216 protein-coding genes, 17 tRNA genes, 3 rRNA genes, 5 pseudogenes and 2 CRISPR repeat arrays (2 of these 243 cut by a window edge) are annotated in these 230,686 nt (G+C 41.3%); of the genes and pseudogenes, 77 read left to right on the plus strand and 164 right to left on the minus strand.

The genetic code is table 11. The annotated features are described in order from the left end of the window. Positions 1–968, minus strand: partial view of a phytoene desaturase family protein gene (locus GPA07_RS14440; RefSeq protein WP_008355175.1) — the 5' portion only. 550 nt of this gene lie to the left of the window's left edge; 968 of the gene's 1,518 nt are visible here — the first part of the coding sequence; the start codon lies at positions 966–968; its stop codon lies off the left edge, out of view. A gap of 147 nt (positions 969–1,115) precedes the next feature. Further along, positions 1,116–2,957, minus strand: a complete 1,842-nt coding sequence (gene asnB / locus GPA07_RS14445) for an asparagine synthase (glutamine-hydrolyzing) (protein ID WP_157293161.1) — start codon at positions 2,955–2,957, stop codon at positions 1,116–1,118. Between the two features lie 154 nt (positions 2,958–3,111). Between asnB and GPA07_RS14450 the strand changes: the two genes are divergently transcribed. After that, positions 3,112–3,639, plus strand: a complete 528-nt coding sequence (locus GPA07_RS14450; protein WP_157292865.1) for a DUF2777 family protein — start codon at positions 3,112–3,114, stop codon at positions 3,637–3,639. A 241-nt stretch (positions 3,640–3,880) separates the two neighbouring features. Here the strand turns inward: GPA07_RS14450 and GPA07_RS14455 are convergent, their stop codons facing one another. The 3 genes from GPA07_RS14455 to cotG all read right to left on the minus strand — a co-directional run bounded on the left by GPA07_RS14455 (position 3,881) and on the right by cotG (position 5,903). After that, entirely contained in the window at positions 3,881–4,249 is a 369-nt protein-coding gene (locus tag GPA07_RS14455; protein WP_008355169.1) for a YisL family protein, read from the minus strand. Between the two features lie 92 nt (positions 4,250–4,341). Then, positions 4,342–5,247, minus strand: coding sequence for a fumarylacetoacetate hydrolase family protein (locus GPA07_RS14460; protein WP_008355167.1), 906 nt, complete (start codon positions 5,245–5,247; stop codon positions 4,342–4,344). A 125-nt stretch (positions 5,248–5,372) separates the two neighbouring features. Next, a complete protein-coding gene (cotG, locus tag GPA07_RS19170; protein ID WP_155887848.1) occupies positions 5,373–5,903 on the minus strand; it encodes a CotG/ExsB N-terminal domain-containing protein in 531 nt (176 codons plus the stop codon). Positions 5,904–6,105: 202 nt separating this feature from the next. On the opposite strand from cotG, the gene GPA07_RS14470 reads away from it, so the two are divergent. From GPA07_RS14470 to GPA07_RS14505, 8 genes are all read left to right on the plus strand, one after another. Then, positions 6,106–7,200 carry a CotH kinase family protein gene (locus GPA07_RS14470; protein ID WP_008355162.1) on the plus strand — a complete coding sequence of 365 codons (1,095 nt, stop codon included), beginning with the start codon at positions 6,106–6,108 and terminating at the stop codon, positions 7,198–7,200. Positions 7,201–7,322: 122 nt separating this feature from the next. Further along, positions 7,323–7,484 (plus strand): aspartyl-phosphate phosphatase Spo0E family protein, encoded by a 162-nt coding sequence (locus tag GPA07_RS14475; RefSeq protein ID WP_008355160.1) that lies wholly within the window; start codon positions 7,323–7,325, stop codon positions 7,482–7,484. 127 nt (positions 7,485–7,611) lie between these two features. Further along, a complete protein-coding gene (locus GPA07_RS14480) occupies positions 7,612–7,833 on the plus strand; it encodes a spore germination protein (RefSeq protein ID WP_003211745.1) in 222 nt (73 codons plus the stop codon). 14 nt (positions 7,834–7,847) lie between these two features. Then, entirely contained in the window at positions 7,848–8,081 is a 234-nt protein-coding gene (locus GPA07_RS14485) for a spore germination protein GerPB (protein ID WP_008355157.1), read from the plus strand. A gap of 31 nt (positions 8,082–8,112) precedes the next feature. Next, positions 8,113–8,727: a spore germination protein GerPC gene (locus GPA07_RS14490; RefSeq protein WP_157292866.1), complete on the plus strand. Its 615-nt coding sequence runs from the start codon at positions 8,113–8,115 to the stop codon at positions 8,725–8,727. Continuing rightward, positions 8,724–8,900, plus strand: a complete 177-nt coding sequence (locus GPA07_RS14495) for a germination protein GerPD (RefSeq protein ID WP_003210893.1) — start codon at positions 8,724–8,726, stop codon at positions 8,898–8,900. The genes GPA07_RS14490 and GPA07_RS14495 overlap by 4 nt, the downstream gene beginning before the upstream one ends. Beyond that, complete coding sequence (locus GPA07_RS14500) at positions 8,900–9,334, plus strand: spore germination protein GerPE (protein WP_157292867.1); 435 nt, start codon at positions 8,900–8,902, stop codon at positions 9,332–9,334. Before GPA07_RS14495 ends, GPA07_RS14500 begins: the two co-directional genes overlap by 1 nt. Before the next feature lie 22 nt (positions 9,335–9,356). Beyond that, a complete protein-coding gene (locus GPA07_RS14505; protein WP_003211468.1) occupies positions 9,357–9,575 on the plus strand; it encodes a spore germination protein in 219 nt (72 codons plus the stop codon). Positions 9,576–9,622: 47 nt separating this feature from the next. Here the strand turns inward: GPA07_RS14505 and GPA07_RS14510 are convergent, their stop codons facing one another. The 5 genes from GPA07_RS14510 to addB are packed head-to-tail and all read right to left on the minus strand — an operon-like array spanning position 9,623 to position 21,726. Next, the gene (locus GPA07_RS14510; protein WP_008355148.1) at positions 9,623–9,922 is read right to left on the minus strand and encodes an HNH endonuclease family protein; all 300 of its coding nucleotides are present in this window, start codon (positions 9,920–9,922) and stop codon (positions 9,623–9,625) included. 18 nt (positions 9,923–9,940) lie between these two features. Next, positions 9,941–13,336 (minus strand): exonuclease subunit SbcC, encoded by a 3,396-nt coding sequence (sbcC, locus tag GPA07_RS14515; protein ID WP_008355145.1) that lies wholly within the window; start codon positions 13,334–13,336, stop codon positions 9,941–9,943. Then, entirely contained in the window at positions 13,333–14,508 is a 1,176-nt protein-coding gene (gene sbcD, locus GPA07_RS14520; RefSeq protein WP_008355143.1) for an exonuclease subunit SbcD, read from the minus strand. Before sbcD ends, sbcC begins: the two co-directional genes overlap by 4 nt. Positions 14,509–14,534: 26 nt before the next feature. Further along, positions 14,535–18,239, minus strand: coding sequence for a helicase-exonuclease AddAB subunit AddA (gene addA / locus GPA07_RS14525; protein ID WP_157292868.1), 3,705 nt, complete (start codon positions 18,237–18,239; stop codon positions 14,535–14,537). Next, positions 18,217–21,726, minus strand: coding sequence for a helicase-exonuclease AddAB subunit AddB (gene addB / locus GPA07_RS14530; RefSeq protein ID WP_008355139.1), 3,510 nt, complete (start codon positions 21,724–21,726; stop codon positions 18,217–18,219). The genes addA and addB overlap by 23 nt, the downstream gene beginning before the upstream one ends. Before the next feature lie 167 nt (positions 21,727–21,893). On the opposite strand from addB, the gene GPA07_RS14535 reads away from it, so the two are divergent. After that, the gene (locus GPA07_RS14535) at positions 21,894–22,340 is read left to right on the plus strand and encodes a ferritin-like domain-containing protein (protein ID WP_008355136.1); all 447 of its coding nucleotides are present in this window, start codon (positions 21,894–21,896) and stop codon (positions 22,338–22,340) included. 195 nt (positions 22,341–22,535) lie between these two features. Here GPA07_RS14535 and GPA07_RS14540 read toward each other — a convergent pair whose 3' ends face one another. From GPA07_RS14540 to GPA07_RS14550, 3 genes are read right to left on the minus strand one after another with little or no spacing between them, the layout of a single operon-like run. Further along, entirely contained in the window at positions 22,536–22,946 is a 411-nt protein-coding gene (locus tag GPA07_RS14540; protein WP_008355134.1) for a DoxX family protein, read from the minus strand. A gap of 57 nt (positions 22,947–23,003) precedes the next feature. Next, positions 23,004–23,843 (minus strand): M56 family metallopeptidase, encoded by an 840-nt coding sequence (locus GPA07_RS14545; protein ID WP_157292869.1) that lies wholly within the window; start codon positions 23,841–23,843, stop codon positions 23,004–23,006. After that, complete coding sequence (locus GPA07_RS14550) at positions 23,836–24,258, minus strand: BlaI/MecI/CopY family transcriptional regulator (RefSeq protein ID WP_008355129.1); 423 nt, start codon at positions 24,256–24,258, stop codon at positions 23,836–23,838. Before GPA07_RS14550 ends, GPA07_RS14545 begins: the two co-directional genes overlap by 8 nt. Before the next feature lie 271 nt (positions 24,259–24,529). Here GPA07_RS14550 and GPA07_RS14555 point away from each other — a divergent pair, with 271 nt between their 5' ends. Continuing rightward, a complete protein-coding gene (locus GPA07_RS14555) occupies positions 24,530–25,675 on the plus strand; it encodes an AbrB family transcriptional regulator (RefSeq protein ID WP_008355127.1) in 1,146 nt (381 codons plus the stop codon). A gap of 37 nt (positions 25,676–25,712) precedes the next feature. Here GPA07_RS14555 and lepB (GPA07_RS14560) read toward each other — a convergent pair whose 3' ends face one another. Both lepB (GPA07_RS14560) and GPA07_RS14565 read right to left on the minus strand, forming a co-directional pair. Beyond that, positions 25,713–26,225 carry a signal peptidase I gene (gene lepB / locus GPA07_RS14560; RefSeq protein WP_008355125.1) on the minus strand — a complete coding sequence of 171 codons (513 nt, stop codon included), beginning with the start codon at positions 26,223–26,225 and terminating at the stop codon, positions 25,713–25,715. Then, positions 26,225–26,842 carry a TVP38/TMEM64 family protein gene (locus GPA07_RS14565; RefSeq protein ID WP_008355124.1) on the minus strand — a complete coding sequence of 206 codons (618 nt, stop codon included), beginning with the start codon at positions 26,840–26,842 and terminating at the stop codon, positions 26,225–26,227. The genes lepB (GPA07_RS14560) and GPA07_RS14565 overlap by 1 nt, the downstream gene beginning before the upstream one ends. 157 nt (positions 26,843–26,999) lie before the next feature. Here GPA07_RS14565 and GPA07_RS14570 point away from each other — a divergent pair, with 157 nt between their 5' ends. Both GPA07_RS14570 and GPA07_RS14575 read left to right on the plus strand, forming a co-directional pair. Continuing rightward, on the plus strand, positions 27,000–27,362 hold the full coding sequence (locus GPA07_RS14570; protein WP_008355122.1) for a YhjD family protein: 363 nt from the start codon (positions 27,000–27,002) through the stop codon (positions 27,360–27,362). Between the two features lie 88 nt (positions 27,363–27,450). Next, complete coding sequence (locus tag GPA07_RS14575; protein WP_232532167.1) at positions 27,451–27,882, plus strand: enoyl-CoA hydratase; 432 nt, start codon at positions 27,451–27,453, stop codon at positions 27,880–27,882. 40 nt (positions 27,883–27,922) lie between these two features. On the opposite strand, the gene GPA07_RS14580 is transcribed toward GPA07_RS14575, so the two are convergent. The 7 genes from GPA07_RS14580 to GPA07_RS14610 all read right to left on the minus strand — a co-directional run bounded on the left by GPA07_RS14580 (position 27,923) and on the right by GPA07_RS14610 (position 34,301). Further along, positions 27,923–28,882, minus strand: a complete 960-nt coding sequence (locus GPA07_RS14580; RefSeq protein ID WP_008355118.1) for an LCP family protein — start codon at positions 28,880–28,882, stop codon at positions 27,923–27,925. 139 nt (positions 28,883–29,021) lie between these two features. Further along, positions 29,022–29,966, minus strand: a complete 945-nt coding sequence (locus tag GPA07_RS14585; protein ID WP_071167811.1) for a siderophore ABC transporter substrate-binding protein — start codon at positions 29,964–29,966, stop codon at positions 29,022–29,024. 22 nt (positions 29,967–29,988) lie between these two features. Continuing rightward, entirely contained in the window at positions 29,989–30,747 is a 759-nt protein-coding gene (locus tag GPA07_RS14590; protein WP_008359073.1) for an iron ABC transporter ATP-binding protein, read from the minus strand. Beyond that, entirely contained in the window at positions 30,738–31,688 is a 951-nt protein-coding gene (locus GPA07_RS14595; RefSeq protein WP_008359071.1) for an iron chelate uptake ABC transporter family permease subunit, read from the minus strand. Before GPA07_RS14595 ends, GPA07_RS14590 begins: the two co-directional genes overlap by 10 nt. Then, a complete protein-coding gene (locus GPA07_RS14600) occupies positions 31,681–32,631 on the minus strand; it encodes an ABC transporter permease (RefSeq protein ID WP_008359069.1) in 951 nt (316 codons plus the stop codon). The genes GPA07_RS14595 and GPA07_RS14600 overlap by 8 nt, the downstream gene beginning before the upstream one ends. Before the next feature lie 158 nt (positions 32,632–32,789). Beyond that, positions 32,790–33,068 carry a barstar family protein gene (locus GPA07_RS14605; RefSeq protein WP_008359067.1) on the minus strand — a complete coding sequence of 93 codons (279 nt, stop codon included), beginning with the start codon at positions 33,066–33,068 and terminating at the stop codon, positions 32,790–32,792. A gap of 63 nt (positions 33,069–33,131) precedes the next feature. Next, complete coding sequence (locus GPA07_RS14610; protein WP_071167812.1) at positions 33,132–34,301, minus strand: MFS transporter; 1,170 nt, start codon at positions 34,299–34,301, stop codon at positions 33,132–33,134. 145 nt (positions 34,302–34,446) lie between these two features. Here GPA07_RS14610 and pdxR point away from each other — a divergent pair, with 145 nt between their 5' ends. Continuing rightward, a complete protein-coding gene (gene pdxR, locus GPA07_RS14615) occupies positions 34,447–35,886 on the plus strand; it encodes a MocR-like pyridoxine biosynthesis transcription factor PdxR (protein WP_157292870.1) in 1,440 nt (479 codons plus the stop codon). A 31-nt stretch (positions 35,887–35,917) separates the two neighbouring features. On the opposite strand, the gene GPA07_RS14620 is transcribed toward pdxR, so the two are convergent. The 6 genes and pseudogenes from GPA07_RS14620 to GPA07_RS14640 form a co-directional block, all read right to left on the minus strand. Continuing rightward, entirely contained in the window at positions 35,918–36,400 is a 483-nt protein-coding gene (locus GPA07_RS14620; protein WP_157292871.1) for a hypothetical protein, read from the minus strand. A 288-nt stretch (positions 36,401–36,688) separates the two neighbouring features. After that, positions 36,689–36,938 (minus strand): annotated as a pseudogene (locus GPA07_RS14625) (cupin domain-containing protein); the annotation flags it as partial. Between the two features lie 98 nt (positions 36,939–37,036). Further along, positions 37,037–38,146, minus strand: a complete 1,110-nt coding sequence (locus GPA07_RS14630) for a threonine synthase (protein ID WP_008359056.1) — start codon at positions 38,144–38,146, stop codon at positions 37,037–37,039. A gap of 24 nt (positions 38,147–38,170) precedes the next feature. Beyond that, a complete protein-coding gene (locus GPA07_RS14635; protein ID WP_008359054.1) occupies positions 38,171–38,842 on the minus strand; it encodes a helix-turn-helix transcriptional regulator in 672 nt (223 codons plus the stop codon). Positions 38,843–38,863: 21 nt separating this feature from the next. Next, positions 38,864–38,986, minus strand: a pseudogene (locus GPA07_RS18875) (D-TA family PLP-dependent enzyme); the annotation flags it as partial. A gap of 148 nt (positions 38,987–39,134) precedes the next feature. Continuing rightward, positions 39,135–39,713 carry a competence protein ComK gene (locus tag GPA07_RS14640; protein WP_157292872.1) on the minus strand — a complete coding sequence of 193 codons (579 nt, stop codon included), beginning with the start codon at positions 39,711–39,713 and terminating at the stop codon, positions 39,135–39,137. A gap of 289 nt (positions 39,714–40,002) precedes the next feature. Here GPA07_RS14640 and GPA07_RS14645 point away from each other — a divergent pair, with 289 nt between their 5' ends. Beyond that, on the plus strand, positions 40,003–40,239 hold the full coding sequence (locus GPA07_RS14645) for an IDEAL domain-containing protein (protein WP_008348804.1): 237 nt from the start codon (positions 40,003–40,005) through the stop codon (positions 40,237–40,239). Positions 40,240–40,295: 56 nt separating this feature from the next. Here the strand turns inward: GPA07_RS14645 and GPA07_RS14650 are convergent, their stop codons facing one another. After that, entirely contained in the window at positions 40,296–41,156 is an 861-nt protein-coding gene (locus GPA07_RS14650) for an SDR family oxidoreductase (RefSeq protein WP_008359049.1), read from the minus strand. A gap of 141 nt (positions 41,157–41,297) precedes the next feature. On the opposite strand from GPA07_RS14650, the gene GPA07_RS14655 reads away from it, so the two are divergent. The 4 genes from GPA07_RS14655 (at position 41,298) to GPA07_RS14670 (ending at position 46,397) form a co-directional block, all read left to right on the plus strand. Beyond that, complete coding sequence (locus tag GPA07_RS14655; RefSeq protein WP_157292873.1) at positions 41,298–42,830, plus strand: FAD-dependent oxidoreductase; 1,533 nt, start codon at positions 41,298–41,300, stop codon at positions 42,828–42,830. 41 nt (positions 42,831–42,871) lie between these two features. Continuing rightward, positions 42,872–44,218 carry a globin-coupled sensor protein gene (locus tag GPA07_RS14660; RefSeq protein WP_406566821.1) on the plus strand — a complete coding sequence of 449 codons (1,347 nt, stop codon included), beginning with the start codon at positions 42,872–42,874 and terminating at the stop codon, positions 44,216–44,218. Between the two features lie 62 nt (positions 44,219–44,280). Then, positions 44,281–44,865, plus strand: a complete 585-nt coding sequence (locus GPA07_RS14665; protein ID WP_157292874.1) for a histidine phosphatase family protein — start codon at positions 44,281–44,283, stop codon at positions 44,863–44,865. A 386-nt stretch (positions 44,866–45,251) separates the two neighbouring features. Next, positions 45,252–46,397 carry a serine alkaline protease SapB gene (locus tag GPA07_RS14670; RefSeq protein ID WP_008359041.1) on the plus strand — a complete coding sequence of 382 codons (1,146 nt, stop codon included), beginning with the start codon at positions 45,252–45,254 and terminating at the stop codon, positions 46,395–46,397. A gap of 47 nt (positions 46,398–46,444) precedes the next feature. On the opposite strand, the gene GPA07_RS14675 is transcribed toward GPA07_RS14670, so the two are convergent. After that, positions 46,445–47,728 (minus strand): M48 family metallopeptidase, encoded by a 1,284-nt coding sequence (locus GPA07_RS14675; protein WP_157292875.1) that lies wholly within the window; start codon positions 47,726–47,728, stop codon positions 46,445–46,447. Between the two features lie 177 nt (positions 47,729–47,905). On the opposite strand from GPA07_RS14675, the gene GPA07_RS14680 reads away from it, so the two are divergent. Continuing rightward, complete coding sequence (locus tag GPA07_RS14680; protein ID WP_071167820.1) at positions 47,906–48,322, plus strand: YhfM domain-containing protein; 417 nt, start codon at positions 47,906–47,908, stop codon at positions 48,320–48,322. Between the two features lie 14 nt (positions 48,323–48,336). Here GPA07_RS14680 and GPA07_RS14685 read toward each other — a convergent pair whose 3' ends face one another. From GPA07_RS14685 to GPA07_RS14695, 3 genes are all read right to left on the minus strand, one after another. Continuing rightward, positions 48,337–49,890, minus strand: coding sequence for a fatty acid--CoA ligase family protein (locus tag GPA07_RS14685; RefSeq protein ID WP_157292876.1), 1,554 nt, complete (start codon positions 49,888–49,890; stop codon positions 48,337–48,339). 169 nt (positions 49,891–50,059) lie between these two features. Then, positions 50,060–51,049, minus strand: a complete 990-nt coding sequence (locus GPA07_RS14690; RefSeq protein ID WP_071167821.1) for a lipoate--protein ligase — start codon at positions 51,047–51,049, stop codon at positions 50,060–50,062. 2 nt (positions 51,050–51,051) lie between these two features. Next, complete coding sequence (locus GPA07_RS14695) at positions 51,052–51,795, minus strand: MBL fold metallo-hydrolase (RefSeq protein WP_198303856.1); 744 nt, start codon at positions 51,793–51,795, stop codon at positions 51,052–51,054. A gap of 156 nt (positions 51,796–51,951) precedes the next feature. On the opposite strand from GPA07_RS14695, the gene yhfH reads away from it, so the two are divergent. Together yhfH and GPA07_RS14705 are read left to right on the plus strand one after the other, a co-directional pair. Next, positions 51,952–52,089, plus strand: coding sequence for a protein YhfH (yhfH, locus tag GPA07_RS14700; protein WP_008359029.1), 138 nt, complete (start codon positions 51,952–51,954; stop codon positions 52,087–52,089). 339 nt (positions 52,090–52,428) lie between these two features. Continuing rightward, on the plus strand, positions 52,429–53,718 hold the full coding sequence (locus GPA07_RS14705; protein WP_008359027.1) for a glutamate/proton symporter GltT: 1,290 nt from the start codon (positions 52,429–52,431) through the stop codon (positions 53,716–53,718). Between the two features lie 33 nt (positions 53,719–53,751). Here GPA07_RS14705 and GPA07_RS14710 read toward each other — a convergent pair whose 3' ends face one another. The 7 genes from GPA07_RS14710 to GPA07_RS14740 form a co-directional block, all read right to left on the minus strand. Then, positions 53,752–54,801 carry a M42 family metallopeptidase gene (locus tag GPA07_RS14710; protein ID WP_157292878.1) on the minus strand — a complete coding sequence of 350 codons (1,050 nt, stop codon included), beginning with the start codon at positions 54,799–54,801 and terminating at the stop codon, positions 53,752–53,754. A gap of 144 nt (positions 54,802–54,945) precedes the next feature. Further along, positions 54,946–57,255, minus strand: a complete 2,310-nt coding sequence (locus tag GPA07_RS14715) for a YhgE/Pip domain-containing protein (protein WP_008359021.1) — start codon at positions 57,253–57,255, stop codon at positions 54,946–54,948. Between the two features lie 65 nt (positions 57,256–57,320). Then, positions 57,321–57,899 carry a TetR/AcrR family transcriptional regulator gene (locus tag GPA07_RS14720; RefSeq protein ID WP_008359019.1) on the minus strand — a complete coding sequence of 193 codons (579 nt, stop codon included), beginning with the start codon at positions 57,897–57,899 and terminating at the stop codon, positions 57,321–57,323. A 174-nt stretch (positions 57,900–58,073) separates the two neighbouring features. Then, on the minus strand, positions 58,074–59,486 hold the full coding sequence (gene hemY, locus GPA07_RS14725) for a protoporphyrinogen oxidase (RefSeq protein WP_071167824.1): 1,413 nt from the start codon (positions 59,484–59,486) through the stop codon (positions 58,074–58,076). Positions 59,487–59,508: 22 nt separating this feature from the next. Further along, positions 59,509–60,447, minus strand: coding sequence for a ferrochelatase (gene hemH / locus GPA07_RS14730; protein ID WP_008359015.1), 939 nt, complete (start codon positions 60,445–60,447; stop codon positions 59,509–59,511). 32 nt (positions 60,448–60,479) lie between these two features. After that, positions 60,480–61,538, minus strand: coding sequence for a uroporphyrinogen decarboxylase (gene hemE, locus GPA07_RS14735; RefSeq protein WP_157292879.1), 1,059 nt, complete (start codon positions 61,536–61,538; stop codon positions 60,480–60,482). 124 nt (positions 61,539–61,662) lie between these two features. Continuing rightward, complete coding sequence (locus GPA07_RS14740; RefSeq protein ID WP_157292880.1) at positions 61,663–63,798, minus strand: transglycosylase domain-containing protein; 2,136 nt, start codon at positions 63,796–63,798, stop codon at positions 61,663–61,665. Positions 63,799–63,925: 127 nt separating this feature from the next. Here GPA07_RS14740 and GPA07_RS14745 point away from each other — a divergent pair, with 127 nt between their 5' ends. Beyond that, complete coding sequence (locus tag GPA07_RS14745; RefSeq protein ID WP_071167826.1) at positions 63,926–64,411, plus strand: antibiotic biosynthesis monooxygenase family protein; 486 nt, start codon at positions 63,926–63,928, stop codon at positions 64,409–64,411. Between the two features lie 149 nt (positions 64,412–64,560). Here GPA07_RS14745 and GPA07_RS18880 read toward each other — a convergent pair whose 3' ends face one another. Further along, positions 64,561–64,914: a hypothetical protein gene (locus GPA07_RS18880; protein ID WP_232532053.1), complete on the minus strand. Its 354-nt coding sequence runs from the start codon at positions 64,912–64,914 to the stop codon at positions 64,561–64,563. 166 nt (positions 64,915–65,080) lie between these two features. Between GPA07_RS18880 and GPA07_RS14755 the strand changes: the two genes are divergently transcribed. Then, on the plus strand, positions 65,081–66,268 hold the full coding sequence (locus tag GPA07_RS14755; protein ID WP_008361153.1) for a M20 family metallopeptidase: 1,188 nt from the start codon (positions 65,081–65,083) through the stop codon (positions 66,266–66,268). A 26-nt stretch (positions 66,269–66,294) separates the two neighbouring features. Here the strand turns inward: GPA07_RS14755 and GPA07_RS14760 are convergent, their stop codons facing one another. The 3 genes from GPA07_RS14760 to GPA07_RS14770 are packed head-to-tail and all read right to left on the minus strand — an operon-like array spanning position 66,295 to position 69,006. Continuing rightward, positions 66,295–67,002, minus strand: a complete 708-nt coding sequence (locus tag GPA07_RS14760; protein WP_071167827.1) for an EcsC family protein — start codon at positions 67,000–67,002, stop codon at positions 66,295–66,297. 50 nt (positions 67,003–67,052) lie between these two features. Next, the gene (locus GPA07_RS14765) at positions 67,053–68,273 is read right to left on the minus strand and encodes an ABC transporter permease (RefSeq protein ID WP_071167828.1); all 1,221 of its coding nucleotides are present in this window, start codon (positions 68,271–68,273) and stop codon (positions 67,053–67,055) included. Next, positions 68,266–69,006, minus strand: coding sequence for an ABC transporter ATP-binding protein (locus tag GPA07_RS14770; RefSeq protein ID WP_008361146.1), 741 nt, complete (start codon positions 69,004–69,006; stop codon positions 68,266–68,268). The genes GPA07_RS14765 and GPA07_RS14770 overlap by 8 nt, the downstream gene beginning before the upstream one ends. A gap of 488 nt (positions 69,007–69,494) precedes the next feature. Here GPA07_RS14770 and GPA07_RS14775 point away from each other — a divergent pair, with 488 nt between their 5' ends. From GPA07_RS14775 to GPA07_RS14800, 5 genes and pseudogenes are all read left to right on the plus strand, one after another. Next, the gene (locus tag GPA07_RS14775) at positions 69,495–69,923 is read left to right on the plus strand and encodes an HIT family protein (RefSeq protein ID WP_008361144.1); all 429 of its coding nucleotides are present in this window, start codon (positions 69,495–69,497) and stop codon (positions 69,921–69,923) included. Positions 69,924–70,084: 161 nt separating this feature from the next. Further along, positions 70,085–71,164 carry a 3-phosphoserine/phosphohydroxythreonine transaminase gene (gene serC, locus GPA07_RS14780; protein WP_071167829.1) on the plus strand — a complete coding sequence of 360 codons (1,080 nt, stop codon included), beginning with the start codon at positions 70,085–70,087 and terminating at the stop codon, positions 71,162–71,164. Between the two features lie 127 nt (positions 71,165–71,291). Continuing rightward, a complete protein-coding gene (locus GPA07_RS14785) occupies positions 71,292–71,810 on the plus strand; it encodes a tryptophan transporter (protein WP_157292881.1) in 519 nt (172 codons plus the stop codon). Positions 71,811–72,182: 372 nt separating this feature from the next. Further along, a pseudogene (locus GPA07_RS14795) lies at positions 72,183–72,541 on the plus strand (YtxH domain-containing protein). A 187-nt stretch (positions 72,542–72,728) separates the two neighbouring features. Continuing rightward, positions 72,729–73,343: an HTH-type transcriptional regulator Hpr gene (locus tag GPA07_RS14800; RefSeq protein WP_008361135.1), complete on the plus strand. Its 615-nt coding sequence runs from the start codon at positions 72,729–72,731 to the stop codon at positions 73,341–73,343. On the opposite strand, the gene GPA07_RS14805 is transcribed toward GPA07_RS14800, so the two are convergent. Further along, positions 73,321–73,665, minus strand: a complete 345-nt coding sequence (locus GPA07_RS14805) for a YhaI family protein (RefSeq protein ID WP_157292882.1) — start codon at positions 73,663–73,665, stop codon at positions 73,321–73,323. The two genes, GPA07_RS14800 and GPA07_RS14805, sit on opposite strands and share 23 nt — an antisense overlap. Before the next feature lie 234 nt (positions 73,666–73,899). Between GPA07_RS14805 and GPA07_RS14810 the strand changes: the two genes are divergently transcribed. Together GPA07_RS14810 and GPA07_RS18885 are read left to right on the plus strand one after the other, a co-directional pair. Continuing rightward, a complete protein-coding gene (locus tag GPA07_RS14810; RefSeq protein ID WP_157292883.1) occupies positions 73,900–74,418 on the plus strand; it encodes a DUF3267 domain-containing protein in 519 nt (172 codons plus the stop codon). 82 nt (positions 74,419–74,500) lie between these two features. Then, positions 74,501–74,686 (plus strand): hypothetical protein, encoded by a 186-nt coding sequence (locus tag GPA07_RS18885; protein ID WP_082194762.1) that lies wholly within the window; start codon positions 74,501–74,503, stop codon positions 74,684–74,686. 53 nt (positions 74,687–74,739) lie between these two features. Here GPA07_RS18885 and GPA07_RS14820 read toward each other — a convergent pair whose 3' ends face one another. Both GPA07_RS14820 and GPA07_RS14825 read right to left on the minus strand, forming a co-directional pair. Beyond that, a complete protein-coding gene (locus tag GPA07_RS14820) occupies positions 74,740–74,829 on the minus strand; it encodes a YjcZ family sporulation protein (protein WP_034647786.1) in 90 nt (29 codons plus the stop codon). A gap of 145 nt (positions 74,830–74,974) precedes the next feature. Further along, positions 74,975–75,061, minus strand: a complete 87-nt coding sequence (locus GPA07_RS14825; RefSeq protein WP_008361129.1) for a YjcZ family sporulation protein — start codon at positions 75,059–75,061, stop codon at positions 74,975–74,977. A gap of 161 nt (positions 75,062–75,222) precedes the next feature. Between GPA07_RS14825 and GPA07_RS14830 the strand changes: the two genes are divergently transcribed. Then, the gene (locus GPA07_RS14830) at positions 75,223–76,098 is read left to right on the plus strand and encodes a peptidylprolyl isomerase (protein ID WP_008361127.1); all 876 of its coding nucleotides are present in this window, start codon (positions 75,223–75,225) and stop codon (positions 76,096–76,098) included. A 61-nt stretch (positions 76,099–76,159) separates the two neighbouring features. On the opposite strand, the gene GPA07_RS14835 is transcribed toward GPA07_RS14830, so the two are convergent. From GPA07_RS14835 to GPA07_RS14850, 4 genes are all read right to left on the minus strand, one after another. Next, positions 76,160–76,390, minus strand: a complete 231-nt coding sequence (locus tag GPA07_RS14835) for a sporulation YhaL family protein (protein ID WP_157292884.1) — start codon at positions 76,388–76,390, stop codon at positions 76,160–76,162. 115 nt (positions 76,391–76,505) lie between these two features. Next, a complete protein-coding gene (gene yhaM, locus GPA07_RS14840; protein WP_008361123.1) occupies positions 76,506–77,453 on the minus strand; it encodes a 3'-5' exoribonuclease YhaM in 948 nt (315 codons plus the stop codon). 62 nt (positions 77,454–77,515) lie between these two features. Continuing rightward, positions 77,516–80,302, minus strand: coding sequence for an ATP-binding protein (locus GPA07_RS14845; protein WP_157292885.1), 2,787 nt, complete (start codon positions 80,300–80,302; stop codon positions 77,516–77,518). Positions 80,303–80,318: 16 nt separating this feature from the next. Continuing rightward, the gene (locus GPA07_RS14850; RefSeq protein ID WP_157292886.1) at positions 80,319–81,533 is read right to left on the minus strand and encodes a metallophosphoesterase family protein; all 1,215 of its coding nucleotides are present in this window, start codon (positions 81,531–81,533) and stop codon (positions 80,319–80,321) included. Positions 81,534–81,703: 170 nt separating this feature from the next. Between GPA07_RS14850 and GPA07_RS14855 the strand changes: the two genes are divergently transcribed. Beyond that, complete coding sequence (locus GPA07_RS14855; RefSeq protein ID WP_008361117.1) at positions 81,704–81,892, plus strand: YhzD family protein; 189 nt, start codon at positions 81,704–81,706, stop codon at positions 81,890–81,892. Positions 81,893–81,929: 37 nt separating this feature from the next. On the opposite strand, the gene GPA07_RS14860 is transcribed toward GPA07_RS14855, so the two are convergent. Continuing rightward, entirely contained in the window at positions 81,930–82,694 is a 765-nt protein-coding gene (locus GPA07_RS14860; RefSeq protein WP_034739834.1) for an enoyl-CoA hydratase, read from the minus strand. Positions 82,695–83,270: 576 nt separating this feature from the next. Here GPA07_RS14860 and GPA07_RS14865 point away from each other — a divergent pair. Next, positions 83,271–83,768: a cation:proton antiporter regulatory subunit gene (locus GPA07_RS14865; RefSeq protein ID WP_008361329.1), complete on the plus strand. Its 498-nt coding sequence runs from the start codon at positions 83,271–83,273 to the stop codon at positions 83,766–83,768. Positions 83,769–83,771: 3 nt separating this feature from the next. After that, positions 83,772–84,995, plus strand: coding sequence for a cation:proton antiporter (locus GPA07_RS14870; RefSeq protein ID WP_008361327.1), 1,224 nt, complete (start codon positions 83,772–83,774; stop codon positions 84,993–84,995). Between the two features lie 39 nt (positions 84,996–85,034). On the opposite strand, the gene GPA07_RS14875 is transcribed toward GPA07_RS14870, so the two are convergent. The 5 genes from GPA07_RS14875 to GPA07_RS14895 form a co-directional block, all read right to left on the minus strand. Then, positions 85,035–86,309 (minus strand): lysine N(6)-hydroxylase/L-ornithine N(5)-oxygenase family protein, encoded by a 1,275-nt coding sequence (locus GPA07_RS14875; RefSeq protein ID WP_157292887.1) that lies wholly within the window; start codon positions 86,307–86,309, stop codon positions 85,035–85,037. 75 nt (positions 86,310–86,384) lie between these two features. Beyond that, the gene (locus GPA07_RS14880) at positions 86,385–87,884 is read right to left on the minus strand and encodes a coproporphyrinogen III oxidase (protein WP_157292888.1); all 1,500 of its coding nucleotides are present in this window, start codon (positions 87,882–87,884) and stop codon (positions 86,385–86,387) included. 113 nt (positions 87,885–87,997) lie between these two features. Then, the gene (locus tag GPA07_RS14885) at positions 87,998–88,864 is read right to left on the minus strand and encodes a Cof-type HAD-IIB family hydrolase (protein ID WP_008361321.1); all 867 of its coding nucleotides are present in this window, start codon (positions 88,862–88,864) and stop codon (positions 87,998–88,000) included. 444 nt (positions 88,865–89,308) lie between these two features. Beyond that, positions 89,309–89,665: a YlbF/YmcA family competence regulator gene (locus tag GPA07_RS14890; RefSeq protein WP_008361320.1), complete on the minus strand. Its 357-nt coding sequence runs from the start codon at positions 89,663–89,665 to the stop codon at positions 89,309–89,311. 122 nt (positions 89,666–89,787) lie between these two features. Beyond that, entirely contained in the window at positions 89,788–90,921 is a 1,134-nt protein-coding gene (locus GPA07_RS14895) for a DUF445 domain-containing protein (protein ID WP_157292889.1), read from the minus strand. Positions 90,922–91,135: 214 nt separating this feature from the next. Between GPA07_RS14895 and GPA07_RS14900 the strand changes: the two genes are divergently transcribed. From GPA07_RS14900 to GPA07_RS14930, 7 genes are all read left to right on the plus strand, one after another. Next, complete coding sequence (locus GPA07_RS14900) at positions 91,136–92,242, plus strand: YheC/YheD family protein (protein ID WP_157292890.1); 1,107 nt, start codon at positions 91,136–91,138, stop codon at positions 92,240–92,242. Between the two features lie 24 nt (positions 92,243–92,266). Then, positions 92,267–93,550, plus strand: coding sequence for a YheC/YheD family endospore coat-associated protein (locus GPA07_RS14905; RefSeq protein WP_232532054.1), 1,284 nt, complete (start codon positions 92,267–92,269; stop codon positions 93,548–93,550). A 150-nt stretch (positions 93,551–93,700) separates the two neighbouring features. Next, positions 93,701–93,910: a YheE family protein gene (locus tag GPA07_RS14910; RefSeq protein WP_008361312.1), complete on the plus strand. Its 210-nt coding sequence runs from the start codon at positions 93,701–93,703 to the stop codon at positions 93,908–93,910. A gap of 20 nt (positions 93,911–93,930) precedes the next feature. After that, positions 93,931–94,806, plus strand: coding sequence for a helix-turn-helix domain-containing protein (locus GPA07_RS14915; RefSeq protein ID WP_008361309.1), 876 nt, complete (start codon positions 93,931–93,933; stop codon positions 94,804–94,806). A 141-nt stretch (positions 94,807–94,947) separates the two neighbouring features. Continuing rightward, positions 94,948–96,054 carry an ABC transporter ATP-binding protein gene (locus tag GPA07_RS14920; RefSeq protein WP_008361307.1) on the plus strand — a complete coding sequence of 369 codons (1,107 nt, stop codon included), beginning with the start codon at positions 94,948–94,950 and terminating at the stop codon, positions 96,052–96,054. Between the two features lie 227 nt (positions 96,055–96,281). Then, on the plus strand, positions 96,282–96,485 hold the full coding sequence (locus GPA07_RS14925; protein WP_008361305.1) for an alpha/beta-type small acid-soluble spore protein: 204 nt from the start codon (positions 96,282–96,284) through the stop codon (positions 96,483–96,485). A 284-nt stretch (positions 96,486–96,769) separates the two neighbouring features. Continuing rightward, positions 96,770–97,387, plus strand: coding sequence for an NAD(P)-dependent oxidoreductase (locus GPA07_RS14930; protein WP_008361302.1), 618 nt, complete (start codon positions 96,770–96,772; stop codon positions 97,385–97,387). Between the two features lie 90 nt (positions 97,388–97,477). On the opposite strand, the gene GPA07_RS14935 is transcribed toward GPA07_RS14930, so the two are convergent. The 3 genes from GPA07_RS14935 to GPA07_RS14945 form a co-directional block, all read right to left on the minus strand. Continuing rightward, positions 97,478–98,829 (minus strand): IS3 family transposase gene (locus tag GPA07_RS14935; RefSeq protein WP_157292891.1). Its coding sequence is split into 2 segments (ribosomal slippage): positions 97,478–98,385 and positions 98,385–98,829, totalling 1,353 coding nucleotides; the frame shifts between segments, so codons are not numbered across the junction. Between the two features lie 71 nt (positions 98,830–98,900). Then, positions 98,901–100,916, minus strand: a complete 2,016-nt coding sequence (locus GPA07_RS14940) for an ABC transporter ATP-binding protein (RefSeq protein ID WP_008362065.1) — start codon at positions 100,914–100,916, stop codon at positions 98,901–98,903. Continuing rightward, the gene (locus tag GPA07_RS14945; protein ID WP_071167839.1) at positions 100,913–102,670 is read right to left on the minus strand and encodes a multidrug ABC transporter ATP-binding protein BmrC; all 1,758 of its coding nucleotides are present in this window, start codon (positions 102,668–102,670) and stop codon (positions 100,913–100,915) included. Before GPA07_RS14945 ends, GPA07_RS14940 begins: the two co-directional genes overlap by 4 nt. 554 nt (positions 102,671–103,224) lie before the next feature. Between GPA07_RS14945 and GPA07_RS14950 the strand changes: the two genes are divergently transcribed. Continuing rightward, the gene (locus GPA07_RS14950; protein WP_157292892.1) at positions 103,225–103,731 is read left to right on the plus strand and encodes a universal stress protein; all 507 of its coding nucleotides are present in this window, start codon (positions 103,225–103,227) and stop codon (positions 103,729–103,731) included. A gap of 251 nt (positions 103,732–103,982) precedes the next feature. Here the strand turns inward: GPA07_RS14950 and dat are convergent, their stop codons facing one another. Next, positions 103,983–104,837 (minus strand): D-amino-acid transaminase, encoded by an 855-nt coding sequence (gene dat / locus GPA07_RS14955; RefSeq protein WP_157292893.1) that lies wholly within the window; start codon positions 104,835–104,837, stop codon positions 103,983–103,985. Between the two features lie 296 nt (positions 104,838–105,133). Here dat and GPA07_RS14960 point away from each other — a divergent pair, with 296 nt between their 5' ends. Continuing rightward, on the plus strand, positions 105,134–105,988 hold the full coding sequence (locus GPA07_RS14960; RefSeq protein ID WP_008359834.1) for a polysaccharide deacetylase family protein: 855 nt from the start codon (positions 105,134–105,136) through the stop codon (positions 105,986–105,988). Between the two features lie 40 nt (positions 105,989–106,028). On the opposite strand, the gene GPA07_RS14965 is transcribed toward GPA07_RS14960, so the two are convergent. From GPA07_RS14965 to GPA07_RS14975, 3 genes are all read right to left on the minus strand, one after another. Next, entirely contained in the window at positions 106,029–106,760 is a 732-nt protein-coding gene (locus GPA07_RS14965) for an NAD-dependent protein deacylase (protein ID WP_442859335.1), read from the minus strand. 29 nt (positions 106,761–106,789) lie between these two features. Beyond that, positions 106,790–107,878 (minus strand): mechanosensitive ion channel family protein, encoded by a 1,089-nt coding sequence (locus tag GPA07_RS14970; protein WP_008359837.1) that lies wholly within the window; start codon positions 107,876–107,878, stop codon positions 106,790–106,792. A 164-nt stretch (positions 107,879–108,042) separates the two neighbouring features. Beyond that, positions 108,043–108,144 (minus strand): YhdX family protein, encoded by a 102-nt coding sequence (locus tag GPA07_RS14975; RefSeq protein ID WP_008359843.1) that lies wholly within the window; start codon positions 108,142–108,144, stop codon positions 108,043–108,045. Between the two features lie 308 nt (positions 108,145–108,452). Here GPA07_RS14975 and GPA07_RS14980 point away from each other — a divergent pair, with 308 nt between their 5' ends. Genes GPA07_RS14980 through crcB form a run of 3 tightly spaced genes read left to right on the plus strand, consistent with a single transcriptional unit; the run spans position 108,453 to position 109,936 of the window. Beyond that, complete coding sequence (locus GPA07_RS14980) at positions 108,453–109,169, plus strand: glycerophosphodiester phosphodiesterase (protein WP_008359844.1); 717 nt, start codon at positions 108,453–108,455, stop codon at positions 109,167–109,169. Between the two features lie 5 nt (positions 109,170–109,174). Further along, positions 109,175–109,570, plus strand: coding sequence for a fluoride efflux transporter FluC (locus tag GPA07_RS14985; protein WP_008359845.1), 396 nt, complete (start codon positions 109,175–109,177; stop codon positions 109,568–109,570). Next, complete coding sequence (crcB, locus tag GPA07_RS14990) at positions 109,571–109,936, plus strand: fluoride efflux transporter CrcB (RefSeq protein WP_008359846.1); 366 nt, start codon at positions 109,571–109,573, stop codon at positions 109,934–109,936. It abuts the gene before it with no gap. Here crcB and GPA07_RS14995 read toward each other — a convergent pair. Together GPA07_RS14995 and GPA07_RS15000 are read right to left on the minus strand one after the other, a co-directional pair. Further along, positions 109,933–110,325 carry a transcriptional regulator gene (locus tag GPA07_RS14995; RefSeq protein ID WP_071167841.1) on the minus strand — a complete coding sequence of 131 codons (393 nt, stop codon included), beginning with the start codon at positions 110,323–110,325 and terminating at the stop codon, positions 109,933–109,935. The two genes, crcB and GPA07_RS14995, sit on opposite strands and share 4 nt — an antisense overlap. Before the next feature lie 87 nt (positions 110,326–110,412). Continuing rightward, positions 110,413–111,795: a hemolysin family protein gene (locus tag GPA07_RS15000; protein WP_071167842.1), complete on the minus strand. Its 1,383-nt coding sequence runs from the start codon at positions 111,793–111,795 to the stop codon at positions 110,413–110,415. 335 nt (positions 111,796–112,130) lie between these two features. On the opposite strand from GPA07_RS15000, the gene GPA07_RS15005 reads away from it, so the two are divergent. Further along, positions 112,131–112,571, plus strand: a complete 441-nt coding sequence (locus tag GPA07_RS15005; protein ID WP_008348973.1) for a MerR family transcriptional regulator — start codon at positions 112,131–112,133, stop codon at positions 112,569–112,571. Between the two features lie 58 nt (positions 112,572–112,629). Then, the gene (locus tag GPA07_RS15010; RefSeq protein ID WP_008359861.1) at positions 112,630–113,961 is read left to right on the plus strand and encodes a hemolysin family protein; all 1,332 of its coding nucleotides are present in this window, start codon (positions 112,630–112,632) and stop codon (positions 113,959–113,961) included. A gap of 39 nt (positions 113,962–114,000) precedes the next feature. Here the strand turns inward: GPA07_RS15010 and GPA07_RS15015 are convergent, their stop codons facing one another. Beyond that, complete coding sequence (locus GPA07_RS15015; protein WP_008359863.1) at positions 114,001–114,603, minus strand: lysophospholipid acyltransferase family protein; 603 nt, start codon at positions 114,601–114,603, stop codon at positions 114,001–114,003. A 386-nt stretch (positions 114,604–114,989) separates the two neighbouring features. Between GPA07_RS15015 and GPA07_RS15020 the strand changes: the two genes are divergently transcribed. The 3 genes from GPA07_RS15020 to GPA07_RS15030 are packed head-to-tail and all read left to right on the plus strand — an operon-like array spanning position 114,990 to position 116,810. Next, positions 114,990–115,481, plus strand: a complete 492-nt coding sequence (locus tag GPA07_RS15020) for a sigma-70 family RNA polymerase sigma factor (protein WP_008359865.1) — start codon at positions 114,990–114,992, stop codon at positions 115,479–115,481. After that, entirely contained in the window at positions 115,474–116,532 is a 1,059-nt protein-coding gene (locus GPA07_RS15025) for an anti-sigma factor (RefSeq protein WP_071167843.1), read from the plus strand. The genes GPA07_RS15020 and GPA07_RS15025 overlap by 8 nt, the downstream gene beginning before the upstream one ends. Then, positions 116,520–116,810 (plus strand): hypothetical protein, encoded by a 291-nt coding sequence (locus GPA07_RS15030; RefSeq protein ID WP_008359869.1) that lies wholly within the window; start codon positions 116,520–116,522, stop codon positions 116,808–116,810. Before GPA07_RS15025 ends, GPA07_RS15030 begins: the two co-directional genes overlap by 13 nt. A gap of 64 nt (positions 116,811–116,874) precedes the next feature. On the opposite strand, the gene GPA07_RS15035 is transcribed toward GPA07_RS15030, so the two are convergent. Together GPA07_RS15035 and GPA07_RS15040 are read right to left on the minus strand one after the other, a co-directional pair. Continuing rightward, the gene (locus GPA07_RS15035; protein WP_008359871.1) at positions 116,875–118,275 is read right to left on the minus strand and encodes a branched-chain amino acid transporter BcaP; all 1,401 of its coding nucleotides are present in this window, start codon (positions 118,273–118,275) and stop codon (positions 116,875–116,877) included. A gap of 453 nt (positions 118,276–118,728) precedes the next feature. Then, positions 118,729–119,550: a C40 family peptidase gene (locus tag GPA07_RS15040; RefSeq protein ID WP_157292895.1), complete on the minus strand. Its 822-nt coding sequence runs from the start codon at positions 119,548–119,550 to the stop codon at positions 118,729–118,731. Between the two features lie 355 nt (positions 119,551–119,905). Between GPA07_RS15040 and GPA07_RS15045 the strand changes: the two genes are divergently transcribed. Next, entirely contained in the window at positions 119,906–121,270 is a 1,365-nt protein-coding gene (locus GPA07_RS15045) for an alkaline phosphatase (RefSeq protein WP_157292896.1), read from the plus strand. 168 nt (positions 121,271–121,438) lie between these two features. On the opposite strand, the gene GPA07_RS15050 is transcribed toward GPA07_RS15045, so the two are convergent. Both GPA07_RS15050 and GPA07_RS15055 read right to left on the minus strand, forming a co-directional pair. Next, a complete protein-coding gene (locus GPA07_RS15050) occupies positions 121,439–122,863 on the minus strand; it encodes a SpoVR family protein (RefSeq protein ID WP_406566831.1) in 1,425 nt (474 codons plus the stop codon). A 67-nt stretch (positions 122,864–122,930) separates the two neighbouring features. After that, a complete protein-coding gene (locus GPA07_RS15055; protein WP_157292898.1) occupies positions 122,931–124,130 on the minus strand; it encodes a globin domain-containing protein in 1,200 nt (399 codons plus the stop codon). 184 nt (positions 124,131–124,314) lie between these two features. Between GPA07_RS15055 and GPA07_RS15060 the strand changes: the two genes are divergently transcribed. Then, positions 124,315–124,746: an Rrf2 family transcriptional regulator gene (locus tag GPA07_RS15060; protein ID WP_008359887.1), complete on the plus strand. Its 432-nt coding sequence runs from the start codon at positions 124,315–124,317 to the stop codon at positions 124,744–124,746. A gap of 160 nt (positions 124,747–124,906) precedes the next feature. Further along, complete coding sequence (locus tag GPA07_RS15065; protein WP_008359888.1) at positions 124,907–126,382, plus strand: catalase; 1,476 nt, start codon at positions 124,907–124,909, stop codon at positions 126,380–126,382. 45 nt (positions 126,383–126,427) lie between these two features. Here GPA07_RS15065 and GPA07_RS15070 read toward each other — a convergent pair whose 3' ends face one another. Further along, entirely contained in the window at positions 126,428–126,748 is a 321-nt protein-coding gene (locus GPA07_RS15070; RefSeq protein WP_008359890.1) for a YqzG/YhdC family protein, read from the minus strand. A 192-nt stretch (positions 126,749–126,940) separates the two neighbouring features. On the opposite strand from GPA07_RS15070, the gene GPA07_RS15075 reads away from it, so the two are divergent. After that, positions 126,941–127,189 carry a YhdB family protein gene (locus GPA07_RS15075; protein ID WP_008359893.1) on the plus strand — a complete coding sequence of 83 codons (249 nt, stop codon included), beginning with the start codon at positions 126,941–126,943 and terminating at the stop codon, positions 127,187–127,189. A gap of 69 nt (positions 127,190–127,258) precedes the next feature. Here GPA07_RS15075 and GPA07_RS15080 read toward each other — a convergent pair whose 3' ends face one another. From GPA07_RS15080 to GPA07_RS15130, 11 genes are all read right to left on the minus strand, one after another. Beyond that, positions 127,259–127,909: a response regulator gene (locus tag GPA07_RS15080; RefSeq protein ID WP_157292899.1), complete on the minus strand. Its 651-nt coding sequence runs from the start codon at positions 127,907–127,909 to the stop codon at positions 127,259–127,261. Beyond that, on the minus strand, positions 127,906–129,051 hold the full coding sequence (locus GPA07_RS15085) for a GAF domain-containing sensor histidine kinase (protein WP_157292900.1): 1,146 nt from the start codon (positions 129,049–129,051) through the stop codon (positions 127,906–127,908). Before GPA07_RS15085 ends, GPA07_RS15080 begins: the two co-directional genes overlap by 4 nt. 155 nt (positions 129,052–129,206) lie before the next feature. Then, positions 129,207–130,952 (minus strand): phospho-sugar mutase, encoded by a 1,746-nt coding sequence (locus GPA07_RS15090; protein WP_157292901.1) that lies wholly within the window; start codon positions 130,950–130,952, stop codon positions 129,207–129,209. A 358-nt stretch (positions 130,953–131,310) separates the two neighbouring features. Beyond that, positions 131,311–132,972, minus strand: coding sequence for a glycerol-3-phosphate dehydrogenase (gene glpD / locus GPA07_RS15095; protein WP_157292902.1), 1,662 nt, complete (start codon positions 132,970–132,972; stop codon positions 131,311–131,313). A 139-nt stretch (positions 132,973–133,111) separates the two neighbouring features. Then, complete coding sequence (gene glpK, locus GPA07_RS15100; protein WP_008361508.1) at positions 133,112–134,608, minus strand: glycerol kinase GlpK; 1,497 nt, start codon at positions 134,606–134,608, stop codon at positions 133,112–133,114. A gap of 15 nt (positions 134,609–134,623) precedes the next feature. Then, positions 134,624–135,439, minus strand: a complete 816-nt coding sequence (locus GPA07_RS15105) for an MIP/aquaporin family protein (RefSeq protein ID WP_008361510.1) — start codon at positions 135,437–135,439, stop codon at positions 134,624–134,626. A 216-nt stretch (positions 135,440–135,655) separates the two neighbouring features. Further along, positions 135,656–136,213 carry a glycerol-3-phosphate responsive antiterminator gene (locus GPA07_RS15110; protein WP_008361512.1) on the minus strand — a complete coding sequence of 186 codons (558 nt, stop codon included), beginning with the start codon at positions 136,211–136,213 and terminating at the stop codon, positions 135,656–135,658. A 151-nt stretch (positions 136,214–136,364) separates the two neighbouring features. Continuing rightward, positions 136,365–137,705 carry an aspartate aminotransferase family protein gene (locus GPA07_RS15115; RefSeq protein ID WP_157292903.1) on the minus strand — a complete coding sequence of 447 codons (1,341 nt, stop codon included), beginning with the start codon at positions 137,703–137,705 and terminating at the stop codon, positions 136,365–136,367. Positions 137,706–137,958: 253 nt separating this feature from the next. Further along, complete coding sequence (locus tag GPA07_RS15120; protein WP_157292904.1) at positions 137,959–139,551, minus strand: PucR family transcriptional regulator; 1,593 nt, start codon at positions 139,549–139,551, stop codon at positions 137,959–137,961. A gap of 30 nt (positions 139,552–139,581) precedes the next feature. Further along, positions 139,582–140,499: an AEC family transporter gene (locus GPA07_RS15125; RefSeq protein WP_008361518.1), complete on the minus strand. Its 918-nt coding sequence runs from the start codon at positions 140,497–140,499 to the stop codon at positions 139,582–139,584. A gap of 87 nt (positions 140,500–140,586) precedes the next feature. Beyond that, the gene (locus GPA07_RS15130; RefSeq protein ID WP_071167848.1) at positions 140,587–141,003 is read right to left on the minus strand and encodes a VOC family protein; all 417 of its coding nucleotides are present in this window, start codon (positions 141,001–141,003) and stop codon (positions 140,587–140,589) included. A 166-nt stretch (positions 141,004–141,169) separates the two neighbouring features. Between GPA07_RS15130 and GPA07_RS15135 the strand changes: the two genes are divergently transcribed. Next, positions 141,170–141,586: a hypothetical protein gene (locus GPA07_RS15135; protein WP_008361521.1), complete on the plus strand. Its 417-nt coding sequence runs from the start codon at positions 141,170–141,172 to the stop codon at positions 141,584–141,586. Positions 141,587–141,632: 46 nt separating this feature from the next. Here GPA07_RS15135 and GPA07_RS15140 read toward each other — a convergent pair whose 3' ends face one another. The 3 genes from GPA07_RS15140 to GPA07_RS15150 all read right to left on the minus strand — a co-directional run bounded on the left by GPA07_RS15140 (position 141,633) and on the right by GPA07_RS15150 (position 144,500). Beyond that, entirely contained in the window at positions 141,633–143,171 is a 1,539-nt protein-coding gene (locus tag GPA07_RS15140; RefSeq protein WP_157292905.1) for a bifunctional GNAT family N-acetyltransferase/carbon-nitrogen hydrolase family protein, read from the minus strand. A gap of 15 nt (positions 143,172–143,186) precedes the next feature. Beyond that, positions 143,187–143,852 carry an HAD family hydrolase gene (locus GPA07_RS15145; protein ID WP_157292906.1) on the minus strand — a complete coding sequence of 222 codons (666 nt, stop codon included), beginning with the start codon at positions 143,850–143,852 and terminating at the stop codon, positions 143,187–143,189. A 306-nt stretch (positions 143,853–144,158) separates the two neighbouring features. Beyond that, positions 144,159–144,500, minus strand: coding sequence for a DUF5365 family protein (locus GPA07_RS15150; protein ID WP_008361526.1), 342 nt, complete (start codon positions 144,498–144,500; stop codon positions 144,159–144,161). 109 nt (positions 144,501–144,609) lie between these two features. Between GPA07_RS15150 and GPA07_RS15155 the strand changes: the two genes are divergently transcribed. Beyond that, a complete protein-coding gene (locus tag GPA07_RS15155) occupies positions 144,610–145,512 on the plus strand; it encodes an RluA family pseudouridine synthase (protein ID WP_157292907.1) in 903 nt (300 codons plus the stop codon). Positions 145,513–145,744: 232 nt separating this feature from the next. On the opposite strand, the gene GPA07_RS15160 is transcribed toward GPA07_RS15155, so the two are convergent. From GPA07_RS15160 to GPA07_RS15170, 3 genes are all read right to left on the minus strand, one after another. Beyond that, a complete protein-coding gene (locus GPA07_RS15160; protein ID WP_157292908.1) occupies positions 145,745–146,314 on the minus strand; it encodes a class D sortase in 570 nt (189 codons plus the stop codon). Positions 146,315–146,363: 49 nt separating this feature from the next. Beyond that, complete coding sequence (locus GPA07_RS15165; RefSeq protein ID WP_157292909.1) at positions 146,364–149,270, minus strand: 5'-nucleotidase C-terminal domain-containing protein; 2,907 nt, start codon at positions 149,268–149,270, stop codon at positions 146,364–146,366. Positions 149,271–149,353: 83 nt separating this feature from the next. Further along, positions 149,354–152,728 carry a CheR family methyltransferase gene (locus GPA07_RS15170; protein WP_157292910.1) on the minus strand — a complete coding sequence of 1,125 codons (3,375 nt, stop codon included), beginning with the start codon at positions 152,726–152,728 and terminating at the stop codon, positions 149,354–149,356. A 144-nt stretch (positions 152,729–152,872) separates the two neighbouring features. Here GPA07_RS15170 and GPA07_RS15175 point away from each other — a divergent pair, with 144 nt between their 5' ends. Then, positions 152,873–153,517 carry a spore coat protein gene (locus tag GPA07_RS15175; RefSeq protein WP_157292911.1) on the plus strand — a complete coding sequence of 215 codons (645 nt, stop codon included), beginning with the start codon at positions 152,873–152,875 and terminating at the stop codon, positions 153,515–153,517. A gap of 28 nt (positions 153,518–153,545) precedes the next feature. Here the strand turns inward: GPA07_RS15175 and GPA07_RS15180 are convergent, their stop codons facing one another. Then, on the minus strand, positions 153,546–154,421 hold the full coding sequence (locus GPA07_RS15180) for a hypothetical protein (protein ID WP_008358714.1): 876 nt from the start codon (positions 154,419–154,421) through the stop codon (positions 153,546–153,548). A 156-nt stretch (positions 154,422–154,577) separates the two neighbouring features. Then, positions 154,578–155,084 carry a YhcN/YlaJ family sporulation lipoprotein gene (locus GPA07_RS15185; protein WP_008358712.1) on the minus strand — a complete coding sequence of 169 codons (507 nt, stop codon included), beginning with the start codon at positions 155,082–155,084 and terminating at the stop codon, positions 154,578–154,580. Positions 155,085–155,237: 153 nt separating this feature from the next. Here GPA07_RS15185 and GPA07_RS15190 point away from each other — a divergent pair, with 153 nt between their 5' ends. Further along, on the plus strand, positions 155,238–155,657 hold the full coding sequence (locus GPA07_RS15190) for a spore coat protein (protein WP_157292912.1): 420 nt from the start codon (positions 155,238–155,240) through the stop codon (positions 155,655–155,657). Between the two features lie 34 nt (positions 155,658–155,691). Here the strand turns inward: GPA07_RS15190 and GPA07_RS15195 are convergent, their stop codons facing one another. Beyond that, positions 155,692–156,072 carry a hypothetical protein gene (locus GPA07_RS15195; protein WP_157292913.1) on the minus strand — a complete coding sequence of 127 codons (381 nt, stop codon included), beginning with the start codon at positions 156,070–156,072 and terminating at the stop codon, positions 155,692–155,694. 96 nt (positions 156,073–156,168) lie between these two features. Between GPA07_RS15195 and GPA07_RS15200 the strand changes: the two genes are divergently transcribed. Beyond that, positions 156,169–157,260 carry a diguanylate cyclase gene (locus GPA07_RS15200; RefSeq protein ID WP_157292914.1) on the plus strand — a complete coding sequence of 364 codons (1,092 nt, stop codon included), beginning with the start codon at positions 156,169–156,171 and terminating at the stop codon, positions 157,258–157,260. A gap of 211 nt (positions 157,261–157,471) precedes the next feature. Continuing rightward, on the plus strand, positions 157,472–157,672 hold the full coding sequence (gene cspB, locus GPA07_RS15205) for a cold shock-like protein CspB (protein ID WP_003212277.1): 201 nt from the start codon (positions 157,472–157,474) through the stop codon (positions 157,670–157,672). Positions 157,673–157,782: 110 nt separating this feature from the next. On the opposite strand, the gene GPA07_RS15210 is transcribed toward cspB, so the two are convergent. The 9 genes from GPA07_RS15210 to queG all read right to left on the minus strand — a co-directional run bounded on the left by GPA07_RS15210 (position 157,783) and on the right by queG (position 167,668). Then, positions 157,783–158,142, minus strand: a complete 360-nt coding sequence (locus GPA07_RS15210; RefSeq protein WP_157292915.1) for a hypothetical protein — start codon at positions 158,140–158,142, stop codon at positions 157,783–157,785. Positions 158,143–158,155: 13 nt separating this feature from the next. Then, positions 158,156–158,680 carry an NAD(P)H-dependent oxidoreductase gene (locus GPA07_RS15215; protein WP_008358701.1) on the minus strand — a complete coding sequence of 175 codons (525 nt, stop codon included), beginning with the start codon at positions 158,678–158,680 and terminating at the stop codon, positions 158,156–158,158. A gap of 17 nt (positions 158,681–158,697) precedes the next feature. After that, positions 158,698–160,317 carry a DHA2 family efflux MFS transporter permease subunit gene (locus GPA07_RS15220; protein ID WP_157292916.1) on the minus strand — a complete coding sequence of 540 codons (1,620 nt, stop codon included), beginning with the start codon at positions 160,315–160,317 and terminating at the stop codon, positions 158,698–158,700. A gap of 39 nt (positions 160,318–160,356) precedes the next feature. Then, complete coding sequence (locus GPA07_RS15225) at positions 160,357–160,989, minus strand: biotin/lipoyl-containing protein (protein WP_008358698.1); 633 nt, start codon at positions 160,987–160,989, stop codon at positions 160,357–160,359. A 360-nt stretch (positions 160,990–161,349) separates the two neighbouring features. Further along, a complete protein-coding gene (yhbH, locus tag GPA07_RS15230) occupies positions 161,350–162,513 on the minus strand; it encodes a sporulation protein YhbH (RefSeq protein WP_008358696.1) in 1,164 nt (387 codons plus the stop codon). Positions 162,514–162,653: 140 nt separating this feature from the next. Further along, entirely contained in the window at positions 162,654–164,549 is a 1,896-nt protein-coding gene (locus tag GPA07_RS15235) for a PrkA family serine protein kinase (RefSeq protein ID WP_071167857.1), read from the minus strand. A 488-nt stretch (positions 164,550–165,037) separates the two neighbouring features. Next, positions 165,038–165,511, minus strand: coding sequence for a tRNA (uridine(34)/cytosine(34)/5-carboxymethylaminomethyluridine(34)-2'-O)-methyltransferase TrmL (trmL, locus tag GPA07_RS15240; RefSeq protein WP_003211950.1), 474 nt, complete (start codon positions 165,509–165,511; stop codon positions 165,038–165,040). Between the two features lie 43 nt (positions 165,512–165,554). Further along, the gene (locus GPA07_RS15245) at positions 165,555–166,457 is read right to left on the minus strand and encodes an amidase domain-containing protein (RefSeq protein ID WP_008358689.1); all 903 of its coding nucleotides are present in this window, start codon (positions 166,455–166,457) and stop codon (positions 165,555–165,557) included. Between the two features lie 62 nt (positions 166,458–166,519). Then, entirely contained in the window at positions 166,520–167,668 is a 1,149-nt protein-coding gene (queG, locus tag GPA07_RS15250; protein ID WP_034739126.1) for a tRNA epoxyqueuosine(34) reductase QueG, read from the minus strand. A gap of 83 nt (positions 167,669–167,751) precedes the next feature. On the opposite strand from queG, the gene GPA07_RS15255 reads away from it, so the two are divergent. Beyond that, entirely contained in the window at positions 167,752–168,348 is a 597-nt protein-coding gene (locus GPA07_RS15255; RefSeq protein ID WP_174549222.1) for a hypothetical protein, read from the plus strand. A gap of 97 nt (positions 168,349–168,445) precedes the next feature. On the opposite strand, the gene GPA07_RS15260 is transcribed toward GPA07_RS15255, so the two are convergent. The 12 genes from GPA07_RS15260 to GPA07_RS15315 all read right to left on the minus strand — a co-directional run bounded on the left by GPA07_RS15260 (position 168,446) and on the right by GPA07_RS15315 (position 177,691). Next, positions 168,446–168,519 (minus strand) — tRNA-Gly (locus GPA07_RS15260). A gap of 128 nt (positions 168,520–168,647) precedes the next feature. Beyond that, the gene (locus GPA07_RS15265; RefSeq protein ID WP_157292917.1) at positions 168,648–169,301 is read right to left on the minus strand and encodes a hypothetical protein; all 654 of its coding nucleotides are present in this window, start codon (positions 169,299–169,301) and stop codon (positions 168,648–168,650) included. Positions 169,302–169,381: 80 nt separating this feature from the next. Beyond that, positions 169,382–169,663: a hypothetical protein gene (locus tag GPA07_RS15270; protein ID WP_008358682.1), complete on the minus strand. Its 282-nt coding sequence runs from the start codon at positions 169,661–169,663 to the stop codon at positions 169,382–169,384. Beyond that, entirely contained in the window at positions 169,660–170,565 is a 906-nt protein-coding gene (locus GPA07_RS15275) for a PqqD family protein (protein WP_157292918.1), read from the minus strand. Before GPA07_RS15275 ends, GPA07_RS15270 begins: the two co-directional genes overlap by 4 nt. Beyond that, on the minus strand, positions 170,549–172,015 hold the full coding sequence (locus tag GPA07_RS15280; RefSeq protein WP_157292919.1) for a hypothetical protein: 1,467 nt from the start codon (positions 172,013–172,015) through the stop codon (positions 170,549–170,551). The genes GPA07_RS15275 and GPA07_RS15280 overlap by 17 nt, the downstream gene beginning before the upstream one ends. After that, positions 171,993–172,739, minus strand: a complete 747-nt coding sequence (locus GPA07_RS15285; protein ID WP_008358675.1) for an ABC transporter ATP-binding protein — start codon at positions 172,737–172,739, stop codon at positions 171,993–171,995. Before GPA07_RS15285 ends, GPA07_RS15280 begins: the two co-directional genes overlap by 23 nt. A gap of 115 nt (positions 172,740–172,854) precedes the next feature. Continuing rightward, positions 172,855–173,067 (minus strand): hypothetical protein, encoded by a 213-nt coding sequence (locus tag GPA07_RS15290; protein ID WP_008358673.1) that lies wholly within the window; start codon positions 173,065–173,067, stop codon positions 172,855–172,857. Positions 173,068–173,610: 543 nt separating this feature from the next. Then, positions 173,611–174,753, minus strand: coding sequence for an FMNH2-dependent alkanesulfonate monooxygenase (ssuD, locus tag GPA07_RS15295; protein ID WP_008358669.1), 1,143 nt, complete (start codon positions 174,751–174,753; stop codon positions 173,611–173,613). Between the two features lie 14 nt (positions 174,754–174,767). Continuing rightward, the gene (locus tag GPA07_RS15300; RefSeq protein ID WP_406566832.1) at positions 174,768–175,520 is read right to left on the minus strand and encodes an ABC transporter permease; all 753 of its coding nucleotides are present in this window, start codon (positions 175,518–175,520) and stop codon (positions 174,768–174,770) included. An 80-nt stretch (positions 175,521–175,600) separates the two neighbouring features. Beyond that, positions 175,601–176,590, minus strand: a complete 990-nt coding sequence (locus GPA07_RS15305; protein WP_008358665.1) for an aliphatic sulfonate ABC transporter substrate-binding protein — start codon at positions 176,588–176,590, stop codon at positions 175,601–175,603. 14 nt (positions 176,591–176,604) lie between these two features. Then, a complete protein-coding gene (locus tag GPA07_RS15310; protein WP_008358663.1) occupies positions 176,605–177,372 on the minus strand; it encodes an ABC transporter ATP-binding protein in 768 nt (255 codons plus the stop codon). Positions 177,373–177,535: 163 nt separating this feature from the next. Then, entirely contained in the window at positions 177,536–177,691 is a 156-nt protein-coding gene (locus GPA07_RS15315; RefSeq protein WP_034739115.1) for an FbpB family small basic protein, read from the minus strand. 264 nt (positions 177,692–177,955) lie between these two features. Here GPA07_RS15315 and GPA07_RS15320 point away from each other — a divergent pair, with 264 nt between their 5' ends. Next, the gene (locus GPA07_RS15320; protein WP_157292921.1) at positions 177,956–179,248 is read left to right on the plus strand and encodes a homocysteine synthase; all 1,293 of its coding nucleotides are present in this window, start codon (positions 177,956–177,958) and stop codon (positions 179,246–179,248) included. Positions 179,249–179,293: 45 nt separating this feature from the next. Here the strand turns inward: GPA07_RS15320 and lepB (GPA07_RS15325) are convergent, their stop codons facing one another. Continuing rightward, positions 179,294–179,860 carry a signal peptidase I gene (gene lepB / locus GPA07_RS15325; RefSeq protein WP_071167866.1) on the minus strand — a complete coding sequence of 189 codons (567 nt, stop codon included), beginning with the start codon at positions 179,858–179,860 and terminating at the stop codon, positions 179,294–179,296. Between the two features lie 156 nt (positions 179,861–180,016). After that, positions 180,017–181,960: a lipoteichoic acid synthase gene (locus GPA07_RS15330; protein ID WP_034739123.1), complete on the minus strand. Its 1,944-nt coding sequence runs from the start codon at positions 181,958–181,960 to the stop codon at positions 180,017–180,019. A 536-nt stretch (positions 181,961–182,496) separates the two neighbouring features. Here GPA07_RS15330 and GPA07_RS15335 point away from each other — a divergent pair. The 5 genes from GPA07_RS15335 (at position 182,497) to GPA07_RS15355 (ending at position 185,305) form a co-directional block, all read left to right on the plus strand. After that, positions 182,497–183,300 (plus strand): DUF2262 domain-containing protein, encoded by an 804-nt coding sequence (locus GPA07_RS15335; RefSeq protein ID WP_157292922.1) that lies wholly within the window; start codon positions 182,497–182,499, stop codon positions 183,298–183,300. Between the two features lie 18 nt (positions 183,301–183,318). Continuing rightward, positions 183,319–184,008: a DUF1963 domain-containing protein gene (locus GPA07_RS15340; RefSeq protein WP_157292923.1), complete on the plus strand. Its 690-nt coding sequence runs from the start codon at positions 183,319–183,321 to the stop codon at positions 184,006–184,008. A 66-nt stretch (positions 184,009–184,074) separates the two neighbouring features. Next, a complete protein-coding gene (locus GPA07_RS15345; protein ID WP_008358651.1) occupies positions 184,075–184,344 on the plus strand; it encodes a hypothetical protein in 270 nt (89 codons plus the stop codon). A 142-nt stretch (positions 184,345–184,486) separates the two neighbouring features. After that, positions 184,487–184,678: a hypothetical protein gene (locus GPA07_RS15350; protein WP_008358649.1), complete on the plus strand. Its 192-nt coding sequence runs from the start codon at positions 184,487–184,489 to the stop codon at positions 184,676–184,678. 78 nt (positions 184,679–184,756) lie between these two features. Then, complete coding sequence (locus GPA07_RS15355; protein ID WP_008358647.1) at positions 184,757–185,305, plus strand: histidine phosphatase family protein; 549 nt, start codon at positions 184,757–184,759, stop codon at positions 185,303–185,305. Positions 185,306–185,341: 36 nt separating this feature from the next. On the opposite strand, the pseudogene GPA07_RS15360 reads toward GPA07_RS15355, so the two are convergent. The 22 genes and pseudogenes from GPA07_RS15360 to GPA07_RS15465 form a co-directional block, all read right to left on the minus strand. Then, positions 185,342–186,047: pseudogene (locus tag GPA07_RS15360) on the minus strand (hypothetical protein). Positions 186,048–186,117: 70 nt separating this feature from the next. Continuing rightward, positions 186,118–186,912 carry a phosphotransferase gene (locus GPA07_RS15365; RefSeq protein WP_157292924.1) on the minus strand — a complete coding sequence of 265 codons (795 nt, stop codon included), beginning with the start codon at positions 186,910–186,912 and terminating at the stop codon, positions 186,118–186,120. A gap of 512 nt (positions 186,913–187,424) precedes the next feature. Further along, a tRNA-Leu gene (locus GPA07_RS15370) sits at positions 187,425–187,506 on the minus strand. Positions 187,507–187,543: 37 nt separating this feature from the next. Further along, positions 187,544–187,632: transfer RNA gene (locus GPA07_RS15375), tRNA-Leu, on the minus strand. Between the two features lie 14 nt (positions 187,633–187,646). Then, positions 187,647–187,717: transfer RNA gene (locus tag GPA07_RS15380), tRNA-Cys, on the minus strand. Between the two features lie 5 nt (positions 187,718–187,722). Continuing rightward, positions 187,723–187,797: transfer RNA gene (locus tag GPA07_RS15385), tRNA-Gly, on the minus strand. Between the two features lie 7 nt (positions 187,798–187,804). Further along, positions 187,805–187,876: transfer RNA gene (locus GPA07_RS15390), tRNA-Gln, on the minus strand. A 9-nt stretch (positions 187,877–187,885) separates the two neighbouring features. After that, a tRNA-His gene (locus GPA07_RS15395) sits at positions 187,886–187,961 on the minus strand. A 24-nt stretch (positions 187,962–187,985) separates the two neighbouring features. Beyond that, positions 187,986–188,059 (minus strand) — tRNA-Trp (locus GPA07_RS15400). 13 nt (positions 188,060–188,072) lie between these two features. Further along, positions 188,073–188,157 (minus strand) — tRNA-Tyr (locus tag GPA07_RS15405). Between the two features lie 15 nt (positions 188,158–188,172). Continuing rightward, positions 188,173–188,245: transfer RNA gene (locus GPA07_RS15410), tRNA-Thr, on the minus strand. A 6-nt stretch (positions 188,246–188,251) separates the two neighbouring features. Next, positions 188,252–188,327 (minus strand) — tRNA-Phe (locus GPA07_RS15415). 19 nt (positions 188,328–188,346) lie between these two features. Then, positions 188,347–188,423, minus strand: a tRNA-Asp gene (locus GPA07_RS15420). A gap of 49 nt (positions 188,424–188,472) precedes the next feature. Next, a tRNA-Met gene (locus GPA07_RS15425) sits at positions 188,473–188,549 on the minus strand. Between the two features lie 15 nt (positions 188,550–188,564). Beyond that, a tRNA-Val gene (locus GPA07_RS15430) sits at positions 188,565–188,640 on the minus strand. 31 nt (positions 188,641–188,671) lie between these two features. After that, a tRNA-Glu gene (locus GPA07_RS15435) sits at positions 188,672–188,746 on the minus strand. 19 nt (positions 188,747–188,765) lie between these two features. Next, positions 188,766–188,856, minus strand: a tRNA-Ser gene (locus GPA07_RS15440). Between the two features lie 4 nt (positions 188,857–188,860). After that, positions 188,861–188,935, minus strand: a tRNA-Asn gene (locus tag GPA07_RS15445). 9 nt (positions 188,936–188,944) lie between these two features. Then, positions 188,945–189,060: ribosomal RNA gene (gene rrf / locus GPA07_RS15450) — 5S ribosomal RNA — on the minus strand. Between the two features lie 108 nt (positions 189,061–189,168). Beyond that, positions 189,169–192,097, minus strand: a 23S ribosomal RNA gene (locus tag GPA07_RS15455). A gap of 182 nt (positions 192,098–192,279) precedes the next feature. Continuing rightward, positions 192,280–193,829, minus strand: a 16S ribosomal RNA gene (locus tag GPA07_RS15460). The 16S, 23S and 5S rRNA genes sit together here with 16 tRNA genes alongside, the layout of an rRNA operon. A gap of 316 nt (positions 193,830–194,145) precedes the next feature. Next, positions 194,146–195,024 (minus strand): nucleotidyltransferase-like protein, encoded by an 879-nt coding sequence (locus GPA07_RS15465; protein ID WP_008361039.1) that lies wholly within the window; start codon positions 195,022–195,024, stop codon positions 194,146–194,148. 189 nt (positions 195,025–195,213) lie between these two features. Here GPA07_RS15465 and GPA07_RS15470 point away from each other — a divergent pair, with 189 nt between their 5' ends. Then, positions 195,214–195,561, plus strand: a complete 348-nt coding sequence (locus GPA07_RS15470) for a YgzB family protein (RefSeq protein WP_008361040.1) — start codon at positions 195,214–195,216, stop codon at positions 195,559–195,561. Between the two features lie 35 nt (positions 195,562–195,596). Here GPA07_RS15470 and perR read toward each other — a convergent pair whose 3' ends face one another. Together perR and bcp are read right to left on the minus strand one after the other, a co-directional pair. Further along, a complete protein-coding gene (gene perR, locus GPA07_RS15475) occupies positions 195,597–196,034 on the minus strand; it encodes a peroxide-responsive transcriptional repressor PerR (RefSeq protein WP_008361043.1) in 438 nt (145 codons plus the stop codon). A gap of 157 nt (positions 196,035–196,191) precedes the next feature. Beyond that, a complete protein-coding gene (gene bcp, locus GPA07_RS15480) occupies positions 196,192–196,659 on the minus strand; it encodes a thioredoxin-dependent thiol peroxidase (protein ID WP_008361045.1) in 468 nt (155 codons plus the stop codon). A 129-nt stretch (positions 196,660–196,788) separates the two neighbouring features. Here bcp and GPA07_RS15485 point away from each other — a divergent pair, with 129 nt between their 5' ends. Both GPA07_RS15485 and GPA07_RS15490 read left to right on the plus strand, forming a co-directional pair. Continuing rightward, a complete protein-coding gene (locus GPA07_RS15485; protein ID WP_157292925.1) occupies positions 196,789–198,084 on the plus strand; it encodes a glutamate-1-semialdehyde 2,1-aminomutase in 1,296 nt (431 codons plus the stop codon). A gap of 247 nt (positions 198,085–198,331) precedes the next feature. Further along, complete coding sequence (locus GPA07_RS15490) at positions 198,332–199,405, plus strand: FUSC family protein (RefSeq protein WP_157292926.1); 1,074 nt, start codon at positions 198,332–198,334, stop codon at positions 199,403–199,405. A 227-nt stretch (positions 199,406–199,632) separates the two neighbouring features. Here the strand turns inward: GPA07_RS15490 and GPA07_RS15495 are convergent, their stop codons facing one another. The 10 genes and pseudogenes from GPA07_RS15495 to fabL form a co-directional block, all read right to left on the minus strand. Then, positions 199,633–200,529 (minus strand): ABC transporter permease, encoded by an 897-nt coding sequence (locus GPA07_RS15495; protein WP_008361049.1) that lies wholly within the window; start codon positions 200,527–200,529, stop codon positions 199,633–199,635. An 18-nt stretch (positions 200,530–200,547) separates the two neighbouring features. Continuing rightward, on the minus strand, positions 200,548–201,549 hold the full coding sequence (locus GPA07_RS15500; protein ID WP_008361050.1) for an ABC transporter permease: 1,002 nt from the start codon (positions 201,547–201,549) through the stop codon (positions 200,548–200,550). Between the two features lie 61 nt (positions 201,550–201,610). Beyond that, positions 201,611–203,197, minus strand: coding sequence for an ABC transporter substrate-binding protein (locus GPA07_RS15505; RefSeq protein ID WP_008361051.1), 1,587 nt, complete (start codon positions 203,195–203,197; stop codon positions 201,611–201,613). Then, positions 203,172–204,149, minus strand: a complete 978-nt coding sequence (locus GPA07_RS15510) for an ABC transporter ATP-binding protein (RefSeq protein ID WP_157292927.1) — start codon at positions 204,147–204,149, stop codon at positions 203,172–203,174. Before GPA07_RS15510 ends, GPA07_RS15505 begins: the two co-directional genes overlap by 26 nt. Continuing rightward, positions 204,118–205,140: an ABC transporter ATP-binding protein gene (locus GPA07_RS15515; RefSeq protein WP_157292928.1), complete on the minus strand. Its 1,023-nt coding sequence runs from the start codon at positions 205,138–205,140 to the stop codon at positions 204,118–204,120. The genes GPA07_RS15510 and GPA07_RS15515 overlap by 32 nt, the downstream gene beginning before the upstream one ends. A gap of 112 nt (positions 205,141–205,252) precedes the next feature. Further along, complete coding sequence (locus tag GPA07_RS15520) at positions 205,253–206,995, minus strand: ABC transporter ATP-binding protein (protein ID WP_008361055.1); 1,743 nt, start codon at positions 206,993–206,995, stop codon at positions 205,253–205,255. Between the two features lie 96 nt (positions 206,996–207,091). Further along, complete coding sequence (gene ntdP / locus GPA07_RS15525) at positions 207,092–207,622, minus strand: nucleoside tri-diphosphate phosphatase (RefSeq protein ID WP_008341956.1); 531 nt, start codon at positions 207,620–207,622, stop codon at positions 207,092–207,094. Positions 207,623–207,769: 147 nt separating this feature from the next. Then, positions 207,770–208,030: a YgaB family protein gene (locus tag GPA07_RS15530; protein WP_071167873.1), complete on the minus strand. Its 261-nt coding sequence runs from the start codon at positions 208,028–208,030 to the stop codon at positions 207,770–207,772. 174 nt (positions 208,031–208,204) lie between these two features. Beyond that, positions 208,205–208,354: pseudogene (locus tag GPA07_RS15535) on the minus strand (gamma-type small acid-soluble spore protein); the annotation flags it as partial. A gap of 74 nt (positions 208,355–208,428) precedes the next feature. After that, positions 208,429–209,181 carry an enoyl-[acyl-carrier-protein] reductase FabL gene (fabL, locus tag GPA07_RS15540; RefSeq protein WP_008361062.1) on the minus strand — a complete coding sequence of 251 codons (753 nt, stop codon included), beginning with the start codon at positions 209,179–209,181 and terminating at the stop codon, positions 208,429–208,431. Between the two features lie 81 nt (positions 209,182–209,262). Here fabL and GPA07_RS15545 point away from each other — a divergent pair, with 81 nt between their 5' ends. Continuing rightward, positions 209,263–209,487, plus strand: coding sequence for a hypothetical protein (locus GPA07_RS15545; RefSeq protein WP_008361064.1), 225 nt, complete (start codon positions 209,263–209,265; stop codon positions 209,485–209,487). Here the strand turns inward: GPA07_RS15545 and mutY are convergent. Next, complete coding sequence (gene mutY / locus GPA07_RS15550; RefSeq protein ID WP_157292929.1) at positions 209,474–210,574, minus strand: A/G-specific adenine glycosylase; 1,101 nt, start codon at positions 210,572–210,574, stop codon at positions 209,474–209,476. The two genes, GPA07_RS15545 and mutY, sit on opposite strands and share 14 nt — an antisense overlap. Before the next feature lie 191 nt (positions 210,575–210,765). On the opposite strand from mutY, the gene GPA07_RS15555 reads away from it, so the two are divergent. Continuing rightward, complete coding sequence (locus tag GPA07_RS15555; protein WP_008361067.1) at positions 210,766–211,746, plus strand: metal-dependent hydrolase; 981 nt, start codon at positions 210,766–210,768, stop codon at positions 211,744–211,746. 744 nt (positions 211,747–212,490) lie between these two features. After that, positions 212,491–212,985: a CRISPR direct-repeat array (repeat unit 32 nt; unit sequence ATTTCAATCCACGCACTCATGTAGAGTGCGAC). Between the two features lie 176 nt (positions 212,986–213,161). Here GPA07_RS15555 and cmr6 read toward each other — a convergent pair. The 9 genes from cmr6 to GPA07_RS15600 form a co-directional block, all read right to left on the minus strand. Next, the gene (cmr6, locus tag GPA07_RS15560) at positions 213,162–213,938 is read right to left on the minus strand and encodes a type III-B CRISPR module RAMP protein Cmr6 (protein ID WP_157292930.1); all 777 of its coding nucleotides are present in this window, start codon (positions 213,936–213,938) and stop codon (positions 213,162–213,164) included. After that, a complete protein-coding gene (gene cmr5 / locus GPA07_RS15565) occupies positions 213,935–214,303 on the minus strand; it encodes a type III-B CRISPR module-associated protein Cmr5 (protein ID WP_008360638.1) in 369 nt (122 codons plus the stop codon). The genes cmr6 and cmr5 overlap by 4 nt, the downstream gene beginning before the upstream one ends. Next, positions 214,300–215,169 (minus strand): type III-B CRISPR module RAMP protein Cmr4, encoded by an 870-nt coding sequence (cmr4, locus tag GPA07_RS15570; protein WP_008360637.1) that lies wholly within the window; start codon positions 215,167–215,169, stop codon positions 214,300–214,302. Before cmr4 ends, cmr5 begins: the two co-directional genes overlap by 4 nt. Before the next feature lie 13 nt (positions 215,170–215,182). Next, entirely contained in the window at positions 215,183–216,415 is a 1,233-nt protein-coding gene (cmr3, locus tag GPA07_RS15575) for a type III-B CRISPR module-associated protein Cmr3 (protein WP_008360635.1), read from the minus strand. Continuing rightward, a complete protein-coding gene (cas10, locus tag GPA07_RS15580; protein ID WP_157292931.1) occupies positions 216,408–218,219 on the minus strand; it encodes a type III-B CRISPR-associated protein Cas10/Cmr2 in 1,812 nt (603 codons plus the stop codon). The genes cmr3 and cas10 overlap by 8 nt, the downstream gene beginning before the upstream one ends. After that, the gene (cmr1, locus tag GPA07_RS15585; protein WP_157292932.1) at positions 218,189–219,526 is read right to left on the minus strand and encodes a type III-B CRISPR module RAMP protein Cmr1; all 1,338 of its coding nucleotides are present in this window, start codon (positions 219,524–219,526) and stop codon (positions 218,189–218,191) included. Before cmr1 ends, cas10 begins: the two co-directional genes overlap by 31 nt. Before the next feature lie 15 nt (positions 219,527–219,541). Beyond that, entirely contained in the window at positions 219,542–220,432 is an 891-nt protein-coding gene (locus tag GPA07_RS15590) for a DUF6602 domain-containing protein (protein ID WP_157292933.1), read from the minus strand. Positions 220,433–220,749: 317 nt separating this feature from the next. Then, positions 220,750–221,050: a CRISPR direct-repeat array (repeat unit 32 nt; unit sequence ATTTCAATCCACGCACTCATGTAGAGTGCGAC). A gap of 2,137 nt (positions 221,051–223,187) precedes the next feature. Further along, positions 223,188–223,409: a sigma-O factor regulator RsoA gene (gene rsoA / locus GPA07_RS15595; RefSeq protein WP_034739683.1), complete on the minus strand. Its 222-nt coding sequence runs from the start codon at positions 223,407–223,409 to the stop codon at positions 223,188–223,190. Further along, entirely contained in the window at positions 223,357–223,959 is a 603-nt protein-coding gene (locus GPA07_RS15600) for a sigma-70 family RNA polymerase sigma factor (RefSeq protein WP_008360624.1), read from the minus strand. Before GPA07_RS15600 ends, rsoA begins: the two co-directional genes overlap by 53 nt. Positions 223,960–224,125: 166 nt before the next feature. Between GPA07_RS15600 and GPA07_RS15605 the strand changes: the two genes are divergently transcribed. The 3 genes from GPA07_RS15605 (at position 224,126) to GPA07_RS15615 (ending at position 226,041) form a co-directional block, all read left to right on the plus strand. Continuing rightward, complete coding sequence (locus GPA07_RS15605) at positions 224,126–224,290, plus strand: YvrJ family protein (protein ID WP_008360622.1); 165 nt, start codon at positions 224,126–224,128, stop codon at positions 224,288–224,290. A 94-nt stretch (positions 224,291–224,384) separates the two neighbouring features. Next, positions 224,385–225,548 (plus strand): oxalate decarboxylase family bicupin, encoded by a 1,164-nt coding sequence (locus GPA07_RS15610; protein ID WP_008360620.1) that lies wholly within the window; start codon positions 224,385–224,387, stop codon positions 225,546–225,548. Positions 225,549–225,618: 70 nt separating this feature from the next. Then, positions 225,619–226,041: a regulatory YrvL family protein gene (locus tag GPA07_RS15615; RefSeq protein WP_157292934.1), complete on the plus strand. Its 423-nt coding sequence runs from the start codon at positions 225,619–225,621 to the stop codon at positions 226,039–226,041. 10 nt (positions 226,042–226,051) lie between these two features. On the opposite strand, the gene GPA07_RS18890 is transcribed toward GPA07_RS15615, so the two are convergent. The 5 genes from GPA07_RS18890 to GPA07_RS15635 all read right to left on the minus strand — a co-directional run. Next, complete coding sequence (locus GPA07_RS18890; RefSeq protein WP_232532055.1) at positions 226,052–226,201, minus strand: hypothetical protein; 150 nt, start codon at positions 226,199–226,201, stop codon at positions 226,052–226,054. 143 nt (positions 226,202–226,344) lie between these two features. Next, on the minus strand, positions 226,345–226,503 hold the full coding sequence (locus GPA07_RS18895; protein ID WP_232532056.1) for a hypothetical protein: 159 nt from the start codon (positions 226,501–226,503) through the stop codon (positions 226,345–226,347). Positions 226,504–226,572: 69 nt separating this feature from the next. Next, complete coding sequence (locus GPA07_RS15625; RefSeq protein WP_157292935.1) at positions 226,573–229,164, minus strand: YfhO family protein; 2,592 nt, start codon at positions 229,162–229,164, stop codon at positions 226,573–226,575. A gap of 87 nt (positions 229,165–229,251) precedes the next feature. After that, positions 229,252–230,235 carry a glycosyltransferase family 2 protein gene (locus GPA07_RS15630; protein ID WP_008360610.1) on the minus strand — a complete coding sequence of 328 codons (984 nt, stop codon included), beginning with the start codon at positions 230,233–230,235 and terminating at the stop codon, positions 229,252–229,254. 296 nt (positions 230,236–230,531) lie between these two features. Continuing rightward, on the minus strand, positions 230,532–230,686 hold the 3' portion of the coding sequence (locus GPA07_RS15635) for a YfhJ family protein (protein WP_008360607.1). The gene runs 118 nt beyond the window's last position; 155 of the gene's 273 nt are visible here — the last part of the coding sequence; the start codon falls outside the window, past its right edge; the stop codon is at positions 230,532–230,534.

Here is a 230,686-nt window from a genome sequence, read left to right on the forward strand (position 1 = left end):
ATGGTATGATGCGGCTCATCATATATCGTATCTAAGCCTAAATACAGCATAAAGGTCGAGCATGAGAACTTTTTCTTTTTCAGTTTCTTCTCGCTATATTTCTTCAAGAGACCCGGCTCTACAAGCTTTGTCATTACGTGTGCAAAATCACCATTTACAACCACCTCATCCGCCTCGATTTCTTCCCCTGTTTCTAAGCGAATCCCCTTCACTTTCCTGCCTTCAGTCAGCAGCTTTTCAACTCCAGATGACAGGTGAATGGTTGCGCCAGATTCAACAGCTGCCTTTGCCATCGCTTCGGACAGCTGGTTCACTCCGCCTTTCGGATGGAAAACGCCTGTGTCATGCTCCATAAACGAAAGGATTGAAAATGCGCCAGGGCATTCCCAAGGTGACATCCCTAAATATTTTGATTGGAATGTAAATGCATATTTCACTGATTCATTCGAGAAATAGTCTGACAGCACATCGTATAAGCTCTTATTTAATGAAAGCTGTGGAAGCGCTCTAATAACCTTCGGACGCAAGTAATGATGAAAACGGTCCATTTTACTTTGTAGAATTGGCGTCAGGCGGTCCATTTTTCGCTTTGTATCGTTCATAAAACGTAAATATCCCTCGCCTTCACCAGATGCAAAGGCTTCTAACCGTTTGTACATTTCGTCTCGATCTCGAATCATATCAAGCTTCTCGTCTTGAAAGATTAATCTATACATTTCTTTTAATTCAATGACATCCATATAGTCATAAAGATTTTTACCAGCAAAGGTGAACAGCTCCTCTGCAATATGAATCATACTGAGAAAGGTAGGACCTGTATCAAACGTGAAATCACCAAGTTGAAACTTAGAGTTACGTCCGCCAACAAAGGGCTGTTTTTCGTATACATGAACGTCATGTCCTTTGCTTTGCAGCATCATGGCTGCTGCAAGTCCCCCTGGTCCTGCTCCGATCACAATGATTTTCATTATCCTATTTCCTCCAAATTAATTCACTTTAAGTTAATTATACAAATTAGAAGAATTAGATCAACTTTTGATGTGCTCTAAAAGTCTCATGTTATGTAGCAAAAAAGCCGGCTTTCTTTCAACAAGTGCAAGAAAGCCGACCTTTTGTTACGCTTCTATATCAATGCGATAGGTTTCAAACCAATGATGAATCTGCGCCAGATGGGCGATGAGCTGAGGCCCTTTCATTAACTGGCCATACCAAGGAACTTGAAAGGAAGCCCCTTCCGTTTCAATCAGCTGTTTCAATTGGTGTGGATTTAAAAATTCATGAAGCACAGAATCCTTTTGCGCAAGGCAATCTGTTAACATCTCTTTTACAGCCTGAGTATACGCTGGATGATGTGTTTTCGGATAAGGGCTCTTCTTGCGATAAAGCACTTCACTCGGTAAAATTCCCTCTAATGCTTTTCTCAAAACCCCTTTTTCACGATTTCCATGCATTTTCATTTCCCAAGGAATATTCCATACATACTCAACGAGTCGATGATCTGCAAATGGCACACGCACCTCAAGGCTTGCGCCCATGCTCATGCGATCTTTTCGATCAAGCAGCGTTGTCATAAACCAAATCATATTTAAGTAAAAAAGTTCTCTCCGGGCTTTATCTACTCCTGTTTCCCCGTCTAAAAGAGGTGTTTCTGCCACGGTTTCTTCATATTTACTCTGTGCATATTCCTTCAGTGATAATTTCTTTTGCCATGAGTCTTGAAGAAGCTGAATGCGGGCTTCAGTTGATCTCATCCACGGAAATCCATTCGTTTCGCTTGCCATGTGAAACCATGGATAGCCTCCAAAAATCTCATCCGCACATTCACCTGATAAACCGACAACGAAATCCTTTTTTATTTCTCGGCAGAACCAAAGTAACGACGAATCAATATCTGCCATGCCCGGTAAATCTCGCACTTCAACCGCTTCTTTCAAATAAAAAGCCAGCTCTTTTTGACCAATGATACAGCTGTGATGATTCGTTTGAAACGCTTTGGTCATTCGATCAATCCATGGCCCGTCAGCATTCGGCTGGAATTGACTCGCCTCAAAGAATTGATCATTTCCTTCGTAGTCAATGGAATACGTATGAAGCGGTGCTTTCCCTATTTTCTCAAAGTGCTTAGCGGCAATGGCCGTAATGGCACTAGAATCGACGCCCCCAGATAAAAACGTACAAACTGGCACGTCTGAGACAAGCTGTCTTGTGACAGCATCTGTAAAGAGTTCCTTCACGTGCTGAGCAGTGTCATCAAGCGAGTCAGTATGCTGCTTGCTTTTGACATTCCAGTACCTCCACACACGCAGACCATCTTTTGAAAAGGTGAGGGCATGGGCAGGTCTCAGCTCTTTCACACCTTTAAAAACACCTTGCCCTGGTGTTCTAGACGGCCCTAAGCCAAAGATTTCCGATAACCCCTCATGATCGACTTTTGCTTTCATATCAGGGTGAGCAAGCAGTGCTTTGATCTCTGAACCAAATAAAAAGGAATGATGACGTTCTGTATAGAAAAATGGCTTGACGCCGAGCCGGTCTCTCCCTGCAAATAATAGTTCACGCTCACTATCCCAGATGACAAATGCAAAGATGCCATTAAAATGGGTCACACACTCTTCCTTCCATTCTGTATACGCGTGAAGAAGAACTTCTGTATCAGAATGTCCAAGGAAGCGATGCCCCCTTTTTAATAATTCTTTTCTTATATCCTCCGTGTTATAGAGCTCTCCATTGTATACAACCGTATAAGCATGATTTTGATGAGTATATGTCATTGGCTGCTTTCCGCCTTCTACATCGACAACGGCTAACCGTTTATGCCCAAAAAGAACATGCTCACTTTTCCACGTATTTGTATCATCTGGCCCTCTTTTAGATAATGTATCTGTCATTTGATTGATTACATGATCCTGTTGGATGAGCTGCTTTTTAAAGTCTGCCCAGCCTGTTATTCCACACATCATCATCAGCTCCCATCCGTTTTTCATCAAGTGTTCTCATTCAGCCTTTCTTAGTTTATGCATCGTCTCCTTGATAGTTGATTTGTCCTTTTTTCCGTATGTATAGGACAAGCATCATTTGGTAAGAAAAGAAAGAGGAAAGGAGCTTTTGCCATTGGAGAAACGATTGAAATATCTTCAGCATCATAGACAAAAATGGTGTAACGGGTATTTACTGATTGAAAACGGTCATTGTCTCATTGAAGATGAAGAAGGGGACATCATGCTGCCAGAAAGTCTTCAAAGCTCTATGATCTGTTTGAAAGAAAATGACCGATGGACAAAAGGAGAATGGCTCGGGTCCATGATTCTTCTTGAAAATGGACAGCTGATGGAGATAAAAGGCGGTGAAGCGATTCAATATAAAGCGTCTCTTTCCAAAGGCTGGCTTGACTTGCTTATGTTCGTACCAGAAAACGCTTTTTACCATATCATAGACGATATAGAGCAGCTTGGGTTCTCCGTCTACGATTGTGTCTTTTCATCCTTTTATCCTTTTCATGCCGTCTCTTTTTTCCAATTTTCGAGAGATACACAATCACTTGCCCTTCAATGTCACCATCATTCCGCCGCAAGCCAAATTCAGTTTGAATGGACGACTTCTGACGGACACCGGCTCATTTCTTCGTTTGATGTCACATAAAAAAGGCACTGCTTTGTATAAGCAATGCCCCAGCGTGTAGACAAACCCTCGCATTCTTTGTCAGTCCTGCGTGCCGGTGCTCACGAATGTCAAATTCGCTCCGCTCCGGTACTCGTCCTTCCTAGACTGCAAAGGTTTTCAGGTCACGCTGAAAAGAAGACAAAGGGCTAAAATAAAGTTCATTTTAGCCCTTTGTCAACAATCTGAGGCACTGCTTTGTATAAGCAATGTCCTTTTTATCTTAGAAGATATGAAAACCGATCGGTAGACGCAAGCCTAGCAGTATCGTGACAATCGCAGCCACAATAAACCCAATCAACACACCTGTCACCGATTTTCCTTTTTTCTTGCGTACAAGGACCATTTCCATTAAACCGATCACAAGGAGCCCAAATATCATTTTACCAATATACTCGCCCCCGAAACCTGGAATTTTCATTCCTGTGCGAACATATAGCTCTACGCCTGTTGCGATAATGAGCAAGTAAAAGAGTCGTACGATCATGTGGACAATTTTAGCCCCTTTGTCGTTTTTACCTGCTAATGCAAAGGCGACAAAGAATAAAATAATACCTAGCACCCATGCTGTAATATGTAAATGTGTTCCCATTTGTTGTTTCCCCCTTTATCAGAACAAGTACCTTCTCATCGTACCACGAAATAAGTCGAACACAAAATGACAATCCTATGTCAGCATGCGCTTTATTTGACGCGGTTCGATAACGTCCCAATCGGTTCAATCGTTACTTCAATATGATCTCCTGAAGCCAAAAACTTTGGCGGCTCAAATCCTTTTCCAACGCCAGAAGGTGTACCCGTTGCAATGATGTCACCTGCTTCCAGCGTCATCCCTTTTGAAAGAGTAGAGACAATGTCCTCCACCGGGAAGATCATTAATTCCGTACTGGCAGACTGACGAACCTCTCCGTTTACCTTTGTTTCCACATGAAGCGCGCCATGATCCTCGATCACTGACTTGTGGACAATGTAAGGTCCCATTGGACAAGATGTATCTAAACTTTTTCCTATGAAAAATTGTTTGTGCTTTTTCTGCAAATCTCTGGCCGTCACATCATTTAAAATGGTGTAACCGAAAATATAGTCACGGACTTCTTCAGGTGCAATATTCTTTCCTGATTTACCCATGACGATGGCAAGCTCCCCTTCGTAATCCAATTCACTAGTCACATCTTCATGAAGAAGGATGTCCGCTTCATGTCCAACAACAGAGGTAGGTGCTTTAGTAAAGATCATCACGTCTGTAGGAATATCTGCCGCACTTCCCATCTCCATAACATGATCTTGATAGTTCTTCCCGACACACATGATGTTTTTAGATGGCTTTGGAATCGGTGCATGGAGTTTCACGTCTGAAAGCGGATAGACATAAGAGCCGCGGTCTTCTTCTTTTTTCTCAGCCCAATCAAGAAGCTGGCTGACGTGATCCACAAACTTGTCCCCCATGTTGATGCATTCAGATAAAGAGTTGGGTAGTGTCTCAAGCTCAAATAACTTGACTTCAGCCTTTTTGATGTCCATTACCCATTCATCATCAATGACGATCCCAATAAACATCCTATCATGTATCTCACCTGTAAAAAACTTCATGTCTTCCCCTCACAATCTTCATTTCACTTAGTGATGATGTCTCATTTTATTTCTCTATGAAATAAAAAAACCCTTTTTTATCATACTCTCTTTTAAAAAGGGTTTCAAAAATGAAAATCTGATATTTAGCGGTAGCGTCGATATTCCCACATATTTCCTTGATCCCATTTACGATCGACATGCCCTCGACCTCGACTGCGAGAATGATGTTTTTTCTTTCCGCATCTTCGGCAAGAATGACTACGTTTGTGGTGATGAGATCGTTTTGATCGATGACTGCGATGTGACTTGCGGCAGCTTTTCTTATGATGAGATTTGTGTTTGCTGCGGCATGATTTTTTCGGTTCACTTTTTTTGCTTTTGCATGATTTTTTACTTTTATACGATTTTTTACTTTTGCATGGTTTTTCACTCTTCACGCTTTTCTTGGAACAGCGGCTTTTTTTAGAGCGATAGCTTTTGTGACTCTTTTTGCTGCGGTATGACTTACGGCAGCCGCCTCCACCAAAGAACCAGTGACGGCGTCTTGATTGACGAGAACGAGATGATTTATGCGAATGTCTCGATTCTGGTTCACGATCTAAGTGATGATCACGCCCCTCACTTCGAAGTGAATCAACTGCATGTTCAATATGAGAATGATCAAATGTACTCACGAACAATTCCCCTCCCAATCTGTGCTCTGACAAAACAAACAGACAAAGCTGTTTATCTTCTCTGCTTTATGTTACGAGAGTCGGTAGACAAGTGTTCTTGGCGAATGCCTCTTTCTTAGAAAACTCCATGAATACCTATCAGCAGGTACAGGACATTCCTTCATTTTCATATAGTGAAGCAGATATAGGAGGGTGATGACACATGGACACAGAACCTTTAAAACAACTGGATATCTGGATTCATCCAAAGGATCTCATGGAATTAAAAAAGGACGTATGGAACGATGAGCCCGTTGAGGGCATTCTCAAAACCGGTCAAACGAAGTCACATATTTATGCCTCATACCGCGGATCACACATTCGAAAGCTCAAGAAAAAGTCCTATCAAATTGAATATAGGAAACCAAAGCAAAGACAAGGCGAGTCCCTTTTTCACTTAAATGCAGAGTACAATGATCCTTCTCTTATCCGAAACAGGCTGTCTTTTTATTTCTTCGAACAATTGGGGGTGTTAAGCCCTGCCGCTTCTCATGTGTTTCTAACCATCAATGGAAGAAAAGAAGGCATTTATTTAAAAATAGAATCCGTGGATGAACGATTCCTCCAAAAAAGACAATTACATGGAGGCGGTATTTATTATGCAGTAGATGATGACGCCAATTTCTCTCTTTTGAGTTCGTTTGATAAAAAGCCAAAAAAACATCTTCTTCTCGGATACGAGAAAAAAACGGGAACACCTCAACACGACAAAGAGCTGAACGAGTTTATTTACTTTCTGAACACAGCAAAAGACGACACATTTGCAGAAAAAATTGAGCAGTACCTTGATGTGACACAATATTTCCGTTGGCTCATTGGTGTGGTGTGCACCCAGAACTTTGATGGATTTGTTCATAACTATGCTCTTTATGTGAATGACGAGGGGCGATGTCAAGTGCTCCCTTGGGATTATGATGCGACATGGGGTCGTGATATTCACGGAGAAGAAATGGCGTTTGATTATATCCCCATTAGCGGCTTTAATACATTAACCGCTAGATTGCTAGATATTCCTTCGTTTAAAAGAACCTATTATGCTCTTTTTCAGCACGTACTGGATACACACTTTTTAGAAAACCGCCTCTGTCCCGTCATTGAGAAATGGCATGCAGCTATTGAAAAGCGAATCGGGGATGATCCATATACGAAAGATCGAAAAGACATGCTGCATTCAGAGCGAGAATTAATCCGGCAGTATATCAACAAAAGACGACGTTATTTACAAGCTGAGATGAAAAAAGAGACATCTCGCATGTAAAGGTGCTTTCGAATTTTGTCACTTTACTTCTCATATTGACGAAACAGCTTTTTTTATAGAAAAATAGGGTATAATAACCATATCCTTCTATTTGATAAAAAATGTGAGAGTTGGCGTCCGTTATGATCAATTATGAAATTGAACAGAAAAGATTACATTTAATTGAGACTGCGAAAAAATTCGGTATGAATGCAGAAGAAACCATCAGGTGCAGTCAAGAACTTGACACACTATTAAATAAAGGCATCAAATACACCTCTAAAGAATGCTCGAATAAAGGCTAAACCATACACTTCATTCCTCTTATCAATAGTCTTCAAAAAGACAATCACACATTAAAAGACCCATCATAAGCTATGGTGAAACGCCCAAAAACGAAGTGCCCTATTTCTATAAAGGATGTGCACCGCTATGCCGGCTATTGTTGGAGCCTTTAAAGTAAATGCCGTCGGAACGAGCGGAGTCGTTCATGTTGGAGACTGCATCACCATTTCTCCAAATAGTCAGGTTAAAACCTTTGCTGGCGCAGGCAGTTTTAACACTGGTGATCAATTACGTATTAGCAACTATAAAAGTGTGACAAATACGTATGATAGTGATGTCATTGATCAACCGCTTGTTGGTAACTTGTAAGGAGTGAGAATCCGTTGAACTTCTATATTAATCAAGCGATACAAATTAATTACTTACGTGTGGAGTCTGTGAGTAACTCATCTGTTCTGCAAATTGGAAGTGCTGGATCAATCAAGGCACTCTCCAACCTGTATAACACCGGCAGCTACGTAGAAGCAGCACCTGCTGCAGCAGGCACACAAGGAATTGAAGAATCTCAAGGCGCAAGCACAGCACCGTTTGTACCGCTTCAGTCACCAACATCTTAAGTTCATCTGCAATCCCCGGAGGTGTATGCATATGTATGACTATCAAAATAACGCTTCACAAATGTATGGCATCATTCAAAAGCAAACACAACAAATCATGATGCTTGAAAAAAGGCTTAACGAGCTTCAGCAGGAAATGCAACTGATCAAAGATAGACCGACAACAACGATTGAACGGATTGATTATCAATTTGATCAACTGAAAATCGAGCGGCTGGAAGGCACATTAAATATCGGCCTCAATCCATCTGATCCAAACAGTGTTCAAAATTTTGAAGTGGGCCAAACAACAACCCCGGGAATTGGAATGATGCAGCAAGAAATGGCTGATCAATTTTTCAATCAAACACGCCAGCTTGTCGATGCCTTCTTAAATGAAGAAGCGCCAGAACTTCTTGAAGAACTCGAGCAGCGATATGAAGGCTCGCTTGATGAAAGCAACAAGCACCATATCATTGAAGACATTCGAAAGCAAATAGACAGCAGAATCAAATACTATGCGGGACAGCTGCCACACCGGGAAGATATGACCCCTTTGCAGCGATCAGAGCAAATTGCTGAATATGTGAAGCATGATGTAAAACGGGCGATTGAGCACTTTTTAGCCCATATTCCAAGTGAAACGAAAGGAGAGGAAAACGGATGAATTTCACAGTCGTCAACCGCAACATCGAAACCGGAAGCATTAAAGTAGTCGGGGTATCGTCCTCTTCCCTATTCATTATTGGGGATACAGACCACGTACAATTGTCATCGATTTTCGATACACCGCCAGAATCACTGATTATTGGCCCGTTTGTTCCTCTAGCACCTCGATAATGATTAAACGAACATCTCAAGTAAAGTTCACGAAGGTCAATTCTGTCGGGATTTCGAGTGTTGTTCAAATTGGTGATACACAGGAGCTATGCCCAAACGTTAAGGTATTAGCTGTTCAACGAACGATTAGTTTGTTTTATGGCAATGAAGCAGAAAACTTGGATGCAAAAGAATTTGAAGTGTATTTTGAGCCAATACCATTGATGCTACCAGAACGATCGGTTAGAACGGCCTTTTATCATGAAAAGCCTCTCATTAAAGTATCGTCAATACATGTAGAAGGGGTGTCTTCCTCCTCTATCTATCAAATTGGCTCTACGTGTAGAATGAATGGCATTGCGCGAGTGAAGCATATTCGAGAGTTATTTAGCAACGACGACGAAAATCCGCCAAACTCACAATTGGACCTCCCTGCGCATATGATGGTGATATGACTTCGAATAAAGGATGTCGATTATGCCAGCAATTGTCGGACCCATTTACATTAACTCGATTTCTGGGGGCGTCGTAAACGTCGGTGACTCATTTTATCTTTCGCCTAAAAGTTCGTCAAAATCTGCTTTAGGCTCTGGAGCGGGGAATACCGGAGATTTCTTGATTTTAAATAATGGCATTAGCGCAACCAACTATGTGGATCCTGACTTAAATGATCAGAATATGGTAGGCAATGCATAAAGCGGCTCCTCTACATCCATTTCATTTAGAGGAGTGCTTTTTTATGCTTATTTCTTTCTGCGTTGTCTCGATTTTTTTGTTTTGACCAGCTTGCTTGCCGGCTGTTTTCGAATCCATTTGATGTACGGAATGAGCTTTTCATCTTGTCTTAGTGCATCAAGCGTGTTCAAACGTGCGGCAAGCTCCTGGTTTGTATAAAGAGCATGAACTTGTTTATGGCAAGGGATGCACAGGAAGGCAGTCGGTAGAAATGCCCCACCTTCTTCTCTTGGCGTTAAGTGATGTTCCGTCAGTACGACATCTTGTCTTCCGCACAGCTCACATAATCCAATTGATTGCTTTGCCATCCTGACATCACCTCAGCTTCACATTAATTCCATTGATACCGTTGTCCCTTTCCCGCTTGGGTCTGCTGGATGGACAATCAGTTTCTTTGGCAATCTCATCTTTAATTCTTCCACATGGCTGATCACGCCAACGGCTAAATTTTGAGACTGCAGTTTCTCCAATGCCGTAATCACCGTATCTAACAAGTCTTGATCGAGTGTACCAAACCCTTCATCAAGGAAGAAGAATTGCAGCGGGAACTCACCTCTCAGCTGAATTTGCGCTGACAGAGCAAGTGCAAGCGCTAAAGAAGTCAGGAAGGTTTCTCCCCCAGACAAGCTGGATACTGGACGTCTGACGCCTCCATTGGCATCATCACGCATGACAAAACCGCCCTCTGAGTCGACTTCAATGGCATACCTTTGTCTTGTCAAAATCCCAAGACGGTGAGAAGCATCTCGGCTGACACTCTCTAGCTGTTCTTCTGCTAAGAACTCAACAAACGTATTTCCTTTAAACACGGTTTGAAGCTTATCCAGCCGGTCAATTTCTTGCTGCAGTTCTTCAAGACGTTCATGAATACTTGCAAAGCGCTGGTGGTTTGCTTCAATCACACGCAGCTGCTCCTGTGCAGAACCACTCCTTGCTGTCGCTTCTTCAAGTTCTTTTTCTGCAGCTTCTTTTCTTAATTGAACGTCTTTCCACTGGTCTTCATCTAGCGACTCACCTTTTAACAGGTCAGAAATTCGCTTTAAGTTTGCTGCACATTGCTTTCTTTTATCCTCAAATTCCTCAATTTCTCGTTTGACTGTATCACGTACAGATCGATCCATTAAAGCAGGTTCTATCTCCTGCGGCAGATCAAAAGGAGCAGGCTCTGTTTCTTTTTGCCATGCTGCCTCAGCTTCTTGTTTTCGCCGGTTAGCCTCTTGGAGTTGACGTTGACTGCTTGAGAAATGGCTTTGCGCGTCACTAAATAATTGCTGCGCATGCTTTAATTGCTCGTACGATTGCTGTTCTTTTTCATTTAGATGAGCAAGAGATTGTTGAACCTCGATCAGTTCATCAGAAATAGAAGCAGCTTTTAAAGGATATCGCTGTAAATCAGTGTCGTATTGATGGATCAGGTGCTGCTGATTTTCTATCTGATGAGATAGCTTATCCAGCTCCTTTTCTAGCTCGTATATGGCTGTATGCAGCTGCTCTTTTACTTGCTGTTTCTCTTCTAAAAATGAAATACTTTTCTCAATACGCTCCTGATAACCTTCCGCTTGCTGATCCTTTTCATCTATTTGTTTTTGCATTTCCTGCACTTGGTTGATTGTTAAGTGCGGGAAGGCTTGCTCAAATTGTGTCGTTTGCTCTGAAAGCTCAGATCGAAGCTCTTTGATCAGCATTTCTAATTCTTGAATGCGCTGCTGCTCAAATGTCAGCTGCTCTTTTACTTTGTTCATCTCTGCCGCTTGATCATGAGTGACGTCCATTAAACGAGCTCGTTTGCTTTCGATTGCTTGAATATCTTGTTTCATGCCTTTCCATTCTTGAATCAGATGATGCAAGGACTGCGGGTTTTGTACTGCTTCTACTGCTGCAGCGACTTCCGAATCAGGGGCTTTTTGAGACAAAAAGGAGAACTGTTTGACTAATTGATTGGCATGCGTTTCTAGCAGCTGCTTTGCAGCATACATGTCTCTAGCATATTCCTCTGCCAGCTTGAGCTCTTTGTCCATTTTTAGAATCACTTCATCAATTTGTGCAACAGTTTCATCATGATCATTGTCTATCACAGCCTGTGGATCATGATGAATCGATCCACAAACAGGACATGGTTCACCGTCTACTAGCTCTGCCGCTAATTCTTTTCTTAATTCTGCCGCTCTTACAGCATCACGCTGTTTTAATTTTTCTTGTTTTAGGTTCTGTTCTCTTTTACTCCACTCTGTCAGACCCCGTTCGAATTCGCATACGTAAAAATAAAATTGTTCAATGGCTTGAAACGATTGATCTATTTTTTCATAATGGTCTTTTTGCTGTTTTTGAAGCTTTTCATACGATTGTGCTGCCTGTGATGACCGCTGTTTTAGCTCCTCAACCTTTTGTTCTTCCTTTTGAATGCTCAAATTGATTCTTTGAACATTTTCACTGAAACGCAGTGCATCCTGTACATTTTTCCGCTCTTTTACAGAGACTTGTAATTGTTCCAGCTCGTGCTTCAGCTGCGTTTGTTTCGCAAGTGCCCGCTCTAACAGAGATTGTAGGTTCTCTGCTTCTGCTTTTTTTTGGGTCAATTGCTGCGCTTTTTCATTGTTTTGCTGCTCTAGTCCTGCTTTTTCCTGAAGAGCTGCTTCTTTTTTTCGTTCAATTTCCTTTAATTGAATGAGCTGCTCTTTCTTCTGGAGAAGCTCTGGCTCAGTTTCTATTTTCTTTTGCCGCGCCTGCTCATACTCCTGCGTCATTTGATCATAGATCGTTCGTTGATGAAGTAAATGCTTTTCTGCTTCCTGCTTCTCTGTCAGCGCTTGAGCAAGCTGCTTTTCAGCCTTTGTTAATGCATCCGCGTAGGGCTTTAAAGCCTCTGCCTGCTCCGCAATGCTTAGTTGATTCTTTTTCTCTTCCATCACGGGTGCCAGCTGATCGAGTTTGTTTAGTTCCGTCCCATATGCTTCTCGTTCCTGTTGATACTGCCAGATGGATTGCGCCTTTGTAAAAGCAGTGAACGCTTCGTCCCTCGTTTGTTTCTTCTCATGAAAAACGGCCTTTGCCTGCTCAGCCGCTTCTTTTGCTTTCGCTAATGCCTCTGGCCCAGCATCTCCTAGTCCAGTCAGTTCAGCCAGCAGTTCATTTTTCTGTCCATAATGATTCTGGGCCTTTGCACGTAAACGCTTGACAAGCTGATCACCATATTTTTCTAGATTAAACAGACGCTGAAGCATTTGGCGTCTGTCGGCTCCTTTCAATGAAAGGAATTCTGCAAACTTCCCTTGAGGTAAAACAACCGCTCTCGTAAAATCATCAATTGTTAATCCAAGCAATTCTTCTATTTTACGATTGACCTCACTCGCTTTATCTGCAAGAACTGTCTGGGTGTCACCAATTTCAATCAAACGGCATAATGTCGTTCTGACCTTCATTTCATCTGCCCGTTTGAAGGCACGTTCAACTTTATAAGAAATGTGATGCTCCTTTTGCAAAGCGAACGTAAAAGAAACTGACAGCTTTTCTTCAGCTTGATTCAAAATACCATGCGTATTATTTAATGCACGTTCGACCTTGCCGTAGAGTGCTAGTGTCATGGCATCTAAAATGGACGACTTTCCGCTTCCTGTTGGCCCAAAGATGCCAAACACACCTGCATCACATAAGGAGCTAAAGTCAATGGTTTGCTCTTCTCTGAAGCTATGAAGTCCTTTAATGGTTAGCGTAATCGGCTTCAATTCGCTTCCTCCTCTTGCATGTCATTGGCAAGCTCTAAAAACAGCTTGACGGTTTTTTCATCTGGCAGACCGCCGCCTGTCTGGCGTTCATAAAATTTCACGAACCGCTCTTCGATCGAGAGCTTTTCCACTTGTTTTTGTTCTTCCATTCGCTGTAGTTCTTTAAACTTCGGTCTAATGTGGACAAATCCACTATGCTGTTTTCTAAGCTGATGGATTTGTTCAATCGACAACTGGTCTGTTAAATGAATCTCTAAATCAATCCAGGCATGAAGATCCCGCTTTTCATCCAGCCAACCGTGTACTTGGCTCAATCCCTCAACTGCCTTCCACTTCACAAGTGGTTTACCGCTTGATAAAAACACTTCTTTCCAGCTTGCTGTTTCATTAGGCTTTGCATCTACAATGGTTACTGATTTGGCATAGCCTGCTTCTGAAAAGCTGTATGCAAGCGGAGATCCAGAATAGCGGGCAATCGTTTTGGCACGTTTAATGGTTTGCGGGCGATGCAAATGACCAAGTGCGACATAACAAGCCGCTTCAGGCAGACTTTCGGCGGCAACGGTATATGCTCCTCCCACTTCAATCGGCCTTTCTGAATCTGTTTGACTTCCTCCTGCCACATAAATATGGCTTGTTGCGATATTGACCGTATCAGCCTCGAATTGACGGCTTAAATGTTGAAACGCTTGTTGTATTTTTAAGTTGTAATGATCACGAAGCAGTTTCTCTTCAAATGTTTCAGCCAGCACCTCGTTTAGCCTCGCCTCGGATGGATAAGCTAGTGCTGCAATAGATAAACGTTCACTTGCAGAAGGAACATCGACACGAATGATGTCATTTACCGGATAGCCAATTAAATGAATCCCCTGTTCATTTGTTAAAGGGGATGCAGCTGATAAACGATCTGGATTATCATGATTGCCTGAGATTACCACAACCTGACGCTTTCCTTTATCAGATAATGCAGACAGACTTTCATAAAAAAGCTGTTCTGCTCGAGCAGGCGGATTCACTGTATCAAAGGCATCACCAGCCATCACAATGACATCAATTTGTTCATCCTTAACGATTTGATACAATTCATCTAAAAACTCAGCCTGCTCTTCAAGCCGGCTTCGGCCTTCAAGGGTTTTCCCTAGATGCCAATCCGCTGTATGCAGAATCCTCATGTGATTCACCTCTCATTCCAGTACATTTATAAAGAAATTTCTAAATTCCCATCAAAGAAATAGAGGATTTTCTCCTCTAATGTTCTGCTTGTTAAACGTTCTACCGCTCTTGCATACAACGCTATTTGTGTTTCATAGCGTTTTTTCAACATCGCTTCCGTTTCCTCTAGTCCGCCTGAGAATCTGCCACTCACTCTATCCGTTTTATAATCAAGTAAATAGAGCTTACCATCTGCTTCAAATAAACAATCAATCATTCCTTGAATCAGCACAGGTTCACCCTCTACCTCAATGTGGCTGTATACCTCTTTAACAGGTAAAACCATACTAAACGACACTTCTCGTTTCACCCAGTCCGCTTTCCGCAGTTTTTGACCAATAGAAGTAGAAAAGAAGGCAGCAATTCCTTCTCGATTGATGGAATCGATTTGCTCATCTGTTAGTAAGTCTCGCTCTTTTAAGGAATCGAGCAGTTCTTGTATACGAGATTCATCATAGGCCTCAGCTGAAGGAAGCGGAATATGCTGCATCACCGTATGCATCGCTGTACCTTGCTCTGCGGCAGTGAGTGTTTTTTTCTTCATAAAAGCCGGCCTGTCATACAATGTCGCACGCGGTTTTCGAATAGAAGAAGGCACACTGTATTCATCCTGGATTTCTTTCATCCTTTTTATCTCTGAAACCGACTGCTTTGTACCGACTTGAGAGGCCGCTAAATATGGATATCGCCATGAAAGTCTTTCTTTTACTTCCTCTTCATAATCGCCATACCCTTCAACAGGCACACCTTCCATTAATGCTTGCATCACTTCGTCTTGCTTCTTCTTTTCAAGTGACACATCCTCTTTTAGAAGATCGGAGGCTTGATGAAATGTGATGGTAAATGATGATGGATGCGAAAGAACGACATCTCTTGATTCCTCTAAAATAGGCTTCATTGCTTGGTGACGAATGAGGGCAGGTCCAATAAAATCTAAGTATGTTTTGGCTTGATAACGTTCAAAATCAGGGAGGAGCCACTCTTCTCCGTTTGCGGCATTTTGCCATTTGCTTAAAGCTTTCACCTGATTTTTGACAGAACCGACCAAAAATAATTTTTCCTTAGCCCTTGTAAGCGCCACATATAGAACCCTCAGCTCTTCAGATAATAACTCTTTTCTCATCTTTTTTTTCATCGCTACAAGCGGTAATGTCGTATAACTAATTCTCAGCTCAGGGTGAATATATTTGCTGCCAAAGCCTAGTTCTTTATCAAGCAAGTAGGACTGATTTAGGTCCATCATATTAAAATTCCTGCCAAGCCCTGCGGTAAACACAACTGGGAATTCGAGTCCTTTACTGCTATGAATCGTCATCATACGGACAACGTCCTCTGTTTCACTGAACGTTTTCGCCGCCCCAAGATCATCTCCACGCTCCTGCATTCGTTCGATAAACCGAAGAAATCGAAACAGCCCTCTAAATGCAGCCTTCTCATACTGTTTGGCTCGATCATAAAGAGCACGGAGATTCGCCTGTCTCTGCTTCCCCCCTGGCATCCCGCCAACATAATCCAGATAATGTGTATCACGGTACACTTCCCAAATTAATTCTGCTACCGAATGAGTCATGGAGAAATCACGCCATTTACGCAACAGGAAGAAGAATTGCTCCAGTTTTTTGCATGTCGGATGATCAGAATGCGTCACACTCATAAATGCCTTTACAGCATCATAATAAGTGCCTTTTTTATCACTCGTTCTAATGAGTGCCAGCTCATTTTCGTCTAAATGAACAATAGGTGACCTTAAGACAGCTGCAAGCGGGATATCTTGATATGGATTATCGATTACTTTTAACAAAGAAAGAACGACAGATACCTCTGTAGCTTCAAAATAGCCGGAGGAAAGATTCGCATAAACAGGGATTCCCTGCTTCTTCAACTCCTCCATCATTTGCGGTGCCCACGGCATAGACCTTAGCAAAATCACGATATCTCGATACTGCAAGTTGCGGGTTATTTTTTGTTTTGCATCATACACTTGAAAAGGCTGTTCCACCAATTCTTTTATTTTCCTTGCAATCACCCTCGCCTCAAATTGTACGGTCTCCAGTTCTTCTCGTTCTTCATCACTTTCTGCTTCGTGTTGATCTAGGTGTACAAGGAGCATTTCTGTCGTTGTGTCTTCGCTTTGCGGATAACTCGCTCCAAGCTTTAATTCAGCTTGTTCATCATATTCAATTTCTCCAACAGTTTCTCCCATCAGCTGTTTGAACAGAAAGTTTGTACTGTCTAAAACATCAGACCGGCTGCGGAAGTTTTTGCTTAAATCAATTCTTTTCCCTGTATCTTTGCTGTCCCTTTTAAAGTGTTTATATTTATTTAAAAAGAGCATCGGCTCAGCAAGTCTAAAGCGATAAATAGACTGCTTCACATCACCAACCATAAAGAGATTCCCTTCTGCAGGACGTTCCCCTTTAGATACAAGCTTTAAAATCGTTTCTTGGACAAGGTTTGTATCTTGGTATTCATCAACGAGCACTTCTTCAAATTGCTGTTGATAGTATTTGGCTGCTTCTGTTTCAATTAGATGTCCTTCCGCATCCTGCTTTGCTAAGATGCGTAAACAATAATGCTCTAAATCCGAAAAGTCTACGATTGATTTCTCTTGTTTTGCTCTTTCGAAACGCTCTCCAAATTGGATGACAAGTTCCACAAGTGTTTCTACAACTGGCTTCATTTCAGCCAAGCTTTTTAGATGCTGCTGAGGACTGCGCATAAAGTATTCATCTTTTAGCTTTTCTAATTGTTTTTTGGCTTGATTGCGTGCATCTGTAGCTTTTTCTACGAGAACAGGGTCATAGTCGTCCCCTTTACACGTCTTTAGCCTTTTAAAATTGATGTTCGGTACGAGCTCATAAAGTTTCTCAAAATCATCTTGATTTGTGATTAATTCATTCACTTGCTCTAAATCATCTATAAAATTCTCTGTTCTCGGTGCTGGGCCGCCCGGCTCTTTTGATAGGGTCAGAGCTTGTTCAAGCAGTTCCTGACAGCTTCTTAAAACGAGAGAAAGATCCTCTTTTATATAAGGGTAAAATGGTAATTCTTCTACTTTTGTTTGTGCATCCACATCATAGAGAGATAGGAATGCCCGCATCCATTGTTCAGGCGATGGATGCGATCTAGAAAACTCATATATTCTTTTTACAAGCCATTGAAGATCTAAATCATGACGATCTGATGTGTAACGGTCAACCAGTTCAAAGAATGCTGGCTTTCCAGCCTTATACTCATCCTCAAACAGCTCATCTAACACTTCGTCTCCTAATAATTCTCCTTCTGTTTGATCGGCTAAACGAAAGCCTGGATCAAGGTCAATCTCATAATAAAAGGTACGGAGAACTTGTAAACAAAAGGAGTGCAAGGTAGAAATATTGGCACGATTCATGAGGGACAGCTGTCTTCTTATATGAAGTGACCCAGGATTTTTGGATAATTCCTTTTCAAGGGCTTCAGTGATCCGGTGCTTCATTTCTGCCGCAGATGCATTCGTAAAAGTCACAACGAGCAGGCGATCCACATCAATTGGCTGCTCTGGCCGGGTCATTTTTCGAATCAGCCGTTCAACCAAGACAGCCGTTTTTCCTGACCCTGCCGCCGCAGCAACAAGAATATCTTGTCCTTCTGAAACGATGGCTTCCCATTGATCATCCGTCCAAGTACTGTTATTCGGTTTTGGTATTTGCATACTGATCCCCTTCTTTTTTGATCCGGTCTATCATGACATCATCCTTTTCAGATGTAAGCACCCTAAATTCATTATCCTCTATTGATTCATCAAACTGACAAATAGACTTAAAGGAGCAAAAGCGGCAAGGTGTTTGATCCTTCAATTTATATGGATTGATCTCTACCTCACCATTTGTAATTTTCTCCCCTGCCTCTTCAAAAGTACGCCGAACGTGTTTTGTGAGAATGTGAAAATGCTCTTCACTTAATACCGCAGAGTCAGACCGGAAAGACCCATCCTTTTTCAAACCGGCTTGGATGACTTGCGACCTTCCTGATTCAAGCGTTTGATCCATCAGCTTCACAGCTTCTACGTCTTCGAGCAATAGACCTTTCATTTTAAATTTCTTGAAGATTTCCTGTTCAATTTCATCCTCTGCCAGCGGAATAGGCGCTTGAATGAGAGGATCATGAATATGGAAGTATAAAATTCCTGCCGGTGTCGCCTCCATGCCTAGCCACTCTTTAGAATACGTAATGGTCAGGTCTAAGTAAGTGAGCATCTGCAGCGCCAAACCATAGTATACTTCTGCTAGATCCAGCCCCTTTTCGCTAGACTTATAGTCGACAATTCTTAAAAGCAGTCCTTTTGAACCTTCTGCTTTATCCACTCGGTCAATCCTTCCGACCAGCTCCATCGTGCAGCCATTTTTTAATTGAAAAGTAAATGGCGGCAGAGGGCCTTGACCTCCAAATCCTAATTCAAGTCCAACCGGAGAGAATCCGCTCACTTTGGCATGTTCGCTTAATATAGAAGAAACTCTTATGAGGATTTTTTGAAGTTTTTCTTTCATATAAGCATGCCGGTTCGAGCTTAATAGAATTTCCTTTTGCAAACGCGGAGCCAGCTGTTCAATTGCATGTCTTGAGTAGGACACACAATCTTCCTTCGTTAAGTTTTTCCATTCCTTTTTTTGTTCAACAAGTGTATCTGAAATATGCTTTAACGCCGAGTGAAACAGCTGACCGATATCGGGTGCTTCCAATTTGTAAAATTGGCGATCTTTTAGTTTTAACCCGTGTGAAGCAAAATGGGAAAATGCACACGCATTGAATTTCTCCATTCTCGAAACACTGCCTTGAATATGATCACCATAAAGCTCTTTTGTGACGTTTGGTTTTAATCGCTTCGCTCTATTTGTGAAAAACAAACTTGACATGATCTTTTTTGATACATCACGATTAGGCGACGTCATTAAATCATTATATACACTCCACCATACACCGCTGATGGGATATTGATTAAGCCATTGCTGCAGCTGTGAGACGGTATAGGATAACGAGACATGCTCGTTTGCTACAAATTTTAATTGTTCCTGATCATCCAGTTGCTCTGGATCTAACACATAAAGCGCATGCTGGTGATGTGGCATCAGTTCTTGGCAATACTTGATGAGCGTCGAAGGCAAAAGAGATCGCCCTTCCGTATCTGAAGCTGAATAGGATAAATAGAGATGGCGGGATGGGCTGGATAACGCCTGGTAAATTAAAAACTGCTCATCCAGCAGCCGTTCCTTTCCTGTCTCTGCCAGCTCTGCTCCTGCACGCTTTAACCATTCCCGGTCATCCTCAGACAATACACTTTCATCAGAAGGCCGCGCAGGGATTACGCCATCATTTACGCCAATGATAAATGTGCACTTCACTTGATACATTCTGGATAAATCCATACTTCCTACAAATACTTGATCAAGTGAAGGTGGAATCAAAGCGAACTTTAGAGATGCCAATCCTGTATCCATCATCTGTTGGAATAATGGAAAGGAAAGCTCCTCCTCGCCGAGCATTTCAACAAATTCATCCATTAATTGAATCACAGCATCCCATACTTGCCCGTGCTGCATCGCTTCAGCCTGCCTGCCTGCTTCTTCAGCCTCAAGTCTTGCCTTTTCAAGCTTATCCGGTACTTGTATTTCTTCTAAAAAGACATAGAGAGCCTCCACCATGTCTCTCACCTTTTGCGCTTTTGTCAATCTTTTTTGCAACTGAAAAAGAGGAGGAACAATCCAGTCTTTTACGTCATTTAGCATTTGTTCCATTTCAATTTCTTGATCTGTTTGTCCAAAATCTTCATCTAATGATTGAAATCGCCTGTAATGAAAACGAGAGCCGTTTGTCCAGCGTTCTCCCTTTACACCATAAGCAATACAATAGTTTTCTAGCTGATCTGCCTGTTCTCTTGCTTTGTTTTTGGCGAGTTCGAGCGGAAATAGGAACTCTGTTTTCACACAGCGAAACACCGCTTCATACCGCCAGTTCCCTTTTATGACATCGAGGCTTGAACGAATCAATTCAATGAGCGGATGATACTGCATTGATTCATTTCCATCAATAAAAAAAGGAATATCGTAATCTCGAAACACCTCTTTTAACGTATCTTTATAGTCGTCAACATGCCTTGCCACAATTGAGATGTCACGCAGCCTAAGCCCTTCCTCTCTCACTAAATCAAGAATATCTCTCGCTACTCCCTCAATTTCAGCTCGTTTGTTTGCGCTTTTTGACACGGTGAGATGAGGCGTTTCTTCTTGATAAGGCTGAAGCGGTCTTTGTTCATACTGGTTTTCTAAATAAGCAAGATCTGGTGCATGAAGATGCCGCTTATTTCTCTCCAACATGTGTTCAGAAATGGACGCTCCACACTCTTTGGCAAGCTGATAAAGCTGAAAATATGTTTTACCGGTCATCCGAAATAAATCAAGTTCATTTGGCTGTGTCTCATGATATGGACGATCCACTGTGAAAGCAGCCGTTATTTTTGCTGCATGGAGCAGAAGCTGTTCAATGACTAGGAGCTGCTGCGGGGTAAACTGGTAAAAACCATCTATATAAATGTGTGCTCCTTTTAATTCCTCAGATAATGGAATTTGCTGTGCCAGAAGTGTCAAGTAGTCCTCTGAATGCACATATTCATCTTGTAAATACTGCTCCATCTGCTGATAAAGAACATGCAGATCATGCAGCTTTTCGGCAGCCCGTCTTTCTTCTGTATACTCTGAATGCAAGCTGGATACTGATATTTTTTCAATATCCTCCGGCATCATGCAGTACCTTTTAAATTCAGCCATCGTCTTTTCTATTTGCTCAACAAATCCCGGCTTATCACTCGCTTTTTTGAATACTTTAAACTTGTCTTTCTGCTCTTCAATCACCTTTCTTAAGAGCATCTGAATTCCCGTGCTAGTGACAAATTGCCGGTTCGCTCCGCCAGTCTGCTGTAAAACAGACCAAGCAAGACGAGTAAAACTAAAGACTTTGGCTCTGATCATACCGCCAGCGTCAGACGTTTTTGCAAGCTCATATTCCATTAAAAATGTCATTTGATCCGGGACTAAAAAAATGATGGGCGGACCCAGCGGATCAAGCCTAAGTTGTTCTTTGATCTCTTCTAAGATTGCAGTCGTTTTTCCACTCCCCGATCTGCCTGCTAAAAACTGAATCTCCACGTTCCACAACACCTTTCTTATGTACTCATATTCTAGCGAAAATAAAAGTAAATAGCTATTTTCCTCTCACCTTCCCTTTCTCCTTCCTCATTGAAAAGAAATAGGCACCTTTCCCAACTCCTTTCATATCATAAACCATCATGATCTAAAAGGAGGCTGGCAATATCATGTATTACGGTTATTATGACTACTCACCATATGACATGCGCCAAAACACAAGGATCATTTCAGACCTTGAGAAGGCCATCAATGGCGAATATTCTGCGATCCAATGCTACGAAAAACTTGCCCAAAAAGCCAAAAACCCTGAGGCGAAAAAAATCATTCAAGAAATACGTCAGGATGAAGTCAGACACTATCAGCTATTTTCAAAGCTATACTATTCTTTAACTGGTAAAAACCACAAACCAAGCGTAACAGAACCTTGTCCAGATCAATTTAGAGAAGGTCTCGTTTTTGCCTTTAAAGACGAACAGAAAACAGTCGATTTTTACTTAACGGTATCAGACTATGTCCGCGATCAAGGAACAAAAGAATTGATGAAACGTATCGCTCAAGATGAACAGCAGCATGCTGTGTGGTTTCTCTATCTTTTAACGCACCATGTTTCTTAGTTAGTCTTATTTTAATAGGAGATCGTATGTTCCGTCAAAAATTGAAAATGTCTTTTTGCTCATTCAATATGTGAAATAGAGTGCTGTCATCTACGAAATGTCTCTCCTTTTTCACTTTTTCCAACAAGAAAAAGTGCATTTGACCAATAAAAAAACTCCTCTGCCACAAATAGCAGAAGGAGTTTTTTAGATCTTTTAATGAAAATTTGCTTCTTTGCTTTGCTGCTGATGCTTTAGCAATCCATCAATTGACAGCATCTTACTGCCGCTAAGTGTCAAGTAAAGCGCCATAACCAATAACGCAAGTTCAAATTCATAACCGCCCACAAATCCTTTTGGAAAACCAACTGTGATAATCGCCACAGCCATAATCGGTACAAATAAAGCGGCGAAAATACGTGTCCCTAAACCTAAAATCAGGGCGATTCCACCGACAAGCTCAATTGTCTTTACAACATAGGCCATAAATTCCGGTACACCGATTTGACCAAAAAATGCAGCTGTGCCTCCTAGACCTCCTTGATATGCCTGAAGCCCGTGTATAAAGAAAATAATACCTAAGATCACGCGTACGAAAAGTGTTCCTATTTCTTGATTTGATTTCATATAGTGATTTCCTCCTGTTTTTACACTACATAATGTAATGTTAATTAGTAAAAAAAATTAGTAATTTAGGTTAAGCATAATCATTAAGACCAACATGAGGATGGCTGATGTCACGATTGGAATGAGTGGTACATTGAATGGGATATTGTATTTTGGGTTTAAGATCTTTTGTATTCTTAAATTCAACGCTCGATCTCCAAAGGACACCGCAAACTTCGTTTGTTTTTGAAACTTTGTTCTATTTTTAATGAGTTTCAAAAGGGCTTGTCCTACTCCAAGCTCAGTGCCTGTCTGCTGAATGGCATAATCATCTGCAATCACTTCACGAAAAACGGAGTAGCTTTGTCTCATATGCTTCAATACTGGAATATACCAAATCACTTTTGTGAGCATTGAAAAAGCGAAAGCCTTTAAAGGGTCATAGCTGTATTTATGGTGCAATTCATGATGAACAACCGCATCAATTTCCTCTTCATCAAGCATGCTCATAAGACCTGTTGATACGTAAACCTTTGGGTGAAGCATTCCCATTGCGAAAGCAAGCGGTTCTCGGCAATGAAATACAATGATGTCATTTTCATACTTCTCTGATAGACATTTCGTCGATGGTTGATCGACTGCCATCATCATATTGCTTTTGAAATGCATATACTTTCTGATCTGCTTCGTCATATAGAAAACGGCAAAACCTAATGTATATAGAACCAAAGCATCCAGAAAATATTTTAAAGGAGTGAATCCATAGAATTCGAGAACAGACTGGCATACATGGATCAGATTATATGCTTGATTCCAGCCAAAAAAGCCTGAGAGCAAGTAATAACCCATCTGATAAAAAATCGCTAAACCAATCAATATACCACCCAAAAACAGCAGTCTCGATTTCATTTTAATCATGCCGCTTCTCCTCTTTTTTTGATGCAAGCCTTGCTTCAAGCACTTTAAGTAATTCAGGATCAGCACTTTCAATCGCGTCCACCATATGATTCACTGCCAAAGGACCGAAATCATCCATCAGACCTTGTGTAATCCATTTCGTTTGCTCATTTAAAAATTCTTCTTTTGTTAAAATAGGATTATAGATAGAAGAACGTCCTTTTGTTTTCTTTTCCACGATTCCTTTTTCGGTTAAGCGATTCAGTACAGTCATGACCGTGTTGAAATTAATCGGCTTCTCATCTGACAGCTTCTGCTGGACTTCTTTAATCGGCATATCCTCACCTTGATAAAGGATCTCCATAATCCTTCCTTCTAAAGGACCGAAAAAACGGTTCAATCCCTTTTCGTTATATTTAAAAGAAGGAATTTTCATGTCATCACCTCACACTAAGTAGTGTAGTGTAATTGAAAATGATAGTCAACTGATAACAAAAATAGGGGAAAATCGTTGTGTATTGCCTCTGCTTTTGGTAAAAATTATATACTTATTTATACAAAAACAATCATTTTGTATTTAAACTATAAGGTAATCTTATGAAAATGCTAAAAAAATTCGTATTTTATTTATAAAGATGTTTGTATTATAGTGAACTTATCAACATTTCACTTACTGAACAAAGATATAGGAAGAAGGTTTACATTTGATGAAACAAGGAAACAGCCTTCGAACCGATCTCATTCTGATTGCGATAAGCGGTTTAGGAGGATTTCTTTTGTCTTTAACAGGGATGTCTATTGGCTGGATGGTTGGTACTTTAATCACAGCTTCGTTTATGGCAATGCGCCGCCCCACCCTGTTTCAGCGCAAAGGATACAACACCTTACGTATTCACAGCAGATGGCTACTCCTTGGTCAATTCATTCTTGGAATCGAACTAGGGCAGAAAATGAACATGAAAGTCCTTCACATTTTCGCTGAAAATTGGCTTCCAGTGAGTTTCATGCTTGTCTTTTCTATTTTATTAGCCATGCTCTCCGGGTTTGTCTTATGGAAGCTGAGCAAAACAGATATGCTGACCAGCTTTGTTGGTACTGCCCCCGGCGGTTTATCCGCTATGCCGGGAATTGCCCAAGAGGTTGGAGCAAATACAGCTGTAGTGAGTCTTGTCCAAACGATACGTGTATTAATGGTTGTACTCACCATTCCATTTACAGTGTTTTATTTAAATACAAAAAGCCAATCAGATGCGGCCGCAGCAGTACAAGGCAGCGCCTTTTCATCAGGCGTGTTCACACTGTCAAACATCTCGTGGACAGCTGCTCTCATTTTAGGTGCTTGGCTTATGTCACGTCTAGCCGTTCGTCTTCATTTTCCTGCCCCTTGGCTCATTGGCAGTATGCTAAGTGTCGCAGCACTTCAAGTAGGTGCAGGTGCCTTGATTGGTCATGATTTGATTCCTTACTGGCCAGCCCAAGCGAACATTGCGTCACAGGTATTTCTAGGGGCAACCATCGGTTCAAAAATGAATAAACAAATGTTTGTCGGACTAAAAAACACCTTGATTGTGGCCATCGTCAGCTCAGCCGGACTGATTGCTGCAACTGTTCTTAGTTCAATTGCGATTGCAGAGATCACAGGGATTTCTGTCATTACGGCCATTCTTGCTTTTTCGCCTGGCGGTATTGCAGAAATGGCGACAACAGCAGTCACACTCCATGAGGATTCCACCTTTGTTGTTGCTGTACAAGTCGTTAGAATTATTTTGGTGATCGCCATGTTGCCACCATTTTTTCGTTTCTTACATCATTTTTGGGCAAAAAGACAGACTGATTATAAAGCCGCCAAATAAAAAAGAGACGCTCTGCTTATGCAAAGCGCCTCTTTTTTTATTCATGTTGATGCCTTTTTACACCGACTACTTGATCCTTTGAGATGGTTCCAAAATGCCGGCTGTCAAAGCTATGTATTCGGTTATCTCCGATCACGAAGTAATGATTATCTTGTATCCTATGATGGCCTGTAATGGCTTTTAGCTGAAAATCACCTGTCAGGACGTTGCCCATTTTATGATTTTTCTGCTCTTTTAAATATGGCTCTTTCCATTTCGCACCATCAACAAATAGCTGATCGTCTTCATACTTGAGCGTTTCCCCTGGCAGTCCAATGACCCGTTTGATCAAAATTTGATTTTTAGGCCCATGAAAGAGAACGTAATCAAACCGGTTAATTTTCGTGAGTTTTGGTGAGAACTTGTTGATTAATAATTCTGTCCCATCTGTAAATGTCGGGTCCATACTAACCCCTTCTACTTTGTACGTGACAAACATGAAATTCTTTACTTGGAACAATAAGACGATGCATGTAATAATCATCAACCACAGAAATGGCTTCTTTTTCATTAAGAGCCTCCTTTGTCCTCACGCTGACTCATCCGAATGTTCAACCTATTTTCTACTCTCTTTCCAACATACCATAATAAAGCGATGACTAGAACTGCAAAAACACTTCTTAACGGATTCTTTACCAAAGACGAAAGATCATAGCCAATAAAACTAATCATTAAGAGCATGACACACTTACCTGATAAAGCGGCTAATGAAAATTGCCAGATGCTAATTCTTGATAGTCCTGCTACTACATTGACGGCAGCAGAAGGGGTGAAAGGAAAGCAAAGTAAAATAAAAAGCGGGCCAAACCCCCGTTTTTCCACCCAAAGCATCAGCTTTTTAATGGAAGGGTGTCTGCTGATAAAGTTCAGCATTCTCATCTGTCCAAATTTTCTGATCAGTAAAAAGACAAGAATAGATCCTGCACTTGCACCAATCCAGGTCAATAAAAAGCCTTCCCATAGCCCGAAGGCATTTGCATTTGCCACAGCAAACGCAACGAGGGGTAAAAATGGCAGAAATGCTTCTATTAAAGGAAGCAATATGGCCACAATTGGGCCAAAGGCCTTGTAGCTCTCAAAAAATGATGTGATATGTTCATGAGTAAATATGGAAAGAAATGATGGCAACTTGTTTGACTCCTTCAAGGTTTGTCTATCTTTCATTTTACATGGAAAGCATAAAAATATACAAATGAATCCCTCTCCTTCCCCTTGAGATTTTTAGACTCATCCGATATAATAAATAAGAACAAATGTTCTATTCATAAAGAAAGCAGGCATGGACATGACAAGACTATCAAGTGTACAGCTTCAGATGATGGAACAGGCCATCTTTCTTCCAATGGTCATCTCCATCCTCAACCGTGACTTGACGCACCTCAAAAAACATCAAACATTTAAACTAAATGAACCATATATTCAGCTTGTCACATCTTCATTAAAAGAAGCACAAACAGCTCTTTATCAATTGAAACAGCATTTACGTCAAGAAAAAATGAAAGTACAGCAAATTGAACACGATGAAGGTTTTACGACATATTTATTTATGATGAATGGTTATGAAGAAAAGCATAAATATTTTAATCCACGTATACGTCATCGTGTAGAGGAAATGCTCACCCAATATTTTCTCCATCAAGAAAAATAAATGTGGTTATATTTTACATTCGAAAAGGAACTCTCCAATTTTTGGCGAATTGATAAACATACCAAAAATTAGGAGGAATTGCATAGTGATGAAAAAAATAGCAGCACTCACTTTAGCAGCAGGGTTACTTGTGCCAAGCACAGTTTCTGCATTAGAACCAGTGCAAACAGGAAAACAAGAAGCAGCAGCATCTACACAATTTACAAGTGTGGCCTATACAACGGTTTCTATCGTTGGAAAACGAGTGAAGTTTGAAGTGAAGGCACTCGAGAATCCTTTTAACACAACTTACTATAATCGAATTGCTTGGACGAGTAATGACGAGGAGCCGAGTGTATTCAATGACAATATTCTATCGGTCATTGTCGCTAAAAAAACCGGACAGTCTTATCAAGTCTTTTCATACGAAACACTCACTGCGGTGAAGGACAAGATTGAATCCGGCGAAAAAGTATATGGCTGGGCGCTTGCTTTAAATGGCGTGTGGTACCCAACGATGCCTGCAACCCTCTACTATTAAAAGACAAAAAGCCTGCCACTGCGGCAGGCTTCTTCATGATTTATGATAATTCAAGCTGCTTTCTCAGCTCTTGTCTGACTTCTTCTAACCCAGCTCCATCTAACTCAAAGTAGTACACATTCCCAGGCTGATAATCATGCCCCTTTAACTGAAGAGTATCCACTGATTTCAATGAACTTAGTAAAGGGTAAAGACCGATAAACTGCTTCATGGATAAATTAGTGGAGACGTTATCACCAAGTGTATCAATGATGTTGTCATATGACGGTATGGAAGAAATGGATTTTGATTTTTCAAAGATGGCTTGAAGTGCCTCCATTTGGCGCTTTCCGCGCATGAGATCACTATCTGCCTTTCTCGTTCTCACAAACGCTAATGCTTCTTCACCGCTGAGTGTTTGTGTGCCTGTTTCCACATGAACTTTTCCTTTTGAATCCTTTTCCATTTGTTTTGCAATGCCCTCATCTTCAATCGTCACATCAATTCCATTTAGCTCATCGACAATGTCTTGAAACGCCTTAAAGTTCCCTGAAATCACATAGTCTACGGGAATGTTCAACAGATTCTCTACCGTTTTGACTGATAAATCTGCACTGCCAAACGCATGAGCATGAGCAATTTTATCATAGCCTCTTCCCGGTATATCTACATAAGAATCACGAGGAATACTAAGAAGCTTGATCGTTTTCTCTGTTCGATTCACCGCCGCAAGTAAGACCGCATCACTTCTTGCTTCGTCTACCGTTTCACCTGGACGGCTGTCAATCCCTAAGAGGAGCACCGAAAAGCTATCTTTTCCTGGATCAAAAGCTTTCACACGCTTTTGCGAGGTCTCTCCTCTTTCTAATGATACTTGCGCTTTATTCGACGCTTTTGAAATTTTATAGTATGCGTATCCTGTCACAGATACCGCCATTACCATGACAAATGCCATGATAAACAGCACGACTTTCACCCAAGGTCTTAGCCTTCTTCTTTTTGCTCTTGTTTTTTCCTTCATCCTTTCCGAACCCTCACTCTATCTTAGTCTAGCAATGTAGGTTCCACTATAACATATTTTAATGAAAGTTTCCTGCACGCAACATATTTTTATGAATCCACAATAAAAAAGCCGCTCGATATGAGCAGCTTTTCATCCATTACTTTTGTTCAATTCCTTTTTTCACTTCATCTATCATGGCATTCAATGATTCAAGGCCGCCGCCTGCTAAATACCACATGTCAGAGTTCAAATACACCACATGATTGTTTTTGATCGCTTTGACTGATTTCACATAATCATTTTCAACAAGCTGTTTCGCAGACGTTTCTTCTCCAATCGCTTCACCGCGATCAACAACAAATAAGTAATCTGGGTTCGTTTTGACCATATACTCATATGAAATGCTTTGTCCGTGTTTGTCAGATGGCTCAAGCTTTGAATCAGCCGGTGTAATGCCAAATACATCATGGATCAGACCATATCTTGACTTAGGACCAAATGCCGTCATTTTGCTGTCGTTCGCCATGATCACAAGACCATTTTTCTTTAACTCTTTTGCTTGTTTCTTTAATGCATCCACTTTTTGATCAATCGCTGAAAGTTCTTTTTTGACTTTGTCTTCCTTATCAAAAATCTTTCCTAACGTTTCGGCATTCTTTTTAAATGATTTCATATAGTTTGCATTATCTACATCCATGTAAATCGTAGGGGCAATTTCAGAAAATTCGTCGAATGCATCTGCTTGACGGTGCTGAATAATAATCAAGTCCGGTTTGAGCTCTGCAATTTTTTCAAAGTTCGGCTCTTTTAAACCGCCGACATTCACATATTTGTCACTTTCATATTTAGATAAATATTTAGGGATCACTTGTTTTGGTAAAGCTGTCACATTCACACCTAGTTTGTCTAGCGTATCAAGACTTCCCATATCAAACACAACAACCTTTTTCGGGTTTTTCTTGATTTTCACGCCATCTTTATTCAGCATGTCTTTAACCGTCACGGTTTCCTCACTTGTTCCTTCTGTTTTCCCTTGGTTACCACAGGCAGCGAGTACAACCATCGCTGTTAATACAGTCATCAACCATATCCATTTTTTCATACTTCTTCACCTCTTCGTTTTTTTAAGAAAAATATAAACAAATGCGCTCACCGCGAATGATTTCAATCGGTATACGCATGTCATAAATTTGTTCAAGTGCATCGGTTTGAATCACTTCGTCTGCTCCGCCTTCTTTGATGATCTGTCCATCTTTTAAGGCGACGATATGATCGGAATATACAGATGCAAAGTTAATATCATGGAGAACCACAACAATCGTTTTCCCCAGATCATTCACGAGCTGCTGAAACAGCTTCATCATCTCCACAGAATGATTCATATCCAAATTGTTTAAAGGCTCATCTAAAAAGATATAATCCGTATCCTGAGCCAGCACCATCGCAATAAAAGCTCTTTGTCTTTGTCCGCCGCTCAGTTCATCTAAATATTGATGCTGGATATCGACAAGCTTCATGTATTGAAGGGACACATCGATCATCTTCTCATCCTCTTTTGTCAGATGGCCTTGTGAGTACGGAAAACGGCCAAAGCTGACAAGCTCCCGAACGGTCAGACGTACACTCATGTGATTGGACTGCTTTAAAATGCTCATCTTTTTCGCCAGCTCCTGCGGAGGATACTGACTATATGGTTTGTCTTCTAGATAAGCTGCACCTGTGTCTGGCTGAATCAGACGGCTCATGATGGACAAAAGTGTGCTCTTGCCCGCACCATTTGGACCAATGAGAGAGGTCAGTTGTCCTTTTTTCACACTGACAGTTGTTTCGTAAAGCACTGTTTTTCCATTATATGTCTTACTGACTCCCTTCATCACGACCATGAACGACTCTCCTTTAAAAGTAAGTAAATAAAATACAAGCCACCGACTAAATCAATCAGCACACTAAGCGGCGTTTGAAAGCTAAATATCTTTTCCACAAGAAATTCCCCGCCGACAAGGGCAATGACACTAATGAAAAAAGAGCCTAACAGCAAGTACGTATGACGGTATGTACGAAAGAGCTCTCTTGCCACGTTCACGACGAGTAAGCCAAGAAATGTAATAGGGCCGACAAGGGCCGTCGCAATGGACACAAGAACGGCAATGACAATCATCATCTTTTTGGTGATACCGTCATAGTCAATCCCGAGATTCACAGCATGTTCCTTTCCTAACGACATCACATCTAATTTAGCGCGGAATGTCCAAATATAAAGACACAGCGCCGCAAATAAAACAGAAGCGATGAGGAGGATATCTGTGTTCATATGATTAAAGCTTGCAAAGGATTTATCCTGTACAACCTGATATTCATTCGGATCAATGAGCATTTCCATAAAGGAAGAAAGACTTTTGAACAATGTACCAAATACAATCCCAACAAGCAGGAGTAAGAAAATGTGCTTGTTTTTGCGTTTAAACATCACCGTATATAGAAGTACGGAAAAAAGAATCATCAATCCAACGCAAAGGAAAAAATTCAGGTTCTTATTAGTGATCATCCAATTGGTCGATCCAAAAAGATAGATAATCGCCGTTTGCAAAAACAAATACAGCGCATCTAGTCCCAAAATGCTTGGTGTTAGAATTCGGTTGTTGGTCAAGGTTTGGAACACCACAGAGGAAAAGGCAATAGCGCCCCCTGTCAATGTCATCGCAAGTACCTTCTTTAAACGGCTCGGCACTGTGTACTCCCAGTACCCCATTTGAAAGGTGATAAAAATGACAACAAATACGGCTGCAATGGCTGCAATGAGAAATAGCATTCGTTTCTTATGCATAGCGCTTCCTCCTTAATAACATGTACAGGAAGATCGCACTTCCAATGATGCCGACCATGAGCCCGACAGAAATTTCATATGGATAAATGATCACCCGTCCGAGTACGTCACAGATGAGCACAAAAATGGCACCTAGTAAAGCCGTATGCGGCAGACTCTTTTTCAGATGATCCCCTCGGTAGATCGATACAATATTAGGAATGATTAAGCCGAGGAATGGCAGCATACCCACAGTTAAAATCGTGACAGAGGTAATCATCGAAACGATCACCAAACCAACTGCCATCACACGTTTATACGTTAAACCTAAATTGACGGCAAAGCTCTCGCCCATACCAGCCACTGTAAAACGGTCCGCATATACATACGCAATGATCAATAGCGGAACACTCACATAGAGCAGCTCATAACGCCCCTGAACAATAAGAGAAAAATCCCCTTGCAGCCATGCTGATACGTTTTGAATCAGATCATATTTATAGGCGATAAACGTGGAGATGGAACTAATAATCCCGCCAAACATTAAGCCGACTAACGGTACATAGATCGTATCGTTCACCTTAATATGGCGCAAAATTTTTAAGAATAATAGATTACCGGCTAAAGTAAATAGAAAAGCGATAGCCATTTTCATTAGCGGGCTTGCCTGTGTAAAAACAAGCATGGCGACCAAGATCCCAAGCTTGGCCCAATCCATTGTTCCTGCAGTGGTTGGAGATACAAATTTATTTCTCGTCATGCTTTGCATAATAAAGCCGCATATGCTCAGACTCATGCCAGCAAGCACAATACTCATCAACCGCGGGATGCGGCTTGATAATAAGGTTTGCACTTGTTCATCTGTTAGATGAAACAACTGTAAAATAGACAGATCCTGTACACCGACAAACAGTGACGCACATGCCAAACACACAAACAACAAACTTAATTGGTACAACTTCATACAGGTTTCTCACTTTCTATCAAGCGCTCCGTCACAAATGATTATCATTATCAATTAAGCGACAGTTCATATATTATCATATTTAGTGAAATATTCAATAGTAGAATGAGAAACGATTTCATTTACACAAAAAAACAGCCTTCAGAATCAGCTGTTTTTTATGATTGAATGTTCAATTGGAATTGCCCCTTTAGTTCCTCTTCTGCTTCTTGAAATAACTGCCTCATGCTCTCTGCATAATCGCCAAGCTCGTCTTTGCTTGCCTGATAATTGATCCATGTAAGCTCTACAGGAAGACTCACTTCTCCTGTTAAACAGTCCCAAAGCGCATCAAGATTTTTCCCGTAATGGTCAGGTAGCTGCAAGACTGTTTTTAATTGATCATGAAGCGCCTCCTGCGATCTGCACATCGCACCATCCAGCTGTACTTTTTTCATATCATCTCCCCCTCTCCTGCCTTTATTTTAAACGAAAGGGATGGGAAAGAGAAAGAAGACCTCTCACGTTTGATTCTGCCTGAACCCTAAGGTCGACAGGATGAGGCAAGCTGCAAAAACGATCAAGAAAAAGAGGGTTAATACCGTCTGAGTACCGTAGATATCAGCAAAGAGACCAACAAACACACTCGGTATGCCAAGACCTAGATACGCAAACAAGTAATACCCTGCAACGGCTCTAGCCGCTTCCTTCTTCCCTTGTTCGACAATGAGCTGCAAGCCCCCTAAGTAAGTAAATCCATAGCAAGCAGTGCCCGCCAAAAGAGTTCCAGCAAGCACAAGGAGGATGGATCCGCCATTTGCACCGAATAACAACAGACCATATCCACATGGAAGACAAATAAACCCTATCCTGAGCGCTGCGCTGCTATTCATCTTGCGAACAAATGGCTGCATCAGGACACCTGCTATATTAATAAAAAACAGCGCCGGTCCTACCCACAATTCATAGCCATTTAGTTTAAGCTGTGCTGGCAAAATAGAAATGATGAGACCGCACACAGACCATGCAATGGCAATGGCTAAGTTCGCCAGCATTGTCCCTTTTGGAAACCTTGGCATGTTCATTAACGGTTTGCCCGCATCTCCTTGGACAGGCGGCACAAAAAAGAATACACCAACAATCGTCAGGATGAAAAAGACCAACACAACCCAATAACTAAGCGGCGTCAGCGACACATGTTGAAAGGAAAGTATCGCTGTAAAAAGAGCACCTCCCCCAAACCCAACAGAACTACATAGTGCGATAAAAGTTGGAATCCAGCTTGATTTCTCTGGGTATAAAGCAATCAAGTAGGCCGTGCATGTTCCAACACTTAAGCCAAGCCCCACTCCTTGGAGCAGCCGGGCTGCAAAAAGCATTTGAATGGTCGGCTCCACGATCATCAAAAGAGTGGCACATAACGAGAAGCAGAGTGCGACCAATAAAATCGGCTTCCGTCCAGCCCGGTCTGATATGCCGCCAAGTAACAGCAATACCGGTATAAGTCCGAATACATATGCGGCAAATACAAGGGCAGTAGCCGCCTTTCCGTATCCTGCTTGGTCTGCATACGCCGTATAAAGAGGCACTTGCAGGTTCACAGCAGCCGTAATCATGAAAAGGCCAAATAAAACAATCATAAACGGCACCATGGATAGATGGGCTGTTTCTTCTTTTGATGCAGGAATCATTGGACTCTCTCCTCTTTGTAAATGATATGAACCAGTGTACACACCATTTGGATTTCTTCCTACATCCAAAAATCACTCTATTGACCAGTCCAAAATCTCATGTCATCATGATAGGATGACCTAAAAGTAAGGGAGAAGGTGCACCGTGTATATTCATTTAGACCGCTCAAGCTCTACCCCGCTCTGGCAGCAAATCGTCACTGGTATCATTCAAAAAATTCATACAAAAACACTGAATCCTGATGATCAGTTAACGCCATCGCGAGTGTTGGCACAGGAGCTCAACGTATCAAGATCAACCGTACAGCTCGCCTATGATGAACTGCTGGCAAGAGGCTATGTGAGCACCTCTAGAAGAGGCGGGACAAAGGTCATTTCAAGTGATCAATACGCAGCTTCTCCTCCCCGTCAAAGCGAGCCGCCTTTTGCGCTTCCAGTTAGACCTCACTTTGACGTGGCTGAAAAACAAATGGATCACTGGCTATCGGCCAATCAATTTCATGAGAAGCTTGAGATTGACTTTCGCCATCAAGAACCAGCCATCGACGAACATTTTCAAAACATTTGGAAACGCTCGCTTCTAAAAGCATTACAGCGCTTAGATATGAAAGATTGGGGCTATTCCTCTCCGCATGGATTATGGGAAGTGCGCTCAGAAATTCGCCAATACTTATCTGTTGAACGAGGCATCGAGATAGAAGAAGATCAAATGGTGTTAACAGGGGGCACGCAGCAAGCCATTGACTTAATCTCACAAGTACTGCTCAAAAAAGGGGATATGGTGGCTGTTGAAGATCCTGGTTTTCCCGGAGCAAGACTTTCTTTTTTACATCGTGAAATGAACATTCATCCTGCTGCTGTAGATGAAGAAGGAATGATCGTGGATACATTGCCAGAACGTACAAAGCTAATCGCTGTGACGCCCTCACATCAGCGTCCAACCGGCGTCTGTATGAGCGTCAATAGAAGACAGCAACTGCTGCAGTTTGCTGTCAAACATCAATCTTATATATTAGAGGATGATTTTGATGGGGATTATCGTTATCATGGCGGACCGCTTCCTTCCTTATTTTCAGAAGCACCAGACCATGTGATCTATATATTAAGTTTTTCAAAGGTGCTCGCACCAGGCATCCGTCTTGCTGCAATTATCGGCTCTCAAGCTGTCGTCAAAGAAATCGCTGCACTGCAATCGCTTATTCAAAGACAGCTGCCGATCATGGAGCAAATCACACTTGCATCTTTTTTCCGAGAAGGAGAATTCAACCGATATGTCAGGCGAATGAGACAGGTGTATAAAAAGCGGCAGGCCGCCATGATGCATGCCCTTTTGACACATCACTTTGACAAACACTTCCATTTATATGGAACCGATACAGGTCTTCATGTATTTTTAGAAGGAACACCAGACTTTGATGAAAAAGGCAGTATTGAGGCAGCAAAAGCAGCGGGCGTCGGCATTTATCCATTAAGCCCCTATTGCTATGAAAGCGAAAGAAAAGGATTGCTGCTTGGTTTTGCCTGTACGGATGAAGACATGATCCAAGAAGGCGTGCGCCGGTTAAAGCAAACATTTCGCATCTAAAAAGACCTGGAAGATTGACTTCCGGGTCTTTTTAACGTGATTGCTGAATGTTCCCCACTTCTTCAATATATGAGGCTGTCTCTTGCAATCCATCTTGAAAATGCTGGGTTGCTGACATAAACAACTTTTCTTGATCGGGGTGCTTCAACAACTGCTCCACCTTGTCAATTCCTTTTTCAAATGAAGCAAGGCCTGTCTTTAATTGTTTGTCAGCCTTTTTATACGCAGCTGGAACTTCTTGATGAGCAAGTCCTTTTTGAATCACACGATCAAATGCTTTCGTCGCTTTTCTCAATTTTTCATTTGCTTGGATTTTCCCATGTCCGTCTGAAATAAATTGATCGGTCATGTTTTCATAGGCTTCATTTAACTCATCCATATAACGCTGAACCCATTGTTCATACGTGTCTTCTGTTGTGTTTTGTTTTGAAGGCGGCTGACCTGCTTGATTACAGGCTGTGAGTAGTGTCACTGTCACGGTAAATAGCAGCATCAAATGCCATCGTTTTTTCATACAGAGCCTCCATTTCTATTCCCATTCGTTCATATCGGTCAAAAATGATCATCTTTTACCTCATACGAACACATTACAAGAAATGACTTCTTTTTATTGTAACAGACCGCCTGTATCACTTCTGCGATTTGTGAGGAAATGAATGAAAATCCTTCTAATGGTTCACATTTCCCTGCCATTTCATGTTGATACAGTCAATAGACGACGAGAGACGCACGTATGGTTTCAATCTCGTCCTTTTTTCTGAAATAAAAAAGACCCCTTTCGGCGCCTTTTCCTTTTGCATGATATCCACACATCGTTTTCTGCTGTCAGTTCAGATGAAGTATCTCCCGTATTGACAACTCCCCGCGGTCCAACCAGCATGACATGACATTTTTCCTGTGCGAACGGTTTGTGCTCTTTTCCTTTTAAGCATCACATACAAGTCTCCTGCATTCAGTTCAACCTTGCCATCTCTAAACTCAATTTCCATCTCACCTTCAATGACGAGAAATACTTCGTCCGTGTGATCATGCTGATGCCAAACGAATTCCCCTTATATTTTCATTTCACATCATTCATTTCAGCGATGACCAGTGCTATGTAAATGTCCTTTAGATGAATGGATTTCAATTAGTGATTCCCCTTTTGAATTTAAATGGCTTTTAATCCCGCTCCGCATAGCGGCAGCACAATCCGTTCATGTGCCATTCTTCGGTGCTTCAAAAAGCCAGCATAATTGGCTGCTGTGGTTGGTTCAACGTAGAACCCTTTCGCTGCTAGTGCTGTGTGTGCGCCCTTAATCTCTTGCTCATTCACGGTCAAAATATACCCATTTGTCTGCTTCGTGGCGTGAAGGATTTGTGCTGCACGTTCAGGTGCTGCAATGGCAATGCCTTCAGCTATCGTTCCTTTATTTTGAACCGACACTTTCTCAAGACGCTGCTCATAAAAAGCTTCGGCAAGCGGGGCACAGTTTTCTGCTTGCACCGCGACGATTTTCGGCAATGTCTCAATGAGACCTTCCGCTAATAGTTCACAGAAACCTTGGTAAACGCCTAATAGAAGTGTGCCGTTGCCTGCAGGAATGATTAACGTATCCGGCACGCGGCTAAGCTGTTCCCACATTTCGTAAGCGTATGTTTTCGTTCCTTCATAAAAGTAAGGATTAAACACATGACTGGCATAAAACGTTCCCTCTTGCTGAACTGCCAACTGCGCTGCCTTTGCCACATCCTCCCTCGTTCCATCAACCATACGAATATTCGCTCCATGTGCGCTTATTTGAGCGACTTTTTTCGGTGAAGTGGATGTCCCTAAAAAGATATCACATTCAATTTGAGCACGCTTCGCATAGGCGGCAATAGAAGTACCGGCGTTTCCACTGCTGTCAGCGATTACCTTTTTGACGCCCCATTCTTTTGCTTTTGCGATCAGGACAGCTGCTCCTCGGTCTTTAAAAGAAAGCGTAGGCATCATGTAATCTACTTTCACAAATGTGTGAGGATCATCTTGTGATAACGGCACAAGCGGCGTATATCCTTCACCCATAGTGACCTCTTCCCACACACTACATCGCGAATGAAAAGGCAGTGCCCTTTCATATCTCCACATTCCAGGTAACTCACTTTGAATCTCTTTTTTTGAAAACGCTGGTTTCTCCCACTCTATTTTCAAAAGACCGCCGCACGGACATTTCCAAATATCAGGTGTACTTGGATAGGCTGTCTCACATGAGGTGCAAACATAGGTTTCTTTTAGCATAGCCATCCCCCTATTCGATTTGATTTACGATGTTTCCTCTGATTCTTTCATTTTCTTCAATTCGTCTAAGTAGCTATAAACCGTGACCTTCGATATACCTAACCGCTCCGCTACTTTATCCACTGATCCTTTCATGAGAAAGATGCCTTTCTCATCCATAAAACGAATCAGTTCAATTTTTTCTTGCCGCTTTTTTAATGAGCCTTTTTGATGAGAAATGATCTGCTCAATAAGACGATCTGCAATTTCATCTACACTTTGCAGCGTATCTTTGCTTTTCTTTGGCGATGCGGCAGGCACCTCTTTTGCTAATCCAGGGACAAGCTTGTCGATTAATTCTTTTACATGACTTACTGTACTCATATCGTAGTTGATGCAAAGCGCCCCGATCACCTGGTCTTTGTCATCACGAAGCAGTGTTGTAGATGCTTTAATGGTTCTTGCATCTTCTGTTTTTATTTCATAGCCTGCCAAGTAATCTTCATCAAATTCGTCCGATAAGAGCACCTCTTTTACTAGATGGTCAAACGATTGTCCGACCGCTCTCCCTGTGACATGATGATTGATCGTAAAGATGACGGACGATTGCGGCTGGGTCAAATCATGAATGACCACTTCACAAGAAGAGCCAAACATATGCGCAATCGTTTTTGCAATCGGAATGTAATGGTTTAATTGATGTTTCACTTCTGACATTTCTTTCACTCCATTGTTGCTCTATTGTAGTTTCCCTTTACTGGCAATCGCAAACTCTTCTACTACTTCACCATCTTGAATGAGGTATGCTTTTTCATGAAGATTGACCACAGGACATATGTGATTCAGAATGATTCGTACCTTCATCAAAATATATAATTTTTTATATAAAATGATTAAATTATATAATTTTTTATATGATAATCAATTGTTTTTTCGATGAAAAAGAAATGACGATGTGCGAAGTATGGCAGGTGAAGAAGTCCAGCGGCTTGCTGCCGCTGGTGTTGAACTAATATCGATTACGAAGTTCTCTTAAAATAAAGTCATACACAAGGTTGAGCTGCTGTTCCTTTGGATACAGCATAAATTCTTGTTTCTTAGGAAGACCTCCATCAAGACGGTCTTGAAATTTCGTTCGAAGATATGCTGTGCGGTGCACCTGACTTTCAAATGATTTATATGAGACGTCCAGTTTGACCGATTGCTCATTGGTAAAAGTGACAACCGTGTCTCCGAGGGACGATTCTTGAAAGGTATGAATGTATTTGTGGGAAATCCATCCGCACTGGGGGCGGTTGGATGAATAGGTTGGGAAGAAATACAAATGATTGGATGAGTCAATCACGATGGGAGGCTTATGGGAAATTCCTGTTACTTCATATGTTCCCGCTTTTCTGCCTGCATAGCTTGAGCCAAAGAACCTACAGCTGCGTTCTATAATGTTCAGAGGCTTTAATTCAACATAAAAGCTTGTCTCTCTTTCAATAACTTTTGAATATACTCGTTTTCCTTCTTCAACCGGAAGGACCGCCATTGTTGTTTGATTAATGACGTATGAATCTAAAGGTGTTTCGCTAATTCCTGACACTTCATTTCCTCCTGTGTTAATTTTTGGTTATTTTAGATACTATTAATCTATCACCAACGTATAAGAAACGACAGGATTTTTTCAAAATTTATTTAAAATCATCTTTTTATCGTGTTTTTTAGTACCTTCGATCTATCTAAAAGCCATTTTTAAAGATATATCGCATCCTGTCGACTGGACAAGGGGTGTCGATATGGCTCAAAAATAAATTGTCTAAAAATTATAAATTCTTATTGATTTTTTCTCCGCCAATCCATATACTATAAAAAAGGCATCGGGGGGATTCTTTATGAAAGAGAAAAAAACGTATGCTGAGCTCATGAAGTCCCGCAACACCCAAAAAACCGAAGAGAATGGCGTCACCATTTTAGACATCTATATTCAAATGGTTTTAGATGAGGCGCTTTATAAACAGCGCTTAACCTTCCTTAGAGAAGAGATTGATAAGGCTTTAGATCAGCGTGATGAAAAGCGTTTTAATGACCTGTCAGCTCAATATGCAGAACACTGCTTACATCAATCTTGATGATGTTACTTGCGGCAGAGAGACAGCACCTTGTCTCTTTACCGCAAGTTTTTTGTTTACCCATTTAATATCGTTCCGCCATTGACATGTATCATTTGTCCATTCATATAAGATGAGTCTTCGCTCGCTAAAAATAAATAACTCGGCGCTAGCTCTACTGGCTCACCAGGGCGTTCCATGGGGACATTTCCGCCAAATTCAGAAACTTCCTTTTCCGTAAATGTGGATGGAATCAGCGGTGTCCAAATTGGCCCAGGCGCTACCCCATTCACTCGAATCCCTTGTTTGATCAGCGATAGGGATAAAGATCTTGTAAACGTCACGACTGCCCCTTTTGTCGATGAATAATCAATCAAGGTTTCATGACCTTTATAGGCAGTGACCGATGCTGTATTAATGATACTGCTTCCTTTCTTTAAATGAGGGAGCGTCGCTTTTGTTAAATAGAACATCGCAAAAATATTCGTTTGAAATGTCCGAAGAAGCTGGTGAGAGGTAATCTGTTCAATACTTTTTTGCGGATGCTGTTCACCTGCATTGTTGACCAAAATATCAATCGAACCGAAAGCATCTTTTGTTTTTTTGACCACCTCATTTGAAAAGGCTTCATCTCCTAAATCCCCAGGAATTAAGATGACACGCCCTCCCGCCTTTTCAATATAGTCCTTCGTCTCCTCTGCATCGTGATGTTCATTCAAGTAAACAATCGCTACATTGGCTCCTTCTTTTGCAAACAAGACAGATACTGCTCTGCCGATTCCACTATCTCCGCCTGTCACAATGGCCGTTTTCCCAGCTAGCTTTTTGCCCTGCACGTCTCGATCAAAAATAGGTCTAGGGTTCATTTTATATTCAAGACCGGGACGTTCATTCTGGTGCTGAGGCGGTAAGGTTTTCTTCGGCTGCTTTGTTGACACATCAGTCCACTCCTTCCTTCTATCTCGCTTATTTTTATGTGTTGGCCATTTTTTTATGTATTTCGCTCTTGTTTCCATTCAAATGTATGATTTTCAGTATTGTGTAAAAATTATACATAACAAGTCACTGGAGGCGACAACATGGAACAAGAACATAAAGAATTAGAACAGACAACATCGTTATGGTTAGTCGAAGGTCAGAAGGATTCTTTTCCTTCTGTTAGCGAAGATCTCACAGCAGATGTGATCATTGTCGGCGCTGGTATTACCGGTATTGCTGCTGCATTTGAAATGACAGAACGAGGGCTGGATGTGATCATCATAGATGCTGATCAAGTGCTGCAAGGGACGACCGGACATACAACAGCGAAAATTACCTCCCAGCACGATGTATACTATCATGAGCTGATTCAGCATATTGGCATGCCAAAGGCCCGTTTATATGTAGAGGCAAATGAGAAAGCAAAAGAGCTGATTCAAGCACGCGTGAAAAAGTATGACATTGATTGTCAGCTTGAGGTGAAGGATGCTTACCTTTATACAACGGAAGAAGGCGGTGTCAAAAAGTTAAAGAAGGAATTAGATGCCTATAAACAGCTCGGTATTGACCGCGAATGGAAAACAGAGCTCCCTTTTGATGCTGACATAAAAGCTGCCCTTGCCATGACGCAGCAGGCACAATTTCATCCACTTCATTATCTTCATGCACTCATCGATCAGCTCGTCAGCCGAGGTGTACGCATTTTTGAACAGACAACTGCAGTCGATGTAAAAGAAGGAAAACGACCAGCTGTCATCACAAAAAGTGGCCATCATCTGACGGGCCGATTTATCATTTCATGCTCACATTTTCCTTTTTATGATGGCAAAGGACTTTATTTCACCCGAATCCATCCCGAGCAATCTTATGTCGTCGCAGCCAAAACAACCAAACCGCTTCCAGACGGCATGTACTTAGGAATTGACCAGCCTGTCCATTCATTAAGAACGGCAAAATTCCACGGAGAAGACGTCGTGCTCATCGGAGGAGAAGGGCATAAAACCGGGCAAGGCGGAGATGAATCCGCTCACTATGAAGCACTAGAAAACTTCGGAGACGCCACCCTTGGTATAGAAAAAGTTCTTTATCGCTGGTCAACACACGATATGGTCACGATGGATCACATGCCTTATATTGGCCACTTGACGAAACACCATAGCAATATTTTTGTTGCGACAGGCTTTAGAAAATGGGGCATGACGACCAGCCATGTCGCAGCAACACTTATTGGAGATTTGATTGAGGGAAAATCAAATCCTTACGAATCCATCTTTACACCATCAAGACTTGTTTCTGACCCATTCTTCAAAGACTTTATCAAAGAAAACACCAATGTTGCGGCGAAGCTGATCAGCGGTAAATTCAAGCGACCGGATCAAACCATTGATGATTTAAAACCAGGCGAAGGCGGGATTGTGTTTGATCAACATAAAAAATGCGGCGCCTTTAAGTCAGAGGATGGCAATGTCTTTCTTGTCGATACAACATGTACTCATCTAGGCTGTGAAGTCGCTTGGAATAATAGTGACCGGACATGGGACTGCCCTTGTCACGGGTCCCGTTTCTCCATTACTGGAGAAGTAGTAGAAGGTCCAGCGAAGAAACCACTAAAAAGGTCATATAAAGAACAGTAAAATTTCACTGGTTTCCCCTTTAAAAAAGCCAATATTATCCGATAAAAAACATAAAGTCTGATATTTGTGATCATTATGGGGGGACTAACACATTGTTATTTAAAAAAGAGAGTAAAACGAAAAAGACTGCTTTTTTCACACAACAGGATGATGGGATAAAACGAATCGATTTTTCGGAGAATACGGACATTGCCAAACAGATTAAAATGATTGATTTGACGCAGCAAGACCTTTTTATTCTGAAACAGCTAAATCCGATTGTTCAAGATGATATTGAACATATCGTCGATAAATTTTATAAAAACTTAGAGGTTGAGTCTTCCTTGATGCACATCATTCAAGATAACAGCTCAGTCGAACGTCTGAAAAAAACACTCCGCATTCATATCAGTGAAATGTTTGCCGGTGTGATTGACGAATCCTATGTAGCCAAAAGAATTAAAATCGCACAAGTTCATTTGCGAATTGGGCTTCAGCCTAAATGGTATATGGCAGCATTCCAAGACCTCTTGCTCTCGATTATGGATTTATTCGCTCAGCATATCCAAGATTTCAAAGAATATCAGACGGCAGTCAAAGCGACGACGAAAATTTTAAATTTAGAGCAGCAGCTTGTCCTAGATACGTTCCAAAATGAGTATTCTAAAATTCGTGATGAAGCAGAAAAACAGCAAAAAGAGCTTCATACAAAAATTACAGAAACCTCTAATTCGCTTGCTTCCCTCTTCTCAAACACAACAAATGCTGTGGACAAACTTGTATCAAAATCTGATGAGATGGCGGATATGTCACAGGCTGGAACGAAAATTTCAGCACAGGTCGAAGAAAAATCAATTGGCGGTAAAAAAGAGTTAGAAATTCAGCAAACCCAAATGAATCAAATTGATGGCAGCATGACAAAGATTGAAACAGAGATTAAACGCTTAGAAGAAATTGCGAAACAAATCGAACAAATTTTTGGGATTGTCACAGGCATTGCAGAGCAAACGAATTTACTATCTTTAAATGCCTCAATTGAATCTGCACGTGCAGGTGAGCATGGCAAAGGCTTTGCTGTCGTTGCAAACGAAGTTCGAAAATTATCAGAAGACACTAAGAAAACGGTTTCTACTGTATCAGAGCTCGTCAACAACACAAATTCACAAATCGCTATTGTGTCCCAGCATATCGCTGACGTGAATTTACTTGTAACAGACAGTAAAGAAAAAATGACCCAAATCAACTCTCTCTTCGATGATATCGTGAGCAGCATGAACCTAAGCAAAAACCAAAACGGAAAAATCGAAATAGATCTGCAAACGTTCCTGAACGAATTAAAAGAAGTGAAACAAACAGTGTCCCAAGTGGCAAGTTCCGTCGAATCTTTAACAAGCCTGACAAATCGCTGATCCAGTCATTTTTCTTCTTGTTTTAGTATAATAGAAGAAAAGATAGAAAAGGCGGGATTTGATTGACAGCAATTTGCCTAGTCAGACACGGTGAAACCGATTGGAATGCAGCGAAACGTATTCAAGGACGAACAGATATCCCTTTAAATGATACTGGTAAATGGCAGGCGGAACAAACCGGCCTTTACTTAAAAGATGTTCACTGGGATGTTGTCATTTCCAGTCCCTTATCAAGGGCAAAAGAAACAGCGCAGTTGATTTTACAGCATGTACATGCACCGCTCGTTATCATGGACGATTTTATTGAACGTGATTACGGTGACGCTGAAGGCATGTCGTTTGAGGAACGTCAGAAACTGTTTCCCGATAAAAAGTATCCAAATATGGAATCGTTAGAAGCGATGCAAGATCGAATGGTAGAAGGGATTGAAAAGGTCAGAGCAGCCTATCCAGATCAACATGTGCTGATCGTGGCTCACGGTGCTGCCATTCATGCCCTACTCTCCACTCTTGCTGATGAACATATGGGTCTACAAGATACACGACTTGAGAATGCCTGCTTAAATTATGTGGAATGGAAAGATGGAAAATGGAAGGTGCGCGATTACAACGTGGTCAGCCATTTAACACAATCTGCTCCTTCTTAAGAAACCTGCTCTCCAAGCAGGTTTTTTTGTTGTCAGAAACAATGATCAAATAATATTTTTTTATATCGAAATTCGAAATAGATGCTAGCCTTTTCTACCTATTTTATGGCATTTCGGGTATCGAATGTTTATCCACAAATCGATCATAAGCAAAAAAGCACGATTCCTTTTTAATAGAAAATCGCCGAAAATATAGAATAAACATAATTTACCATAATTTCCAAGCGACTTAATTCCCTATTTTTCGCTAGGACTTTCACAAAAATTCAGGCCTACTCTTATTTGCCTATCTCCCTTAAACTGAAAATACAGAATAATCAAACGGGTCATTCTTATAGACTATAGATGATTATTCTGAAATAAGAAAAAAGGGATGTGGAATGTGCGTGAAAAAGAAAAATGTGATGACAAGTGTTTTATTGGCTGTCCCTCTTCTGTTTTCAGCAGGGTTTGGAGGCTCTATGGCAAATGCCGAAACGGCCTCAAAGTCAGAAAGTGAAAAAAGCTATATTGTTGGCTTCAAAGCTTCTGCCACCACAAACAGCTCTAAAAAACAAGCGGTCACTCAAAATGGTGGGACATTAGAAAAGCAATATCGCCTCATTAATGCTGCACAAGTAAAAATGTCCGAACAAGCCGCAAAAAAACTTGAACATGACCCTAGCATTGATTATGTAGAAGAAGACTACAAAGCAGAAGCATATGCACAAACCGTCCCTTATGGTATCCCTCAAATCAAAGCTCCAGCAGTACACGCTCAAGGTTATAAAGGTGCTAATGTGAAAGTAGCTGTCCTTGATACTGGTATCCACGCTGCACACCCTGACTTAAATGTTGCAGGCGGTGCAAGCTTCGTCCCTTCAGAGCCAAATGCCACCCAAGATTTTCAATCACACGGAACTCACGTAGCAGGAACCATTGCTGCCCTTGATAACACAATTGGTGTTCTTGGTGTCGCACCAAGTGCCTCCTTGTATGCCGTTAAAGTGTTAGACCGTAACGGCGATGGACAATACAGCTGGATTATTAGCGGTATTGAATGGGCTGTTGCCAATAATATGGATGTGATCAATATGAGTTTAGGCGGACCAAGTGGTTCCACAGCGCTTAAAAATGCTGTAGATACAGCAAATAATCGCGGAGTGGTGGTTGTTGCCGCAGCAGGAAATTCAGGTTCCAGTGGCTCTACAAGCACCGTTGGCTATCCAGCAAAATATGATTCTACGATTGCCGTTGCTAATGTGAACAGCAACAATGTAAGAAACTCATCTTCTAGTGCAGGTCCTGAATTAGATGTTTCTGCACCTGGTACGTCCATTTTAAGTACAGTACCAAGCAGTGGATATGCATCTTATACCGGGACATCTATGGCTTCTCCTCATGTAGCAGGAGCAGCAGCGCTTATTCTGTCTAAGCACCCGAACCTAACAAATACGCAGGTGCGCCAGCGTTTAGAAAATACAGCCACTCCGCTTGGTAGCTCGTTCTATTACGGAAAGGGATTAATTAACGTTCAAGCGGCTGCTAACTAAAAAAGTATGATCAAAACATCCGGCTGGATCAGCCGGATGTTATTTGTTTATTGCTTTTTTGACGTTTCCTCTTTTTTTGCTGCCTTTTCCATATCGATGATTCTCTCCATCATCGTTGGATGTCCATAGCGAAATATTTTCACTAAAAGCGGCGGATTGACTTGGGACAGCCCTGATTTTGCAAGCTTTTGAAACGACGTCACCCCCGCCTCCCCATCCTTTGTCAGGTTCACGGCATATTCATCAGCAGCCCGTTCTTGATGCCTCGACACAGCATTTGTAAACGGAGAAGCTGCAAATGACAGCATGGAGACAATGACCAAAAGAAGCGGAAGAGCAGCGACGTCATAGGGCCCCTTCAGACGAAATAGAGCAGCTCCCCTTTGATAAAGGTAAAAATAAAGACGGTCAATGGCAAATAATCCGGCCAGTGACAGCACCAAATATCCTGCTAGGCCGATATAAACATGCTTCATGACGTAATGTCCCATTTCATGTGCCATAATAAATAAAATTTCACGGTCTTTTAGCTTTTGAAGTGTCGTATCCCATAAGACAATCCGCTTATTTTCACCAATTCCTGTTACATAAGCGTTCATCGTGTTTGTTTTCTCCGACATATTGACTTCATATACATGATCTGCGGGGATATGCGCTTTTTCTGCAAGGGTTAAGATCTTTTTCTCAAGCGCTTGATCCTTTAATGGATAAAAATCGTTATATAGGGGGTCAATGACGACCGGCTGTATAAAAAAAAGAAAAAGTGTGACTGGTACTGTCAAACACCAGGCATACAGCCACCATAACTTCCTTCTCTTTTGAATGAGCCAAAAGAACACGACCGTACATAGAACAAGAAGCGGATATTGAATCCAGAAATCCAGTGTTTGGTCTTTTAACCAGCTTGCTGTGCTTTGAGCAGATACACCGTAGTGCAAGGAAAGCTGATAGCTAATCCACTTGAAAGGCAGTGTAACCAGCATCGTCAAAAGCGACAGTATAAAAACATAAACAAGTTGGCTTAAAAATTGAAAACGAGCTGCTGCCAAGCTCCAATCTGCTAATTTCCGTGAAAACCCAGAAATAAGCAAAAGGAAAAAGACATACCAATCCAATGGGATGGTCATAAAGTATAGCAGATGACGGATGTTCGAGTAACTCTCACTGATCACAAGCTCATGACTTGTCATAAATGTATGCGGGTCTGCACTTGTCCCTTTCACACTGTCAGGAACAGATGAATCCCCCATTAGAAACAAATAAGAATAAATAAAAAGACCGTACACTATGTATGCTACCGTTGCAAGAGCTATCCATTTACGTACTCGCACTGGTCAGCCTCCTTTCCATTTCTCTACTTATTCTAATCATGTACATTTTTGTTTAGAACCTGTCTCATGTGGCTCCATCATAGCATGCCCCATCTGAAAAAGCTCGAGCGAAAAAAATGATTATGCTTCTCAAAAATCGGAGAAACTAACGGTAAAACAGTGAGTTGGAGGTTCATCATGAAGAAAATCCTTGCAGGAATTGTGATCTTTGGACTTTTACTGATCACCTTCTTTTATGTGTTCAGCCGGACAAGTGAAATCTTCGATGAGAATCGAGCAGAGAAATTATTGCTTTCACCGACGAACCAGTCTATTTCTTATGAAATTGATGATAAAGATACAGCTGAAGATGTCATCGAACAATTAAACAAAGGTAAACAAACGAGCAATCATCTTAAGAAGAATTTAAAAAAGCCAGATTATATCGCCAAGGTGATGTTCGGACGAACAAATGGCACTACTTTTCAGCTATGGACCAATCGATCTCAAGTCGTGTTTTTAGTGGATGGCACATATTATGAATTAAATCCAAAACAGTCAAATTCCTTTCGGAAACAAATACACGAAGCGATTCAAAAAGGAGCCTCTTCATAAGAGACTCCCTTTTTTTACTTACTTGCTTCTGCTTGGTACTTGTCCTTTAGGGCTCTTCTTAAAATTTTGCCAGTCGTGTTTTTAGGAATATCATCTATGAAATGGATCGTTTGGGGCTGCTTATACTTCGCCAAATAGCGTGAACAATGAGTGATGATGTCATCATGATTGATGTGAGCATGTTTCTTAGGGGAAATGTAACAGACGACAGCCTCTCCTGTGTTTGGATCTGGCACACCGATGACAACGGCTTCTGCTACAGCTTCATGTTGATAAAGCACTTCTTCTACTTCTCTTGGGTAAACATTATACCCGCCAACAAGAATCATATCCTTTTTTCGATCAACAATATAAATATATCCGTCTTCATCTCTTCTCGCCAAATCTCCTGTATACAGCCAGCCGTCCCTCAGTACTGCCTCTGTATCTTCTGGCATTTGATAATAGCCTTTCATAATGTTTGGCCCTTTTGCAATGAGTTCTCCGACTTCATTCGGACCGACTTCCTCTCCAAGTTCATTCACGATCTTATTCTTCACATTCATAATATCTGTCCCGACCGATCCTGGTTTTCTTTTTCCGTCAAGGGGATTGAATGCAGTCACTGGGGAGGCCTCTGATAATCCATAGCCCTCCAGCACCGTGACACCGAATTTTTTCTCAAAACCGTGAAGTAAAGCAACAGGCATCGAGGCACCGCCTGATATACAAATTCTCACTGATTTCATCGCTTCATCGTGGCCGTCTTGGTGATATAAATAGTTATACATGGTTGGGACACCAACAAATAGTGTTGGTTTTTCTTTCTCCATCATGCGTAAAAGCTCTGATGGGCTGAAATGCGGCAGAACATAAATGGCCGCACCATGAATCAACGGTGCATTCATACAGACTGTTAAACAAAATACATGGAACATCGGCAGAGCAGCAATGACCTTGTCCTTTTCATCAATCGATAGGTACTCAGCAATATCCCTTGCATTTGAATACAGGTTCAAATGCGTGAGCATCGCACCCTTTGGTTTTCCTGTAGTGCCAGATGTAAATAAAATAACCGCCGTATCGTCAGATTGTCTGGTAGGATGTTCAGCTTCTGGCGCATCTCCAGACACAAGCTTTCCAAAGAAGACAAGGCGATCAGATACTTCTTTTAAACTTGATCTGCACACAAATTCATTTTCTGCACAAATAATCACTCGTTCAATGGACGGAAGCTGTTCATACACCTGCTCGTACACCGGCAGAAGCTGATCCGGTGCGACAATGCCTTTTACATCACCTGTGATCAGCATATATCCGATTTCACTTGGCGTATATGTTGGATTGACGGGTACAACAACAAGCCCTGCCTTTAATGCTCCAAAAAATGAAATAACAAAATGTGGTGAATTTCCTAAAATCAGCGCAATATGATCTCCAGCTTGAAACCCTTCGTTAACTAAACCATCTGCAAAACGCTCGATACTTGTCATGAGTTCTCGATAGGTCCACTTGTTTCCTTCAAAAATCAGTGCCACATTTTCGCCCTTGGTCATCGCAGTCTGCTCAAGATTTTTGATCAAATCCATTCTCCCACCCCTTATGCATCGTCAATGAATGAATAGCCATTCATTTTGAGGCCAAACATTCCTCCTTTCTATTATAATAGACAATCGAAAACATTCACAAGATCAAATGTAAAACGCTCTCATTTCTTTTCGTTAAAAAAGCACAGCTATCTCAAGCCGTGCTTTCCGCTTAGTAAATCAAATCAAGAAAGTCTTCCTTCGATACGTTGCCGAAATAATGGCGCATATCCATATCTTCTAATACATCACTAATTGTTTTCCGATCATATTGTTTTCCGATCAGTCTTTGTTCTATATCGGCTATATCGCCCACACCAAAGAAGTCACCAAAGATTTTGCAGTCCTGAATGATGCCTTTTTTCACCTCTAATCGAAGATCAATAGAGCCAGCTGGGAAACGTTTTGAGTGCTGCAAATTAAACTTCGGAGAACGGCCATAGTTCCATTCCCATTTTTGATATCGATCCCGAGAAATCTCATGAATCTTTTCCCAATCCTTTTCTGTCAACTTATATTGAGGCACGTCCCCATTCGTATCAAAAATGTAGCTTAAAAGAATGTTTCTAAATTCTTCTGTCGTCATCTTTTGATCCATCAAATCACTAATATTGGCGACTCTGCTTCTAATGGACTTAATCCCTTTAGATTCAATCTTTTCTTTTTTCACATTTAATGCAGAAACGACATGCTCAATTTCCGAATCAAATAGCAGGGTGCCATGACTGAAAATACGGCCCCGCGTTGCGAATTGAGCATTTCCAGAAATTTTACGTCCTTCTGCCATGATGTCATTTCTGCCGCTTAATTCAGCTTTGACTCCTAGCTTTTCAAGCGCTTTGATGACTGGCTCCGTGAATTTCTTAAAGTTATGAAAGCTGTCCCCATCGTCTTTTGTGATAAAGCTGAAGTTTAAGTTTCCTTTGTCATGGTAAACTGCACCACCGCCAGATAGACGGCGAACAACTTTGATTCCATTCTCTTCTACATATTTTGTATTAATTTCTTCTATTGTATTTTGGTTCTTGCCAATAATAATGGACGGCTGGTTGATGTAAAACAGCAAATACGTTTCTTCTGGATCTAAATATTTTAAGCAATACTCTTCAATTGCTAAATTAATCATTGGATCATAATGTTGTTCGTTATCGATAAACAGCATCTCTATCTTCCTTCCTTGTTCCATATAAGCCCTGAATAGGCAAGCTGTATACTGCCAGTATATAACGCCTGTGCTTCATTGACTAGGTCTTTATGCCGCCCGAAATGAGGCAGGTGAGTGATGATGAGTTCCCCCACATTTGCTTCACTGGCCACCTTCCCTACTTCAGTGCTGTTCATATGACCTGCACCTGATCCGTCTTGTCCTGCATAAAAGTTGCTTTCGGCAATGAGTAGATCGGCATCCTGACTAAAAGGGATAAATGCATCTTGATAGCTTGAGTCCGCTGTATACACCACCACAGCACCATCTGCTTGAATTCTCATCGCATAGCATTCTGCCGGATGAACCGTTCTCAAAAAATCAATGTGAAATGGGCCAATTTGAATCCCCTTTTCCGGATGATAAGGTTTTGCCTTTGTATGTACATCATCCGAGAGCCGCTGAAATGCTTCTTGGTCACCAGTATGTCCATAGATCGGAAGCAGGCCGCTGCTTTTTCCTAAATGATCCCCCACTAATTTCGCATATTGGAGAGGTCCGATATCTGCAATATGATCGTGATGATAATGAGAAAGGAGAACAGCATCAAGTTCTTCTATATCAATGTATTGCTGAAGCTTTGACAGAACACCGCTCCCGCAGTCGACAAGCAGCCGAAAACCATCTGATTCCAACAGATAACCTGATGTTGCTTCACCAGCTGCCGGAAACCCTCCATAGCAACCAATCACCGTTAATTTCATCGTCATTTTTCCCTCCTTTTCTAAAAATCCCTTTCTTACAATATACCCATTTTTCATGGAAAAAGCATTCTTCTTGCCTATTGTTACAAAACAGATTGACAATTATAAATCTGTTATAATACAATGATAGCAACAAAATGTATTGGAGGATGACAAATGCTAGGGAAAATCACTGAGTTTTTTAGAAATTTGCCTTCAAAAAAATGCACAAAATGTGGAAATGATTTAATGGAACAGCACGAGTGTTACGGTAATGAATGTGAGGAATGCTCACAAGTAAGTTATCTTAAATAAGGAAATAAATTCAATAAAAAAGCACTTTTTGCCTCCGTCGTCAGTTGGAGGCAAAAGTGCTTTTTATTTTTTCTGAAAAATAGGTAAAAAGGTAAAACCCCTGATATACAAGGGGTTTTTAGTATTTTTATATGATGACTTTTAGTTCGTAAGTCACTTTTTATTGACTGAAAACAACGAAGGAGGTTCGAAGTGTCCATTTTTTCAAATAATTTTGTATTTTCCAAATATAATTTAATCGTGGACGAACCTCTTTAATTTTAGTTATACTTTAATTCGTATATTAAAACTTAATATAATGGGAATATTCCTTTAATGAATATGTTAGGGAGGAAATCTATGAAAAAATTAAAATTTGGATTAGCTACTCAAATCCTAATCGGTCTGATTCTCGGTGTCGTGGTTGGTGCGATCTTTTTCGGTAACCCTGGTGTTGAGACGTATTTAAAACCAATTGGAGACTTCTTCTTACGACTCATTAAGATGATTGTCATTCCGATTGTCGTATCTAGCTTGATTTTAGGTGTTGCAGGTGCCGGTGATGGTAAAAAAGTAGGGAAGCTTGGTTTTAGAACCATTCTTTATTTTGAAATTATCACAACATTTGCGATCATCCTTGGTCTTGTGCTTGCTAACTTCGTTCAACCGGGTGCAGGCGTTGACTTTGGACATACGGAAAAACAAGATATTAGCCAGTATGTTGAAACGGAAAAAGAACAAAGCAGTAAATCAGTTGCTGATACGTTCCTTCATATCGTTCCGACGAACTTCTTCCAATCCTTAGGGGAAGGTGATTTGCTTGCGATTATTTTCTTCACTGTGTTATTTGCACTAGGCGTTTCAGCTATTGGTGAACGCGGCAAACCAGTGCTCGCCTTCTTTGAAGGTGTATCACATGCGATGTTCCATGTCGTCAATGTTGTGATGAAAGCTGCACCATTTGGTGTATTTGCGCTCATTGGTGTGACAGTATCAAAATTTGGTCTTGAATCGCTTATTTCATTAGGTAAGCTCGTAGGTCTTGTTTATTTTGCGCTCGCACTCTTCCTTATTGTTGTATTCGGAATTATTGGAAAGATGATTGGCGTCAATATTTTCAGATTTCTTGCTTACATGAAAGACGAAGTCCTTCTCGCCTTTAGTACATCCAGCTCTGAAACAGTTTTACCGAGAGTGATGGATAAAATGGAGCGCATCGGGTGTCCAAAAGGAATTGTCTCTTTCGTCATTCCAATTGGTTATACGTTTAACCTGGACGGTTCCGTCTTGTATCAAGCCATCGCTGCGCTTTTCCTTGCACAGGTATATGGCATTGATCTCACCATCGTCCAGCAGCTCACTCTTGTTCTTGTGCTGATGGTCACATCTAAAGGAATGGCTGCCGTTCCTGGTACTTCATTTGTTGTATTACTTGCAACACTGGGAACGATCGGTGTACCTGCTGAAGGCTTAGCATTTATTGCAGGTGTTGACCGTATCATGGATATGGCCAGAACTGTTGTTAACTTAACAGGTAATGCACTTGCAGCTGTCGTGATGTCTAAGTGGGAAGGGCAATATGACCCTGAAAAAGGACATCGTGTGATGACTGGACAAGATGTTCCTCAGCCAACACAACTATCAAGCTAATGAAAAAGAACCCCTGCTATCGGGGTTCTTTTTTTATGCTGTGATTAATTTCGATCGAACATAGTGGTACAGGAGATTGGCTGTATGAATCAGTGAATCTTCATGTGTTCTTTCAAACGCATGTGAAGCGTCAATGCCAGGTCCAATCAGTCCATGAATGATATCATGCCCTGCTCTAATCGCCGCTGACGCATCAGAGCCATAATAAGGGTAAATATCAAGTCGGTAATCAATTTCATTGGCTTCAGCTAATGCTGCTAAATGCTTGCGCAAACCATAATGATAGGGGCCGCTTGAATCTTTCACACAAATTGATACACTGTATTCATCGGTTGATTGACCATCACCGATGGCTCCCATATCAACAGCCATATATTCTACCGTTTCTTCAGGAATATTCGAATTTCCACCGTAGCCGATTTCTTCATTATTTGAAATTAAGAAGTGCGTCGTATGCGGCAGTGTGATGTTTTCTGTTTGAATGCGGTGAATTAATCGCAGCAATAACGCCACACTTGCCTTATCATCCAGATGTCTTGATTTAATAAAGCCTGAAGGTGTCACTTCCACTCTAGGATCAAACGAGATAAAGTCTCCTACTTGAATGCCAAGTGCTTTGACTTCGTCTGCATTTTTCACCTTTTCATCTAGGCGAATCTCCATATTTTCTTGATTTCGTTTCGCTTTTCCAGCATCTTCGTATACGTGAACTGACGTTTGATGCATGAGAATGGTTCCTGTGTATGTACGGCCTGATGCTGTTTCAATTTCACAATACTCGCCTTCTATCGAGTTATATTGAAAGCCTCCAATGAGTGCAAGACGCAGCCGGCCATTTGATTTAATTTCCTTTACCATCGCACCAAGCGTATCGACATGTGCTGTCAGCATGCGATGCTCCTGGTCATCCGTCCCTTTAATTGTGGCAATTAATCCACCTTTTCGATTTCGCTTTGTTTCGATCTTTAAATCTTGTAAAAAACGTTCAACAAAGCCGATCACCTTTTCTGTATTTCCTGATGGACTTGGGATCGATACGAGCTTTTGAATGAGTTGAATCGTTTCATTTACTTCAGTTGTCATTCGGCATTTCCTCCTTTGTCTGCAAGTCATTCCTTCCAAGCATGCCTTTTTCAGCATCTCTACTTAAAATATATCGTTTCGGGTTCCTGATGTCTAATTTCTCATAGAAAAATCCTTTCTCGATGAAGAGAAAGGATTCCTTGATTAAGCTTCTTCTTGTTTCATTTTTCTGATGTTCCAAGCAAAGTATGCTGTTGTTGCGGCCATCATGACGATGGCAACTGTTCCAAGGATCGCTGCTTGGTGCCATAAATAGCTGTCATTACCGCTTGCAATGATCGTTCTAAATCCATTGATTGTATATGTCATTGGAAGCAGACTATGAATGACTTGGAAGAATTTTGGTACAAGCTCAAGCGGGAATGTACCCGCACTTGCTGCAAGCTGAAGAACCAAGATAATAACAGCGATGAAGCGACCTGGGTTCCCCATTGTTGTCGCCAGAAGCTGAATGATCGCTAGGAACGTCAGACTCACAATAATGGCAAAGAGATAGAAGCGCCAGAGGCTTTCCACCTCAAGTCCAAGTCCAAAGATGAGCATGGAGCTTGCAATCACTGCCTGTAAGATACCAACGAGCAGGAGCACACTATATTTGCTGACAAACCATTCAAACGCATTTCTAGGGCGTCCAGCAGGGTCTTTCATTGGGAATACAACGGTCAGCATGAGAGCCCCTACAAAGAGTCCCATAGATAAAATATAAGGCGTGAGCCCTGTTCCATAATTATCAATCTTTTTCGCTGTATCATTCTCTGTTTTAACGGGGCTGGCAATCATATTGTAATTGTCCTGACCCGCATCAATTTCTCCTGTTTCATCTGCTGCACTTTTTAATTTATCGGACAGCTTCCCTGTCCCGCTCTTTAAGTCACCCAATCCTTTATCAAGGGATTTTGAGCCCTCAGCAAGCTTAGATGAGTTGCTTTGGATACTCTCCGATCCACTTTCCAGCTTATTTAAGGCTGCGCTAAGCTGGCTTGATCCATTTGCAAGCTTATCTGCACCGCTTTTCGCTGTATCAAGCTTGCCATTTGCAGTTTGCAGACCTTCTTGTAATTGCCCTTGACCGGTTTGAAGCTTCAGTGCCCCTTGATACAATTGATTCGTACCAGACGTCATTTGATCAATGGCGTTTTGTATCGCAACTGTCGATGTGTACAGCTGTTCTGTTTTGTTTGGTAGCTGCTTGACTTGCTGCAGCTGTGCTTTTGCCGAAGCAACCGCAGATTGAATTTCGCTTGCGTCAGGCAGTTCCTGCAAGGCCGCTAAGCTTTGTTCAAGTCCAGACAGGTCAGGTAGTTCGATCTTAGGAAGGCTTTCGAGCTGATCCATTGCTGCCTTTTTCTCTTCATCTGTCATCGAGCTGTTTTGAATAATGCTTTTTACTTTTGCATCTCGATTTGATAACGCTTCGTTTAAAGAAGCAAGTTTGGTATTCAATGTTTTTGCGTCTTTTTTCACCTGGTCTATCTTAGGCGCCATCTTTTCAAGATTCGCTAATTCTGGTGAAGATAATACTTTTTCGACGGCTGCAATTTTTTCTGAAAATGACTGTGCTTTATGATTGAGCTGTTCAATGCCTGCTGTGAATTGCGGCATTTTAGAAGCAAGCTGCTGATGTCCTTTAAGGCTTGTGTTTAACCCTTCGGTCAATGTATCAATTCCTGTACCAAGTTCTCCAAATTTCTGATCGATCGTTTGATAGCCTGTTAAGAGCTGACCAAGACCGCTGTCAAGAGATTGAATTCCAGTGTTCAGCTCACCCATTTTTCCTGCGAACTGATGAACACCTTCACTATAGGTTAACGTTCCTTCTGCCAATTTCGCCAAATTGTCTTTTAACTTTTTACTGCCATCTTTTGCACTTTTTGTTCCGTCATCAATTTTCTTCGCCCCATCGCTTGCTTGATCTAACCCTTTTGCAATCGTTTTGAAGTTATCAAAGATGACCTCTGCATAATTTTCTGTGACTTCCTTTGAAACCGAATCTTTTAATTTGATAATGGCATTATTCGCAATTTGTGACGCAGCATAGTTTGCACCTGGATTCGTATAATATTTCAGATTCGATTTTTTTGGATGTTTGTCTAGCACTGTACTCGCGTTTTTCGAGAAATCTTTCGGAATTTCAACGACGAGGTAATAGTCCTCGTTATTTAAGCCCTTGATGGCCTTTTCTTCACTATCGACAAAGTGCCATTTAAAACTATTGTTCTTCTTCAATTCCTTCACTAAATCATCGCCCACTTGAAGGGTTTTGCCGTCATAATGACTGCCTTCATCCAAGTTGACAACCGCTACAGGTAATTGATCAACTGTACCATATGGATCCCAGTAAGCTTTTAAAAATACACCACTATAAATCAGTGGAATAAATAAGACAGCTAAAATCGGGATCAGTAGTTTTTTGCTCGTCACAATGTCTTTCCATTGATTCCGAATTAAATTCATTGCTGTTTTCCTCCCATTGATGAATGACTAAATTGGCAATTTGGTCATTTGAACTCAAAAAAAAATTACGTTGTTGCAGACAGTCCTTTGAGTACATAAAGCTCGAGCGATTCGGCTACCTCTTCTTTTGTTAAAGGCTCGTATCGCTTTTCCCAATCAAAAATAAGTGCAATATATAGTTTCACCATCACAAATGCCGTCAATTCAGGATCACAGGGCTTAATGTCGCCTTTTTCAATCGCTTCTTTTACTTTTGTTTTAATATAGCGAATAATCATCTGCTCCATTTTTTCTATCATTTCTTTGACCGCTGACGTGCCAAGCTCCGCATTTTCCTGAAAGATTTTAATGGTGAGCTGGTGGTTTTTTCTAAATTCTAATATTGCAAAGAGTGCTAAGTGAAGGTTTTCAGAGAACGTATTCTTCTCATCTATCGCTTCGTCCGCAATTTTCCTCATCTCCATCAACAGTGATGTGAAAATTTCATCAAACAGCTCTTCTTTGTTTTTGAAAAAGGTATAAATCGTTCCTTTTCCGACGTTGGCAAGCTTTGCTACAAGGTCCATTGTCGTGGCTTTATACCCGAATTGAGTAAACGCCTTTGTGGCTCCATCTAAAATCATTTGTCTCCTATCAACACTCATGATCTCACTCCCAAAATGACTATTTGAACGTTTTGGTCATTAAGTACAGAAAGTAATATACCACATCCCTTTCCTCAGATGCAACAACTTTGTTACATTTTATTATTCACCACTCTTTTCGAAACATACGAACATGAAAAACTCCCTTTCCATGACAGAAAAGGGAGTTCATTTTTATGAAAATAGATAAGATACAGCTTCTGAGATGGCCGCTTTTCCTTGATCAATACAATCAGGGATTCCAACACCTTCGAAAGCAGCACCTGTGATATAAATACCAGGATATGATTGCTTAAACGTTTCTCGCATTTGAGAAATCTTTTTTTGATGCCCCACATGATATTGCGGCATGCTCGTCTTCCAGCGAGTCACTGTCGTCAGCTCTGGATCTGCTTTAATATCCATGATTTTCTTCAAATCTTCCAGCACGATGCTGACAATTTGATGATCTGACTGCTCGACAATTGATTCATCGCCCGCTTTCCCAACATATGCACGCAGCAATGTTTTTCCTTTAGGTGCTGTGTGTGGCCATTTCTTATTTGTCCACGTACAGGCTGTAATGGAGAAATCACTATTTCTTGAGATGACAAAACCGGTACCATCATATTCATTGTGGACATCCTCTTCTTTAAAACCGAGAGCCACTGTTGCAACAGAGGTAGATGTCATCTCATGCAGGTACTCAAGTCCTGCTTCTTTTGGAAACATTGAATAGATTGATTGATGAGGGGTTGTGACAATGGCTGAATCTGCATAAAGCGTTTGGCCGCTGTCTAATTGAACGCCATAGCCTCCATCTGTTTTTTCAATCTTGGTCACTTTTGTCCCTTTGTAAATCGTCGTCAGCTTGAGTTTACTTTCTACCGCTTCAACAAGTGCTTGCAGCCCTTGATTGATGGTCTGGAACTGCCCTTGCTTTTTCGCTGTCACTTGCTGCGCTTTCGCGTGCTGCTGTGATTTTTTCATGCCAAGAATCAAACTGCGATGCTTTTGTTCTGTTTGATAGAACTGCGGGAAGGTGGACATTAGGCTCAGACGGTCAATATCACCTGCGTAAATGCCTGATAAAAGCGGCTCAATTAGATTCTCCACCACTTCATCACCCACGCGTCTTCTAAAAAATTCTCCCAGTGACTGATCCTCTGTTTGTTTGCTTTTTGGCAAAATGAAATCCATCGCTGCTCTTGCTTTTCCTGCAACTGAAAAAAGCCCAGTTGTAATGAAAGGGCTGATTTGAGTTGGAATCCCCATAACAGCTCCCTTTGGCATTGGATGAAGGGTTTCATTGACTAATACATACGCTTGCCCCGTTTCATTATTGACGAGCTGATCGGCTAGACCGACATCCTTTGCCAGCTGCGGTCCACTGACCTTTCTTTCTAAAAATGAATCAGGTCCACGTTCAATGATATAGCCATCTTTATATAAGGTTTGTATTTTTCCACCTAGCCTAGGACTCGCTTCGATAAGTGATATTTGGATAGGAAGACCTTTTTCTTCGACTTCCTTTTCCAAATAGAAGGCGGCAGCCAAACCAGTGATGCCGCCGCCAATGATGACAAGGTGTTTTTGATTGTCATGCATAGGATCGCCTTCTTTTATATGATTACTTGCTTTCGTTAAGCTTCTTTAATACGACTGCTGCTAGTGCATCAATAAATGCCGGTTTCGCATTTGGCATTTCGGGACGATAGTAGGCTGCGCCAATTTCATCTGTTACAACTTTACATTCATAATCGTTGTCGTATAACACTTCAAGATGATCAGCGACAAATCCAACAGGCACGTATACGAACGTTTTATAGCCTTTTTGTTCAAACAGGTCACGCGTTAAATCTTGCACATCTGGTCCAAGCCATGGATCAGGCGTATTGCCTTCACTTTGCCAGCCAATTTCATAATGCTCAATCCCTGCACCTTCAGCAATCATTTTGGCAGATTGCGCGAGCTGATCAGGGTATGGGTCTCCTGCTGCAATGATTTTTTCAGGAAGGCTGTGTGCAGACACAATCAGCACGGCTGATTCTCGTTCTTCTTGACTCATGGATGCATACGTATCTTTCACTTGTTTGACCCAATAATCTACAAACTTCGGCTCATCATACCAGCTTTCAACAGAAGTGATTTTCAGATTACCCAGCTTATCTGCCTCATCTTGGGCACGTTTGTTATACGATTTCACACTAAATGTGGAAAAGTGCGGCGCGAGGACAATACTTACAGCTTCTGTGATGCCATCCTTGTGCATGTCAGCAACCGCATCCTCAATGAAAGGCTCGATATGTTTTAAACCAATGTACACATGAAATTCAATCTCGTCCTGGATATGATTCAAATGTTCACACAAACCGTTTGCTTGCTGCTCTGTAATTTTTGATAAAGGAGAAATACCACCGATGGCCTTATAACGATCCTTTAAATCTTGCAGCATCTCTGGCTCCGGCTTTCTGCCTCTGCGAATATGTGTATAGTAACGTTCAATGTCTTCTTCTTTATATGGGGTGCCATATGCCATAACAAGAAGCCCCATTTTCTTTTTCTCCACAACCAACACTCCTTCTGATCATTTGAAATAGTTTAAATGGATGTTTTTTTATGTTTAGCTGAGTAGTCGTGAATAAAATCTGTCAGCTTCTTTAACGTTTCTGGTGAAACATCAGGAAATACCCCATGACCTAGGTTAAAGATGAAGTGATCTGATTTCATCCCTTGATCTAAAATGTCTTTTGCTCTTTCTTCAATTACTTCCCAAGGAGAAAGTAAAATCGTTGGATCAAGGTTTCCTTGTAATGTTTTGGTTAACCCTTCTTTACGCGCTTCGTCTACACTCATACGCCAATCAAGTCCAACGACATCAAGCGGCAGGTCATGCCAATCTTTCGCTAGATGACTTGCACCAACTCCGTACATAATCATTGGTACATTTTCAGACTTCAGCTCTGTGAAAATACGCTGCATGACCGGCTTTATAAATGTCCGGTAATCCGCTGCATTTAAAGCGCCAACCCAAGAGTCGAAGATTTGAAATGCACGAACTCCCGCTTTCACCTGTGCCCGTATGTACGTGATCGTCATATCAGCTAATTTGTTCATTAGCAGCATCCATGTCTCTGGCTCACTGTACATGAGCGCCTTCGTTTTATGATAATTTTTAGATGGACCGCCTTCTATCATGTAGCTTGCCATCGTAAAAGGGGCGCCTGCAAAACCAATAAGCGGCACATTCAGCTGCTCCTTCGTTAACAGCTTGATCGTATCAAGCACATATGGCAGGTCTTCTTCAGGATGAAGCTCGCCAAGACGGTCAATATCCGCCTTTGTCCGAATAGGTGAATCAATCACAGGTCCAATCCCATTTTTAATTTCAACGTCCACTCCAATCGCTGGAAGCGGGGTCATAATATCTTTATATAAAATAGCGGCATCTACACCATATTGTTCTACAGGAAGTCTTGTTACATAAGCACATAGCTCTGGCTGATGCGTAATTTCAAATAGCCCGTATTTTTCTTTGAGGGCACGATATTCAGGCTGTGAGCGTCCTGCCTGTCTCATATACCAAACAGGTACATGGTCTGTTTGTTCCCCTTTGCACGCCTTTAAGAACGTGTCGTTAAAACCCTTCGTTTTTCCCATTACCTTTCATTCCACCTTTCGCCTCACACTCTCTTTGTATAAGGCTCAAACACTGCTTTTACTATACCGCTTTTTCAAGGCACGGTATACTAAAGCGGCTCAATGTTCAAAAAATCGCCGAATATTAACGACCAAAAGTCTCTGGCTTGACGTAAGAACTGCCTTCGCCTTCTTCTTTTGTTTGAGTATTGTATGGAACAACCTTATACTCTGCATCTGAAAACACATTCGCAAACGGCATTGTATAGCTATTTGTTCCTGTTACTGAGTCGATCAGTGTCTCGCTTCCATTTCTCTTTTCATAAATGCGATACTCGACGCGTTTGTCCTCCTGTTCATCCCATGACAGCTCCAATGTAAACAGCCCTTTGATTTTAAACACATAACGTGCTTCAAAGCCTGACAATCCTTCTAAATGGATCGGCGATTGAAGTTCTTTAATCCCCTCTGGTTTCTCGAAGGTTTCATTGGTGATTTGGGCTGTCGTCAAGATATCTTTAAATAACTGCACTGGATACTGACTGCCGCCGGTTAAATAATGGCTGTTATCGGTTTTGTCATACCCCATCCAGATCGCACCCGTTGTACTAGGTGTATAGCCAGCAAACCAAGCATCTTTTGTTGCACCTTTCACACCCGAATAAGTGGTTGTACCTGTTTTACCTGCTAAATCCCCGGCATATGAACCGCTCTGAGCTGTACCGCCTTTGACGACCTGCTGCAGCATTCTTGTCATATTCCAAGCGTTTTGCACACTAAACACTCGTTCTTGCTTGTTTCGATTTTTTTCAACGGTTTCTCCTTCATCATTGCTAATTTTCTGAATGAAGAAAGGCTTTTTATAGACGCCTTCATTTGCGAATGTATGAAAGGCTCCAGCAATCTGCAATGGAGAAACCCCTTTTTCTAAACCGCCAAGTGCTATGGCAAGTCCTTTATCCGAAATATCAATCCCCATCTTTTCAAGATAAGATTTAGAGGTGTCAATGCCAAGCTGACTTAACGTCCATACAGCAGCTGTATTTTTACTTTTCATGAGGGCATCTACCATCGTAACTTGTCCTTCATACTGTCCATCGTAATTCTTTGGTGAATAGCCGTCATAGCTTTTTTCTTTGTCTTCAAGGAGTGAATAAGGTCTGAATTTTTTCTCCTGCAACGCTGGGCCATACACTGCTATCGGCTTAAAAACAGATCCAGGCTGTCTCAGAGCCGTTACCCTGTTGTATCCTCTTGCCTGATATTCCCGTCCGCCAACGGCTGCTTTTACTCCCCCAGACACATTATCAATAAACACTGCACTGCTTTCTGGCGAGCCGCTTTTTCCCGGGAAATAACGGTTGTTTTTCATTGCTTCATAGGCGACTTTTTGCAAATTCATATCGATGGGTACCGTAATGGTATAGCCGCCTTGAAGCAATTGCTCATGTGAAATCGAATACTGTGATTCTGCTTCTTTTATGATGAGATCGACATAGCTGTCCACCCAAGGTGTTTCTGATTTCTTTTTCAAGTGGATGCCCAATGTTCTTCCTTTTGCTTCTACTGTCTCTGTAGATGACAAATATCCTTGTTCATTCATTAAATTCAGGATGGTATCTCGTCTTTGTTTATTTTTATCTGGGTGTAAAACAGGCGAATACGTTGACGGTGCCTTTGGCATTGCGGCAAGCGTAGCCCCCTCACTGACAGTTAAATCTTTTACATCTTTACTGAAATAGTAATTGGCGGCTGCTTGAATGCCATAGACGCCGTGGCCGAAGTAAAGCTGATTCAAATACATCTCAAGCAGCTTATCCTTTGAGTAATCTCTTTCTAAATTAATAGCAATAATGACTTCTTTTGTTTTTCGAAGAAACGTTTTATCGTTTGTGAGAAAAATATTTTTGGCAAGCTGCTGGGTGATCGTACTGCCGCCCTCTACCTTTCCACCTGCTAATATATCTCGATAAATCGCCCTTGAAATAGATTGTGCATCAATTCCATGATGCTCATAAAAGCGCTTGTCCTCTACAGCAACAAAAGCCTTCGCCACTTTATCAGGGACCTCCTTTAATGACACAGGGTCCCGATTTTCCGAATACATGCTTGTGAGTTCTTTTCCATTCTGATCAATGATTTTTGAGGAAGCGTGAAAAACGAGCTTCTTCTCATCTATAACATAATGTCCTAAAAACAAAATGGTCAGATAGCCAATAAATGAAAGCACGAGCGTACTTCCTGCTATGACTAATGGAATGATTATCTTCTTTTTCTTCAAATTAGGTCACCTCATTCCTTTATACGGATAGTATGGGATGTATTGCTTCATAATATGTTTTATGGATTGACTACCAAAGAATTATATATCATTCTTTTGTTATACTATCAAGCAGGAGGCGGTTTAGATGAATTTCTATATTACATATGGAACAGCAGACTTTTTGCAAAAAATCGCAAAAAAGCACCATCTGGAAAATCTGCTTTATATGGTCGGGAAAGAACAAGCGGCTCTTTTTCATGAAACGGAGGGTGAGACGGTCTTTAAAGCGCCCCATGCCTATGATGTGATTTATTCGAAAGGCGAGCTTGTCCAATCTGGTTTCGTCACTTTAAATCATATCCCTGTAAAGCTCGAGAGCAGGGCACTTTTTGAATCCACCTTTCAGAAAAAAACTAACATTTCAGAACATCAGCGCGGCTTTCAGGCACTTCGTGTGTTAAGACCAAAAAAGGATGAAGAGGTTTACTTGATTTTGACCCTTTGGGAATCAGAAGACTTATTTCAAGACTTTCAAGAGTCAGAAGCCTTTTTTCAGCCACACGAGGATACAGGTTCCATCTTCTCCCGCCCTGCCTATCTCACATCCTATCATGCCGTCACAGACCATTAAGGAAGTGCTTTTCGCACTTCTTTTCATGAAAAAACTCGGATTGTTGACAAAGGGCTAAAATGAACTTGATTTTAGCCCTTTGTCTTCTTTTCAGCGTGACATGAAAACCTTTGCAGTCTAGGAAGGACGAGTACCGGCGCGGAGCGAATTTAACATTCGTGAGCACCGGCACGCAGGACTGACAAAGAATGCGAGGGCTTGTCTACACGCTGAAAGCCCTTCTGCTGGGCTTTCAATGCCTTTCCTTTAGCTCGTACCGATGAATGATCGGCTGAAGCACATAAAAATTCAGCAAAATCCATCCTAATAAGATCGGCCACTTCAGCATAGGTGAAGCACCTTTCATCTGAATAAGCAGCACCAACAGTGGAATCAAGCAGATCATGAAAAAACTCATCTTCGAAACGAACGTTTCTTTGATTTGGTGCCGGCAGCTTGGACAGAGCATGATTCTCGCAAGTGATAATTGAAATTTTTCGACGAAAGAAAATGCTTTTGAACAATTTGGACAGCTTCCCAATCCCTCTCCCCCTTTTTTCCAGCTTCATATCACTCTTCGACTTTTATGTAAAATGACCTTGTCAGTCGTTCACGAAATCCTCTTTTGTTGAAAGATTCTAACAATTGCCATACAATCAGTAAAAGAGCATAAGGGAGGTTTTCGGATCAATGACAGTATCCACTTTACACAAAAAGATCAATGAGCGTCTTGATGAACATTATGAGGAAATGGTTGAAATTAGACGCCATCTCCATATGAATCCAGAACTTTCTTTTCAGGAAGAAGAAACTGCCGCTTTCATCGCAAACTACTATGACACATTACATATACCGACACGTACTCAGGTAGGCGGTCATGGCGTTTTGGCCTTTATTGATGGAGCTTTACCAGGGCCGACCATTGCCCTTAGAGCTGATTTTGATGCACTTCCTATTCACGATGAAAAGGATGTGCCTTACCGGTCGACAAAGCCTGGGGTCATGCACGCATGCGGTCACGATGGGCATACTGCGACGCTTCTTGTATTAGCGAAAATTTTGCATGAGCACCGGGATCAGTTAAAAGGAAAAATCGTTCTCATCCATCAGCACGCTGAAGAATATGCCCCCGGCGGTGCTAAGCCGATGATTGAGGACGGCTGTTTAGACGGAGTTGATGTCATTTTCGGCACACACCTTTGGTCTTCAGAGCCTTGTGGCACTGTTCTTTATAAAAGCGGGAACTTTATGGCTGCCGCCGACCGTTTCTCTATTCAAGTCCAAGGGAAAGGCGGACACGGCGCACAGCCTCACCTCACAAAAGATGCCGTCCTCATCGGTTCACAAATTGTCGCTAATCTTCAGCAAGTCGTTGCCCGTAAAGTTAATCCGATTGATTCCGCAGTGGTATCTGTTGGGGGATTTGTCGCTGAGAATGCCTTTAACGTGATTGCAGACTCAGCTGTCTTAACCGGTACTGCACGGTCTTTTGAAGAAAGTGCACGCCACATCATTGAACGTGAAATTGAACAGGTGGTGAAAGGGGTTTGCCACATGCACGATGCATCTTACACATATGAATATGTGAGAGGCTATCCTGCTGTCAAAAATCACCCTGCGCCAACTGAATATATTGCTGAAATAGCCAAACAGACAGAAGGAGTCACAGAAGTAAAAGAAGCAGAGACCCAAATGGGCGGAGAAGATTTTGCTTACTACCTTCAACATGTCCCTGGCACCTTCTTCTTCACAGGGGCCATGCCAGAAAACAGCCAGGATGTGTATCCACATCATCATCCGAAATTTGATGTCAACGAAAAAGCCATGCCTGTCGCAGCAAAGGTACTTGCTCATGCCGTCCTTTCCTACGACGAATAAAAAAAAGCCGCTGATCAGCGGCTTTTTCACTTCTTTTCTTCCAATATTCGCAAGTGAAACACATGACGTGCGACATCTCCAAGCTGTCCTGTCAGCTGATGATTTGCTACCCCGCCAACTGCGGCACCGACCACTGGCATTAATTGAAACAGCTTGACCAGATCAATATAATCTCGATATTCCTGCTGAAAGCTGTACCAATCCATTTCCTCTCGGCTTGTTTCCCAATCCTCAATGATTTTCATCATTTTATGACGATGTTCACTGCCTGAGAACGCGAGTTGAAAAATACAGAGCAAAAAGAGTCTTTCCTCTTTTTGAGACAAATCAAAGCCGTAAATACATGCGAGCTCATAAAGACATTTCATCTTAATGCTCAGCAGCAGCGGAAAATCCGCCATTCCGAGGAACAACCCACCCGCACCTGTTCCAATGCCTTCAATCGCAGCTGCCTTTTGATAATATTTCACTCGATCCTTTGCCAGCTCATTTCTCTCTACGATAGACAATTGGTCATCGATCACTGAAAATGAAGTAAAGTGTGTTCCTGATACAGTGGATTCCACCATTGTTTTGACCGCACTTGTGATGACTTGGTGAAATCGAGCAGGGATTCGCCGGTTCACTTGCTGCTGAACTCCTTTTGAAATCCGCTCGATCTTTGAAGGTTTTCTTAAAAAACGCGTTCGAAAAAGAATAGCCTCTTCATACAAATCTCGTTCAGCTGCATTCATCCGGTCCCCTCCTCGATGTCATCCGCTCGCTGTAAAGAACATTTCTCCGCTTATCTCATCTTTTTTAATCGGCTTTGAACGTAAGGCTTGAACAGCACCAGCACAAATGCCAATGAAATGAGAAGAGCAAGTCCGCTTCCCTTCCATCCTCCTGCTGGCAAAACGGCGCAGCTAAGCACAATCGACTGGATGATGAGCACATTGCGGACGAGTACAAAAAAGCTCCGTTCCTTTTCCGTCTGAGCGACTGGATAAAGTGCCTGTAACGAAAGATGTGCAAAGTGCTTCGTTAATGGGACAAGCTGTACACCTGTAATAAATACTGTGAACAAAACGAGTAATGCCCCCACCCAATCAGCTGCACCGGTATACAGGATAATGAGCACAAACACGACCGTTAACCTAAACACAAGGCCAAAATAGTCATTTGAACGTAAAAACGCCCTCACATACATGTATGAAAAAGCTTTGCGCTGCTCATAGGGAACAAACTGCAAAATCCAGTCCAAGTATGCCCTTCTTTTCACTTGTTTCTTTAAATGAGGGACATCTGTAAATAAGTTCGCCAAACGATAAAAGCGCTGCTTCCGTTTTAATTCATCAGAAATATGCAATTCCCATTGAAAAGGCTGTTTTTTTACTGCATTTGTTAAATAAATCAGATAAACGGCATATAAAATGTAAAAAACAATTGCAATCGCATAGGCTGCCTGTAAAACGGTATACATGATAATCGTGTTCAATAGAAAACGAATCGCCGCATCAAGCCATCTGACATGTTTTCCTGGGAAATAAGTCATTCTCCACTGAATCGCTGTATTCAGACCCTTGATCAATATCATTTGCGCCAAAATCAGCACATACAGCATGAGGTCTCCTGTTGAGACAGCCGAATAAAGCGGAAGAGCAATAATCGATACGGCAATTAAAGGAAACAGCTGAGAAAGGAAGCTGAAGTTAAAAGCATGTTTTAAATAAGGCTCCATCTTCCCTTCCAAAGGAAGCAAAAACACGAGGTCAGCCTCTTTGATCAACGTTCGCACGTAGGAGCTTGTCAGCACCAATGAGAAAACAACTGCCATGACCCAGTATGACGGGAAGTGAGCTGGAATATGTTTCAGCCAATTGCTATACCAGCTTGCGCCGCCGGCAAGGAAAAAGATCAGCACAATAACAAGGTGATCATTGAACATGTATTTTAAGTATTTTCTTGTTTCCTGTACGTGTTCCTCTAATCGTGATTTCCAAATGGTTTGCGTTGTTTTACTCATAGCTTTCTTCCTTTGTTAATTCCAAATAAAGATCATCAAGTGTCGCATCTCTCATGTTGAACTGCTCTCTCAGCTCAGTCAGTGTTCCTTTCGCTCTTATTTCCCCTTCATGCAAAATAATAAAGGAATCACAGTAGCGTTCAGCCGTTGCCAAAATATGCGTTGACATCAGGACACTAGCACCGTTTTTCTTCGCAGCATTCATTCGTTCCAATAGGGCATTTATCGCAAGCGGATCAAGCCCTAAAAACGGTTCATCAATGATATACAGCTCTGGTTCTACCAGGAACGCACACATGATCATGACCTTCTGCTTCATTCCTTTAGAAAAATGAGCAGGGAACCATTTCAGCCGTTTCTCCATTCGAAATTCTTTCAGCAATGATGGCAAACGTTCTTCTAATTGTTCTTTTGAAAGGCCGTAAGCCATCGCCGTCAGCTCTAAATGCTCTTTTAATGTTAATTCTTCATATAGAACAGGTGTCTCTGGAATAAACGTAAATTGCGAACGATACGCCTCTTGATCTTCTTGAAGGGTTCGTCCGTTTAATTCAATAACACCTTTATGCGGTTTCATTAACCCAATAATATGACGAATGGTTGTACTTTTTCCCGCCCCGTTTAGACCAATGAGGCCAACGATTTGGTTTCTTTCTAATTCAAATGAAATATTTTTCAGAACGGGATTCTTCGTATATCCACCCGTTACATCTTTTACAGTTAAAAGGGACATCACTTCGTTCCTTTCTTTCTTTTTTCCTTTATAGTACCAAAAACGAAAGATAATTTGAAATGTTTACCTATAGACTGGCCATGAATAAAACACAGGCGCCTTGGTCATCATAATGTATGTAGAAGAAATGAACTTGATGACCAATACGTAAATGAGGTGTTTGTTAAAGGCAAAGAACCGCATGACAAGTTGGTTTTTCATCTAAAAACCTTAGCTTCTGTTTTGCTTCACTGATTCTTGATTTTTGTGTCCTATACAATGTTGTATACGACAAACCAAAACGTCAAATGAGGTGTTTACGGCAGAAATAGCAGGCATATGAATTCTTTATTTCAGTAAATAGAGAATTCAAAAAGGCATATCAAATGAAAACATCGGCATTTCTTCTGCAGGAACAGGATGAGCGACCAAAGGAGTTCGCTTGTCCTGTTTTCTTTTTTGTTTCTTTTTGTGATACGATAAAGAAAAAGAATGAGGAGTGACATGGCGTGAGCGACTGCATTTTTTGCAAGATTATTGATGGAGACATTCCATGTGCAAAAGTATATGAAGACGAGCATGTATTGGCTTTTCTTGATATTAGCCAAGTGACAAAAGGACATACCCTTGTAATCCCGAAAATACATAAAGAAAACATTTATGACATGACACCAGACGTGTCGAATCACTACTTCCAAGCGATTCCAAAGATTGCAAGGGCCATTAAACAGGAATTTGAACCAATTGGTTTAAATCTCCTCAACAACAACGGCGAAAAAGCCGGACAATCTGTGTTCCATTACCATATGCACATCATTCCGCGCTACGGCAAAGGAGATGGCTTTGGCGCAGTATGGAAATCACATCAAGATCAATACACATCAGAGGATTTAAAAGACATTTCTTCTGCCATCCATACGCGGCTCACCTCATCTTAATTGATGAGGTTTTTCTTTTGTCTGCCTCTTTTTTAGAGCTTACATCTCCTGAATAGTAAGATATTTAGGACGATTCAATTTTTTTGTCCAAATCCCTCAAATTTGTGATAGGATGGTTTTATCTTTTGATCCATTAACGCGAGAAATAGGGAGAGATTGTGATGAAGCGAACGACGAATTTTAATGCTGGTCCGGCGGCACTGCCGCTAGAAGTGCTTCAAAAAGCACAGGAAGAACTTGTTGATTTTAAACAAACCGGGATGTCTGTGATGGAACTTTCTCATCGCAGCAGTGAATACGAAGAGGTCCACAATAAAGCAAAAGCGCTTTTGGTGGAGCTGATGGACATTCCAGAAGACTATGAGGTCCTCTTTTTACAAGGCGGAGCAAGTCTTCAATTTGCGATGATTCCAATGAACTTCTTACACGAAGGCGAAACCGCTCATTTCATTCAAACAGGAGCCTGGTCAGAAAAAGCATTGTCAGAAGCAAAAGTGTTTGGTCACACGTCTGTGTTTGCTTCAAGCGAAGACGACAACTATTCGTATATTCCAGAAGTAGATACGTCCAGTTTAACAGAGGGTGCTTACCTGCACATCACATCGAACAATACGATTTTCGGTACTCAGTGGAAAACGTTCCCAAACACATCGCTTCCGCTCATTGCGGACATGTCCAGTGATATTCTCAGCAAAAAAATAGACGTTTCTTCATTTGATTTCATTTATGCAGGGGCACAAAAAAACCTTGGGCCTTCTGGTATCACGATTGTGATCGCGCGCAAACGTTTATTAGAGAAAGAAAAAAGCGGCACACCTAAAATTTTAAAATATTCAACACACACGAAAGCCAATTCTCTTTATCACACACCACCGACTTTTGCCATTTATATGCTGTCTCTTGTCCTTGAGCATGTCAAACATGCTGGCGGCGTAGAAGCAGCAGAAAAACGCAATGAACAAAAAGCAGCGATTCTCTATGATACGATTGATCAAAGCGGCGGTTTTTACAAAGGACATGCACGCGCTGACAGCCGTTCGCATATGAATATCACATTCACCCTTCGTGATGATGCGCTCACCGCATCCTTTGTAGAGAAAGCAAAACAAGAACAAATGGTTGGACTTGCCGGCCACCGTTCTGTTGGTGGATGCAGAGCATCTATTTACAATGCGGTCTCTATAGAAGACTGCCAAAAACTTGCGGACTTTATGAAAAAGTTCCAGCAAGAAAATGAGTAAAAAAGCTTTTCTATCGCGAAATAAATTTGTTATAATGACGAGAAATATAAGGTCATGACTCTTGCAATAAATGATGAGCCATATTATTGGAGAGTCCTATAAGAGCTTAGCAGAGGAGAGCATAGAAATGAAAACAAAAGAATTAGTGATTATGTCATTGCTTGCAGCAATGGGAGCTGTTTTGCACACGATTTTCCCGCCCATCTTTTTCGGAATGAAACCTGATATGATGCTGGTCATGATGTTTTTAAGCATCATCCTTTTCCCTCGGGTGCAGCATGTCGTCGTCATTGCCCTGGTGACTGGGGTCATTTCCGCTTTGACAACGGGTTTCCCAGGCGGACAAATTCCAAATATGATAGATAAGCCGGTAACAGCCTTTATCTTGTTGGCCCTTTTCTTATCCTGCCAAAAGATGAAGAACAAAGTCGTGCTGACCGCCGTGCTAACAGCTATCGGAACCGCCGTATCCGGCGTGGTTTTCCTATCGGCCGCTTTACTGATCACTGGACTGCCAGCTGCATTACCGGCACTTTTTGTGGGTGTTGTCCTGCCAGCAGTTGTGATTAATACCATCGCAATGGTATTTGTGTTCCCGATTGCTCAGTCCATTCTAAAGCGTGCAAGAATGATCGAAGTCGCTTAATGAATAACCAAACCTCTTCATAATAAGATGAAGAGGTTTTTTTTCAACCTTTTATAAAAGAAAAAGGGTAAGCAGCAAAACGAGGAGCGAAATCCCTGCACCTGCCGCACAGACAAGTGCTTTTTGTTTCAATACATGTTTTGGCGGATAAGACCCCTGCATACCCAAGCTGTCTTACATAATGAATGGAACCACCTGCGAAAATAACACCGATACACATAAAAACGAACAGAAAGACAGACAACCTTCTCCCCTCCCTTTTCTTCAAAAGTATGCTAAAATAAAGCAAGCTATGTATGGAAGTTCAATGAAGCTGATCATCAGCTCAGAGAGAACTTGCGAATGTGTAAAATTTGACTAGAGGTGATTGGAATGGCTAGTGGACGTTCTTTATTAACAGGATTATTTGTAGGCGGTCTCTCCTCGGAGGTGCGGCAGTGCTCCTGACGACTCCCTCTTCTGGCAGAGATGTACGCGAAAAGATGAAAGACAGCTATGACAAATTCGAAGATACGCTGACAAAATTAAAAAGAGATGGACAAGCTCTAAAAGAGCAAATTGTTGAAACAGCAAAGGAAAGTGCAGAAGTCATTAAAGAGGTCGGGACTGAATTGCAAACATCAATTCAGCAATGGCGTGAAGAAATCAAACCTCATCAGCAGGACCTGCAAAAGGAAATTCAAGAAATTGAGGAAAAGCTCAAACAGCTGGAGAAAACCTTACAAAACTAATATACTCACAAATAAATATTCGTTTACAAAAGTGTGCGGTGTGCGTATCCCGCACTTTTTTTGTTCAAAAAAGGTTATTTTGACAATGTTTTTCATGACTTTTTAAAATTCTTGAATTTTCAGCTTTATTAATCTTTATTTTATTGGCATAATAGAATTACAAGAAAAAGAGAAGTAGGTGAAATGGATGAATCATTCGGAACAGCCTTTCGATGTAAAAGAAGCACTTTTATTCAGTCAAAGAATGGCCCAATTGAGCAAAGCTCTTTGGAAATCCATTGAAAAAGATTGGCAGCAGTGGATCAAACCGTATAACCTGAATATCAATGAGCATCATATTTTATGGATTGCGTATCAATTAAAAGGAGCTTCAATATCAGAAATTGCAAAGTTTGGCGTCATGCATGTATCAACGGCGTTTAACTTCTCCAAGAAATTAGAGGAAAGAGGATTTTTGAAATTTTCTAAAAAGTTAAACGATAAACGCAATACGTATATTGAGCTAACGCCAAAAGGCGAAGAGACATTCCATAAACTACTCGAAGATTACGACCCGGCACGAACTGGTATTGTCAAAGGCGCACAGCCGCTTCATGACATTTACGGAAAGTTCCCTGAAATTTTAGAAATGATGTGTATTATTCGAAATATTTATGGTGAGGATTTCATGGAGATATTTGAGAAATCGTTTTCAAACATCGAGAAGGACTTTTTGAATGAGCGTGGGAAAGTCACGAAAAAGACTGAGGAGCTTGAAGACTCAGCAGATGAGAAAGCGGCTAAAGCAAATCAAATTGTTTAATGATCTTTATAAATTCATTCATTAACGGCTGAAACAGCCCTTGATCATGCAAAGCAAAAATGGTCTCATGAACATCCAGCTTTTCAACTAACTGCCCCGCAAAAAGCGCAAGGAGATTGTCGAACATGACATAGCCTTGTGCTTTTTGCTTGTCCATTTCATCTGAAAGCTCAGCACAAATACGTTCAATGTCCTTTGCCTCTTCTTTTGATACACGCTGCCGGATTAATAGCGAATAATATGGATAACGACTCATATCTGTCGCCGTCAGTAAAAGCTCCATATAATATTCGAGCTGGCTCATTCGTTCCTCAATACTCATGTACGTTCCCTCTTTCTCTTAGTCATTCTATTTTAGCCGAAATTACTCATTGACGAAAGAGACGAACCTCCCCCTCTTGTCTTTTTTTCTTGAAAAATCCAAAGTTTCCTCTCTTTAATTCCATATGAATAGAACATTTTATTTTTTTTCATCAAAACCATTGATTTTTATCCTCAGGAAGAGTAAATTATCTTGAGATATTCAATTAGATTTTTGAGATTGGAAGGATGAAAAATGAATTGTTGGAAGACCATTAATCTTGAAAAGGATTATGGTTATACGAGAATGATGATTTCAGCAATAAGTCTTACTATACTTTTTTTCATTATGGCGTTTTTATGTTTTCAACTGACTCATCCTGAAACGAGACTCAGCAGTCACAATGCACCTCTCTTTGTCGTGCTTTTACTTGCGACATTGCTTGTCCACCGTGTGGTTCACTTGATCCCAGTGATGAAAAATAAGGAAAAAATGACGTTATTTAAACGAAATTGCTGGCAGCGCGTGCCGAAGAGAGTGATGCTTTTCTCACTGCTCAGCCCGTTTTGTGTCATCTCACCTGTTTACTTTATTTTAGGAATAGCATTTCCAATGTACGCACACTATTTTATCATGATCGCAAGTATTCATGCAGGCTATTGTTTGCCTGACTTTTTATTTGCATGGAAACTGCTAAAAGCACCAAAATCCTGCATCATTGATCAAGCCCAAGACGAGTTTGATATTTTAGTTGACCCAACTTCCTCATCATGAGGTTTTTAAAGCCAACTTCTATCTTTTTCATAAAAAATTTGGTAATGTAGTATGGGAATAGCATAGAGAGGGGGGATCTCCGATAGTTTTATTTTACTTCATCGCCTTTGCCGCGTTTATTGTGTACTCAATAAACAGGCTTACTAATACATTATGCCTTGTCAGAGAGATTCCTGAAGAACGGCAAGATAAGGTGTTTCGCTTTATCAATGTATCGATCCTGATCTTACTCATTTCATCATTTGTTGAAATTACCATTTCTGTTTAAGATCAAAGCAAAAGCTGCCTGTTTGATGGCAGCTTTTTGTGTAGGATGATCTATTAGTAAATCCAAGATGCACCGATAATGATCAATAAAATGAATAACACGACGACTAGTGCAAAACCGCCAGCAAAGACTTCTCCTCCCATGTGAAAACACCTCCTGCCAGTTCTTCCTCTGTTCTAAGCTCAGTGTATGCAGAAACATTGAAAACGTTTAGGCACCTGTCATCGTTTTAAAAAAGAACCGCCCGCACGCATGGCAGGACGGCTCCTTTCTGTAACAGCGATTTAATTAGTAAAGATATGCTGCACCAACGATGATCAGCAAAATGAATAGCACGACCAATAAAGCAAATCCATTAGAATATCCTGCTCCCATATAATTCAGCCTCCTTTTTGTGATCACTATATGTGTATGTCGAGCACAAAAAATTGACTAGACGAATGCCCTCCCATTTGCATTTCTTTTTACAGCGTGTCACAATATGTTATGATACAAGCAATGATAAATAAATTGGAAAGATTAGGAGTGTTTTTTGAATGAAAAAAATAGCTTTAGCAGCTGTAACAGCAGTAAGTGTTTTAACTCTTGGCGCATGCAGTAGCGGTGATAAAGAAGTCATCGCAACAACAAAATCAGGAGATGTCACAAAAGAAGAGCTTTACACAACTCTTAAGAAACAAGCAGGCGGAGATGCATTAAACCTACTTGTTCAACAAAAGGTTCTTGCTGACAAATACAAAGTATCAGATAAAGAAATTGATAAGAAATTGAAAGAATATAAAAAGACACTTGGAGCAGACCGTTTAAAACAGCTTCAAGATGAATACGGGAAAGACTACATCAAAGATCAAGTGAAATATGAGCTACTTACGCAAAAGGCTGCAAAAGCTAACATTAAAATCACTGATAAAGAAGTAAAAGCGTATTATGATGACCTCAAAGGGAAAATCCGCGCGAGCCACATTTTAGTCGCTGATAAGAAAACAGCGGAAGAAGTGGAAAAGAAATTAAATAAAGGCGAAAAATGGGATGACCTAGTGTCTGAATACTCAACTGACACGTCTTCAGCAGCACAAGGCGGCGATGTAGGCTGGTTCGCAAAAGACGGCCAAATGGATGAGAACTTCAGTAAAGCGGCCTTCAAACTAAAAGTAAATGAAATCAGCAAGCCAGTAAAATCACAATATGGCTACCATATCATTAAAAAGACCGAAGAACGCGGTAAATATAATGACATGAAAGCAGACTTGAAAAAAGAACTGCTTGAACAAAAGCAAGCAGACTCAACTGAAATCCAAACAATCTTAAACAAATTGGTGAAAGCTGCCGATGTGAAAGTAAAAGATAAAGAACTTCAAGACACGTTCAAAGAAAAATCTGAACAAACAACAACAGAAACTCAAAGCCAATAATTATGAAAAACCCCTCTGCGTTTTTAATTGCAGAGGGGTTTTTGTATGAATAGATGTCTGTCTAAGCAATCGAATGGTCTTCATGTTTCGCCGGTTCCTGTGATCGTTTTACTTGCTGACCTTGACGTCTGCGCTCTCTTTCCTGTTCCATTCGCTCAATAAAGATTTCTCCTTCTTTTTCAATAAAGGATTGATCAATCTCTTGCTCCTCTTTGGCTGTCGTCATTAATTTATATGCACAAAAGATAATGCCAATGATACATGCATACACCCACCATGGAAAAAACAACATTGTCATCGCCTCCTTTTTTCAGGACAAATCTCTCTTCCTTTGTGTTACATGCTTATGCGGCAAGAAGACAAGTTATGAAAAAAAACGCCCGCTTCCAGCGGACGTTTTGACAATGTTATTCATTGTGAAAGGTTGGTTTATAAAATGAACGATTCTCTAATGCAAAAATACGCTCTGTATATTCTCCTGGCTTCACATGTTCAAGCGCACGATCCATCATGTTCATTTTCGCGTCTAAATTATCAATATAGTGGAGAATTTCAGCTTCCTTCACCATTGGCGGTTTAGGACTGCCCCACTCTCCTTTTCCGTGATGACTTAGCACTAAGTGTTGTAAAATGAGAATTTCCTCTGAATCAATACCAAGCTCTTCTGCGGCTTTTGCAATTTCTGTCACCATAATAGAAATATGCCCAATTAAATTCCCTTCGACTGTATAAGTAGTCGAAACTGGACCGGAAAGCTCTTTGACTTTCCCTAAATCATGAAGAATGATGCCTGAATATAAAAGATCTCGATCGAGTGATGGATATAGATCAACAATTGATTTCGCTAAATGCAGCATAGATACCACATGATAGGCAAGACCCGATACAAACTCGTGATGGTTTTTTGTAGCTGCTGGATAATCGGCGAATTCCTGTCCATACTTCTTGAGCAAATGTCTTGTGACACGTTGAATATTAGGATTTTTCATATCAAAAATATATTGCATAATGGTATCCATCATATCGTGTTTTGGAATAGGAGCTGTTTCTAGAAAATCATCAATTCGAATTTGCTCGTTTTCAGCAACAGGGCGTATATTCCTAAGCTTCAGTTGATTCCTCCCGCGATAATGATGAATATCACCTACTACCTTCACGATGGTTTGCGCGGCATATGTGAGCTCATCATTCTGCTTTGCATCCCATAGCTTCGCCTCAATATCTCCACTTTGATCTTGAAGAATTAAGGTTAAAAATGGTTTGCCATTACTTGCAATCCCTTTAGTAGATGATTTAATTAATAAATGCAGGTCAACTTGTTCGCCGACGTCATAGGTCATGATCCCTTTAGCCATTCAATAAAAGCTCCTTCCATGTTTCTGCTCATATAAGTATAACATAAGTCATTATTTGTCAATCAATCTACTGCTAAACTCGTAATCTGTCCCTCTTCCACTGTTTCTTTCATATGATGATGACAGGTGAAATAAAACAGCTGCGTCTCAAAACGAGTGAGTTCTTTCATTAACTCCTGCACTCTTCCTAGACGGACATGATCAAAATGAACGAAACTGTCGTCCATCATAAAGGGAAGCTGACAATTCTGCTGGTGGGACAAAGCAAGCGCAAAACGAATCGCAAGATAAACTTGTTCACAAGTTGCCTGTGAAAGCTGCTCTGGGCGGAATATTCGTCCATCCTTCCGTTTCACAATCAGCCGGTCATCTTCGCCTGAAAATAAAATGGATTCATATCGCTCATTCGTTAACGGCTGAATAAAGCGGGAAGCCGTTTGAAGAAGCGCTGGCAGCCTCGTTTCTTTATGCTCATTTAGCTTCTCTCGAATAACGGAGCGGACGAGCTGAATAGCTGCCCATTTTTTCACAAGGTGCTTCGCATGCTCCTGCTCTATCGCAAGCTGATGAGTCAAATCAGACACTGTACCTGACGCTTCGATTTGCCGGATTTCCACTGATCGTTCTGCCAAGCGCTGCTTCATATTCGTCACATTTTGTTCAATGTCATGCAGACGCTTTTTCGCTTGTGCGCACTCTTCCTCAAGGTGGCGCAATCCTTTACGAGCAATGACTTCCTCCTCATCCATACAACCGCTTCTGTGCAGCTCTTGATTCAGCTGCTGCAAATGATACAGCCGATCCCGGTATTCTTTGGATTGATGAGACAGTACATGGTAGTCTTCCTTTGACTCTGCTTCTACTTGACGAAAAAGCTCGTTCATCTGTTTTTCGTAATATTGAATTTCTCCTTCCAGCGTTGTCAGTTGCTGCTCCACATGTTGAATGGAGATGTGCAATGCCTGACGTTCTTTTTCTCTTTTCGCCTCATCTTTTAATATCTCATGAAAGGCTGAGATGCTTTCTTGAATGCTTCCTTCTTTTCTTTGAAGGAGGCGGCTTAACGCTGCGACTTTTTGCTCATAGGCCGATTGCTGATAAGTGAGCGCTTCTATTTCCCTATCAAGTGCCTCATATGCCGCTGTATTTGCTTTTAATTGTTTTAGGATATGAAAAGCTTCTACAAGGAATGGAAGCTCTGTCGACAAGCCCAGCTGTCTTTTCATTTCCTCTACTTGCTGCTGGACAGGCTCCAGCTCTTGCTCCCAGTCTTCATATTGACGGATGATTCTTTCATATAGAAGTTCCTTTTGCCTGACAAGCGTTTCAGCTGAAGCCGCTTGAACATAAAAGGACTCAGAGGTGCTACCATTGGTTGCTTGTTTCAACTGTGTCTGTTTAAGCAATGGATAAATCGCTATGAAGGTAAATACAGAAAACCCCGCAAACAGCAAAGGCACCCAGCTCTCTGCTAAAAAGAATAAGATGATGAGGATGACAGCATCTGTCATAAGCATTAGCGGGAATAACCACGTCCGGAAAGGAGTCTGTTTCTCTTTCGCTCTTGTTCCTCTGACCTCGTCTGACACCGGCTGTCTAACTGGCTGCTCCTTTAATCCTTTTAGAGCGGTTTCCGCTTCTTCTAACTCATGTCTTGCATGATCAAACCGGTCATCAAGCTGCGTTTTTCTATCCATTAAACGAACGTATTGGCTGACAGCCTCCTTTAATTCCCACTCAAAATCAAGTGAGTCATCCACTTGATCAAGCTGCATTGGACGCTGAAAATTCAGCTTCGCTGCGGCTTCTTCTATTTTTTGTTTCAATGAACCCCGCTCTACTTTCCCTTCTGCTATGCGTTTTTTTACAAACTCAGCATCAGGTGACTCAGCCATGACCCGTTTCATCTCCAACAATGTATCCTTGTCATATTGTGGTTGAACTTGCGTGAGCGAAGTTTGCAAGTGATCTAATTTTTGTTTCAGTGCTGTCAATTGTGCCTTTTTCGGGTGAAGGTGTGATTCTAGTTTATCAAGCTCATGCTCGGTTTCCTGTCTAAACTGTTTGACTCGCTTTGGATAACGCGCCAATTCTTTTTTAAGCTCCACTTTGCTTTCTATCATGGGATACAGCCGAATATGTTCAGTCAGTTGTTGAATGTCTATTTCTGCCTGATTCATTTCTTGTTGAAGCTGTTCGATTTTCTCCACTAATTCAGCTTGCTCTCGTTTCTTTTCGGAATAACGTCCCTCTGCCAATTTTGCCTGTTTCAGCTGACCTGCCAGCTCTTTTAGACGCTCAAGCTGCTGATTTAATTCAGGCTTGCGTCCATTGGGTTTAAATAGCTGCTCCTGCTGTTTTAGCAGTCTGCTATCCATCTTGGATGCCGCATCTGAGCCAAATAAGCTTGAAAAGAGTAGAAATTCACCCATTTGGTCTTGGTTTAACGCTTGAACATTTTGCAGCCCAAACACATCAAAAGAATAAATCGATTGAAATAACCTGCGATCTGTTCCCTTTAACATCGTACGTAGAAAAGCTTCGTCTTTCACTTCACCATTGGGTAACAGCACCTGTGCTTTTCCGCCTTGATCAGACGTTCTCTCAATATGAATCACACCTAATTCTTCATCTAAACATGTGAGGGAGCCGCCATAAAATGAGCCCTGCTTCGGCTGATACGTTTTGCTTTTCGAAAAACCAAATAACACCGATTCAATAAACGCCTTCAATGTCGATTTCCCCGATTCATTCAGGCCATAAACTAGCTGAAAACCATCATCAGAAAAGTGAAAGGTTTGATTAGAAAATTTTCCGAAATTCGCAATATGAAGTGAACGTATTTTCATCATGCCTCTCCTTTTCTCACAATTGCTTCAGCTGTTCTGTCAGCAGCCTTTGTGCTTCTTCTTTTATATCCACTTCATCCTCTTTTGTGAGAGCTTTTCCTAACCTTCTATAAGTTGGATGACGCTTAATCGGTGAGAGCAGCTCTTCATACGTATCAAACTGGGCAATTTCTGATGTTAGTTCTTTCAAAAAAGAATCTTCCGGATAGACGATATCCTCATTTGTTCGGCAGTCAATCGACATCACCCAAACGAATATGTCTTCCTCTTCTTCCTGCTCATGAAGGACAGCCATCAGCTCCTCCAGCACCTCAAGCTGCGATAGTCGAATATAAGCAGGGGTTTCTCCAGTCAATTCGATTTTCACAACATGAGGAATGCCCCGCTCTTTCAGCCTACTCATCTGTTTGTCCACAAGTGTCACAAGGTCGGTCATATGTGCTGTATCTGTGATATCTAATGACAATGTCTCAAAAATGACATCAGAACAGCCAATAAACTCCGCTGCGTGAGAATTTTCGGATAGATGAACGACATAACAGCCTTTCTCTCCTGTTTCTTTTATATGTCTCCCCTGCAAGTTTCCAGGGTAAATGATCATTGGGTCTTCATGCAAAAGAGCTCGCTTATGAATATGTCCAAGCGCCCAATAATCGAAATCCCGCGACAGGAGCTGTTGAAGCTGAAATGGCGCATATGCATCATGTCCTTCTTGACCCGCTAATGTGCCGTGAAGCATCGCAATATGATAGGGTGCGTCTGTTGTTTTTACATAGTGAGATGTCATATTCTCATAAACCGCCCGCTCATTGTAGCTGAATCCGTAAATACTTGCGGCGAGCTGATCTCCTCTATAAAACGATTGCTCACTTGGCGTACTGCTCAAAAAAACGTGAACATTCTCCGGCCACTCAATTGGCGTCCATTCACCGCCTAAATGATCATGATTACCATAAATAATAAACACGTCAATTTCGTGTTCTTGCAGTTTAAGAAACTGATTTCTTAAAAAAAGCTGGGCTTTCAGGCTGCGATTCGATTCATCAAATAAATCTCCGCTCAGCAGCACAAAGTCTACTTCTCGATCAATCGCAAGGTCAAACATGTTCCTCGCACTTTGAAATGTACTTTCTTTCAACCTCTTAAAAATTTGGTTTGGTATATTTGACATTCCCGCAAACGGACTATCTAAATGAAGATCTGCGGCATGAATAAAGGTAAGCTTCGTCAAACGTCTATCTCCTTATACGATACTGTCGTTGTCCATATTTTATCATGCCGTTTTTACGAATGCACGTTCTATTACTCTTATTCTAAAAAACACATTTTTAAAGACAAAAAAGAGGTTTTACCTGACTCCTTGTTTAATTCATTAAAAAACAAAAGAAAGGAAGATGAGGTATGGAGAAAACATACTTTTTGACCGTATTTGATTCGTCAGGTGAGACCTTATTAAACGAAAAAATCACAGCAAATAACGATGAAAAGGCGAAGGAATTAGGACGGCATCGCTTAATCGAACAGCAATACACGAAGCATTCTCATCGCCTTGTGAATGATGCAGGCAAGCTACTATTATTTGAACGTTAAAAAAGCCGGCATGCGCCGGCTTTACATTCCTTTAAACTTAATGAAATACAGGACGTCTTTTTTCTAAAAAGGCTTGAATGCCCTCCTTATGATCTTGACTTTGTCTGAGTCTTGCCTGCGCCGCACGTTCCTTTTGAAGAACGGCTAACAGCTGTGATTCTGACTGCTGGAAATAGATCATCTTTGTTTCAATAAATGCTTGAAGCGGCATGTTGATAAACGGCTTCACACACACTTTTTGATACGTTTCAACCTCCTCTTGAAACACACCGTCTGCAAGACGAAGCTCGATCGCTTCTTCAGCCGACAGCTTTTGCCCGCTCCAAATCAATTGTTTAGCGGTTTGCTCACTTACTCGTTTAGTCAGGAAATAATGCCCTCCACCATCTGGAATTAGCCCAATTCCATTAAAGTTCATAGCGAGCTTTGCATCTTGATGCATAAACAAATAGTCACAGCTTAGGGCAAAGCTAAAACCAAGACCAGCCGCTGCCCCGTGGACTAGCGCAATCGTCACTTTTTGCATACGAGCTAAAGATAGTGTAATTCCCTCAATCAAATCCATCACACGATGAAAATCTTCTTCACGATCTTGCTTCAGCATCATTCCAATATCTCCGCCTGCCGAAAACCCTTTCCCTATTCCCTTGATCACAACGATCTTTGCACTGCTCTCACTCGCTGTATCACACGCCTCCTTAAATTCTGCAAACATGTCAACATGAAACGCATTATAAGCTTCCGGTCTATTGAAAGCGATTTCAAAAATATCCCCATCTAATTGACAATTGATATAGGTCATCATCCATTCCCCTCTTTCTTTTACAGCTAATGTCTTACTTCAATACCCTTCAAGTAATTCCTTTTCCTCTGAATAAAAAATTTCAAGATCAATTGATACCAAAATGAGCATAATGGTTGAAACAAGAAATATATTTTTATATAGTAAAATAAGAAATAAAAAATCGTTTGAAAGGGGGAGAATGATTGATAAGATGTTCCATACTCATATTGGTTAGCTTCATCGTCATGTTTTCTCCCTTTTCAAATGTCGTTTTTGCTTCACAAGCAGAGGCGAGCACACCCAACCTTATTTCTCCGTCCATCTATGAGGAAGAAATAAACGCTGTGAAGACACCTCCATTTTCAAAAAAACTGGCCTCATCTATTCTGTTAAAAGACAGATTATCAATGGGGGATTCAAAGGCTTTTCTTTTAAAGCGTGCAGCATCAACAGCACTATCTATTGATTTATGTTTTTTGGAAATGAAGTGTGCAATCCCCATCATGTATCAATCAAATTACCTCGACTGATTCATTTTATTTCATCCGTATTGACTATATGAAAAACAAAACCTATCATATTCGGAGGGATAAAATGGACATTAAAGAAAATGATCTTCCTGGGATTGGAAAGAAATTTGAAATTGAAACAAGAAATAGAGAAAAGATGACGATTGTGATTCATGATGATGGCAGACGGGAGATTTATCGTTTCGACGATGATGATCCAGATGAAGTGCTGTCCACCATTTCTCTCGATGATGCTGAATCCCGGCAAGTTGCTGCCATTATTGGCGGTATGGTATATAAGCCGCAAGCCCTTGAAACCATTGAAATGGCATTCAATGACTTGATCATTGAATGGTTTAAAGTAGAAAAAGGCGCAAAAGCGGTTGGACATACACTCGGTGATTTAGATGTGAGACAAAATTATGAAGTAACCGTTATTGCGATCATTAAGCATACGAATGAAAAATTACTCAACCCTGGTGCCGATTCGATTATTCAAGAAAACGATACGATCGTCATTTCAGGCGAAAGAAAACACTTAAAACGCTTAATACGTGATTTTCTTTCAAGAGGGGGAGAGTGATGAATGGATCATTTAGTCTTTGAAGTTGGGACGGCGCTTATTCTCATCGCCATTGCCAGCTTAATCGCCAATAAAATTAAATTTTCGATCATTCCTTTTCTGATTGTCCTCGGAATGATTGTCGGTCCACATGCACCAACCATCGGGATCATTGATTTGAAATTTATCGAAAGCACCGAAATCATTTCGTTTTTTGGTAGAATGGGTGTCTTGTTCCTTCTTTTCTACCTTGGACTTGAATTCTCTGTCGGAAAGCTCATTAAATCGGGTAAATCCATTGCAGTCGGCGGATCTATTTATATTTTGATCAACTTCAGCTTAGGATTGCTTTATGGCTTTATCACAGGCTTTGGATTCCTTGAAGTTCTTATTATGGCAGGGGTTATCACCATTTCATCAAGTGCCATTGTCGCCAAAGTCCTTGTTGATTTGAAACGGACAGCGAACCCTGAAACAGAGTTAATTCTTGGGATTATTATGTTTGAGGATATTTTCCTCGCCGTTTATTTATCTGTCGTATCAGGTCTTGTCCTTGGAGATGCCACATCCGTTGGCGGTGCCTTATTATCTATTTTAATCGCTTTTGGTTATATGATGCTTTTCTTTATCATCGCGCGTAAGCTCCCAAAACTATTAAATAAGCTTTTCGATATCCGTTCGAATGAAGTGTTCATCATTGTGATTTTTGCCGCCTTGTTCTTTGTCGCTGGTTTCTCAGAAACGATCCATGTCGCAGAAGCAATTGGTGCACTCTTACTTGGCCTTGTGTTCTCAGAAACAGAACACTCAGACCGCATCGAACATCTCGTTGTTCCATTTAGAGATTTCTTTGGAGCGATGTTCTTCTTCAGCTTCGGATTGAGTATCGACCCGTTTACATTAGGAGATGCCTTCTGGCTTGCAATTGGTGCTGTCATTCTCACCCTGATTGGGAACTTCACTGCTGGGATGTTTGCTGGAAGAAGAGCTGGTTTTTCTCATAAAGCTTCTTCTAATATTGGATTAACGATCGTATCAAGAGGAGAATTTTCCATCATTGTCGCCGAGCTTGGCATTGCAGGCGGGCTTGCCGCTACATTGAAGCCATTTGCAGCATTATATGTGTTAATTCTTGCGATTTTAGGACCGCTAGTGACGAAAGAATCGAAGCGTATCTATCAAATCCTAAACAAAATCTTCAAATGGAAAACAGAAAAACCAAAAGTAAAAAAAGAACCCACTTTGTAATCGAAAGGGCCCTTGATTCCGGGGCCCTTCTTTCATTGCTTAAATAAATTGCTGAAATGCTGTTTCTTGCTTCACTGGAGATTTCTCTATTCCCCGTATCGTTTGTATCACTTTTTGGTTGCGATAGATAGATAGTTTTAAATTGGTTGCCGCTGTTCCGTGAGAGTGATCAAGGTTCGTGAATGTAAAGAAATGATGGGAGCGTTTGTCTTTAAACACAAGTCTGAAATCATCTGTCACTTTAAAATGCTGATCACTCTCCCACTCAATCAAAGGTCCATATGTGCTAAACCATGACGGAATATTCGGCGTGTATCCTGTGGCCAATACTACATGATCCGCTGCGATTGTCTTTTCTTTCTTCAGCTGCCATTGTTTCAGATGCAGCTCTAAAGACTGATCGTCCTTCATATGAACCGCTTCAAGCTCAGTCATCGGCTGAATGAGAACAGACGGCTCCTCTCCTGAAACGGAGCGATGATACAATTCCTGATAGATGCGAGAAAGCGTCGAGGCATCTATGCCATTTCTTAATCCCGCCAGTCTAGGCAACGTGTTCATCCGTTCTTCATAAGGAAGCGAATGAAAATATTCGACATACTTTGGCGTAAATAGCTCCTGACCAAGCTCTGCTGTCTCCAGCTCTCTAAATTCACTAGACCGCGTAAACCATGAAAGCTGCTGCCCTTTCGTTTGATGCTGAAGGAGATCTAAGAAAATTTCAGCCGCACTCTGACCTGAACCAATCACCGTCACTGATTGAGCTTCGTGAATTTCTTTTTGCCGATCTACATAACGGCTGCTATGGGTCACATACGGCAAAGCAGCTTCTGGCACATCAACAGGAATCATCGGCTTACTTCCAGTTCCAAGAACCACATGCTTTGCGCGATATTCAGAAAGCGATCCATCTGTCAATTTTCGGACTTTCACTAAATACCCATCTTGGCAGTCCATCACTTCTTCAACCTTCATCCCAAACTGACAGCTATCTAATTCACCTGCAGCCCATGCTAAATACGCATTGAATTCTCTCCGTGGAATATCAAATTGTTCAAAGGTATAGAAACGGTGAAGCCTGTTTGACTCATGTAAATAATTCAAAAATGTATACCTGCTCCTTGGATTCGCCATCGTCACAAGGTCTGCTAGAAAGGAAACCTGCAAATCCGTTCCTTTGATCAGCATACCAGGATGCCAGGCAAATTCGGTCTCCTGTTCAAAAAAACAGCATGTCACATCTTCATACTCCTCTAATAAAGCGGCCAAGCCTAAATTTGCGGGCCCAATCCCAATTCCGATCACATCAATCATATGTACACCTGCTTTAACTTTTTACCTCCTATATACCCTTTTACAAATGAAAAAAACACTGCGGTACCGCAGTGTTTAAACGCGAGAAACAAATAATGACTCAAGAAATTGAATCTTCTCTTCTGTATAGTGCTCATAGCGATCATTATACAATTTAGGATCTTTTGGATTGGCATACTGCGTAATCTTCCCTGTGCGCGGATCAATGAATTTACTGGCCGCGCCGCATCCAATGCCAATGATCGTCTGCACCTCTTCCATAATGATGATATTATACAAACTTTCCTGCCCATCTAACGAATACCCGACATTTTCGAGATTTCCCAAGATGTTCTTTTGTCTGTATAAATAGTAAGGATGATATTCATGTGCTTTCGTCCAAGCAACCGCTTCATCCATCATACGTGTGATTTCTTCGCGGTCTGCTACTTGATACTTCTCCTTGTTACGGGTCATTTCAGACGCTCTTTTAAAGGAGAGTGTGTGCACAGTTAAAGATTCGGGTTTGAGTTCTTCTGTCTGCTGCAAGGAGTGCTGAAATTCCTTCAGTCCTTCACCAGGTAAACCAATGATTAAGTCCATGTTAATATTATTCATGCCGTACTGCCGTGATAAATGATACTTTTCAATCGTTTCTTCCACACTATGATGCCGCCCAATGGCTTTCAGTGTTTCATTCTCATATGACTGCGGATTAATACTAATCCGGTCAATATTGTACCGGTTGAGCACCTCCAGCTTATCAGGCGTAATGGTATCAGGACGCCCCGCCTCTACAGTAATTTCACGAATGTGTTTCACATCAGGAAAAGAGCGATACATTTCTTCATACAGCAAATCCATTTCTTCCGCTGTAATACTTGTTGGCGTGCCCCCGCCAAAATAAACCGTGGTCACTTTAATCCCGTGTTCTTTTAACCATTCGCCCATTCTTTGCATCTCATAATGTAGCCCAAACAGAAACGTTCCCACTCTTCCAGCTTGTCCTTTAATGGCATAAGCAGGGAACGTGCAATAAGCACATTTTGTTGGACAGAAAGGAATACCGATATAAATACTCACTTCCTCCTGAAGGTCATACAGATCTGGGATGGCTTGTATTTGCCGGTCGACAATCTCCTGCATCAAATTGATTTTTTCATCATGAATTAAGTAATCACGCTTTAACGCAGCATGCGCTTCTTCCTTTGTCATACCTTCTCTGAGCATCTTATGAAGTAATTTCGTAGGACGAATCCCTGTGAGAATCCCCCATTTTTGCGTCATTCCTGTATGCTCCTGAAGCAGGTTTAAATAAACAGACAGCACGGTATTTTTGATTTGCTTCCAGCGCTCCTTATCGTTCAAGCCCTCTGGCATCTCTCTTGCAAAACGGCTGGTTATGGACGATCCAGCAATATGGCCAGTTGCTTCAACGACTCCATGTTCTTCCTTCCAGTTAAACTCCATTACTAGAGCTTCAGCCATTTCGGTTCGATCGAACAGCACTTCACTGTCTTCCTCAAATAAATTGGCTATATTGACAAGCGGGCGATGAAATCGTTCATCAGACAGCCCTTTTATTAAAATTCGCATCGTATCACCTTTATCTTCAAACTTGTTTCATTTTACAAAATTCAACTAGGAAAAGCAATGAAGGGAATAGACGAAGGCCCTGTCATTTCTTGATTGACAGAGCCTTCACCGTACTATCGTTTAATATCAAATTGGTGTAAAAAGCCTTCCCTTTGCTGCATCCTAAAGTATTCTTTGATCATATAAGCGACACCCTGTTCATCATGAGAACGTGTCACCCAATCAGCTTTACGTTTGACCGAATGAGGTGCATTTCCCATAGCAACGCCTAAGCCAGCTAACTCAAGCATTGGAATATCGTCTGTCCCGTGGCCAATCACGACCGTATCTTCTAATGTAAAACCTAGTGCTGAGGTTAACAAAGAAAGTCCTGCTTCTTTCGATACCCCTTTGCAAACGATATTCATTTTCTCATCACTGATCTTGATCAGATCAACAGATGGGAACGCTTGTTGAATGGTTTGGTGGATCTCAGGCTGAAGCGCTGCGGTCGAATACACTTCAATAACAGGTGTACTGACCGGTTCATCCATCAGCATATCACTTAATGATTCAACAAATTGGACAGGATAGAAAATCGGATCAGACGGATGAATCAACGTTTTTCCCATCAGTTGCGACTGTGTTTTTTTCCGGTTGCCGATTGAGAATTTTTCATGCAGCAAACGGATATTACAATCAAAACTTTCAAGGATTTGCACAAGATTAAACGTTTTTTCTTCCGTTAATTTCTTCACATGGAGCGGCTCATCGAGCTTATCAGCAATAAATGCACCACTATGCGTCACAAGGGTTGCATTGGATAGTTTCAACGCCTTGGCAATTTTTTGTGCTGATCGAAAATGCCGGTTGGTGACAATCGTCACGTAAACCCCTTTTTTCTTTACATATTCCACAGCTTCTTTAGTAGCGGAATGGATTTTTCCATTGGAACGAAGCAACGTTCCATCTATATTGAGTGCAAGTAGTTTTTTTGACACTGAGGCATCCCCCTTCTTGATGACTGTACTTACGATGAGGATATGCCCTAGTTTAATGCTTTAGAACATGCAGTTGTAGCAGCCCTTGTTTGATGAATCAATGATAAATAAAAAAAGCCTACCCCTAGGCTTTTTTTTATGTACGGTTTGGATGCGTAACAATGGAGTGATGAAGCTCCCCATTATCCCCTAATCTTACACACCAAAGCATTGCTTATATCAGATCCCCTTATGCTTTGCTTTTCTCCCAGAAGCGCTTCTCTCTCATTTGACTCATCGCCATAAAGCCCAAGTGAAACGCACCCAATTCATCACGAGAGTACTTTTTTGAAAGCACTTTCAATAAGTATTATCGCAGAATTTATGAGCTTCGACAACCCTTTTTTTCAAGGTGCATAGAAGGCGGTGAAACATAAAAAAGGGCGAATCGCATCGCCCTTTCAATTAATTTTCTTCTGCATTTCCATAAAGCTCTTCAAGAGGCTTCATGATAATTTTATTTAATTCACCAATGAGAACACTTACGCGCTGTTCTGCTTCCATCAACTGAGAGATTTTATCGTGCTGCTGCACAAGTGCAACTGTTTTTTGCGCTTGCTCTACTTCTTCTTGCGTAATCTCTTGACCAGTCATTTGTTTTTGTTGAAGGTTGACTTGAATGTCACGGAAGTTCTCAAACATTCTTTTAGAGGACTCATCCTCGTTTACCTCATCATAAAGATTTCTTAACGTTGAATATTCTTCGCTATGACGCAGTGCTTTTTCAAGGTCATATGCAACATCATAAAGATTTACAGACATGTTATGTCTCCTTTCTATCCGTTATCACCGATATGGATCGGCGGACACCACTCCACTATAACAAACTATGGCTCTCGTTTCATATATATACAATGAATTCAACAAAATTTCTCGATTTTCTCTTAGAATAAAGTGACAAAAACAGCTTGGATAGCACCAATCATTCCGCCTAAAAGCCCACCTAAAAATGTGATCATTTTCAACTCTTTATTGGAGATGCTGACCACTAGCTCTTCCATTTTTCCAAGTGGAAAAAGTTCAATTTGCTCACGAATAATTTCTTCAAATTGAAGCTTTGCGAGCAGTCCCTCTAAAGCATGAGATGCGGCTTCAATCCCCTTATCAATGAAAACTGGAGCAAATTTTGTTTTCAGATCATCCGCTACTGCACTGATGTAACCTCCAACTGGTCTGTCTAATAGCAGCTTTGTAGAAAAATGTGAAAGCAATTGCTTTTTCACACTAAATAGAAGCTCCTTCACATTCCATTTTTCATCAAGCTCATTTAAAGAGAATTGCTTTACCTTGTCCCACTCCTGAACGAGCAAGTCTGATAAGAACCTTTTTGTTTCTGCATTCTTTAGGAACTTGATGATTTCAGGATGTACCCGATCAATTAAGCTGGCATTTCCTAAAAACATTTGAACCATACTGCCAAGCATGCCTCGTTCTTTTAGGAAATCATCTATCATATTGCCAAGCCTTGCTTTCCCTTCATCACTTTCAAAGTAATGAATACCTCTTTTCAAAATATAATCTGCCGCATCTGGAATTTTGGCTGAGAGTTTACTTTCCACTTCCTGAGGTAGCAGCTCAGATAACGTTTGCTGATCATATGTCTCAAGCAAAGAATAAAGCTTTTTATCAGACCAATGGTGAAGCCATTCATCTGCTCTGACGTCAGCCTGTGAAACACCGTATCTTTCTAGCATGTCGAGAACTGTTATCTCCATGTCAGCACCCTTGTCAATATATCGATGCACTGTATCCAATATGTCTTGCTTTGCCTCGGACGATTCAAATCGTTTTTGAATTCCCTCTGGCGTGAGTAAGTGCTCCATGACCATGACACCGACCTGCTTGGCTACTTCATCTCTTCTTTTCGGAATAAGCCCTGGGGTAAATGGAAGCTGCTTCCCAAATAAATAATATGGTTTATAAGGACGAAAGAGCATTTTAATTGCAAGATGGTTTGTCGCTGCCCCTATAACTGCACCTATTACAATCATAAAAATAAACGTTGTAAGTATATCCAAAGTCGTCATCTACCTTTCAAACAATACCGGGTGATTATTGTTTTGATCTATACGTATTATAGTTGTTGTCAAGATCCCAAGCAAATGAAGCATGCATGGTGACATATGATAAAGTGATCTGTCGTAATGATAAAGGAGCGCCAGGTTTATGTAAAATCATAAAAAAGTGTTTTTCAATGGTGAAAAAAAGAAGTTGAAAAGTAGGTGTTGTATGATGACAGCGACGTTAGGTATTGTAACCCTTTCTTTGCAACATGAAGAGGCATTCACACATCAGCTTGCCAAAGCTGCCTCATCTTTTGATTTAGAGGTTGTTCGTTTTACCCCCTATGATTTAAAACCTGCTTCAAATTTAATCCACGGTCAAAAATTCAAGTCTGGCCAAGGATTTGAAGCATCAGAATTTTCGATTCCTGACATGATTTATGATCGATGCCTATACCAGCATGACGCACAATCAAAAAAAGCAAAACCTATCATGACTTGGTTAAAAAAGTACCCAAAAACATCTTTTTTAAATACCGGAATCCAAGATAAGATGCTGCTATTCGAGCAGCTCCGTATCCAGCCTTCATTAGAGCCATATTTACCTGTGTGCTCTTTATTGAAAGAGCCATCAGATCTTCTCAACATGGTGAAAAGAGGCGGATACTGTAAAATACAGCCACTCTCTCATCAGCACACTGCACCCACTTGCTTCATTTCCTTAAAAGACAAATCAACATTCACTGTTCAACTGAGCCCCGAGCAAAAGATGACATTTTCTCGTCCATCAGAGATTGAGCGCTGGTGCAAAAAATATATTGGCCGCTATTTCCTTCAATGTTTTAACACGAGTGATCAAAAGGATTTTTTATTTAATGAAATCAGGATTTTTTTGATGAAAGTCTCACAAAAACAATGGAAAATCATGGGTATTCATACAAAATCATCAGTCGAAAACAGCCTTTTGAGTCATACACAAAATTCCGTTCATGTGTTAGGATTTGATCACTACTTACACTCCTTGCAGCCACACATTCAAGAGCTCCTTTTAGATGATATTGCATCCATTCAGTCATCCCTATCAGTATTTATAGATAAAACGTTCTCTCCATGCATTGAATTCGCTGTAGACTTACTTCATACAAGTGAAGGCAAACTATACATCTCAAATGTAAGGTCAAAGCCAGGACGATCCGCTTTTTTAAAAGCTTACCCTGAAAAGGAAAATCAAATGATTCAAATCATACTTGAACACGCCAAATCTATGAAGTCTCAACAGAAGGAGGTTTCTTATGAAGAGAAAACACTGCATCATCGCTCCTCATCTGACAAGTGAAAAAACAGTGTATCTGCCCATCCAATGGAAACAGAAGGGTGCTATCTTATCTATCGCTGCTGGGTCTCGTGTAGTAGAGGATTTCAGTATTTCCTACCATCAACATTCTCAAAAATTTTATTATCGCAAGATCTATATCATGATTTACTGATTCCCTATAGCACAAAAATCGAGGTCATATTTGATCAACATACACTTTATATTGGACCTTTCATCGGCATCTTCACCGCAGGCTTTGAACAAAATGCACCTCCATTAGGAGACAGGTCAGACTTTTTCATACAGCTTCTGCAATCTTGCAGGCAGCATAGCGGATTTGCTTATCTTTTTGGTACCCATTCAATTGATTGGGAAAAAGGAATAATCGATGGTCTGCTCTATCAAGAGGAAAAATGGATAAAAAAACAGGTCCCCCTTCCATCCATCGTCTATGACCGGCTGCCAAATAGAAAGGCTGCCCAATCTGCATTCATTCAAGAAACGAAACGGAAACTGACTCAGGACTACAATATTCCTTGGTTCAATCCTTATTTTTTTAATAAGTGGGAAATTCATGAGCGGCTCTTAACAGACGAAAGCACAAGGTCCTTCCTACCTCATTCCATACAATTAGATCCTATTGATGCTCTAACTAAAATAGAGACACTCCTTTATCTGCATCATGTCATTTATTTAAAACCGATAAACGGCAGCCATGGGGATGGTATTTATCGATTAAAGAAATCGGAAAGCGGGATCGCTGTATGTTCAAATAAACGAAAAACGATTTCGTATGATTCAATCGATCATTTTGTGAAACAGCTGCGTAAAGATGAGCCCATTCATAACTTTATCGCCCAACAAGGCATTGAGCTTCTGCACGTCGATCATCAACCAATGGACTTTAGGGTACACACGAATAAAAATAGGTACGGACACTGGACAGTTACAGCTGCTGCTGCAAAATTCTCAGGAGATCACACAGTCACGACCCATCATTTGCATGGCGGATCAATCAAAACACTCAACGAGGCCTTTCCTGATACGGATAAACGTTTCAAGATTTTGCAGCAGCTATCTGAGACCGCCATCACACTTAGTCAGGTGATAGATGAAAAAATGCCCGGTCTTATTGGTGAAATTGGTTTTGACTTAGGCATTGATACATCTGGTGCTATTTGGATGTTTGAAGCCAATTCTCGTCCTGGACGTGAAATTTTCAAGCATGCTTCTTTGAAAAACTCAGAATGGCTGATTGGGAAAAGAATTGTTGATTACGCCTCTTACCTCTCTCAAACAGCACTTACCACAGGCCAAGCAAGTATCTAGTTATTCTTTTAGGGTATGGTGTTCTAAAATCTGTGCTTTTCCTATGCTCTTTTCAATAGATGAGATACAATAAAACCAAGTTCAAGATTGTTTCCGTATGGTCGTGTTGATTTATTGTTTCATCAATATAAGCAAGGAGGCAATGATGATATGATTTCTCATTTTCAATGGAAACCTCTCTTTAAAAAGGCACAATTGCCTGGCTGGAAAATCTCTTTTTTTCACAATGGTGCCCACTATGAAGGCATCTACCACAAAACAGGTGATATTGAATGGGGCTCTCTTCTTCCGCCTCATGAAGTTGAACCAACCTTAAAAGAAGAAATCCACGAATTAATGCTATTCCATGTCTATGATTAAACTCGTTAAGGAGCCTCGCCATGTTAGAAAAGTTAAAACTTGTTTACGGAAACCATATCATCAGTACACCAACAAAAGATAAACATATACTTTGGTATGAGACAGACGAAGGCGAAATTTTTGGTGTAAACAAAAAAGAGCTATCAACAAAAGAAATTCTTCTTCTCAATTCTTTCCTAACACCGATTGATATCTCTCATACGCAGAAGACCGAAGATGAACAGAAATGGTACAGCTTTCTTTTTGAAAACAAATCATTGACCATTCATGAACCCGTTCGTGTTCATTATTTTAAAATGGATCATCAAGTAGAGCAAAGACAGCAAATCAAAGAGGCTGTGAACAGCAGCCTCGAACACACTCACTTCATATGGACAGGCGGTGAAACAGCCATGCTGATTCAAACAAACGCCTCGGCAGATAATGGTCAGCTAGACCGGCTAAATGATTTGTCACAAGCCATTACAAGTGATTTTTTAACCAACTCCGTCTTTTTACAAGGACAACTGCATTTGCCGAATGAGCATGTAAAGATGAGATTATTAAATGAACATCAACTCTTTTTGTGGCATATGCAGCGTGGAAAGCTCAGGTCAGGGGTCACAACATTTTATCAATGTCTACCATCCTTCATTCGATATGATGCGGACATCGTTTCTGATGCCATATCAGATGCATTTAAAGAGACAGTCTTTGATCGAGATGTTTACAGAACGCTTATGACCTATATGCAATGTAATTTTAATGCATCTCAGGCGGCTAAGGCTTTATACGTCCACAGAAACAGTCTTCAGTATCGGATTGATAAATTTATTGAGCGGACAGGGCTGGATATACGACATTTTCAAGAAGCAGCAGCAGCCTATATGATGATGAACCTTCTCGATCTTTCTTAAATATGAGTGACATGTAAGCACCCTGCCCAAAAACGAAAATCAGATGTTGTGCACGTTGTCCATTTACAGAATTCCCTCCTTTTTATACACTTTATTTATAAGTAAAGCGCTTTCAAAAAAGGGATTGGGAGGCTGTCATCAATGGCTGAAATGATGCTGAATCAAATTTACAAAGTATACGATAATAAAGTAACCGCAGTAGATAACTTTAATCTACATATACAAGATAAAGAATTTATTGTCTTTGTTGGGCCATCGGGCTGCGGAAAATCAACCACTCTTCGCATGATTGCAGGTCTTGAAGAGATTTCACAAGGTGATTTTCTTTTAGACGGCAAACGGATGAATGACGTGGCACCAAAAGACCGGGATATTGCAATGGTGTTCCAAAACTATGCATTATATCCTCATATGAATGTATATGATAATATGGCTTTTGGATTAAAGCTTCGGAAGTTTCCTAAAGCTGAAATAGATGAACGGGTTCGAAATGCCGCTAAAATATTGGGGCTTGAACAATACTTAGATAGAAAACCTAAGGCACTTTCTGGCGGCCAAAGACAGCGTGTTGCCCTTGGAAGAGCCATTGTGCGGGATGCGAAAGTCTTTCTTTTGGATGAACCGCTCTCTAACCTAGATGCAAAGCTCCGTGTACAGATGCGAGCTGAAATTTCTAAACTTCATCAACGGCTGCAGACGACATTCATTTATGTCACACATGATCAGACGGAAGCTATGACAATGGCTACCCGGCTTGTTGTCATGAAAGACGGCTTTATCCAGCAGGTTGGTGCGCCTAAGGATGTGTATGAAAACCCAGAGAATGTATTTGTAGGCGGGTTTATTGGGTCTCCTGCGATGAACTTTTTTACAGGAAAACTTTCTGACGGTGCCATTGCGGTTGGCGATACGCACATTCGTGTCCCAGAAGGGAAAATGAAAGTATTACGCAGTCAAGGCTATATCGGAAAAGATGTTATTTTAGGCATCAGACCAGAAGACTTCCACGATGAACCTGTATTTATAGAGGCTTCTGAAGGAACAAAAATTGAAGCAAACGTAGAAGTGGCAGAATTAATGGGAGCAGAAACAATGCTGTATTCATCTCTCAATGGCCAAACGTTTATTGCACGTGTTGATTCTCGTACAGACGTTCAGGCAGGTCAGACTCTCCCGCTTGCCATTGATATGAATAAAGCTCACTTCTTTGATACCGAAACTGAGCTGCGCATCCGCTCTGCTGAATAAGAAAAGGCTCGCCCAAACCATCACGATTAAGTGATGGTTTTTTGTATGTTAAAACAACATTTACCATGTTCTTTTTTCGTATGTTTTTTTCGCAACGAACCATAATATTTAGTACAAACCAGTTACCGCATTGGGTTTCGCCAAGTGGCAAATGACATGATCATTTCGCTGGTGCGATTCCAGCAAACCCAACCAAAAAAATCATATATAAAAAGGAGATTCACATCATGGCAAATACTAATAGTTCGAATCAATTACTAGTTCCTGGAGCACAGCAAGCAATCGATCAAATGAAATACGAGATCGCTTCTGAGTTTGGTGTAAACCTTGGAGCAGAAACAACAGCTCGTGCTAACGGTTCAGTTGGTGGAGAAATTACAAAACGTCTTGTGTCTTACGCTCAACAAAACCTTGGCGGAACAAAAGCTTAATTTCATATTTGGATCATAGAAGGCACCTTTTCAGGTGTCTTCTTTTTTTGCTTTTATCCCTCACCGATTCCTTTTGTGTTCATATGATGTATTAGAAAGGAGCGGATCTTCATGGACATTATTTCTGGTATGAATTTTGAACTTCTACAATTTGTCGGTATCTCTCTATTATGTGAATATGCTCATAGTATTCGGTCCTTTCACCTTTATAAAAAAAGCATGACATAAAATTGTACCATTTTGAGTTCTTTTCACTTATAGTATGTAGTGGAGGGATCGAACAGATGAAAATAGCTCTTTTCGGTGCTCATGGACGTGTAGGACAAGCATTTCTTCGTTTCGTACAAGAGGATGATCGTTACATGGTTCGTTCGTTAATTCGGACAAACCGGGAAGAAATGCTTGCGGGTATGTTTCAAGTCACCGGCAATTCCAGAAATCAAGAGGATGTGCTTGAAACGATCAAAGGATCAGATATCGTCGTCAGCTGTCTATCGACAGATGGTGATGACACTTTATCTGTTTCAATGGATCATATCGTACAAGCCATGAAGCAAACAGGAACATCAAGAATTATAACGATTGGCACTGCGGGGATTTTGAAAGCGAGGCAGCAGCCGGAGCTTTACCGCTTTGAAACAAATGAATCAAGGCGAACCACTTCCCGAGCAGCTAAAGAACATGCCAAAGCGTTTGAAATTCTTCAATCAACTGATTTAGATTGGACGATTATTTGCCCAACTTATTTACCAGATGGAGAAGTGACACGTTCATATCGCTATGAAAAGGATTTTCTCCCTATAGATGGACAGAAAATTTCGGTTGAAGATACTGCACACTTTTTATATCAACAGTTAAACTCAAAGGAATTTTTGCATCAACGCGTTGGCATTGCTTATTAAGCATTTAGCTCATGCAAACTATATACAACCCATAAAAAGAGCCTCATTCCATTGAACTGAAGTGACCCCCTAAATTTAGACACGGGTTTTTTATGAGACAGCTTTCGAGGCATGAGTTCGATATTGTATCGGACTCATGCCTTTTAGTTTGGTCTTTATACGTGTGTGATTGTAGTAGTCAATGTATTGTTCAAGTTCTTGCTTGAAGTGTTCGACGTTCTCAAATTCTTTTAGGTATAGAAATTCAGACTTTAAGATACCGAAGAAGTTCTCGATAACTGCGTTATCGTAACAGTTACCTTTTCGGGACATACTCTGTGTAATCCCACGCTTTTTTAAGGCGTGTCTATATGGCTTCATTTGGTAATGCCATCCTTGATCAGAATGTATCATTGGTTTCTCCTCTTCATCTAAACGGTTGAACGCCTGATGAAGCATCGTTGAGACGAGAGAATAAACAGGTCTTGAACCGACTGTATAGGTAATGATTTCACCATTAAATAGATCTAATATGGGCGAAAGATAGAGCTTCTGACCAAATAATTTGAACTCCGTTATATCTGTGACCCATTTCTCATTTGGCCTATCAGCTTGAAAATGACGAGCCAAAATAGTAGGCGCTATTTTGTTCACTGTGCCTCTGTATGAACGATATTTCTTCACTCGAACCATGCATTTAAGCCCTAGAGCTTTCATGATGCGCTGGACTTTTTTGTGATTCACCTTTTGTCCTCGGTTGATTAGTTCATCACGAATCCGGCGATATCCATAACGTCCTTGATGTTCCTGATAAATGGTTTGAATCATCTTTTTCAGTTCGATATCCTGATCAGGACGATCTAAATGCTTGATCAAGTAATAGCAGGTACTGCGCGGAATACATGCGAGCTTAAGAAGTGATTTCACCGGATATTGATGCCTTAAATCATAGACTACTTGCGCTTTGTCTTGTTTGGTGATTGTTCCTTGTTTTGAACTAAGGCATTCAACTTTTTTAAATACTCATTTTCCATGCGTAAATGTTCTACTTCTGCCTGTAACGCTTCCATTGATCCTTTCGTTATTTCTTGTTTTCCGGTTTTCTTTTTCATAGACGGACGCCCCTTTTTCTTAGATTGAAGGCCGTCTACTCCTTGTGTTTCCAAGATGCGCTTCCAGTTCCAAAGCGTGGTATCAGAAGGCAGATTAAAGAGTGCAGCTGTTTCCAGGATAGACGTCCCATGTTCATTCATATAATCAAGTACGTCTAGTTTATATTGGACTGGATAATTTGTATATGACTTTGAAAAAGCTTTTTCGCCATGATATTGATACTTTCTGACCCAATATTGAAGTATACTTTTGTGCACGCCAATCTGTTTTGCAATTCCAAGCAGGGGTTCGCCGTCAATAAGGTATCGTTTTACCGCTTTGATTTTATCTTCAATTGTAAATTTAGCCAAAAGAAAAGCACCTCCAAATGTTAGACTGTGTCTAATATTTGGGGTGCACTTCAAAAGAGGCTCTTTTTTTATCAGCTGCTAGCCACAGCTCCCTTTTGCAATTCGTACATTTGTGCATATAGCCCGCCTTGCTCCATGAGCCCTTCATGGCTTCCCCGCTCGACGATCTCACCCTTTTCTAACACCAAAATCATGTCAGCTTTCTTAATGGTGGATAAACGGTGTGCAATGACAAAGGTGGTTCGCCCTTCTTTGACCACATCAAGCGCTCGCTGAATGATGGCTTCTGTTTCTGTATCGATGTTAGCAGTCGCTTCATCTAAAATTAAGATTGCTGGGTCGTATGCCAGTGCACGGGCAAATGAAATCAATTGACGCTCCCCCGAGGAAAGGGTGCTCCCCTTTTCAACGACTGGTTCATCAAAGCCTTCAGGCAAATGCTTTAATAGTTCTGCCGCGCCAACTTGCTTTAACGATGTTTCAATGGTTTCTCGTTTAATGTCTTCATTCCCTAAGCTGACATTGGATGCAATTGTTCCAGAAAATAAATATGGATCTTGTAGAACAATGCCCATATGTTGACGTAAAGTTTGGCGCGACTGTTGATAAATGCTTTCTCCATCAATGAGAATGTCTCCCTGCTGAATATCATAAAAACGCAGCAGCAAGTTCATAATCGAACTTTTCCCAGAACCGGTATGTCCAACGAGTGCTACCGTTTGACCTTTTTTCGCTTCAAAGGTGATGTTCTTTAATACATTTTTCCCCTCATTATACGCAAAGGTGACATCCTGAAACTGAACGTGTCCCTCTATTTTCTTCTGCACAGGTTCTTCCACTTCAGTTCCTGGTTCATCTAGTAATCGAAAAACCCTTTCAGATGAAACCCTTGCTAATTCTAATTTAGAAAATTGATTTACAATGCCTGTAATCGGCTGGAACAATCGATTTAAATAATCAACAAACGCATAGAGTACCCCAATGGACACAATGCCTGACGCACTTAAGGATGCGCCACCAAAGTACCAAATGAGTGCTACATACGCTAAATTGCGAAGCAAATTGACTAGGTTATGTGAAAGGAGTGAATTTAAATGCAGCATCTTTCGTTTATATTGAAAGTGATTGTTATTCAGCTCATCAAATTCTTCTTTCGTTGCTTTTTCATGACGAAATGCTTGAATAATCGTCATGCCTTGAATGGCTTCATTTAGCTTAGCGTTGATTTCACTGATGATGGACCGAATACGGTGATTATATACTGATGCAAACTTTCGGTAAGTCATCGACCATAGGAAAATGATCGGCACAGCCACTAAACAAATGAGCGCCAGTTTCACATTTAATAAAAACATGGCGATATAAATGCCAATCATGTAAACGGCACTTGTGACGAAATTAGCGAGAACTGTCACATATAAATCACGGATCGTTTCTGTGTCATTTGTAATCCGTGCTACAACCTTTCCAGCCGGTAAATTATCAAAATATCGGATGGGCAATGTTTGAATATGTTCAAACACGTCGACCCGCATCTTTTGGATAATCCGATTGGCAATGCGCTGGAGCAAATAATGCTGCCCATACTGAAAGAAAATCGCAATGATGAGCAGCCCTAGATAAAATAGAACAAGCTGCACCAAACCACTGATTTCCGGCTGATAAAAAGCAAAAATTTCTTCTTTTGATAAACGCTGTACCTCATAGGTCTTGCGCTCGTTTCCATTTTCAATGGTGAGTTGATTTCCTGTTATCGTCCGGTTTCCATCAAAACGAATAGGCTCATTCACAACATAGTAGCCAAACCCAACTTGCACCACGTTGATTTGCTTTCCAGATTCATTTTCATTCTTTAAGCGATCGTTTCGTATATAGTTATTTCCCTGGTAATAAACGGTTTGATCTGTTTTTTCATTTACTTCAACATACGGTTTTTCTACACCTAAAATATGATCATCAATCATTTTCTTCCCGATGAATGGTCCCGTCAATTCAGCACCAACCGCAATGATTAAAAAGACCAAGGCAACAGACAATATTTTCTTATATAGGAGTGCGTAGGCAAGGAGTCTTCTTCCTGTTGTCATGCCTCATCCCCTCCTTCCAGCTGATTTGTCAGCTGCTGACGCAGAAACTGTTCTTTGTACCATCCATCTTGCTGAATGAGCGCTTGATGGGTTCCCTTTTGAACAATGCGTCCTTCCTCCATTACAAGAATAAGATCCGCATGCTCAACAGCTGATAGACGGTGTGTTGTAATAAAAGTCGTTTTTCCACGACGGTTTTGTCTTAAATTCTCTAAAATAGCAGTTTCTGTTTTCGCATCAACCGCAGATAACGAGTCATCTAAAATTAAAATCTCAGGATCAATTAATAGCGCGCGAGCAATGGAAATCCGCTGCTTTTGTCCGCCTGACAGCGCCACACCTTTTTCCCCAACCATGGTTTCTAACCCTTCGGGCAAAAAGCGTAAATCCTTTTCAAAGTAGGCATCTTTGATGGCTTGTGCTAATTCATCTTCTCTTGCTTCCATGTGACCAAAACGCATATTCTCTTCAACACTTTTGGAGAAAAGGATATGATCTTGTGGAACATAGCCAATCCATTGGAACAGCTGATCCAATTCGATGTCTTCAATTGGAACACCTGAAAGCAGGATTTTTCCAGCACCTGTCGGATACTGCCGCAGGAGCTGTTTAACAATCGTTGTTTTACCGCTTCCAGTTTTCCCTGTAATGCCAATCGTCTGTCCTTTTCGCACAGTAAAGGACACATCAATTAAATTATCTTTAGAGGAAGTTGGATACCTGAACGTCACATGTTCAAATTGAATATCGTCCGGCTCTTGTAACGTTTTAGGCTGAGCTGCATCTGTTACATCAGGCTTGTAGCTGAGTGTATGATTCAATCGGTCTAATGAGGCATTTCCTCTTTGCATGATATTAATCAGTTCACCGATTGCGAACATTGGCCAGATCATCATCCCAAGATAGACGTTAAATGCGACAAGTTCACCAATGGTTAGGTCACTTTGAAACACAAGATATGCCCCATAGCCGATGCCGATTAAGTAACTAATGCCAACAAGTAATTTCACTGTCGGCTCAAATAATGAATCAATAATCGCCACTCGCATATTTTTTTGAAATACATCCTCTGTCATTTCGCGAAAGCGATTGACATCTTGTTTTTCCTGTACAAAAGACCGGATGACTCGAACACCGGCAACTGATTCCAGTACACGATCATTCATATCACCAAATGCATCTTGAGCGACTGTAAACCGAGCATGAATTTTGCTGCCATAAAACGCAATCAAAATGGCCATTAGCGGCATCGGAATAATGGCCATGAAAGTTAATTTCCAGCTAATCGTCAGCCCCATCGTAAAAAAGATCATCAGCATATAAGCAGTGGAATCAACCAATGTCAGAACACCAAAGCCTGTCGTTAAAGCGACAGCGTTCAAATCATTTGTGCCTAAGGCCATTAAGTTACCGGTTTTTTTCTTTTCATAAAAAGTAGGTGTCATCTTCAATAAGTGATGCATGAGTTTTCCGCGCATCACACGTTCCATGACATTCGCGCCTCCAAATAACTGATACATCCAAAAATACGTGAGCGTATAGACGAGGACACCGAGTAAGCAAAAAATGGTCACATAAAATACAATGCTGGATGTGGTAAATTGACCAGAACGAATGTCATCCACTGCCTGACCTAGATATCTCGGTGGCAGCATTTCAAGCACATTCACAATGAGCAGCAGTGTAATGGCGATTGTATACCGCCTCCACTCTTGTTTAAAGAACCAGCCTAATTTCGCAAATACTGAAAACATGTTTGTCTCTCCTTTTAAAGCTAGCCGCTTTCTATATTTTCCTGGCTGTCACCTTGTTTCGTTTTTTGATCTTTGATCGTTTGTCTTGCTTTTGGCATGTTCACATGCTTTCACTCCTCTTCATTTGATTGCTGCTTTCCACTTCTTTATTTCGAGATACGAAATGTAAACAACAAAAAAGAGGCAACCAGCTGACTGGTACGCCTCTTTTTTACATGATAAAAAGGCGTATGTTGACAAATACGCAACATACGCCTTGATTCATCCGATCAATTGGAACATACAAGTTCCTTTTCAATGACCAATGAAGGTGTAATTGTCACGTGAAGCCCGTTCATGAAGTTTGGTTTCATTCTTCCAATGTTGCACATGACATTTCCTCCTTTTGGCTCTTGAATCTTGTTTTATCTTATAGTGGCTGTCACTATTTTGTCAATAAATATTTTTCAATAAATGAAATTTTCTAACAAAAATACAATTCCTCTCATGTGTATCTTTTTCTGATAACGGGTATACCATGAGTGTAAAGACTCCTTTTGAAAGGAATGAGGACATTGTTTCAAGCTGATCGGATGGTCGTTGCGTTTGATGGACATGAAGACAGTAAGAAAGCATTAAAGAAAGCAATCGCTTTAGCCAAAACCTTGCATGCCAAGCTGACCGTTGTCTATTCCCATGATGGGAAATCCAGCAGACAGATGTTTGATGCACCGCGCCCAATGACTGGCGGCGCTTATATCGGAGGTGGCATGGCAGACCTTCAAACACCCCCTGTGTATGTACCTCATGATGAACAGCAAAGTCCCTTGATTTTTGAAGACCATACAGAAGAGGTTGTTGCAGAAGCGAGGATGCTTTTGAATGAAGAGCAGTTTGAAGCTGCCATTGAAATTGTTGAAGGGGAGCCTGCGGAAGCAATTATCGAATATGCTGAAGAAATATCAGCAGACCTCATCGTCATGGGAGCACGTGACCAAAGCAGATTAAAAAAAATGCTATTTGGCAGTGTAAGTGAAAAATTATCGTCCAAATCAGATATACCTGTGCTTATTGTAAAATAAACAAATCACAAAAGGCTGTAAACATTGGTTTACAGCCTTTTCAGATTGTTGCCAAAGGGCTAAAATGAACTTTATTTTAGCTCTTTGTCTTCCTTTCAGCGTGAATTGAAAACCTTTGCAGTCTAGGAAGGACGAGTACCGGAGCGGAGCGAATTTGACATTCGTGAGCACCGGCACGCAGGACTGACAAAGAATGCGAGGGTTTGTCTACACGCTGAGGCTGTAAACATTGGTTTACAGCCTTTCTCCTTTTACGAGGAAATAGATGCTTCACTTCCATGCTTAATCTTTTTCTGGAAACCTTCCTGTACACGTTTCGTGATCTCTCCTGGAACACCTTCTCCTACTGGTTGACCATCTATCTCCACAATCGGAACGACTTCAGCAGTCGTTGAACTGATGAAAATTTCCTGCGCGTGCAACAGCTCTTCTTTGCTAATACGGGTCTCTTCAACCCTGCATCCTTCTTCCTCACAAACCTCTAGCAGCTTTCGACGGGTAATGCCATTTAAAATCAGATTGTTCGCTGGGTGTGTACGAATCACGCCATCAATGACGGCGTATACATTCGAGGAGGTCCCCTCTGTCACAAAGCCGTCTCTGATTAAAATCGCTTCAAATGCACCAGCTTCAGATGCTTTTTGCTTTTCCATGACGTTATATAAGAGATTTAAGCTTTTAATATCACATCTTAACCAGCGAAGATCCTCTGACAATAAAGCCTTTGCACCAGAAGTTTGCTCCTGAACCGGCTTTTTCACTTGGAATGTATATGCCGTAATTTGAGGGGTGAGCGTACCATATTGATGTTTACGAGGTGCGACGCCTCGCGTGACTTGAATATATACACCGCCATCTGTTAATTGATTGTCAGCGACTAGCTTTTTTAATTTTTCTTCCATATCTGATACCGTACCTTGCAGATGAATGCCGATTTCCTTTGCACTCTTGAACAGACGCTCTGTATGCTCTTTTAATGTAAACAAAGTACCATTGTATACACGGATGACCTCATAGACTCCGTCACCAAATTGGTAGCCCCTGTCTTCAATATCAACATGTGCATCTTTTTTTTCAATGAAATCTCCATTGTACAATACTTTCATATGGAATCTCCCCTTCGCTTTGCTTTATGGTTGAGTCTGATGCTATCTTAGCCGATAAATGTAAACGTTTCAATGATTATTCAGAATTATTTCATATGAAAATGAATCGATAACCTCCTATTGTAACAAATATAGATTCATAACCAAAAAGATTCCAATTTTTTAGCATCTTCTATATTCATAGGTTCTTTTTTCCTGTATACTTACTCCATATAAACACGACAAAAAACAGCGAAAAAAGACAGAATCCACTACATGATTCGACACAAAATTTTTGATTTATTGGAGCGATTGTCATGCAACAGGTTACAAAAAAACAGACACCTTCAAACACGCTGCTGCTCTCAAAGGCTATTGGGTTGATGATTCTGACATTGATCCTTTTTTTCATTTGGGATATGTCCAAAACCAATATGCAGGCAGCAGATCAGCCGGATGAAATGTCTGCGAGCAGTTCATTTCGAGACACAAGCACCAGTCTGAAAGCAAAAGATGATTCTACGAAAACATTAGATGCACATTTTAAGATCAATCCAAACAAACATGTAACGGATCAAACGATCTTTTTAACCTTTGATGATGGTCCTTCTACGACATCAAATCAGCTATTAGATGTACTAAAGGCGCAGAAGGTGAAGGCCACATTCTTTATGCTTGGACCGCAGATCAAAGAACACCCAGCAGCTGTGAAAAGACTCCATCAAGAAGGGCATCAATTAGGGCTTCATGGCATCACGCATGATGTGAAACGCTTTTATCAAAAAAGTGATTCTCCCGTAAATGAGATGAAAGAAGATCAACGCATTTTGGCTTCTGTCACAGGCGAGTACACACATCTTGTGAGAACACCATATGGCAGTGTTCCAAATTTAACAGATCAGCAAAAAACACGATTAAAACAAAAAGGCTTTATCTACTGGGACTGGACTATTGATAGTCTTGACTGGAAATATAAAAGCTCAAAATATGTACAAGAAATATTAAATCAACTGCAAGTGTTAGAAACAAAATACCCGAAAGAACCGAAGATCATTTTAATGCATGATCAACCAGCTACAGCAAAATACTTAAACAATCTGATCACACGGCTAAAAGCGAAGGGCTATACATTTGAAGTCCTTGATGAAACCATGAAGCCTCTGCAACAATAAAGAAGAACCCGCATCATTTGGATGCGGGTTCTTCAATAGTTTATAAAGCCTTCACAAGATCACCAATCCGTTCGTGAAAGACAAGATCAAACAGTGAATCGTATTCCGTTTCACTCAAATTCATCATGACCTTGAAGATGGAAGGATGATGGGCTGCATCTTCTGGAATATATCGTGCTGGCGCCACTTCTAGGGAAGTGCCCATGACTAGCAGCATGTCCGCTTGCTGAAGCGACCTCTCCACCTGATCAAAATGCTTCACCCTATCTCCAAAAAGGACGACATCTGTTTTGAGCACACGTCCACACGTGCGGCCGCCTGAGGAGACCCTTTGACAAACCGGCACCTCTTCTTTTAATAAATAAGGCAGCTTGTATGTTGTTCTGCAAGAGGGACAAGTGGCCGTTTGAATGGAACCATGCAGTTCATAAACATGCTGGCTTCCCGCCTTTTTATGCAGGCCATCAATATTTTGAGTGAAAATGTCCACATGCTTCCCCTGCTTCTCTAAGTCGGCTAAAAAAGCATGTCCAGCGTTTGGCTCGTACTCTCCACTCATTTTCATTTGAAACAAATCCTTGAATTTAGGCCAGAATTGATGAGGGTGCGATAAAAAGTAGGAGCGGCTCATCGCTTCCATACGAGAAGTATCTTCTGTCCATAGCCCTCCTGTTGATCTAAAATCAGGAATTCCCGATTCTGTGCTCATCCCAGCACCTGAAAGGACCATAATATGTGAAGCTTGCGCTAGCCTCTCTTTTAATGCTGCCACCTTTGTTTGATCCAAACACACTTCCTCCTTTATTCACCCTGCTGTTTCTCACCTTTTTGTTTCATATAAATGGTCTGACCAGGGAATGCAAATTCCACTCCTTCTTCGTGGAAAATATCAATGATGCGATAGTTAATATCCTGCCTAATATCGAGGTTTTCAGACCAAGCTGTTGTGTTTGTGTAAAAGTTGAAGAATAAGTTCAAATAGCTGTCTGCCAATACATCGAGATTCACCATAATCGTTTCCTTATGAACCCCATCATGTTCATACAGCATTTGTTTTAGACGTTTGATGCACTTATCAATGTTTTCCTTTGGCGTATTGTAGGACACACGAACGGAGAACGTAATTTGTCGTTTATTCATTCTCGTCCAGTTTGTGATTGGCTCCTTTGAAAGGGTGGAATTTGGAACGGTCACCACCGCTTCAGCAGGTGTTCTAAACTTTGTACTTCGAAACGTAATGTCTTCTACAGTCCCAAGTACACTTGGGGTCTCTACAAAATCGCCCATCGTAAAAGGCTTCTCTGTAATGATGACAATTCCTCCAAAAAAGTTCGCCACTGTATCCTGCGCAGCGAGCGCAAAAGCCAGACCACCTAGACCAAGTCCTGCCACAAGTCCATTCACATCATAATTAAACTCCTGTGCAATGATGCTAATACTCAGTGCGATAATAATGAAGCGAAGAACCTTTGATAAAAATGGCGCTAAAATATCATCCATCTCTAATTCAAATTTTGAATTTACTTTTTGAAATAAGAAAGAAGAAGCAGCGGTTAAGTTACAAAGCCCCCACGTCAGCATCAATATAATAGAGGATCTATATAATTTGACAATGACATCCATGTGATGCTCAAAGTATGGTGCTTGTCTTAACGCAAAATATAGACCTAGTGCCACAAAAAACAGTCTGGCAGGTTTTTCGAATGCCACCACAATTTGATTAATGACTTCGGTTTTTGACCGATTTGTCAGCTTAAAAAGAAGGTGAAACAAGTATTTCGTAAATACTTTTCGAAGCAATAAAAAAAGCAATAAAATACAAAGGCTAATGCCAATTTGGATCGCAATATCTACTGTAAAATATGTATCCATCCATTTTTGTGTAAACATGTCTGTCTCTCTCCTTTAAAACAATCCTCTCTATTTTATAATATAACCTTCGTTTATGTCCTCTCTTAAATGTCTGACCTCTATATAAAAAGCCTCGGGACGTATCCCGAGGCATGATGTTCAATTATGAAATTTTGGCTAGAGACATATCGACGGGCAACAAACTACTTTTTCTTCTGAGCCTGATCCAGGAGAGTCGCTTTAAACATTTCAGCATCCGTTTCGACCTTAATACGTTCTTCCACTCTAATTCTCCCTTTACCCAATCATCTCGCCTCCTTTTCATCATTATAAAAAATCAGAATTTTCAGTCAATATGACGAAAGTACTAATATTTTGACGAACGCTGACGATTTGGACAAAATTGAGCGAAGAAAAATTGATGTAATTCAGGTTTACTCAAACATAGCTTGGGCTATTCCTTTAACTTTTCATATTCCTACAATCATGCACTCCCAGTACATGCGATTTCATCATTACATACGGCGCTCTCCCTTTCCATATAGTAAAGAAGGAAAACCGACAAAGCATTTGATATGATAAGACCAGAACTTATGTCAGGGAGCTGGAGCAAGTGTATATTATCGCCCATAGAGGATCATCAAGCGCTGCCCCAGAAAATACAATCGCTGCGTTTGATTTAGCTGTTAAGCAGAGAGCAGATTATATTGAGTTAGACGTACAGATGACAATGGATCAGCACGTCGTCGTGATCCATGATGATACCGTTGATCGAACAACGAACGGAAGCGGTTTGGTTAAAGGTTATACACTTGATCAGCTGAAAAAGCTGGATGCAGGAAGCTGGTTTGGTCATTCGTACGGAAACGAACGAATTCCAACCTTACAAGATATTCTTGAGAGATACAGCAAACGTATTGGAATACTGATTGAACTGAAGCACCCTAAACGGCAAATTGGGATTGAAAAAGCCGTTGCCGACATCATCAACAAGTTTGCCTATTCCCGTCATATCATGGTTCAATCTTTTGATGAGACTGCCCTTCAAAGAATGAAAGCTTATGCGCCTTCTCTACGAACTGCTTTTATCATTAAGCCTTCTATGTTAAAAATGGCCAAAAGCAGTTTAGCCGTATACAGCTCCTTTGCGGATTGTTTGAATATGAAGAAAACGATGATGAACCGCTGCTGGATAGATCGTATTCACTCATTCGGGATGGATGTATTTATATGGACAGTGAAAGATCAAAAAACAGCAGATCGGATTAAAAAATACCCAATTGATGGCGTGGTAACGGATCACCCGCTATTTTTCCAAAAGGAGAAATGATCTACATGAAAACTTATTTCGCGGTTTTTATCGGTGGACTGCTTGGTACACTTTGCAGATATGAACTCAGCCAAACCGTTGTCAGCCAAACATTCCCCTATGCAACGATGATCGAAAACATATCGGGCAGTCTGCTTCTTGGTTTTGCAACAGGATACTTTCTATTTCAGAAGGGAAAAAAATATCTTGCCGCTTTGATCGGAACAGGATTTTGCGGTGGGTTTACAACAATGTCCACCTTTTCTAAAGAGGCAGTTCTCCTATTACAAGCTGGACAGGTCAATATCAGTATGATGTACATCCTGCTCTCGGTGATTGCTGGAGTAGCTGCTGCTTTAGCTGGACTTTTGACCGCTCAACGGCTCTTTCATCAAAATAAACAGCAGAAAGGAAGCAAATAAATGATTGTTCTTTATACAGCTGTGGCTGGAGGGATTGGCAGTGTCTTTCGTTTCTTCATCAGTCAAATGCTACAAAAAACCCAATCCCATGCCCGTTTCCCGTACAGTATTCTTTTGATCAATTTATTAGGTGCAGCTGGTTTAGGTTTTCTGACAGGCGCAGTGACATCCAATCACCCGCTGCTTGTGATCATTGGAACCGGTTTTTTCGGTGGTTTTACAACATTCTCTACTTTTAGTATCGAGTCTGCAACCATGCTGCTTCAGCATCAAATAGGCAAGCTCGCTGTCTATTTATTTGCGACGATGATCGGCTCTTTATGCCTCTTTGCTGCGTTTGATACACTAGGACAACTTCTTTTTTAAATCGTCGTGATGGCGGCTAAGCTGATCAGCAGTTGATCCATCAGCTGGCGCTTCATTAAAAACAATGTTTTTTCACTATAGCCGATTTCGATTGCACATTTTGCCATACGCCAATCTCGAAAATATTTGTAATCAATGAGCTTCCGCTCTATTTCATCTAATTCTTTCATTGCTGTTTCAATACAAGCAACAATGAGTTCATACTGGTTTTTCTGTTCTTCTAATTTTTTCTTTGTCATGTGATCTTGTTGAAGATGACTTCTTTTTTCAAGCTGCCTTTCAATGTTTAAGATTGCTGCCTGATAATTTTTGAAATTTTTCAAATGAAACTCGATTCGTTTCATTGAGGTTTTTTTCTCTGTGATACTTGCTGTTTCATACCAAAGCATGTCCATCCTCCTAACGAACGTTTGTTCTCATTATAAACGAACATACATTCGCTAAAAAGAGCCTAAATACCTAAAAAAACCTTGAGCTTATTTTTCGCTCAAGGTCATTTCATTTACTAACAGCGGCTCTTTTATATCAAGCTCAGGAAGCGCATTTCCCTTTTCTGCTGCTGTGACGCCTTTCTTTAAATCGATCTTTCTAATATAGCGCCCATCCATTTCCAGTACCTTTATCCGAATATCATCAAGATAAATCGATTGTCCTTCTTGGATATCAATATTTTCCTTCAAGATGAGCCCGCCAATTGTATCAATTTCATCATCTTCATAAGAAAGCTCGATGAAATCTTGAATTTCTGTTAATCTCACTTTGCCATCTAATATATAATGATGATCGGCTCTTTTTTGAATAACCGGCTGCTCATCTTCATCGAATTCATCACGAATGTCTCCAACAATCTCTTCTAAAATATCTTCCGTTGTGACAAGTCCAGACGTTCCGCCATATTCATCCGTTAAGACCGCCATATGCATTCTATCACGCTGCATCTTGACGAGAAGCTCCTGAATGGGAATTGTGTCAATCACTTCAATCACTGGATAAATATAATCTTGAATCTTCAGTTGATCTTTTTCTCCTTGATACACAATATCTGCAAAGAGCTGTTTTTTGTTCAGCATGCCAATGACATGGTCTTTATCCCCTGAAAACACTGGAAAGCGTGTATACTTTTCCTTTGTCATGATGGACAGTATATCATCTAATGGCATATCATCTGGTATCGCACAAATCTCTCTTCGCGGTATCATGATTTCTCTTGCAATTCGATTATCAAAATCGAATATTTTATTCATATAATGATATTCTGATGAGTTGATTTCCCCATTTTTTAAGCTCTCAGATAATAAAATCTTCAATTCCGCTTCTGAATGAGAATGTTCTTTTTCAGAACCCATATCGATGCCCATCATTTTGGTTAAGATACGAGCTGACCCATTCAACACATAAATGAAAGGGAACATGAGGATATAAAATGCATGCAGTGGTCCTGACAGCCAAAGCGTCATTTTTTCTGCCTTTTGAATAGCAAGCGTTTTTGGTGCAAGCTCCCCAACGACTACATGCAAAAAGGTAATAATAGAGAACGCAAGTGTTGCTGAGATCAGGCTGATTGCTGAATCAGGAATGTTTGTCAAACCGAACCCTCGAACCAATAGTTCTTTTACTGCCGGCTTACCGATCCACCCTAAACCAAGGGAGGTCACTGTAATACCAAGCTGACAGGCTGACAAATATTCATCAAGCCTTGATGTCACCTTTTTCGCCATGATGGCCTTTTTGGACCCTTCGGCAACAAGCTGATTAATTCTTGAACTTCTCACCTTTACAATGGCAAACTCAGATGCAACAAAGAAAGCTGTTAAAGCAATCAAAACACCGACTATACTCAGATTAACAATATCGTCCATTTAACCTTGCTCTTTCTTAGAAGAACAAGGAGTCACCTCCTGATTGATGATGTTGTCTTTTGCAAAACGGTTAACTGATTAAATAAGACTACATTGAGGGCCCCATTTAACCACCTCCGGTTCACGTAAAATCCGTCTCTCTACATATATATGAAACGGTATTCATTTTATCTTACCATAAATAATCTGAAAATTCCTGCATCACCCTGTTATTTTAGACATGATCACCTAAATTGAGGGAAATGCCCTCTGTTTCTCCATATTGGTAGTAAATATGAACAATTAACTTGTATTTCAGACTCGAATTATATTAAACTATTTTCATAAACTATAACGTGACGGTTAGGAGGAGATGTTCAGATGGGGCTGAGAAAAAGTATCGTATTGGTGAACTAGCACAGATTGCACAGGTGACAAAACGCACTGTAGATTATTATACCAATCTAGGGTTGCTTGCGCCTGTTAGATCTTGCTCTAATTATCGTTATTACGATGAACATGCTTTAAAACGATTACAATTAATCGTTCTTTGCAAACAGCAGAGATTGGCTCTTTCTGACATCAAATCCAGATTAGATGAACAATTTCCTTCTCAAAAGGAAGATCCTGATGAACTTGTCCATTTAACCTCTGATATCGATCGGATGAATGAGCATATGGACCGCATTTTGGCACGTTGTAAGCAGCTTCAGCCAGAACAACGTGAAAAACTAAAAGAGCAGCTTACTCCTGAAAAAATGACGGCTGTCCAATCATTTTTACTGCTGTTAAGTTAAAATTTTTACTAAACAGGAGGTGTTACCTTCGTTCTCAAAGTCAGAACGAAGGCCTTAATTGGACATAGTGAATTTACTCATAGTTGCTTTACTTATAGCTTTAACCGCATTTTTCGTTGCATCAGAGTTTGCGATCATTCGCTTAAGAAGCTCAAGAATTGATCAATTAATCGCAGAAGGCAATAAAACAGCAGTTGCTGTCAAGCACGTCACCACTCATCTTGATGAGTACTTATCGGCTTGTCAGCTTGGTATTACCATTACTGCCCTTGGTATTGGTTGGTTAGGGGAAGAAACGATTGCACATATGCTTGCACCACTTTTTACAGAGCTGTCAATTCCTCAATCAGCCAGTCATATTGTCACTTTTATTATTGCGTTTAGTATCATGACGTTTTTACACGTTGTGGTTGGAGAGCTCGCACCAAAAACACTCGCCATTCAAAAGGCTGAGCAAGTATCTCTTCTTTTTGCTAGACCGCTCATGGTATTTTATAAAGTGATGTTCCCGTTTATTTGGGTATTAAATGGATCTGCTCGTTTATTAACGAAAGCGTTCGGTCTTCAGCAAGTTTCTGAGCATGACATGGCGCACTCTGAAGAAGAATTGCGGATTATTTTATCAGAGAGCTATAAGAGCGGCGAGATTAACCAGTCTGAATTCAAATATGTGAATAAAATTTTCGAATTTGATGATCGTCTGGCAAAAGAAATTATGATTCCTCGTACCGAAGTTGTCAGCTTCCCGCACGATATTACGATTGAGGAAATGCTGAAAGTGACCAAGGTCGAGAAATATACACGTTATCCAATTGAAGACGGCGATAAAGACAATATTATCGGTGTTGTGAATATTAAAGAGGTACTCACTGCGTGTATTAGTGGTGAATGTTCGACAAGTGATACGATCGAAAATTTTGTGAACCCGATTATTCATGTGATTGAAACGGTTCCTGTTCATGATCTACTGCTGAAAATGCAGCGTGAGCGTGTACACATGGCCATTTTATCAGATGAATATGGCGGTACAGCAGGGCTTGTGACAGTTGAAGACATCCTTGAAGAAATCGTCGGCGAAATTCGTGATGAATTCGATATTGATGAAATCAATGAAGTGCGTAAGCTTGGAGAAGACCATTACATCTTTGATGGAAAAGTCCTTGTGGATCAAGTCAACCTGCTATTAGGAACGCAGCTTGATAACGAAGAAGTCGACACGATCGGCGGCTGGTTCCTTACACAAAAATATGAAGTCGAGAAAAATGACACCATTCGAGAACAAGGCTATGAATTTATTATCAATGAAGTCGATGGACACCATGTGGCCTACATCGAAGTCAAAAAGCTAAACGAACAATTATTAGAAGCAGCTGAAGAAGGCGCTTCGTAAGAAAAAGACGACCCTTGCCTTAGCAAGCGGTCGTTTTCTTTATCCCTTTTCTATTAACTGGGCTTCAAGTTCTTTGATTCTTGTGTTTAGTACTTCCGTCATCGCACCTAATCTTTCTTTTGGCGGCAGATGATCAAATTCAGACAGCTCAATCGGTTCACCGATGATTAAACGCATTTTCCCCTTTTTGAAAAGGCTTTTCGCATTTGATGGCCCTTTGTACGCGGCCGGAACGATTGGTGATTTGCCGAGTTGTGCAATGGTGACCGCCCCTCTTTTTAAAGGAACATCTTCAGTTGTACGAGTTCCGCTCGGAAAAATTCCAACGATCTTTCCCTCTTTTAATAATTTAATGGGCGTTTTAATACTGCTTGGCCCAGGATTCTCTCGATCAACTGGAAAGGCATGAATTCTCTTTAAAAATCCGCCGATCCATTTATTTGCAAACAGTTCTTTTTTCGCCATGTAGTGGATCTCAAACGGGAGAATTCCTGCGCCTAATGCAAGAACATCCACAAAACCCTCATGCGTACAAGCAATGACAAATCCCCGATCTGTTGGCAGATTTTCTTTTTGATATACTTTGATTCCGCCTCGGAGAGCAAATAATGCTTTGATGGTATAGCCTGAAAATTTATACATAGTGCACTTCCTTTGTTTGAAGAATGAAGGATTTGTCTCTATTATAACAAATTTTTTATTACCTGGTACTAAAAATTTCATCATGCTGATAAAATGGAGTCTGTCTACTGACATCATCTTTTTTGTTTGAAATCATCACTCCTTCTGTGTTCAGGCTTGTGATTTAGGAGAGAATAAAATAGGAGTTGTGTCCAAATTTGTCGTTTTTCGAGTTTTTTTCCTGATTTGTTCTACTGAAAATACTTTATAAATGTTGCAAATTTCGCTATGATAAGGAGAAATGATTTTGATTCGGCGAAAGAGATGAGTAATGTACGGTCTATGAGAAGTTTCGTGCAACTTTATGCCTTTCTTATGCGTGTATAACATAGAGGGGAGAAAAATCAGTGACGATCGATGAAATTTATCAACTGTATATGAACGATGTTTACAGGTTTCTGCTCTCCATGACAAAAGACAAACATTTGGCAGAAGACTTATTGCAGGAAACCTTTATGCGTGCTTATATACATATTCATTCCTATGACCATAGCAAAGTGAAACCTTGGTTATTTCAGGTGGCACGAAATGCTTTTATTGATTATGTCAGGAAACATAAAAAAGAAGTGACCATATCGGATGATCTAATTGGCGGCCTTTTACAAACGTCTGTACAAAGCCCTGCTGAACAAATTGAAATAAAAGAAGTCCTCACGATGTATTTGGAGCAGCTTCCAGATAACTACAAGGAAGCGTTGACATTGTATTATTTAAAAGAACTGAATTACAAGGAAGCATCCAAGGTCATGAATATTACTGAAGCAAATTTTAAAAGTGTTTTATTTCGTGCAAGGCAGCGCCTAAAAGCACTATATAACAGAGGTGTTAATGATGAATGAAGAGTTTAACAAGCGATGGGAACAATATAATAATGGCGAGATGAATGAGGAAGAAATGATGGCGTTTGAAGAAGAGCTTGAAGAAAACGAAAAACGCTTAAGCCAGGAACTGAATGACTCAAATTGGACAGACTTCTCTATCAGTCCTGAAAAGCAAAAAGCCATTTTACAATACGGAAAAAGAAAGTCATATTTACGCATTTCCGTACTTGCTGTCATATCTACACTCATTATTTTACCGCTTTGTACACTAGGAAGTTATCTTTACTACGGCGTTGGCGGAGCAGAAAGCAAAGGCAATCATTTTATGGAAACAGCCGCTGTGACAGTCGCTTTGACCAAACCAAACGTCGCCATTGATATGAAAGATTTAAAAGGCCAGGTTAAGCTGTTTGGTATGAACACAGAGCTTAAGCTGCAAAAACAAATTGGGAACAAGACAAAAGCCATCGGCAGTGAACAAATTGAAATGTTTTTCGATAAATTAAAGAAGCCGACCATCTCTTTTTATGGTGATAGTGCACGCAATACAGAGGATTTCTTTACCCACCCTTCTACGCAGGCAGATGCATCAAAAAAACAAGTACTCACCACTTTAGACAAGCTGCCTGAAGGAACCGTGAGTGAAGTGTATGTATCCTATGACAAGGCTTACACACCAAAGGAAGTGTATTCCTTTGCTAAAAAATACGATATGAAAGTGCTCTGGAATGCGGTGAAAACAGAAGATTCATTAAGTGGAAATCAGCGGCCAATCGGTTTTCCTGGGAAAGACTCTGAATTTTTAAAAGAGCTCCAGCACACATCAAAAACAGAGGTAGATCAATTCAAAGATGCCCTCGCCTATGTGAATCAGCATCCAGAGTGGGCAAAAATAATCTCTGGCAGACCTGAACTTGATCTCTCTAACCGAATACGCTATATCAATCAAAATGGTGTTACAGTGTATGGATCTGTTGTCACTGGTCCTTCTAAGGAAATTGAGAAATTCGTGAAGACAAAACGCATTAAATCGGCAAAAGTGAGCGAGGTGGAATTATGGAATTGGTAAGAATTTTTAAAGAGCATAATGTGTTTGGCTGGATTTCTGTCGGCACCGCTATTTTATCCCTGCTCATGCTGAACCTCGCCATTATTAGCAATGTGACCTTTTATTCGTTTCAGATGCTTCCTTTTGCAATGGCCGCAGTTCCATTCGGTGTGATCGAGCTGTTCATTAAAAAAGGCCGCACAGGCCCAGGCCTCCTAGGCGTCGTTCTGAATATTTTTGTCATCGTTTGTGTCTATGCCATTGTTTCCATTGATGTCGATCTACAATTAGGTTTCTAATAACCTACAAAACGAAAAGCCAGCCATACTTGACTGCACCAAGTATGACTGGCTTTTTTTCTCTTTATTTTTTGTTTAATTCGGAGTTCTTTCTTGAATATAAGAAATAGACAACAAGCCCAATGGCAAGCCAGATTAAGAATCGAACAAATGTGATCGTCCCAAGTTTATAAATAAGCAGGCCGCAAGATAAAATCGCTAAGATTGGAATAAGCGGAACCGCTGGGCATCTGAATGCTCTCGGTAAATCAGGCTGTGTTTTTCTCATGACAATAACAGCAACTGAAATCAAAATGAATGCTGACAGTGTTCCGATGTTCACTAGGCTTGCCAGCTCATCAAGTGGAATAAATCCTCCCATTAGTGCTGACAATGTACCGAAGAAAAGTGTATTGATATACGGTGTTTTATGCTTTGGGTGAACCTTTGAAAGAACCTTTGGTACCAAACCGTCACGAGACATGGCAAACATGACACGTGTTTGGCCGTACAGCATGACAAGCATGACCGTGGTCATCCCTAAAATAGCTCCAACATCCACAATGCCTGCTACCCAGTTTTGTCCCGCCACTTGCAGTACAAGTGATACTGGATGTGATACCCCTTCAAAGTCCATGAATGGTACAATACCCGTCATGATCGCACTGACAATGACATACAAAACCGTACAAATTAATAGAGAAGAAATGATCCCTCTTGGCAAGTTTCGTGATGGATTTTTTGTCTCCTCTGCCGCAGAAGCAACTGCATCAAACCCAATAAACGCAAAGAATACGAGGGCTGCTGCACTTAAGACGCCGGATGTTCCAAATGGAACGAATGGTGTCCAGTTTTCAGGTTTTACATATTTCACAGCGACTAAAATAAAGAGTAAAATGACCGCAATCTTCATAATCACCATGACGTTATTGACTCGTTTTGATTCTTTAATACCGAAATACAGCAAGAAGGTGATGATCATTAAAATAATAAATGCAGGAAGATTAAAATATGTCACTTGCCCCTTCAAACCACCTGGTGCTGCTGTTAACTCAACCGGTATATGAATACCTATCCCATTTAAAAATGACACAAAATAGCCTGACCAGCCTGCTGAAACAGCACTAGCGGCCAGCATGTATTCTAATATCAAATCCCAGCCAATGATAAACGCTAAGAATTCTCCCATAGATGCGTACGTAAATGTATACACAGATCCTGACACTGGCACTGTGGACGCAAATTCCGCATAAGACAGTGCCGCAAACAAACAAGCAAGGCCTGCGATCACAAATGATAAAACAAGGCCTGGTCCCGCTGTAACGGCGCCTGTACCTGTCAGAACAAATATCCCAGTTCCAATGATCGCTCCAATGCCCAGCATCGTTAAATCAAATGAACCTAATTCCTTTTTTAACGCTTTTTCCCCTTGTGTTGCCGCAATTAGCTCTGAAATGCTCTTCTTTCTAAACAACGAATTGCTCATACCATCACTCCCAAAACTTAGTATCAGTCTAAAGACACCACGACTTCATAATTAACATTATTTTCTGAATATTTAGATTAAATTTAGCGCTATAAATTAGTGGCGTAAAATTATTATATATGAAAATTAAAAAATGAAAACACTTTTTTACGAAATATAGCGAAAATTCTTGTATATCAACAATTTCAATTGTCAATAAATGGGTTAGATTTTCTTCATTCTTTATTCAATACACAGCTTGTCCTCATTTATTTATGATATAACATTCAAAATTATATTTTTTTAGCATACTTATTATTAAACAAAAATAAGCCCCTTCTTTTGATCACATGTCCTCACTTGTACTATTTTAAAGCCTTTAGGCTGATAGCGAACTATGATAAAGGTTCAGTTCGGCAGCAAGAATAATATATGAAAAAAGAGACTGCCAGATGAGCAGCCTCTTAGGATCAATTAGTTTACAAATGTTTTCGCGCCAAGATAAATTGGCTTCCAATAGCTTGAATTCATATCACTGATCGTCACACCGTCAGAAGCAGCATGGATAAACTTGTTGTTCCCAATATAGACACCCATGTGAGATGGACCAGACTTATAAGTTGTGAAGAACACAAAATCTCCAACATTTGGTGTTGAGACGCTTTTCATCGATGCCCAAAAACCTTCAGTGGTTTGTCTTGAAATCTTTGTTTGTTTATTAATGATATACCACATAAAACCGCTGCAATCAAAACCCTTCGGCGTCGTTCCACCCCATTTATAAGGTGTGCCGCTTTGTGCTTTAGCATCTGCTACGAGTTTAGACACATTTAAAGACGATGTAGCTACTGTTTTTTCTTTGACAGGTGCTGTGTTGACTTTAGACGTCTGCTTCACTTTCAGCTTTTGTCCAATTTTAATGAGATCTGTTTTGAGTTTATTGACCGATTTCAGCTCTTTCACTGTCATTCCATACTTTTTGCCAATTTTAGATAATGTATCACCTTTGACAACTGTATGAGTGGTTGTCGCTGAAGCCGCTTTTACTTTGGTTGTTGTGTTCGTTGTTGTTTTCGAGGAAGTTCCATTGATTTTTAACGTTTGTCCAACATAAATCATGTCAGATTTCAGCTTGTTGTCTGATTTAATCTTGCTCACCGTTGTTTTATATCTTTTCGCTAGAACAGAAAGAGAGTCACCTTTTTGAACCTTTACTGATTGTGCTGAAGCAGCTCCGGCAAATAATGTCGTTCCAAGTAGAACTGCACTTGCAGCTGTGATCCATTGTTTTTTCATTTGTTCCTCCTGTATGTATCCTATCGTGATCCGAATTTTTATCTACTTACTATTATAAGGATCGAATACCAGAAGAAATAGTCTTGACTTCCTACGACATTATGCTTATTAATTCGGCAAAAATTATTTTTTTTTAGGGTTCTTTTTATTTCATTTTCATTACACAATCATGACAAAATAAATGCATCTTGTCATGGATAAATGATACATTCATTTCTCATTTTGGTTCATTCTATGTAAAGTGGACTTTTACAATTTTAAAGTGAACTTTACGGTGCTGTAAAAAGGAATCCACACTTCTGCTCTACCATTGTAAACGTAAGAGCAACATATAAACAATGAGGAGGCAAAATAAATGAGTGTGTTGAAAAGCCCGAAAACGAAAATAGCTGCAGCGGCAGCGGCATCTGTGCTGTCGATTGGCATATTTTCAGGAATTGAATTTGGACAGGCTGACAAAGCTGAGGCGAAAAAGAAACCAAAAAATGACGTGCAAAATGTGATCGTGCTGATTGGAGATGGCATGGGAACACCTTATCTTTCAACTTACCGCTCATTTAAACACAACGGTGACCTTTCAAAGCAAACAGCGTTTGACCCTTACCTCACTGGCATGCACAAAACATACCCTGATGATTCAAAAAGTAACATCACCGATTCAGCAGCAGCTGGCACAGCCATGGCAACTGGTCAAAAGACATACAACAATGCCATTGGTGTGGACAAAAACGGCAAAACACTAAAAACCGTTTTAGAAGAAGCAAAACGGAAAGGAAAGTCGACTGGACTTGTCGTCACATCTGAATTAACGAATGCCACACCTGCTGCGTATGCCGCCCATGATGTGTCCAGAAAAAACACAGCAGCCATTGCGGATGATTTTTTCGATGAGAAAATTGGGAACCAGCATAAGATCGACGTCATGCTTGGCGGAGGACTTGTCGATTTTGTTCGCAAGGATCGTGATCTGACGAAAGAATTCAAAAAAGCAGGCTATGATTATGTAACCACCAAAGCAGCCTTGCAACAAAACAAACATCAACAAGTGTTAGGCATTTTTGCTGATGGTGGTCTCGATAAAGCCATTGATCGTGATAAAACAACGCCTTCCTTGCAAGACATGGCATCCTCAGCCATTAAACAGCTATCTAAAAACAAAAAAGGATTTTTCCTCATGGTCGAGGGCAGTCAAATTGACTGGGCTGGACATGACCACGATATTGTCAGTGCGATGAGTGAAATGAAGGATTTTGAAAAAGCATTTGAAGAAGCCATTCGTTTTGCCAAAAAGGATAAAAACACGTTAGTGATCACAACGGCGGATCATTCAACTGGCGGTCTTTCTTTCGGGGCAGACGGCTCTGGCAGCTGGGATTACAAACCAGTCAAAGCAGCGAAAAAGACGCCTGATTTTATTGCAAATAAAATCGCAGGCGGCATGACGGTTGAGTCTGCGCTTACACAATATATCGACCTTGATTTCACAAAAGAGGAAATCGCCTCTATTCAAAAGGCAGCTGAAACAAAAGAAGCTGTACAAATTGATGATGCGATTGAAGAAGTCATTAACACGAGATCACATACAGGCTGGACAACATCGGGGCATACAGGTGATGAAGTCCCATTCTTTGCATACGGACCATCCAGTCAAAAACTAAAAGGACTGATGGAAAATACAGATCAGGCGAAACACATCTTTAAACTGCTTAAAAACCAATAAAATGGAAAATCAGATTGTTGACAAAGGGCTAAAATGACCTTTATTTTAGCCCTTTGTCTTCTTTTCATCGTGACCTTGCTCGGCGCGGAGCGAATTTGATATTCGTGAAATGCGAGGGTTTGTCTACACACTGAGATGTCCGTTTTAGGACATCTTTTCTAATGATCTTTAAGCTAAATATTTCCTATGAACCCCTTTTCCATCGTATGAAAACATCACTTCTTTACCTTCAAGAACTGACTCGATGTGTACACTTCTCCCCCATAGCTGATACAAATAGGGAAGTACTTTTTCTAAGTATTTCAGATCGAGCTCAATGCCTTCGTACCAATGCTTGATGTAGAGTTCATTGTTTTTTAAATAGTCGCCGTCTATTACTGTCAAATACGGAAATCCGCCATTGACCCTCATACTGACCAGCTGATCACGAACTGCCTTCCATTCTTTATCAATGACTTTATAGTCTCTTCCCTGCTTTTGAAACAAATACAAGTCTTCCCGCATCACAAGGTCTTTCGTTAAATAGTTTCGAATAAAGGAAATGTCTGATTCAATTTCCCGCACTTCAAACATTTTGCTGCGGCCGGACCCTTTTGTCACCCCTGCTTTTTTTAATTCCTCGCATGGGTGATCATAGCGCTCTTCGATATCTTCAAAAATCTTCAGCCCTAAATAGTAAGGATTGATCCCCGTCTTAGACGGCTGTACCACGCCTGCATTTAATTTGGCAAATTCAATTGATTCACTTGAATCTAAATCAAGCTCACGCATAATCCGCTGGTGCCAATACGATGCCCAGCCTTCATTCATGATCTTCGTTTCTAGCTGCGGCCAAAAATAAAGCATTTCCTCTCTCAGCATGGTCAGCACATCTCGCTGCCACGGCTCCAGCTCCCGGGAGTGTGCCTCAATAAAGAGCAAAATATCTTTTTCTGGCTTTGGCGGGAATTGCTTGACAATTTTCTTTTTCTCACGCGTCTTAGGCTCATCCATTCCCCACAAATCATCATACGGCGTTTGACGTTTTGAATGGTCTTCTTCATATTCTTCTTCATCGTCAATATTCCAGCTTAATTTTGAACGAACAAGAGACGGATCAATATGCTCCTGCAAGGCCAATACGGCATCTAAAAACGATTCGACTTCTTTTGTTCCATGAACATGCTCATACTCTTTAATTCGCTCTGCCGCCGCTGCCATGCTTTCGACCATATCTCGTTTTGTGTTTTGGAAACGGCAATTATTTTTGAAGAAATCACAGTGCGCCAGGACATGAGCCACAATTAATTTATTTTGAACAAGCGTATTGTTATCAAGTAGAAAGGCGTAGCAAGGGTTTGAATTAATCACCAGCTCATAAATTTTGCTTAATCCTAAATCATAATGAAGCTTCATTTTATGAAATTGCTTGCCAAAGCTCCAGTGGCTAAATCGTGTTGGCATCCCATATGCACCAAACGTATAAATAATTTCCGCGGGACAGATTTCATACCTCATCGGATAAAAATCTAGACCAAATCCTTCTGCAATTTCTGTAATTTCATCAATGGCTCTTTGTAAAAGCCGCTTTTCAGATACGCTCAAGGAAACCATCCCTCCTCATCGGACTTATCCCTACTATATGAGCGTATCTAAAAAAACATGATGTTCAGCCGTTGGTTTACACGACTTCTATCTCTTTCATGGATTGCCCGCCGAATACTTCGAAATGAATATTTTGTTCCGGAATTCCTATCACTTTTAGGATATAGATCATCTCTTGTGTAAAGGCCGGGGAACCGCAAAGGTAAAATTGTCCTTCCCCTTCTCCAATCACTGATTGAAGGAATGAACGGTCAATACGGGAAGCCACCTTCTCCACCAGCTCACCCTTTCCTGACGCTTCAAACTGCTCGTTACATAGGATGATACGTCCATGAGGGGATAAAGCTAGAACACGTTCAAATTCTTTTTCAAAAGCGGTCACGTCCTCTATTCGATCTGCATGAATCATCGTAAATGGCAGATTTTGATGAGCGGCTGTTTTTACTAAACCAATCATTGGTGTAACACCAGACCCAGCACTGATCAAATAAACGGGCTGTTTGATGTCCCCTTGTAAGCAGAACATTCCCTGCGGCATACTCACTTGAAGAATATCCCCTTCTTCCATGTCATCATGGAGGAATGTGGATACATGGCCGTCTCGTTTCACTGTGATGCGGTAGTAAGATGGGTGATATTGATCTGATAAGCTGTACTGTCTGCTGCATACATAGGCTTCACCCGGCATATCTGCTTGCACCGTAATATATTGACCTGTTTCATAAATTGGCAGTTCAGATTCATCTTCTGGTACTAAATAAAAGGAAGTGAGTGACGGAGATTCTTGTTTCTTTTTCTTAATCACAAACGGTTTGACATCTGCCCATCCGCCTTTTTGTTTTAAATTTTCCTCCATCATTTCTGCTTCAATGGTGATAAATATATTCGCAATGATGTCATAGGCAGCCTTCCAAGCGGCTAACGTTTCGTCTTCTTCTGTTAATCCAAATACCTCTTTCATGGCTTCAATGAGATGGTATCCAACGATGGGGTACTGCTCTTTTTTCACCATGACACTGACGTGCTTATGGGCAATTTGTTTGACAGCAGGAAGCAATTCTTCTAATCGTTCAATGTACAGTGCAGCTTGATATAAGGTTGCCGCAAGCGCCTCTGGCTGACTTCCATTCATGAGGTTCGTTTTATTAAACTGATTGAGAAGCTCTGGGTGCTGTCTGATCATATTTTGATAAAAAACTGTCACAAGTTTTGTTCCCTCGGCTTTTAGTAGAGGGGCTGATTGTTTAATGGCATTCATTTGATCTGAAGATAACATTGTCATTCCTTCTTTCAAAAAGATGTATTTTAAATACATCTTTATCGTAATAGATGACAGGCTATAAAAGCAATATTTATAATACATGTTTTAAATGTTGTCACATTTAACACTTTCTCGAACAGTTTTTGTCTAAAATGTGTTACGATGATACAAAACTCTATTAGGTTTAGAGGTCGTCAAAATGAAACTTACAAATTATACAGATTTCTCATTGAGGGTACTCATTTATTTAGCGTCGAGAGACAACAATGAACTGTCAAATATTCAGCAGATTGCCGATATTTATGGCATTTCAAAAAATCACCTGACGAAGGTGATTTACCATCTTGGAAAACGCGGTTATGTGGAAACGATTCGCGGAAGAAATGGTGGGATTAGACTGGGGAAAAGCCCAGAAAGCATTAACATTGGTGAGGTTGTCCGCTATACAGAGGATGATTTAGTCATGGTTGAATGCTTTGATTCAAAGAAAAACAGCTGTATTATCTCCCCGATTTGCTCATTAAAGCACGTACTTCATGAAGCACTCACTGCTTATTTACGCGTTCTAGATCAATACACATTAAAAGATTTAACACAAAACAAAGATGCTCTCAGAGAGCTTCTGCTCTAAGGCGAAAGAATTCATTTCTTTCGTCTTTTTCTTTACCTCCTTGTAATAATAATTTATTTAAAATTATTATAAATAAATATTGACTATCATGTTTTATTCAATATAATTAGGGTATATAGATTGCTAGAACCCATTTTTTTGTTTACAGGAGGAGAAAAGAATGACAAATTCAAATCATAAACATTTGACGACAAATCAGGGCGTGCCTGTTGGCGACAATCAAAACTCAAGAACAGCCGGCCACCGCGGACCTTCCTTTCTTGACGATTACCATTTGATTGAAAAACTTGCGCATTTTGACCGTGAACGTATCCCAGAGCGTGTCGTTCATGCAAGAGGCGCCGGCGCTTATGGTGTGTTTGAAGTAGAAAATAGCATGGAAAAGCATACAAGAGCAGCCTTCTTAAGTGAAGAAGGGAAACAAACTGACGTTTTTGTTCGTTTCTCAACGGTTATTCATCCTAAAGGTTCACCTGAAACATTACGTGATCCACGCGGCTTCGCTGTTAAATTTTATACAGAAGAAGGCAACTACGATTTAGTCGGCAACAACCTGCCTGTCTTCTTTATTCGTGATGCACTCAAATTCCCTGATATGGTTCACTCTCTTAAGCCAGATCCTGTAACCAATATTCAAGATCCTGACCGTTATTGGGATTTTATGACATTAACACCTGAATCGACTCACATGCTCACATGGCTCTTCTCTGACGAAGGTATTCCTGCGAACTACGCTGAAATGCGCGGTTCTGGTGTTCATACGTTTAGATGGGTAAACAAATACGGAGAAACAAAATATGTGAAATACCACTGGAGACCATCAGAAGGCATTCGCAATTTATCAATGGAAGAAGCTGCAGAAATTCAAGCAAACGACTTCCAGCATGCGACAAGAGATTTGTATGATCGTATTGAAAAAGGAAATTATCCAGCATGGGATCTTTACGTTCAGCTTATGCCGCTCAGTGATTATGATGAACTTGATTATGATCCATGTGATCCTACGAAGACGTGGAGCGAGGAAGATTATCCGCTGCAAAAAGTGGGACGTATGACACTGAACCGTAATCCAGAAAACTTCTTTGCTGAAACAGAACAGTCTGCTTTCACACCAAGTGCACTAGTTCCAGGAATTGAAGCATCTGAAGATAAACTGCTTCAAGGTCGTCTGTTCTCATACCCTGACACGCAGCGTCATCGTCTTGGTGCGAACTACTTGCGTATTCCAGTCAACTGCCCTTATGCGCCTGTACACAATAACCAGCAGGATGGCTTTATGACAACAACTCGTCCAAGCGGACATATTAACTATGAACCAAACCGTTATGACGATCAGCCAAAAGAGAACCCTCACTATAAAGAAAGTGAGCCTGTTCTTCACGGTGATCGTATGGTGAGACAAAAAATTGAAAAACCGAACGATTTCAAACAAGCGGGGGAAAAATATCGAAGCTACTCTGAAGAAGAGAAACAAGCATTGATTAAAAACCTGACAGCTGATTTGAAAGACGTAAATGAAAAAACGAAATTACTTGCAATTTGCAACTTCTATCGTGCAGATGAAGATTACGGACAGCGTTTAGCGGATTCACTCGGAGTGGATATTCGCTCTTATCTTCAAGGAAACATGAAGTAAAACATCTCATGATCAGCACCTCTTTTGGTAAGAGGTGCTATTATTTTATAATCGAAACACGTTAATACTAATCAAATGACCGGTCTCCGGGTGAAAATAAATTTCTGCGTGGGCGGCAAAAAGTGTTGAGCCTTCCTTTACGGTGACGCGAAACACATCTTTTGTTTGTTCATCATTCACTTGTGTGCGTCCAATGTAATGATAATCGTTTAAAGAGGCACCTTCATATTCATCTTGCAAGGCAGTATAAGCAAGCCTTTCCCAATTGTCTGCGGGATATGCGGCTGCTTTTGATGCTGGATGCACCATGAGACTGCCGAATAAAATCATTCCTGCTGCAATAAGCATCCACCATTTCGGCTGCATGATATCATTGATCTCACTTTCATGTAGATTTTCCCTTAGGTTTTGCTGTTCGATCTTTTTTCATACATGAAGCATTTATTCAGCCTATAATTCCCGGTCCCCTTTTTATGCGGACACCAACTTTTCCCCTGAAAATGTCGATATGATCCGAGCAAACTAATGAAGACTTCTCAAGGGAAAGGAGAAGGTTTAATGAATGTGGCGGATTATGATAAAGCACTTTATTATACGCATCGCTCGCAATGGGATAATTTACTTATTCTTATGGTACGTACGCAAGATGACTTGCTCTCGAAACGTATTGAGCATTTCTTACACGCGTATCAATTTAACCGAAACGATGCAGCTGTTGAAAAATGTTTATATGGGCTCCTCCAGTATATTGACCACGCTTCAGAGGCAGCCGTTTCTGAAGCATATGCAGAACCGATGTACACATAAAGAAAAAGGCTAAAATGATCTTTATTTTAGCCTTTTTCTTCTTTTGGCGCCCGTGACTGCATGTTTTTGTTAAAGCAGCTCTTTCGGCTGATTTTTTTGATAATCCACTGCATAAAGAGCGGCCTGGGTTCGATCTGCCAGCTCTAGCTTGGATAAAACATGAGATACGTGCGTTTTAACTGTTTTTTCAGAAATAAACAGCGAGGAGGCGATTTCTTTGTTGCTTTTGCCCTTTGCGATTTCAAATAGGACATCCCGCTCTCTATTGGTCAGCTCGTTCATCAGTGCCCATTTTTGCTCTTTTGGCTCTGTCAGATGCTGCACAAGAAAGGTTGTAATATGACCGTCTAATTGATACGTGCCATTTTGTACTTCAATCATTGTCGTGAGCAGCTTTTCTGGCGCTACATCCTTTAGCTGATAGGCTTTCGCTCCGGCTTGAATTGCTGGAATGACATAATCTTTATCCGCATAGCTTGTCAGAATCACAATGCGTGTCTCCGGCCTATCGATCATCATTTGTTTTGTTGCCTCAATACCGTTCATCACAGGCATTGAGAGATCCATTAAAACAATGTCAGGCTGCGTTTGTTGGACAATCTTTAATGCCTCTACTCCATTAGATGCCTCGCCTACGATGTCCACATCAGGCTGTGTTTGCAAGAAGAACACCAGCCCTTTTCTCACAATATGATGATCATCTGCAATGACGACTCTCATGACGATCCCTTCCTTTCTTGAGAAAATGGCACTTTTACATGAATTGTGGTTCCATTGCCAAGCTCAGAATCAATACAAAATGTACCACCTGCTCGATGGATGCGATCAGCCATTCCTTTCAGCCCAAATGAAGGAAGGCTCATTTGTTCGTCATACCGAAATCCTTTTCCATGGTCAATTATTTTCATATCGAACGTGTCTGCCGATTGTTCAAGTTTAACCTCTACTTCCTCTACTCCCGCATGTTTTTGACAATTATTCAGTGCTTCTTGACATACGCGAAACAAAGTCTCATGGCATGAATGATCCATTTCCAAACAGCCGGATAAAGATAATGTGCAGCTTAGCCCTAAAAGCTGTGCATACTCTTCAATTGCTGTCGTAAACCCTTTTTCAAGTCCTCTTGGTCTTAACTGCCATATGAGTGACCGCATTTCAATGAGGGCATCTTGTGATAAATGCTGAATAAAATCAATCATTTCCCCTAAATTCTGATCGCTTGTCATTTGACGGGCTGCCTTTGCAGTAAGACTCACAGAAAACAGCATTTGATTGACCGAATCATGTAAATCCTGTGCAAGACGGTTTCTTTCTTCAAGGAGTGCATGCTGCTGCTCATTTTGAACAAGCTTCATCCGCTGAATCGCCGTACCAATTTGAAGCGCAATACTTTCAAGTAAATTCAGCTCTTCTTGTGTAAATGTGACTTTACCTTTTGCCGCCACATTTAATAAACCAAAGGTGCGCTTACATGCCTTGAGTGGAACGGTTGCATGATGCGTAATTCCTTCCGTATCCCCAAGCTTTTGTTCAATTGCCGTTTCAATCCGTTTACAGTTAATGATATTGGTGGCTGATTGCAGTGATCCCTTCGTATATCGATTGATGCAATAACAATCATTTTGGCACAACAATTTCTTTCGATCCTTTGCCAGTGCTTGAGGTAAGGATACATGTGTCATCAGCTCATATGAGCCGTCTTCTTCTATAAAATAAATCCATGCTGTCTGAAAGCCTGTGACATCCATGAGCATCTGAAGGACTTCATGAAGTGTTTCTTTCATTTCCATGCCTTCATTGAGCTTTTCAGCAATTTCTTTTAATGTTTTTAAGGTTTGAACCTTCTCTTGGTATTCTCCCATCCTGTTTACCCCCGGCATTTGCTGCCTTCTCTTATCATTACGTTGATTATACCATGAGCACCTTCTTCGCTCTTTCTCAAAAAGGATGATTTCTTCTCATCCTTTTGGCTGAGAAAAACGCCATCATGTATGACACGATGGCGTTGTAGCTTTCTTTATTTAGCTGTTTCTTCCACAATATCATAAACGACTTTCATCACTTCTTCTGATAGATGCTTTAGCTTTTCTTCGCTGTCTGTTAAAGATGAGCCTTTAACGGCGATATAAAATTTCACTTTTGGCTCAGTACCAGAAGGTCTTATGCAGAACCAAGAGCCATCTTCAAGGAAATATTTTAGGACATTTGATGCCGGCAGATGAATGGTTTCTTCTTTCTTTTCAGCCACAAGGTGTCTTTGACTTGATTGATAATCCTCAATAACAGTTATGCGCTGACCTGCAATAGCAGCTGGCGGATTGGTTCTAAAGGTATGAAGGATGGCCGAAATCTGCTCCGCTCCTTCTTTCCCTTTTAAGGTTAATGACTTTAACCCTTCTCTGTAAAATCCGAATTCCTTAAAAATATCAACGAGGGCATCGTATAATGACTTGCCTTGTTTCTTATAAAAAGCAGCAACTTCAACGGCTAATAGCGCCGCTTGGACCGCATCTTTATCTCGTGCAAAATCACCGATCAAATAGCCGTAGCTTTCTTCATAGCCGAATTGAAACGTGTACTCTCCGGTTTCTTCAAATTGCTTGATTTTTTCACCAATAAATTTAAAGCCAGTGAGCGTATCAATCGTGTCTGCTCCAAATGCCGATGCCACAGCACGCCCAAGCTCACTTGTCACAATGGTTTTCATCACAACCGGACGAGGAGGCAGCTGACCTAGCTTTTTCTTTTCAGACAATAAATAATGAAGCAGCAGCGCTCCTGTTTGGTTGCCTGTTAAAACGGTAAATTCTCCCTCATGATCTCTAACAGCGATGCCTAATCGGTCTGCATCTGGATCTGTTGCAATCAGGAGATCGGCATTTTGCTTTTCGCCAAGCTTGATAGCGTATTCAAATGCTGCATGCTCCTCTGGATTTGGAGACGTAACCGTGGAGAATTGTGGATCTGGCTTTTCCTGTTCAGGCACAACGGTCACATGCTGATACCCAAGAGCCTGAAGCCCGTTTCGGACAGGTTTATTCGCTGTCCCATGAAGCGGGGTAAACACCACTTTGATATCCACTTCATTTGCAAGCTCAGGGTGCACACTGATGGTTTTTAATTTTTGGATATACGCTTGATCAATTTCTTCTCCGATCATGCGGATCAGCCCATTTTGCTTCAAAGTTTCTTCTGATTCTACTGATATCGCTAGTTCATTTTCAATGGCATCTACTTCTTTAATGACTTGATCTGCTTCAAATGGGGGCATCTGGCCGCCATCTTCTCCATATACTTTATAGCCATTATATTCTGGCGGGTTATGACTTGCTGTCACGACAATACCCGCAAAGGCATTCAGCTCCCGTACCGCAAAAGAGAGTTCTGGTGTCGGACGCAGTTCATCAAATACGTACGTTTGAATGCCGTTTGAAGCAAGCGTTTTGGCTGCTTCCATCGCAAATTCAGGGGATTTATGGCGTGAATCATATGCAATGGCGACGCCTCTTTTTTTTGCATCCTCTCCATGTTTTGCAATATACGCCGCAAGACCAGCTGATGCTTTTCGAACGGTGTAGACGTTCATTCGATTCGTTCCAGCACCAATCTCTCCGCGCATTCCTCCAGTTCCGAACTCCAGGTTTTTGTAGAAGCAGTCTTCAAGCACTTTTTGATCATCCTGATGCGCCTCAAGCCATTCCCTTAATTCAGTATCCAGGTGTTTTTCATTGATCCATCGCTCATAATTCGCATTCCAACTCATAGCCTTCCTCCCAGCTCTTATCATCAATAAGATAATATCTACTGTTATTTTATATGGAACTATCCTTCATGTCATGTTATATCATTGACATATGAAAAAATGATGAACAAAGAGTAAAAAACAATAAAAAAAAGCCGATACACGATCGGCTTTCAGATTGTTGACAAAGGGCTAAAATGATATTGATTTTAGCCCTTTGTCATCTTTTCAGCGTGACCTGAAAACCTTTGCAGTCTAGGAAGGACGAGTACCGAAGCGGAGCGAATTTGACATTCGTGAGCACCGGCACGCAGGACTGCGGGAGAATGCGAGGGTTTGTCTACACGCTGAAAAGCCGATACACGATCGGCTTTTTCTCTTATTCAGCATCAAGCGGAACGACTGCTTCATGGAATAGTTGCTCTAATTCTGTTTGATGTTTTTGTTTCGTCGCATCATCCCAGCCAAAACGATCAGCCATATAGTCAACGACAGGCTGTGCATACGTTTTTGCCCAATTGATATTAAATAATAGGCTGCCTGTTCTTCTTAAGAAGAAATCAACCGGTGTCACGGCAAGTTCTTCCTCAATCGCATAGACAAGCTCAGCCAGTACATACGCTGGAATATTTCGTTTGTCTGCTTCACCTTGAAGCTGCTCTACACGCTTGAAGACACTGCTGACGTTTGAGCCGTATTTTTTGGCTAGTTTTTCAGCAATCGGTTCTGTCAAACCAATAGAAGCTCCTTCTGCTGTTTTCGCTTGTACAAAGGCTGCCATATTTTTAGAACCGCCGACATGTCCGCCTGAAATTGGCATATGCTTCGTTTTACATGGCCCGTAATCTTTTCCCGTTTCTTCTTTGAGTCCATCACGTACGAGGTCTACAATGTGCTCGGCCATTTTACGGTAGCCTGTTAATTTACCACCAGCAATCGTAATTAAGCCTGAAGGTGATGTCCATACCTCATCCTTACGAGAAATTTCTGAAGGATCTTTGCCTTCTTCATGAATAAGCGGACGAAGACCAGCCCAGTTGGATTCAACATCTTTTTCTGAAATGTTTAGATCAGGGAACATGTACTGGATGGCTTTGATGACGTAATCACGATCTGCTTTTGTCATACGCGGATGTTCCAGTTCTTTTTTGTACACTGTATCCGTTGTTCCAACATACGTTTTTCCTTCTCTTGGAATCGCAAAGACCATACGTTTATCAGGTGTGTCAAAGTAGATCGCCTGTTTTAATGGGAAAACAGATTGGTCAAATACTAGGTGGATTCCTTTTGTATGCTGTAAATGTTTCCCTTCTTTTGAGTGGTCCTTCTCTCTTAGCTGATCTACCCATGGACCTGTCGCATTGACAATTTTCTTCGCATATACATCGTATGTTTTCTGAGTCATGACATCTTCAATGACTACGCCGACAACCTTGCCTTTATCGTAAATAAATTCTTTGACTTTCGCATAGTTGACAGCTTCCGCACCGAATTTCACAGCCTCTTTCATCACTTCGATTGTCAGGCGAGCATCATCTGTACGATATTCAACATAGTAGCCGCCGCCTTTTAAGCCGTCCTTTTTCACAAGCGGTTCTTTGGCAAGTGTTTCTTTGGCACTTAGCATGCTTCTGCGTTCGCTATGCTTGACTCCTGCTAAAAAGTCATACACTCTTAGACCAATTGATGTTGAGAACTTACCAAATGTACCGCCTTTATGCATCGGAAGAAGCATCCATTCGGGTGTTGTCACATGTGGCCCATTTTCATATACAATGGCACGCTCTTTCCCGACCTCTGCCACCATTTTCACTTCAAATTGTTTTAAATAACGAAGTCCACCGTGCACAAGTTTTGTTGAGCGGCTAGACGTACCAGCTGCGAAGTCCTGCATTTCCGCAAGACCAACGCGCATTCCGCGTGAAGCCGCATCAAGTGCTGTACCAGCGCCTGTAATACCCCCGCCAATGATAAACACATCATATGGTTTTTTTGTCATTTCCTGAAGCATTTGTTCTCTTTCTAAGCTAGAAAAAGTCATCTCTTGTTCCTCCCATGTTGTACGGTAAAGAAAAAGAGACCGCAAACACCCAAAGCGTATTTCTACACTTCGGTGCTTGCGGTCTCTCCAGTTCTCCAACCGTTCTATTAACTTACTTGAAGTATACCATACTTTTTGTTTATTTGAAAGCTTGAGCTGCTTTTACAGCCTTTTTCCACCCGCTGTATAACGAGTTGCGGCTGTCCTCTTCCATTTTAGGCTCAAAGCGCTTGTCAAGGTTCCATTGGTTTGCAATGTCTGAACGGTCGTTCCAGAAGCCAACTGCTATTCCCGCAAGATAGGCCGCACCGAGTGCCGTCGTTTCATTAATTTCTGGACGTTCTACTGGTACATCCAGTAAATCACTTTGGAAGCCCATTAAGAAGTCATTCTTCACAGCTCCGCCATCGACACGCAATGTTTTTAATGAGATGTTTGAATCCTTTTCCATCGCATCTAATACATCTTTCGTTTGATAAGCAAGTGATTCTAATGTTGCACGGACAAAGTGCTCTTTGGAAGTACCGCGTGTTAAACCGAATACAGCGCCTCTGACATCACTGTCCCAATATGGTGTGCCTAGACCAACGAATGCTGGAACGACATAGACGCCATCTGTTGACTCAACGCGCTTTGCATAAGCTTCGCTGTCTTTCGAGTCTTTAAACATTCTAAGTCCATCACGTAGCCACTGGATAGCTGAACCAGCAACGAAAATACTTCCTTCTAAAGCATATTCAACTTTGCCGTCAATGCCCCATGCAATCGTCGTTAATAATCCATGATCCGACTTAATTGCTTTTTCCCCTGTATTCATCAACATGAAACATCCTGTACCATATGTGTTCTTTGCCATTCCTGCTTCAAAGCAAGCCTGACCGAATAGCGCAGACTGCTGGTCTCCCGCCGCTCCTGCAATCGGGATATTTTTACCGAAGAAATGATAGTCGGTCGTTTCACCATAAATGTGTGATGATGGTTTGACCTCTGGCAGCATGGAAGCAGGCACGCCTAAAATATCAAGTAATTCTTCATCCCATTTCAGATCGTAAATATTGAACATGAGTGTTCTTGACGCATTCGAATAATCTGTCACGTGTGATTTACCGCCAGTCATTTTCCAAATGAGCCATGTATCGATTGTGCCAAATAGTAAGTCGCCATTTTCCGCTTTCTCACGTGCACCTTCTACATTGTCTAAAATCCATTTCACTTTTGTACCTGAGAAATAGGCATCGATGAGAAGACCTGTTTTATTTCTGAACGTCTCATTATGTCCTTGTGCTTTCAGTTCTTCACAAATGCCAGATGTTTGTCTAGACTGCCAAACAATTGCATGATAAACAGGTGCGCCTGTATGTTTATCCCAAACAACAGCTGTTTCCCGCTGGTTCGTAATCCCGATACCTGCGATTTGATCTGCTTCGATTCCTGATTCAATTAAAGCAGTTGAAATAACAGATAGAACAGAGCTCCAAATTTCATTTGCGTTGTGTTCTACCCAGCCTGGGTTCGGAAAATATTGATTGAATTCCTTCTGTGCTGTATGTGCAATTTTGCCCTCTTGATCAAATAAAATCGCTCTTGAGCTTGTTGTCCCTTGATCTAATGCGAGAATATATTTTTCTTTTGCCATGGTGTTTTCCTCCCCTTACATACTTTCATTTACAGTATTTGTTTGGTTTTTCGTAGAGACATAGAGTCCTAACAATACCACAACTAAAATAACGCTTACAATCCAAAAAGCTGGCGTGACGTTTGCTTTAAAGGCTGCATTGTAGAAAACACCGCCAAACGCTCCACCTAAAATTGGACCAACAACAGGCACCCAAGCATATTTCCAATTAGATGGCCCTTTACCTGGAATCGGCAATATTGCATGTGCAATTCTCGGACCTAAATCACGTGCAGGGTTGATTGCATAACCAGTTGTTCCACCTAACGAAAGACCAATCGCCACAATTAAGAAACCAACAATCAGCGGGTTGACCCCGTCTGCAAATTTATTTGCACCGATCGCCAAGATTCCTACTACCAATACAAATGTGCCAATCACTTCACTTAGTACGTTCGCAAAAGTATGCGGAATCGCTGGACCAGTTGAAAATACGCCTAGCTTTGCACCTGGATCGTCTGTTGCTTTCCAGTGCGGTAAGTAATGTAAAAAGACAATAATAGCTCCGAGTAATGCGCCAAGCATTTGACCGGTAATATACATTGGAACATCAGCCCAAGGAAAACTTCCTTCTAAGGCAAGACCAATTGTGAGCGCCGGGTTTAGATGTGCGCCGCTAATTCCACCAGTTGCATATGCTGCAATAGCCACTGCAAATCCCCAACCGAAAGCGATTACAATCCAGCCAGACTGATATGCGAGCGATTTCTTTAAACTGACGGCCGCACATACACCGCCTCCAAAAATAATCAGTAGCATTGTACCTACGACTTCACCCCAAAATGGTGTCATGAAAAATTCCTCCTCTGGTTCAGTTGCCATCCCCTATAAATGTGTAGAAAAGATAAAGAAAAAAAGATCCACAACAAACAGACTTTACATCAGGGTCATTTGTCACCTAGTAAAGCGTTGTTGTGGATCTCCATTTCTCCATCACATATTATTAACTTAGTGCTATAGTATCAGAGGATGAAAACGTTGTCAATCAAATTTCACATTTTATCTTTTTCACTTTTGGAACGCTTTCCAAAGCGCTGTATTCGATGTCGTCACAGCTGTCGCTCCTGCTGCAAGCGCCCTTTCTACATCTTCTTTTGTTCGGATAAACCCTCCTGCAAATATTGGTATTCCAGCTCTTTCGCGCACTTCTGTAATCAAATCTGGCACGACACCCGGCAATACTTCAATAAAATCCGGACGATGTTTCCCAACAAACTCCATGCTTTTTTCCATCGCACTTGTATCAAGTAAAAACATTCGCTGTATGGCATATACCTTTTTCTGCTTGGCTTTTACTATGACAGAAGACCTAGTAGAAATAATGCCTGCCGGTTTCATTTCCTGACAAATAAACTCCGTTCCATACTCATCATGTTTGATACCATGAATTAAATCGACATGGACAAACATTTTTTTATGATGTGCGTTTGCCTCATTCATGATGCCCTTCAGCCGGCCTAAGTGAACATCAAGTAAGACGCCATATGTAAAGGGACTTTTTAAAAATTCCTCAAATTGCTTTATATTACGAACAGCAGGTAGAATGGGTTGATCATGAAAACTCATATGCCGTCTCCTTCTAAAGTGTATTGGTTTAGCCTTCTCCTTACAGTAATAGAATCTCATGTTTTTTTCAATACACCTAGTGTGTCCATTGCCCATTCAACCTAGCTGCCTCTACTTACCTGCACATAAAAAAAGCAGAGGATTCTCTCTGCTATAGCTGTGCCATGCTTTCTTTTAAAGTATGAATAATAAATGAGGCATCTTCATCTGTGATATTGAGCGGCGGTGCAATCTGTGCAACGTTATTATAACCAGCCACCGTATCGCCATTTTTTCCGATGATCAACCCGCGTTTTTTACATTCTGCAATGAATTGACCGACAACACTTGGATCAGCTGGCTTTTTGGACTGCTGATCCTGAACAAGCTCGATCCCAAACAGCAAGCCTTTTCCTCTGACATCACCGACAAACGGATGCTTTTTTAACTCCTGCAAGCGATCAAGCATGTATCGGCCAAGTGAATCTGACCGCTCCACTAATTGCTCGTTTTCCATAATGTCCAGGTTGGCAAGTGCAACCGCACAGGAAGCAGGGTGACCCCCAAATGTATTCACATGACGCAGCCGGTCATACGTATCTTCTCCTGCATACGCTTCATAGATTTCTCGTTTCACGCACGTTGCAGAAAGCGGTAAATAACCGCTTGTGATCCCTTTTGCCATGGTGATGATATCTGGCTTTACTTCCTCATGCATAAAACCAAACCGCTTTCCAGTTCGGCCAAAGCCGCAGATGACTTCATCCACAATGAGGAGTGCCCCATGATCTTCACAGATTTCTTGAACCTTCTTCAAATATCCTTTTGGCGGCATTAAGATACCGCCTCCCGTAATGATCGGCTCCATAATGACCCCGGCAATGGTCTCGCTTAATTCCCACGTCATCGCTTGATCAATTGCATCAGCACTTGCCAAGCTCTCTTGGTCCTCAGGATGCCGATACATATCAGGGGGTGCGACATGGATGAAGCCCTGTCCTAATGGTTCATATTTATATTTACGCTGCGCTTGACCCGTTGCGGCGAGAGCGGCTGCTGTATTGCCGTGATACGATCGATATCGGGAAATGAATTTCGTGCGTGTACTCTCTCCCTTTTGCGCATGATATTGTTTGGCAATCTTAAATGCAGCTTCATTCGCCTCAGAGCCGCTGTTAGAAAAGAAGATCACATAGTCTCCGCCAAGCCATTCATTGAGCTTCTCAGCCAGCTGAATGGCTGGTACATGGCTTTGTGTCAGCGGATAGTAAGGCATCGTATTTAATTGCTGATATGCCGCTTCTGCAAGCTCTTTTCGGCCATATCCAGCATTCACACACCATAGGCCTGACATTCCGTCTAAATATCGATTCCCGTGAATATCTGTCACCCATGCGCCTTCTGCCTCATGAATGACCATACTTTCATTTTCCTTGTTTGTTCCTTTCATATGATGCCAAATCAACTGATCATCTTTCGCCTGAAGATCTTGAGCCTGCTCATGTGTTTTCATCTTCCCACGCCCCCATGTATCCGTTTTCATCATTAAAGAAACTTCGACCGATCCAGCATATGGCCTCTCCATTCATTATATGGATGAAAAGTGAGGCATATGAAACTGAAACAAGACCGCCCGTTAGAGCGAACCAATCGTTGCTTTTATTATAAAAAAGGGGCAAGGCACATTACATTAGACAGATCGTCAACTGATTGAAAAGAACCATAAGACACTCTACTTGATACGTTGGCAAATCTAACATGCGCAGTTAATGGCGGTTCCCTTGCAAAAATTCATAAGCAAGGATTGCAAATTCAAGCGCTTGGCGTTTTGGTGATTGCATCATATCCTCACCAAGCAGCGCATGCAGCTTATCAAGTCTGTGATAAAGTGTCTGCCTGACAATATAGAGCTGGCTTGCGGTTTCTTTTTTAGAACCATTTGTCTGTAAAAAGATATTCAGCGTCTGAAAGAGCCTTCCGCTATTTTGTTTATCATATAAAATCACCGGCTCTAAATACTCTTTCACCATACTTTCTAATAGTCCGCTCTCTTTCATAACAGGCATGAGCCGAAGCATGTGTAAATCTTGATAAAATGGGCTTTCTACCCGCTGCGGCATCACTTTCTTTAAATGCAGCACTTCTTTCGCTGATTGAAAGCTTTTTCTCATGTGCTGAAACTGCTCACAATACTGCCCGATTCCAAAATTGATGACTGTGCCATGAGGCTGCTCCCGATCATATAATTGCTTGATTTCATTTGCTGCTTTCTCTGCACGCTCTTTCCAGTCTTCAATCTTTCTTGTATTCAATAAAATAAATAAGGTTTGTCCCTGATGCTCATACACGATCAAATGGAAACCAGCACGCTGAAAAATGGAGCGGCAAGAGACGAGAAAATAAAGGTTTCCTGCTATGTCTTCCAGCTGATGATTCTTTTGAAAAAGCATGACCACACAGCCGGTCGTTTTTTTTAATCCTTCCGTATCTTCAAGGTGTTCTAAAATATCTCTTTCTGTATGCTCTTCATGAAACCATTGCTGCAGCCATTCGTTCTCTTTTGTCTTCTTCAGCTCTTCTGTATAAAGCTCCCTTAATGTTTGCTGGGCAAGGGCATTCGCTCCCTTATCAAGCACAAGCAGTTCAAATTCTGAAAGCGTGTTCGATTGATGAATAAGCACAAGGTCTGCAAAAGTTTGTTTAAGTGCCAAGACTTGCTTTTGAGTCACTTCGTATCCTTTTGGCAAGGAAGCATGTGCTAAATAATTCATGACAAGCTCTTCTGTTTGTTTGGAAGAATCACATAAAATAATGGGCTCGCCTTGAACAGGTAAGAGTAAAAGAATTCCTCTCACATGCTGATACACTTGATCCAAAATATCCATCTGTGGATGAGGCTTCAGTAAAAGCTCATTCAGTCTTGATGATAATGCTTCTAAATCCGCCATCATTTGATACTGACGCTCGATCATCATCGTATGAAGGTGCTGCGTGATGTTGACGAATTTCACTTCTTTTGTAAACAGAATAAGCGGAAAATCTCGTTCTTCTGCATAAGCAATCAGTTCCTCAGGCACATCCAATCGTAGCGGTACAAATTCAATACACAGGCCGGCTGCACCTGAATCAATCAGCTGGCTTAAAAAATCTTGAAACACATCCAATTGATCCTGAAAGCCTGCGGCCGTCGTTAGGATGAGCTCTCCCCCATTTAACAAATCCTCTACAGCAGGCACTTCTAACACATGAACCCATTTCACCTGACGAAACAGTCCCTTTTCCCCTGCTAATACCTTCGCATGTGTAAAATACTTCGTTTTTAACACATCACTTACTTGGAAATGAACATCTACATTCATTCATATATCCCCCTTTTTGTGTGTCGTCCCCTATCCCAGAGGGTGCATGGATAAAATCCATAATAAAACAGGTAAAGTAACGATACTTAATATGGTACTAAGAAACGTCGTGCTTGAGACAAACTCAGGCTTCGTTCGAAACTGTACAGCCATCAGCGTAGTATTCGCTGCTGTCGGCATGGCTGCAACTAAGATCATAATTTGTTTCACCAAATCATCTACCGGTAAAATAAGCGTAAAGCCGAATGCGATCAGTGGTGAAATAAATAACTTTAGCAGCACAGCATAGGAAATATTGCGATAATCCACTTGTTTAAAAGAAATCACTGCAAGCTGCATGCCTAAAATGAGCATAATTGTCGGTATCGCTGCATCCCCAACAAGCTGAACACCCGTCATAAGCTCTTTAGGTAATGAAAGGTCAATGAGCTGAAATAATAGGCCGAGGAGCGCCCCATATGCAACCGGCATACGCAGCACCTTTTTCAACACGACCTTTAGATCTCCCGCATCCTCTCCGCCTTTTGCTGCATAATACATGCCGATTGTACTCATGACAAGCTGCTGGAGAACCATCAAAACGATGGCAATATCTAAACCAGCTGCTCCAAAGACAAGAAGGACAACGGGCGTGCCGTAATTCCCATTATTCATAAATGCTGATGACAAAATCATGGCACAATACGTTTCATTCGAATATCCGTAAATACGAGATAAAATGAAGACACATAAAACAAGGGAAAGACAGAGCCCTATGACAAATATAGATAAGTACACATAGTCCATCGATACTTTATTTTGATAAAAGGTTTCAAACGCAAGAAATGGTGACATTAAATATAAAGACATTGATGAGAGCGTATGTATATCAAAACCAATTGCCTTTTGCCCAATATATCCTATGAGGAAAATGCCGAACACTGGCATTAAGACAAGTAAAAACTCCATGCTGCACCTACTTTTCTCTAGATGAATTCCTTATTTTTTTGCTTTCTTATTATCATACCACTGATAAACAATAAAAAAGAAGCACCCTTATGAAAGGCCGCTTCTCTCCGCATCCATATAAAACACTTCCCACAAATGACCATCAAGATCCTGAAAGCTCCAGCCATACATGAAATCATGATCCTGTTTTTCCTTAAACGGCGATCCACCTGCTGCGATCGCCTGCTCCACCAGCTCATCTACCTCTTCCTTCGAATCAACCTGCAGCGAGATAATGACCTCTGATCCATGCCTAGCATCCACCAATTGCTTCTCTGAAATGGATTGAAAATGCTTGAGTGATAGCAACATGACGGTGATCGTATCATTTATCACCAAACAAGCGGCCTGATCATTCGTCAATCGCTGATCAAAGTCAAACCCTAGCTGCTCAAAAAAAGCCTTTGACTCCTTCACACCCTTGACCGGCAAATTAATATACAGATGTTTAGATTGTCGCCCCATATCCCTCTCCCTTTTTAAAACATGATGTCCTTTCAGTATATTCGTCTTTTGATTTGGCATCCCTTTGTCACAAGAAAAAATAAGCGCCAAGACTCATTACCTTATTTTAACAAAAATATATAATGAATCTCGAACATGATACTAAAAAAACTAGGAGGTTTTCTTGATGAAAACAATCGCAAAATCTTTGATGCTCTCCACTACTGTCCTTTTATTCGCTTCACCGTTCACACAGACAGCTGATGCTGCCTTTATTCAAACTAAGCAGGTTACAGCACAGAGTGATTTTCAGCTTCCTTCAATCACAGACACAATTAAACAAAACATCAAACTTTCTTTAGACAAACAAGAAAAATGGTTACAAAAATTAGAAGTGCTTGCAGGACAAGAAAAACGTGAACAATTTGAACAGTTTTTCAATCAACATGTAGGGCCTGATTTAAAAAGTCTTTTAGAAGAACCTGATCTTACATGGAAACAAGTAGAAAAAACGATTGATCAATCTCTCATCAAATCAGGTGTTCCATTTTTAGCTGCCAAAAGCATTGCCCACTTTGCTACATCCGCATTAAAGAAAATGTAAATATAAAAGACAAGCGCCCTACATTACAGCGGGGCGCTTGTTTTGGTTATTTCTTATATTCAATATGATACACGTCTCTTCTTCGGTCCTTCAGCTGGCGAACCGTCCCATCTTGACGCTGCCTTCTTAATATTTCTAAGTCGACATCACCGACGACAACCATTTCTATATTCGGGTTGCACTCCCCTACAATGCCATCTCTTGCAAATTCAAAGTCAGATGGTGCAAAGATAGCAGATTGTGCATATTGGACATCCATATTTTCTGTTTGCGGAAGATTTCCAACAGTTCCTGAGATCACTGTGTAAATCTGATTTTCAACCGCTCTAGCCTGCGCACAGTAACGCACCCTTAAATAGCCTTGGCGGTCTTCTGTACAGAACGGAGTGAAAATAATTTTCGCTCCTTTATCAGCCGCAATCCGGGCCAGCTCAGGGAATTCAATATCGTAGCAAATTTGAATCGCAATTTTGCCGCAGTCGGTATCAAACACCCGGACTTGGTCACCACTTGAAATCCCCCACCATTTTCGTTCATTCGGCGTGATATGAAGCTTATATTGCTTTTCAATCGTTCCATCACGTCTAAATAAATAGGCGATATTGTAGATTTTCCCTTCCTCTTCAACGAAATGAGAACCTCCGATGATGTTAATGTTGTATTTTACAGAGAGATCTGTAAACAAATTAATGTAGTCCTCAGTATATTCCGTAATCCGCTGCACCGCTAGACTTGGGGATCTCTCCTCTAAATATGACATGAGCTGCGTCGTAAAAATTTCCGGGAAAACAGCAAAATCAGCTGACGCATCTGATGCAACATCCACGTAATACTCGACTTGATTCATAAATTCCTCAAAGGAATGAATTTGTTTCATCGCATATTGAATCACACAAATTCGAACCGGGAAAGCCGATTTATAATATCTTTTCGATTGCGGGCGATAATCGACATTGTTCCATTCCATCAACGTCGCATACGTGCTGGACGCTTTATCATCCGGCAAGTAATTCGGATTGATCCGCATGAGGCTAAATTCATTTAACAGCTGAAAAGATAAAACAGGATCATAAATTTGGTGCAGCATGACCTGCTCAACATATTGGCGGGGCGTCATTTCCTCTTGATATTTATGATAATTCGGGATACGTCCCCCAATAATGATGCTTTTTAAATTTAATCTTCTCGCTAAGTCCTTTCTTGCTTCATACAAACGATGACCAATTTTCATGCGGCGGTAATCAGGACTCACCATCACTTCAATTCCGTACATATTCATCCCATCTGAGTTATGGTTTGTGATGTACCCATCATCTGTAATGTCCTGCCAAGTATGCCGATCATCGTATTCATCAAAGTTAATTAATAAACTTGAACAAGAGCCAATGATTTCCCCCTCGAATTCCGCACAAAACTGCCCTTCTGGGAAATGTTCAAGATGGCTTTCAAGGTGCTCTCGTTTCCAAGGGTCCATGCCCGGAAAGCATACCTCTTGCAGTGCAATGATTCGATCAATATCTTCTTCCCTGATATTACGGATCACCATTCTTTTTTCAAACCGTGTTAAATCTAATTTTTCTGCCATGATGTTTTTGCCCCCTTACTGATCCTCTTTTTCAAGCTGATGGAATAGTTGGAGCAATTCGATTTCAGCCATTGATTCTAATCTGACATCATATTCTTCAAATTGCAGCGTACTTGTCACTTTATTTGGGACGATCACACATTTCATGCCTGCTCGTTTGGCAGCGACTGCTCCATTCACAGAATCCTCAAATGCCACGCAATCTTTCGGATCTACACCTAAGCATTTGGCAGTTTGTAAATAAAGTTCTGGATTCGGTTTGACTTCTTCCACATCATCTGACGTGCGGATACATTCAAAATAATCAAAAAGCCCAATTTGCTTTAAGTGATCAGACACCCATTTATAGTCTGAGCTTGAGGCAAGTCCAATCTTAATCCCAAGCTCCTTTGCTGCCTCTAAATAAGCTTCTACACCAGGTCTTGCTGATTCATCCTTCATTCTCTTTTGAAAACGGGAACGCCGGTCCGCTGTAAGCGCCTCATGATCTAGTGTCTTCCCTACCCGCTGTTCCAAATATTCAAAGGGCTTAAAGCCTGCCTGCGTTCCAATGACCTTTCCCCATACCGAAAGAGGCAGCTCCGATTCATGCTCTGCAAACATTTCCTGCAGAACCTCATATTCATGTGTTTCTGTATCTAAAATTAATCCATCAAAATCAAATATAATCGCCTTTACCAACGAGGCCACTCCTTTTTTTACGAAAGTCTTAAATACGATACTCCATGCTATCATATCGTGAATAAAATTGACTTTCAAAGATGAATGTCTGCTAAAATGATTATGTATAAAAGGAGCCTGCATCGTTTGTCAGGCTCCTATCATGTTCGATTCATTCTGCAAGAGATCCAAGCGCTCCGATTCGTGGAGAATAAAGAATGTGAAAAAGAGCGGGTTTGGTATTACAGATCTTAAAGGTTTCTCCGTTCCCTTAAAAATAGTATGTGCGGCTACCTTGTAAGTTAACAAGGAAGTTCACACCAGCTTTTACGCATTTTGAAGGTGACGGCCTGCAAAATCATCTAAGTCAAACGGAAAAGAAAAGCCGCACGCATTGACTTGTTCACGGTTCAGCTCAAATAACTCACGATCTCGTTTGGTGATATGACGCTTTGGCTTTAACATAATGGTATGTAATAGCTGAAGACCTGATAAGATACGAAAAGCATCATCCATTGTCCCATTATAAACACCATCAATGAATGTAAGCGGGCGTTGTTTCTGCCGCTGTTCTCCATGTAAAGAATGGGGTAAAAGCTCTTCAACTTCCTTGGCAATTTCTTCAATTGCCTGCTCTTGAAGGTCTGTAGCAGCTTTCATTAATCTCACGTGACATCTACCTCTCTGTCGTTATTTCTCCATTCAGAATAGCACAGAAAAAAAGGCATTCGCCAAGGTAAGTGTTTCCTATATATACCCAAAGAGAGGACCAGATATCATGATCATAAAAGGACACACCCTTTCACTAAAAGTAGGTGAGCAGCATCAAGGCATTTCCTTAAGTCAATGTTTAAAGGACGAAGTGTCTGCCTCAAAGCCGATCATCCATTTTTGGATGGAGCACCAAAAAGTGCGCCTGAATCAAAAGCCTGCACACCACGCAGCAAAAGTCAGTGAAGGCGATCAAATCATCATTGATTTATTCGAAACAGAAGAAAGCGATGTGACGCCAGAATACGGAGAATTAGAGGTGCTTTTTGAGGATGAGCATTTACTGATTGTACAAAAGCCAGCTGGCCGGCCAACACATCCGAATGAAAAAAGGCAGACGGGCACACTTGCCAACCTTGTCGCCTTCCATTTTCAAGCGAACGGGGAGGAAAAACGGGTCAGACATATTCACAGGCTTGATCAAGACACAAGCGGCACCGTCATTTTTGCCAAACATAGGTTAGCGCATGCTGTCCTTGATCAAATGCTTTCTAAAAAATTGATAAAAAGAACGTACATGGCCATCGCACAAGGGCTTTTTCAGAAAAAGAAAGGAACGATCAATGCGGCAATCGGACGCGACAAGCACCATGCAGTCAGAAGGAGAATATCCCCGACTGGTCAAAGCGCATTGACTCATTTTGAGGTCATCAAACGCAATAAACGTTTACAGATGACAGCCGTCAAGCTGCAGTTAGAAACAGGAAGAACGCATCAAATTCGTGTTCATCTTAGCAGTGCCGGGCATCCTTTAGCTGGAGATATATTGTATGGCGGTATGCGTGAGCATATCAACAGATGCGCTCTGCATGCCCAGCAAGTAGACATGAAACATCCATTTACAGGCGAGCAGCTTACGATAGAAGCACCGCTTCCAGCTGATATGGCTGAACTAATGGACAACATGTAGAAAGTGCCTGCCCCATACGCAGGTTTTCAGCGTGTAGACAAACCCTCGCATTCGGTGTCAGTCCTGCGTGCCGGTGCTCACGAATCTTAAATTCGCTCCGCTCCGGTACTCGTCCTTCTTAGACTGCAAAGGTTTTCATGTCACGCTGAAAAGAAGACAAAGGGCTAAAATAAAGTTCATTTTAGCCCTTTGTCAACAATCTGAGAACCTGCCCCATACGCAGGCTCTTTTTTCATGAAACAGATGCTCTTTTCGCATAAATAATGTATCGCTCTGGTGCATTACCGACGAAATGAAATGGATAGCATGTGGTTAGTACGAGCTCTTCTTTTTTATTCTGCAGAGTGATAATGGATGTATCATGCTGATCCACAATTTTCGTATGCGTGATTTCATACACATACTCCCCGTATGGCACTGTGATTTTCAGTTGATCTCCAATGTCCAGCTCACCTGTCCGGCGAAAGACCGTGTCCCGGTGCCCAGACAGAACAATTTGTCCATGTTGATCAGGATAATAACTGCCTTTATAATGCCCGACTCCTTTGGCAAGGTCGTCCGCATCCGTCCCTTCGACAATCGGGAGGTCCGCCTTTAATTTCGGAATGGTGAGAATGCCTGAGGCTTTTCCCATTTCAGGAGCAAACGTCTTCTTTGACATCCCTTGATCGGCCGCTACCACCTTCTTCGCTTCCTCTAATGATTGTGCTGTTTGAAGATGAGTAGAGGTGATTTGCCATATTCCCCAGCCGAGCAGCGTAATTCCCGCTGTCATTACAGTAACTGCAAGCCATTTTTTCATGCTTTAACTCCTTCGTCTTAAACAATGATTCTTCTGAGGTGATGAGCCTTCAGCTTGCTGCTGCCTTTTCTTCTAGTTTTACTTTCTCAATTCGGCCCTGTTTTTGATACACAATGGCAGCGCCCTCGAAGCTCTTAACGAAAGCAACGGTCGCTTCTAAATCTTCTGGACCCGTTTCAGGGTTCTTCCCTAACCGCCCGATTGGCGCATATTTACTTCCAGTTGCAGTGGCCATGAAGTTATTCACTGTGAGTGTATACGTTTGATCGAAAACAACTGGTGAACCATCTGGCAGTTTCAAGTCGACTACTTTATATGTTAACGGATCATAGGAATATGAAAAGCCTGAAATGCTATAATCTGGTCCAAATTGAGGAGAGATTTGTGCTTCAATGATATCGACCAAATCCTTCCCCTGAATTTCCAGCTTGACTAAAACGTTGCCAAATGGCTGAATATTAAAGAGATCTCCCCATGTAATCGGCCCTTTTTCGAGATGCTGCCTGATACCGCCGCCATTCATCATGGCAAAGTCACTTTTCATCGAATATCTCATCCCATCCGCAATGAGGTTACCGAGCGGTGTGTCTCCATCATTTGAATAGCCGCCTTCCATTTTGACGCCTGCTTCTCCTACAACCTCACTAATAATCGGTTCAACTTCTTTGCCGTAGCGATCTAAAATGTCCGCTGCTTCCTTGTCCTTTTCAATACTAGTCTGGTCTACATACTGAATGTTTGCACTCTTTTTGACAATATCCTTTGTTTTCCGGTCCAGTGTGACATTGACTTCTCCAATGGCCTTTCCATATTCAAAGGCTTGAACGATTAATTTCCCATTGACCTCCCCATTGACTACTTCGTGATTGTGTCCAGCAAAAATGACATCAATTTCATCATCACCTTCTTTGGCAAGTTTCGCACTTTCTCCAGTAATGGTATCGCCATTTTGAGAGGCTGTCATATGAGCCAGTACCGCAATGGCTTTGACCCCTTTTTGCTTTAATTCCTTCGTTGCTTCATTGACTGCTTTCACTTCATCTGTAAACTGAATATCTTTAATTCCCTCTGGCATCACCATGCCCGCAGCTGATCTTGTGACAACACCGATAAATGCCACTGGGATTCCTTCAACATCTATGATTTCATAAGCAGGTAAAAGCGGTTTGCCAGTATCCTTGTATTCACAATTCGCACAAACAAGCGGGAAGTTCTGGCCGTCGTATCCTTTTGTGCCTTTAGGGTGTTCCCCGCCGTTTAGGATACGCAATAGTTCGTCAACGCCTTCATCAAACTCATGGTTGCCGACTGTACCAACATCAAAACCGATGTTCTCCATTAGTTCAACTGTTGGTTCATCTTGCAAAAGAGATGATACCGGTGAGCTCCCGCCAATCATATCTCCTGCATGGACCGTGATTATATTTTTTTGTGACGCTTGTTTTTGTTTCATATAAGCCGCCACATAATCCATCCGTCCATACATTCCTTTACTGCCATCACCTTTTAGATCCAGCTCATATTGCTGATCAATTTTCCCATGTAAATCATTCATGCTTAAAATGGTTAATGGTACTTCACGAGATGACGTGGATGCCTGATATCCAGCCTGCTCTGCTTCTTCTTTTGAGGCAAAAAAGACACGTTTCTCTACATCAACCTCTTTCCAGTTGTCAGGTGATACGTAGGTTTTTGCAGAAGAATCACCGACATAACGTGTGAGCCCTTTTTTCTGCTCACGCGCTCTAAATTCAAATGGCTGTTCTATCAAAGGATCCGCTTCATTCCAAATACCCAGCCCTTTTTCCTTCGCTTCTTTCACAGCTTGCTGAAACGCATCGTACTCTTTTTCATCTCCAACAGGCCAGATGAAATAAGTAGGGGCATATCCTTTTTTCACAAGCTCTAAGTTCGTATTGATGCCTTTTTTGGTTTTCACTTGAGCTAGAAGACGTCCATAGCCATCCTTCGCTTCAGGGCCAATCTTTAATGTCACCTGATCACCGCTTGAAAGAAGTGTTTTTAAATAATCAGTCGCTTTTTGTCCAAAGCGCAGTTGGTTCTGATCTAATTCATTTTTGGGCTTATGATAGGTTTCCGGCGTATCCATATGAACAAAGCGCACCTTTGTCGTACCTAGCACTGGCTTCTTTAAATGAATGGTGTCTCCATCTACAACACGGTCAACGGTTGCCTGATATTCTTTCTTGATGTTTGGCGGATTTGGCTGACGTTTCAGCAGTTTGATATCAGCCTTGTGTCTTGGCAGCACCTGCAGCGTATCGTATCTGCTTAGAATCCCTGTAAACTCATACCATTTCCCTGTCTTCACTTGATCAATGGCACCCGTATTCTCCATCACTCTAAGGACGGTGCTATGATATTTCCGATCGATCATGGTTACATTGTAACCGCCGCCAGCAGACTGGTCTGGTTTTAATTCCACGTAGCCTTTGACTTTTACAAGTCTTCCTTCATATTTACCTGCATAATCCGTTTCCAGTTGTTTAATGGAGACTCGCTTCGGCGCTGGCAATGGTTGATTCACAGCATCTATCTGCAAACGGTCTTGATCTGGCACAATTTCAACCAGCCCTTTATATAGCGTTACCTTGCCAGTCACCGTCACCTTCATACCAGCTTTCAGTTCCGGAAAATTGTTCGGCTGCGCAGAATAAATATTCATTCCAGCGGTCTTGTCTTGAATATATGTTGAGAGCTTCCCATTTCCTATAGCGGATTGATCTGCTGTCACAATTCCACTCACCGTCACCGTCTCTCCGATGAGCTTACGGGCTTTTTTGATGGTCACTTGCTTCATTTGTTTCGAGACATTTTCCTTCTTGTCAGATGCACTGACCGGCTCCGCTGTCATGATACCAGGCAGTAAGGATTGCAGACTAAATATCACCAAAACCAAACAACAGATCATTCGAATGGATTGCATACGTTTCATTAGATCTCTCCCCTTTGAGCTTCATCTCTCATAGTGTACAAAGTAAATATTGATGCTGGATGGATTTCATGTAAAACTTATCCCTAAGAATTCGTTGGAAACGTAATAATCACGCGCGTCCCTTCAAAGCTTTTGCTTTCAAAACGAATGGTACCGCCATGGCTTTCAATAATTTTAATCGTCATCATCAATCCCAGTCCCGTCCCTTTTTCTTTCGTTGTATAAAACGGTTCACCCAGTTTCGCAATCTCATCTTCTGGTATGCCCTTTCCTTGGTCTTCAAATATCAGCATCATTTGATTATTTTTCAGCATGGAGGTCACTTGGATCACACCTCTCACACCATCCATCGCTTCAATTCCGTTTTTAAGAATGTTCAGAAAGACTTGTTTCAGTTCATTCGGTATGCCTTGAATGTTAGGGAGTGATGGAGAAAGTTTTTTTTGAATGGACACTCCTTTTAAGACCGCCTGCGATTCAACAACCATAATGACTTCTTCAAGCAGAAGATTGACATGTACTGGCTCAAAATTAACAGACTTGCTTCTAGAGAGCACAAGGAATTCATTAATAATCGCTTCAAGCCGGTTAAACTCTGACATCATGACATCCGCATAATCCTTCTGATACTTTTTACTTTGAATCATCAGCTGCAAAAAGCCTTTCAACGACGTAAGCGGGTTTCGTATCTCATGGGCAATGCCAGCTGCAAGCTGACCAACTGCCGACAGCATTTCTGACTTCATCAGCATTTTCTCCGACTGCTTTTGACTCGTAATATCCTCTGAAATGCGCATGACGGATGTCTGCATTTTGCCAGGATCATCAATTCGATGTAATGAGACTCTCTCCCACCGCTCACGTCCGGATAAATCGTGAAAATACAACTCCCCAGACCAGCTGCCCTCTCTTAAACAAACGTCCCATTGCTTAGCTAAATCATCACATTGACACAACGCTTGATAGACAGAAAAAACATCTTTCCCGATCAGGTTGTATTCATGCTTCTGTACAAACTGACAAAAGCGCTGATTCACGCATTGAATGACCCCTTCCTCCGTTGCGACCACAATATGAATATGGCTGTTATCTAGTGCTGTCACCGAAAGATGAAGTGCCTGCTTCAATTTCGTCATTTCCGTCATTTTGAACCAAGTCATCACCGCTCCCTCATGATCCTGTTCATAGTGAGGTGTGATATGCACGATGAATTGTTCTCCATCGTTTGTTTCAATTTCACGTTCGATGATGCGCCTGTCCGACATGACAGATTGAATGTCATGATAGAGTATTTCCTGCGTGAGCTTCTTCGCCATTGATTGAAAAGTTTGCTGGTTCCGGGCTTGAGCTGAAGTAAATAAAGAGGCAGCTGTAGGTGTGTTATAGTGAATATTCATTTCCCGGTCGACAAACAACGTGGCAATCTCTGGCTTCACAGATGGCCGGTACAGTTCTTCTCTTGTCACCTTCAAATTGTTTATGATATTAATAAAATGTTCATGGGTTTTCTCAAGCTTCTCTACCTGCATGTTTTTTTCTTTTAGTTCGGCTCTTGCTTCCTGCTCCTTTTGTTTCACCTCATTGAGCTCGTTTTCTAAATCGACAATTCGCTGTTGATAGACTGAATTCTGCTCTTGCATCTCTTTGTCCCTGCCGTTCTTTTGATTTTTTCCTCTCTCACTCATTCGAATGAGAATGACGTATACTCCCTTGAAACGGCGATCAAAACTTTTCACTGTAAAATCAACATACTGCTGTCTGCCATTTTCAGAAATGAGGACATGCTGAAATACCACTTCGGTCTCTTCTGTCCACACCTTTTGAAAGGATTGACTCAACATCTCTTTCATGTAATCTGGTGTTACATATTTACAAGATTGATCTGACACTTCTGTATGTTCTAAAAAAGAAGAGGCACCCTCTGACATTGCGAGGATTTTGTCGCAATCATTTATGATGATGCAGGCGTCATCCTGAGCGATTTCTTTCATATATTGGGCAGCTCGTTCTTTTAACTCCATATCACACGAGTCTTGCGCCCAAGGCACATTGTGTTTAGAAACGTTTGAGTGGGTATAAATGTTCCACTTTTCATTGAACAAATGAAATAAACGAGGTATATTGGGGACCGTTTCATTCGGCCCTAGTATCAGCATCCCTTGATCCTTTAATGCATATTGGAATCGGGATAATACTCGTTTTTGGACTTCTGGCTGGAAGTACATCAGAACATTTCGGCAACTGATAAAATCGAGGTGGATAAAAGGTGAATCAATCAATAAATTGTGAGGAGCAAAGACGATATGTTTTCTAAGCGACTGCTTCACAATATAAGCGTCACCTTTCTTTTCGAAATATCGCGTCTTCCATTTTTCTGGAATCCTCGCCATAGACTCAGCGGAAAACACCCCTTTACTTGCCCTTTGTATGGCTTTTCGGTTGATGTCTGTTGCAAACACTTGAAGTTCAACGGACACTTGTCTTCGCTTCAGTTCTTCTAAAAATAAAATCGTAAAAGAATAGGCTTCTTCACCTGTAGAACAGCCTGCAATCCAAATGCGGCATCGAGATTTCCCGTTTTTCATTGTATTTTCAATGATCGACGGAATGACCTTATGTTCACATACACGAAAAGCTTCCATATCCCTAAAAAAAGAAGTCGTCCCACTGAGAAGCTGTACATGTAGGCGATCAAGCTCATCTGATTCTCTGTCTAATAAACGATCATAATCTGCCAATGATGAAATCGGTTGTTTGGCACTCCGCATTCTTTTTTGAAGAACAGAGAGCAGCCTATTCTTGTCATAGGTTGAAAATGCAATTCCTTTATGCATTTCAAGACGTTCAATGATTCTGACCAAAACAGGGTTGGAAATATCGATATGCGAAGCCGTGATGATGTTTCCAATATAAGCCGCAAGTGCAGAAGGGTCTTGAAATGTTTGCATACTATCCAGCTCATTATTTGTCTCACTGCATGATAAGGCTGTACCGCCTTGCTCAACTAATTGAAGCAAACCACTTCCTACACAATAGCCTTTTTGGAAAAAGATCGCATAGGCCTCTTCCTTTTGCACGCTGGCAAGTGACTGAAACAACGAATTGACAGCGCATGTCTTGTTCGTTGGAAGCTGCTCCGATATGTGCAGCCGTTTATCTTCTGTCAATGTCACAACTACATGCTGCGGACAAGCATAAATCGTTTTTTGCATGACTTTCTCACCATGTTTAATCGTTTTTGCCCGGTAGCCAATCGGTAAAACAAGTGCTTCCAAATCAATTACACAATCGTCCGTCACATGATTTTGCACAACAATAAAAGAGGCATTTAATTCATGTGGAAATGATTGAAAAAAAGCCTCGAGATGATGCTGCTCAAACGGCGAAACACCGATGCCAATCACTGGTGCCTGCACATGTTCGTCTTCTATCAAACGATTAATGATTTTGTCCTGCATCTGCTACCCCCATGTTCATTCGTCTGATACTTTTTTTCGACAAAAAGGAAGAAAACCCTCTAATTGTAAATAATGTTTTTTGTATGAAAGAAGGAAAATTTCCTCACATTAAAACAGAATGTATAAACAATAGGAGGAATTTCTATGCAAAACGATCAACAGTCATTCGGACAAGGACATGCTCAGCAGCCTGAATTCAACCATGGCGGGCACGAGTTATTCGATTTACATGAAATTTTAGCAGGCACCATTAATATTTTGGATCAATACATGATCTTTCGGCAGTTCATCCAAGATCCTGCATTATCCGACATCTTAGATCGACAATATCAATTCATTTTGTCGCAGTACAATGTCACGGTAGATTGTTTTTCTACTGGACAAAAGCCTAGTGAAGACACTGCTACTTATATGATGAAAGAACAAACACAGGTCACATATGGGATTAAACCGTCACAGCCGAAGAAGCCGAATCAGTCATTGCAGGACGTAAAAGACGCAGGGATTACAGGGCATATGCTCGGTCTCGTGAAATCACATGCAGGATTACTGTCAATGACCGCTTTAGAGGTAACAAATCCTGTCGTTAGACGGGTACTTGCAGCGCAAATTCCGAACTTTATTGAAATGGCGTATGAAATTTTCTTATATCAAAACAAACATGGCTACTATCAAGTTCCGCAGCTTACAACTCAAGACATGCAAGCGATGACATCTACTTTTGCCCCTATGCAGGGACAAGTTCAAATGCCGCCAAGCAAAGCCAATCAGCAAAAGCCGCTTCATTAGACAAAAAACGGCCGACCTATTTTCCTGGTCAGCCGTTTTTTCTTTGATAGATCAGTGTAAAGTGTTCTTCAAAATTTGTGAGACGTTGTCCTGTCGCTTGTTCAAAACCTCTATCAAAACGGCCGGTTTTCGCCGTTTCCTCCATGATCTCATGTATGATATCTCGTCCATAAAGTTGTACCAACTCATAGATCATATAGTAGCTTTGTAAATAGACGTCTGTCTCATACGTCGTTCGAGAATTCTGCCAGTCTTGATCAGAATGAAGAGATTGAAAAGGAATGACATCGAACCGTTCAGACGTGGCATTCAGCACATCATAGGCCGTCCATTCTGCTGTTCCTTCATGGAACCAAAGTGGAAAGATGACTGGAGACACCTTGTATGCATGCACGCTTTCATAGAAAACGAAATGAGCATACTCATGAATGAATAACGTGTTGAAAAAGTATAAGGGCAGTGTCTCTTTTTTCAACAATTCTTCCCGTTTATCTGGGTATAATCCAATCATGCGATCATAATCAGAGTAAAAACCCGTAATATGCTTGATGCCTGCAAATTGCTCGATCGTCTCTTTATCATCAAAGTAAATGATATCTAACGCTTTGTCAGGTTCAAACTGAAACACTGACATCGTTCTCTTCTTGGCCTTTTCCAGCGCCTCTATGGTCAAATCGACAAAGGCGTCCTCTTCCTCTGCATAGTAAATTCTAATATGTTCATAGACCTGTTTATTGAGTCCCTCCGTTAATACTGTTTTCGGAGAGGACTGCTGTTCTAAATATTGTCCTGTCAGCTGAAACGCAACATAAATCAAATATGCGGTGAACGCATAAAAAATCAAACCTGCTGCAATCATTCCGCTTACAAGTTTTTTATGAATCAATACCGGTTTTGCTTTCATTTACTCCCCACCTGAATTCATCCTGCAACCTCTTTTTCTCTCTATGAAAAAACAAAGATCAACAAGAGGTGATCTATTTTTTACTTTATGCATTCAGGTGCGCAAGGTGCGGTTCCAAACAAAAAAGCCGCATTTGACATACGGCTTTTGTCGTAGCTATTTTGATTCAGGGAAAACACGTCGAACGGTTTCAGTAAATTCGTCAAAGAATCCTGAAATTGGTTCTCCGCTTCTAATACGTTTTCCGTACCCTGTCATACGATCGACAAAGTCTGGATTAGCGGATACATACACGTTATCAATTTGTTGATCAGTAGATTTTACTTTATCAGAAATTTTCTTTTTCAAATCATCTGTGACATCACCGCTTTTATTGCCTTCAAGCACAACGGCAACAAATGCATTTTTCCCTGTGACAAGTACGTTCGCTGTTTTCACTTCAGACATGTTAGCAACAAGCTCTGACGCTTTGTCTGCCACTTTGACCTTCTGAGGTGTTTGAACATTTGGCTGATCCTGTCTCATGTTTTCGTTCTTATATGTGACATTTTCATACTGCTGATTCATTGTTCCTCTTCGCTCATCGCCTTGATTATTCATTCCACACCCAGTAGTCATCAATGTCGGAACGAGTAGTAAAGAAAGCATCCATTTCTTATTCATCAATTATCCCTCCTTTTGTTCATAGGTTTTTCATCCAGCAGGCTTTTTATGCACACATCCTCTATTTCAGGAAAATGAATTCATAATTCAGCCTTCTTTGGTCATCCTAAACATGATGAAGAAGTATCATCACGATCAACTGGAGGGATTCGTTTGTTTAAAAGAAGAAAAGGCATGAGCACTGGCGCAATGATCGCCGCTTCGACAGCGGTGATTGCACTGTTCTCCCCTGTATTACGGAAAAGAATCAGCCGCATGACACAAATGAACTTGTCCTTAATGATGAAAGACCACGATCATAACCGTCATGAGCCATCTCGCCATGAGTCACATTCGAAATCGCATGCACAGAAAGAATCTAAAGGAACGGCTGAAGTCGGTCAAATGATTAAACAGGCTTTCACCGCTGTCCAGACAAACCAATCACAGCAGCAGCCATCATCATCAACTACGCATCAAACCCACAAGCCAAGAGAATCTTACGCACAGTCACTTCACATTGATGAAAATGTCATGAATGTCATGGATGATGAATCTATTCAGCAAGTGCTCAATGACATCGAGCACAAATAATCAAAACAGGAGCCTTCACGAAAAAGGCTCCTGTTTACTCTCCTGAAAAGTGCTCTTTCACCATCATGGAGAAGGAAGGCAAAAAGGTGATTTCGACCGTGATAACAAACCGATCCACATCATCTAGTATGATCAAAAGCTCTTTCTCATGCTGCCGGTCCTTTTTTATTTCGACATGTCTCACGGTTTTAAAATCATACACGCCTAAAACGGATGCATCTTTTTTTCGAACAGCCTTTAAAGAAAACTCTTGAACCCCAAGTAACATCGTCACCACAAATCGCTCTTCTTGATTCTCAAACCGAAATGTTAGATCTTGATATTCAATAGGCATATCTCGTTCAAACCCTTCAACAGGCCTCGTCTCAAAAAAAGAAAGCCAGTCCGATTGATCTGGAAATTGTTTTCTCCCCATTTTTTAACCCCCTCATAAGTGAAATTTTTTATTAATTATCTTACTCCCCTTTTCTTTTGCAACAAATTTTAGTAATTTTAAAAAGGTGATTTTATTTTGCTAAGAGACCTCTTTATTAATTTAACAATTCTTGTTACTTTCCATTATTTATTGATGCTTGTGTTTAAAGAGAATTTTCTAAAGAAGGAAGATACCCTGCTTAGACAAGTATGCAAAGGCATGATTTCTGGGTTACTCGGTGTCCTCTTAATGTTTTTCTCTATTAAAGCAGGACCAGCCATCATCGATTTAAGACATATTCCCCTTATTTTAACGGCATTTTACGGAGGCATCGCGCAAACGTTCATCGCAGCATGTGTTGTCATCATCGGGCGATTATTAATTGAAGTCAACGTCGCTTCTTTCATCAATATTTTTTCTATGACGTTTATCGCAACAGCCTCTTTTTTGATTGCTGAACGTCATATCAATCATGTCGTAAAAATGCTGTTATCTATTACGATCAGCAACGTCATAGCGACCATTTTATTTATCACCATCGTCCATGAAACAACATTTGAACTGCATGTCGCTTACTGGATTTTCTCGTATATTGCCGGATTATTTAACTTTTATGTCATTGAGCATCAAACAAAAGCCTATCAGCTGTTAAATTTGTATAAATTCCAAGCTCATTATGACTTTTTAACTGGTGTGTTAAATAAACGGAAGTTTGATGAGGTATTAAGTGACGCTTTTGCTCTCAAATTAAAGCAGCCTATCTATCAAATGTCCCTTATTTACCTAGACATTGATTATTTTAAATCCATCAATGATCAATATGGGCATCATGAGGGAGATATTGTTTTAAAAGAAATCGGAACAAGGCTGATCAAAAACACAAGAAGCTCTGATTATATCGGGCGAATTGGCGGTGAAGAATTTGCTGTGCTTTTACCGAATTGTTCAGTTGAAAAAACATGGCAAATTGCAGAGCGATTGCGGAGAAAAATAGCGGACCAGCCGATTTATTTACAAAACGGAACGTCTATTCACATCACGGTGTCACTTGGATGTGCTTATGATACAGGAGCAAGTGAAAACATCAAACAATTACCGATTATAGCGGACCAGGAGCTCTATAAAGCGAAGCAGTCAGGCCGAAACCAAGTGAGCTTTTCAAAGCGAAAAAGAGACCATTTCAGATAAGCTTTTTCCTCAATTTGTTAGCGCTAATTATTTTTAAAAAAGTTTTCGTATAACAGTTGTTTTTTCCCGCAAACACTGGTAAAGTAAAGGTAATTATTTTTGTTCGTATCATCTTTAAGAAGAAAGTTTTGAAATAGTTTTCGTCTTTGAAGTTTGTGTAAGAGCAAGAATAGTGAATTTAAGCGTTAAGATCGCTTTAGGAGGAAATTTCATGTTAGAAGGTAAAGTAAAATGGTTCAACTCTGAAAAAGGTTTCGGATTCATCGAAGTAGAAGGTCAAGACGATGTATTCGTTCACTTCTCTGCTATCCAAGGCGAAGGCTTCAAAACTTTAGAAGAAGGTCAAGCAGTTTCTTTCGAAATCGTTGAAGGTAACCGTGGACCACAAGCTGCTAACGTTAACAAAGCGTAATTTAAGAGCATTGCTCTTTTAGCACTTTATAGAGTGAAGGAAAACCGCTCGGCTTCTGCCGTCGGTTTTTTTGTGCAATAAAAAGAGAACCTGCTGAGAGGTTCTCTTTTTTATTTGTCCTTCTGCTTAAGCTTTTGCAGAGCAGAACGATACATATCATCATTCATTTTCGTCTCTGGTTCTTCTTCTTTGACAGGTGGTTCTGGCTGTTTAAACTTTTGAAGCGCCTGTCTATAGAAATCGTCGCCAGACGCCGTATCGTCCGTTCGAGAAGACTCTGACGCTTTTTCTTCCTCAACAGGCTCTACAGGTCTCGCCGCAACTTTTGGCTCGCTGCGCGGCGCGTGAGGCTGATTAGACACATCTTCTTTGACCTCTTCCTTCTCGACCGAAGCGTGTCTGACATTGAACGCTACTAATCCAATAATGACTAGAATAGCAGCTGCTAACGCTACAATAATCGTCGCCAAAAGAACCCTCTCCTTATCGCTTAAATGACGCAGTGACTGATGCTACACGTCTTCCTAATGCTTTCCCCAGCTCAATGCCTTCTGCAGAAATCACTTCATCAGAATCAATTGGGCAAGTCACACCCGCTCCATAATAAGAACCGTATAACGCATTCTCTGGAACATTTCCAGGAAGACCAACCACAAGCATCCCTTGATGGAACATAGGTGTAATCAAATTGTGCATTGTCATTTCTAATCCGCCGTGTGTTGTAGCCGTTGTACAGAAAACAGCACCGACTTTATCAATCAGTTTTCCTTCTGCCCATAAGTAGCCAAGGCGGTCAATCCATGTTTTTAATCCTGAACTAATGGTACCAAAGTGACCAGGGCAACCCCAAATGATCGCATCCATTTGATCAAGCTTGCGAATATCCGCATCTTTCACATGATCAATGAACACCTCAGCTTGCTCTGTTTCACCTGCGCCCGCTGCAATCGCTTCTGCAAGTGCTTTTGTATGGTCACCTTCACTATCGTATACGACATAAATTTTCATGTACGGTCCCTCCACACTTATCTTGCATCTTGGTTTGCTTCCTTAGGTGCTGGAAGCAATGTCATTTCTTGTTTCTTATCCTGCTTTTCTTTTCGCTTTTTATCCTTACGTACATCGCGCAGGAATAAGCTGAGAATCACGCCAGCCGCACAGAATAATGTCACCCACATGTAAGCATCATTAATACCCATCACGTTTGAATCGACCTGTGCTTTTGTAAAGAGCTGGGTGTATACATATTTTTGAGCAGCTTCTGCTGTCATACCCATATGATGCATCACATTTGACACAGCCGTCTGGAATGAATTCATAAAGAACGGGTCAACTGTATTCGTTTGATCCGCCATATTGGAATAATGGAATGTCGTCCGATTTGTATAAATCGTCGTGATCAAACTCGTACCGATCGAACCACTAATTTGTCTTAATGTATTAGACATCGCTGTACCATGACTGTTTAAATGCTGTGGCAACTGGTTCATCCCAGCAGTCATGACAGGCATCATCAAGAGTGACATACCGAAGGCACGTACTGCATACATGAGCACAATGTGACTATAAGAAGTATCAATCGTCAGCCTTGTAAACTCGTATGTGGTCACAACGGTAATCAGCATCCCCAAAATGGCAAGCGGACGAGGTCCAAATTTATCAAACAAGATCCCTGAGATTGGGGACATAATCAGCATCGCAAGTGCCCCTGGAAGCATTAATAATCCCGATTGCAATGCAGTAAACCCAACAAGGTTCTGCAAATAGATCGGAAGTAAGAACATCCCAGTGTATAAGGCAACGGTAATGATAATGTTAATGACACTTGATAATGAGAAAATGCTGTATTTAAACACGCGGAAATCGAGCATCGGATTTTCCGCTTTTAGCTGTTGGAAAATAAAAAGAATGATCGCAATCGCACCAATAATAATCGTAGATAGAACGATTGGATCTGTCCAACCATCACTTCCCGCTTCACTCACTCCGTATAGAAGCGAAGCAAAACCAACGATCGACAGAATCGCTCCAAGGCTGTCCAGCTTGATTTTTTTAGGCTCTACAATATTTTTAAACATAAAGAAAGCCGCGATAATGACAATCGCACCGATTGGTACAAGTCCATAAAACATAATACGCCATGAATAATGTTCAATAATATAACCCGATAATGTTGGTCCAACCGCTGGTGCAAACATCATCGCAAGACCAAAAATCCCCATTCCTTTCCCTCTGTTTTCCGGAGGGAAAATAAAAAGGATTGTTGTCATGACGAGCGGCTGTAAGATACCGCCACCGACTGCCTGAATCAAACGGCCAATGAGCATCGTAGAAAAGTTCGGCGCAATACCGCAAATAAAGGTCCCTAGTGTAAATGAAATCATCGCCACGAGGAATAAGCTGCGCTGACCAAAACGTGTGATCAAAAACGCAGATAACGGAATGAGCACACCGTTGACAAGCATGTAACCTGTTGTAAGCCACTGAATGGTCGTCGCACTCACGTTAAATTCAGTCATCAAATGGGGCATGGCTACGTTCAAAAGCGTTTGGTTTAAAATCGCTACGAACAAACCGGCCATTAAAATGATCAGTAAAGACAAGGAGCCTGTTCCCTGTTTTGTCGCTGCAGGTTGATTTGCCATCTCAGACAACCTCCTTTCATTTTTTGATATCAGTCATCATTAAGATGAAATTTTGACAGAAGCATTCATACCTGGAAGTACTTTGTCAGATGGATTTTTAATAGAAATTTTCACTGCTACTTTTTGTGTGACTTTCGTATAGTTACCACTTGAATTTGTTGCTGGAAGCATATTGAATGTTGAGTTCGTCGCATAACCAATTTGTTCAACAGTTCCTTCAAATGTTGTATCAGGATCGCCGTCTACAACGATGTCGACTTTGTCACCTTTTTCAACGTTCTTAATGTCTGTTTCTTTAATATTTGCTGTAATGTAAAGCTTGCTTAGGTCAATGGTTTCACCAAGAACTGTACCTGCCTGCACTTGTTGGTTGTTTTGTACTTCTTTTTTGACTAATGTGCCATCAGCTACTGCTTTAATGTTTGTTTTTGCTTCTCCTTCAACCTTTGCAACGGTGCTGTCTTTTTTCACTTCGTCACCTTCATCAATGTTCCAGCCTTTGATTTGTCCAGCTGCTGGTGCTGTAATTTGATACATGTCGCCTGTCACTTTTGCTTCGTCCGTTTTGACAAAGTTTGTGCTTTCGTAGTAGTAATAAGCACCTCCAGCAATAATGGCAAGAATCACAATAAGGCCAATAATATTCGTTAACAATAAACGTCCTCTGTTCATGTTTTGTTTCTCCTTTCATGTATAAACATATAGTGTCATCTGCTTTAGCAAGATTAGAATGCCCATCATCTGACAGAATATGAAACAAGCTCATACGCTGCATGTTTCTCCTCTCTCTACTCCGCTGAAAAGTGGTGTGCAGCCCATTTATACGTATTGTTCACTCATGAGCAAAAAGCAGAAAAAGAAGAAAAGACGATCGGCATCTTTTTTGAAAAATATATTTAACAAGATTAAATATTAATAAATGAAAATTGAAATGTCAAAGAGAAAGTTTTACTTTTTTTCTGGCGATCCCTTCCTTCTCAACACAAAAAACCTTTCAGCCCTTATGCTGAAAGGTTTTTTCAAATGTTCTCTTTAAGAAAGAACTTCTTCCTGCTGAAAAAATTTTTTTAATGCGAGAAAAACGTCCGGTTTTTGCTTCAAAATATAATGCTTAAATTTCTCATCCTGAATATGCTTATATGCTGACATTAACGTCGAATGTCGGTTATATTGATTCACTTCACCATAACAGAATAGGTTGGCTTTTTTCATAATCTCAGAAACGAGCTTCACGCACCTGGCATTGTCAGAGGTCAAATTGTCACCATCTGAAAAATGAAAAGGATAAATATTATATCGTGACGGTGGATATCGTTCGTCTATAAGCTCCAGTGCCTTTCGATAGACAGACGAGCAAATGGTTCCCCCGCTCTCACCACGAGAAAAGAAATGCTCCTCATCTACGACCTTTGCCTCCGTATGGTGGGCAATGAATTCAATATCGACCGTCTCATACTTTGTCCGTAAGAAACGTGTCATCCAAAAGAAAAAGCTCCTCGCCATATACTTTTCCCAAAGTCCCATACTACCGCTCGTATCCATCATCGCTAGGACAACCGCCTTCGACTCTGGTTTAGTGACTTCATTCCACGTCTTATATTTGATATCCTCTGGATAGATGGGATAAAAGGAAGGGCTTCCTATCATCGCATTTCGTTTAAATGCCGACAGCATCGTTCGTTTTTTATGGATATTGCCTGTTAGCCCCGTTTTGCGAATATCATTAAACTCAATTTGCTCAACAATGATGTCGTCAAGCTCCTTTTGTTTAAGATTTGGCAGTTCTAATTCACGAAACAGCGCTTCCTCTAGATCCATTAATGAGACTTCTGCTTCGTAATAATCCTCACCTGCTTGATCTCCAGCCCCTTGCCCCTTCCCCTGTCCTTGCTTACTATCTGATCCATCCCGAGCGACCACATCGCCAACCTCGCTGTCTCCATCCCCTTGACCCACGTGCTTATTCTTATCATAGTTGTACCGAATTTTATATTCATCTAAAGAACGGATCGGAATTTTGACAACATCCTTGCCATTAGACATAATAATGCTTTCCTCTGTGACAAGATCCGGCAAATTGTTTTTAATCGCCTCTTTGACTTTTTTCTGATGACGCTGCTGGTCGTCAAAGCCTTTTCGATGGAGGGACCAGTCTTCCTGTGAAACAATAAACTGACTTTTTTCTTGCCGGGACATCCATCCCCCTCCTCACCTTTTTGCACACTTCTTGTAATCAATGATTCCTTTATCGTATGCTGCCTGTCATCGAAATGACGATTATTTCTAAAAAAGACATTATCGGTGCGGGTTTGCGCCAATAATGCCTCCTTCATTTATTAACGATTCAGAAGACTGCCTACATATTTTAAGAGTTCATTTGCGCTTGTGGAATTATAGCCATGCTCATCAATCAACCGAGCCACTACTTCATTGACCTTTTTCAACTGCTGTTCATCTGGCGTTTTCGTCGATGTCGTAATTTTCACTACATCTTTCAGATCCGCAAAGAGCTTCTTCTGAATGGCTTCTCGTAATCTCTCATGCGAATTATAATCAAAGCGTTTGCCCTTTCTCGCATAAGCGGAAATACGAATCAGAATTTCTTCTCGAAATGCCTTTTTGGCGTTTTCAGAAATACCGATCTGTTCCTCAATGGAACGCATGAGTTTTTCATCAGGATTCATTTCTTCACCTGTTAACGGATCACGCAGTTTGTTTTTATTGCAGTAAGCCTCGACATTATCCAAATAATTATCCATGAGCGTTTTCGCAGATTCTTCATAGGAATACACAAATGCCTTTTGAACTTCCTTCTTCGCTATATCGTCATACTCTTTACGCGCAACTGAAATAAAATTCAAATAACGCTCCTTGTCTTCGCTTGAAATGGACGGATGCTGATCAAGCCCTTCTTTTAAGGAACGAAGAACATCCAGCGCATTGATCGATTCCATATTCTTTCGAATAATGGTGGATGAAATGCGGTTAATGACATACCTCGGGTCAATTCCGCTCATTCCTTCGTCATGAAATTCCTTTTTCATCTCATCAATGTCAGCCGATTGAAAGCCTTCGACACTTTCCCCATCATACAGACGCATTTTTTTCACCAAATCTATATCAGACCGCTTCGGCTCTTTGAGTCTCGTCAAAATAGAAAACATTGCGGCCACCTTCAGCGTATGCGGTGCAATATGAACATCTGAGACATCACTTTCTGAAATCATTTTATGATAAATGCGTTCCTCCTCTGTCACCTTTAAATTATAAGGAATAGGCATCACAATAATTCTTGAATGCAGTGCCTCGTTCTTTTTATTAGAAATAAATGACCGGTACTCCGTTTCATTCGTATGCGCCACAATTAATTCATCCGCACTAATTAACGCAAAACGGCCCGCCTTAAAATTTCCCTCCTGCGTTAAGGACAGAAGGTGCCATAGAAATTTCTCATCACACTTTAACATCTCTTGAAATTCCATCATCCCGCGGTTTGCTTTATTAAGTTCCCCATCAAACCGGTACGCACGAGGATCTGATTCTGATCCAAATTCAGCAATGGTTGAAAAATCAATGCTTCCTGTTAAATCAGCAATGTCCTGCGATTTCGGATCAGACGGACTGAAGGTACCAATACCGGTCCGTTTGTCCTCTGAGAAGAAAATACGTTCCACCCTTACATCCTCAATGCGGCCGCCATATTCCTCTTCCAGCCTCATCATATTCAGTGGAGATAGATTCCCCTGCACACGTATGCCATATTCTCTATAGAAATCTTCCCGCAGATTTTGTGGAATCAGATGAAGCGGATCTTCATGCATTGGGCAGCCTTTGATCGCATAAACTGCGCCATTATCTGTCAGTGAATATTCTTCAAGCCCTCGTTTCAGCCTTGTCACTAACGTGGATTTCCCGCCACTGACTGGACCCATTAACAATAAAATACGCTTTCTGACATCTAATCGCTTAGCAGCAGGGTGAAAATATTCTTCTACTAGCCTTTCCAGTGATTCCTCTAATCCAAAAAGCTCCTGATCAAAAAATTTGTAGGTTCTGACCCCATTCTCCTCTTCAATCCCGCTGTCTTTAATCATATGATAAACGCGAGAATGAGCAGATTGAGCGACCAGTGGATTTTCCTTAATAATGTCTAAATAATCGCTGAATGTGCCTTCCCATTTAAGACGCTGCTCTTCTTCTCTGTGCTGTTCAATTTTCTTTAAAATATCCATATGAACCTCCTCTTTCAAGATTGAAGCTAGAAATCAGATACTGTTTTACAATCTATGCGGAGGCGTCCTATTACATGCTTTCGTTCTTCAAAATGACGAATTGGCAAACTGAATTGACAACCATCTGCAAGACCCTTCATAATAAAGGAAAAACAGGAGAAAAATGATCTTCTTCTCCTGCTTTTCAAGGCGAACTTCACAACATATGAAACCGGCAGCGAAGGAACAAAGGGATAAGGGGGAGCTTATATGAGAACGGTCATTATGATGGGCGTCATCATTACGTTTTTAGTATCCATTTTCACAGCTGGCTACGAAGGCAAGCCTGGTAAATGAAAAAAAGGATGTTCCATCAGCGGAACATCCTTTTTTATTTAGTTCGTTGTTTTCTACGCTTTCATATCAAGCTCGATTGACTGACACCTGAAGCGAAGTCGGCGTGACCGCTAAAAAAAGCCAAGATAGGAATCCCGGCTTACATTATGACCTTATATCAGATCCCGATATTGCTGCTGGCGAAGCGCCTCATAAACTAGGATCGCTGCCGTATTGGACAGGTTAAGTGAACGAACATGCTCTGTCATCGGTAAACGAAGACAGCGGTCCATATTGCGTTCAATTAAATCTTTCGGCAATCCACTTGTTTCTCTGCCAAAAACGAAGAAATAGTCTTCATCTAACTGAGAGTAATCAAACGTTGTATGCGGCTTTTGACCAAATTTCGTAATATAGAAAAATTGTCCCTTCGGATGCGCCTCAAACAATTCATCCAATGAATCATGATAGACGACATTGGCATATTTCCAATAATCGAGTCCTGCACGCTTCAGCATTTTGTCATCTGTCGAAAAACCAAGCGGACGAATCAGATGGAGTGTTGTATTTGTTGCTGCACATGTACGCGCAATATTTCCAGTATTAGCTGGAATTTCTGGTTGATATAAAACGACATGAAGTCCCAAAAAAGTTCACCTCTAATTTTCTTTTCCGCTCAACATTATACCATTAACTATCTTTCGCGGCATCGTCCAAAATGTGAAAAAACGTATAACGGATAGCTGGTGTATAAGCGGTTGAATCCTCATATGACCAGTACCGCATGCGGCTGTCATACGTCTGTGCATTCACAAGAGGCATCCCGCCTTTATCATGGTCAACGACAATCGTTGTATGATTATACCTTCCATCCCCCTCAAAATCGTAGCAAATGACATCACCAATTTGAAGCTCCTGCGGCTCCTTCAGCTTCTTCGCTCTTAATCCTGCTTTAGAATTCGCTAAATAATTTTTCATCGAATGTGCCACCGTCCAGCTGTAGCTCCACGTATGTGAACGCACCCACCAGCCTGATCCGCGATTCGGATATCCTCTCATTGGTGCATTCCCTGCTTTTAGGCATTGCGAAATAAAATTTGTACAGTTATCTTCAAAATTTTTATAGGCTGGATTCCGTTTATTCCAGTACGTCTCCGCATATTGCACGGCTGCCCGCCGGTCATAGTGAAAGGCTCTCCCGAATTGTTCTTCGTGCTGGAAGCGCTCATCAACCTGCTCTTCGTTTTGCCGTTCCTCTTGTACCATACGATCCTTCACAAGCATGTCATGATAAAGAAACGCTTCTCTTTTCTCAACCTGTTCCTCTAAATAAAAAGAATCGTCTATATCCTTACAGACATAAGTGAGATGCGCAAGATATTCCACTTGCTGAACGCCATCATCTTGAATCATGGAACCTAGAAGTTTTGCTTTTGCTTTCGCCTTCACAATCTCAACCTGTCTTCTAGCAAAAAGCTCTTTTTTCCGTTCCACTGCGTCCACATCCGACACAAGCTGCGGCTGTTTGATCGTACTGCCATTTAATAAATAGGCCAGCCTGTCTTCTAACGTTTGCTCTAATAATTGTTTCACACAGACACCACCAAACTTTTTTTTAAAATCTCTGTTTGGTTCATTCTATGTTCAAAGGGATGTTATTTAGTATTTAAAGGTGTCTGTAACAGCTCGATCCCTTTGATGATCTCTTGTTTTGCTTCTTCATCACTTTCCCGCTCAAGGGCTTTTTCCAGCTCTGACAGCTGCTGCTCATCGCCAATTTTGCCAATTGCCCAAGCGGCTGTGCCTCGAATGACCGGCCTTGGATCTTTATGCATCAGTTCAACCAAATCTGGCAAGGCAGATGTATCTTTAAAGTGAGCAAGTGCCAAAATGGCATTCCGCTGAATAGGCTTTTTCCCACGCCATGATCCCGAAACATGACCGTACTTCTCCTTAAACTCACGATTGCTGATCGTCAGCAGCGGCTTTAAGAGCGGCTTTGCAATTTCAGGGTCCGGCTCCATTTCAGGATGCAGATGAAAGTCCTTCCCTTTATTGATTGGGCAAACTATTTGGCACGTATCACATCCATACAATCGATTCCCTATTTTCGAACGAAATTCGTCAGGTAAAAACCCTTTTGTCTGAGTTAAAAACGAAATACACCTTTGAGAATTCAATTGTCCTGGATTCACAAGAGCACCGGTTGGACATGAGTCCACACATTTATTGCATGTCCCGCACTGTTCTTCAATTTTCTCATCCGGTTCAAACGGGACATTTGTGATCATTTCAGCCAAGTACACATAAGATCCGAACTCAGGTGTGATAATCATACAGTTCTTTGCACTAAAGCCAATGCCAGCACGTTCTGCTACAGCACGATCAGACAGTTCACCTGTATCCACCATTGATTTCGTACGTATATCTTCATGCTTGCTTCGCAAAAATTCCTCGAGCATATCAAGCTTTTTTTTCAGTACAACATGATAATCCGTTCCCCATGAAGCCCTGCAAAAGATTCCTCTTCTCGCATCCTTTGTACTGCGGGGAGCATCTTTCATTTTGGAAGGATAAGCGAGCGCAATGGCAACAATTGATTTTGCTTTTGGAAGCAGCAAAGCAGGATTTGTTCGTTTTTCGATATCAGGTTCTTCAAAGCCGGACAAATACCCCAACGATTCATGTAAGATGAGGCGGTCCTTTAATGAATCAAATGTATCAGCACTTGCAAATCGAATTTTATCGACACCAATTTCGTTCGCATATTGAATCAATTCTTCTTTTAATTGTCCAACATGAATCACCTTGCAAACCTCCTTTCTTTGTTTCTTCAGTTGTTTTCAGTATAATACGAGTGTATCATGACCGATTGGAGTGAGTCACTGTGAAGATACATATGGAAATTTCTCAACCTCAAAGCCCGTCTATCCATGTTGGACAGATTGAATATTCACATATTGAGGTAGGAAAGTCACCTCAAATGCTAAAAGGCCGATTACGCCTGTTTCAAGAATCTTTATTTTTCGAGTATGAGGATCAACTCTTGGAAGAAGTGCCAGAGATCAAAGAATGGACTGGTCTTTTAGAAGGCGTCCCTTTTCTTCCCCTTCTTTCTGATATTCAAAAGGAACAATTTATTGACTCGACCAATTCCGTACAGGATTTGTCGATATTTTTTTCGTTAAAATATTTCTTGCCTATCCTTACATTAGATGCCGATCGTCTTAAAGACCCATTGTCATTGACAAAGACTGATACGGGTCATATTGAATGGCAGGACGGTGCAGGTCTTAAAGGGTTATTTTCTCAGGCAAGTCAAGCACACATTTCCCAGGACACAGAGAACATTCTTCAAATTATCCTCTTCCCGCCATCTATTTCCCGGGAAAAGAGTGAAGCGCTTATACAATCCTTGACGAAGATGTTTATACAAATACATGGTGGAGAAAGTAAATATGAACTCATGGAAAAAGCACTGTAGGCTGACAGTGCTTTTTCCATTATACTGACATAATAAAAAACGCAACACTTCGTTTATCTATGAAACGAAATACTGCGTTATACACAAAATTATGTATTGGAGCGGGTGATGAGAATCGAACTCACGACATCAGCTTGGAAGGCTGAGGTTTTACCACTAAACTACACCCGCATCAATCTTTTAAAGACAACATCATTGCGTTGACTTTTATTATGTTACAACTTTCTTCATCATTCGTCAAGAGAATATGAAAATTTTTCGTCAAAAAATCTTCATATTCTCCATATATATTACGATAGTTATTTGTCTAGCTGTATATAAAATAAATAGGCCTGCGACATATTCTTCAGTGCTTGCTTCGGGTTCTTCTCAACTTGCTCTAGAAAAGGCGAATTCCCATTTTTCCCCATTGACGCTGTGTACGCAATGAGCGCTTTTTCTCCTGAAGCCAATGTAACAGATTCTGATTGTGCAGAAAATACATAATCACTTACTTTGAATGGAAAACTTGATGTAGCTTTCGTCACATCATTCTTTTTGTCTGACCAAATACTAAATTGTGATGTATATGTATCTTTCTCATGGTTTAATTGAAAGAGCACATTCAGCGTTTGATCAGTTCCATCTTGATGTAAAGTAAAAGTGGCAGATGATGCTTCTTTATCAATTAGCCGGCCATTTTTGTAATGACTCCCAATAAAAGTGATACTCTTATTCTTCTTCGTTAGTCCTTTCAATGTAAGAGCCACCATTTCATTTGGGGTTGATGCATCGAGTAAGTTTTTTTCTTTCTTTGTCAGTTTCATGTTTTCGATGGTCACTTGTTTTTTAGAGACAGGCTCTGTTTCTATTTTAGATACCGTCTTCTCTGTCGTCGGTGTTTCTGCCGCCTTCTCGCTGCATCCTGCTAATAGAAAAACAGATAATAAAAGAATACTCCATTTTTTAATCATTAATAATCCCCTTTTATATGTTTATTCTTCATTATACTAAAATTTGGTTGAATAGACAAAAAAAGATTAGGATAGTTCTCCTAATCTTTCATTTTTTTCTGCTTCATCGACGAGAGCAGTGCCACAATGAGAAAACTCACAGCAAAAATCACAACCATATAAATAAAAAAATTTGGCTTGATTTGGAATGTAAAAGCTGATGAACCTTCCATCTCAAAAGCAAGACTGTTAAATAATAATTCATCATTTGTTTTTGATTGAAATAAATGATAGAACAATACACCAATTGTCAGCATTGGATAGCCTAAAAATCCTAGAAAACTACCAACAATTGCCCCTTGTTTTATTGCTTGAACGTTCATGATCGTTGTCCTCCCATCCCACCAAGCAATAGCTGCTTTATAATAGACTTCCCATCTCCCATAAACGGAAGAAGATAGAGCAATTGAATAAAATACGTGATTGAAAAAATGAAAAAGCCTGTCGAAATCGGATTTTCATCCAAAAATAAAACAGTCACAATGATTCCAGCTGCCCCGATTACACCAGGCAAGAGCGGACCAAGCAGTGTAATCCATACTTGTTTTTTCTGAAATGGCTCTAGTACAGGTCTCACAAATTTCACGGACATCATATCGCTCGCAAAAAAACCTTGTGGACCATCCCGGCCGGCGAACTTCCGGTGTGCATACCCATGTGCCGCCTCATGCAAGGCGGTTCCAGTTATTAATCCGAAATAAATAATCGTAAAATAAATGGCGATGGCCGCAATTGATGGATCTGGAATAAATAAAAAGGCGATTCCAGCCATGATCATAAAGAGCATCCAGAAAAAGATGATTTTGCGCGTTACCATGAGCAAAGCAGTCCCCAATAGGTGAAGGAATGAATGCCCTGTGCAATCAAACCGCTCCTTCATCTTTACTTGATACTGCTTAAAAAATTGACAGCAGGCTGTCACAGCCCGATATGGCGATTGATAATGAATCGATAACAAATGATGCTGATTCAGCCCCATCATCAGTTGATAGAAATCACGAGCAATCACAGACTCATCGACCTGAAACAAATCAGCCAGCTCTGCTGTAATACTTGCCTCTGTCCTCTGACCATCAACTTTCGTTAACATATGATATGCACTTTCATTGATCGGAAGTGAACTTCCATACTGCGTATCAGTCAGATGCCTTTTTTGTAAGGTCACATACGGCGCAAGTGCCGGTATCCGCTCAATCTTTAGCTTACTGTTAAGAAGTTGAATCATGTGAATACCTCCATGAAAAACCTTTATATATGGCAAAGATGAGCAGACATTCAAATCCTGCCACAAGCAGCCACTGAAGCGTTTGACTCGATTCCCCTATCACATAATTTCCAATAAAGACAATCGGAATCATGATTAAAATAAGCGCTCCAAACGAAAAAATGCCTGTGTATGGATTATTTCGATCAAGAGGCAGTAAGATACCCACCACATAAAACAGAGCAGTCGCATTACACAAGACAGTGGCACCAAGCAAAACGATCCAGATCTGATCAGGGAGTGTCAATGTTGTGATCATAAATAAAGCCATTTGCATCACACCAACGAGCAAAAGTCCTAGAAACTTATAAAGAGCCACTTCCCACGACCTTAGACCAAATGTTTTATACATGCCAAGCATTCGTTTATCATTGCCAAATGAATTAAAGGCTGTTAATCCAGCTAAAGCACATAGGACAAAAAAAGCTTCTCCATCAAAACGGAAGGCAAACTGATAACGAACAAATAAGATCACAATGAGGAGAATGAGAAAGTTTAAAATATTTTCTTCATTTCGCACCTGTGACTTCATTTCCTTTACAATGAGTGACCACTTTTTTGAAGATGAAAATGGCAGTTTGTGCAGAAAGGTTAACGCTTTTTTCTCAGCCATAATCGGCATCAAAGCGAGAGAAATAAATGCGCCGCCCGCAGATAATAGGATGAAGAGGGTCAACATTGCAGGATTCACCCCATCAGGAGACATCCCTTGTGCCGCTAAGAAAAACGGTGTTGTCAAATACATCAAATGATAATCAAACTGTACATATGATTGCTGTATTTGGTTGATGTCGAAATGCGTCATGCCATACGCTACAACCAACACCAATAAAACAAATATCGCTGCAAATTTTTGCAACGGTAATTTTAACTTTAGTACGAGTAAATAAGTCATGTTATAAATGAGCTGAAGCAGCGTTAAGACGAACAGCGATTGCAGCAGCACCATCAAAAAGAACGTAAAGATAAAGAAAATACCCATTCCTTGAGCAATAAAATTAGGCAAAAGCAAGATACCGATAAAAAACAAAACAAGCCCTGTCACCACTATCACCATCGGAATGAAGTAACCTAGACTTTTCTGAAAAGTGGAAAGCGGAAACCAGCTGAGCTGCATAGAAAAACGATCTTGTTCAGGTGTTCTGACTTTGATCAGCACAAATAACAAGCTGGTAAAAATGGATGCATTGATGGCCATCGACACAACCAACAACCCAAGTGAACGTTCATCTCCATTTAAGAACGCCTTCATAAAGACACCGGTAAAGCTGTATCCAATGATGGCTCCCATTGTGACGGCAAACAAAAAGAATAAGACCACAATGATTCGCTTCGTTTGAGTATCAAAGAGCTTATACATCTCCTGCTGCCACATTTTAAGCATCATTTTAGAAATGATTAATGATTTCATCAAAATGTGCACCCCTATCACTTAACATTGAAGCTTTCAGAAACACCTGTTCCAGTGTGCTTGATTGATACTTCTCTTTTAAAGCTGAAACTGTTCCTTCATCCATTTTATTTCCTTTAGAAATAATGGCGATTTTGTGGCACAGCTCTTCAGCTGAAAGCATATCATGCGTTGAAAGCAAAATTGCACCATGGTGCTCGGCATAACGTTTCATCAGTTTCTTTGTGTTTATAACCGCTTCAATATCAAGTCCTCTAAAGGGCTCATCCATGATCACCAGTTGACTATCAAGCATAAAGGCAGCAATCAGCTGTGTCTTTTTTTTCATCCCATGTGAATAGGTTTCAATCGGTCTAGATAAAGCCGATTCCATATCGAACAATTCAATTAGTTGATTTCTTCTTTGAATTGTTTTACATTCATACATAGAAGAAACAAACTCTAAATATTCAGCACCAGTCAATGCTTCAGGGAGCAGCAGGTCATCTGGAACATAGGCTACTTGTTTTTTAAAGGATGGATCATCATTTGTGACATCCTTTATATGAATCGTTCCTTCTGTATGCTTAATAATCCCGAGTATACAGTTAATCATCGTTGTTTTACCGGATCCATTCGGTCCAGCAACAGCAACGATTTGATGAGGGGCGATCTTTAAATGAAAATCATTGACAGCAGTCACATTATTTTTATACGTCTTGGTTAAATTCTCGATCGTAAACATATAACCTCCAAGTGTCTGCATATTCTTTAAAAACAGATCAGGCTAAACCGCCCGCCACAGACGGTTTAGCCCTGGTGTCTTATCCTAGAAGTAAAAAGATGAATCCTAAGTATAGCTACTTACATTCAATTTGGACTTTTAAGCCACTTTCCCACTGAACGGCTCCTGTAAAGCTGCCCTTGCCGTTTGCTAAACACCAAACTGCTGCTCCTAGAACAACTGTTGCTCCCAATCCGAGAAGGACTGCAATAAATACTAAGAACCAAGCTTGGTCCATAATAGCAGGTTCCATAGTGGAATAGTCAACTTGCGGCGCTGCATAAGTCATACTTTTCACCTCCCAGCTTATGATGATCGTATCATAGGCGTCACACTTCAAACATCAACAGAAGATCCCATTTTTGAGGGAACGTACTTTCGCTGAAAATGTGACTTTTTATTCAATTACTCCCTTTCGACTGGATAGACACTCTCTATTTTACTATTTTCTACCACAACAGAATGCCCATAAAACCCATATAATGTCAATAAAACCATCTTTTTTCTGTTTCTTTTCAAATAGTTCATTTTTATCATCTCTTCTATATATTCTTTCATTTTTGTAAGCTAGAAAGAATTCCCCCGATATATCAGATATAAAAGTCCTGTTTATATGTCGTTAACAGACCAATTATGAAATATTTACTGATGATTCGGACAAAAGAGTGAGTATATTTTCCTTCTTCTCTTGCCACTCGAAATATGTATATACAAGAAAGCGCATTGGGAAAAAAGCCCTTACCTTCTTCAACCGCACACACCTTTTTACGTTCTTGTTTTTCTATATAAAAAAGCAAAGCAGCCACACTCGCTGGGCTGCTTTGCTTTTCATTTATGACGAACTTGCAGCAGAGGCTGTATCAGGGAAGTAATGGTTCCCTATAATTTCTCCAGCTGGCACATGAAGTCTTGCATCACCATTTCTTTTAAATGGAAGAAGCGGGAAAACAAGTTCTGCTAAATGATAAGCCTCTTCTAAGTGCGGATAACCAGAAAAGATAAATGTATCAATACCGAGAGATTGATATTCTACGATACGTTCTGCCACTGTTTGCGGGTCACCGACGAGCGCTGTTCCGGCACCGCCACGAACTAAACCAATGCCTGCCCAAAGATTCGGGCTAATTTCAAGCTTTTCTTTATTCCCTTGATGTAATTCAACCATTCGTTTTTGCCCTACTGAGTCCATCCCTTGTAAAGCCTTTTGCGCCTCATCAATCGTCTTTTGATCTAAATGACGAATCAGATGTTCCGCTGCCTGCCAAGCCTCATCTTCCGTTTCTCTCACAATCACATGAAGACGAATACCAAACTTCACCGTTCTTCCTTCCTTTTCAGCCTGCTTCTTCACTTGTGCGATTTTTTCCTTTACTTGTGCAGGCGGCTCGCCCCAAGTTAAATAAACATCTGTATGCTTTGCAGCTGTTTGAATTCCTGCTTCTGATGATCCACCAAAAAAGACGGGTGGATGTGGCGTTTGAGCTGGTGGAAATAGCAACTGTCCATTTTGTGATTGCAAATGCTTTCCTTGAAACTGCACCTTCTCCCCTTTCAATAGCCGCTTCCAAATGGTTAAAAATTCCTCTGTTGCCTCGTAGCGTTCATCATGAGAAATCAATAGCCCATCACCTGCAAGTTCTTCTTTACTTCCGCCCGCCACAACATTGATCAGCAGCCTCCCGCCTGAAAGTCGATCGAGTGTGGAGGTCATTCTAGCAGCAACAGACGGCTGCATCAAACCCGGCCGCAAAGCCACAAGAAACTTTAAATGAGTTGTTTCTGCCGCTAAAGCAGCAGCCGTCAGCCATGGATCTTCACAAGATCTTCCTGTAGGCAGCAAGACCCCCGTATAACCAAGCTGATCTGCAGCTTGAGCAATTTGTTTAAAATATGGATAGTCTGCCTGTCTTGCACCTTTTGATGATCCTAAATAACGACCATCCCCGTGCGTTGGAATAAACCATAGAATATTCATCACATCGCCTCCAATTATTTTTCACCTTGATAACTTGTGCGCCACCTAAGCAGACGCTTTTCTAACAGACGTACAAATGAATCTGTCACTTTACCAACTACCGCAAAGATGATAATCCCTACAAACACTTTATCCGTTTGCGAGAATTGCCTTGCATCCATAATCATATAGCCGACACCACTGCTCGACCCCATTAATTCAGCCACGACTAAACCAAGCCAGGCAATGCCCAATGAAAGCCTCACGCCCAGAAGAATATGTGGAAGGGCAGCAGGTAAAATCAGCTTTGTGATGTTTTGATACAGATTAAACTCTAAAGCGCGAGCCACATCAAACAGCTTATTGTCTACACTGCGAATCCCTAAAAAGGTATTAATATAGATTGGAAAAAAAGCCCCAAGTGCAATTAACAAAATTTTCGCTGATTCATCAAAACCAAACCAAAGAATAAATAAAGGTGTCACCGCTAAATGAGGAACTGTTCTCAGCATCTGCAAGGTCGGATCTACATACTGCTCTGTTTTCCTAGAAAAACCGACACACACGCCCATCACAAGTCCTAAACCTCCCCCAAGTAAAAACCCGCAAATCGCTCTGTAAAGACTGATATAAAGATGGCCAAACAGCTCACCGGAACGGATCAACTCTCGAAAAGATTCCGCAATGACAGTGGGGGCAGGAAGTACAGTCGAAGAAACGATTTGGAAACCAGCAGTTACCTGCCAAATCACAATGAGTAAAACAGGTAATACAAGTCCTTTTAACATGATCAAGGATGAAGCTTTTCTCCTCTTTTTCTTCGGTCTCTCGGTTTTAGTCACAAGAGCTGGATTAGATACAGCTTTCATCAATTCTTCTCCTCTTTTAACATTTTTTCAATAAACGAATTATCTACCACCTGACTGACATCAATCTTCCGCTGAATCGCCTTTGTTTGATATTGAAAATCAGCTGTATGCTGCTGGGCATTTATGATCTTCTTAGAAATGGGCTCATTGAGCGGCTCTGTATTGTTTAATACTTGTGTCACTACCTTCTGATCTAACTGCTTCAAACGAGCATATAGTGTAATGGCTTCCTGTTGATTTGCTTTCTGCCATTTCACCGCTTTGTCATAAACTTTTAAAAATTGCACCACCAGTTCAGGATGCTGATCGGCAAACTTGGTTCTGACAAGTGTGAATCCTGGAGAATATAAATCGGTCGCTTCTCCATTGACCAGCAGTTTTGCCCCTTTTTGTATCGTTTCAAGTGATAAGAACGGCTCCCAAATCGCCCAAGCATCAACAGACCCATTCTCAAACGCAGATATTGCTTCATCCGGCTGCAACTGAATGATCTGAACATCCTTTGCAGACAATCCTACCTGATCTAACACTTTGTATAAAAAGTCAAAACCACTGCTCCCTTTCGCAACAGCAATTTTTTTCCCTTTTAAATCTTCTACTTTTTGAATCTCACTGTTCTTGTTCACTAAAATCCCATTCGCCTTCAATCCATCCTGAGATAAACCAATTTCCTTAAAATCAATTCCTGCTGCCTGGCCAGCTATAACAGGTGAGTTACCAACCTGAGAAAAATCTAATTGATTAGCGGCCAGTCCTTCGAATTGGGGAGGACCACTTTGAAACTCCACCCACTTGACTTTCACACCTTCTTTTTCAAATGATTGTTCAAACCATCCTTTTTCCTTTGCTAAAAGTAGTGGACTTAGACTTTGCTGAATGCCAATCCGAATCTCTTTCGGCTTGTTTTCTGATCCATTGACGCTTTGATCACACCCTGCTAATACAAGGAGGAGAACCAGAAAGAGAGCGATTCTATTTTGCCTTTTCATCCGATTTGACCTCCTTAAATTCCTGAGCCATCCGTCAATAACAGCTCATCTGTTTTCTCAAATTCTGAAAGCACCTTTTGTCTTAAGCTCTGAAAGGCTGTTGACGTTCTATTCCGCGGAAACGGTAAATTTACGGGAAGGATTTTATGAATTCGGCCGGGTCTTGCCTGTAACAGCACAATTTCATTGCCTAAATAAATGGATTCATCAATATCATGAGTGACAAGCACCATCGTGGTTCTTTTCTCCTGCCAAATATCCAGCAGCACATCTTGTAGGTGTTTCCGTGTAAATGCATCCAGCGCACCAAATGGTTCATCAAGCAGTAAAATCTCCGGATCACGCAGGAGTGCTCTTGCGATGGCTACACGTTGTGACATTCCGCCCGAAAGCTCATGTGGATAAGCATGTTCAAAACCTTTTAACCGAACAATCTCAATCAATTCATCCACTTTTCGGCGTATAGCTGCTTGTTTTAAATTGAAATTGGCAGCGATATTTTCTTCGACCGTCAGCCACGGAAACAAGCGATGCTCTTGAAAGATAAAGCCCTGTTTCATTCCTGGTTCTGTCACACGCCTTTCTCCTATCACGATCTCTCCTTCATAATCTGTATCAAGCCCTCCAATGATCTTCAGCAATGTACTTTTCCCGCATCCGCTCGGACCAATCACCGTCACGAATTCACCAGGAACGATGGTGAGCCTCACGTCCTCAAGCACTTGAATGGTTTGTTTGTCTTTCCAAAAAGACTTCCCCACAATATCAATGGAAATTGTCACTGCACCCTTCACTCCTCTTGTCTTCTTGCATATACACAGAAAGGCCCTTATCCCAAAAGAGAGATAAGAGCCTTCGTGTTGTCCGATCAGCTGTTCATATTGATTTGTTAGCATCATCCTAAATCATATTATCCCTATAAATCAACTATATTTTATAAAATAGTTATTTCGACCTTGTATGCTTTTCATCAATTCGATCGTAAATCGCTTCTATTCGTTCTTGATTACTGTAAATCTCATATTTGTTCCGCTCAATCAAAATGTCTAGTGTAAGATCCAGATGTCTTCTGTATTTTCTTCGTTTTTTCTTTTTTTCCATGTTCATCTTCCCTTCTAATTAAAATAAAAAAAGGCCCTTCACTCATGATAAGTGATAGAGCCTTCGGTTGACCGATCAGCTATTCTTGTTGATGTTTTCAGTATGGTCATGTTAATACACACTATTCCGACCTGTCAACTATAATTATTGTTTTTTCAGATTTATCTAAAAAATCATTGACCGGACAGGAAACAAGATTTATAGTCTTATTAAATATTTCTTATCAAAATAGTTGGTTTTATCTAACAAAAGGAGGATACACACATGTCAGAAGATCTTCAATTTCGTCTAGAAACAAAAGCCATTCACGCAGGTCAGGAACTTGATTCAGCCACCTATTCAAGAGCTGTACCTATTTATCAAACAAGCTCTTTCGGTTTTAGAGATAGTGAGCATGCAGCGAATTTATTTGGACTTCAGGAACCTGGCAATATTTATTCACGTATTATGAATCCTACAAATGACGTGTTTGAAAAACGGATCGCAGCGCTTGAAGGTGGAATTGGTGCGCTTGCCGTCTCTTCTGGACAAGCAGCTACTACTTATTCCATTTTAAACATTGCAGGTGCTGGCGATGAAATCGTATCCTCCAGCAGTCTTTATGGCGGCACATACAATCTATTTGCCCATACATTAAAAAAGCTTGGCATTAACGTGAAATTTGTAGATTCATCTAACCTTGAAGAACTCGAAGCGGCCATTACAGACAAAACAAAAGCTGTCTATGCAGAGAGTATCGGGAACCCCAAAGGCGACATTTTACATATTAAAGCCGTCTCAGCCATTGCACACAAGCACCATATTCCACTTATTGTGGACAACACGCTTGCCAGTCCTTATTTGTTAAGACCTATTGAGTTTGGTGCAGACATTGTCGTCCATTCAGCGACGAAATTCATTGGCGGCCACGGCACATCTATTGGCGGAGTCATCGTCGATAGTGGTCAATTCCCGTGGGCTGACAGTGATAAGTTCAAAGGACTGACGGAACCAGACCCAAGCTATCATGGACTGACGTATACCGAAGCGATTGGAGAAGCGGCTTATATCACAAAAGCACGTGTACAGCTCTTACGTGATTTAGGGGCGGCTTTATCACCATTCAACTCATTTTTACTTTTGCAAGGCTTAGAAACATTGCATCTACGTCTTGAGCGTCATAGTGAAAATGCATTGAAGACCGCACAATTTTTACAGGAGCATCCTCTTGTAGAATGGGTAAGCTATCCAGGTCTTGAAGGCCATGAATCCTTTGAGCTGGCTCAAACCTATTTACCAAAAGGACAAGGAGCCATCCTCACATTCGGTATTAAAGGTGGGCGAGAAGCAGGGAAAAAGCTCATTGATTCCGTCCAGCTTTTCTCACACCTTGCCAACGTGGGCGATTCTAAGTCACTGATTATTCATCCTGCCAGCACAACGCATCAACAATTAAGTGAAGCAGAGCAAAAAGCGACAGGCGTTACACCAGAACTCATCCGTTTATCTGTTGGAACAGAAGCGATTGAAGACATTTTGGCAGATCTAGAACAGGCGATTTCAAAAAGTCAGTCTTAAACAAACAAAAAAAGCACACGGGTGTGCTTTTTTTGATCTATTTTATTAATGATTGAGTAAACGAATATCTTGGATGGGATAAAACACAAATGATGTTGTCCCTTGAATATCACTCTTTGTAAAAAGACCTAAACCGTTGCGGCTGTCCATTGAATTTTGGCGATTGTCACCCATCACAAAGTACTTCCCTTTAGGAACGGTAAGAGGACCAAAATCAGGCGTCAGCAAAGTGCCGTCTGCTTCTGCTTTCTTTTTGTTTGACTCTAAATAAGGCTCAGATACTTTTTTACCATTCACATACAGCTGGTCATTTTTCATTTCGATTTTATCACCAGGTAAACCAATCAATCGTTTCACATAGTGAGTGCTGCGGTCTTCCCCATCAAGAACGATGATCTGTCCCCGTTTATAATCGCCGAAGTAATCAACGGTTTTATTCACAAAAACCCGCTCTGTATTATGCAGGGTCGGTTCCATAGAAGTCCCTTTCACAATATACGGTGCGAATAAAAAGTTACGAATGATAAAAACAGCAATAAATGCGATTAAGATGGCTTTGATCCAGCCCCATAACTCTGATTTCTTTTTTTGTGTTTTTGTATTTGTCGTCATAAGCTCCTCCTGAAATCCCCTAGGACGAAATGAGTTTTTCGCCAGCTGGCCGCTGACGTCACACTTGTTTCCTCCCTAAATATAAACATATTTTGCCAACAAATCAAGCTGAGAGAGAAAAAGGCAAGCACCTTTCTGTGCTTGCCCAAAACTCAGTTAGTTAGCAGAAGAATCCGCCTCGTTCTCTTTGTTTGTTTTACCATAGAAATAATCAGATGGATTCACTGGTTTAAAATCAGATAGTTTATGGAATCGAAGAAGATCCCTGTAGAGCACTTTATCTGAAAGGCTTAACTGATTATCAACACGGGCTTTAATTGCTTCTGTCTTTTTATTTTGTTTCACAACTTTACCCGTTTTTGTATCGTAGACTGTATTATCTACAAGGGTATATTTCGGTGTCACATAGTTTCCATTACGGAATGCAACGGTTTGATCATGCTGTTTAGAAAATAGATCTGTCCCAAAATTCACGAACTCATTTGAATCAATACCTTGTAAGTGAAGAAGTGTTGGCATCACGTCGACTTCACCGCCATACGTATGGTTCACGCCGCCCTGTTTTCCAGGGATACGAATCATGAGCGGAACACGCTGATTTTGTGCATTTTGATAAGGGGTAATTTCTTTCCCTTGGATTTCGCTCATTGCACGGTTATGGTTCTCAGAAATACCGTTATGGTCACCATATAATAGAATCACTGAGTCTTTATAAAGACCTGATTTTTTCAAGTCCTTAAAGAATTGCTCTAATGACTCATCCAAATATCTTGCTGTTTGGAAGTAATTATCTACGGTTTTATCGCCAGTTGTTGCCTTAGCGATCGTCGCATCTTTTTCATCTAAATTAAATGGATAGTGATTTGTGAGAGTCATTAAATGGGCATAAAATGGCTTTTTCAACGATTCTAACATTGGGATTGATTCTTTAAAGAACGGCTTATCCTTCAGACCCATATTCACAAGGTTTTCTTCATCCATGTTGTAATATGAAGCATCGAAGAATTGATCAATTCCCATATGCTTATAAATCGTGTCACGGTTCCAAAAAGATTTATAGTCACCGTGGAGCACTGCACTTGTATAGCCAGCTTTTTGATCTAGGATCGCAGGAAGTGATTGGAAGGTATTTTCACCTTTTGTCACAAACGCTGCACCCTCTGGCAAGCCAAACATACTATTATCCATCATCAGCTCAGCATCAGATGTCTTCCCTTGACCAGTCTGATGGAAGAAGTTATCGAAATACGTAAAATCATCTTTACCATGAGCCAGCTTGTTTAAAAATGGCGTGACTTCTTCTCCATTTAGTTTGTAGTCAATTAAGAACGACTGGAAGCTTTCTAAATGAATTTTAATGATGTTTTTCCCTTTTGCTTGACCAAAATACTCAGCATTTGGCTTCGCATAATGAGAGGTCGTGTAGTTCACAACATCCGTTAAATCATCACTGCTTGCATTTGCTACCTGCGTTGCATTTTGCGCCGTTTGCACACCGTCATAAATCGCATAGTTATAAACACCTAAATATTTGACAATATATTTATGATCAAATGTTCTCGTTAATAATTCAGGACGATCCTTTTCAGCTAAATGTAGATTGACAAAGAACAGTCCAACACCCGCAGCCACAATCAGCAGTGCAAACGTCTTTTTCATTTGGAACTTCTTCACTTCTGGTCTCCAAATGACAATAGCAATTAAAATAATGATATCAATGAAGTACAAAAGGTCATGCGGCTTAATGCTGGCTAACACACCGCCAGTCATGCCTCCCCCAAGATTGCCCGCTTGCTTCATAGTTGGGAAAGTCAAAAAGTCATCAAAGAAACGGTAATACGCTACATTCGCATATAAAAGTGCGGTCATAATAAAATCAATGACAATTAAAACAATGGCAGATTTACGCCCCTTCAAAAAGAGAGCAAGTCCTAAAAACACAATGGCTGAACTGAATGGATTTAATAAAAGAAGCCCCTCTTGAAAAGAACCTTTGACTCCTAAATTAAAGTCCATTTTGTAAGCTGTATACGATTTTGCCCAAAATAAAAGAACAGCCAAAACAAAAAAGCTATATTTGTTCGCAAATATTTTTTTCATAAAACCTCTTCTTTCTTCATTTCGATCTGATATAAATGAAATCATAAAAAATTTACATTCATTTTGCAAATGTAAATCTTCTGCACCAGGTATTCCGATGCTCTGTCTCCGCTGGCTACATGTGCTCCTTTAATATAACGAATGAGAAGCATCATAAGTTTCAAAAAAAATACGAGTAAATAAAAGGAAAATTATCCATTTACACTAAATTTACTAAAACTTCACATTTCAGTGTATCATGAAGGTTTTGTAAATCACTCAGTACTACTTTACTTTTTTCATCTAATCGTGTCAAAGTAATTATAAAGAAAAGGAAGAATCACCTAGGCTTTTCGACTTATTTACCCAAAATTATACAAAATTCGATCTCAGCCCATTTGCTCTTTTATTGTGACTCAACCTCCAACAATCCATGTATCCGCTCTGCTTCTATAAACCTAAAAACAGTTTTAAGCAAAAAAAGCTTGATTTCCTCTGCCAATGTACGGTGTGATAAAGGTATAGCTCCATCAATTAATCAAGCTGGGGGACATCCTATGAAAACGAACAAACAAATCAACACATTTGAACAAAGATTTTCAGAAGAAGTGATAGACATCATAGCTGTCACAGGACCTTCTGAGGTCGGTGCAGGAAAAGCAGGAAAAGAAACGCTTTGGACCGCTTCCATTCCACTCATTGCTTGGAAGGAAAATGACCGAATCACAACCGAAAAAATGAGACTGTGCTGGTTAACAGATGACAAGGGATTACGAGAAAAACAAGCACAAATACATCAAGAATCAATCGTTAGACTTCAGGTGCGAAAAGGTGAAGGTGAATTCATGCTCGTATCACTTACCGATACAGATACCGAGGATAGAGATCTTGAAGAGATATTAGAAGAGGCTCAAAAACCTGTCTTTTATCACGATGACAAATTGGGCACCTTTGAATTAGTAAAAGGACTGGACTTATTTGAAACAACCATCCAATGGGGCAACCAGGAAAGCCTTCTCTACTTCAATCTTGAAGAAGACGAAGACATAGCCGCCTCTCTCCAAACCGCTAGACAACTCGTACAAGAACAGGCTAAATGGGATTCCTCTATTAAATCATTTGCGGCAAATAAACTGATTGAATTAGCCAAAGATTGGCAGGAACAAGACGACTCGACTGAACATCAAGAAGAGATCTCGCAAGATCAATTGATTAACAGCATGTCACTGGAAAGCCTCCATGCTTATCCAAATGGAGAATTTGAAGCCTACTATCATGACGGTGATGTATTTTGGGGACATGTCATCATTGTCACTGGAAATATCAATGGCACGTTTCAGGATGCACATATTGCAGGCTAATGGATGGAGAGATGTTAAATGGAGATCAAGGCTTTTCATGAATTAAATCAAATAGGGAAAACACCAGTCACGGCCAAGATTGGCGGATTTCGTTCTGATCCATATAGATACAGCTGGTTTGCCGGTCATTTTTTCATGCACCCTGATAAAGGATGGCCGACAGATCAAGACGGAGCTATGATTCCCATTTTGCAAATATATTTACCAGAAGTACCAGGGGGAATAAACGGCTTTGATGAATGTAAGATGATACAAATTTTTCTCAACCAGAAAGCACTTCCGATTGATATCACCAAAAACGGTGAAGGCTGGAAGCTCATTGAATATTCAACAATGGAAGGATTAGAAATCGTTGAGACCCCTGAAGAAGTGAAAGGAATCAAACCCTTTCAAATCCAGTGGAGCGAAAGTGAACAAGAAGACTACCCGTGCTGGGAGGAAGCTTGGTCGTACGTTGATTTATCAGAAGTGAATGAAAGTGAAGAAGCAACAGACTACTTCTTTCAACAATACTCAAATTACTCGTTCACAAAAATCGGCGGATATGGGGCTTATATTCAATCTCCGCCCCATCAAAAGCAAGGTGAATTCATGCTGCAAATCGCCTCAGAAGAAAAACCTCGTTTCATGATTGGTGATCATGGCACCATGTATTTCTATTACAACAAAGAAACGAAAGAATGGTTGATGCACTGGGATTGTTTTTAGAGATCAATTGAATGAAACCTCTCCTCTTTTCTAAGCGTAATGAATCATATGAAAGGAGGAGATGATATGGGTTTTATTTTAGACATCTTTACCCTTGCTCTGTATATCCCTTTTCTACAGGTAGATGAAGAGGATATCTCCAGGAACGCAGTACATCTGAAACAATATAGCTGGTTTCAAGCGTTATTAAATGAGCAAACAAGTAGAGAGCTGATCATTTATCACCAAGATGTTCGCCATGCCATTGGCAGGTTTAAAACGGAGAAACTCCATAAAAAGCGATACAACTTAAGGTGCGAACGTAAATTACTGCAAGCATTACGTCATGCTATGTAAATATTCATAAAGAGCCGCACTTGCCTGTGGCTTCTTTCGTATAAATTGAATAGACCCATTTGAAGAAAACAATTGACGCTCGGACAACTCTCCCCGTATATTATGTATAAATCCATCTTTTTCTTAGAAAAGGGGGCCCTACATGTGCTTGTTTAAGAACTGGAGAAAAAAGCAGCCCAAACAACCGATCACTTCAGAAACGCAAGAAGACTGTATCCCAATTAACTTTTCCACCCTTCCCTTTGGTACAGACACCTTAGATGATTTTTTATTCAATTTAGACCTGACCTCCAAGCTCACAGATCCCTATAAAGAAACAGATACAAACAAATGAACCTAGACTTTCGTGAATGCTCATCCAAAACTGGATGATTTTTTTATCCTCTATTTACTCAATGAAAGGTGTAATCCCATGAAAACCTATTATATCGTCAGACACTGCCAAGCAGATGGACAATCCAAAAACGCGGCTTTAACACCGCAGGGCATCGCACAATCACACACACTCGCCGAGTTCTTTTCGAGCATACAACTCAATCAGATCATCTCAAGTCCTTATAAACGGGCGATCCAAACCAGCCAGCCTCTTGCCCATACAAAACAGCTTAAGATAAAAACGGATGAGCGTCTCTCTGAACGTGTGTTAAGCAGCAAGCCAATGGACGATTGGTATGAAAAGCTAAAGCTCACTTTTATGGATTTAACCATCGCGTATGAAGGCGGAGAATCCAGTCAGGAAGCCATGAACCGGATCGTAGAAGCTCTTGACGAACAAATAAAAAGAGGAGAAGATCATACCCTCTTTGTCACACATGGCAATATCATGAGCCTGCTCCTCAAATATGCTGATCCGGACATAGGATTCAATGAATGGAAAACACTCAGCAACCCAGATGTCTATGTCCTAAAATACTTTCGACCAGATCATTTAGAAATAAAGCGCATATGGCTCGACATATAAAAACGACAGAAACCTTCTGTCGTTTATCCATCATATCTATTGGCGATAATAAAAAGTCTCCACCCATTCATACGACTTCTCTCGCTCAGCACACCATTTCATAAAATCGTTTGTCTCCGTTTGCTGAAATTTAATCCAGTCTGATAAAAGCTGCGTATAGTAATCTGCTTGTTTTTGATAATAGGTACGTGTCCTTTCATCTTGTAACAGCATCACGACATCTTGAATGCCCTGAATTCGCTCTTGATCCATCTCAAAGGTACTTAAATAAAGATCTTCATGTATATGGTGAAACGAATACCACAACGCCGATACATAGGTTTCACAAATCTGAACAATCACACGCTGCTCCTCACCGCCTCCAAGCTCTACCGCCTTCAATAAATAAGGCAGTGCTTCTCCTTGGTGCACAAACAGACCTTGCCAGCGATACGGTCTCACATCCAATGGATCAATATCCACCCATTTTTGAAGAACAGGCTGGGTAATTCCATTCACCAACGGATACACAAGCAAATGGTGACCATCCTCAAACTGTTCAATCCACTCAAACACCCCACTCCACAAAGACACGCTGTGTTTCAAAATCGTTCTTCTTCATTTCTTCAATAAAGGAATCAAGGACTTTTAGCGCCTCTTTACGCAGCCCTTGCTCTTTTTGTACACAGTACTGTCTAAAATGCGGATCATGTGTTGACCTCTCGTCTTGAATGATGACCCGTAATATAGTAGTAGATTGCAATAGAATAACGCCGCCTTTTTTACATTCAATTTAATCCTAAGACAAACCCTCCATGAAAAAATGGTTGCTCTTAAATCCATTCTTTTCCGTGCGCCTGAATGAATTCCATGTCCTTTTGATAGTGTTCAAGATGCCCTTCAGCGATCATTTTCTGAAAAGCTATGTCCCCTTCATGTGCTTTTCTTTTCATGTATTTACATAACCCCTCTAAGCGCAGCAACACCATATCCAAAAAACTTTCTCCCATTTTCTCACCATAGGATTCGAAAAACAATTGAATCCTATATTTTATAGGATCTGCATGTTCTAATGAATGATATTGAACCAGCTTACCAGTCTCGGTGCGAATGAATCTACTAAGAGGGACACAAGTGTAAAGTGTATAAGCGATATCCCAAAGTCTTGGACCAGGAGCCGCAACATCAAAATCAATGATTCCTACAGGTTTTCCATGATTAAAAATAATGTTGTACAGGGCAAAATCATTATGGCACACCACCTCTGTTTGGTTAGGTGTATTGTCCATTCGTTCCCAATCATCTGATATTGGAAAGTCACTTACAGCATCGTGGTAGAGTCTTAGCATTTTCGCTATTTCTTTTAAAACATCATGAGAACACATATAGCCTTTTACAGGATCATTGCCGGCCTCCCCTTCGATAAAAGAGAGTATCTCTCTCCCTTCATCATCAATACCTAAATACTTTGGGGCATAACTGAAATTCTTTTTCTCCAAATGCTTTAATAATTTGTGTATGTTGCTATTGCCTGGCTTTAATTCCCGTCTAACCGTATCTCCCGAACGATAGACGTTTGAGACATTCCCGCCTGTCAGTAATTCTTCATTGTTATATTGATTTTTCATTAAAAATCCCCCTAAAGACGGGATACCAGCCAGAGGTGGAGTTTTCCCTATACATAAAAGCAGCTATCTAAAGGGCCCTGCTTAGCAAAGGGAATATAATTGTCCACAGCATGCATCCCTGTATCACTTGAATGATTTACACAGAAAAGTAATCGAATACTTAAAACGAAGGACTGTATAACTTTTCATTTTGTAAACCATGTCAAGGGTATTAAGTTGCCCTTTCTTTAGATCGCTAATTTTATATTATCAAATGGGATGGATCAACTAAAGGAGTTTTCAACACTTTGCTTTCTAGAAAGGGATACGGATCTTCTGTTTATCTGAAATATTCAAGAATGAAATACAATTCACTATGACGTTAGATGATTCAAACTCATGATCTGTTCTTAGGAATGATGTTACATGCTGCCTGTGCAAACACCAAAGCAAATTTAAAACACAAAAAAATGCCTCTCCATAATAGAGAAGCATTAGATTGACGGTACATTCATTCAATTACCGATTATAGATACCGGTGGCCGGGGTCGAACCGGCACTCCGTGAGGAACACGATTTTGAGTCGTGCGCGTCTGCCAATTCCGCCACACCGGCATGATCATTAAATAGCGCAACTTATATAAAAAAACAATGGTGCCGAGGGCCGGACTTGAACCGGCACGGTAGTCACCTACCGCAGGATTTTAAGTCCTGTGTGTCTGCCAATTCCACCACCCCGGCAGTCTTTTCAAAAAAGGCGACACCCGGATTTGAACCGGGGATAAAGGTTTTGCAGACCTCTGCCTTACCACTTGGCTATGCCGCCATTATTGGAGCGGAAGACGGGATTCGAACCCGCGACCCCCACCTTGGCAAGGTGGTGTTCTACCACTGAACTACTTCCGCATATCAACTGGGCTAGCTGGATTCGAACCAACGCATGACGGAGTCAAAGTCCGTTGCCTTACCGCTTGGCTATAGCCCAATAATAAAATGGGGCGATTGATGGGAATCGAACCCACGAGTGCCAGAGCCACAATCTGGTGCGTTAACCACTTCGCCACAACCGCCATAGATGTTATGAATCATATAATTGGCAGGGGCAGTAGGAATCGAACCCACACCGGAGGTTTTGGAGACCTCTGTTCTACCGTTAAACTATGCCCCTATGAAAATAAAAATGGTGGAGGGGGACGGATTCGAACCGCCGAACCCGGAGGGAGCGGATTTACAGTCCGCCGCGTTTAGCCACTTCGCTACCCCTCCACATTTGAAAAACAGTGCCGGCAAGAGGACTTGAACCCCCAACCTACTGATTACAAGTCAGTTGCTCTACCAATTGAGCTACACCGGCAAATAGTGGTGGCTCGGGACGGAATCGAACCGCCGACACACGGATTTTCAGTCCGTTGCTCTACCAACTGAGCTACCGAGCCAAGTATTCTTTTTAAAAAATGGCGGTCCGGACGGGACTCGAACCCGCGACCTCCTGCGTGACAGGCAGGCATTCTAACCAACTGAACTACCGGACCATTTTGACTGCACTCAATGAGTACTCCCTAATTCATAAACAAAAAATTTTGGTTGCGGGGGCAGGATTTGAACCTGCGACCTTCGGGTTATGAGCCCGACGAGCTACCGAACTGCTCCACCCCGCGACGATATAAGAGATATGGTGGAGGATGACGGGCTCGAACCGCCGACCCTCTGCTTGTAAGGCAGATGCTCTCCCAGCTGAGCTAATCCTCCGAATAAAATGCTGGTATGTATTCTATAAAAATGGTGACCCGTACGGGATTCGAACCCGTGTTACCGCCGTGAAAGGGCGGTGTCTTAACCGCTTGACCAACGGGCCCTCTATTATATGTATCTTGTGGCGGAGAGCAAGGGATTCGAACCCTTGAGACGGGGTTACCGCCTACACGATTTCCAATCGTGCTCCTTCGGCCACTCGGACAGCTCTCCAAATTGGCTCCGCAGGTAGGATTCGAACCTACGACCGATCGGTTAACAGCCGATAGCTCTACCACTGAGCTACTGCGGAATGAAGAAAGCCTGGCGATGTCCTACTCTCACAGGGGGAAACCCCCAACTACCATCGGCGCTGAAGAGCTTAACTTCCGTGTTCGGTATGGGAACGGGTGTGACCTCTTCGCCATCATCACCAGACAATTTAGTGACAAAAGATATTATACTATGTATTGAAAATAAATCAAGAGATATTTAAAAAATGTTCTCTCAAAACTAGATAACAATGTTCATGCTTCACATTAAATATAGGTTAAGTCCTCGATCTATTAGTATCTGTCAGCTCCACGTGTCACCACGCTTCCACCTCAGACCTATCAACCTGATCATCTTTCAGGGATCTTACTTCCTTGCGGAATGGGAAATCTCATCTTGAGGGGGGCTTCATGCTTAGATGCTTTCAGCACTTATCCCGTCCGCACATAGCTACCCAGCGATGCCCTTGGCAGAACAACTGGTACACCAGCGGTGCGTCCATCCCGGTCCTCTCGTACTAAGGACAGCTCCTCTCAAATTTCCTGCGCCCGCGACGGATAGGGACCGAACTGTCTCACGACGTTCTGAACCCAGCTCGCGTACCGCTTTAATGGGCGAACAGCCCAACCCTTGGGACCGACTACAGCCCCAGGATGCGATGAGCCGACATCGAGGTGCCAAACCTCCCCGTCGATGTGGACTCTTGGGGGAGATAAGCCTGTTATCCCCGGGGTAGCTTTTATCCGTTGAGCGATGGCCCTTCCATGCGGAACCACCGGATCACTAAGCCCGACTTTCGTCCCTGCTCGACTTGTAGGTCTCGCAGTCAAGCTCCCTTGTGCCTTTACACTCTGCGAATGATTTCCAACCATTCTGAGGGAACCTTTGGGCGCCTCCGTTACATTTTAGGAGGCGACCGCCCCAGTCAAACTGCCCACCTGACACTGTCTCCCTGCCCGATAAGGGCAGCGGGTTAGAAGGTCAATACAGCCAGGGTAGTATCCCACCGATGCCTCCACCGAAGCTAGCGCTCCGGTTTCCAAGGCTCCTACCTATCCTGTACAAGCTGTACCAACATTCAATATCAGGCTGCAGTAAAGCTCCACGGGGTCTTTCCGTCCTGTCGCGGGTAACCTGCATCTTCACAGGTACTATAATTTCACCGAGTCTCTCGTTGAGACAGTGCCCAGATCGTTGCGCCTTTCGTGCGGGTCGGAACTTACCCGACAAGGAATTTCGCTACCTTAGGACCGTTATAGTTACGGCCGCCGTTTACTGGGGCTTCAATTCGCACCTTCGCTTACGCTAAGCGCTCCTCTTAACCTTCCAGCACCGGGCAGGCGTCAGCCCCTATACTTCGCCTTACGGCTTCGCAGAGACCTGTGTTTTTGCTAAACAGTCGCCTGGGCCTATTCACTGCGGCTTCTCGGGGCTTTAACACCCTAAGAAGCACCCCTTCTCCCGAAGTTACGGGGTCATTTTGCCGAGTTCCTTAACGAGAGTTCTCTCGATCACCTTAGGATTCTCTCCTCGCCTACCTGTGTCGGTTTGCGGTACGGGCACCTCTCACCTCGCTAGAGGCTTTTCTTGGCAGTGGAATCAGGAACTTCGCTACTAAATTTCGCTCGCCATCACAGCTCAGCCTTCACGGGAAACGGATTTGCCTATTTCCCAGCCTAACTGCTTGGACGCGGATATCCATTACCGCGCTTACCCTATCCTCCTGCGTCCCCCCATTGCTCAAATGGTGAGGAGGTGGTACAGGAATATCAACCTGTTGTCCATCGCCTACGCCTTTCGGCCTCGGCTTAGGTCCCGACTAACCCTGAGCGGACGAGCCTTCCTCAGGAAACCTTAGGCATTCGGTGGACGGGATTCTCACCCGTCTTTCGCTACTCATACCGGCATTCTCACTTCTAAGCGCTCCACCAGTCCTTCCGGTCTGGCTTCACAGCCCTTAGAACGCTCTCCTACCACTGTTCGTAAGAACAGTCCGCAGCTTCGGTGATACGTTTAGCCCCGGTACATTTTCGGCGCAGAGTCACTCGACCAGTGAGCTATTACGCACTCTTTAAATGGTGGCTGCTTCTAAGCCAACATCCTGGTTGTCTAAGCAACTCCACATCCTTTTCCACTTAACGTATACTTTGGGACCTTAGCTGGCGGTCTGGGCTGTTTCCCTTTCGACTACGGATCTTATCACTCGCAGTCTGACTCCCAAGGATAAGTCATCGGCATTCGGAGTTTGACTGAATTCGGTAACCCGGTAGGGGCCCCTAGTCCAATCAGTGCTCTACCTCCGAGACTCTTACCTTGAGGCTAGCCCTAAAGCTATTTCGGAGAGAACCAGCTATCTCCAGGTTCGATTGGCATTTCACCCCTACCCACACCTCATCCCCGCACTTTTCAACGTGCGTGGGTTCGGGCCTCCATTCAGTGTTACCTGAACTTCACCCTGGACATGGGTAGATCACCTGGTTTCGGGTCTACGACCACGTACTCATGCGCCCTATTCAGACTCGCTTTCGCTGCGGCTCCGCATCTTCTGCTTAACCTTGCACGGGATCGTAACTCGCCGGTTCATTCTACAAAAGGCACGCCATCACCCGTTAACGGGCTCTGACTACTTGTAGGCACACGGTTTCAGGATCTATTTCACTCCCCTTCCGGGGTGCTTTTCACCTTTCCCTCACGGTACTGGTTCACTATCGGTCACTAGGGAGTATTTAGCCTTGGGAGATGGTCCTCCCGGATTCCGACGGAATTTCACGTGTTCCGCCGTACTCAGGATCCACTCTGGAGAGAATGACATTTCAGTTACAGGGCTGTTACCTTCTCTGGCGGGCCTTTCCAGACCTCTTCGCTTATATCATTCCTTTGTAACTCCGTATAGAGTGTCCTACAACCCCAAGAGGCAAGCCTCTTGGTTTGGGCTGTTCCCGTTTCGCTCGCCGCTACTCAGGGAATCGCATTTGCTTTCTCTTCCTCCGGGTACTTAGATGTTTCAGTTCCCCGGGTATGCCTTCTCATACTCTATGTATTCAAGTATGGATACTACTCCATTACGAGCAGTGGGTTTCCCCATTCGGAAATCTCCGGATCAAAGCTTGCTTACAGCTCCCCGAAGCATATCGGTGTTCGTCCCGTCCTTCATCGGCTCCTAGTGCCAAGGCATCCACCGTGCGCCCTTTCTAACTTAACCATTTCTTACTTTAGAAAGAATCACTATGTGTGATGAACTTTGCATTGCATTCAATGTGAATGTATTACTTATTGTTATCTAGTTTTCAAAGAACAATCCTGTCTCGCTAGAGACATGTTTTGAAGGAATGATCCTTCAAAACTAAACAAGACCAAAACGCACACTGCTCCATATATCCTTAGAAAGGAGGTGATCCAGCCGCACCTTCCGATACGGCTACCTTGTTACGACTTCACCCCAATCATCTGCCCCACCTTCGGCGGCTGGCTCCATAAAGGTTACCTCACCGACTTCGGGTGTTGCAAACTCTCGTGGTGTGACGGGCGGTGTGTACAAGGCCCGGGAACGTATTCACCGCGGCATGCTGATCCGCGATTACTAGCGATTCCAGCTTCACGCAGTCGAGTTGCAGACTGCGATCCGAACTGAGAACAGATTTGTGGGATTGGCTAAACCTTGCGGTCTCGCAGCCCTTTGTTCTGTCCATTGTAGCACGTGTGTAGCCCAGGTCATAAGGGGCATGATGATTTGACGTCATCCCCACCTTCCTCCGGTTTGTCACCGGCAGTCACCTTAGAGTGCCCAACTGAATGCTGGCAACTAAGATCAAGGGTTGCGCTCGTTGCGGGACTTAACCCAACATCTCACGACACGAGCTGACGACAACCATGCACCACCTGTCACTCTGTCCCCGAAGGGAAAGCCCTATCTCTAGGGTTGTCAGAGGATGTCAAGACCTGGTAAGGTTCTTCGCGTTGCTTCGAATTAAACCACATGCTCCACCGCTTGTGCGGGCCCCCGTCAATTCCTTTGAGTTTCAGTCTTGCGACCGTACTCCCCAGGCGGAGTGCTTAATGCGTTAGCTGCAGCACTAAGGGGCGGAAACCCCCTAACACTTAGCACTCAATCGTTTTCGGCGTGGACTACCAGGGTATCTAATCCTGTTCGCTCCCCACGCTTTCGCTCCTCAGCGTCAGTTACAGACCAGAGAGTCGCCTTCGCCACTGGTGTTCCTCCACATCTCTACGCATTTCACCGCTACACGTGGAATTCCACTCTCCTCTTCTGCACTCAAGTTTCCCAGTTTCCAATGACCCTCCCCGGTTGAGCCGGGGGCTTTCACATCAGACTTAAGAAACCGCCTGCGAGCCCTTTACGCCCAATAATTCCGGACAACGCTTGCCACCTACGTATTACCGCGGCTGCTGGCACGTAGTTAGCCGTGGCTTTCTGGTTAGGTACCGTCATGGTGCAAGCAGTTACTCTTGCACTTGTTCTTCCCTAACAACAGAGCTTTACGATCCGAAAACCTTCATCACTCACGCGGCGTTGCTCCGTCAGACTTTCGTCCATTGCGGAAGATTCCCTACTGCTGCCTCCCGTAGGAGTCTGGGCCGTGTCTCAGTCCCAGTGTGGCCGATCACCCTCTCAGGTCGGCTACGCATCGTCGCCTTGGTGAGCCGTTACCTCACCAACTAGCTAATGCGCCGCGGGTCCATCTGTAAGTGACAGCCGAAACCGTCTTTCATCCTTGAACCATGCGGTTCAAGGAACTATCAGGTATTAGCTCCGGTTTCCCGGAGTTATCCCAGTCTTACAGGCAGGTTACCCACGTGTTACTCACCCGTCCGCCGCTAACATCCGGGAGCAAGCTCCCTTCTGTCCGCTCGACTTGCATGTATTAGGCACGCCGCCAGCGTTCGTCCTGAGCCAGGATCAAACTCTCCGAGGTATGCAGGATGCATATCACACATGCGTTGCTACACGATGTAGCGAACTTAGCATGTGATCATTTCCTGCCTCGTCAGTTTGACTGACTACCTATGATGTTTCATAGGATTTTTTTATTAAAACTCGAATTAACAGGTACGTTTTGTCTTGTTTAGTTTTCAAAGATCATCTTCGTTATCGCTCGGAAGCGACTTTCTTAATATAACATTTGAGCACCTTGTGCGTCAAGTGTTTTTCGGGATTTCTTTTTGTCAGCTTTTCTTTCAAAGCAACTCGGTTGCTCGTTAGCGACGTTTAATAATATACCATCATAATATTCATGCGTCAATATCTTTTTTCACAAAATATCCTCGATGATAGATTTTTTGCCCCTTTGTCTCAATTGGCTCCACCTGAACAATTCCTTTTTCCACAAAGAAATCAATCATGATGCTAAGGTCAGGCGTGAAATGTTTGAGGTCAGGATGTGCAAGAAGCTCGCCAAAAAGCCAAATATCTTGCTGCTCCATGACATGACGCAAATGAGCGGCTCCAATTTCTGCTTTTGAATGGATTAAAAAATCATTCGCTAAGAATAACAATTCTAACCGCTTATGCAGACTTTCATGGCTTTCAATTAGTTCTGAATAAAGTTTATATACTTCAGGCTCCATATGACGCACTTGGTTCCAAACGGTCACTTCTGGGTGGAAGCCTTTATCAATCACTTCAATCCGTGCCAAATGATGCAGGGCATGCACAATGGAATTATATGCATCAAGGAATTGATTTGATTCAAAAAATGCTTTTCCTTCTATATATCTGCGAATAAGCTTACCATATTCCAAACCAATTTTGAGCTTACGGTTTGAAAACGGGAATGTACTCAATTCATCAATCAAGTTGAAAATATATTCATTTCGATCAAACAAAACTTTTCCATTCAAAATCCAATCAATGATTCGGCGATTGGTGCCGAGGGTAATCCATTCTTTAAGCTGATCGTCTGTGACGACATTTAAAGAAGCTGTTTGGTGATCGGATTCATAGTGTTTGATAAATAATGGCTCTTCCGCTTCTTTTACGATGACTAAAAGTGCGGCATCAAAGTTATCTGTTTCAGAAGATACTTTATGTCTTCTTTCTACTATAATCACAGCTAATGTATCCGGGTGGCTTGCTCTCTCTTGATAAATAGGACGGAGAAGATTTTCCATAGTGATTCCTCCAATACTCGGGTGTAAGGTTCTTCTCTAATGCTATGTATTTCTCCTCATAGAATCAAAATTCCTTCAATACATGAAAAAAGATCATTGCATCATTATAAGCAATTTATTCACAAAACTCTATAACTAATTCAAACAGAAAGGTAAAATGTGCTATATTGGAGATAAGGGGGACTAGGGATGGCGAAATACTCCAGTAAGATTAATAAAATCAGAACATTTGCACTTAGTTTGGTTTTTGTTGGTTTTCTGATCATGTATATCGGTGTGTTCTTCAAGGAATCGATCTGGCTGTCGACTTTCTTTATGCTACTTGGCGTCTTATCGATTGGATTAAGTACAGCCGTTTACTTTTGGATCGGTATGCTTTCTACAAAGGCGGTACGAGTTGTGTGTCCAGGGTGCGAGAAGGAAACGAAGGTGCTTGGACGAGTGGATATGTGCATGCATTGCAGAGAGCCCCTTACACTGGACCGGGCGTTAGAGGGTAAAGAGTTTGATGAATCCTACAATCGAAAAAAGTCATAAAAATAAGCTGACCATTCAACTGGTCAGCTTTTTCATTAATGATTTTCTTTTTTCGCACATTCTTGACAGATTCCATAGATCTCCAAGCGATGATGGCTCACTTTAAAGCCTGTCACATGGGATGCAAGCTGTTCTACTTCATCAAGGCCAGGATAGTGAAAGTCAACGATCTTTCCGCAGTTTTCACAAATTGCATGGTAATGATCAGATGTCGCAAAATCAAATCGGCTTGAGGAGTCCCCATACGTTAATTCTTTTACTAATCCAGATTCCCGGAATACTCGTAAATTGTTGTAAACCGTTGCTACACTCATATTCGGAAATTTCCCTTCAAGTGCTTTATATATATCGTCCGCGGTTGGGTGAGTCATAGAATTTACGAGAAACTCCAAGATGGCATGGCGCTGCGGAGTAATTCGAACACCAGTTTCTTTTAGAGCGTCTAAAGCGTCTTTTAGTTCGTGAGCAGCCATTTCATCATGCACCTCTCTTCAAAAATATTCTTATATTATAATCTTTATAAATAGTGTACCCCCAGAGCCGAAACTTTGTCAATTACAATCCTCTTTTTTAACTATTCTTCTTTACAAAAAAGACCGGCACATCTGCCGATCTCATCTTATCATCCTATTAAGCGTGAGCTTTCAGTTCCTCAAGCGCTTCTTCTACATGATCTTTCACCTTTACTTTGCGCCATTCTTTTACAAGCGTTCCTTCTTTATTAATAAGAAATGTGGAACGTTCAATTCCCATGTATTCTTTGCCGAAGTTCTTTTTCAGCTTCCATACACCGAAAGCTTCGGACAACTTTTGCTCGTCATCTACAAGAAGCAGGAACGGTAAATCATGTTTTTCTTTAAACTTTTGGTGCTTGTCCTGACTGTCTGGGCTTACGCCAATGATGACAGCATCTAATTCCGCAAAGCTCTGATGGCGGTCACGGAAATCACAGGCCTCGGTTGTACAGCCTGGCGTCATATCTTTTGGGTAAAAATAAAGGACAATATGTTTTCCTCTAAAATCAGAAAGCTTTACTTTCTCTCCATTATCACCTGTTAATTCAATATCCGGCACTTGCTGCCCCACTTCGATTGTCATGACACAATCCCTCCAACCTATTTTTTCATTAGCCTATCCAATTTCGAGAGAATATTCAACTAAGGACGCTTGCATCGGCATGTTAAAATAATGTTAGACGACGTGTTACGTTGAGACAGGAGGCTATTTATGAAATTCACAGAATCAGAAAAATTACATCAAGAGGCACTGGAGCATATTGTTGGAGGGGTTAACAGCCCATCTCGTTCATATAAGGCAGTAGGCGGCGGGTCACCCGTTGCAATGGAAAAAGGAGAAGGCGCTTATTTTTGGGATGTTGACGGAAACCGTTATATCGACTATTTGGCAGCATACGGTCCAATTATTACGGGACATGCTCATCCTCATATTACAAAAGCCATCACGAAAGCAGCCGAGACGGGTGTCCTTTATGGAACACCAACGAAGCATGAAGTCACTTTTGCGAAAATGTTGAAAGAAGCAATGCCTGCATTGGATAAAGTTCGTTTTGTCAATTCAGGTACGGAGGCTGTAATGACCACCATTCGTGTGGCCCGCGCTTATACAGGCAGAACAAAGATCATTAAATTTGCCGGATGTTATCACGGTCATTCTGATCTTGTGCTAGTTGCAGCTGGCTCTGGCCCTTCCACTTTAGGAACGCCAGATTCAGCGGGCGTTCCTAAAAGCATCGCCAATGAAGTCATTACCGTTCCATTTAACGATATCGACAGCTATAAAGAAGCACTAGATCGTTGGGGCGATGAAGTAGCAGCTGTTCTTGTTGAGCCCATTGTCGGAAACTTTGGCATCGTGGAGCCTAAAAACGGCTTCTTGCAACAGGTCAATGACCTGACTCATGAAAAAGGCGCACTTGTCATCTATGACGAAGTGATTACCGCTTTCCGCTTTATGTATGGCGGTGCACAAGACTTGCTTCAAGTAAAACCTGACCTCACTGCATTAGGTAAAATTATTGGCGGCGGTCTTCCAATCGGCGCTTATGGCGGCAAAAAAGAAATTATGGAGCAAGTCGCTCCCCTTGGGCCAGCCTATCAAGCTGGTACGATGGCGGGAAATCCCGCCTCTATTCTTTCTGGGATTGCATGCTTGGAAGTGCTTAAAGAAGACGGAGTCTACGAGCGTCTCGATCAGCTCGGCGCAATGTTAGAAGAAGGAATTTTAGCCCATGCGAAAAAACATCAAGTAGATATTACAGTGAACCGCTTAAAAGGTGCTCTCACGATTTATTTTACAAAGGAAACGATTGTGAACTACGAGCAGGCTGAAAATACGGATGGCGAGATGTTCGCCCGCTTCTTCAAATTGATGCTCGCACAAGGCATTAATCTTGCCCCTTCTAAATACGAGGCTTGGTTCTTAACCATCGCACACACTGAAAAAGATATTTCTGAGACGCTGCAAGCGGTTGATTATGCGTTTGAACAGCTGAAACAATCATAATTGAGTGAAAAACAGACGTGAATTTGTGCGTCTGTTTTTTTATTTACCAGCTCTTGATTGTCAAAAGCGAGCGAATCTGTTACATTTTTTCTCAATACCTTCTTTTGATGTTTTCATGAACTTTCAAAAAGCACTTGAATATTTCGGAAGACCGCTGTATATTACTTAGTTGTTTCATCAAAATATGTATGATATATGACGAGTGGTCATCTATTATCAAAAAGAAAGGAATGCAGGGACAAAACCAATGAAACTTGGAGCCCGTATTTTAAAAACTGGTATTGCCATTGTACTCGCGCTTTACCTGGCAACATGGCTTGGGTTGCCGACGCCCGTCTTTGCGGGAATTGCAGCTGTATTTGCTATCCAGCCATCTATTTATCGATCATTTTTAACAATTGTTGATCAAGTGCAAGCCAATATTATTGGAGCAGCACTTGCCATTACGTTCGGTCTGCTTTTTGGCACAGGACCTGTTATTATCGGGTTAACCGCCGTTATGGTCATCGCCATTAATTTAAAGCTGAAGATTGAACATACGATTCCGATTGCACTTGTAACCGTCATCGCCATTTTAGAAAGTGCAGGGGATCATTTCCTTTCCTTTGCCTTAATTCGAACTGCTACTGTGGTATTAGGCGTGCTTTCTTCATTTTTAGTGAATCTCATTTTTCTGCCGCCAAAGTATGAAACAAAGCTGGTTCATCACATTATGGAAAATACGGAGGAGATTTTAAAATGGATCCGTCTGAGCTCCAGACAGTCTACAGATCATTCCATTTTAAAGGATGACATCGATCAAATAAAAGAACGTATGATCAAATTAGATCACATTTACTTGTTATACAAAGAAGAACGAAGCTATTTAAAGAAAACCACCTATGTCAAATCAAGAAAGCTGGTTTTGTTCAGACAGGCAATTATGACGTCTAATCGAGCTCTGTACTTACTGAAAAAGCTTCATAAATTAGAAAATGAAATTCATTTGATGCCAGAGCATTTCAGGGAAAGCTTAACCGATGAGATTGATTATTTACTCTATTGGCATGAGCGCACCTTAATGAAGTTTGTTGGAAAAATGAAGCCACATGACGATGAATTTCAAAATGAATGCTCTCTTCGTCTTGAAACATTAACGAAATCATTTATTCAGCATCAGCAAAACCAAGAAAACGACTTACTCGATTATAATATGCTGAATGTGATGTCCAGCATCATTGAATACCGTGATGAATTGGAGCATTTAGATACGTTGATTACAAGCTTCCAAACGTATCACCCAAAAGATAGCGAGATCGAAACTGAAGAAAAAGAAGCATAAACAGAAAAGACCGATTCCAAAATCGGTCTCAGATTGTTGACAAAGGGCTAAAATGATCTTGATTTTAGCCCTTTGTCTTCTTTTCAGCGTGACCTAAAAACCTTTGCAGTCTAGGAAGGACGAGTACCGGCGCGGAGCGAATTTAAGATTCGTGAGCACCGGCACGCAGGACTGACACCGAATGCGAGCGTTTGTCTACACGCTGAGACCGATTCTAAGAATCGGTCTTATTTTATTTTCTTCATTTTAGGATCAAGGGTGTCCCTTAATCCATCTCCCATCAAGTTAAAGCCAAGAACCGTCAGCATGATCGCAACCCCTGGAAAGAATAAAGTCCATGGTGCTTGCACGAGATAAGGTCTCGCATCTGCGAGCATTTTCCCCCACTCTGGACTTGGCGCTTGTGCACCCAATCCTAAAAAGCCCAAAGCTGCCGCTTCGATGATGGCCGTGCCGATCGCAAGGGTCGCCTGAACGATCACCGGCACCATACTATTTGGCAGAATGTGACGGAGGACGATGCGGCGGTGTGACATGCCGACTGCTTTTGCTGCTAGGACGTATTCTTCTTGTTTAATACTCAGCACCTTTGAACGAACCAGCCGCCCAAAGGTCGGGACGTTAATAATCGCTATGGCAATAAGCGCATTTTGTAAGGATGGGCCTAAGATGGAGACGATCGCAATTGCTAATAGAATGCTAGGAAAGGCAAGTAAAATATCAAATAATCTCGAGATCACAGCATCCAGCCATCTGCCGCCGTAGCCCGCCATCAATCCAAGCAGTGTGCCTAAAATGACAGAGCCGAGAACCGAAAAGAAGCCTACCCATAATGAGATCCGTGCTCCATGCACAACTCTTGAAAATATGTCTCTGCCGAAATCATCCGTACCAAACCAGTGTGCAGCTGAAGGCGCACTAAACCGTTCACCAAGTGACTGCTCATTGATTCCATACGGAGCAAGGAGCGGTGCGAAGATCGCTAGAATGAGAAATAAAAAGACAATCACACTGCCAATGACCGCCAGCTTATGCTGAAAGAATTGCTTCATCGATTCAAGAATCAGTGATTGAGAGCGTTCTTCTTTTGATATAGGAGCTTGACGCTCTTTTTGTGCTTCCATGTTGTCACTCTCCCTTCTCTAGTATTTAATTCTTGGATCAATGACTGCATACAAGATGTCCACAATGAAATTGATCAACACAAATATGAGCGCAACAACGAGAATGCCTGTTTGAATGACTGGATAATCACGATAGCTGATCGCATCGTATATATACCGCCCAATTCCCGGCCAAGCAAAAATGGTTTCGGTTAAAATGGCCCCACCCAGCAGGAGACCTGTCTGAAGGCCGATAATAGTCAAAATCGGAATGAGCGCATTTTTCAGCCCATGCTGATAAATGATAAAAAACGAACGTACCCCTTTTGCTTTTGCCGTTCGAATAAAATCGGAATGAAGCACCTCCAGCATACTAGCCCTCGTAATCCTCGCAATTATCGCAGCCGGAATGGTTGCAAGAGCGGTACTTGGTAAAATCAAATGCTTGATGCTGTCAATGAATTGATCAAACCTTCCTTGCAAAAGCGTGTCCAGCGTATGAATATAGGTGATCGAGTCCACTGGATTTCTAACGTTTTCTCTCCCAGTTGTCGGCAAAATTCCTAATTCGATTGAGAACAGCCACTGTCCCATTAAGCCTAACCAGAAAATCGGCATGGACACCCCAATGAGAGCAATAAACATCGCAACATAATCAAAGAAAGAATGTTTAAACCAAGCACTAATGATTCCTGCATTCACTCCCACCATAATCGCCAGCAGCATAGCAAAGAATGTCAATTCTAATGTAGCGAATAAGTAAGGCTTCATTTCCTGGGCAATAGCCGCTCCTGTTCGAATGGAAGTCCCTAAATCACCTTTTAAAAGACCCAGGATGTAGTGACCATATTGAACGTACCACGGCTGATCTAAACCAAGCTGGATCGTCAATTGCTCTACTGCTTCTTTTGTTGCCCGCTGCCCTAAGATGACCTGTGCTGGATTCCCCGGTATAAATCGAATGATCGAAAACACGACCAAGGTCATTCCGATCAATACTGGGATGAGCATTCCTGCTCGCTTCATACAATAAGCAAACAAACAGCTTTCACCGCCTTTTTCATTGTTTGAATAAGGGAGATAGCTCATCTCCCTTATGTGCTTATTCGAAATATACGTCCGTCAAAGCTTCTGAACCCGTTGGGTGCGGCTGGTAACCTTTTACATCTTTAGATGCTGCAAGCATTGGAATTGAATGTACCAATGGAATCCAAGGTGCTTCATCATGAATGATCTCTTGGGCTTTTTGATACAATTCATTTCGTTTCTTTTGATCAGTATCTGTTTGCGCTTCAATGAGAATGTCATGCATTTTATCGTTTTTGAAGAATGTATAGTTGTTACCGCCTATACTGTCTTTATCCAACAGTGTATAGATGAAGTTATCAGGGTCGCCATTGTCCCCAGTCCATCCTAATAAGAACGCATCCGCTTCTCCTTTACTTGCTTTATCTAAATAAGTCGCCCAGTCATATGTGACGATTTCGGCTTTAACGCCGACCTTTTCAAAGTTTGACTGAATGACTTCGGCTACCTTCATCCCATCTGGCATATATGGACGAGGTACAGGCATCGCCCAAAGCTTGATTTGAAAACCGTTAGGAAAGCCTGCCTCTTTCAATAGCTCTTTCGCTTTTTCAGGATCATATGGATATGGCTCAATGTCGTCATTGTAGCCTTCTAATGACGGTGGAAGTGGATTTTTCGCTGGTTCAGCAAGTCCGCCATAAAACGACTCAATGATTGACTCTTTATCGACAGCATAATTGAGCGCCTGACGAACCAGCTTATTATCGAGCGGCTTTCTCGTCACTGTCAGCCCGATATAGCCTACGTTCATGGATGGTCTTTCAATAAGCTGGAGTGCTTTATCCGTTTTAATGCCATCTAAATCTGACGGGTTGACACCATCCATTAAGTCGATCTCGCCTGTTTTCAGCGCATTTAAGCGAGCTGAATTTTCTGGAATGGAGCGGAAGATGATTTGATTTAGCTTCGGTTTATCTTTTTGCCAGTAATCTTCGTTCTTTTCTAAGACGATACGGTCATTTTGCTTCCACTCTTTAAACTTGAATGGTCCTGTACCAACTGGATTTTCACGAAATGCATCGCCGCTTTTTTCAACAGCCGCAGGACTGGCAATACCAAATGGTGACATGGCGATGTTTTTCAGGAATGTTGCCTGCGGACGTTTTAGTTGAAATTCTATTTCATGCTCTCCTTTGACGATGATGTCTTTAATAACGTGTCCTTTATCCTTTTTATAGCCGCCAAACATGCCGTAGTAGGGAAATTTTTCTGCATCACCATTCATCCAGCGGTCAAAGTTGAATTTCACGGCTTCCGCGTTAAAGTCTGTGCCATCGTGAAACTTCACACCTTCTCTTAAGTAGAACGTGTACGATTTCCCGTCCTTGGCCACATCCCATTCTGTTGCGAGGCCTGGATGGATGGTCGTGTCTTTCTCACCGTAATTCAAAAGCTTTTCAAACATATTCTCTGTGACCTTGAAGGTTTCACCTTCCGTTGTTGTAATTGGATCAAGTGACGTGGAGTCTCCTCCTCTGCCGAAGACGAGAGTGTCTTTTGTGGCTTTTTCTTCGGATGTTGGTGAAGACGAACAGCCCCCTAGAAATAGGGCAAGTGCCAGCACAAAAATGAAACTACTGAATAACCATGTCTTCTTCATTGTGTTCCTCCTTTTGATATAAATAGCACGCAACTGCGTGATCTGTTTCCTCCTCATATAAAGGAGGAACAGCTTGCAGGCATTGCGCCCACCTTTTTGGACATCTTTGATAAAAAGGACAGCCGCCGCTTGTCGCCGTCGTGGATTCTTCCGCTGCCACATCCTGCGTCTCCAGCACATGGTCCATATGTGGAATGGATTTGAGAAGCAGCGAAGTATAGGGATGAAGCGGCTTGTGAAATACGTCTTCCGCAGGACCTATTTCGACAATACGGCCGGCATACATGACGGCAATCCGGTCGCTCATATACTTGACGACGCCTAGATCGTGAGAAATAAACAAGTACGTAAGAGAAAGCGTCTTTTGCAATTCAAGCATTAAATTCAAAATCTGTGCTTGAACGGATACGTCTAAAGCAGAAACTGGTTCATCTGCAATCACAAGGCTTGGATGAGTGATCAGCGCTCTAGCAATCCCAATCCTCTGCCTCTGTCCGCCGCTGAATTGGTGTGCATAGCGGTCTCCAAAGGAAGGATCAAAGCCCACAATGTGCAGCATCTCTTTTACCCGCTTTTGCCTTTCTGCTTTCGTTCCATGTTTATGGACGATCAGCGGTTCTTCTAAAATATCTTTGATTTTCATTCGTGGATTTAAGGAAGCGTATGGATCTTGAAAGATCATTTGAATGTCTTTTCTTAAGGAACGCATCTCTCGTTCTTTCAGAAGGGTTACTTCTTGTCCTTTCATTCGAATAGAACCAGAAGTCGGTTCAATTAATCTCATTAGGCTTTTGCCAAGCGTTGATTTCCCGCAGCCAGATTCACCAACAATGCCGAGCGTTTCCCCTTCATTCACATGAAAGGATACTTGATTTAAAGCCAAGTTCGTATGTTTGTCTTTAGAAAAAAATGCCGATGTGTCATAACGCTTTGTCAGCTGATTCACTTGCAAGAGTGGGTGACTCAGTGCCTTCTCCTCCTTCCATTAGAAAACATGCGACGCGGTGATACTGTTCAATGGATTGTAAGGCTGGGTCTTTTTCAAGACATTGTGCCATTTGATGTGGACAGCGTGGTGCAAATTGACAGCCTGATTGGATGGCACCGGGTTTGGGTACATGACCCGCAATAGAGATGAGCTTTTCTTTTTTTTCTTTAAATGATGGAACAGAGGCGAAAAGGCCTTTTGTGTAGGGATGCAGAGGTTTTTGAAAAATACGGTCAACAGTTCCTTCTTCTACGATTCGACCGGCATACATAATCATGACACGCTGGCATATTTGCCGCACGACACCTAGATCGTGGGTAATAAATAAAATAGTGGTGTCCATCTCTTCGTTTAACTTTTTGAGCAAACGAAGAATTTGTGCTTGGATGGTGACATCAAGTGCAGTCGTCGGTTCATCGGCAATCATGAGCTTTGGGTGACATAGCATCGCCATCGCAATCATGACACGCTGACGCATGCCGCCCGATAATTCATGGGGATATTTTTTAAGTAACGATGCTGCTTGTTTCAAGCCTACCGTTTGAAGCAAATCTACCGCCTTCACTTTTGCTTCTTTTTGGCTGATGGCTTGATGTGTGAAAAGAGCTTCTGTCATTTGCTTGCCGATGGTCATTAAAGGATTGAGGGAGGTCATAGGTTCTTGGAAAATCATCGAAATGTCATTTCCTCTGATCTCTCGCCACTGTTTCTCCGAAAGTGACAGCAGGTTTTGACCTTCAAATTGTATGTCACCTGTTGTTTCTGTTTGCTGATTCAGTCCCATTAAAGACATCGAAGTCATACTTTTCCCGCAGCCAGATTCACCAACAATGCCTAAGGTTTCTCCTTTTTGAATAGAGAAAGATATATCATGGACGATCGGCACTCTCTGCTTTTTTTGCTGAAAGGCAATGGACAGCTGTTTGACATCTAGCAACACTTCTTGTTCTTTCACATATTCACCACCCCGTCATACTTTTTAAAATTGTATTGAGACAAGCTGGGAAATATGTCATGTTTTTGACAAGCATAAAAAAGCCTATCCGCTAGAATCGGATAGGCTTCTACTAATTTAATGTTTGAATGGTAAATAGATGGCGATAGTGGCTGTCTCGGTTCATTAATTCTTCGTGTGTTCCTTTTTCCACAATCTCGCCTTTTTCCATGACCACAATTTGATCGGCATGTGTAATCGTCGATAAACGGTGCGCGACAATAAAGGTTGTGCGGTCCTTTGCCAGCTTTTGCATCGCTTCTTGAATATAATGCTCACTTTCTAAATCAAGTGCAGATGTCGCTTCGTCTAAAATGAGGAGGGGTGGATTTTTGAGAAATACCCTCGCAATTGAAATCCGTTGTTTTTGACCGCCTGACAGCTTCACGCCCCGTTCTCCTACCTTGGTGTCATATCCTTCAGGAAGAGACATGATGAACTCATGGGCATTCGCCGCTTTGGCAGCCGACACAATGTTCTCAAAGGATGCTTCCGGGTCTCCAACAGCGATATTTTCTTTAATTGTGTCACTGAATAAGAATGTATCCTGGAGCACCATTCCAACTTGATTTCGAAGGCTTCTTGCTTTGTACTCTTTAATATCAATGCCGTCAATTTCAAGTGACCCGCTTGTGACATCATAAAATCTAGGAATTAAGCTGACGAGTGTAGACTTCCCTCCACCGCTCATGCCTACAAGCGCAACGGTTTGTCCTTTTTCTACTTTTAAGGAGATATTGTGTAAAATCTCTTCCTGCGTATGTTCATAACGGAAGGACACATTTTTAAATTCTACCTCTCCTTTTAAATGATTGGCTTCTTTTGCATTTGGCCGGTCTGTTACCTCATACGGCTCATCAATAAACTCAAAAATACGATCCATTGACGCCACTGACTGGGTTAAAGTCGTTGATGAGTTAATGAGTCGGCGAATTGGGTTGTACATCCGGTCAATGTAGCCGACAAACGCAATCATTGTCCCAATCGAAAGCGATCCGTTAATCACAGTGTAACCAGCAAATGCAATGATGAGCAGCGGCGCAATGTCTGTGATGGTATTGACGACTGCGAATGTTTTGGCATTCCAATTCGTGTGGTTGATCGCTTTGTTTAAGAAATTTTGATTTTCATCGTGAAAATTCTCTTGTTCGTACTCCTCAATCGCAAAGCTGCGAATGACGGGCATTCCTTGAACTCGCTCATGCAGATGTCCTTGCACCTCAGCCAGTGCCTGCGACCGCTCTTTTGTCAACTTGCGAAGTCGTCCGTAAAAATACTTCACAGCTAACGCATATAGAGGAAAAATAATGACAGACACGATGGTGAGCTTGAGATCGAGTGTACACATAATAGCTATCACAATCAGGACGGTCATCAAATCAAGCCAAATGTTCATCAGACCTGTGATGACAAATTCCTTTGTCTGCTCCACATCGTTGATCACCCTTGAAATAATTTCCCCTGTTCTCGTGTTGGCGTAATAACGAAGGCTTAGCTTTTGAATGTGCGAGAACAGTTTTTCCCGAATATCAAATAATACTTTACTGCCTGTCCACTGCGCATAGTATTGTCTATAGTACTCAACAGGCGGTCTCATTACTAAAAATAATACAAGCATGATTCCCATAATAATAAAGAGAGTGGATGTTTTTTCTTCAGCCGATCCAGAACCTTGAATGACATCATCAATGACATACTTTAAGAGCAGAGGCAAGGTTAAGGGAATCGAGAATTTGATCATTCCGATTACCATTGTCAATGCAATCTGTTTTTTATACGGTGTAACAAAAGCCATGTAGCGTTTAATGACCCCCATGTAAATCTCCTTCCCAATCTATCAGTGCCTCTTATCCGCAAGCAGTCAAAAACCTGTTAGCTCATAAAAAGCCAAACAGGTTTTTGCTGCTCTTGCTTATTTTGTATAACGTAAAAAACGTTCATACCACATATCTACAAATTCTGGAGCAAATGGCCCTTTCCGCTGGTGAATCCAGTGCAGTAATGTATTTAGATGCTCTCTTAAGATACTATCGATTTCTTTTGGATAATTCATCTGTCTCTTATGATCTGCATACTCATCCTCATCCAAAATATTATACGTCATGTCCGGAAAGACTTTGACATCTAAATCGTAATCAATATACTTAATTGCCTCTTCGTCTGTCGCAAAAGGAGAGCTAATGTTGCAGTAATAATATACGCCATCATCTCTAAGCATCCCAATGACATTAAACCATTGTTTTGCATGAAAATAGCAAATAGCCGGTTCTCTCGTCATCCATGTGCGGCCATCGGATTCAGTCACCATTGTGCGGTCATTTGCCCCAATGATACACAATTCCGTTGCTTTCAGAATGGTGGTTTCATTCCAAATCCTGTGGATCAAGCCATTATGTTTATAGCTTTGAATTTGGATGGTTTCTCCTTCCTTGGGATAGCCCATATTTTCTCCCCTACTTTCTATAACAAACAAACCTAACAGTCCAAAGACCTAATTTCCCAACTAAACATGTCTCTATTATATTATACCGTTACATAAGTAAAAAATGAAATGAAAAAGCCATTCAACCCACTTGAACGGCACACTCCCTTACATCACGGTTGAGCTCTTCTCCATTTGTTTATATGAATTGATGACCTGTTCTGTCTGCTTTGTAAATAATGTTTGGACTTTTCGCAGTTCCTCTCGTTTCTGTTTAATTTGATCATGAAGCCGATGCAGCTCTTCCTTTTTTTCACCTTGCAACATTCGTTTTTCGGTCTCTACATACAAATCGAGTTCACCTTGTACATCAAGCAGTTGATCCATGAGCTGCATTTGTTCCCTGACAAGCTGGTCAAAATTAGACATCTAACTCCTCCCTTTCATTCGAATCGACTTTTTGTATCTATACCATTTCTTGAAAGAATGAAGAAGTCCTTTGACTGTTTATGTAGAGGTTTTACAGGTTTTGTCGGATAGTGGTGACAGGCAAAAAGAAAAGCACTTCATTCGTAGATGAAGTGCTTTCCTCTGTTTCAGTGATTAGCTGTTTTGTTGTTTGTTTTGCTCAGCTTTTTGGTTGTATTTTTTTACGTGCTGTGCGTCAGTCTCACTAGCAAATTCAGTGCCATATTGACCACCTTGTGCAGCAGCTTGGTTTTGTTTTTTCACTTGTTGTGCGTTTGTTTTGTTTTGTTGTTTATCCATCATTATCACCTCCACACACATTATTTTGTGCAGAAGGTGTACATCCTATTCATGATTTTTTAAACAAGCAGAGAACGTCCGCCATCCACTATAATGGTCTGTCCTCTAATCATATCTGCCTTGCCTGATACAAGGAATTCCACACTGTCGACCATGTCTTTAATCTCCACCATTCGGCCAGCTGGTGTATTTTTCTTCGCATCTTCTAATAACTCTTCACGGTTTGGGAAATGCTTTAATGCATCTGTATCGATAGCGCCGCCTGATACTGCATTCACGACGATATTCTTTGGTGACAGCTCAACGGATAAGTAGCGTGTCAATGCTTCTAGTGCTGCCTTAGATACGCCAACCACTGTGTAATTTTCAAGGTAGCGGATAGAGCCTAGTGAGCTAATGCTGACAATATGTCCGCCGCCGTTTTTCTCCATTAATTTTGCTGCTTCTTGTCCGCAGAACAATAAGGCTTTCGCATTGATATTCATGGTCCAGTCCCAATGATTTTCTTCAAGGTCCATGATGGGGCGCTGAACACCAGAAGCCGCATTGTTAACAAATACATCTAAACGGCCAAAGGTTTCGTCGATTTGCTGAAACATGTCTTTGATTTTCTCAGGTTGTCCGACATTGGCTTTGACCACCAACGTTTTGACACCCATCGCTTCAATTTCTTCCGCTGTTTCAAGTGCTGCTTTTTTGCTTCTCGCGTAGTTAATGACAATGTCATATCCTTTTTCAGCCAGACGAAGGGCCACTTCTTTCCCAACCCCTCTACTGCTGCCTGTAATTAATGCACATTTACGCTTGTTCATTATGGTTCATCTCCTGATTTGAATAGTTTTCGTCCATTCGCTTCACACTAATAGGAAAATTCCTATTAGGAGGTTGCATTCATGTATGTAGGACGCGATTTAAGCCAGCTTGGCATGATGTCCAAGGACCAATGGAAAGATACCGAGCTTGCTTACTTTCATCATGCTTTCCAACAAATTTTACCTTATTTAAACGAAGAAGGGCAATCGAAGTATCGAGAAATCATTTCTGAAATCGAAAGCCGCGGAGGCCTGCACCGAAATGAAGCCGATTATACCCATGGTACGACGGTTAAATACGACTAGGCTGCTCGAGTGCCATCTTCCATATTTTTTGATGTGAGACTGGCAAAGCATATGCCTCAAATTCTTCTATTGTGACTTTTTTTAACGCAGTGTCATCTGATACAGATGTCACACGTCCAAAGAAAACGGAAATATTCCAGATGAGATGGGTAAATACATGCTGGATGGTGCCTTCTAAATCACCAAGCTCCGCTTGTACACCTGCCTCCTCTTTTAAGAACTCAATCAGCTGCTCTTTTTCCGTTTTTCTTCCCTTCGTTGTTTCCACGTTAGGGAATTCCCATAAATTCGCAAGGAGGCCTGTACTTGGCCGCTTATGAATATATAGGTGACCTGTGTCGTCAAATAACACTGCTGCTGCCATTGATTTAGCAGTTGGCTTTTTCTTTTTACTTTTCACTGGCAGCTCATGCTGGACGCCTTCCTCGAGTGCCGAGCAATGCATGTTGACAGGGCAAATGAGGCATGCCGGGGAAGTTGGGGTACAGATGAGTGCACCTAGCTCCATGAGCCCTTGGTTGAATTGTGAAGGCTTTTCCCGGGAAATGAGCTGATCGACAGCAAATTCGAACATGTTTCTCGTTTTTGGTTTGGCAATATCATCCCATATGGATAAAATACGGGAAATGACCCTCATGACGTTGCCGTCTACCGCAGGATACGGCTTGTTATAGGCGATGCTCAGCACAGCACCACTCGTATACGGGCCTACACCTTTCAGCTTTGAAAATTGTTCTTTCGTATCAGGGACAACGCCCCCGTAGGATTCATATACTTCTTTCACAGCTGCCTGTAAATTACGAACTCTTGAGTAGTAGCCAAGACCTTCCCATGCTTTCATGACCTTTTCTTCATCAGCTAAAGCAAGATCTTTCACCGTTGGGAACTGCTCCATAAACCGCTGGAAGTACGGAATGACCGTATCCACTCTCGTTTGCTGAAGCATCACTTCTGATACCCAGACGCGGTATGGATCTTGATTTTCACGCCATGGAAGTGTCCGTTGTTCTTTTTCATACCAATCAATTAAATCATGCTGAAAGCCCGTAATATCTTTACGGTCCAGCTTTTCTTGAATGTCTTTCATATTTATACTCCTTCTCATTGAACCAAGGGCTAACGTTCTGAAAAGAACCTTATTTGTTGTATACTGTTTGTAGATACGTTAACATGTTACATTAAATTAGGACAAAGCAAAAGTGATTTTGCACATAGTCTTGAATGATGACGTATACTTTGTATGATTGTTCCTAAGCATGACAACTAGGAGGTAATCAATTGGATACTGGTACTCATGTAGTAATGGGCATTTCTCTTGGGGGACTTGCGCTTTTAGATCCAGCCGTCAGCGCAGATCCACAAATGGCACATGCCGTGATGATCGCGACCATTGCCGGCTCCCAAGCACCAGACATTGATACTGTGCTAAAACTAAAAAATAATGCGGTTTATATAAGAAATCACCGGGGATTTACTCATTCCATTCCGGCTGTACTGTTCTGGTCTTTGCTGATTCCGGCTGTACTTTACCCATTTGTGCCTGGGGCGAATTTACTTCACCTTTGGTTATGGACACTATTAGCCGTCGTGCTCCATGTGTTTGTCGATATTTTCAATGCATACGGTACGCAGGCCATTCGTCCATTTTCGAAGAAGTGGGTAGCCCTTGGGATCATTAACACCTTTGATCCGTTTATCTTTTTTACACACCTTGTCGCCATTGTCATTTGGGCAATTGGTGGGCATCCCGGCTATACGTTCATCTCGCTGTATGCCGTGATTTTCTGTTACTATATCGTCAGGGTGATCATGCAACTTCAGATTAAACGTCAGCTGCGTGCACGATTTGATGACATTGAAGACATTATTATTTCGCCTACAATGAAGTTCAGACAATGGCGCATTGCCGTGAAATGTAAATCCTCCTTCCATGTTGGACGCAGTATGAATGGAGAGATCGTCATTTTAGACACATTTAACCGTGTGCCTGTCCCTGATACAGAAATTATGAAAATTGCCAAACAAGATGAAAACATTTCAGCCTTTCTCTCCTTCTCCCCTGTCTACCGGTGGGAAGTAGATAAATACAAGGATCATTATGAGGTGCGGTTCATTGATTTGCGCTACCGCAGCAAAGGTCACTATCCTTTTGTCGCGATCTGCCATATCGACATGGACCACCAAATCAAAAATTCTTATACCGGCTGGATTTTCAGTGAAGAAAAACTGCAAAAAAAATTAAGACTCGGCTCTGTGTGAGCGAGTCTTTTTTTGTGTTATGTAGGGCTTGGATCTAGGGGAGAGTACATTATGTTGATTATTCATTTGTGTAGATGTTGAATTGGATAGGCACTTGAAATTGTGATGTATGCGCTCATGTAGAGTGCGACCTTTTTGAGTGTCGCCTCGTACCACGTTGGAAAATTTCAATCCACGCACTCATGTAGAGTGCGACCCTAGCTCGATACCACCCTTGAGATCGATCAGATATTTCAATCCACGCACTCATGTAGAGTGCGACGGAAGCATTTGATGTGGATAGAGAACAGGAAGCAATTTCAATCCACGCACTCATGTAGAGTGCGACTGCGATTTTCGCCCTAATTATAACATTTTTTAGGTAATCACAGCCAAAATCACCAATATTCCCATTCAAATTTTGTTTTCCTCTCCACAAAATATACATTTTTTCTCAATTTTGTCGAATAAAAAGGTGCGAATGCCCCGGGATTTTATGTTCACCTCACATTCGCACCGAATTTTTTAGCCTGAATCTAACTAATTAAAACCTGTTAAATCTTGATCATCATACTTATTTCAGCAACAACTTTGAATTCAATTAAAAACATGACTACTTAGTCAGGAGAAAGCGTTATGTTTTTAACACTTATATCATGCGGAATTGTTAATATTCCTTTTTAGCTACCTATTGACGAGGATCTTAATTCACATGCTCATATCAAGTGCGACATAATTAATAGATTTAATCTACTTAACACGATTATTTCAATACATGTACTCATATAGAGTGCGACAATGTGAGCTGAACCAGTTACTCTCTCTTTCGTATTTCAATCCACGCACTCATGTAGAGTGCGACACAAAGAATGGCTAAAACAATTTGGGGAGGAAGCGATTTCAATCCACGCACTCATGTAGAGTGCGACACAAAGAATGGCTAAAACAATTTGGGGAGGAAGCGATTTCAATCCACGCACTCATGTAGAGTGCGACGAATCTTAATTATATCACATGGAGTGATCAAAGTATTTCAATCCACGCACTCATGTAGAGTGCGACGAAAGCTTTCGAAGCAATTGGGAAACAGCTGCTAATTTCAATCCACGCACTCATGTAGAGTGCGACAGGTAGAAATGATTGAGAATTTAGAGGATGAAGAAATTTCAATCCACGCACTCATGTAGAGTGCGACATCGCTCGACGTGCTGATGATCCAGCAATTTATATTTCAATCCACGCACTCATGTAGAGTGCGACGGCGATTTTCGCCTTAATTGTAACATTTTTTAGGGAATGATCGTCAAAACCCTTAAGTTTCTATATAGGAATTAAGTTTTCACCCCTGAAAATTATACATTTTTTCTCAATTTTGTCGAATGAAAAGGTGCGAATGTTTCAGGGATTTTATGTTCACCTCACATTCGCACCAAGTCTTATGAAATGACGTCGTCTATTTCAAGTCTTCCATAACCTGCATTTGTTTTAGCACCGATTCCTTCGTGTTCTAAAGCTCCTAGTAAGATGGTTTTGGCCAGTTCGAGCCATTCCGTTTCTTCTGGTAGACTCTTTTTTGTTTTCAATAGAAGTTGAAAGCGGCCATTGACCACCGTTAAGAAATGAATGGGTGTCGGTGAGTCATCGTCTCGAGGAGCTGGAACACTTCTCCTTTGATTCATCTTATCTAGCTTAACGCTGTTGTAGTCTGAATGATGTGGTGTCATGACATCTACTTTGAATGCTCCCTTTACTGTCTCAGGCATCATGAGCGCATCATGAAATTCAATGATACCAGCACGTTCGTTTGTTCCAAACAATGTGGTGTAGTCACTACCACCCTGTTTTAGTTCTTGAAAGAATTCACCTAATACAGAGTGGGCATAATGAGAGGCTACACCTTTTAAAGCTGTTCCTGGTAAATAAGGAACGCCGTAAATCGGATGTAATAACAGTCCCGTTTCAAGTACACCCTCTCCTCCATGTCCAATGACTAACGGTGATATGGATTTGACTAAGCATGTGGGGGTCGTATCGGTATAATATCGTTCCACAAATTTTTCATACAATAAGCGATTTTCCCCCCATTGTTTTCGATGTAGCTTTATCACGTTCTCATAAAATGACTGCTTCTTTGAGCTGTCATTTATGACGTTCGACAATGTAAAACCATCCATCTCCCAGTTACTTTTGTTTAAGGTTAATGACAGATTCATTGGATGTCCTCCACATCTTCCGCCCCTTGTTCCACCTTTAAAATAGATTCCGCATATCTTTTTAACCAAACAGATGCACTTAAAGCTTGTCTTGATTTGATTAAGTAATCTCGATTGGAAGCTGACCAATCTCCTTGTATATCAAGTGTTTCTTTTATATCCTGAACGAATTGTTGATAAGCATTTCCTTTTTTTGATTTTGCTTCAAAAAATGTAATAGTGAGCCTTAATCCATTTGTTAAGATCATTGAGGCGAATCTGTGACAGAGTTGTCCATATTGATTTGAGAAATTCTCCTCATTCGTTTTGGCGTTCATCACATGTTGATACGCTTTCTCAGCATAATGATGTTGAATGAGTTTCATGATCCCTCCCCTCCTGTCATGCGCCAGGATACTCTTCCTTTACCTACGTTTGAGTTTCCACCTAATTGAAGATACATCTGTTTTTCTAGTTGATTTAAAAGTTGATGTCTAACAGATAAATCATTGCTTCCATCGACACGATCACACCATATTAGCCCATAAAATATGGCTTCTGCTGGCACATACTCTTCATACCAGAGAGCACCTTTACTAACTGTTTGGGTTTCATGATCAATTCTAATACGAGGTGTTACTTCAGAATTCATAGTGACAATGTATTGAAAAACGTCATCACTTACAATCACAAATCGTTCTATCCAAAGAGTTTGAGATTGTCTGTCGTCGAATAAAAGTTTGGCCATCTTTTCAGCAAAATCGGTTAGTTGTTGAGATTTTTTCACAGCCCCTTTAAATTCACCTAAGTACAATTCGTCATTCTCTACTAATTTAGAATTCATGGTGACTAGCGTGCTTGATTCTTCTATGAGATCAGGGATATCCAGCGATACGCCAAATGCTTTTGCATCACGAGCTAATCTCTTCAATATGAGTGGACTTGCCACATATCCAAAAGTACCGAATCTACTCGCCACCGGGAATGAAAATAGCCGGCCATCTGTCATCACGACTGCCCCTGCACTTCCATCTTGATCTCCTTGTGTACCAAATACTTTTTGTACGAATGTGTCTTGTCCTTTCGCGCGATAATGTTCACGGTGTACACCTTTGATACTGCTTCCAGGTATAATCGGCCATTCTGTTACTTTTTCTCGTTGAATGGGCATATCAATCACGCCAACTCCTTCACCCGCTCCAATATGAAGGGGGGATAAACAATGTATCCAAAACCAACGGCTCGCTTCCATCATCTCACTCCTCTTATTCATTTGGTTTCCATGTTCCCCAAAGTGCTAAACCGCAGCCATCTTCACGATCAAACGCTTCTTTTCGCCGGTTACGATCAGATACTGATTGAAGCCACATTTTTCCAGCCAGTTCTGCTGGATCTCCTTCTTCTACTGTAAAGAAGTAAACACTACCTGCGGGGACTAAGCGGCGTATTGCTTTTTCACGCCCTTTATCTTTATTTGCTAAGCTCCACCCAGAGATTGGCTGCCAATGTGGAACAGAGGCCCAAACCAATTTCAGGCGTACATTTGTATCAAATAGTGATTTTGACATGAGCTGTTCATCCAGCCAGCCAGGCTGCCATCCTTTACTAAAATAAGCAGGTGTCGCCAATATCATGCGAACATATGGCCTGTTTTTGAGCGATTCTTTAATAGCATCCGGACATGTCCAATCTTGTTGGTATACATGAGGCCTGTCTTCTATATGCGCCAGCCGCCGTTCACCACCGATCGGGTGAATGCCTGAGAAAGGCTTTAATCCTTCTGACTCTTCAGTAGATAACTCTATGCCCGCCTCCAGTTTAAAGTCATCTGGGAATAAGAGCGATTCAGTTGAAAATAGATGCTGATCTTTTGCTTTTTTACTGCCAGTTTCCACCTCAATTTGTGTTCGTTCCTGACGCTGTAATGCTGGAATAAATGCCGGTGGTGTTTCCTTTTTCAAAGAATGATTTTCCTTCTGCATGTGTTGGTATTCAGTTAAGGCTTCCTTCACTTGACTCTCATCCACTGCGTCTGTCAGCCAGTTCACCATCCACTTTAGTGATACAAAAGCAGGCGGCGATTTCATTTTTTTACGAGCACCAGCTCCAATTGGCGGCCATAATGCCTCACTAAAACGACCTGTTTTTCCTGTACCAAAAAAGCCCTGACCTTCCGAAATCATTGGCTCTGGTCTCACTTGATACATGCCATGCTCATCATCGAATAACTCAAGGTCATGAGGCATTGGCACATATAAATGATCATGCCAGCGATATAAAGGACCTCGCACAAGAGATTTTGCATAATAAGAAAGTGGCGTGGTGTGTTTCATTGATTGTCGTTTCTTCGCTAATGCTGTACGAAGTGTTCCTGCGACCACACTTGGCGGAACAGCGTTTAATGAACGCGCCCGTATACCTGGTACACGTTGAAATGGGCGTGCATCACGAATAAGCAGCGGATCAAGTGGTTGAATGTGAAACCATCTTTCAGGCATGTCCACTTACCTCCTCTAGTTGAAGAGCAATGATCATACATTCAGCGATTGTATGTAATTCTTCTAATGTATTCTTCTTCGGTATATACTTCGCAATCAATTGATCGACCCACTCTTTCGTTTCTTGCTCTGTTTTTGCTTCCGTTTTCTTTTTGAATGCAAGACGTCTTATCTCTAGTGGAATGAGTTCATCTAAAATTGCTGGCTGTTTTTTAAATGAGGACTGTTCGTATGTTTGATACAACTCTCGTAAGCCATATGCAAAGCCAGATGTGAAATAAGACTGTTTTAACCACGTCGTCATCTCTTGGATAGACGCTACTGGATCCATTTGAAATGAGACTGAGATATTCATTGTGTCTCCTCCTGCTCGCTTTTGGAAATGAATAGCTAATGAATTTCGCTCTTGTTTTGCATATTGTTCAGCCTGACGTGCCATGCTTCTTACTTCTTCGAGAGGCTCAAGCATATGAACGATGGCGATTCCAATTGAAATCGAAGGAGGTGCTTCACTATATTGATGAGCATTCATCGTTGAAACAAATTCTTTTTGTAATTTTCCAGCTGCTTCTAAACATAGGTGCACCGGTACATAAGCCATAACATCATCTCCACCGCCGTAGATCAATGTACCTTTACATTCGGAAATAATCTCACTTGCCTTTGAAGCAAAAGTTGAGAGCGTTTTAGAAAATGCAATATGGCTTTCTACATGCTGTATATTTCGTAGTTGGCTGCCCATCTTATCTCCATCCGCCATGAGAAAGGCATAGTAAGGTGAAGGTGCTGGTGGTTTAACCGGCTGGCCATGATGCTTGCTATATTCACCTTTGAAATACTTTTCAAGCAGCTGTGTGATGTTATTTTTCGCTTCTGTTCGTGTAGTCCCGACAAGTCCACGTTGTTCAAGATAATCTTCTATTCTTCTTTCATAAAAAAGCGATGCCTCACTCCAATCAAGAGGAGCTACTGTTAGATTCATATTCTCAAGATACGTTTCTACATCTTTCACATATTGTGTGGCTGCTTGCTTCATCTGTTCATTTTGTTCCAACATGTTTTGATAGGGAGCAAACGCTTTATCGCAGACTGATGGAAATGTCTTGTTCGGATGCTTATGTAAGGACAATCGTTTGATCACTGAAATCGCATCTAATGATTCATGTTCACCAATTCCCCATTTCGCAAGTTGCGCCACTTGCTGTGGTGTTTTTTGCTTTTGGAAAACAGACTCTCGTCCACCGTCAAGTGATGATTTTGGTTCACCGAATAACGCCCCTGGCTCATTTTGTTTAAAATCTCTTAAAGTCTTCCTTGCAGCCATTAAACCTTCGACTTCTTGAAGAGCCGTATGATATGGACTTGCCGACGCATTTGTCGATTGCTCTTGAGTTTCTATCTCAGTCCACACTGCATAAAATTCCAATAAATCATCTACTTGTCGATTCCATGTGCCTATTTGAATATAAGGATCAACTATTTCTCTAACAAAGTCTGCGTATTCCTTCCATTTGTCATATATTGCTTTTTTCACTTGTCTTGCAACGGATGAAGGCTGTTCGTGTGAGATTTCTCCCAATATTTTATTTGGTGCGTTGTTTGTTTTTGCAGAGGATTCGTTGAACACAGGGAAAATAAGCGTTCCACCCAGTTCTTGAAATTTCTTCGCACCTGCTTTACTTAATTCAGATAGAAGAAAAGAGCCAAACCATAAATCACGCGTCCGCCTTGCTTGCGCAATAAATTCTTGAACGGGCCCTATCGAAAATAGCATTAATGTTTGTTTTTGTAATTCTTCTGACAAAATGTTTGCACCTCCTTGCTATGTAAAAAGGCTTGAATCGCCGATGAGTGCGTACGGCCACTCTCGTCTTCTAATGGGTTTTTTAAGTAGGTGGCTGTTGGATAGATACTTTGTTCATCTGTCACATTGGGCAAAGGCTTCCCTTTCCCTAAAAGCGTTAAAGCTTCGATCTTTGGTTGCTGCAACACCATCACCATGCCCACCGATTCCTCTTGATTAATAGCTAACGGTTTTAAGATGAGTGGTGAAGCCAAGCGATTTTTATTTCGCGGGACTAAAGTCTTTGCATTAGGCTCCTTTTGAAACCACTTTCTTTTTGCTATTTCTTCTTTGCTTCGCTTCTTATCTTTTTTCGATTCCTTTTTAAAGTTAAAAACAATCGGCATACCAAATTGCGCCCTAGGAAAAGCGATATATCTCTTTGGTTTATTTGACGGATACGGTAATTTATGATCAGGATGTGACATATTCGCTAGATGACGTATGGAATCTGCCTCAGGCCAATAACTTCTCCCAGCCTCCCCATTTTGGACATTATGTTTTTTTCGAAATTCACTGTATGTTTCCATTGTTTTCGTCCAGGATAAATGCGTTTGAGAAGCTTTATTTTGTAATCTAAACTCCCAGCTTAGCGTTGCCCATTCACGAGGCACTTCGGGAATAGAGATAGCATATTGACATATCTTCTCTTTAAACCATTGATCAAATCGCTCCTTACTGACTTCTTGCTCTTTAGGAGAAAATGCTTCACAGTATAAACTCCCACAACCACGTCTCGTTCTTGCACCAAGTCCCCCAAAGTTGATCCACGCCCATAGTGCGGCTTCGATTTCATTGCCTAACTTCTTTTTGTCTTGTGAAGTCATTGAAGTACTCTCGGTCAAATAAACATTCATTTTGAAATATCCCAAAAACATTTCATTTGGTATTTTTTGAAAAATATATGTTGGAGGGAATTTGATTTGTTTTTTTTCTTTAAATATTTCTTCAACGATTACTTTAATTAAGCTGCTTTTTTCTGTATGACCAAATATCTCTGCTTCTCGTTTAGATAATTCATTCGCATTTTTGCAGGCAGCTCCTCGAGTTGCACGCCACCAGAAACGAAGATGTCCCCGAATCGCACTTTCTCGAATCGGTCTGTCTTGATCAATTGAGTTTGATATGGGCCCTCCTCCAAACATTGGCGTAACTAAATGAATAGTGAGCGGCTCTTTAAAAAGTCTTTGGTCTTCATGGATTTTCGTGTCAATCGCATGTTTCACATCATGCCAATTGGTTTTGGGTTTTCTAGATTCCCTTGTCATGTCGCTCTCCTTTCTTCACTTTGTTATCTGTTTCTGAAATAGATTGGCATATGCATAGTGAGGAAAAAACATGGGATTGTTGATGAGCATCAGCAATTGATTTAATTGGAAGTTTAGCGTCAACAGATCGTATCCATCAATACGTAATTCACAGAGTTTGTTTGAAATCACTTTGTCTTTACTATCTTTTTTATTTTTCTCACTATTTTCTTTTTTTTCTTCATCCTCTTGTTCCTTAGATCTTTCTGGATCATAACAATTTAATTCATTAGCCCACCATCCTAGGTGTTCACCTTCATTAGGAGCTCTTAAATGAAAGACACTCTTTTGTTTCATAAGTATAAAGTCAAATGCTTTGTCTAATTTTTCAAACATCCCTGAAGATGAGTTTGCTGTTTGCCTTTTTAAATTACTTGCTAAAATTAAAATAGGACGTGTTCGTTTCTGTGTATCATTTTCAACCATGACAACCCCTTGGGCGGCCATCCTAGCTATTCCTTTTGTTTTCGGTACTAATTTTTTTATATTGTCAGACCAAACTTCTAATTTATCAACATCGAAATTTGAACTTTTACATTCAATAGCAACCGCAACCGCCTCAATCGGTATAAATTTCAACGAATTGTGTTGGAACACATACGGCGTATACTGCTCATCAAATACGGCAATATCGACTTCGTTCGAATGTCTTCCTTCTGAGTCAATAATGATGACCCCTTGTGCTAATGAATATTTTTTAGGAATGATTTTCCGAAAAAACTCCAGCCACATCACTTCTCTAGAATCCCCTGTCAGCCCGCCATGATTAGAAGCAAAGTCCACTTCTTCTGATATCATGCTGTTTAATCTTTGATAATTCTCTAAGATCAGCTGCTCAACTTTACCAGTTCGCTCCGTTTCACCCAAACCATTTCCTCCTTCACCATTCACTACGAATGGATAAAATTTGAATCTAAATGACTACTTTTCATTTCGACTTATTTTGAGATTTTTTAAGGTTTATTTAGGAAAAATAAGAAGAAAAAAACATGACTGCAAGGAGTCATGTTTTCACTATACAAATGAACAGTATATTCTGATGGCTTTTGTATCTGAAAGAGGGTGTTGTAAGAAGATGATCTTTAAGGTAGTCATAACCGTTTAAGACACAATCATTGAAAACCATGCGCACCTCATATATGGGTGCGACAACAATTCATCATACATTCAGGAGGTCACTGCATATTTCAATCCACACACTCATGTAGAGTGCGACGTTTCGGAAATTCACTCACTTATCACTGACAACCCAATTTCAATCTACGCACTCATATAGAGTGCGACTTCCAGGCTCTTTAAAACTCGTTAGTGATCAAGATATTTCAATCCACGCACTCATGTAGAGTGCGACAACAAAAAGCGCTCAAACTCTTATACATTCACAATATTTCAATCCACGCACTCATGTAGAGCGCGACTTATTACGTTTACATTGGCAATTGCATTTGGTGGATTTCAATCCACGCACTCATGTAGAGCGCGACTGCGATTTCCACCCTAATTGTAACATTTTTTGGGAAATGATAGCCAAAACCCTCAATTTTCTATATGGAATTTTGTTTTCACCTCTAGAAAATATACATTTTTTCTCATTTTTGTCGAATAAAAAGGTGCGAATGCCCCAGGGATTTTATGTTCACCCCACATTCGCACCGAATCTTTTTTAATCCTATTTAATTTTAATTAACAACTATTACTCTTGATAATTATACTTATTTCAGTGTTTCATCAACAGCTTTGAATTCATAAAAAACATGACTATTGAGTCAGTCATGTTTTTTCACACCTATATCAAACACAATTGTCAATATATATTTCTAGCTACCTACTGATGAGGGTTTCAATCTCACACTCATTTAGAGTGCGACGAACACGGTCACACAATCATTGAAACGATTAAAGATTTCAATCCACGCACTCATGTAGAGTGCGACTATTTTTATCTAACTCATCTACTGTGATTCCTAAATTTCAATCCACGCACTCATGTAGAGTGCGACACAATCGGTTGCAATAGCTCTATTAGCAATAACAATTTCAATCCACGCACTCATGTAGAGTGCGACTGCGATTTCTGCCCTAATTGTAACATTTTTTAGGAAATGATAGGCAAAATCCACAACTTTCAATAAAGAATTTTGTTTTCCCCTTTATAAAATATACATTTTTTCTCATTTTTGTCGAATAAAAAGGGTGCGAATGTCCCGGGGATTTTATGATCACCTCACATTCGCACCAAGTTTTTAATTCATTGACTCTATTAACTAAAATGACTACTCTTCTCCCAATCTTTGAGGAAAAGTAAATTTTAATCAGTATAGTTACTCCACTAATAATTTCCGATCAAACATACATGCTTTAACTTTAACTATGTTTTCTCTTACCTAAAATCAAGAATGGCTAAGCACTCATGTAGAGTGCGACCGAAGAACACTACAAAAAATACCCAACACCACAGAATTTCAATCCACGCACCCATATAGAGTGCGACATGACCACACAAAAATTAACGCTAGATCATATATTTCAATTCACACACTCATGTAGAGTGCGACTGTTACTGCAGTATTCCATGTTGAAAAGATGGGTAATTTCAATCCACGCACTCATGTAGAGTACGACTGCAGTAAGGTCTGGCAGCTTTGATGATAAATTCATATTTCAATCCTCGCACTCATATAGAATGCGACGGTTGTCCGCCGAAATGTTGTTGTTGTTGTGGCGGATTTCAATCCTCGCACTCATATAGAGTGCGACCACCCCATATGCACGTGGGTCTCGTGCCGATCACATTTCAATCCACGCACTCATGTAGAGTACGACTTCGTTTTGTAAAATCGTCTGATGAAAATAGAAAATTTCAATCCACGCACTCATGTAGAGTACGACTGCGATTTCTGCCCTAATTATAACATTTTTTAGGTAATGATAGCCAAAACCCTCAATTTTCTATATGGAATTTTGATTTCACCTCTAAATAATATACATTTTTTCTCAATTTCGTCGAATAAAAAGGTGCGAATGCCCCAGGGATTTTATGTTCACCTCACATTCGCACCGAATCTTTCTTAATCCTATTTAATTAAAAACTATTATTGATGATAATCATACTTATTTCGCTGTTTCATCAACAGCTTTGAATTCATTTAAAAACATGGACTACTGGGCCAGTCCGGGGGTGCTTGGTCTATGATGCTGCCAATTCAAATTTTCAATCCATCCACTCTTGTAGAGTTCGACGAATATGACAGCCTATATGAAAGTACAGCGTCAATATTTCAATCCACGCACTCATTGTAGAGTGCGACCTAATGCGAAACGAGTTGCTAAAAACTATGTTTTATTTCAATTCACGCACTCATGTAGAGTGCGACATTATGGCTGGTGTCGCGGTGACGGTTATTACAAAATTTCAATCCACGCACTCATGTAGAGTGCGACTGCGATTTTCGCCCTAATTGTAACATTTTTTAGGGAATGATAGGCAAAATCCACAAATTTCAATAAAGAATTTTGTTTTCCCTTTCATAAAACATACATTTTTTCTCAATTTTGTCGAATAAACAGGTGCGAATGCTCCGGGGATTTTATGTTCACCTCACATTCGCACCATCAGCCTCTTTTACAACTTCGTTAGATAATCCACAATAAATTCCCAAAAACCAGGTACTTCTTGATAAATCAGCCAGTCTACTTTTTCGATCAGTTTGATATAGAGTTCTTGTTCGAGGTCTTCTCTTTCTTGATATGCCGTGTTTTGTAGTTTCTTTTTGATCATGGGTGTAAAGGTTTCAATGAGTTTTTCCATTTCTCCATTGGTGATTTTGTCTTCTTTCACGGACATCTCCCCCTGTTTCTTCTTTTAGTTTGTTGAGTGCTTTTTTGTGAATGTTTGAGATGTTTTGTCTTGTTTCGCCTAGCCGGTCAGCGATTTCCTTCATCGTTTGGCCTTCGACATAAATATGGGTCAACACCATTTTTTGTTTGTCTGTGAGCTGCTGATAGGCCTTGTACAGTCTTGGGTCTTGCAGATGTTCCCCTAGGTCCTGCTGGTTGGAGAGTACAGCTTCGTACGTATCTGTTTGAACAGAGTCTTTCACTTCTTGATAATCAGGATGATCCAGTGTGAGCGGAAAACGCTGCTGCTTCTTTTTCACCCGTTTGTCAAAATCGACTGAAAAGATGCGTATCATCGTGGAAATATATTTGATGATGCGGATTTTTTGATAGAACTGCTTGAACTCGGAATCTAGCTTTTTGGCATTTTCCTCGTTTGGTTCTTTCATGACTTGCCTGAGCAGCTGCTGATTATTAGGATTGCTTAAAAATTGCTGGATGAGCGGGTGATCAATGATTTCCTTCCATTTTACTTTCAATAACAGCCGATAATCCATTTGCATCCTCCCCTTTGTTTCCTCTATTTGAATTAAGTGGACAAAAGTTAAAAAAAGTAAACTTTATGAAACGGGTCTAATGGTTCATTTTCTCCCGCTTTGATTTCCTATTTCTTCTTTCATACCACCTATAAAGAAGACGAGCATGAGCTGGGAGGTGAGACAAATGGAAAACTTTTTTTCAGAGGAATGGCTGAAGCAGCTCGGTCAGGCTGGCTTCCCTGCGATTTTGACGGTTTACTTACTGACACGCTTTGAACGAAAGTTTGATGAATTAAGCAAGCTCATCCAAACGTTAGTCGCTGCTCAAAAAAATGATGAATCAGATTGACATCCGCTTGATTGGTTTCACCTTATGAAAACGAGGGCGAAATGAAAGGCCTTTAATCACCTCACCCAATACGATGTTGAAAGGGGATTTTATTATGAGTGAAAAACAAAATGGTGTACCACAGCCAATCCGAGGAGAAAAAGGAGCAACGGTCAAAATTCCGCGTAACCTCGAGCGAGACAGACAAAACCCAGATATGCTCACACCGCCGGAAACAGATCATGGAACAGTCTCCAACATGAAATATTCTTTTTCTGATACGCACAACCGTTTAGAAAAAGGCGGCTATGCCCGAGAAGTAACGGTTCGTGAATTACCAATCTCTCAAAGCCTTGCCTCTGTGAACATGCGCCTAAAGCCTGGTGCGATTCGTGAGCTGCATTGGCATAAGGAAGCGGAATGGGCATACATGATTTATGGGGAAGCACGGATTACGTCGGTTGATGCAGAAGGACGTAATTTTACAGAGGATGTGACCGAGGGTGATTTGTGGTACTTCCCTTCTGGCTTACCGCACTCCATCCAAGCACTTGAACCGGGAGCTGAATTCTTGCTTGTGTTTGATGATGGGTCTTTCTCGGAAAATAGTACGTTCCAAGTAACCGATTGGCTTGCTCATACGCCAGAGGAAGTCGTGCTCAAGAACTTTGGTATGACAAAGGAGCAGTTTAACAAGCTGCCAGAGAAAGAGAAGTATATTTTCCAAAAAGGACTGCCTGGTTCGCTTGAATGTGACAAGGTGAAAACAGAGCAAGGAGAAGTTCCGAATTCCTTTAAATACGAGCTGTTAAAACAAGAGCCGATTACTTCAAGCGGCGGACAAGTCTGGATCGCGGACTCAAACAATTTCAAAGCATCTAAAACGATTGCGTCTGCTCTTGTCAAAGTCGACCCTGGTGCCATTCGTGAGCTGCACTGGCATCCAAATACGGATGAATGGCAATATTTCATTTCTGGAAAGGCACGAATGACAGTGTTTGCTTCTGATGGACATGCAAGAACCTTCAACTATCAGGCAGGAGACGTTGGATATGTCCCATTTGCGATGGGTCATTATGTAGAAAATATTGGGGACGAACCGCTCTATTTCTTAGAAATCTTCAAGAGCGATCATTACGCAGACATTTCACTCAATCAGTGGCTTGCGGTCACACCAAAACAGCTCGTTCTCGATCATTTAGATCAGGGAGAAGATTTCTTAAAATTGCTTGATACAAAAAAACATCCTGTCATCGCTGGACCTAAAAAAGAGGATTAACGTATTACTTCCTGCAAAAAGGGCTCCCCTTTTTGCAGGTATCTTCATGTAAAGGAGTGATTGTTCACCTATGCAGCAATCTGTTCACGCTTTATGGCAAGGACTGAAATGGCTCGTGGCGGCGTCGGCTGTCTGTTACATATTTTTGTTGTTTTGTGTGCTGTTCTTTCATTTGACGGGTGCTTTTTATCAATCGATTTTATCAATCCTTCTGTTTATGGGCATATATGTTGTGATTGGGTTGTCCTTTGAGCATATAGAGCATGTACTCATGCGGTTTGTTAGAAAGAGTAGGTTTAATAAACACGCCATCGTTTTCTATGCCATTACATGTCATCTTTTGTTTATTTGGGGAGCCGTCTATTTATCAGATGAGTTTGTCGACGGCATTTTGTTGTCTACTTCTGAGGAAATTCTCTTTGCCGTGAGTCTTTGGTTGTTTCATTTTTTGTTTGATTGTGCTACGTGTCCGTTTGAGAAAGAAGCTTCGTGACCTGATGCCTCTATGATCTTTCTGGCGAGAGGGCTTCTTTGATTTGCTTCATGTGATGAATATCATGCTCAATCAGCCCTTGAAAATAATTTGATAACGTCCGCTCAGTTTGAGCAATCAAAAAGAATTCAGTCCAGCGAGATGCTTCGATTTTCTTCATTTCTTGAAGTCATTCTGTTCTGACAGCAGCAAATCGTCGAATCGTCTCGCTTCTCTCTTCCTTTCTCGCTCTTTCGGCTGCCTAGCTGATTCATGTCATGCACATCAGGTGCTTGAGGTAACGATCGATCGTGTAAAATCAATTCATCCCACGGAACGAAATGTGCGAGTGATCTCAGCAATGCTCCATTTTCCATCGGCGATGGCTCTGCGCCATTCTTCGTCTGTTACTTCCATTAGCGATTGTACCCATTCAATGGAGTGTTCATAGTGATCAATAATGGACTCTCTGTTTAACGTCAAATGGTTCTCCCCCATTCATTTGCTCTTATGTTGATTGTATCAATTAAGTGATGAGAAAAAAAACACCACTTATGATGTAAAGTGGTGTTCCTTGTGTTTTCTCCGTGCATATAGGACCGCAGAGATCAGACTGATCAGTGAAATCAACGCAAGAATCCTGATATACGGCGGATAGTAGGTTAGCACAATCTTGTTTTTGCCTTTTTCTATTGGAAAGCCGATAAATGCGTAATTGGCTTTTTCAATATCGGTTTGCTGGCCGTTCACAGTGAGCTCCCAGCCTTTTTCATATGGAACAGGCAGAATCATATAATCATCACCGCGCTTGTTATCATATGAAATCGTAAAGCGGTTATTTTTAAGCTTCACCTGCTGGCTGCCATCATCCTGTTTTTCTTTATCATATGCCTTCTCTAGTATGCGGTAAGACTCATGATACAGCTTTAGTTGATTGAGCTCATACGTCCCTTTTGGCACTCGAATGGAGAGGATTTTTTCAGCAGGAACCCGAATCGTCACTTCATTTACACCTGTTTTGTAGATAGATGTATTGCTTTTTCGTGAGGTGACGTAGTTGTCAACGGATAATTGAAACCCTTCGTTACGGTCTGTCCGCTTCACATAAAAGCTCACATACACGTCCCCGGTACGAGCTATATCATCTGGAAGGGTGATATTCAGCCCGCCTGTCTCCCCGTATACATCAAGTACGCCATTTTCATACACCGCTTGTTCACTATGAATGTTTGTATCCTTTATTCGATCAGGCGAGTGTTCGATTACAGCGTTTCCTTTTTTATCTAAAATCACGCCTTGTAGCATTGCATGTTCTTTATCAAGCGCTGAAGCATGCTGAAGGGACGCTTCTGAATAAACGGTGCTTGTTGTTCTTGCAAATGGCAGCGGCCGTGTATTTTCATACACCTCATAATGCTCACTTTCCAATATTGGCTTAAAATAAGCTGGCGGTGAGTAAGACACCATGTTGTCTCGCATATAATACTTTCCGTAAGTCAAGCTATATAAATTCGCTCGGTCACCCATTGTCGCATAACGGCTGACACTTTCCCGTCCCATATCAATTTGCAGGTCATTCCAGTAGAAATTGAGCAAATGCTTATTCAATATACTCGAATACACACTCATCCCTTGAAAGCCTTCAAATAACGGGGTGTTGTTTCGCACACCATTCATCCAATCAATCCGGGCGAGCGGGTCCTTTGAGCGGTTTTGAATTTGCTGAATGAGCTTCATTTGCTCTTGCCCCGCATATGCTTCACTTTTCATATACGTATCTGACACTTCCTTGATATTGCTTCGTTCAGATAAATAACCTTGTTGATAAACACCAGCTGTCAGTAGACTAACGACAATGAGCAAAGCTGAAAACAGACGAAGGTGCTGACGTTTTTCCGCATGTATCCAGAGGAAGAATAAACTAATCACAAGCAGTCCTATTCCTGTAAAGACAACGACATCCATATTTCGCATCGCTCGTTCTGACAAAATGATAGAGAGGATAAAAACGATCCAGGCGCCTAATACCGCTCGCTTTTTCCACTCCCACTCTATTTGCGAGAAATGCTTGATGGTGATCGCAACGACCGCTCCAACTGTAAAGGCTAGAATGTATTCAAATCTGTATTGCGGTGCAGAAAAACCATTAAACACGCTCGCCATCTTTGGACTGTAGTGAAACATCATCAGCAGAACGCTAATCGCTGTGAACATGAAAAACCACCTGTTCCGGTAAAGCGGAACGAGGAACAAGCAAATGAGAAAAATGATAGGGATTAAATACACCCTGCTTGTAAACAGCAGATGATCATGCAGCTCGAACCAAGGAATGGCCTGTTCATACGGCGGCCTTATATTATTGAGAAATCCGTAAACAGATGGGATAAAAAAGGCTGCACTGATCCCAAAGGATAATAGCGTAGATATCGCAAGAGTCCAGAAAACCTTCCACCCGCGCTCCTCACTTCGAAGCTTGATCATATATCTGAAAACGAGATAAATTGCTAAAAAGATAAAATGAATATAGGCAAAATAAAAATTATTGATCAGCATGAGGCTGCAACCCGCAATAAACCAAGCCGGTTTGCCTGTTTTGAAAATTCGTTCAACCCCAAGCACAAGCAGCGGAAGCCACATCATGCTGTCGGTGAAAAACTCCCAAAACGTTTGATGCCGAAAGTACACAATAGACAGTCCGTAAATGCCAGCACCTGTCAGCGCCCCTAGTCTATGCTGAACGATTGAAAGAAGTACGTGGTAAGCAATGAACAAAATGACCGTCAGCTTGATCACACTAAGCCAAATCACAGCATTTGCCCAAAAATGAATGTCCGTTGACTGAATGAGATGGAGCGCATTCATCAGCCAGACGACAGCGACTGTAACCATAAAGACCGTCGACGTTGTAAAATAATAACCTAATTGTGTGTATGTACCGCCGCCTAGACCAAACTGATAGGAATAAAAGAAGTTTCCTTTCACATATTCGTCATACAGCAGCTTTTTAAATGGGAGCATTTGCGAGATGCCGTCCCCATCTCCTGTCATATAGCGGCCTTGCGTATATTCATATAAGAAAAAGGAGTGTCCTAATAGTGCGAGAATGAGGCACATTCCAATGATTTTCCATCTACGTTTCATCATCTAAATCCTTTCCACAAAAGATCCACTGTTCTTTGAAACAAAACAACCCAGCAAGCGAATCGTGCTTGCCGGTTATGTGACTCCACGCTATTTAAATAACTGCGTTAACACTCGTTCTTGTTCTTTTGAGCTTGTCTCTTGCTCCATGACATTGGATTCTTGAATTAAATAATGCGGCCTCTTTTTCGTTTCATAGTAGATCCGGCCAATATATTCTCCAATCACGCCTAGACTCAAAAGCTGAACCCCTCCGAGGAAAAGCACAGCGGAGATTAAAGTGAAATAACCCGGTACCATGATGCCCGTTCTGACGATTTGAATAAAGGTGGCCACAATGTAAATCAAAGAGAGAAATAAGATCAGTATGCCAGTATAAAAACAAATACGCAGCGGGCGGTTGTTAAAGGAAATCACACCATCAATGCCATAGTTAAATAATTTCTTCAGTGACCATTTTGTATCACCATGCTGTCTTTCTACATTTTCATAATAGATGACCTTTTCTTCAAAACCGATCCAGCAAAAAAGCCCTTTCGAAAAACGATTTCCCTCTTTCAGCTGAAGCAATGCGTCAATCGCTTGGCGTGAAATTAAACGGAAATCTCCTACACCATCACGCAAGTCCACTTCAACCACCTTGTTCATCACTTTATAATACATGGATGATAAGTAAGAGCGAAGCTTGCTGTCCCCTTTACGGTTCCGTTTGGCGATGACTTGATGGTAGCCTTCTTCATATCCTCTGACAAAATCCTGGATCAAATACGTTGGGTGCTGCAGGTCGGCGTCCATTATGATCGCAGCTACTCCTTTTGCATGTTCAAGTCCTGCCAAAATAGCCGCTTCTTTCCCAAAGTTACGAGAAAAGGAAATGTATTTAACCTTTGTACTTTTGTGAGAGAGCTCTCTCATGTATTGAAGCGTGTTGTCTTGGCTTCCATCATTAATAAAGATGATTTCAAAGTCATAATGAAAATCGCGAAACTCGTCCTCAAGTGCTTCAAAGATTCGTCTGATGTTTTCACCTTCATTATAAGAAGGAATTATAACAGAGAGCAATTCCCGTTCCATATCGCACCTTCTCTTCACTTTTTTCAGATTGTTACATTTATTATTCCTTTTTTGTCAGAAAACGAAACACTTTTTTATTATCCATAAATTTCATTTATTTTTGATCGTCTCATTATATCAAAGTTTTATTTCCAGTGATTTTCAGCCAGATGAATTTAATGTAATTTTAAGTTTAACCATTGTAAAAAGCCTGTAATTCTTATCACAGACTGGGTATTGTTTCATAAAATTGTTTGTATACTTATATATTTTCCTTTTTTTAAAAAAGATAATTAGACGTGAAAAAGCCCGCCCCTTTAGTGCAGCAGCCCTTTGTTATTTTGTTGCAAATGCTCGTTTGCCTTTGATTGTTTATTTTGAAATAAATGGAGCTGCGCACCGTAGCTTTCAATCCATTCTTGGACAATCCGTTCTGTTGTTTCCTGTCCTTTATACTTATGGCCAGCCTTTG

It is taken from the genome of Bacillus sp. ms-22 (genome assembly GCF_009759805.1).
In the GTDB taxonomy this organism is placed as follows: domain Bacteria; phylum Bacillota; class Bacilli; order Bacillales; family Bacillaceae; genus Bacillus; species Bacillus xiamenensis.

Coding starts and splice junctions, on each gene's coding strand:
- asnB (WP_157293161.1), bottom strand. CDS start 2,957: ATGTGTGGAATAACAGGCTGGGCAGACTTTAAAAAGCAGCTCATCCAA.
- GPA07_RS14455 (WP_008355169.1), bottom strand. CDS start 4,249: ATGGGAACACATTTACATATTACAGCATGGGTGCTAGGTATTATTTTA.
- GPA07_RS14460 (WP_008355167.1), bottom strand. CDS start 5,247: ATGAAGTTTTTTACAGGTGAGATACATGATAGGATGTTTATTGGGATC.
- GPA07_RS14470 (WP_008355162.1), top strand. CDS start 6,106: ATGGACACAGAACCTTTAAAACAACTGGATATCTGGATTCATCCAAAG.
- GPA07_RS14475 (WP_008355160.1), top strand. CDS start 7,323: ATGATCAATTATGAAATTGAACAGAAAAGATTACATTTAATTGAGACT.
- GPA07_RS14480 (WP_003211745.1), top strand. CDS start 7,612: ATGCCGGCTATTGTTGGAGCCTTTAAAGTAAATGCCGTCGGAACGAGC.
- GPA07_RS14490 (WP_157292866.1), top strand. CDS start 8,113: ATGTATGACTATCAAAATAACGCTTCACAAATGTATGGCATCATTCAA.
- GPA07_RS14495 (WP_003210893.1), top strand. CDS start 8,724: ATGAATTTCACAGTCGTCAACCGCAACATCGAAACCGGAAGCATTAAA.
- GPA07_RS14500 (WP_157292867.1), top strand. CDS start 8,900: ATGATTAAACGAACATCTCAAGTAAAGTTCACGAAGGTCAATTCTGTC.
- GPA07_RS14505 (WP_003211468.1), top strand. CDS start 9,357: ATGCCAGCAATTGTCGGACCCATTTACATTAACTCGATTTCTGGGGGC.
- GPA07_RS14510 (WP_008355148.1), bottom strand. CDS start 9,922: ATGGCAAAGCAATCAATTGGATTATGTGAGCTGTGCGGAAGACAAGAT.
- sbcD (WP_008355143.1), bottom strand. CDS start 14,508: ATGAGGATTCTGCATACAGCGGATTGGCATCTAGGGAAAACCCTTGAA.
- addA (WP_157292868.1), bottom strand. CDS start 18,239: ATGCAAATACCAAAACCGAATAACAGTACTTGGACGGATGATCAATGG.
- GPA07_RS14535 (WP_008355136.1), top strand. CDS start 21,894: ATGTATTACGGTTATTATGACTACTCACCATATGACATGCGCCAAAAC.
- GPA07_RS14540 (WP_008355134.1), bottom strand. CDS start 22,946: ATGAAATCAAATCAAGAAATAGGAACACTTTTCGTACGCGTGATCTTA.
- GPA07_RS14545 (WP_157292869.1), bottom strand. CDS start 23,843: ATGATTAAAATGAAATCGAGACTGCTGTTTTTGGGTGGTATATTGATT.
- GPA07_RS14550 (WP_008355129.1), bottom strand. CDS start 24,258: ATGAAAATTCCTTCTTTTAAATATAACGAAAAGGGATTGAACCGTTTT.
- GPA07_RS14555 (WP_008355127.1), top strand. CDS start 24,530: ATGAAACAAGGAAACAGCCTTCGAACCGATCTCATTCTGATTGCGATA.
- lepB (WP_008355125.1), bottom strand. CDS start 26,225: ATGAAAAAGAAGCCATTTCTGTGGTTGATGATTATTACATGCATCGTC.
- GPA07_RS14570 (WP_008355122.1), top strand. CDS start 27,000: ATGACAAGACTATCAAGTGTACAGCTTCAGATGATGGAACAGGCCATC.
- GPA07_RS14575 (WP_232532167.1), top strand. CDS start 27,451: ATGAAAAAAATAGCAGCACTCACTTTAGCAGCAGGGTTACTTGTGCCA.
- GPA07_RS14580 (WP_008355118.1), bottom strand. CDS start 28,882: ATGAAGGAAAAAACAAGAGCAAAAAGAAGAAGGCTAAGACCTTGGGTG.
- GPA07_RS14585 (WP_071167811.1), bottom strand. CDS start 29,966: ATGAAAAAATGGATATGGTTGATGACTGTATTAACAGCGATGGTTGTA.
- GPA07_RS14590 (WP_008359073.1), bottom strand. CDS start 30,747: ATGGTCGTGATGAAGGGAGTCAGTAAGACATATAATGGAAAAACAGTG.
- GPA07_RS14595 (WP_008359071.1), bottom strand. CDS start 31,688: ATGCATAAGAAACGAATGCTATTTCTCATTGCAGCCATTGCAGCCGTA.
- GPA07_RS14600 (WP_008359069.1), bottom strand. CDS start 32,631: ATGAAGTTGTACCAATTAAGTTTGTTGTTTGTGTGTTTGGCATGTGCG.
- GPA07_RS14605 (WP_008359067.1), bottom strand. CDS start 33,068: ATGAAAAAAGTACAGCTGGATGGTGCGATGTGCAGATCGCAGGAGGCG.
- GPA07_RS14610 (WP_071167812.1), bottom strand. CDS start 34,301: ATGATTCCTGCATCAAAAGAAGAAACAGCCCATCTATCCATGGTGCCG.
- GPA07_RS14620 (WP_157292871.1), bottom strand. CDS start 36,400: ATGAAAAAACGATGGCATTTGATGCTGCTATTTACCGTGACAGTGACA.
- GPA07_RS14630 (WP_008359056.1), bottom strand. CDS start 38,146: ATGCTAAAAGAAACCTATGTTTGCACCTCATGTGAGACAGCCTATCCA.
- GPA07_RS14635 (WP_008359054.1), bottom strand. CDS start 38,842: ATGTCAGAAGTGAAACATCAATTAAACCATTACATTCCGATTGCAAAA.
- GPA07_RS14645 (WP_008348804.1), top strand. CDS start 40,003: ATGAAAGAGAAAAAAACGTATGCTGAGCTCATGAAGTCCCGCAACACC.
- GPA07_RS14655 (WP_157292873.1), top strand. CDS start 41,298: ATGGAACAAGAACATAAAGAATTAGAACAGACAACATCGTTATGGTTA.
- GPA07_RS14680 (WP_071167820.1), top strand. CDS start 47,906: ATGAAGAAAATCCTTGCAGGAATTGTGATCTTTGGACTTTTACTGATC.
- GPA07_RS14685 (WP_157292876.1), bottom strand. CDS start 49,890: ATGGATTTGATCAAAAATCTTGAGCAGACTGCGATGACCAAGGGCGAA.
- GPA07_RS14690 (WP_071167821.1), bottom strand. CDS start 51,049: ATGCTGTTTATCGATAACGAACAACATTATGATCCAATGATTAATTTA.
- GPA07_RS14695 (WP_198303856.1), bottom strand. CDS start 51,795: ATGAAATTAACGGTGATTGGTTGCTATGGAGGGTTTCCGGCAGCTGGT.
- yhfH (WP_008359029.1), top strand. CDS start 51,952: ATGCTAGGGAAAATCACTGAGTTTTTTAGAAATTTGCCTTCAAAAAAA.
- GPA07_RS14705 (WP_008359027.1), top strand. CDS start 52,429: ATGAAAAAATTAAAATTTGGATTAGCTACTCAAATCCTAATCGGTCTG.
- GPA07_RS14710 (WP_157292878.1), bottom strand. CDS start 54,801: ATGACAACTGAAGTAAATGAAACGATTCAACTCATTCAAAAGCTCGTA.
- GPA07_RS14715 (WP_008359021.1), bottom strand. CDS start 57,255: ATGAATTTAATTCGGAATCAATGGAAAGACATTGTGACGAGCAAAAAA.
- GPA07_RS14720 (WP_008359019.1), bottom strand. CDS start 57,899: ATGAGTGTTGATAGGAGACAAATGATTTTAGATGGAGCCACAAAGGCG.
- hemY (WP_071167824.1), bottom strand. CDS start 59,486: ATGCATGACAATCAAAAACACCTTGTCATCATTGGCGGCGGCATCACT.
- hemE (WP_157292879.1), bottom strand. CDS start 61,538: ATGGGAAAAACGAAGGGTTTTAACGACACGTTCTTAAAGGCGTGCAAA.
- GPA07_RS14745 (WP_071167826.1), top strand. CDS start 63,926: ATGAATTTCTATATTACATATGGAACAGCAGACTTTTTGCAAAAAATC.
- GPA07_RS14755 (WP_008361153.1), top strand. CDS start 65,081: ATGACAGTATCCACTTTACACAAAAAGATCAATGAGCGTCTTGATGAA.
- GPA07_RS14760 (WP_071167827.1), bottom strand. CDS start 67,002: ATGAATGCAGCTGAACGAGATTTGTATGAAGAGGCTATTCTTTTTCGA.
- GPA07_RS14765 (WP_071167828.1), bottom strand. CDS start 68,273: ATGAGTAAAACAACGCAAACCATTTGGAAATCACGATTAGAGGAACAC.
- GPA07_RS14770 (WP_008361146.1), bottom strand. CDS start 69,006: ATGTCCCTTTTAACTGTAAAAGATGTAACGGGTGGATATACGAAGAAT.
- serC (WP_071167829.1), top strand. CDS start 70,085: ATGAAGCGAACGACGAATTTTAATGCTGGTCCGGCGGCACTGCCGCTA.
- GPA07_RS14785 (WP_157292881.1), top strand. CDS start 71,292: ATGAAAACAAAAGAATTAGTGATTATGTCATTGCTTGCAGCAATGGGA.
- GPA07_RS14800 (WP_008361135.1), top strand. CDS start 72,729: ATGAATCATTCGGAACAGCCTTTCGATGTAAAAGAAGCACTTTTATTC.
- GPA07_RS14805 (WP_157292882.1), bottom strand. CDS start 73,665: ATGAGTATTGAGGAACGAATGAGCCAGCTCGAATATTATATGGAGCTT.
- GPA07_RS14810 (WP_157292883.1), top strand. CDS start 73,900: ATGAATTGTTGGAAGACCATTAATCTTGAAAAGGATTATGGTTATACG.
- GPA07_RS14820 (WP_034647786.1), bottom strand. CDS start 74,829: ATGGGAGGAGAAGTCTTTGCTGGCGGTTTTGCACTAGTCGTCGTGTTA.
- GPA07_RS14825 (WP_008361129.1), bottom strand. CDS start 75,061: ATGGGAGCAGGATATTCTAATGGATTTGCTTTATTGGTCGTGCTATTC.
- GPA07_RS14830 (WP_008361127.1), top strand. CDS start 75,223: ATGAAAAAAATAGCTTTAGCAGCTGTAACAGCAGTAAGTGTTTTAACT.
- GPA07_RS14835 (WP_157292884.1), bottom strand. CDS start 76,390: ATGTTGTTTTTTCCATGGTGGGTGTATGCATGTATCATTGGCATTATC.
- yhaM (WP_008361123.1), bottom strand. CDS start 77,453: ATGGCTAAAGGGATCATGACCTATGACGTCGGCGAACAAGTTGACCTG.
- GPA07_RS14845 (WP_157292885.1), bottom strand. CDS start 80,302: ATGAAAATACGTTCACTTCATATTGCGAATTTCGGAAAATTTTCTAAT.
- GPA07_RS14855 (WP_008361117.1), top strand. CDS start 81,704: ATGGAGAAAACATACTTTTTGACCGTATTTGATTCGTCAGGTGAGACC.
- GPA07_RS14860 (WP_034739834.1), bottom strand. CDS start 82,694: ATGACCTATATCAATTGTCAATTAGATGGGGATATTTTTGAAATCGCT.
- GPA07_RS14865 (WP_008361329.1), top strand. CDS start 83,271: ATGGACATTAAAGAAAATGATCTTCCTGGGATTGGAAAGAAATTTGAA.
- GPA07_RS14870 (WP_008361327.1), top strand. CDS start 83,772: ATGGATCATTTAGTCTTTGAAGTTGGGACGGCGCTTATTCTCATCGCC.
- GPA07_RS14875 (WP_157292887.1), bottom strand. CDS start 86,309: ATGATTGATGTGATCGGAATTGGGATTGGGCCCGCAAATTTAGGCTTG.
- GPA07_RS14880 (WP_157292888.1), bottom strand. CDS start 87,884: ATGCGAATTTTAATAAAAGGGCTGTCTGATGAACGATTTCATCGCCCG.
- GPA07_RS14890 (WP_008361320.1), bottom strand. CDS start 89,665: ATGTCTGTAAATCTTTATGATGTTGCATATGACCTTGAAAAAGCACTG.
- GPA07_RS14900 (WP_157292890.1), top strand. CDS start 91,136: ATGACAGCGACGTTAGGTATTGTAACCCTTTCTTTGCAACATGAAGAG.
- GPA07_RS14905 (WP_232532054.1), top strand. CDS start 92,267: ATGGAAACAGAAGGGTGCTATCTTATCTATCGCTGCTGGGTCTCGTGT.
- GPA07_RS14910 (WP_008361312.1), top strand. CDS start 93,701: ATGATTTCTCATTTTCAATGGAAACCTCTCTTTAAAAAGGCACAATTG.
- GPA07_RS14915 (WP_008361309.1), top strand. CDS start 93,931: ATGTTAGAAAAGTTAAAACTTGTTTACGGAAACCATATCATCAGTACA.
- GPA07_RS14920 (WP_008361307.1), top strand. CDS start 94,948: ATGGCTGAAATGATGCTGAATCAAATTTACAAAGTATACGATAATAAA.
- GPA07_RS14925 (WP_008361305.1), top strand. CDS start 96,282: ATGGCAAATACTAATAGTTCGAATCAATTACTAGTTCCTGGAGCACAG.
- GPA07_RS14930 (WP_008361302.1), top strand. CDS start 96,770: ATGAAAATAGCTCTTTTCGGTGCTCATGGACGTGTAGGACAAGCATTT.
- GPA07_RS14940 (WP_008362065.1), bottom strand. CDS start 100,916: ATGACAACAGGAAGAAGACTCCTTGCCTACGCACTCCTATATAAGAAA.
- GPA07_RS14945 (WP_071167839.1), bottom strand. CDS start 102,670: ATGTTTTCAGTATTTGCGAAATTAGGCTGGTTCTTTAAACAAGAGTGG.
- dat (WP_157292893.1), bottom strand. CDS start 104,837: ATGAAAGTATTGTACAATGGAGATTTCATTGAAAAAAAAGATGCACAT.
- GPA07_RS14960 (WP_008359834.1), top strand. CDS start 105,134: ATGCAACAGGTTACAAAAAAACAGACACCTTCAAACACGCTGCTGCTC.
- GPA07_RS14970 (WP_008359837.1), bottom strand. CDS start 107,878: ATGTTTACACAAAAATGGATGGATACATATTTTACAGTAGATATTGCG.
- GPA07_RS14985 (WP_008359845.1), top strand. CDS start 109,175: ATGAAAACTTATTTCGCGGTTTTTATCGGTGGACTGCTTGGTACACTT.
- crcB (WP_008359846.1), top strand. CDS start 109,571: ATGATTGTTCTTTATACAGCTGTGGCTGGAGGGATTGGCAGTGTCTTT.
- GPA07_RS14995 (WP_071167841.1), bottom strand. CDS start 110,325: ATGCTTTGGTATGAAACAGCAAGTATCACAGAGAAAAAAACCTCAATG.
- GPA07_RS15000 (WP_071167842.1), bottom strand. CDS start 111,795: ATGGACGATATTGTTAATCTGAGTATAGTCGGTGTTTTGATTGCTTTA.
- GPA07_RS15015 (WP_008359863.1), bottom strand. CDS start 114,603: ATGTATAAATTTTCAGGCTATACCATCAAAGCATTATTTGCTCTCCGA.
- GPA07_RS15025 (WP_071167843.1), top strand. CDS start 115,474: ATGAATGAAGAGTTTAACAAGCGATGGGAACAATATAATAATGGCGAG.
- GPA07_RS15030 (WP_008359869.1), top strand. CDS start 116,520: ATGGAATTGGTAAGAATTTTTAAAGAGCATAATGTGTTTGGCTGGATT.
- GPA07_RS15035 (WP_008359871.1), bottom strand. CDS start 118,275: ATGAGCAATTCGTTGTTTAGAAAGAAGAGCATTTCAGAGCTAATTGCG.
- GPA07_RS15040 (WP_157292895.1), bottom strand. CDS start 119,550: ATGAAAAAACAATGGATCACAGCTGCAAGTGCAGTTCTACTTGGAACG.
- GPA07_RS15045 (WP_157292896.1), top strand. CDS start 119,906: ATGAGTGTGTTGAAAAGCCCGAAAACGAAAATAGCTGCAGCGGCAGCG.
- GPA07_RS15050 (WP_406566831.1), bottom strand. CDS start 122,863: ATGGTTTCCTTGAGCGTATCTGAAAAGCGGCTTTTACAAAGAGCCATT.
- GPA07_RS15055 (WP_157292898.1), bottom strand. CDS start 124,130: ATGTTATCTTCAGATCAAATGAATGCCATTAAACAATCAGCCCCTCTA.
- GPA07_RS15060 (WP_008359887.1), top strand. CDS start 124,315: ATGAAACTTACAAATTATACAGATTTCTCATTGAGGGTACTCATTTAT.
- GPA07_RS15065 (WP_008359888.1), top strand. CDS start 124,907: ATGACAAATTCAAATCATAAACATTTGACGACAAATCAGGGCGTGCCT.
- GPA07_RS15070 (WP_008359890.1), bottom strand. CDS start 126,748: ATGCAGCCGAAATGGTGGATGCTTATTGCAGCAGGAATGATTTTATTC.
- GPA07_RS15075 (WP_008359893.1), top strand. CDS start 126,941: ATGAATGTGGCGGATTATGATAAAGCACTTTATTATACGCATCGCTCG.
- GPA07_RS15080 (WP_157292899.1), bottom strand. CDS start 127,909: ATGAGAGTCGTCATTGCAGATGATCATCATATTGTGAGAAAAGGGCTG.
- GPA07_RS15085 (WP_157292900.1), bottom strand. CDS start 129,051: ATGGGAGAATACCAAGAGAAGGTTCAAACCTTAAAAACATTAAAAGAA.
- GPA07_RS15090 (WP_157292901.1), bottom strand. CDS start 130,952: ATGAGTTGGAATGCGAATTATGAGCGATGGATCAATGAAAAACACCTG.
- glpD (WP_157292902.1), bottom strand. CDS start 132,972: ATGACTTTTTCTAGCTTAGAAAGAGAACAAATGCTTCAGGAAATGACA.
- glpK (WP_008361508.1), bottom strand. CDS start 134,608: ATGGCAAAAGAAAAATATATTCTCGCATTAGATCAAGGGACAACAAGC.
- GPA07_RS15105 (WP_008361510.1), bottom strand. CDS start 135,439: ATGACACCATTTTGGGGTGAAGTCGTAGGTACAATGCTACTGATTATT.
- GPA07_RS15110 (WP_008361512.1), bottom strand. CDS start 136,213: ATGAGTTTTCATGATCAACCCATTCTACCTGCTGTTCGTAATATAAAG.
- GPA07_RS15115 (WP_157292903.1), bottom strand. CDS start 137,705: ATGAAAACACATGAGCAGGCTCAAGATCTTCAGGCGAAAGATGATCAG.
- GPA07_RS15120 (WP_157292904.1), bottom strand. CDS start 139,551: ATGAATGTAGATGTTCATTTCCAAGTAAGTGATGTGTTAAAAACGAAG.
- GPA07_RS15125 (WP_008361518.1), bottom strand. CDS start 140,499: ATGGAGTTTTTACTTGTCTTAATGCCAGTGTTCGGCATTTTCCTCATA.
- GPA07_RS15130 (WP_071167848.1), bottom strand. CDS start 141,003: ATGGGGCGACAATCTAAACATCTGTATATTAATTTGCCGGTCAAGGGT.
- GPA07_RS15135 (WP_008361521.1), top strand. CDS start 141,170: ATGAAAACAATCGCAAAATCTTTGATGCTCTCCACTACTGTCCTTTTA.
- GPA07_RS15140 (WP_157292905.1), bottom strand. CDS start 143,171: ATGGCAGAAAAATTAGATTTAACACGGTTTGAAAAAAGAATGGTGATC.
- GPA07_RS15155 (WP_157292907.1), top strand. CDS start 144,610: ATGATCATAAAAGGACACACCCTTTCACTAAAAGTAGGTGAGCAGCAT.
- GPA07_RS15160 (WP_157292908.1), bottom strand. CDS start 146,314: ATGAAAAAATGGCTTGCAGTTACTGTAATGACAGCGGGAATTACGCTG.
- GPA07_RS15165 (WP_157292909.1), bottom strand. CDS start 149,270: ATGAAACGTATGCAATCCATTCGAATGATCTGTTGTTTGGTTTTGGTG.
- GPA07_RS15170 (WP_157292910.1), bottom strand. CDS start 152,728: ATGCAGGACAAAATCATTAATCGTTTGATAGAAGACGAACATGTGCAG.
- GPA07_RS15175 (WP_157292911.1), top strand. CDS start 152,873: ATGCAAAACGATCAACAGTCATTCGGACAAGGACATGCTCAGCAGCCT.
- GPA07_RS15180 (WP_008358714.1), bottom strand. CDS start 154,421: ATGAAAGCAAAACCGGTATTGATTCATAAAAAACTTGTAAGCGGAATG.
- GPA07_RS15185 (WP_008358712.1), bottom strand. CDS start 155,084: ATGAATAAGAAATGGATGCTTTCTTTACTACTCGTTCCGACATTGATG.
- GPA07_RS15195 (WP_157292913.1), bottom strand. CDS start 156,072: ATGGGGAGAAAACAATTTCCAGATCAATCGGACTGGCTTTCTTTTTTT.
- cspB (WP_003212277.1), top strand. CDS start 157,472: ATGTTAGAAGGTAAAGTAAAATGGTTCAACTCTGAAAAAGGTTTCGGA.
- GPA07_RS15215 (WP_008358701.1), bottom strand. CDS start 158,680: ATGAAAATTTATGTCGTATACGATAGTGAAGGTGACCATACAAAAGCA.
- GPA07_RS15220 (WP_157292916.1), bottom strand. CDS start 160,317: ATGGCAAATCAACCTGCAGCGACAAAACAGGGAACAGGCTCCTTGTCT.
- GPA07_RS15225 (WP_008358698.1), bottom strand. CDS start 160,989: ATGAACAGAGGACGTTTATTGTTAACGAATATTATTGGCCTTATTGTG.
- yhbH (WP_008358696.1), bottom strand. CDS start 162,513: ATGTCCCGGCAAGAAAAAAGTCAGTTTATTGTTTCACAGGAAGACTGG.
- GPA07_RS15235 (WP_071167857.1), bottom strand. CDS start 164,549: ATGGATATTTTAAAGAAAATTGAACAGCACAGAGAAGAAGAGCAGCGT.
- GPA07_RS15265 (WP_157292917.1), bottom strand. CDS start 169,301: ATGATTAAAAAATGGAGTATTCTTTTATTATCTGTTTTTCTATTAGCA.
- GPA07_RS15270 (WP_008358682.1), bottom strand. CDS start 169,663: ATGAACGTTCAAGCAATAAAACAAGGGGCAATTGTTGGTAGTTTTCTA.
- GPA07_RS15275 (WP_157292918.1), bottom strand. CDS start 170,565: ATGATTCAACTTCTTAACAGTAAGCTAAAGATTGAGCGGATACCGGCA.
- GPA07_RS15280 (WP_157292919.1), bottom strand. CDS start 172,015: ATGAAATCATTAATCATTTCTAAAATGATGCTTAAAATGTGGCAGCAG.
- GPA07_RS15285 (WP_008358675.1), bottom strand. CDS start 172,739: ATGTTTACGATCGAGAATTTAACCAAGACGTATAAAAATAATGTGACT.
- GPA07_RS15290 (WP_008358673.1), bottom strand. CDS start 173,067: ATGACTTATGCAGCGCCGCAAGTTGACTATTCCACTATGGAACCTGCT.
- ssuD (WP_008358669.1), bottom strand. CDS start 174,753: ATGAATATTCTATGGTTTATTCCAACGCACGGGGATGGTCGTTATTTA.
- GPA07_RS15300 (WP_406566832.1), bottom strand. CDS start 175,520: ATGTTAAAAGGACTTGTATTACCTGTTTTACTCATTGTGATTTGGCAG.
- GPA07_RS15305 (WP_008358665.1), bottom strand. CDS start 176,590: ATGAAAAGGCAAAATAGAATCGCTCTCTTTCTGGTTCTCCTCCTTGTA.
- GPA07_RS15315 (WP_034739115.1), bottom strand. CDS start 177,691: ATGGAAAAAAAGAAAAAACGAAGAAAATACAGAAGACATCTGGATCTT.
- GPA07_RS15320 (WP_157292921.1), top strand. CDS start 177,956: ATGTCAGAAGATCTTCAATTTCGTCTAGAAACAAAAGCCATTCACGCA.
- lepB (WP_071167866.1), bottom strand. CDS start 179,860: ATGACGACAAATACAAAAACACAAAAAAAGAAATCAGAGTTATGGGGC.
- GPA07_RS15330 (WP_034739123.1), bottom strand. CDS start 181,960: ATGAAAAAAATATTTGCGAACAAATATAGCTTTTTTGTTTTGGCTGTT.
- GPA07_RS15335 (WP_157292922.1), top strand. CDS start 182,497: ATGAAAACGAACAAACAAATCAACACATTTGAACAAAGATTTTCAGAA.
- GPA07_RS15340 (WP_157292923.1), top strand. CDS start 183,319: ATGGAGATCAAGGCTTTTCATGAATTAAATCAAATAGGGAAAACACCA.
- GPA07_RS15345 (WP_008358651.1), top strand. CDS start 184,075: ATGGGTTTTATTTTAGACATCTTTACCCTTGCTCTGTATATCCCTTTT.
- GPA07_RS15350 (WP_008358649.1), top strand. CDS start 184,487: ATGTGCTTGTTTAAGAACTGGAGAAAAAAGCAGCCCAAACAACCGATC.
- GPA07_RS15355 (WP_008358647.1), top strand. CDS start 184,757: ATGAAAACCTATTATATCGTCAGACACTGCCAAGCAGATGGACAATCC.
- GPA07_RS15365 (WP_157292924.1), bottom strand. CDS start 186,912: ATGAAAAATCAATATAACAATGAAGAATTACTGACAGGCGGGAATGTC.
- GPA07_RS15465 (WP_008361039.1), bottom strand. CDS start 195,024: ATGGAAAATCTTCTCCGTCCTATTTATCAAGAGAGAGCAAGCCACCCG.
- GPA07_RS15470 (WP_008361040.1), top strand. CDS start 195,214: ATGGCGAAATACTCCAGTAAGATTAATAAAATCAGAACATTTGCACTT.
- perR (WP_008361043.1), bottom strand. CDS start 196,034: ATGGCTGCTCACGAACTAAAAGACGCTTTAGACGCTCTAAAAGAAACT.
- bcp (WP_008361045.1), bottom strand. CDS start 196,659: ATGACAATCGAAGTGGGGCAGCAAGTGCCGGATATTGAATTAACAGGT.
- GPA07_RS15485 (WP_157292925.1), top strand. CDS start 196,789: ATGAAATTCACAGAATCAGAAAAATTACATCAAGAGGCACTGGAGCAT.
- GPA07_RS15490 (WP_157292926.1), top strand. CDS start 198,332: ATGAAACTTGGAGCCCGTATTTTAAAAACTGGTATTGCCATTGTACTC.
- GPA07_RS15495 (WP_008361049.1), bottom strand. CDS start 200,529: ATGGAAGCACAAAAAGAGCGTCAAGCTCCTATATCAAAAGAAGAACGC.
- GPA07_RS15505 (WP_008361051.1), bottom strand. CDS start 203,197: ATGAAGAAGACATGGTTATTCAGTAGTTTCATTTTTGTGCTGGCACTT.
- GPA07_RS15520 (WP_008361055.1), bottom strand. CDS start 206,995: ATGGGGGTCATTAAACGCTACATGGCTTTTGTTACACCGTATAAAAAA.
- ntdP (WP_008341956.1), bottom strand. CDS start 207,622: ATGGGCTATCCCAAGGAAGGAGAAACCATCCAAATTCAAAGCTATAAA.
- GPA07_RS15530 (WP_071167873.1), bottom strand. CDS start 208,030: ATGTCTAATTTTGACCAGCTTGTCAGGGAACAAATGCAGCTCATGGAT.
- fabL (WP_008361062.1), bottom strand. CDS start 209,181: ATGAACAAGCGTAAATGTGCATTAATTACAGGCAGCAGTAGAGGGGTT.
- GPA07_RS15545 (WP_008361064.1), top strand. CDS start 209,263: ATGTATGTAGGACGCGATTTAAGCCAGCTTGGCATGATGTCCAAGGAC.
- mutY (WP_157292929.1), bottom strand. CDS start 210,574: ATGAAAGACATTCAAGAAAAGCTGGACCGTAAAGATATTACGGGCTTT.
- cmr6 (WP_157292930.1), bottom strand. CDS start 213,938: ATGAATCTGTCATTAACCTTAAACAAAAGTAACTGGGAGATGGATGGT.
- cmr5 (WP_008360638.1), bottom strand. CDS start 214,303: ATGAAACTCATTCAACATCATTATGCTGAGAAAGCGTATCAACATGTG.
- cmr4 (WP_008360637.1), bottom strand. CDS start 215,169: ATGGAAGCGAGCCGTTGGTTTTGGATACATTGTTTATCCCCCCTTCAT.
- cmr3 (WP_008360635.1), bottom strand. CDS start 216,415: ATGCCTGAAAGATGGTTTCACATTCAACCACTTGATCCGCTGCTTATT.
- cmr1 (WP_157292932.1), bottom strand. CDS start 219,526: ATGACAAGGGAATCTAGAAAACCCAAAACCAATTGGCATGATGTGAAA.
- rsoA (WP_034739683.1), bottom strand. CDS start 223,409: ATGTCCGTGAAAGAAGACAAAATCACCAATGGAGAAATGGAAAAACTC.
- GPA07_RS15600 (WP_008360624.1), bottom strand. CDS start 223,959: ATGGATTATCGGCTGTTATTGAAAGTAAAATGGAAGGAAATCATTGAT.
- GPA07_RS15605 (WP_008360622.1), top strand. CDS start 224,126: ATGGAAAACTTTTTTTCAGAGGAATGGCTGAAGCAGCTCGGTCAGGCT.
- GPA07_RS15610 (WP_008360620.1), top strand. CDS start 224,385: ATGAGTGAAAAACAAAATGGTGTACCACAGCCAATCCGAGGAGAAAAA.
- GPA07_RS15615 (WP_157292934.1), top strand. CDS start 225,619: ATGCAGCAATCTGTTCACGCTTTATGGCAAGGACTGAAATGGCTCGTG.
- GPA07_RS18890 (WP_232532055.1), bottom strand. CDS start 226,201: ATGAAGAAAATCGAAGCATCTCGCTGGACTGAATTCTTTTTGATTGCT.
- GPA07_RS15625 (WP_157292935.1), bottom strand. CDS start 229,164: ATGATGAAACGTAGATGGAAAATCATTGGAATGTGCCTCATTCTCGCA.
- GPA07_RS15630 (WP_008360610.1), bottom strand. CDS start 230,235: ATGGAACGGGAATTGCTCTCTGTTATAATTCCTTCTTATAATGAAGGT.